Genomic DNA, 164,761 nt, shown 5'->3' with positions numbered 1-164,761 from the left:
AACACGGCGAGATTGGCGATCACCCCGACCACGGCAGCGGTGATGCCGGTGAGGGCGGCGGTCAGTGCCGTGTTGTGGCGGAGCCGTTCCACGTAGGGCGCCCCGAGGAAGATGAACAGGAAGCACGGCACGAAGGTCACCCACGTCACCAGCAAGGAGGCGATGACCCCGGCGAGCCAGGGGTCCAGCCCGCCCGGATGGTGGTAGGCGCCGAGGAACGCGACGAACTGCACCACCATGATCAACGGCCCCGGGGTGGACTCGGCCAGCGCCAGCCCGCGCACCATGTCCCCGGCCGAGAGCCAGCCATAGACCTCGACGGCACGTTGGGCGACGAACCCGAGGACCGCATAGGCGCCGCCGAAGGTGACCAGCGCGGTGCCCGAGAAGAACAGTCCCTGCGTGGTGAACGTGCTGTGCACCCCGGTGAGCACCGCGACCGCCACGACCGGCAGCGCCCAGACGAGCAGCCCCACGACAAGTACACGGACGTTGCGGCCCGCGGAGGGAGCTTCGTGATGCAACGCGTCGTCGGAGATCAGCGGCGCCAGACCGTCCTCATCCGCGACCTCCTTCTGTCTCTGGACCGTGTACGGGGCGAGACGGCTCAGCAGCCAGCCGATGCCGGCGGCAGCGGCGACCACTACCGGGAACGGCACACCGAACAAAGCCAAAGCGACGAACGCGCCGCACGCCAAACCGATCAGCGCCGGATGATGCAGCGCCCGACTGCCGACCCGCACCACAGCCTGCGCAACGATGGCGACCACGGCCGGCGCGAGTCCGGCGAACACCGCCGTGACCGCGGTGGTCTCGCCGAACGCGACATAGATCGCCGACAACGCAAGCAGGGCGACCACGCCCGGCAACACAAACAGGGTCCCCGCGACCAATCCGCCCCGGCGGCCGTTGAGCAGCCAGCCCACATAGACCGCGAGCTGCTGGGCCTCCGGCCCAGGCAGCAGCATGCAGTAACCGAGCGCGTGCAGGAACCGCTGCTGCCCGATCCAGCGCTTCTCATCCACCAGGATGCGCTGCATCACAGCGATCTGCCCGGCTGGACCGCCGAAGGTCTGCAGCGAAATGCCGAACCAGGTGCGGACCGCCTGCCGGAACGGGACGAGATCCCGCGGTGACCCCTCGACGTGCGCTGGTACAGCCTCGGGCTGCGTGCGTGAGGAGTTGTCGGCGGCGGTCACCGGCATGTTCTCCATTCATGAGGGGTGACAGGACGCACCAGCAACGCAATGCACGAACCACCCGGGCCGAAGGACCAACCGGCGTTGCGTCCCTGGAGCACTGATGTAACCATGGTTGCACAGTCGAGCCCAACCAAGGAATGGGGGCACTCACAGTGATAAGCGCGAGGAGGCTGCGGCTGCTGGCCGCGACCGCGGCGGCGGTGCTCGTGACCGGCGCGTGTTCGGCAGGCGAGCCTTCAGACAGGACGGAAGGCAGCATCGACGCCGCGCCCGCCTCCGCTGAGGGCGGGGGCATGCACCCGGTGGAGACCAGTGAGCAGGACTGGCGGGCTGTGGCCGACACATTGGGACGGGAAGGCGAGATGCAGGGCGGGACCGTGTATCGGACCGGTTTCGGCCGCAGTGATCTAACAGTTACCTCCCAGGGGGTCCGGGTCGATGCGGGCCTGTCGTTGGGTTCGTGGGCAGCCTTCGCTAGATACCCGGACGGCACCACGATGGCGATGGGCGACCTGGTGGTCACCGAGGACGAGCTCCCCGCCGTCACCGACGCCCTACAGGAGGCGGGAATAGCGCAGACCGCGCTGCACAAGCACCTGCCCGAACACACTCCGGACGTGTGGTGGACCCACTTCCACGCCACCGGCAAGAATCCGGTGGAGATCGCCCAAGGTGTGCGCGCAGCGCTGGACGCCACCGACACCCCGCCACCGGCACCCCCGTCCGATGAGGAGCCGGATCTGGACACCGAAGCCATCGACGAGGTGATGGGCACCGAAGGCACCAACGCGGGCGGGATCTACAAGTTCTCCTTCACCCGCGCCGAGACGATCACCGACCACCACAAGGTGCTCCCGCCGGCCATGGGCGTCACCACCGCGATCGGGTTCCAACCCACCGGCGACGGCGACGCCGCCATCAACGGCGACTTCGCCATGACCGCCGACGAGGTCCAACCCGTGATCCAGGCGCTGCGCCGGGGCGGCATCGAGGTCGTCGCCCTGCACAACCACGGCCTGGGCGAGCACCCGCGCCTGTTCTATGCCCACTTCTGGGCCGAGGACGACGCGGTGAGACTGGCCCAGGCCCTGAAGCGCGCCATCGATGCCACCGACGTCATCCCGGCCGAATGACCACGTCACCACTAACAGGAGGGGAGAGAGTGCCGTGCGACCACGTAACGCCTTGGACTGGGCGGCCTTCGTGCTGCTGCTGATCGGCGCGTTCGCCTGGGGCGCGTTCGTCACCGACGTCAACGTTCTCGACCGTGCACTGGAACCGATCGCCGACCCGCTCGACGACGCGGTCTTCGTGCTCATTGCCCTGGCCGGGCTGTACTGGATCGCCCGCGTGGCCGGCCTCCGCCCCCGCGACACCTGCCCGTGACCACACCCGAAGAGGGTGGGAAGTGGGTGCTGCTGTCCTACCGGATGCCACGCGAGCCCTCCACGCCGCGGATCGCCATCTGGCGCAAGTTCAAACGTCTCGGCGTCGCCCAACTGGGCGACGGACTGGTCGCACTCCCGGCCGACGCCCGAACCCGCGAGCACCTGGAATGGGTCGCAGACGAGGTCATCGAGGCAGGCGGAGCCGCGACCATCTGGCTCGCCCAGCCTGGCAGCGCCGCCCAGGAACGTGCCCTAGCCCAGAGCATGGCCGACGCCCGAACCGCCGAATACACGGCCGTACTCGCCCAGGCCGAACAGGCCCGCACCGCCGACGAAGCAACACGACGGCGGGTCCTGCGCAAGCTCCGCGCCGAGCTACGCCGCATCCACCGACGCGACTACTTCCCCCCACCCGCGCGGCGCGCCGCCGAAACCGCCGTCAACTCCCTCAACCCCGACCGCCCCGACAGCGAGGAGAACCAACCCGCATGAAATGGGCCACCCGCGCCAACATCCACATCGACCGCGCCGCCTGCGCCTGGCTGATCCGCCGCTTCATCGACCCCGACGCCCACTTCGTCTTCGTCACCGACCCCGACCAGGTCCCCGACGACGCCACCGGCTTCGACATGCGCGGGGTCGGCCTGGGCCACCACGGCGACCACTGCAGCTTCGAAACCATCCTCCACCGCTATGACCTGACCGACCCCGCGCTGCAGCGCATCGCCGAAATCGTCCACGAAGCCGACCTCGACGACGAACGCTTCGACGCCCCCGAGGCCCCCGGCCTCGATACCATCCTGCGCGGCCTGTCCATGATCGGCGACGACGAGCACACCCTGGCCATCACCAAACCCATCTTCGACGGCCTCTACGAGTACTACCGGCGCGCCACCATCCTCGGCGGCCGCGAACCAGCCTGAACCGACAGTCGGTCGCGAACCGAGATGCGGCCCGCGCGGCAGGCCACGCGAGTGGCCCAGCGACATGGCACCGCGCAGAACCACACAACCCGGGCTACACCCGCGGCTTCGGAGCCGCAGATGCGTCACGATCACTGCGGCACACCACAACGAGCGCAGCGAGCCTGAGCGACAACCAGCCCCGGGGTCCGCGAACGTCGAGAAACGGAGGACTGTCGACACCGGGCCCGCGCTGGCCGGCGGCGCCGGATCGCGAGACGCTGTGCCACAGCCCAGCCGTGTCGCCCACCATTGCGGCCCCATGAATCCGCCGGACGCGAACTCGACGGAATCGGCGGCCGGTACTCCCAACGCCCGGCAGCAGAGCCAGCTGAGATTCCGCGGCGACCGATCATCCGGAGCGAGAGGCGAACCACTGCCGGCTGGCGTCATGCAGGCGCTCTAAGTCGGGCAAAGTTCAAGATCATCCCATGGAATTCCCATGGACCAAGATCTAATCGCGCCACCAGAAGATCAATATGTCCTCTGACCTTGGTCGGGGTGACAGGATTTGAACCTGCGACCTCTTCGTCCCGAACAAAGATCCCGTGTCTTACGATGCATTGCTGGTCGAGGATGTGCCAGGTCAGGGGCCTAGACTCGCATAGTCTTGCTCGATCTCGCACACTCTGACAATCAAGATCGTCTCCCAGAATTCTCCCACCATCGATCCCCACGCATTCACTCATGTCTGGCCTCCATGCGAGCACCAAGACGTGCTCGTCCCCGCTCCAGCGCTTCAAGGTTCAGCGCGAGCGTCGCCGACTTCGCTGGGGCCGGGCGCGAAGCCGCTCGGTGCTGCCCGAGTCTGAGTCTGCTGGCCGCCGACGTCGTCGTCTCGCAGGAGTGGCTGCTACGGGCTGATGTTCGTTCGCAGCGATGATCCAGGCAAGATGCGCGTCACTGAACCGGTAGCTTCCTCCGATAATGACGAACGGAACGCGGCGTTTGCGAGCCTGCTCCTTGAGCCAGGATGGCCGGCATCGAAGGACGACGGCGGCATCATCAGCCGTATAGAGGTGCCCGTTCACTACCCGATCAAGCGGTTGCTCGCCGTTCACGCGCCGCCCCTCACATCATCGAGTCCGTGAAGCCCACCTTCACTAGGTGGGCGCGAGCCGCGCACCTTGGCACCTTCCGCAGGCTCTACACCGCTACCGTCGGCTCACGTCCTACTGGTCTCTACGATCTTCGGCCGGATGCCAGGCTCCGCCTGTCGGCGAGACTCGGTCAGTGCACCGGAATAGTCTGTGCTCATGACGGCACTCGATCAGGCCGCCGCGCTCGTGGCCCTCCTCAGAGAACAGCCTCGTGGCATGAGCTGGCACGAGATCGCCGCGCGGGTCGCCTTTAGTGGGGACGCGCAGTCTGTCTGGGAGGAGAAGACCCACACAGACACGCTCGTGCCCGACCCGCGTCTCGAACAGCTTCTCGGCGCTGCGAGGTCGGACGTCGTGGCGTGGCACAAGGCCGGCCTTCGTTTCGTAACCGTTCTTGACCCCGACTACCCGGCGCGGCTTCGCGATGTGCGTGAGACACCGCCGTTCCTCTTCGCGCGAGGCGATCTTCGGCATGATGACGCAGGCATGTCCGTCGTCGGATCCCGGCGGGCATCAGACAAAGGTCGGCGGCTTGCGGCCGAGGCAGCGAAGATACTGGTGAAGAAGGGGCTAACAGTCATCGCAGGCCTCGCTGCTGGCATCGACACGGCAGCACATCGTGCGGCACTCGACGCGGACGGCCGGACGGTCGCGTTCATCGGCACAGGGATCACGAGGTACTACCCGCCCGAGAACAAGACATTGCAGGACGAGATCGCCCACCGTGGGTTAGTCCTGTCCCAGTTCTGGCCGGACGCTGCGCCCTCGAAGCTCTCCTTCCCGATCCGGAACGCTTCCATGTCCGGATACGGGTTGGCCACAATCGTCATCGAAGCTGGTGAGACGAGTGGCACCAGGATCCAGGCGCGCCTTGCGGTTGAGCACGGCCGCCCGGTCATCCTTATGGCCGATGTCGCAAAGCACACGGAGTGGGGCGCGGCACTCATGAACCGTCCTGGCGTTCATGTCGCGTCGACAACAGCCGAGCTCGAACTCAAGATCGACCGTGTGCTCAAGAAACAGGACTCCCTTCGCCGTGCACTTAGCGAACTGGCCGGCTAGGCCGCGATGGCGAGGACGCTGCCGGCGGCAGTGCAAACGGTCGCCAATCATCTGCTCGCCAACGAGGGCTACCTGTGGAGCACCTTCCGGCGCGAGGGTGTTACATGCTTGGTCTGCACCACGCAGGTAGACGCAGGCGAGACTCTGTGCAAACAGTGCACGGGCCATCGCGAGTCAGGAATCGCGATCGCAGACCAGGTCGGGAGCCTGATCTACGCCCCTTACCGCGAACAGTCCTACCACCTGGTGAAGAACTACAAGGCAGATGCACCTGGACCGAACCTTTCAGCGACGATGACGTCCCTCCTGGCCGTCGGGCTCAAGGGGCACCAGGAGTGCGCGTTCAAGCTCGGCCAGGCTCGGGCAGAAGACGCATCCTGGGCCGTAGTCCCATCGCTCAGCCGCCCACATCGACCGCAGCCGCTGCTCGGCTTAGTGGCCGGCATGGCAAAGCGGCCAGGCATCCGCATGCGCGCGGCGGACGAGGTCGTCAATCCTCGCAGCCTGAGGCCTGCAAACTTCGTGGTAGAGCCGGATCAGGATCCGCCGGACTTCTCAATCTTGATCGATGACTCGTGGGTCGGAGGAGGGCACGCTCAGTCTGCTGCGGCCGCACTGAAGTTGTGGGGCGTCCGACATGTCGCGATTTTCAACGTTGCACGGGTGCTTGATCCGACCTGGCCGGCGACGGCCGAGTTCATGAGCAAGTACAAAGCGGAGAGGACCTTCGCTCCGCTCCGATGCCCGTGGACCGAAGGCAATTGCCCCCTGTAGCACTGCCCGGCGACATCACACGCCACAGGCTGGCTCGCCTCGCCTTGACGCCTACGAGACTGCCCTATTGGTGGTCTCCTTGTTACCCAGGGTCTACTACGCGGCTGGCGGAGGGAGGCGGGTTCAGCGGAGGGTCAGGCAACGCAGGCAATGATGCGCGAGTTGGCAAGGGCTCCGTCCGGCGGTGGGCGGCGAGGTTTGCGCTGAACCACGCGTAGCGCTGCTCGAGGATGCGCTTGTACTCCTTGAGTCGCACTACCCGGCCATCGGCGGGTATCCATGAGCCGTTCGCATGCGACCGGACGTACCAGTCGTTGCCCCAAGCTTGCCGCTCGAGGTACGCCGCGAAGCGGGTCCAATCGCCGGTGATCTCGTGTATTCGGGTAGCGAGTTCCTTGTCGAGGATCACCGGCACCTGCGTGTTGACCTCTTGCACCCACCTTTGCACTGGAACCCTGGTGCCCGGCTCGGCTTGGTCGATAGCGTCGAAGACCTCTGCTGCCCGTCGGGTCAGCGCCTCCGCCGCATGGTGTGACTCAAGCCGTCGAGCGGTTGTCCTGTCGCCACGCTGGGTCCAGAACACGGTGAGCCGTGCCACCACCGCGGATACGATTCCTGCGACCAGGGCAGCTCCCAGGCCAGTCAACCAGACGTCCCGCCAACCAGTGATCTCTGACCTCGATTCATCGGTGCCGACGTCGGCGTTGATCCAGGAGCCCGACGGCAGCGCGCGAGACATCGACTGCCGCCCACAGCGCCCATAGAAGCCGGTCCTTGGAGCCGGTCACCTGCAGGTTGTAGACGCCGGGCTCAGTGCCCTCCATCATCTCGCGATCGAGCACCGAAAGAGTGGCCCAAGGCCTAGCGTGGGCGAAACCGGAGCCCACCCGCCAAGCCGTGAGCACCGATGCCTTGGACTGCGTCACCCGTTGGGCTTCCGCGACGATCCGCGTCGTCGTTGGCGCCCGCAGGTGGTACTCCTCGTCGCCGACAGCTCGGCGGGCCATGCCTTCCAGCTGTTCCTTCCGTTCTGCAAGTGATCGCACCTCCGCGGCTGCGAAGTCCCTTAGGGCGGCGTCGTGGTCCATCTCGTTGCGAAGCTGGAGCGCGAGCCTGCGAACTGCTCGCTCGGGTCGAGCTGGTGGCGCCAGCAGCCAGACCGCCGTCGAGCTCGCTTCGATTGCCCCACGAGCGAGCGTGTACGGCGATGTCGGGTGCAGCACCCCGGCGTCCGGGATCAGGGCCCTGATCGTGTCGATGTGCTCAAGCCCGATTCCGAGGGCGGTCAGGACGCCGTGGGGTCATGTTGTAGGGATGGGTCACCCTGTCGTCCCCTGCGAGGGAGCTGCCCGATTCGGCCTGGAACCGGGCCGGCGCGCGGACGAGGTCCCAGAGCTGCTGCGCTTCTGTAAAGACCTTGACGAGCCCCCGATCACACTCTGCCTCCGTCAGCTGCATGGTCCGGCTCATCACCGCTTGTCGCCCGCCTTCTCCGGACGCTCGTCCGGTGCCGTCCTAGAGCGTACGGCGATGCCGTGACAGTCGCCGCCTGCTATCGCGCCGAGATCATCACCTCTGCCACTGTGCTCTGGCTGCCCACGGGCTCACAGGGGCTCCCCCAGATTGAGCAGTGCCCGCGTGGCGGGGGCGGCCAGGCCTGTGCCGAGGCCAGCAGCTAGCGGCGCTTGGGCGCTGGATCAGAGTAGGCCGAGCGCTTCCCAAACCGGCTGCGAGCTTGCGGTGAAGTTCTTGTTGTAGTTGTTTCGAAACCATGCCTTGAGATCTGGACTCCAGTGAACCTCGAAAACTTCACTGAGCGCACCAAGGGCTGCCTCAATGGTCGGGTCACCGTCATTCGGGAAGTAGCCTGATTCTTCATTAAATGTAAGCAGATCCTGCCTAAGCGCACGTTCGGCATCCGCCGCCTCACTCGAGGGTCGGGCAGGCCTATACGGTTGATCGTTCGCATGGTCCTCGTAAATCGCCGTTCGAACAGCCCTCGACAGTCCGTCCATTAACTCCTTGGCGTCCCGTACAGCGGACTGAAATCTAGCAATCTCGTCCGGAGGCGCAAGGGCCCGGACCGCTTGGTCGGCCGTCTTTGCGGCGAGCAGCCTGCGGTTTTGTTCGCGCAGCTCGTCAAGCTGACCAGTTAACACTTCGACGCGTTGCTGTAGGGCGACTCCCCTTTCAACAGCCTCCTCGAAGTCGGCCGCGCTGCGACGTCTGGCTGGGGCAAGGCCCTTCAGGAGCGATGGCAGTTTACGCTCAAACTGAACCTTCTTCCCTTCCCACATCGCAGTGTCCGGCCTCAGGCCGAAGGCTCGAACGATAATGTCGTGCAGACGCGAGAGGTCTCCGGGCGTATCAATCTTCGCCGCCTGGACCTTACCAAGCAGTCCCTCCATCCGCGGGAAGTCGATCGGTGGCACGAGCAGCGGAAACGTCTCTTGCCGCATTCCCCACATCGCACCGATCTCGATAAGACAGACCTCACTATCGAAGAACGCGGGTGTGATCAGCGGTAATACTAGGCGCGCACTCGTGAGGCTCTTTCGAAGATGCTCTAGATAATCCATTGTTCCGACAGGAATGCTCATGCCATCAAGTGACGTACAGACGATCCGTTCGCGCGTAAGATCCGTCCCAAGACGAAGGAGATCAGTCAAGGAGTCCGCCAGCTCCTCATCCGCCGATGCGTGCGATATAAACAGTTGACCATTCATATTGGTAGCCGAGTCTCCTATACGCGATGCCGTCCGGTCATCCTCAGCGACACTGTCACCCAGGTCGTAAAAGCCAAGACCGGCCTGCAAGACGGTGTCCAATCGTTCCTGCGCCTCGGCTGAATTTAGGGCGGCGTTGACACGCGCCCGGATGCTGTAACCCCTGCCTAAGGAGTAGTACGCCGGGCCTAGCCCGTGCGAGAGGAAGAACGATCCCGCTCTGGCGTCGCCGCCATCGACCATGGCGGTAATGAGACGCATGATTTGGTCGCTCTCTGCCACATGGACACTCTAGTAAAAACTGCCCGGGATGTGCTGAAGCCCGCCCTACGGCTGCCTCGCCTCGACGACCCGGACTCCGACGGCGAAGGGACCTAGTCCTTACGACAGGACCAAGTGCTGTACCCGCGCGACGCCAAGCATCTACCGTCTGGCGCTTGGCGTGCACACGGCTCGTCTTTGACCGCGAGTTGGCTACCTGAAGTCGCGACTGCGGACGCCTCGCGGCGGCGCGCAGTGGGGACAGGCGGCCGGCGATGAGGTTGGTCGCGCCGTCGGAGTGTTCGAGGATGCCGTCTATCAGCAGCGCGTTGGGGCGCGTTCGCGGAGGTTGAATGCGCCCGTTGCGAAGAGCGGATGAGATCGGCAAGCGATGCTCCGCCTTGACAGGGGCGATCCAGCTACCCCGGCGACCAGCGACATCATCGGCGATTGCGGCTCTGACCAGCGCAATCGCCGATGGTCGTTGTTGGTAGATGTTGATACTTTGTGGACCTCTTGCGGACTCTCTGCGGACCGTTACGCGCGACAGCTACCTGATGAGGTGACCGGCCCGACCAACTGGGCTAAGAAGGTCTGCCGACCACCGGGTGTAACCGCTGGAGCCTGCACGGGCCCGACACAGGGCCTTCCCTACGAGCCGGTCGTGGGCGAATGTTGGGGCCATGACCGCAACGAGGGCACTGAGTGAGTTGCAGCGTGAGGTGTTGATCTGGGTGGCCGAGGGGTGCGCTGCGGGTGTGTATGAGGGGTTTGGTCATCGGGTCGCGGCGCGTGCGCTGGCCGGTAGGGGTTTGATCACGATCAAGGGTCGAGGTGATGCGTGGCGGGCGGTGGTGACGGCGGCCGGGCATGAGTATCTGGAGGATGCTCCCGCCGACACCGTCAGGTCCCCGACGGCTCCGACGAGGCGGCCCCGATCCGAACGGGCGGTCCACCCCACCGACCCAGCGGATGGTCCTCGTGAGGGCGCGGAGACTGTCGCCGAATCCTCGTCATTGCCGCTGTCGCGGAAGGTCCCGGCGCGTGTAGGCCCGGTCGACCAGATGATGGCGGCGCTGCGTGAATGCGGGGCGCAGGGCTTGAGGGTGACCTACGACGAGGAGGCGCGGTATCGGCAGCTGGCGGCGTCGGCCAAGCGGCACGGACGGATCCCGGAGGACATGCACATTGTGCTGACGAACGTGCGCGGTGAGCGGGCGACTCGTGTGGCGCTGGTGCCGTTGCCGGAGTGGCGGATGGCGATCTTGGCTCCGTTGAAGGTGCCGGCGCGGCTTCGTGATCCAAGCGATGTGGTCCAAGCTCTTCAGGACAGCGACACGTTCGCGGTGGACGGCAAGGCGCGTGCTCGAGCACTGCGGCTGGTCGAGGCTCTCGTGACGGCCGGTCGTGACCGGGGCATGCGGGTCAAGGCGGCCACCGGGGCGCAGCCGGTTGATCGCCGCGGCTACACCGGTAGCGGGCCGCGGCGCGACGAGGTGAGGTTCACGATCGGCAAGGACACGTTCAGTCTCTGGTTCACCCAGGGCACGCTGGATGTGCCGCACACGCCGACTCCCCGCGAGCTCAAGCGTGCCGCCCGAGGACACGCGTTTGCCGATCAAGACACGGTCCCCGACGAGCACCTTGGTATCCACCTTGATGGTGAGGGCGGGAGATTCTGGGCCAGCTCGTGGACGGACTCCGATGATCACCGCCTGGAAGAGGACCTGGCGCAGATGCTGGAGGAAATGACGTTGCGCTACGGCCGGCTGGTCGAGCAGCGGGCCGCTGAGGCCCGCCAACAGGAGCAGCGGAAGGCTGAGTGGGAGAAGGCGCGGGAGCGTGCCGTGGTGGCCCACGCCCGGGCCTTTCAGATGTCGGCGATGAAGGAACAAGCCCAGCAGTGGCGCGAAGCCGAGCTTCTGCGCGGGTATGCGGCCGCGATCAGGGATCGAAGCCAGAGCCTGGACGTCGACGCTCGAGAGCAGGCAGCGGGTTGGGCGGAGCAGATCCTGGACCATGCCGACAGCATCGACCCGTCGACCAAGGCGATCGGTGCACCTCCGGTGCCGGCACCTTCGGCCAGCGACCTCGGCCCGTTCATGGGCCGCCTCAATCCTTACGGCCCTTAGCCCCAGCACACCAGCCGCGGCCCCGGCACGCTCAGCCAGCAGCTAGTGGCCCCAGCGTCGTGGCGCCCGTTCGTATCTCACCGGGATCTCCGAGGGCTTCAATGGTCGGTCCACGACCGGGCGCACGTTGTCCGGGATGATCCGTTCCTCCTCGTACCTCCGCTCGAACATGTCCGCGAACGCCGACGCGTTGTGGTTACGCAGGGAGTCGATCAGGTTCGTCACCAACACGTCGAGTCGATGTGCCTCGGCTTCTGCGGCAGCGAGACGTTCGTGCATGGTGATGGCACGGTGTCCACACCACTGACGGAGCAGCTCATGGACCGGGCGATCGTGCTTGCGATACCAGTCGTACTCCCACTCCGGTGACGAGGTGTGCTCCTGCTTGTCGAGGTGGCCGGTGTAGATCCGGCCCTGTTTGCAGCGCTGTCGGCACTTGGCCTCATCCTCAGCCACCCAGTCGAGCACGGGCATCGGCGTGACCCGGCAGGCGTACTCCGCGACCAGCAGCGTGCCCTCGGGGGAGAGCATCAACGTGCCATGGTGGTTGAACGACGCGACGCTCTCCGCAATGGCCGTCACGGGCACGCCGATGAGCGGTTCCAGCGCGGCGGATTGGTACACCTCGGTTGCCCACCGCACCTGGTTCCAGGACGATTCGGCCACTTCGTCGGAGATCAGCAGGGAGAACACGCGCATGACCGCAGTCTCCTCCGTATCGGTGAGTGCCGATTCGGCGAGGCAGGCCCAGTTGGCCATCAACGCGTCGTACTGCTCCACCGTCGACCACGGCCCGCGCAGCCGATTCGCAGACACGCTCTCCCGCTGGCCCGCCTTCGGCTCGTTGAGGAACTCGACCTCGTATCGTGCGCTCTTCTTCGTCGGCACCACCGCGATGATCCGCACCTGCTCCGATGGAGCGTCGTCCCGAAGCCGATAGATCCACTCCTCGCCCGGTTTCACGGATTCATCCTCTCCGATCGGCCTGCGGCAGGCCCATGATCCGAGTGCAACCGCTCCAATGAGGCGGCCACCCGTCGACGGCCGACGGCCCTCAACCAACCCAAATCCTCGCGACCCCGGCCGCGCTCGCTTTGACCCGGTCGCAAGCGCCAAGCGGAGCTGGGTTGCGGTGCGCCGCGCCATACGTCCGCCGAAGTCGTCCCCGGGCGACCGGCGGGCCGGTTCTCGTGGCACGGAGCGTTGCTTCGCCATACGGCGCGCGGCCAGCCTCCGCCGCCAACACTCGGCGGCGCGAGGCGATGCTCTCTTCAATCGGTGATGACGCCCTCGCGGGTCAGCACGTCGTGGGCTTTGCGCGCCTCGCTAGCTGGGATCGGCCCGTTCTCGGCCTCAAACTCCTCGACTGCCAAGAGCCCATCGAGAACGGCATCACGCTCAGTCAGCATGATCGCAGTCAGGCGCTCGCCGTGGTCATTCAGTTGGATGACCTCCTCGGTCGCCGCGGCGGCGCTACGGATCACCGCGCTGAGGTGACTACTTCGCGTCGTGCGCCAGCATCTCGGTGTCCTCAGCGTACGGCAGGAGCGTGAACGCCCGAGCGGTCCGTACATTCCTTGTGACGGCCCAAGAGCTAGAAGCCCGTATGAGTCGGGTGGCCGGGACGGCCGATCCGAACGCCCGGATCTGGCGGGCCAACGGCCTACGCTGTCGGCGTGCAGCAGATCCAGCTCGTCGAGCGGCGCGACGGCTTTGACTACGACTACCGAATGAGGTGCGACTGCGGTCGGTCCTCGCCGCTCAGAGCCCGGGCTTATGCCGACGAGATCAACCATGCGCACATGGACTGTCAGCACTGCGGCGCCGACATCCACTTCGGGAGGGCCGTCATCGCGATCCGCGATGAGAAGGACCCGGCGCTCGGCGACGAGATGGTGCCGCAACTGGCGTGGTACCACACCAGCACCTGGCCGGACTGGCCGTCACGGGGCTTCGCCGAGCACGCCATCGCCCAGTCGGGAGACGCTGCGAAGAGGCTCCGTCTCGGCAGAGAACATGCACTGGAACAAGCGACGATCAGCGCCCTCCATCTCGGCACCTACGAGGCTGCCATCGAGAACATGCTTCGGCGGATGCATGACCAAGCCGATCACGCTGCGCAGTTCTACCTCTATCGAATAAGACTCCGGCCCGATCTCCGCATCGAAGCCGGGTACCGCGACGAGAACCTGGCCGAGGCCTCACGCCTAACAGCCCCTCAACTAGAAGCGGCCGGATTAGATGTAGTCCGCTACCTCAACGCGTACGAGGCGGAGGGAACACTCTCGCTCGCCGTACGGCCAGCGGCAGTGGCGGCAGTCCAGGAGATCGCCATCCCTGTCATCGATCTCGTCGAGGTCGCCCGCATGGATGACCGACTCGACCTGGCCATTGAACTGGCTGAAATGCAATGCGCAGCCAACAGTGCGTCAGTGAGGCCCGAGGAATTGACCGTCCACGAACGGAAGCTCATCACGCTCGGGCTCCGCCCCGGTCCCGACGACGTAGCCCGGCTCGCCGAAGAGTCGCATCTGGCGCTCTACGCAAAGTGGCACGACTTCGAGGACGAACTCGCCCGGCTCTACCTGCGTGGGGTGTCTCCTACGGTGACCCGGGACATCAATGACGCCCTCGGAACTTGGCGAAGGACGGCGAACGACCACGACCCAGCACAGTTCACGACCCGCTACCGACAGATGGCCGCCCTGCTCACTGAGTCCGAGCAGGTGATCCGACTACTCGCGGCGCAGCCGTGGCGCGACCTGCCGGCCACAGCCTGAACGGCCACAGGTGTCGGACCCGCGGACTAGCGTGCCCGACGCGAGCCGCTCCGTGACAAGCCAGCGCATCGCTGTATTCGGGGTCATGGCCATCGACCCCGTCATGTGCGCTGGCGACAGACTTCGCTACGACAAGGTCTGCACCCATCTCGCCTTCACCGGCGTCTCTGTCCGACCTGGCACGGGTCCCCGGCCCCGGACGCCTGGGACGCTAGCCTGCGGCTGTCCCGTGTGGACCCCGCCAACTCCTCGCCCACGGAATCGCGACTACGTCGCCAAGCAACTCGCCGTTGGCGCGCAGGGCCGACGTTGTCGTGCCGGGCCGGACAACGAGACCTACTCCTCCTTCGGCAGCACTACACTTCGGACGCTGCTTGGCCTGGTGGTGCTGCCGCCACAACGTCGCGGCCGCCGTATGCGTTGACGAAGGAGCGGTAGTCGTTGGTGTCGAGTCGTGCGAAGTCGGTGTGGTCGACGGTGATCTGGATGAGGTCCCAGTCGCGGTGGCCGATGCTGATGGTCTCGAGGTCCAGGAGGATTGGTTAGCCGTCGGCTGGGACGGCGACGTTGCCTTGCCAGGCGTCTCCGTGGATGACCTGCTGAAGGACAACGCACTACCTGACCGAGCCACCGACCACCGCGAATCCTGTCGCCACCTGAACAAGTCAGATGGGACGCCCCGTTCCAGAACCTCAGGCACTCCAACCGCTGGTCGCAGCTGTGGGCGTCGTCGTCGACAGCATCGGCCCTTCCGGCGGCCTCCACGCTGGCTGACGGAGAGCACGTCCGTTCAGGTCGACGTTGCCCTACGGGCGGGATGCCAGGCGGGCAGGTGGTCCTCGTCGCGGGGATACAGTTCGTGGTCTTCGAGCAGGAGTCCGGGGTCGGCTTCGCCGTCGGAGGCTGGGTCGTCGGTGGCGATGCCGCCGTAGGGCGGGTTGTCATAGTCGAACTCGGCGGTGAGTTCGCCGCCCGTGGGCAGGCGGAATGTTGCGTTGTACCAGGTGCCGATCCCGTCGGCATACATGCTCTCGCGCAGCTCCGATAGCGCGATGACGCCGTCGGGGTCGATGCGGATCCTCGTGCGCGGGCCGCCGTCGTTCAGGACGGCGAACAGCTCTCCGCGGGTCATGTCGCCGGCGCCGGTGGCCTCCAGGACGAGCAGGTGCCACCCGTCCGGCGCGGAGGCTGTCATTGCCTCGCCGATCTCGTCGAGCTTGGTCTTGTCCGGGAGGCTCACTGCGATCTCCTCTTTGTCGGGCGGTTCCGGATGACGTCGGTGACCGGTTCCTCGCCGGGTGGGCCGTGCGTGACGATGAAGTAGGTCGGGCGGCGGCCGGCGCCGTAGCGGACGACGATCTCCACCTCGACCGTCCCGCCTGCCTTGACCACCTTGCGCCACCGCTTTTCCAGGGTGGCGTATTGGCTGCGGTTCACCTGCCGCCCCATGGGCACGAGGTTGACCTCGTCACCAGTGCCGCCGAGAACGCTCGCGACCAGGTGACCGCCGTCGTCCATCTCGATCTTTCCTGCCAGCTTCCGCTGAGCGTATGGCTTCCGAGGAGCCGGTGGCCGTTTCACCAGCGTCGCGCGCACCAGGATCACCCGGCCCAGATGGTCGGTCGTATAGACGACGGCCTCGTCAACGACGATCACCGTGCTCGGCGGTGGACTCTTCCGGATGTCTTCGTGCTCCGGCCCTTCCCCGGAGATCTTGATGACGGGCAGCTCGGGCACCTCGTCCAGGGCTACGGCCCCGGGCGCGCCCGGTGAAGTCTCGGCCACTGGCGCGCCGGCCATCGTCGCGGCGGCTGGCGGCTTGGCCTCACTGTCAGGCGCGCGGACCACGTAATCCAGGTCGTCAGCGGCACCCGCCAGTATCGAGCCGACGTCGTCGCCGAGCCGCCGGACGTCGGCGAGCAGCCCGCGCACCACCGGGTCCAGCTCGGCCGCCGTACCTGCAGCCGACGTCCCACGGGTCGCCTGCTCGACCAACCTGCGCACGTTCTCGGCGTCCCCCCGCACGACCTCGAACACGCCGTCGATCTCGCCCAGCGCGTCGCCTTGCGCTCCCCGCAACCCGTCGGCGCCATCCCGGATGGGTCGATCACTCACACGACCACCGCCCCTGCTCGTGGTCGTATAAGGGTCTCATGTAGCGCGGACGACGCACGGTGTGCCCACTCCGCCGCGGAGGGGTCGGTCGGCGCTTGGGCACGGATCGGCCCAGGTGGATCTGGACTCGATCTCCGTCGTGTCCGGGGCTTCGCTGGGCGGCTGAGGACGCCCATCGGCTCCAGGTGCTCCCTCGGGGTCCGTTGCGCACCGGAACTGGTGCCACGACGACCCATCGGACCACTGGTCACGCCGCTGTCACACGCGCGGGCACCGTCTGCCGTGATTGCGCGTGGACGTCCTGGCGCCTACGTGGAATCCACATTCATGCCGCGACGGTGTTGATTCCTTGCTCCTTCGAGCTTATATTGATCTGTTCTGCTCCGCCGGGCTGCCGAAGAAATGGCGGCCATCGGATGCGGGTGGGATGGCGCAGGTGCAGGGCCTGGGTCGGCACCGATGGAAGGACTGGGTGACCGTGCCCGAAACGATGACCTACGAGCGGCGACGGCGAGCAAGGACGGAAAGAGGGCGACACGATCGCTCATCCCCGGTTGACGGGCCCACGCTGTCGCCAGGACGGCCACCCACCTGATCCGTTCTGCCTGAGCTGCAATGAAGCGCATGCCCGCGGCTTGAACGCCGTACGAGCAGGTGTAGTCACGGCCTGAACAGCGGGGGGCCCGCCCCCGGCTGGGCCGCTTTAGGCCTGCCGCCCGGGCGCCGGTTCCCTACGCGGTGAGTGGTTTCAGAGCGCCACCCGTCGCAGCTCAAGGAGCGCACTTCTCGGCGACGGAGGCCGCCTTCGCGTTCCTATGGACGGCGTGCGTGTCGCGTGCATCGCCGAATTACCACATTCACTGAACGCTCTGATGCCACACAATGCCCACATTCACCGACTTTGCAGGCCAACGCCATTTATGTATTGCCACCCGGTCGAGGCTGGCCACACGATGTTGGTGAATGGTCGACGAAGGAAAGGTCACGTGAACGAGCAACCAGACACCGAATCAGAGGCTGCCGATGACCAATCGCCGAAGCTGCTCAAGGTGCGTGAAGTCGCTGTGGCGCTCAATGTCAGCGCCATGACGGTGTATCGCGACATCGAAGACGGCAAGGTTCCAGCGACCCGGATCCGCGGGTCCTGGCGCGTGCCGGCGAGCTACGTCGACGACGTGCTCGGCGATGCCCTCCGCCGCCAGGCCGAAGCGAAGGCCCGCCGTCCCCACGTGGCCTGACCTAGCGGCCCGCCCATAGGCGGGCGCGGAGCGAACAACCGGCTACCAACCATGCCGCTCCGCGCCCGAACAAACCCATCGACGTGAAGGGTTCGCATGAACGACTCTACGCATCACCCTGCCCTGACGAAGATCGACGCAAGCAGCGACGACGGGCTCAAACGCGCGCTCCGTCAACTTCGCACTGCCGAGGACTGGAACGGCCCAGTCGGGCGCGCCGTCATTGACCAGCTTCGCCTGCGTGCGCTCGCGGTCGTTCGAGCATCCCGAGCGAGCGCCGATCTCGCTGTCACATACCTGGTGGACGGCCTGATCAGCGTCGGCTGGGAGATCGCGACCGCCCAGCGGACGGACATCCTCGCCGCCGACCGACCCTGGGGCTTGATCGTGCGTGCACTGGCGCGAGCAGCGGTGCAGGAGGTGCGCTCCGCTGAGCTGGTCACCTCCGGGGACGGCACGCGCTGGGCGATGGCCGGCGGTTGGCACACAGCGCGGCGCCTGGGGATGGACGGGGCCCAGGTGACCGATCGGCTGGTCTCGGCCGGGCACGACCCGACCGCCGAGACGGTCACCGAGGCGCGCTCGGATGACCCGATGGCCCGGTGGGACCCCGGCCTGATCGGGCTGCGCAGTGAACTTGTCGCAGCTGGTGCACCCCACAACATGGCGACGGAATTGATCAGCGCCGCCCTGGACGTCTTGCAGCTCACCCGCCGGCGTAGCCACGTCCACTACACCGCCTATCGCGATCCGCGCCTCGCCCGGCTGCTGACGACGCACCAGATCCGTGCGCTAGTCGATCTGCTGATCGGGGCGCGCCGCGAAGGCCCTGCAGGTTCTGCTTGGCTGGCTCTGCGCGACGCCGCCCGGGCTGGTCGTCAGGTTTCGCTGGCAGCGGCGCACCCGCAGTCGTTGCCCAGGCTTGTCGTGCTGGCCGAGGCATGGATGGGCCCGGCGCCTCACGCCGTGTCCGGGCACCAGCTCGGCAAGACCCCATCACACCCGGCCCGGCCTGGGCATCGCCCTTCCGCCGACGTCGGCGGGCGTGTCCACATGCGCGCGACGTCCGGTGCGCGGCGCCAGCCACCTCTGGGGTGCCGCTCGCGACGAGCGGCGCACGGCTCGTCGGCACGCCGGCGCACAGCTTGAGGGGACTTGACATGATCACCGGACGCAACCGAACGGTTCTTCGGCCCTGGCAGCTGGTGGCCGGGCTCGCCGTACTCGTGGTCGTGGTGGTCGCTGTGCTGGCACTCGTCAGCGGTGACCGCGGCACGACGCCGACCAACGGCGGAGCGCCGGCTACGAGTACGGGTACGCCGTCTGCATCGCCTGGAGACGGCCCGAGCGACACCGAGCCGACGATGCCCGGTGCCCGCGCAGTGACCCTTCCCGACACGAAGGACCCGGACACCTACGCGGAGGCGATCGCCGGGCTGGTACTCGGTCTCCGGCCGGCGGACTCCTACGTCCGCGGCTACCGCGACGTCCTTCTGGGAGCGATCGACCGCGACGTCGCCGGGGACGACTACGACCGCCTGCGCACGGTCACGGGCCGGTGGTTCCCGGACGAGGCGACCTGGGATCGGCAGGCGGCGCAGCGCATGCGGGCAGACTTCGAGGTCGAGAGCGTCGTCGAGCCCGAGCAGGACGTCTTCGCCCGCGACGCTCCACCAGGGCATGAGGTGCGGACCGTGTCGGGCGTGCAGACCCTCCGGTACGAGGGCGAGAACGGCGAGGAGGTTCGGGACGCCCGGGCACGTTCGGTGACCGTGTGGGTCTACTGCCCGTCGGATCGGAACTGCTCGCTTGTCTCGGTGCCGGACGAGGTGCTGCGGTGACCGAGCGCGGCGCCTGCGACCTGCTGATCATCAGCTGGGGCTGCGACCTGGTCGGCGACGCGACCTCTGGGATGGCCGAGGACCTGATCACCGCGGTGGCCGCCGCGGTGTTCGGGTTCGCCGTCACCATCCTCGGCTGGGTGTGGTCGGCGATCGATCAGACCACCACCCCGGCCACCGAAGCGGACTGGCTCTACGAGTGGGCGGGCAGGATCTTCGGGATCACGCTCCCGCTCACCGTCGGCCTGCTCATCTTGCAAGTCATCACCGTCGTGCTGCGCGACGGCGGTCACCGTGACGGTGTCGGCCGGGCCGTGGCCCGGTCCGGTGCCGCGGTCTTCGGCACCGCCGTGTCGCTGCCCGTGATCCACCTGCTGACCTCCGCCGTCGATGCGCTCGGTCACGACCTCACGGCGGCGACCTTCGGCGACATGGGTCAGGTCGGGGACCGTCTGCAGCAGGTGTTTGCCACCGTGGCCGTCATCGACCAGGCCACCGGCGGACTCAACTACGGGCTCCTCGGCGGCGGCAGCGTGATCGCCGGCGCGGTGGCCTTCGTCATCTTCGGGATCCTGCTCGTCCTCGGCGCGCTCGCCGTGTGGGGCGCGCTGCTGGTCCGGTCGATGCTGCTCTACGTCGTCATCGTGATGGGCCCGATCGCGATCATGGGTCTGGCCTGGCAGTACACCAGCGGCTGGTTCCGCTCCTGGATCGCCGTGGTCAACGCACTCGTGTGGACGAAGCTGGCGGTGATGGTGGTTTTCGGGCTGGGCGTGTCGGCCATCGCTGGCGCGGACTTCGGCAGCGACGGCCCCGGCGCGGTCGGCGTCCTGCTGTCCGGGGCGCTCATGATGCTCATGGCCGCGCTCGTTCCGATTGCCTGCTACTCGTTCATGTCGTTCGTCGGTGACGAGGTCCACGCCAGCGTCCTGCATCGCGGCGGTGTCACCGCGGCCGCAGCCGGCCGGGCCGCCATCGCACGGGCGGACCCCGCCCAGATCCTGCGCTGGACGAGCCAGCACGAACCGACTGACACGTCCGCCACCTCGGAGCAGCGCACACCGCGCCGCCTGGGCGCCGATTCGCGGCCAGCACCCACAGCCGACCAACACCCGTCGGCGCCAGCGCCAGCCGCCGCCAGCGGTCACGCGGAAGCCGGTGACATCGATGGCAGCCAGAACCGCGGGGAACAGAGACCACGGCAGACCGGCTGGTGGCCGTCCTCACAAAGCGCAGACGACACCGAGCACCGTGGTCGTGGATCTGCGCACCCACACTCCGGGCCGGACGCCGTTGACGCGCGCGGCGAGCGTGCTGGCAGCACCCCACGACCCGCCTCCGGGCAGCCGGCGCTGTCACCACCGGCTACTGCTGTGGAGGGGACGCCCGAGCCGCCGGCCCCGCAGCCCACGCACGCGGCGGACCGCCTCCGCGCCGCCAGTACCGACGACGCGGCGGGCCACCTCACCGAGACGGAACCAGGATGAGACGACTCGTCGCCTCGATCCTCGCCACAGCAACGGCCGCCGTGGCGTCCCCGTCCCTGCTCCTCTTCGCGCCGGCATCTCCCACCGATGGCGACTGGAACTGCGCCGATCAACTCGGCGCGGGAGAACTGGCCGGGCTCGACGCCGACCAATCCGACCATGCGCGCATCATCATGGCCGAAGGCGCAGCCCGCGACCTTGAACCGTTCGGCATCGCCGTCGCTCTTGCCACCGCCGCTCAGGAGTCCACCCTTCGCAACCTCCCGTACGGCGACCGCGACTCACTCGGACTGTTCCAGCAACGCGACCCATGGGGGAGCGCCGCACAACGACTCGACCCGCGAACCGCGACCGGGTTCTTCTACGACGGCGGCGTAGGCGGCCAGCCAGGACTGCTCGACATCGACGGCTGGGAAGCTATGTCGCTGGCCGAGGCCGCCCAAGCAGTCCAGCGCTCAGCCCACCCGGACGCCTACGCGAACTGGGAGAACGATGCCTGGGGCTGGCTCGCCGAGGCCACCGGCGACGCCAACTCTTCCGCATGCGGGCCGCCACCGGACCTGGGGGAGAACGATCCGCCGCCGATCGTGGCCGATCTGGAGGTTCTGCGTCAGCGCGCCGATGAGTTCGCCGAGGCCTCGGCCGATGGTCGACCTGACCCCTACTACGGCGAGAGCAGCTATTACCGATGGTGCGCGCGGCTGGCCGCGCGGATACACGGCCATCCGAACTCCGGCTACCCCACTGCCGCAGCCCAGTGGGACGCCTACCAGCGTGCCGGTACCGCGGTCGTCGACGGGAGCGCACCGCCGCCGGGCGCGCTGCTGTTCTACGAGACCGATCCCTCCGGCCACGTCGCCGTCTACCTCGGCGACGGACTCGTCGTCAGCAACGACGTCCTCGATGAACCCACCGGTCGGCTCGGCGGCGTCTACATCGTCCACGCCGCTGAGCTCACCGACGGCGCCTGGCGACTTCCCTACCTCGGCTGGGCCGCACCCCACTACGCCTAAACCGGCGCGTCGAGCTACCGCGTGCTGCGGAGCCGTGTGCGCGCCACGCCGCTACCACCCAGTGACCGGTAGCAGGGGCAGAAGGGGACACGGCGATCGATGGCTGGGCGCAGGACGAGGACGCAGATCGACGGGCAGCTCAGTCTGGAATCGTTGTGGGCAGAGACGGAAGGTGAGCGCGATGAACAGGTACGGCCGACTGGCGATGGAGCACTGGCAGCAGGCCGATCCGGGGCGCCTGGCGGCTCTAGAGGATCCGACGACCTTCTTCTCGACCCTGGGGGCTCAGGTGGAGGAGCGAGTGCTGGAGCTGCAGGAGCACCTGGCCGGGCCGGGCTCCCCGGACGAGACCTACCTGGAGAAGGTCGGCCGCTTGAACGCGGCGCGGCTGCAGGCCGAGGAGATGGCGCTGGCCGAGATGGTCTGGTTGCAGCCCCCGACATCGCCGGACCCGCCGAGCGCGACCGACGAGTACCTCTGGGTGATCCACCGGGCGTTGAACGAGGACCAGGACGAGCAGGGCCAGTAGTCCGGTTCCGGCCGACCCGGCAGGACGACCTCACCCCCTCGGGCGCCCGTTCGCGAGTGCGGGCGAACCTCGACGCGATCGCCCGGCTGCACCGACTCCGGGAGGAGGGCCGGGCGGCGAGCGACGACGACCGGCGGGTGCTTGCCAGGTGGTCGAGTTGGGGTGCGGTGGCGGAGCTGTTCGACGAACAGGCCGACCAATGGGAGACCGAGCGCCGGCATCTCCAGGCGGTGCTGGACGAGTCGGCGTATGCGGCGGCGCGACGTACGACGATCAACGCCCACTACACCGACCCCGCCTACGTCCAGCCGATGTGGGACCTGCTGATCAGGCTCGGCTTCACCGAGGGCGAGGTGCTGGAGCCCGGCTGCGGCGCAGGCACCTTCCTCGGCCTGGCGCCGCACGGCGCACGGATGACCGGGATCGAACTGGACCCCACCAGCGCCGCCGTCGCGGCCGCCCTCTACCCGGACGCGACCGTGACGACCGAGTCGTTCGCCGACACCCGGTTCCCGGCCGGTCACTTCGACGCCGCCATCGGCAACGTCCCATTCGGTGACATCCGGCTGCACGACCCCCGCCACAACCACGGCAAGCACACCCTGCACAACCACTTCATCATCAAATCGCTCGGCCTGACCCGCCCTGGCGGGCTGGTCGCGGTGCTGACCAGCCACTTCACCCTGGATGCGCAGAACCCTGCCGCGCGGCGTGAGATGAACGCGCTGGCGGACCTGGTCGCTGCGGTCCGGTTGCCGACCGGCGCGCATCGACGCGCTGCCGGCAGCGACGTGGTCACGGACCTGCTGGTGCTGCAGCGCCGCGACCCGCAGTCGCCGCCGCGGTCGATCGAGTGGGAGACCGTCACCGAGCGTGTCGTCGACGGCGAGCGCATCCGCCTCAACACGTACTTCGACCGTCACCCGGAGCACGTCCTGGGCGAGCTGGCCGTCGGGCCCGGCATGTACAGCGCAACCACGCTGCATGTACGGGCCGACCCGGCCCAGGCGCCGACCAGGTTCGCGACCGTGCTCGACGACGTCGTCGAGACAGCGCGCCTCGACGGCATGACCATGACCCCGCGGCAGGCATCCCCGGCCCAAGTGCAACCGGTAGCTCGCGCTCCTGAAGGGCTGTGGGACGGCCACCTGATCGCGGGCGATGACGACACGTTCCAGGTGGCGACCGGCGGCCTGCTCGAGGAATGCCCGGTCCCGGCGACCCAGCGGCGCGAGCTGCGGTCCCTGCTGGGGCTGCGCGACGCCGCGCGGGCGCTGCTGAGCGCCGAGGCGGCCGACCTTGAGGACACCCCGCAGATCCAGCAGCTACGCACCGGACTGGCCGACCGGTATCGCGACCACGTGGGCAGGTTCGGGCCGATCAACCGCTTCACGACCCGCCCCACCGGCCGTGTAGATCCCGAGACGGGCCAGGCGCGGATGTCGCGGGTCGCGCCGCCGGTGATGCGGATCTTCCGCAGCGACCCGTTCGCCGCCCTGGTGCGGGGCCTGGAGGTCTTCGACGAGACCACCCAGACCGCCACTCCGGCCATGATCATGACGCGCCGGGTCGTCGTCCCGCGGGCGCTCGCGTTGGGCGCGGACACGCCGGAAGAAGCGCTCGCGATAGTGCTGGACCGCCACGGGCGGGTGGACCTGGCGCAGGTCGCGCGGCTGCTGGGAGTCGGCGAGGACGACGCTCGTGCCCGGCTGAGTGAGCTGGTCTACGACGACCCGCCCTCCGGTCAGCTGGTCACGGCCGCGGAGTACCTGTCCGGCAACGTCCGCCAGAAGCATGCGGCAGCCGCCGCAGCTGCGGCGGTCGACCCTGACCGCTACACGGTGAACGTCGCGGCGCTGCGTTCGGTCCAGCCGCCCGATCTCGGGCCGGTCGACATCGAGGCCCGCCTGGGCGCGGCGTGGATCGACGCGGCGACCCACGCCCAGTTCCTGAGCGAGCTGCTGCGCGACGACACCGTCCAGGTCGAGCACCCAGGCGGGGCGATCTGGGAGGTGCGCGGCGTCAGGTCGTCGGTCGCCGCTGGTGAGGAGTGGGGCACGGCGCGGATGCCGGCACCGGTGATCGTGAAGGCGGTGCTGGAGCAGCGCCCGGTCCAGGTCACCGACGAACTCGACGACGGTCGACGGGTCATGAACCCGACCGAGACGGCGGCCGCGCAGGAGAAGGCGAATCTGATCCAGGAGCGGTTCGCCGAGTGGGTGTGGGAGGACCCCGACCGCGCCGAGCGGCTGCTGCGGGAGTACAACGACCGGTTCAACGCGATCGTGCTGCGCGACTACAGCGCCGAGGGCCGGCACCTCACCCTGCCCGGCCTGGCACGCACGTTCACCCCACGCAATCACCAGCGCGCCGCCGTGGCCCGGATGATCAACGAACCAGCCGTCGGGCTGTTCCACGAGGTCGGCGCCGGTAAGACGGCCGAGATGGTCATCGGCGCGATGGAGCTGCAGCGCCTGGGAATGGTGACCAAACCCTGCATCGTCGTGCCGAACCACATGCTCGAACAGTTCACCCGCGAATGGCTCCAGCTCTACCCGACCGCCCGCATCCTGGCCGCATCCAGCGACGACCTGCGCGGCGAACAACGGCGCCAGTTCGTCGCCCGCTGCGCCACGAACAACTGGGACGCCGTCGTGATGACGCGCGGCGCGTTCGAGCGGATCCCGGTCTCACCCGCCATCGAGACGGCCTACCAGGACCGCGAGCTGGGCAGGCTGCGCGCGATGCTGGCGAACTCGCGCTCCGGCCAGCGACTGAGCGTCAAACGCCTCGAACGTGCCGTCCTCGCCGCCGAGGAACAGCTCAAGAAGCGCATGGACGCGCCTCGAGATCCAGGCATTACCTTCGAGCAGACCGGCATCGACTACCTCGTCATCGACGAACTTCACGACTACAAGAACCTGCGCACCGTCTCCAACATCCGCGACGCCGCGATCGTGGGCAGCCGCCGCGCCAGCGACCTGCACATGAAGATCGAGTACCTGCGCGGCCGGCACGGCGACCGCGTCTTCACCGGCGCCACCGCCACCCCGATCGCCAACTCGGTGACCGAGGCCCACGTCATGCAGCGCTACCTGCGTCCAGACCTGCTCGAGGCCTCCGGCGTGGAGGACTTCGACGCATGGGCGGCCACCTTCGGACAGACCGTCACGGAGATCGAGATGGCCCCGGCCGGCGGCTACCGCCTGACGAGCAGGTTCGCGCGGTTCCAGAACGTCCCGGAGATGCTGCGCATGTGGCACGTCTTCGCCGACGTCAAGACTGGCGACGACCTCAACCTCCCCACCCCCGACCTCGCGCTCCGCGACGACGGCCAACGCGCCCCGGTCACGGTCGTCGTGCCGGCTCCGGCCGACCTCACCGCGTACGTCGCCCACCTCGGCGAGCGCGCCGAACGGGTCAGGAGCGGCCAGGTCGATCCCAGCGAAGACAACATGCTGAAGATCAGCACCGACGGGCGCAAGGCAGCGCTGGACATGCGCCTGGTCGGTGCCGACCGACCGCTCGACGAGCCGACGAAGTTGGACATCGTCGCCGACAACATCACGCGCATCTCTGCCGAGCATCGGCAGACCCGCTATCTGATCCCCGGGACAGGCGAGTACTCCCCGACGGCCGGAGCCGTGCAGATCGTGTTCTGCGACCTCGGCACCCCGCGCGAGACCTGGAACGCCTACGACGAGCTACGCGGCCTCCTGACCGTTCGTGGCATCCCGCACGAGCAGGTCCGTTTCATCCATGAGGCTCCCGGCGACGCCGAGAAGGCCCGGCTGTTCGCAGCCGCCCGCGCCGGCCAGGTCACCGCTCTGCTGGGGTCGACTTCGAAGATGGGCGTGGGAACCAACGTCCAGAACCGCGCCGTCGCGCTCCACCACGTCGACTGTCCGTGGCGACCCGCCGACCTCGCCCAGCGCGACGGGCGGATCATGAGGCAGGGCAACCAGAACGCCGAGATCCAGATCTACCGCTACGTGGTCGAAGGCTCCTTCGACGGCTACCTCTGGCAGACCGTCGAGCGCAAGGCCAAGTTCATCGCCCAGATCATGCGCAGCCGCCTCGACGTCCGATCCATCGACGACGTCGGCGACACCGCCCTGTCCTTCGCCGAAGTCAAGGCCCTCGCTGCCGGCGACCCGCTCATCCTGGAACGCGCCAACGCCCAAGCCGACCTCACCCGGCTGGAACGGCTGCGCCGAGCACATCTGCGCCAGGCCGACAATCTGCGACAACGCCGCGCCTTCCACGCCGCCCAGATCGACGACCTTGACCAAGAACGCCACCATCTGTCGGCGGCACTCGCTCGCACCATCCCCATCGGCGAGAACTTCACCATGATCGTCGAAGGCGTCCGCGTCACCAAGCGCACCGACGCCGCAGACGCCATTGCCACCTGGGCCACCCAACACCTACCCGGCAACACTTATCGCAGCAGCGACATGGGAACGCTCGGAGAGATCGCCGGCCATACCATCGACGCCGTCTACCAGCCAGCAGGGACGTATCTCGGCCAGCGTGCTCAGATCCGGCTCACCCTGCGCGACGTGCCCCGCAGCGAGACGCGCGTGTCCGTCGACAGCATCACCGACCCCCAAGGCATCGGCGTCGTCCGCATGTTGGAGAACCGAGTCGCCGCGATACGGGCCGACATCGCCGAAACCGAACGACGACAGGAAGAGGCAGCCAGTGAGCTACACGCCGCGGAAGCTGCGCTCGGGGCGCCCTTCAAGCACGAGCAGTCCCTCATCGAGGCGCGAGCGGCACTCGAGCGCATCGATTCGGCAATGTCGGCTCAAGCCGCCAACCGTCGACCAGAACCCGAGCTGCCACCGGAGACTGCGCTGATGTCTCGGTCGGCATCGACGGTGCCGCGCCGCCAGCCTCCCGGGCATCAACCTGGCGGCGAAGTGCGGCTTTGAGGTGACGACCGCGTCCGGTCGGGTCGAGCAACGACCCAGTGGCCCCGCGAGCTGCGCTTCCGTACCTGCGCCGCGACCTGCGCGCTGCCAGCGGATCCGCGACCAGCCGTGGAAAGAGCAACGAACCAAGCGCCTTCAGCCAGACCCTGCACGGCGCGGTGCGCGGCGTTTCCCGACCCGTCGGCTGGCTGACCTGCAGACGCAGGTCCGTGATGGCGACGAAGGAGCTGAGGTGCGGGGAATTCTGAGCATGGCGGTGCGGGCGGGGACCAACCCCGGGATCACGCCGAACACGGACGGGCTTCCGGGCCTGGAGCAGGTCCGGCGCGTGGTCGGAGCCTTGTCGACCTGGGGCCTGGTGGCGTGCGTGGCCGCGGTCCTCATCGGCGGGGCGTTGATGGCGTTCGGACGGATGGGCAGCCGGACCGGGATGAGCGACGGCGGCAAGTCGACGCTGCTGATGGCGGTGGCGGGTGCGGCGATCATCGGCGCCGCGAACGCGTTGGTGGCGTTCTTCGCCGCCATCGGCGCCGAGGTCTGAGCGTCGTGGTCGTCGAGGAAACGCCGGGCCGGTCTGTGCTGTTCGCGCCGCGGCCACGGCGCGGGATCATCGTCGGCCTGCAGGCGGGTCAGCTGGTGGTGCTGGCTGTGGGCCTGCTGGTCGCCATCCCAGCGGTCTACACCGGGGGAGTCGCGAGGCTGGCGGCGACGGCGCCGCTCTGGGGCGCGATGGTGGCGGCCGCGTTCGTGACTGTCGCAGGCCGCACGCTGGTGTCGTGGGCGCCCATCGCCGTCCACCACGCATGGCGGGCCGTCGCTCGCCAGCTCACCTACAGGATCCGGGTGCCGCGGCCGCCCGAGGCGGGACGACTAGCGCTGCCGGGCGAGGCCGCGGGGCTACGTCTGCATGTGCATCCCGGCATGGCCGCGGCGATGGTCCACGATCCACGCGCCCGTACGCTCACGGCGGCGCTTCGGGTGCGCTCGGCCGGAACGTTCGTCCTGGCCGACACGCGCGAGCAGGAACGTCGCTCCGACGCCTGGGGCGGCCTGCTCGCCGGCTACTGCACCGGCGGCCGGCTGATCAGCCGCATACAGGTGCTGGAACGCACCATGCCCGAATCCGGGATCTCCGCCGACGCCTTCTGGCAGGCCCACGGCGTGGACGACGACGGCTGGGCCTCGCAGTCCTACCGCGAGGTCCTGGCGACGGCGGCACCGACGTCGGAACGTCACGAGACGCTGATCGCGCTCACCCTCGACCTGCGGGTCGCTGCCCGTCAGGTCCGCGCGGCCGGCGGCGGTGTCGCCGGCGCCGCCGACGTCCTCGCCCAACAACTCACCCTTCTCGCGCGCAGGCTGCCCAGCCTGGACCTGGCCCATGACGGCTGGGTGACGGCGCCGGACCTGGCGCTGCTGCTGCGTGGCGCCTTCGACCCGACCGGACTCGCGCAGCTCGCCCGCTCGAACGTCGGCCGCACTCCTGGGTCGGCGGGGCCGGTGGCCATCAACGAGGGCTGGGCCGGGTTCCAGGCCGACAGCAGTTGGCACTGCGTGTTGTGGGTGGCCGAATGGCCACGGGTCGCCGTGCCCGTCGACGTGCTCTGGCCACTGCTGCTGACCTCGGGTGTGCACCGCACGGTGTCGGTCACATTCGAACCGATTCCACACGACCGGGCTCTGCGGGCGGTCCGGCAGGAGCGAGTGGAGCACGAGTCCGACGCCAGGCAGCGGGCCCGCTCGGACGTGCTGACCACCGAGACACAACGACGAGAGGCCGGCGACGCCGTGCGCCGGGAAAGAGAACTCGTCGCCGGTGCCGGGGACATGCGCTACGTCGGCCTGGTCACCGTGTCCGCGCCGGACCAACAGGCGCTCGACGTCGCAGTCGAGCAGGTCAAGACCGCCGCCGCCGAGGCGCACTGCGAGCTGCGGATCCTGTACGGGCAGCAGACCCAGGCGTTCACCGCTGCCGCAATCCCGCTGGCCCGAGGCATGCAGTGACCAGGCCGAGCCCGCTGCTGATTCCCGCGGGCGAGACCCGAGCCCAGCGGCGCGCCAGGATCCGCGCCCAACGCGGCATCCGTCGCGACGCCGCCCAGGCGCGCCGCGAGCAGACCCGCCGCGTCGCCGCCGCTGACCGCGCCGCCGCACCCGGCCGCGACGTCCCGCACGGGGGCGAGCACCGGCCGGGGTCCTTGCGCACCTGGCGCCGGCTGCGGCTGCCGGCCCACCGCGCGACCACCGCCACGCTGGCCGCGGCGTACCTGTTCCAGGCCGAGGGCGGCCTGGCTCTGCCGGGCATGGTGATCGGGCACGACGCCTACACCCGTGCCGCGTTCTGCTTCGACCCGTGGGTCCTGTATGCCGCGGGCGTGCTGACCAACCCGAACGTCCTGATCGCCGGTGAGATCGGATCGGGGAAGTCGGCGCTGGCGAAGACCCTCATCGGCCGAGGACGAGCCTTCGGTCACCGCGCCTACGTGCCCGGTGACGTCAAGGGCGAGTGGACACAGCTCGCCGCCGTACTCGGCGGCGCCACGATCAGCCTCGGCGCCGGCAGGCCGACCCGCCTCAACCCACTCGACGCCGGCCGTCGGCCCCACGGCATCGGCGACCCGGAATGGAATGTCGAGGTGCGCTCGCGGCGACTCGAGCTGCTGCGCAGCCTGATCGAACAACTCGGCGGCCAGCCGATCAGCCCGACCGAGCGCACAGCGCTCGCGGCCGCCGTCGACGCCGCCGTCGACGCCCACACGACACCAGTCCTGCCACACGTCGTTGACCATCTGTTCGCCCCGGACCAGGCGCGACCGGTCCCGGCCGGATTCAAGAGCCGCACCGAATTGCGTGAGGCCGGGCGGCAGCCCGGCCACCTGCTGGCCACCCTCGTGTTCGGCGAACTCGCCGGCCTGGTCGACGCACCGTCCACGGTGCGGTTCGACCCGTCACTGTCGATCCTCACGATCGACATCTCCGCGCTCGGCGAGACCAACCCGGCCCTTCCGCTGGTGATGGCCTGCACGTCCGCGTGGACCGAGGCAGCGCTGCGCGACCCGTCGGACGGCCAGCGGTTCATCGTCTACGACGAGGCCTGGCGGATCCTGCGCGAACTCGCCCTGGCCCGGCGCATGCAGACCCAGTGGAAGCTCTCCCGCGCGTGGGGGCTCTCCAACGTCGCCGTCGTCCACCGCCTGTCCGACTTCGCCGCTGTCGGCGACGCCGGATCTGAGCTGCGGGCCCTGTCCGAGGGCCTGGTCGCTGACACCGCCACCCGGATCGTGTACCGGCAGCGCGCCGACCAGGTCGCCGCGACCGCCACCGCGCTCGGCCTCACCGGCCCCGAACGGGCCCTGCTCACCGGCCTGGCCAAGGGCACCGGACTGTGGCGGATCGGCGAGCGCAGCGGACAGATCACGGTCCACACCCTCGCCCCGTCCGAACGAGCAATCGTCGACACAGACCACCGCATGATCCACGGCGCCGCCCGTGGCTAGGCCGCCCGAACCGCGGAGCACGGACCTGCTCACCGATCTCGCGCTCGCCGTGCTGCTGACGATCCTCACCGGGGCGGCGGCCGTGAGCGGCATCGCGTGGGCCGGCGCGGTCGCGGCGGCCTGGATCACCGGGCACCCGGCACCGGACTACTCCGTCGACGCCGCGGTCGCCGCCATTCGGGCGCCAGGACAGCCGGAGCAGGCGTGGACCACGCCACTGCCGGCCGCCGGCGTCGTCTGGTCGGCCACCGGCGTCGTCGCGGCCATCGTGATCGCCGCGACCGTGGCCGGTGCCTGGTTGTGGCGCAGGGCCTTCGGCACCTCCCAGAACCGGTCGCGGGCTCTGGAGGCGATGCCGGGCGTCGCGACCGCCCGCCAGGTCCGCGCCGTCGCCGGCGCCCGCATGATCCGTGCGCACGGTCCACGACTGCGGCCCTCGCTGCGGGCGCCGGAACCGCCCGACATCGGGTTCTGCCTGGGCCGCTCCCACCGCATCCCGGTCTGGATCACCGTCGAGGACTCCGTACTCGTCATCGGCCCGTCGCGGTCGGGCAAGGGTCTGCACCTGGTCATCCCCAGCGTGCTCGACGCACCCGGCGCCGTCGTATCGACCTCCACCCGCACCGACGTGCTGGCCGCGACCCTGACCGCGCGGAGCCGCATCGGCCCGGTCGCCGTGTTCGATCCACAACACCTCGCCCGCGGCATCGACGCGGGCATGCGGTGGAACCCGGTCCGCGGCTGCGAAGACCCACAGACCGCGATGATCCGCGCCCGCGGTCTCGCCGCAGGCTCCAACATCGGCAAGGGCGTGGAGAACGCGGACTTCTGGGCCGGCCAGACCGAGGCCGTCATCCGCACCCTCCTCCACGCCGCCGCCCTCGACGACCTCGGCGCTCGTGACCTCTACCGCTGGTCACTCGACCCCGTCGCGGCCATGCAAGCGCATCGCATCCTCACCACCCACAACGACGCGGCAAGCGGGTGGGCGGAGACGCTGGAGGCCGCCGCCACCGCAGACGCCCGCACCCGCGACTCCATCTGGCTCGGCGTCCGGCAAGCCTTCGCCGGCCTGGCCGATCCCCGCGTCCTCGATGCCCTCACCCCGCGCCCTGGCGAACGCGAGTTCGACCCGATCGCGTTCGTCCGCGACGGCGGCGCGCTGTTCCTGCTCGGCACCGCCGCCGGTGCCGGCGGGGTCGGAACGCTCGTCGCCGCGCTGATCGAAGACCTCCTCGAGACCGCACGACAACTGGCTGCCGCCTCCCCTGGCGCGCGCCTAGACCCGCCGCTGGCGCTCGTCCTCGACGAGATCGCCAACCTCGCCCCGCTGCCGTCGCTGCCGACGCTGGTCTCCGAGGGCGGTGGTAGCGGCATCGCCACCACGGTCGTGCTGCAGACCATGGCCCAAGCCCGTCACGCCTTCGGTGAGCACACCGCCAGCACGATCTGGGACGCCTCCGTCGTCAAGATCCTCCCCGGCGGTGCGGCCAGCGCCGCGGACCTGCGCGACATCTCCGCCCTCATCGGTGACCGTGACGACGAGACCGTCGCCGTCACCCGGGGCCGCGACGGCGACACCACCCGGCAGGTCTCCTACCGGCGCATCCCGATCCTCGACCCCGGCCAGCTCCGGACACTCCGGTTCGGCCAGGCCGTCGTCCTCCTGCGCTCAGCACCACCCATCGCCTTGAGCATGCAGCCCTGGACCCGGCGCCCCGACGCGCACCGGCTGCAGGCCGACAAGAGCGCGGTCGAAACGAGTATCAGCGCCCGCGCCGAGCAGAGCGCCACCAGCGCTCCGGACCGAACACCGGAAGCCGACCAGCGACCGACGCCGAACCCTGCACGAGAGGAAACCAGGCATGACCGACGCCACTGCCGGTGAAGCGACCATGCGAAGGATCCGAGCGCTGCTCAACCAAGCCGAGAATGCCGCTGCCACCGAGCACGAGGCACAGACATTCAGGGAGAAGGCCTTCGAGCTGATGGCCACCTACGGCGTCGAGCAGGCCATGCTCGGCGCAGACAAACCTGACCGCGCGACACCCGAAGGTCGCAACACCTATGTCTACCTCCCATGGGCGGCCGAAGGCGTGGCGCTCCTCGGCGGTATCGCGCATGCGCTTGGCTGCCGTCCGGTCCTTCTCCGCACCCAACCCGGCGAACCGAAGTTCGTGCGAGTGCTTGGATTCGCCAGCGACCTCGACCGGGTAGAAGTGCTGTACAACTCGCTCCTGGTACAGATGCACGCCGGACTACTGAGCGCGACCGTGCCGGACGGCGCGAACGGCCGCGCATGGCGACGATCCTGGTTGATCGGCTTCGTCGCTGAGGTCTCCGATCGCCTCACAGATGCCGAAGACCGAGCCCGTCAAGCAGCCACCGACAACGGCGGCCGACGCGCCGAAATCATTCTCGCCGATCGCGGCACCCGGGTCCTCGAGCTGCAGTCTCAGGAGTTCCCCAACCTGGGCAAGCCGCGACCGAGAACCTTCATCGGCACCGGGCTCGCCGACGGTCGCGCGGCGGGCGCGCGCGCCGACATCGGAAACCCACGCATCAACGACCAGAAACGCGACGCCATCGACCGTTGAGCCATCCCCGGCGCCGGCACACTACCTGGCTACGTCACGGCAGGAATTCGCTCGGCCGCACGCCCAGGCACACCGCCAGATTCCAGACGATGTCCAACCCGACGTTGACCCGGCCGGACTCGATCCGGCCCAGGTAGCTCACGTGCATCCTCGCCAGCCGGGCCAACTCGTCCTGGCTCAGACCGTGCTCCACCCGTAGCTCACGCAAGCGGGCTGCGAACACGGTGGCCGGGGTGCGGGCGTCGCGGGATGCGTCGCGCCCGAGCGCGCGCTGATGGGCGCGCAGCACATCGTCGCGGACTCGGAGGTTGGTGAAGATGCCCGGACGAACCGGCTGCCGAAGATGGACATAGCGGACCTGTGCGACGTAGAAGCGGTGGATCGTCCATGGCGCGGCAGAGTGACGCAGGGAGACTTCCTGGCCGATACGCCAGATTGAATGATCGCGGCTGGTCACGGCTTTGCCGCTGCTTCCGCATCGCCAGGCCGCCGGATCGACCCCACGATGCGGATGCCGTACTGGTCGATCACGTGGGTGACGTGGCCGTACTTGTCCGCGTGACCTTGGGCGGCCTGCTCGGCGTTGCCGTACGAGGAGAACGTGCGACCGGACGTCTTGCACCGCGGGCAGTGCGCCTTGTATGCCGGCGCCCAACGTCGCTCGGCGATCTCCTGCTCCTGAATGGTCACCGGCTCCGGCTCCAACGTCTCGTGTGGTGCCGCGTGAGCATCAGGCAGCCGATCCGCAGCGTGCGCAGGCCCGCGACCACCACCCCGTCGGCGGTGCTCACGACCGGCCGCCGCGTCGTGCTCGCGCCCTGGCGAGGCCGCGTCCCCACTGCTCGGCCCAGGTCGCCCATACGCACGGCCATTCCCGACCACAGTTCCGACAGGAGGTCCGCCGGCGTGGTATCCAGCCGCCAGCCGGCTGATGGGTCGACAGCAGATCGGCGGCGTAGGTATCGACGCGCTCGGGCGACCAGCCGACGAGTCCGAGTCCGCGCACGCGAGCCGTGAACATCGCGTCCCCTCCGGTCGTCTGCGCCCGCCCGAAACCCGCATCTGCTTCGCTCGGCGGCTGGGTCATGGGCAGCCAAGGTAGGCCGGCGGCAGCAGGACTGCGAAGGGTCGTTGCATGACATTGCGCGAAGCCATCGCTCGCCTTGACCCAGCTCATCGACGGCGGCCAGGCTTGCTGCAACCTGGTGCAACGAACGACGTTAGGGGCGACTCATGGCACTACGGTTCATCGCGATCGATCCGACCACCTCCGACGACGGCTCGCCGACGATCTGGCTTGACGAGGACACCGGCGACCTCATCATCCAGTCCTGGACCGCCGACCAGGCGACCGTGAGGGACGTCCAGGAGGTCGGCTCGATCCCCGGCCACTCGACCGACATCCCGGCGCACGAGTCGGTGATCCGACTCCCCGCGCGCATGCTGCCGTTCATCCCCCGATCGAGTGAGGACACCAATTCGTGACCGCCGTTCGCGAGGCCCTGGCCCGCACCCAGCGCGCAGCGATGCACCTGGAGATGCGAGACGCCTACATGCTCGACGACCCCGAGTTCATCGCCTGGCAGCAGGGCAAGCGGTACGACCCTGCCGACCGAAAGTCGTGGTGGCGCCCGTGGCTCGACGTCGTCAAGGCGACCGTGGACCGTGGCGTCACCATGCGCCGCGCCCGCATCGTGTCCGAACCGATCACCGACTACATCCGGCACGAGTACGACGTCACGTTCACCAACATCGCGGCCGGGGAGCAGGTGCGGTGGCTCCCGCGCCGGCAGGCGAAGGACCTGCTCGTGCCGGGCGCGGACCTGTGGGTATTCGACGACGAGTTGGTGATCTTCAACCACTTCACCGGCGACGGCCAATGGGCCGACCCCGGCATGGAGCCGGTCCACGACCCGAGTCTCGCCAAGCAGTGCGCAGGCGCGTTCGAGGCGGTATGGGAGAGGGCGATCCCACACAGCGACTACCACCCTGGGTGATCAGCCGACCCCATGGCCGTCTCTCCGTCCTCCAGCGTCCAGCAAGCCCGTCAGCTCATCGCCGATCGGCTCCGCGAACTCCGGGAGCAGGCCGGGCTGACGGGCCGAGCGCACGCCCAGGCCTGCGGCTGGCACCCAGCCAAGACATCGCGGATCGAGAACAACCGCACCGCTCCATCGGCCGACGACATCCGCATCTGGTGTCGCGCCTGCGGCGCGCAGGACCGGGCCGGCGACCTGGTGGAGTCGCTGCGCGCCGCCGAGGGCATGTTCGTCGAGTGGCGCCGGATCACCCGCAGCGGCCTCTACCAGGCCCAGCAGGTCCGCGCGTCGGTATACGAGCGCACCCGCCGCTTCCGCTCCTACTCATCCTGGCTGGTACCGGGCATGATCCAGACACCGACCTACGTCGAGAGCGTGCTCCGCGCCGTCCGCCACCGCGAAGGCCTCATCGATGACGTCGACAAGGCCGTCGCAGCACGACTGGAGCGTCAACGCCTGCTCACCGACGGCCGGCGCGTCTTCGCGTTCATCATCGAGGAGTCCGTGCTGCGAGCTGGCGTCGGCGGACCCGACGTCATGCGCGACCAGCTCCACTACCTCGGCGAGGTCGGCTCACTGCCCAACGTCAGCCTCGGCATCATTCCCGCCCTGGACGATCGCGAGCGATGGCCGGTCGAGGGCTTCTGGCTCTACGACAACGCCCAGGTGAACGTCGAACTGGTCTCCAGCTACCTCACCATCACCCAGCCGAGCGAGGTCTCCCTCTATGCTGACACCTTCGCCCAACTAGCAGAACTCGCCGTCTACGGCGGCGACGCGCGCACCCTGATCCGAGCCGCCGCCGACAGCCTGAGCGCCCCGGCGGGGTAGGGGCCAAGACTGGCGATCAATCGAACATGAGTTCTATTCTGTTCAACGTGGTCACTATACGCTGCCCCATGGAGCGGTGCCCCGGCCTCAGACTCGCAGAGGATCTCCCGCCGGGGGAGATTGCCGGCCAGGTGGTCGATCACCTTGAGCGCCATCACGTCCACGGAGACACCTTGATCAAGCAGCTCACGAGCCTCCGGGTCGACGGCCGCAGCGGCCTTGAGCTGGTGCGCACCCTCGACCGGCCGCTGATCGCCGAGACCAGCACCGGCAGGCGTCACGCGATCCGACCCGGCGCCATCTCGCTCGACGGGCGGGGGCCAGCTCTGTGCAGCGACTCGAACACGGTGCGCATCGTCGAGTTGCCGGTGTTCGGCGGACCGGCTCGAGCGACAGCGCAGCGAGAGCCTGGCGGCGTCCAGCCCGAGTGCCGGGCGTGTCAGCGGCGGCTGCGCATGGCAGCAGCGGCACGCCGATCCGGCTAGCCGCGCCGGACCTGAACCCGCGCCTGCTCCAGCACGCGGAACGTCTCGTCGCAGTACAACCGCTCCTCCGGCGTGTCCCTCAACGGCTCCAGAACAAGCACCTTGCCCTGGTCCAGCGGACCGACCCCCACAACGAATTCACCCGGTCCACCCGGATCGCGGCGACCCAGCGCCGTCAGCTGCGTCAGCGGGCACGTCGTGGCGCCGGACTGGTAGCCGCCCGACTCGTCGAACCAGCGGAACATGATCCGCCAGTCTGTGACGAACAGCCGCCCGGCGGTCTTGCCGGTCTGGCTCAGCGCCCAGAAGTCGCTGTAGATCAGCGGGCTCTCTGCCCGCTGCAGGTCCGGTATGGCGTCACGCCAGAAAGCCCGCACCTCGGCACGCTGCCGCCTCAGCTCGGCGCGACGTCGCAGGTTTCCGATCATTGCACCCCCCCAATACGCCGGGCAGCGTACCGACGACCCCGGACACATCGGTCCAATCAGGCGGTGCCTTCCTGAGCTCCCGTGCCGCACGTCATGTGCGCGCCGTGTGCCTACCCCGTGTTTAGCGGCGTAGAGGACACGAACGGAGGGGCCTCGTGGGTAACAGTTTTCCGATGTCGGCGACGGGTCGCGTGGTGCGCATCCCTGAGCAGGTCACGACGCGCTCTGGCGCGCCGATGGCGAAGTTCACGATCGCTGTTCACGACTTCGCACGTCAGCCGGATGGCAGCTGGCTGCCGCGGCAGGTCGTGAACCACGATGTGGTCGCGTTCGGGGCCACGGCCCAGGCGGTCGCCGGCCTCGGGCTCGAGGCGGGCGACCCGGTCATCGTGGTCGGTGACCTGGTTTTCAACGCGTATCAGGCCCGTGATGGTGTGCGGGTGTCGTGTGAGATCCGGGCGCGGGCGGTCGCGCTCGATGGCAGCGCCGACGGGGTCACAATCTCCCGGAGCGCGTCGAGGCCCGTCGAGCACGCCGGTGGGACCACCGGTGTGGTGCCGTCGGCTCCTGCTAGCAGCGCATCTTCGGCGGCGACGTCTGGTGAGGGATTCAGTCCCGCGCCGGTGCCGCCCCCGCCGCCGTCCATCCCGGAAACACCGGCGGCTCACCAGCCGGTACCGCAGTGGCCGGATCCGGCGGCCGAGGCGTCCGGTGTTGGGCGGTAGTGGTGGTGTTCTTCACCGGTGACTGGGAGCTGGAGCCCGGTGGCCGCGGGTTCCTGACGGCGTTCGAAGCCGTCGGGCAGGATAGCGGGTGGAACGGCTGGATGACGCCGGTCGTCACGGGCTCAGTTCTCACCAGGCTGGCGTGGCGGCAGGCGCAGCTCTACCAGGACGCCGTCGCGAGCGATGAGCCGGTAGACATGGAGCGCCTGGTGTTCCACGGCCAGGACCTCATGGTCTCCAGTACTGAACCCGTGCGTACCCCGATCTGGGTCCGCCCGGACCGGGACGGGCTGTATCACCTGTCCGCGCTGGCGTGGACGTTTGTGGAGGTGCATCCGAGCCGCGCCCTGCATCTGGTCCGAGCCGAGCTGGAACCGTGGAACGACCACGTCGGGGAACGACTCGTGCGGCACGTCGAGCGCGGCGAGCTGCCCTACTACTGGGCGACCCGGTTGCGCGACCGGTTCGTGCGGACGGCGACCAGGCCGGTCCGGCAGGCGGACGCTGCACGACGGCGGCCACCCCCGGATCGCGGGCCGGTCGGCCCGGGCACATGACTCGCCAAGCGACGCGCAGGGCGCCGGCCCTCTATGCCGTCGGCGCGCAGCGTACGCCGCGCCGACCCAGCGCCGTCGACGTCGCCGACATCGCCGCGGAGATGGCGGCGCAGGCGGGCGTGGTGGAGCTGTTCGCCGGGCCGGGAGGATGGAGTGAAGGTCTGCGCTCGCAGGATGTGACCGATGTCGTCGGCATCGACAACGACCCGTACGCGTGCGCCACGGCCAGAGCTGCCGGGCATCGACGCGTGTGCGCGGACGTGAGCCTGCTCGACCCGTTCGGGTTCGGGACAGTTCGCGGGGTGGTGGCGTCCCCGCCGTGCACCACGTTCTCGTCGGCTGGGTCCGGTCTCGGCCGCCAGCTGGTGGGCATGCTGGCGGCCGCGACGGCGCCGGTGATGCACGGGACGACGTCGATAGCTGAGGTAGCACAGACATGCCGCCAGGTACTGGAGGGCGTCGTGTCGAGTGGCGATGACGAAGCCGTCGCTCTCGCGGCTGCGACGTCGGTGCTGGTGCTGGAGCCGGCGCGGTGGGTCGCGGCGCTGCGCCCGGAGTGGCTGGTGATGGAGCAGGTCCGAGCCGTCGGGCCGATCTGGACCGCATACGTCGCTGCCCTTCGTGACTTCGGCTACGGCGCATGGAGCGGCGTGCTCAACGCGGCTGACTACGGCGTCCCGCAGGACCGGCGCCGGGAGGTCCTCATCGCCGTCAAGGGCCGGATACCACACCCGCCACCGCCAACGCACGCCCACGACCCGGAGCCACACAGCCTCATCGGGCCGGGCCGGCGCCGGTGGGTCAGCATGGCAGAAGCCCTTGGCGGCGTGGACCGGCACCGCGCGGCCTACCACCGAACTCGCGGTACGGGCTGGACGGCCCGCCACGGTGCTCGCCCAGACCGGCCGGTCGATCAGCCGGCGCCATCGATCACCAGCAAGGCGCGTTCGGATACCTGGCGCTGCGGGCAGGTGAGCCTGCGCACTGACACCCGCCCGGGCCGTGGCGGTCGGCCACGGCCTGCTCGCGGGCTCGACCAGCCTGCGCCCACGCTCGTGTTCGGGAAGCGGTTGAACGCCGTCAGCTGGGTGCTGGACCGGCGCAGCGTGACCACGGACCGCTGCGGCGCCCGGTATCCGACACCGCCGGTGCAGGCCGGACGTCCGGCCCCGACGCTGACCGGTAAGTCCGGCGGTCAATGGCTGCGTCGCTGCACCGCCTGCCCGGGCACTCGCCGCATCACGATGGCGGAGGCGTCGGTTCTGCAGGGCTTCGCGCCGGACTATCCGTGGCAGGGCTCGACCACGCGTGCGTTCGCTCAGATCGGCAACGCTGTTCCGCCCGGGTTGGCGGCAGCCGTTCTCCGCCAGGTGCTGCCGCCAGGGGCGCCGCGATGAGCGGCACGGGTCCGGGCGCCGGACACCCGGCCGAACCCGGCGAGGGCCGCGACGGCGTCGAGGGTGTCGACCCGTTCGCCGAGTTCCTCGGCGCGCCGCAACAGCTTCCCCGGCCGATCCGTTGGGACGACCTGGAGCCGCACGCTCACGCCGCGGCGCTGCACGATCTGGCCGACTGGGTGCGCTGGCTCGTCGTCCGCTACGCCCTGGACCAGCGCGACGTACCGACGTGCTGGTATCGCCACGCCGCGCTGGTCGAGGAACTCTCCGCGCTGCGGGGTGCCTGGCAGATCGCCTACGACCCCGCCCAGCCGGCCACCGCCGCCGTCGACTGGCACGCCACGCTCGCCTACGGCCGCCAACGCCTGCGGGAATGGGCGATTCGCACCGGATGTCGGCAGCGCGAGCACCGCCCGGACAGCATCGAACCCTGGGCCGCCGACCCCGAAGGATCGGGCTGGACCACCGGCTTCTACATCCACCTTGACAGCATCGTCGGCCCGCCAACCAGCCCACCGCCGTGACCGAGCGCGACACCATGGGTGCGGCTGCGCTGAGCTACGCCGCAGCTGGCATCGCCGTCTTCCCTTGCTGGCCACTGCGCAAGCGCCCGCTGGTCAAGGCCGGCTTCTACGCCGCGACCACGGACCCCGACCGCATCCAGGCCTGGTGGGCCAGATGGCCGGCGGCGAACATCGCCATGCCCACCGGGCAACCGCACTGGGACGTCGTCGACGTCGACGTCAAGAACGGCGCCCCCGGCTACGCCACACTCCGCCGACTCCGAGCAGCCGGACTCGTCGACGGCTGGTCACACGCCGTCGCCACCCCGTCCAGGGGCCTACACCTCTACTTCGGCGGCACCGAACAACCCAGCAGCAGCATCCCCGCCAACGGCATCGACTTCCGCGGCCTCGGTGGATACGTCCTCGTGCCCCCATCACGTGTCCACCTCGCTGGCACCCGCGGCTCGTACCAGACCATCGACATCCGCGACGCCCACCGAGCCGGCGCGGTCGGCTGGGAAGCGATCCGTACACACCTCACCCCGCCACGGCACCAGCCGCCGACCCGGCTCGCCGCCGCCGTTGGAACCGGTGATGCCGGGCGTCGTCTCACCTACCTGGTCCGGCACGTGGAAACCCGACCCGATGGGCAGCGGCACCCGGGTCTGCTTTGGGCCGCCCATCGGGCCATCGACAACGGCTCCGCCGATCTCACCCCACTGATCGCGGCCGCGCTGCGTGCGGGCCTGCCAGCGGACGAGGCGCGGGCCGTGGTCAGCCACGTCGCCGCCAGTCGAGGCGTGAGTGGGAGATAGTGGCCCGTCAATCCGGGCCAGGCATGAGTCCGGCTGGACGCTGCCGTTCCACGATCGGCGGCGCCCAGCCGGACGGTGTCAGCGAGTGGCGCGGGCAGCGGCCTCGATGAGGGCCTGCCCGACCGCCTCGGCCTCGTCGGGCTGCAGCGTCACCGCCACCGGCGCGGCCCACCGGGATGCGGCGGTGAACTCGACGCGCCGCGGCTCGCCCTCGGGCTGGGCGACGTTGACCCCAACCAGCCAGGTGCGGTGCCAGCAGACCGAGGACATGACGTACTGCCGGTGCGTGCGGTGCTCACCGGCCTCGTTGCACCACTTGAGGACGCATTCGTCGTTCGTGGTGGCAGTCATGTGCCCCGCTCGCTCTCCTGTTCGAAGAACCGGCGGACGTCATCGAGCCTGGCCTTCACGGTCCCGAGCTGTTCGACGGCCTGCCGGTAGTCGGACAGGTGGTGTTCGGCCGTGTCGACCGCAGCGGCAGCGCGGTCGAGCAGCTCGTTGCCGGTCTCGGCGATGAGCATGCGCCCGGCCCGCCAGTCGATCCGTCCCCGGTGACCCAGCACGAGCCCACCGAGACGAGCGGTGAGAGCGTCCAGGCGTTCGATGATCTGCTCGTCGGACAGACCGGGCAGATAGCGCTCGCGTGCCTCGGCCAGCACGGCCGGAGTCCAACCGGCCCGCTGGGCTGTGTCGGCGATCTCGCTCAACTGCCGTGCCAGGGCGCGGGCCTCGGAGGGGGCGAGGCAGATGTCGGCCCGCTGCCCGGAGTCGAGGGGCTCGATACGGATGTCGATCGACGGTCCCTCGATGTCGTGCCAGGCGATCATCTCGCCGACCTGGTCACTCACGAACGGTCTACGGGTAATGACGTTCTTGCGCTCGTTGGTAGATACGGTTGCCACGGGTCTCCTCCTGCTCAGTTCAGGTTGGGGATCAAGTTCCTGTCCGGTGTTGACGCACCGGGCAGGAACGCCTAGCTCTCGCGGTTCGGTCGAGAATCCTCCATTGGTACGACGAGCGAACGCAGTGTGTTGATCAGCAGCGTGTCGTCCAGGTGCGTGGTCGGCAGCGGCTTGTTCGGCCCGAACGTCACCGCAAGCTGGACCTGTCCGGGGCTGAGCCCGATCACGCACTCGTGCTCCTGCTGCGGGTCGTAACGCAGGATCAACGTCCGCTCCGTCGGCCAGTCGTCAGGGGTCGTGCTCATCGCGTCCTCCAATGCTCGCTCAACCAGCGCCAGTATACGTCCCACCTACGACACACATCAAGCACACACTCAGCACACAAAGTTCCACTGGCCGCACACACTGGCATCATCTGTATGTGCCCAGCGATCGAAAGCACATCTACATTCGCGAGCAGGACGTCGAGCTCTGGGAGCGAGCCGCCCGGTATGCGGAAGCGCACCGACTCTCCATGGGCGGGCTGATCATGTTCGCGCTGGAGGCATACCTGGCTGAGCACGACCCGACGCATGAAGCGGAATGATCATCGCTGCATGCCGGGACGATATCCCCGATCCGTCGGCACGTGCTCGTGGTGGGACTTGAGCAGACCGCTCAACTGCTGAGCCCGGCGCAGGGCCTCGAACGCGAGACGGACGTCGCGATGCCCGTCCTTCTGCGGGCTGTCGCCGAGCGGGTAGCCGCTGGTGACCTCGTGCCGTTCACGGTAGGCGGCGATCGTCGCCACGTACCGGACCCACTGGCTCTGGTCATCGGGAGCTGACGGTGATGGACCGAGTTCCTGGAGCCATAGCGGACGTTCGGCGATCGCCAGCCGAGCCAGGGCATCGGCGCGGTGTTCGAGTAGGTGTTCCCGCTCCTGGAGGGCACGTCGGAGTTCGGGGTCGCGTGTGCCGATGGCGGCCGGGATGAGGCCGGCGACGAGACGGCGGGGCACTAGTCGGTGGGTGGGCCGTGTCGCGTCGACGAGGACTGCAAAGTGTTGGCTCAGGACCACGATGGGGTCGCCGTCGTGCTGGTCTTGGACGCCGATCAGGGGAACCAGGTCCAGGACGTCGATGCCGAGGTCGTGGGCGTGGAGAATCGTCGCGGCAAGTGCTGGGTAGGCCGGTGAGGTCGTCGGGTCGACGGTGTGGGTGAGCGGGCTGGCGTCGATGATTAGTGCGACGTGGTCGGCGAGTGCTTGGGCTGCGAGGGTGGTGTACTCGTCGGCGAGCTGTCCGAACGACTCCGCCCTGTCCTGGAGGTCGCCGACGGTCTCGTGTGCGGAAAGTGGGGAAGCGGTGCGCCGCAGGACGGCCGTGAGTGCGGTGATCGCGGTCGGTTCGGTGCCGTCGCCCAGGTGTCGGTCATCGGGGTCGAGGTCGGTGGCGACGTAGGCGTGGTTGGCGAGGCGTCCTCGGGTCATGGCGACGTAGAAGACCTCGCGAGTGGTGCTGGTTCCGCTGACGAGCACGTGGGCGGTGTCGACGCTGGCGCCTTGTGCGCGGTGTGCGGTGGTCGAGTAGGCGAGTTCGACGTGTTGACGCACGTAGTCCGCCGGGAGGGTGATGGTGCCGACACTGCGGTGTCGGCGGAGGGTGAGGGAGCCGTCGCGGTGACGGCGCTGCACGATCCAGGTGTCGCCGTTCTTGACCCAATTGCGGCGACCGGTGGACAGGCGCCGGTCGTTGTTGCGGGTGACGACCCGGTCCCCGCGCCCGGCCAGGCTGCCATCGTGCAGGACGACACCGCCGGGTTCGACGTGCCCGGCCGCGACCCGGTCGGCGCGGGCGCGCATGGCCAGCTCGCGGACGGCGTCAGTGGACGCCGCGATCAGCAGCGACGTCCGGCCGGCGGTCTCGTCGGCGAGCCAGGACCTGTACGCGTGGTCGGTGACGTCGTCGGTCTCGCCCGCGTGGAGCCGGCCGTGCTCCTGGTAGGTGGTCAGGATCTCGGCGTCGCCGCGCCGGAGACTCCGCGTCGCAGCGGCCTCCCAGGCTACCTGGAATCGGTGCAGCGCGGTGAGCTCAGGCACCAGGTCGTCGCCGTAGTCGCGGACGAGCAGCCCGAAGGCGCCGCCAGCGTCGACGGCGCCGAGCTGAGCGTGGTCGCCAACCAGCAGCAGCTTCGCGCCAGCCTCGTACGCGGCGCCGGCGAGGGCATCCAGCGCGAGCGTCCCCACCATCGATGCTTCATCGACGATGACCAGCTGGCCGTCGGTGAAGCGCCAGCGCCGGATCTCGGTGGTGAGTTCGGCGATGCGCTCTCGCACCGCTGCGGCGAGCTTGGCCCTCCCGGCAGCCGAGATGCTCCCTGATCCGCGCAGCCGCCATGGTCGTGCTTCCGACCAGGAGCACTCGGCGCGGCTCAAGTGGTCGCGCCATCCCTGGTCGTCTAGACCGATCCCTGGCAACGCGAGCAGCAGGTGGTCTAGTTCGCGTTGGCGATGCGTGTTGCGGTGGGCCTCGTGGAGCCATTTCGCGGTGTTGTCAGTCGGGATCCCCAACGATTCGGCCACCACGCCGGCGGCCGCCGCCGATGGTGCAAGCCCAACCACCGACCCGGCGCCGTGCTCGTGCTCCCAGGCGTGCCGGAGGACGTCGAGAGTGGTGGTCTTGCCGGAGCCGGCCGGGCCGAGCAGGACATCGACCCGGCGGCCGCTGACCGCGATACGGGTGAGCGCGTCGGCCTGGTCGGCTGTGAGCAGGTGCCCGTTCCTGGTGGGGTTACGGGTCGCTGTGTCGATCGCGGCGAGACTGAGCGCGGGCGCATCGATGGCGCGCAGTCCTGCGCGCAGCCGCTGCTCGGCGGCGAGCATTGCGGCAGATGTGAACACCCGCCCGGGCGCGAAGACCGAGCGGCCATCACGTCGGCGGAACCTGGCAGGTGTGAAGGCGCGCTCGCGCGGGGTGAGGTCGACCGACAGCGCGAGCAACCGATCGGTGGCGTCGCCGATGAGCCGGTCCCGCTCGTCGGCGTCGACCATGCGATAGGCCATCGCGGCCCGCGCGACCGCGGCTCGGACGTTCCACACCGTCCAGGTCGAGCGCTCGGTGCTTAACTCGTCGAAGGCGTCGCGCACCAGCTGATCGAGCGCACCACCCGCCGCGAGATCGTCCACCCGCCACAGCAACGGGCGATCTCGTCGGGCGGGCGCGAACCGGGTACGACTGCTCACCCACTCCGCCGGGTCGTCACGGAGTACGACGCGAGCGCGCTCGGCCCAGTCGGTCGTCAGCTCAGCGAGTGAGCGGACCTCCTTCGCCGGGCGGGTGGCCAGCGTGGCGATCTGGCGCAATCGGATGACGGTCCGATCGCTCGGGCTGCGGCCGTGCTGGCGCCGGTAGGCGTCGACCAACCGGTCCTTCTCCGCCTCGATGTCCGCGCCACGGCTGGAGAACGCCGCGATCAGCTCGCCCGGCATGGTCTCGATCTCCCACACCGTGTTCTTCGCCTTGTGCCGAGTGCCGCGGTTCTCCCACCCGACGCCGAGCCGGGCGGTGATGTGGTCGGCCAGGACGTTGTCGTACAGCTCCGACAGCGCCACCACGGCCGGATACAGGGCACCGCGCGAGTCCAGGGTGCGCCACCGGGCGTCACCGGTGGCCTGGACCCGGTTGAGCAGCAGCACGTGCGTATGCAGCTGCGGGTCACCGGAACGGCTGTCCCAATGGTCGAACGCTGCCCCGATCACGCCCCTGGTCTCGACTTGGGCGACCCCGTTGGCGCCGATCCGGGTGCGCACGACATCCCGCTCGAGCACGCTGAGGACGTCCCGGATCGCCGCCTGATGCGCCTCGTAGACCTGCTCGCGCACCCCCTGATCGCCCAATCCCCAGAGCACGCTCACGCTCTTGGGCGGGGAGAACGTGACGTCGAACCCCGCGACCGGCCTGACCGTCGGGCGAGCCTTCTCCTCGGCCTCGATCCGTTCGACCGCGGCCGCGCGCTCATCAGCGCTCAGCTGAGCGCTCAATGCGGCAATGCGCGCATCCGCGCGCTCACGCCACCCGATCACCTGGCGGAACCGGCGCCCGAGCGGCTGCCCGGTGAGCGGATCCACCCCCTCGCGGAACATCCGCTCCAGCTGCTGCTCGCTCACCCTCGAACCGGCCGAAAGGCCCGCGCCCTCGCCCAGACCAGCCAGACCGGCGCCCACCCACCGGCCATGCGGGTTACCCGGCTGCGTGTAATAGCTGGTCACCGCCGACGCGCCGGGCACATCCTCCTGATCTGCGATCCCACGCAGCAGGTACCGGTACCCGTCGCCGGCATAGACCCGCTTGACCGAGATCACTCAGCCGAACGACGCATCTCCGCACGTCGAGCACGCTGAGCGCAACGGCGCGAGCATGAGCGCGCATCGCCACGACGTGGCACGAACGTGCGCCCGCACCAACCACACGCTCGCCGCCGCGACTCGGTGCGCTCACGCTGACGGCGGGCCCGCGCACGACACGACTGCGAGCAGAAGCTCGCGTCACGGCGGACCGGAACCCATGAGCGGCCACACTGAGCGCAGACCCGCGACCGCTCACCCGCGACCGCGCGGACGTGGTCACGCTGACGCCGACGACGCGCTCGCTGGGCGCACCGACGCGAACACCACCGCTGCGTCACAGTCGCGGCCGCGAACCCCCAGCCACACTCCCAGCACGCCTTCGAACCCGTAGAGAACTGCTCGTCCATGACACCTCGGTGACGAGCCGCCGCGCACCGCGAAGCCGATCCGCGACCGGATACGCCGCCCAATGCCAGACGTGTAAGGCAGTGAGGCTTCCTCCAGGCCATGAGGCTTCGATCCGGCTCCCGTGCGTCCGTGCAACTGCTTGGGTTCGGGGAGGAGGGTCAGGATCCGGACGCGGACCGGGCGGGGTCGGTGACGGTGAAGATCGCGGCGACGACGACGCACGCGACGACTCGCTTGATGGCCTCGGTCCGCGGCGGGCAGCAGCTCGACGCTGTGGCCGCGGCCGCCGCCCAGGTCGACTGCAGAGCGGCAGCCGTGGGAGCTGGTCTATGGCGGCGAGCAGGAAATCGCGAGCCTGGACTGGTGCGGTGCGGGCTGCGGGGCGTTCTGGTTCGTCGTGCTGGCGACGTCTGCGCCTTGGGCTGATCGTCTGCTCGCTGCCTGCGTCGCTCTTACGACGGCGAACTCGTCGTAGACGGTGTGCAAGCCTGGCGGACGTGGCAAAGTTCAGCCAACCTGGATGCGGGACCCCCGGGCATTAGCTAGCGAGCGGCCATAGCGGAAAAGTGGCTGTCGAGAGGTAGGGGAAATCGTGACCAACACCCACTCGGCAGCCGGATCCGCTGCTGGCTACCAGTACCAAGCCGACTATTGCCTATACGCGCTCCTCCTCGATGGAGGCCCCGGGCGCGCCATCACCCTCGAGTTGCACGATGACGTCGCCTGGGAAGATGACGGAACGCCGCTGGAGAAGCTCCAGATAAAGCACAGCGTCAACGCAACTGGAGGCCTAGGCGACAAGTCGCCGGCCATGTGGCGAACCATCAAGGCCTGGCTCGACGACGGCCAGGCGGCCAACATCGATGGACCTGCACTCGTCCTGGTCTCCACCGGCACGGCAAGCCAGGGTTCTGCCGCCTACACCCTGAGGGCCACCAATGACCGAAACCCGGTCGATGTGGCGAACAAGCTCCGCAAGGCTGCCGAGGGCAGCGAGACCCAAGACCCTGCGATGCAGGCCGCGTTCGCTGCCTTCAAGAAGCTCGCAGTTCCCGCGCAGAACGCGTTTGTCTCCCGGATCACCGTCGTCGACGGCGCCCCGACGATCGTGAACATCGCAGACGCGGTGAAGGACCGCGTCTGGACGCACCTGCCTTCCGACACGAACAAGCATGCCGACTTTCTCGACAACCTCTGGGGTTGGTGGCGCGGTCGCGTGGTCGAGATGCTCAGCCAACGCTACTTCCCGGACGACGACAACCTTCGCGAGGCCGTGACAGCCGCTGACCTGAACGCGAAGCTCATCCAACTCACGATCGCGTATAGCGACCAGGGTCTTCCAGAGTTTGCTGAGTTCGACCTCGACTACACCGACAAGGCACTCGCCGGCCTCGACGAAGAGATGTTCGTGCACCAGCTCGGGTTTGTGAAGGTTCATGACCGGGTCGTGCGCCGGGCGATCGTCGACTACTTCCGTGCGACCCACAGCGAGGTGAAGTGGCTCGAACGCGACTTCCTCCGCGGCGACGAGGTCCAGGGTTACGAACGGCGACTACGGGACGCTTGGGACGTCTTGTTCGGGTTGATGCTCACTGGGCTGCCGGCGGGCGGATCCGAGGACGACGCGATCGCTGCCGGGCGGAAGCTGCTCCAGGACGTGCTGACTGCTCCGGCGATCCGCATCCGTGACCGCGTCGACCAAGACTTCTACTACCGGGGCAAGCACCACATGATGGCCCAGGGCTCAGACCTCGGCTGGCACCCGAACTTCAAGAAGAAGGTAGAAGATCTGTTGCTGGGGGCGGTGACAGTGCAATGACAGCAGACGCCAGCCCCGTCACGATCCATTCCCAGCTCCCCGGGTGGGACCAGCGGTCGCCCGTTCCTGCTGCGATGTTCAACCCGGCCCTCGTTGCGGTCACGATCGCAACGGCAGCGAACCAATACGAGGAGACTGCGGGCTTCCCGATGCCTTGGCCGCTCGCCCATCTCGTGACTCCACTCGTTCTCCACCGCCCGACTCGCGAAGCTCTCCCGAGGACCAAGGCGACCAGCCTGACGAAGTGGGCCGGCGACAACGCGGTGCTGATTGCCGGCTTCCCGGCACGAGCGAATCAGATGGCGCCGTACGTGCGGGAAGGGCTCAGGTTCGGGCTCCGGGAAGGAACCGTCGAACTCGTCGACGGCGATGGGTTGCGCAGTCTCGCCGAGCCGCAGATCCAGCCCCGCAAGGCCGCCGGTGACCTTCCGGTCGTCTACAGGGCGTCCGGGATGATCGGCCGCGTTTTCGGCCGCGCAGGAAACGCGGCGTCGATCTACAGCGCCCTCGGAGTGCAACCGTGAACTGACCGTCTCCAGCAGCGGCGATGAGTCCATCTCCGCATTCATCGCACCGCAACCGAAAAGATGGCAATCTAGCGGCGTGCAACTCGTGTCCGTGTGCCTGTACTCCACCCTGGGTGAACTCGAAACGATCGAATTCAACCCGGGGCGCCTCAACATCGTCACCGGCGTCTCCAGGACCGGCAAGTCCGTCCTGGTGAAGATAATCGACTACTGCCTTGGCCGTTCAGACATCCCGACCTCGGCAGGCAACGTTGAGAAGGCACTGAGCTGGGTTGGCGCACTCTGGCAACTCAACGACGGCGGCCGGGCGTACGTCGGCCGGCCGCTACCGCAGGGCCAGAAGAAGAACGAACAAGCCCTGCTCATTATTGGTGACGCGGCCCTCCAGCCGCCGACGCCGCCGCTAGAGCCGAACATGAACACCAAGACGATGCGCCTCGTTCTGGGCCAACGCATCGGCATCGACGAGAGCCAGATCGACCCGCCACCCGGCTCCTTGCGAGACCCGCTCCGGACCCACCTCGGGCACGCCGCGTTTCTCTGTATCCAGAACCAGGATGAGATCTCCTCATCCACCCGCATCTTCCACCGCTCCGGCGAACGCGGAGTAGACGACGCACTGCGCGACACCATCCCGTACTTCCTCGGTGCAGTCCCGCCTGACCAGGCTCTACAGAAGGCGCTGCTCCGACACGAACAGCGGCGCCTCCAGAAGCTCGAACGAGACCTGAGAGACGCGATCGACGCCGTGGCGACCATCGACTCGGAACTGCTCGCCCTCCACACCGAAGCAATCGAAGCGGGCCTCGCAGAACCTCTCGACCCCGAAACCCCGGGCCGGTCTCGCGCTGAGCTCGTCACGCTCCTCCACCGCGCCAGCCGCGACGCTTCACTCGTCCCCCCGGACACCGCACCTGCGCAGAGCCAGGACGCAGAACGACGCGCACGGAACGAGCTTGAGCTCGCTGAAGACGACCTCTACCAGCTGCTCCAGCAACGCCTGCTACTCCTCGACGAAGCCGAAGGAAGCTCGGACTACGAAGACGCACTCAACATCCAGGTTGGCCGGTTGACGAGCCTCGACCTGCTTCCGCTCGCTTCCGAAGGGCCGTCCCCAGGCCCCGAACACAACGAAGGCGCTGAGGACACCGAAGAGCCCGCCAAGCCAGTCGTGGCCGGCCGCTGTCCCGTCTGCGGCCAAGAGTCCGAGGATCCGACCAGTGGGCAGATGCGGACAACTCTCGAGAAGCTCAAGTCCCAACTGGCGAACATCCGCGGAGCATCACCCGCGAAGAGCGAGGCTCTCGACGACATCAACCGCCGCATCGCAGAAGTGCAGGGACGAGTGCGACGGGGGCGCTTAGCAGTGGACTCCACCTTCGCAGCCACATCAGCCGTCGGCCGCGACGCCAATCGCCGCCAGGACTTCACCCGAGGACGCATAGACGCCATCATCGCCCGAGCACCGGAAGCCGACGAAGGCCACGCAGCCCTCATCCGTGAACGCATCACGGTGGCCGAGGGCACCATCGAGGAACTGCAGCGGCAGCTCTCCGATGACTCCGCGCGTGAACGCCTCACCACCAGGCTCAACGGCGTCGGGCGCGACCTGACCAAGTACGCCCAAGAGCTCGGGCTCGAGCACAGCGATAAGAACGTCCGCATCGACCTCGCAGAGCTGACCGTCGTGGCAGAGGTCGACGATGATCCCGTGCCGCTCCATCGGATCGGCAGTGCCGAGAACTGGATCGGCTACCACGTCACCAGCCACCTCGCGCTGCATCAGTCGTTCATCCGGCACGACCGCCCGGTGCCCCGGTTCCTTGTCCTCGATCAGCCATCGCAGGGTCACTACCCCTCAGAAATGGACCGTCAGGCAGAAACGGCCACGGACGCGGACGACCTCGCGGTCCGGAAGCTGTTCAGGAAGATGTACGACTTCGTCGCCGAAAACGACGGCAATTTCCAGGTCATCACGGTCGACCACGCAGACTTCGAGGAGACGTGGTTCCAATCGTCGATCGTAAAGAACTGGCGAGACCAGAGTGACGGCCCAGTGGGTCTCATCCCGGCGAAGTGGATCGCGCGCCTCGACGGTTCAACCGGCCAAGGTGCCCAGGACGAGGCCTAGCCGGACACCTGGTCGGGGGCCCGTGGACGGCGGCGGCCCGGCCAGTCAATCCGCCTCAGCCGAAGCTCTCGACAGCCTGTTCAAAGGGCCGGTGGGTCTTGGCTCCTCCCGCCGCCGACGCTGAGTCGCGACTCTAGCTCCCCCGGAACCAGTCGAGTGCGGCGACGGCGTCGAGCAGTGCGGGGCAAGTCACCGCTTCATCGTTGGCACCGGACGCTGTTGGCTCGTGCCCTCTGGGCACAGAACTCAGGCGTTGACCACGGCGCCCCGGCCGGAACGCAATTGTCAGCGGCCCCGGAGATCGGACTCATGTACGTCCTGAGCGGCCCATAGGAAGTCGGCATCGCTGTCGATGTCAGCGTAGTCGCTCTCGGCAGCGCGGGGTTCCGCGCCCTGTTGGTCCTCGACCTCACGAGAGCGGGTCGCGTAACCACTGGTGGGGCCTACCGCGACGGGCAGCGCAGCAGCCGGCGCGCCGCGCCGACGTCCTTCCTTAAGCATCGCCCTCTACATCATGGAACAACGCCGTGTCTTGCTCTTGATCAGACAAGTTCGTCGCTGCGCGATAGTTGGCATCCAGTTCAGGACCCAGCAAGACGAGCTCCGTCAGCCGACCGCAAATCTCTGCGAACTCCCTCGCCTCAGCCACTGTCAGGTCACGACCTAGTACGCCCTTGTCACGGTAAGACAGCCACTTTCGCAGCACTTGGTAGCCGCCAATCTTGAAGTCCCAGGCCGCCTCGGGAACGCCGCGCCAGCACACCGCATCGTTGAGGTAAACGTCAACCACCTCGGCTCCCAGAAGTCCCAACTCCTCGTCGCGCAACGCAGCTGCTTCGACCTCCGTTCGGCCGCGAATCTCAACCCTTCCACTGCCCGGCATGACGATCCGTGACACTGCGCCACTCTGCTGTTCGCGCTTCTGCGTGACGGCCCAACCAGCGGTGACGGCAAGGTCACCATCGTCTGTGGCCAAGGGTCGGTCGTCCCTGCGGCCGATCCGAGCCAAGCTGCGTCGGCGAGCTATACCTTCCCTATCCCAGACCCGTCCGTCGGCATCCATGCTCAGCAGATCAGCGATCCGTTGGCCAAGGCGTGCGGACGCCAGGAGATCGGCCAGCTTGGCGGGGAGGGGAAGCCGGGGCCAGTCGTCCCGGATCGCATCGCCATTCTCCTCGAGATAGAGAGGCGAGTACCCGACGGCGAGAGCATGCAGCCAAATCAAACTCGCAGTTTCCTGTGACGTCTCCATGTCGCTGAGACCGATATCGGTGAGGTATGCCCGCGCAGTTGCAGACAAGTTTGGGCGCCACGCGAGACCACTTTCATTCTCGGTCTCCAACTCAAACAGCATCCCACTACCAGCGGCCGAATCCGAACCAGTTGGAAGCCAAAAGGGGATGACATACGCGTCCTTATGCATCGCATGCTGATCGATGAGCGCATTTGAGTGCAAGAAGGCGGCTCCGTCGAGTGATCGAGGTGCGCGACGGCGCACGACGAGGGAATTGCTTCCTAGCTCAGCTGACCTAATGTATTGTGGTCGCGGCTCATTCCACAGTTTCCTAGTCGGATCAATGTATGCCCACCTAAGATCAAAAGGCTTGACTTGAAATCGGACGATCTTCCTTTCATTGAAGGGGCTGTCCCTGAGGAGCCGCTTACGCGTCGCTTCCGGGCCGAAACGGGCCCAACTGTAGGTCAGTCGGTCGCCCTCGTCCCTAAGAACATTGAACTCGACGCCTTCGTCCAAGTAATGTCTCATCCTTGCCGCAAGCGTGACTCGGTCATGCGATATTAGCGCTTCCCCGCGGTTCTCATTCAGCCCGAGCGAAGGATCATCTGACGTGAGATCAACGACGCGCGGCCAACGATCGTACCCCCTCCTGGGTGACCAGGGCCGCAAGCGATACCAGTTCTCGGGCGTGGGATTCAGATCCTGAAATTCAGGTGCATCAGCGCCTACATTACATGAATCAAGTTCAGCGCGTTTCCCCGCGCCCCAGAAATCTCTGTAACGCACTTTGAAACCGGGAGCGTTAGCCGCTTTGGATCGAACAAGCAAACTGATCGCAGTGCCGACCTGGATGCCAGCCGGATTGAGCCTGGTCGAGAAGATGCTTGGGTCCGGCAATCCATCCGGCGTCTTCTTGCCGGTCTCGCGACTGTCGCCATTGAGGTTCTCAATATAGACCCGGTCGAATTCACTGACTAGTTGGCGCCGCATGACAACAGCCGATGGGTCAGCGAGCCATGAGAAATTGGTGATATAGCAAACTATGCCTCGCCCGGTCTCTTCAGTAATACGCCGCTCAGCTACCCGAAAGAACCGCACGTATAGGTCGTCGAGTTTGTTCTTTGTGATATCCCATCTATCCGCGAGACCCTGCTTGTATGGCGCTACTAGACCCCCTTCCTCGCGGCCACTCACGCCTGCGAATCCGTTGTAGGGTGGGTTGCCTAGGACGACGAGGATGGGATTTTCGCGCTTAACTGCTTCTGCGGCGTCGCGCTCGTCTTCGAACTCAGGGTAAGGCAGTCGTGGGTGCTCATCGCTTTCTACCCAACCTGTGAGCGCATTTGTCAAGTAGACGCTTGCGCGCTCCCCTGCAGCCTCTACGAGAGGAGCCCCCAGGCGATCTAGCGCCAAGCCCACGTTAAGGTGAGCTATTACGAACGGCGCAGGAAGCAATTCGAACCCGTGTATCCGGGTCAAGGCGGCCGCCTTCGTATCCTGCGCTACTAACGCGTCGCCATGCCGTTCCTCCAATACGCGAGCAATGGTCCCGATGGTTTCGACCAAGAATGAACCGGTTCCAGTGCAGGGATCGAGTACGTGGACGTTCTCATCCGCTAGCCCCAACTCGAGCCCTAGATCATCTTTAAGCGCACGGTGAACGCTCGCCACCATGTGGCGAACGACTTCAGGAGGCGTGTACCAAACTCCCAATTGACGCCGCATCTCTGGGTCGTACGCTTGGAGGAACGGCTCGTAGAAATACTGAACCGCATTCGCCGACTCGAAGCGGTCGAAGAAGAGCCGGCGATCTACACGAAGCAGGGCGTCTTCGGTCCAGTCGAGCACCTCATTGAGACCGACCGGCAATGTCGCCTTTGTCGTCAATTGTTGAAACAGCACTCTTACCATTGGGACATTGAGGGTCCATTGTGCGGCGCGCCAACTGAAGCGCTGTTTGCTACCCACGGGCTGCGACTCGCTCCAGACGACCCAGGCTGCGAATACGCCATAGAACAACGTCTGTACGAGGGCTGAGCGGAAGAACTTCTCACCCTCGCTTCCTTCGAACTTTAAGCCAAGTCCATCCTCTAGTGCAGAACGCAACGTTCCCAGTGCCTCAAGGTGTTGCTCGTCCGCCAGGTCTAGACGCCGCCGGCCTTCACGCGCGTAAGCTGCAAGGAACCACGCTAGGTCGGCGGGCTGCCACAAGGGTGCATCACCGAGCAAGGCACGTGCTAGGAATTCGAAAAACTGGGTTTCAAGGTTTCCATCGACATTCTCAGTATCATTGGTCAGTTCCCAGAAGCTCTGCTCATTCTTTGCGATCGAGAACAGTTCTCCTTCGATGGGCTCTCCGTCCTTACCGAGGCTCACGAGAAGGAACTCACGGTAGGTCGACACCAGCACCTTGCCGTAGCGGCCGAGATACTTGCGGACCTGCTGTGAGCGGGCGATGCGCCGAACGTCTCGGCCAGGACCCTTGACCTCCAAGACTCCGCGTTCGGGCACTCGGGTAGCCATCGCTCGCTCGCCCGCGGACGCAACGGCGTGACTGCGAAGGAAGAAGCCACCGTCAGGCACCCCTGCGCCACGATTCCGCGTCGTCAGTACGCACAGGACCTTCGGAGACAGATGGCCACCAACTTCGTTGAGCAGCCTCTCCAACTGGCCGTAGTAGGAGGTCTCCTCAACGGCCTCGCCAGTCTCGCGGATTCTTGCCATGGCGCTTAGATAATCCTGAAGTACACCCATGTCCCCAACCCTGACGCGTGGAGATGAGTCTCTCATGATGACGCAAGCTGGGTCCGGAGGAGGCGGGCACGCGTGTCGGTCGGGACGGTCTCGGCCTCTGATCAGGCTGTTCACATCGTGCCGCTGGTATCCGGCGTACGGACCGCCTACAGCTGGCCGGCGGGACCAATTTGTGCGCAACCGTGGACATCAGCTACTGCAGGTAGGGGGCGCCCGATCCAGATCCGGCTAACGGCCATGCTCGTAATCAGCTCGACCGCTGCACAGGGGCCGCCGGTGAACGATACGGCCGACTTCCCTGACCTGCTGATCCGACCGTCTGAACCAGACGGCGTACGCCGACACAGCCGGATGTGAGGGGGCAGCTGGACCCCGACCAAGAGGACGAGTGGCGGTCACTTCGGCGAGGGACCGTCGATGGGATTGGACCAAATGGTCAAGCCTTAGGCGCCCGAAGCCGGCGCCAGGCGAGGGCTCGCATTTCTCAACTCCTGGATCCCTCATCGGCGCCGCCAAGGAAGTGTCGATGCAAGCGATGCGCCGATAGAGGAACGACCTACGACTTGCAAGCGACGCGTCCAGCACCAGCTTGCCGCCGTAGCTGACTCGACCGCCCCCTCTAGGACGAGGCTACCCGCGATCGAGCTGCATTTGAAACGGCATTCAGAAGCAGAAGCGGGTCTTGATTCGTTATGTAGCGGAGGCTCTGCGGGGGGTTGAATCTATCTGTTGCGGCGCGCAAGCGACTTAGCGGAATGGGCGCCGCAAAAGTCCTCGGCTCCCGGATGTGAATCAGACAGGCGATGCCCGATCCCTCAAGGTACTGATCGAATTCATCGCGAGAAAGCCCAAGGCTCGATTCGTGTTCCTTCCAGGCCACATCAGGATCATGCACCTCGACAGCCTCGAGCTCTGCCGTACCGACGATGGCCATGGTGGGCGAGCTGGCGTAGAGGAGGAGGAGCGTGCCGGCCGGCGCCCTTGTTGGTCGTCGGCGTACCTCAACGGTCTTGGAACCGTCGAGGATGGCAGTGGCGAAGCGCGGCCGAAGCGAGAGTAGGACCGCTGTTGGCTGGCTCATACGCTGCGGCCCTCGTTGTAGAGAGCCTCGAATAGGGCTGTCGGGATCTGTCGCGGACCTCGTGGTGGCTGGCCGAGCGATCCGTGGGCGATGCTCAGCTCCAGGAATCGTTGACGGCTGATCGGTCGAGCGAAGATCTCCGTATGTGTGAATCGGAGGGCCTGAACCCTGCCGTCCTTGGAGGCGGCTTCGACGGTCTCCTTCCGCCACACGCCCAGGTGCTGGAAGCGGCTATGTAGCTCCACTGGGCCGCCGATCGCGACGGTTTCCAACTGCGAGCAGGCGATAACGCTGGCACGATGAACCACGCCTCGGCCTCCTTCGCTCATGTACCACAGCAGCCGCGCTGGGGGCGTCATTCGAAGTCCGCTCGAACTATTATAGTACACGTGTTCGATCGCCAGTCCCAGTGCATCGTTGCGGGGCACCAGCGTGTCCGGCGTGCCGAGTAGGTCCGCGGAGAATCTCTGTTGAATCGGGATCAGGTAGTTGGCGAGATCACTGTCAAGGATCTTGGCGGGCCACCACGCACGCTCAAGTGCTGCGGCAACCAAGGTGGGCATGCTTGATCGTAAGGAAGCTGGCTCGGCCAGATCGGCTTGACGCGCCGCGACGACGGCGTCATGTTCGACGATGGCGGCAAGGCCGGCCCGTGCGAGAACGAACGTGTACAGGTCGCCGTTGTCCGCGGCGCGGAAGCCATCGCCGATTGCCGCCAGCCTGGCGTGCTGCGAGACGTGCGGATCGGTGATCCGAAGGATCGGCAATCCTGCGCTTTGGGCGCGCACGCGCAGACGGAAGACAAGTTGGCGGGCCAGGGTGTCGCTCACTGTGTTGTTGAGTACGCGGAGGAGCGGGGCCTCGAGCGTGTGCTTTCCGGCGACCAGTCCGTAGATGGCGACCATCCGACCGTCGCCATCGTGGAGGCCCACTCGCTCGTGACGTGCCGCTCCTAGCCCTCGTAGCCTTCTGAGGAACTGCTGGGGCCGCTCGCCGTTCGCCACGTCGGCCAGGGGTTCCGCCTGGGTCTCTTGCCCGCTACCCAGGAGGCGCTCCGAATACGAGGTGTTCAGAACCATGGCCGGCCGGTATGCCTCGGCTCGGACCAGTTCGTCGAGGTGGATGATGACATCCACTGGACGCAGGATTCGGAGCCCGAATCGCTGTGCAGATGCGCTATGAAGCCTCGCAAGCTGCTGATCACGTGTGATGAGCACGTTGAGGCCGGCCGCTGCGGCTTGGGCTACATGCTGTAGGTCGCGAGAGTCCTGCGAGCTGCGAGGGTAGCCCGCGTCGGCGCGTTGAGCGTCCTGCCTTAGCTGGTGCTCGATCTCTGCTGCGCGGCGGCCATGGCTGGGGTCGTGGACCCTGCGGAGTTGGTGAGCTTGGCTCGTGCAGGCGCCGCGCAGCGAGCTTTGCATTTCGTTGATCTCGGCATCGAGCGCCGCCGTGCGTACGAGCTCGAGCTGGTCGGAGAGATGATCAGCGCGCAGTGCAGCTGCCTCATCTGCCCCGGCCCGTGTGGAGTCGGCGAAGTCTCTGAGGATGTTCAGATCGATCGCGGCGCTTACGAGCGTGGTGGTCGGTTCACTGGTGAAAAGGTTGGGATGCTCATGATCGAGCCACCAGTTGACGACAGGGAGACCCTTTTTGCTTCGTCCCGGACCCTCGCTGACCTGCGTGAAGCCAAGCTTGATCCACATATCGCCGAGGTCGTAATCGTGCCTGCACCGAGCCTGTATGCCGAGCCGGTCCGCGTGATCTGTCCTGATGTGCTCGATAAGCAGTCGTGCGATACCGCGTCCCCGGAAGGCCTTGTCGACACAGAGATGGCTCAGTCGTACGCGGCTCCGAGCGAGGCCGAATAGCGCGTATCCAACGACTCGAGCGCCCGACCAAGCCAGGAGCAGGCATCCCTCAGCGGCGGCCGCGTAGTAGGCAGCGAAGGGCATGTGCCCGAGCGTCGATCGCGAGCCATTCCCGAGCAAGATGGCCGCCTTGATTGCGTCCTGATCGCCAGGGTCAGCGACCAGAGCCTGGACGTCTCCGTCCATCGCATCGCGATCTTGCTCCATGGTCGAATTCTCACCGATTCCGCACCAAACTGAAAGATCACCGTCGCCTCGAGACTGATCCATTGAGTTGCCTCACTTCACCAGTGCCCCGGGGGCATGCTGGCTTGCTGGCGGTGATGGCGTCGGGAGGCCGGCAGCCGGACGGTGCGCGGCGAGGCCCTACCTGAGCGCGAGCGCCGAGCGCGCTCGGTAGCCTCAGGAGGAACGCATGGAGCATGCTCAGGACCCTCACGGGACAGTCGAGCGCACATCAATCGGTGAGCGGCTGCGTGTCTGGGTCAGCGACCCGGACGTCGCACTCATCGTCACGGTCTTCGCCGATGCCCTACTGGCGCTCGGCGCGTTCGCGTTGTCGTTCGATGCGCTCAGGGAGCTTGCACTTGCGGCAGGATTGCGCACGGAACTTGTATGGATCTGGCCACTCGTAGTGGACGGGTTCATGGTCGTGTCCACCATCAACGCCGTCGTTCTCAGCGAACGCATTCCCAGAGCCGCCTGGTATCCGGGCATCGCCTTAGTCGTCTTCGCGGTAGTGAGCATCGCTGGGAACGGCTTGCACGCTGCCCGGCATGCCGACATGGACGTGATCAGTGTTCCGGTGGCAGCCGTGGTGAGCGCAATTCCGGCGGTTGCGCTCCTGATCATCAGCCATCTGATCGTTGTCCTGCTCATTGCCCGCCGGCGGAATCCACCTCGCGCCGAGCGTGGCGGATGGTCGGCTCATCGTGTGAGCGATCAAGGGATCGAGCAGTCGATCAGGAGATCCGCAATGTCGAACCGAGGCGCTGGCGAACGGTCAAGCCCGGGGCGTGCGTCCGGCTCTCCTGCAGGCATCGGCGGTCCTGCGCGAAATCGGGCCGACGACGACCTACTCGCAGCCTGGGTGGTGGCGGAGCTGCAGGCGGGGCGGACGGTCACCGGCGACGATGTCGCAGCCCGGATCGGGATGTCCCCAGCGACCGGCCGGCGTCGGTTGCGGGCGCTACGCACGACTCGACCCGACGCCATGGTTGAAGTCGCTCAGCGCGGCAACGGAAGGCGGCCGGTCGATGGAACTCCTTGAGGTCACCGCGATCACGGCAGTCGTCGTGTTGACCATCGGCTGTGCAGGCATCGTCGCCGTGTTCGCCGTGGCCGCCACGGTTAACCGATCCAGAGGTCGAGGATGGGGTCACCTTCTCGTCAGGGTCCTGCGCCTCACCCTCACTGTCTCCGCAGTCGCGTTGGCCGTCGAGGTCGTGGTGATCATCGTCGCTGCTGTAATCGCATAACAGGCTGACGCCTGGCATCCGCGGCGCCGCGGCAACGCCCGGCATCTGGTGAGCCGTGCTGCGCATGACGATGAAGGAAATTGTCCAGGGCCTGCTGGCTCCCGCGCCTCCTCATCGCCCGAGACATGGCGACCGTTTGCCAGGAGCCCCGGGGACGGGCCGCGCAGTGTGCGCGGCGCACTTTCACCCCATCTACCGGTCAGTCCAGCTACAAGGCGCCGGGAGTCGCATCGCGGGGGTGCTGATCGCCTCGCAGTAGTCCCCGACGGCGAAGAAACCCAAACGTGGTGCAGGAGGGGCGAATGGGCTATCCGGAGAAACGTGGCGACTACTACCGGGCGCGGTTCAAGCGACCGGACGGCGGATACGGCACGCTGACCGAGAAGTTCGCCACCAAGGCCGCTGCACGCCAGGCTGCGAACGACGAGGAAGCACGGATCCGTTCCGGCCGCTGGACCGACCCGAACGCGGGCCAGATCACCTTCGGCGACTGGGCCAACCGCTGGTACGCCGGTCTGGACTTGGCCCTGTCAACGATGCAGAACTACAAACATCACCTCGAGGAACACCTGCTCGTCGAGTTCGAGGATCGCCCGCTTGCCGACATCAGCGCTCGGGACATCGATGCATGGCAGAGCAAGGAACGCCGATCCGGGTATAGGCCGTCATCGATCAAGACCTGGCGCAGCACGCTAAGCACCATCCTGGCCGACGCGGTCGCCGAGGATCTGATCGACGCGAACCCGGCAGCCGTACGCCGAGGGCGCGGAAAACGTGCGGGCCGATCCAGCCGCCGCGGCCCCGAGAAGGTCACCACGGATGCGCTCGGAGCCCTTCTCATCGCCGAACGCGCCGCCCTGCTCGCGGGCCGCGACGATGAGTTCATCATCGTTCTCACGATGTTCTACACCGGCATGCGATGGGCCGAGACCGTCGGACTGCGTCCGGAGTACGTCCGCTCTAGGTCCATCCGAATCGAGCAGCAGCTCTGGGAGGCCGACGACGGCGTCTTCCACGAACTGCCACCGAAAGACGACAGTTACCGCGACATCGACACGCCAGCTTTCCTCTGCACCCTGCTCGCGGCACAGCTCCGAAGCACCACGCAACAACCTTGCCCGTGCCATCAACACACCTACGTCTTCACCGGCCGCAGCCAGAGCGCCCACCCGCGCCGGAGCCCTTTCGGCGACTGGATCTTCGAACCCGCCGTCTCGGGCTGGTTTCCCAAGAAACGAGCCAGCGAACAACGTCGACCTGTCCCGCTGGCTGCCGAACCCTGGCCGGGCCGGCCGCTGCGCGGACGCAACAATCAGGGGCGCGCTGAAGCCAACTGGCTCCCTGTCGCCACCGGGCTGACACCCCACGGCCTACGGCACTCCCACAAGACCACGATGGTCGAGCTGCGCACCCCGGAAGTGCTCTCACACGAACGGCTCGGGCACGAGCTCGAAGGCATCGGCGGGCGCTACAGCCACGTCACACCCGTCATGCGACGGGAACTCCTGGACGGCCTCACCGAACGATGGAACGACGCACTCGACACCAGGGCAGCCGACAGGCCATCCTCACCAGTCACGATCCTCGACCGGCTCATCGCCGCACGCCGACACGCGCGCGAGCGGGAAGCCGCTCTCAAGATCATCTCCCGAAGTTCTCCCAACCGGGAGCCCGGCAATCAACTAGGAAGATCGAAAGAGCCTCTGACCTGGTCGGGGTGACAGGATTTGAACCTGCGACCTCTTCGTCCCGAACGAAGCGCGCTACCAAGCTGCGCCACACCCCGAAGTGCTGAGTCAGCATATCCGAGCCGGGCGCAGGATCGAAATCCGGTTCACCCCTCGGTCGGTCAGCGCTCGCCGGTCAGCGTGAGCAGCGTCGCCTCGGGCGGGCAGGCGAATCGGACCCGCGCGTACGGCGACGTGCCGAGGCCGGCCGAGACGTGCATCCAGGCGGCGCCGGGACCGCCGACGCGGGGGTGCCGGGAGACGCCCTTGACGCGGGCGGTGTCGAGGTCGCAGTTGGTGACCAGCGCGCCGTAGCCGGGGATGCACAGCTGGCCGCCGTGGGTGTGACCGGCGAGCAGCAGCTCGTACCCGTCACGGTGGAAGGCGTCCAGGACCCGTTGGTACGGCGCGTGCGCCACCCCGATCGCGAGGTCCGCGTCGGCCGCGGGCCCGGCCACGTCGCCGAGGCGGTCGCGGTTCAGGTGCGGGTCGTCCACGCCGGCGAAGGCGAGCCGGCGGCCGTCGACGGTGAGGGAGCCGAACGTGTTGGTGAGGTCGAGCCAGCCGGCCGAGCTGAGCTCGTCGCGCAGCTCCTTCCACGGCAGGTCGACGGCTTCGGAATGGTCGCGGGCGTTCTGGTGGCGGATGCGCTCGAGCGGCAGCAGGTACCGCGCCGGGTTCTTCGGGCGCGGCGCGAAGTAGTCGTTGGAGCCGAAGACGAACACGCCGGGCAGGTCGAGCAGCGGCCCGAGCGCTTCGAGCACCGTCGGGATCGCCTCCCGGTGGGCGAGGTTGTCGCCGGTGTTGACGACGAGGTCCGGCTCGAGCGCCGCGAGCCTGCGCACCCAGGCCGCCCGGCCGCGGTGACCTGGGGTGAGGTGCAGGTCGGACAGGTGCAGCACCCGCAGCGGCCGGCTGCCCGGCGCCAGGACCGGGACGTCGAAACGGCGCAGCCGGTAGGACCGCACCTCGTAGCCGGCCGAGTAGACGAGCCCGGCGGCGGCCGTCGCCGCCAGCCCGAGCGCCACCCGCTTCACGACCATGCGTCCAGAATCCCACAGTCGGACGCCCCGGGTACTCTCCTTCACCATGAGCGACGGTGTACGCCTCGCCACTCCGCGCGGCCGCGCGCTGCTCGCCGCGACGGCGCTCGGGTCCGGCATGGCGTTCCTCGACAGCACCGTGGTCAACGTCGCGCTGCCGACCATCGGCCGCGAGCTGGACGCGACCCTCGCGGCCCTGCAATGGACGGTGAACGCGTACACGCTGACGCTGGCCGCGCTCATCCTGCTCGGCGGCTCCCTGGGCGACCGTCTCGGCCGGCGGCGCGTCTACCTCGTCGGCGTCGTGTGGTTCACGGCGGCGTCGGTGCTGTGCGCGCTGGCGCCGACGGTCGAGGTGCTGATCGCGGCGCGGGCGCTGCAGGGCATCGGCGGCGCGCTGCTGACGCCGGGCGCGCTGGCCATCCTGCAGACCACCATGCACCCCGACGACCGGCCACGGGCCATCGGGGCGTGGGCCGGCCTCACGGGCGTCTCCGGCGTGCTCGGCCCGCTGCTCGGCGGCTGGTTGCTGGAGTACGACTGGCGCTGGGTGTTCGCCATCAACGTCCCCCTGGCCGCCATCACGGTGTGGCTGATCGCCGTCAGCGCCCCCGAGAGCCGCGACGAGGAGGCCGGCGGCCGGTTCGACGTCGCGGGGGCGGCGCTCGGGGCCGTCGCGCTCGGAGCCAGCACGTACGCGCTGATCAGCTGGCCAGAGAACGGTGCGTCCACACTGAACGTCGGCATGGTCGTGCTGTCCCTCGCGGCGGCGGCCGGGTTCCTCTACCGCGAGCGGACGGCCGCGCACCCGATGGTCCCGCTGTCGCTGTTCTCCGATCGCACGTTCAGCGGCATCAACCTCATGACGTTCGCGGTCTACGCCGGGCTGTCCGGCGTCATGTTCTTCATCGTGATCCAACTGCAGGTGACGCTGGGCTGGTCGCCGCTCGAGGCCGGTATCGCGACGGTGCCGACGACCATCCTCATGCTGCTGTTCTCCGGCAGGTCCGCCGACCTCGCGAAGCGCTTCGGCATCCGGCCGCCGCTGGTCATCGGCTCGCTGTGCGGCGCGGTCGGAGTGGCGCTCCTGGTGACGGTCGGCGACGGCGACAGCTATCTGGCCGACGTCCTGCTGGGCGTGACGCTGCTCGGCGTCGGCCTCACGACGCTGGTCCCGACGCTGACGGCGACGGTCATGGCGTCGGCGCCGCAGCACCTGGCCGGCGTCGCCAGCGGCGTCAACAACGGCGTCGCCCGCGCGGCCGGACTGCTCGCCGTCGCCGCGCTGCCCGCCATCGCCGGGCTGTCCGGCGCCGCGTACGAGGACCCGCAGCTGCTCACCGACGCCTACCGCATCGCGATGGGCGTCTGCGCCGGCCTCCTTGCCGTCGGCGCCGTCGCGGCCATGACGCTGCGGCCGCGGGCGCTCACCGAGCCGCCGACCACCGCGCTGCCCGAACCGGAGCCGACGCCCGCGCCGTGCTCGGCGCCGGGCCTGCCGCCGTCGCACGGCGGCTGAGGCAGACTAGGCGCATGGCAGCCCTCAAGGACCGACTCCGTACCGACCTCACCGCGGCGATGCGCGCCAAGGACAACGTGCGCAAGGCCACGCTCCGCATGGTGCTCGCCGCCATCGGCACCGAGGAAGTGGCTGGCTCGGCCGCCCGTGAGCTCACCGACGACGAGGTCACGGCGCTGCTGACCCGTGAGGTCAAGCGGCGGCGCGAGGCGGCCGACGCGTTCCGCACCGGCGGCCGCGCCGACAGCGCCGAGAACGAGGATGCCGAGGCCGCCGTCATCGCCGAGTACCTGCCGCAGCCGCTCACCGACACGGAGCTCGACGCCATCGTCACGGCCGCCATCGCCGAGACCGGCGCCGAGACGCCGCGCGACATGGGCAAGGTGATGAAGCTGGTGCAGCCGCAGGTCCTCGGCCGGGTCGAGGGCAGCAAGGTCGCCGCCGCCGTCAAGGCGAAGCTGGCCTGACGATGGCGCTGATCCACCGCGCGACGCTGCGGCCGGGCAAGCTGGAACTGCTGGCGACGTGGCTGCCGGACCGGCCGTGGGCCAACGGCGCCACGGGATTCGAGGCGGCCGGCGCCTACCGGTACGACGACCCCGCCGGCGAGGTCGGCCTCGAGGCGCACCTGCTGCGCACTGACGGCGGAGCGGTGCTGCACGTGCCGCTCAGCTACCGCGGCGCCCCGCTGGCCGGCGCCGAGCACGCGCTCGTCGGCACCATGGAGCACTCCGTCCTCGGCACCCGCTGGGTCTACGACGGGTGCGCCGATCCGGTCTGGGTCGCGGCGCTCGCCAGCGCCGCCCTGACCGGCGCGCCGCAGGCCGAGGAACTGGTCGACGTCGACGGCGACCTGGTCCCGCGCGAGCCGTCCGCCCGCGTCACCGGCAGCGGCAGTGCGGACGGCGCAAACCCCGTACTGCCCGCCGACGCGCCGCTGACCCCGTACGACGACGGCCCGACCACCGTCGTGCGAACCGGTGGCCTCGACCTCATCGTCGTCCGCGTCGTCGGCGCCGAGCCGGACGCCGATCACGTCCTGACCGGCACATGGACGAACGGCGGGCCGGCCACGCTCGCGGCGGTGCGGCCGGCGCCCTGACGGGCCCGCCGTCAGGCGGTGGTGAGTTCGGCCGCCAGCAGCTCGGCGATCTGCGCGGTGTTCAGCGCCGCGCCCTTGCGCAGGTTGTCGCCGCAGACGAAGAGGTCGAGCGAGTTCGGGTCGTCGAGCGAACGGCGGATGCGGCCGACCCAGGTGGGGTCGGTGCCGACGACGTCGGCCGGGGTCGGGAACTCGCCGCGGGCGGGATCGTCGTACAGCACGACGCCGGGGGCGTCGCGCAGGATCTCCCAGGCCCGCTCGGTGGTGACCTCGTTCTCGAACGTGGCATGCATGGCCACTGAGTGGGTGGTGACGACCGGCACCCGGACGCACGTCGCCGAGACCTTGAGGTCGGGCAGGTCGAGGATCTTCCGCGACTCGTTGCGGATCTTCAGCTCCTCGGAACTCCAGCCGTCGTTCTTCAACGACCCGGCCCACGGGACGACGTTCAGCGCGAGCGGCGCCGGGAACGGCCCGAGGTCGGAGCCGACGACGCGGCGGACGTCACCCGGGTGGGTGCCCAGCTCCCGGTTGCCGGCGACCTTGTTGAGCTGGTCGTGCAGGGTGTCGATGCCGGCCTGACCGGCACCGGACGCGGCCTGGTACGACGACGCGTTCAGCGCCGTCAGCCCCAGCTCGGCATGCAGCGCGCCGAGCACCACGATCATCGACAGCGTCGTGCAGTTGGGGTTCGCGATGATGCCGCGCGGGCGGTTGCGGGCCATGCGCGCGTTGACCTCGGGCACCACCAGCGGGACGTCGGGGTCCATGCGGAACGCGCCGGAGTTGTCGACCACGACGACGCCGCGGTCGACGGCGACCTGCGCCCACTCGGCGGACACCTCGTCGGGGACGTCGAACATGGCGACGTCGACGCCGTCGAAGACGTCGGCGGTCAGCTCCTGGACCTCGACCTCCTCACCGCGGACGGTGAGCCGGCGGCCGGCCGACCGGGCCGACGCGATGAGCCGGATCTCGCCCCAGACGTTCTGGCGGGTCGAGAGGATGTCGCGCATGACGGTGCCGACGGCGCCGGTGGCCCCGACGACGGCGAGGGTGGGACGGTTGTCGCTCATCGCCCGGTCCCCCCGTACACGACCGCCTCGACTTGGGTGGCATCGAGGTCGAAAGCCCGGTGAAGGGAAGTGACCGCGGCATCGACGTCGTCGGCGCGGACCACCACCGAGATGCGGATCTCGGAGGTCGAGATCATCTCGATGTTCACGCCGGCGTCGGCCAGCGAGCTGAAGAACTTCGCGCTGACGCCCGGGTGGCTGCGCATGCCGGCGCCGATCAGCGACACCTTGCCGATGCCGTCGTCGTAGCGCAGCGACTCGAAGCCGACCGTGTCCTGGATGGCCGTCAGCGCCTCGACGCCCTTGCGCCCGTCGCTGGCCGGCAGCGTGAACGAGATGTCCGTGCGGTTCGTGTCGATGGCCGAGACGTTCTGCACGATCATGTCGATGTTGACGTCGGCGGCGGCGACCGAGCTGAAGATCGTGGCCGCCTCGCCGACCTTGTCGGGGACGCCCACGACCGTGATCTTCGCCTCGCTGCGGTCGTGCGCGACGCCGGAGATGATCGGCTGCTCCATGTCGGCCTGCTCGCTTCCCTGGGAATCGGACACCCACGTGCCGGTGAGCGTCGAGAAACTGGATCGCACGTGAATCGGGATGCCGTAACGGCGCGCGTACTCGACGCAGCGCAGGTGCAGGATCTTCGCCCCGCAGGCGGCCATCTCGAGCATCTCTTCGTACGTGATGTTCGGGAGACGGCGCGCGGTCGGCACGATGCGAGGGTCGGCGCTGAAGACGCCGTCGACGTCGGTGTAGATCTCGCACACGTCGGCGTCGAGCGCCGCCGCCAGCGCGACGGCCGTGGTGTCGGAGCCGCCGCGGCCCAGCGTCGTGATGTCCTTGCTGTCCTGGCTGACGCCCTGGAAGCCGGCCACGATGGCGATGGCGCCGCCGTCGAGCGCCTGGCGGATGCGGCCGGGCGTGACGTCGATGATGCGGGCCCGCCCGTGCGCGGAGTCGGTGATGACGCCGGCCTGGCTGCCGGTGAACGACCGGGCCTCGTGGCCGAGGTCGCCGATGGCCATGGCCAGCAGCGCCATCGACATGCGCTCACCGGACGTGAGCAGCATGTCCAGCTCGCGGACCGGCGGCAGCGGCGAGACCTGCTGTGCGAGATCGAGCAGCTCATCGGTCGTGTCGCCCATGGCGGAGACGACCACGACGACCTCGTGGCCTTCCTTCTTGGTGGCGACGATGCGCTGCGCCACCCGCTTGATGGCCGCGGCGTCAGCGACGGAAGAACCTCCGTACTTCTGCACAACCAGCCCCACGGCACACTCCTCCCACAGCCTTCAGTGCCCCTGGCAGTCTAGGCGACCTGCTGGCTGTGCCCCGAGACGTCCGGATCGCGGGACAAGATGTTCAGAGTTCGGCCTCGACGGGGAGCAGCGCCTCGTGCGCGACCTCGATCTGCTCGTCGTGGTGATCGAGGCGGGTGTGGGCGATCAGCGAGTGCAGCGCCCGCAGCGCCGAGCCTGCCGTCGCGCCCCACGAGGACAGGTAGGAGAACTGCCACCACCACAGCGCCTCGATGACCCGGCCGTCCTTGTAGTGCGTCAGGCCGTGCAGGAGGTCCTGGGCGATGCTGGCGAGGTCGTCGGAGAGCCGGAACCCGGTGGCGCCGCGCTCGGGGTCGACGGGGTCGACCACCTCGACGTAGCCGTCGACCGGCTCGAGCAGGGCGGCGATGCGCAACCGCAGCTCGTCGACGTCGGCGTCGGGACCCGCGTCAGGCTCGAACCGCTCATCCGGCACGACATCGCTGATGGCGCCGAGGCGGCCGCCGGCAAGGCACAGCTGGCTGACCTCGAGGAGCAGCAGCGACAGCGTGCTGCCGGGGTCGGCGCCACGGGCGATCTCGCGGATGGCCAGCAGGAAGCTCTCGATCTGGTCGGCGATCTCCGCGGCGAAATCACCGTACTCGGCGGCAGGGTCGTCGGCAGGTCGTGCAACAGCGCTAGACATCCAGCAGTCTCCGTCCCTCGAATGCGCGGCCCAGAGTGACCTCGTCGGCGTACTCGAGATCACCGCCCACAGGCAGTCCACTGGCCAGCCGCGTGACGCGCAACCCCATTGGCTTGATCATCCGGGCCAGATACGTCGCCGTAGCCTCGCCTTCGAGGTTCGGGTCGGTGGCCAGGATGATCTCTTGCACGGTGTCGTCGGCCAGTCTCGTCATCAGCTCTCGCACCCGCAGATCGTCGGGCCCCACGCCCTCGATGGGGCTGATCGCGCCGCCCAGCACGTGGTAGCGGCCGCGGAACTCGCGCGTGCGCTCGATGGCGACGACGTCCTTCGGCTCCTCGACGACGCAGAGCACGGACAGGTCGCGGCGCGGGTCGAGGCAGATGCGGCACTGCTCCTGCTGCGCGACGTTGCCGCACACCGTGCAGAACCGGACCTTCTCCTTGACCTCGGTGAGCGCGGAAACCAGCCGCCGGACGTCGTCGGCGTCGGCGGCGAGCAGGTGAAACGCGATGCGCTGGGCGCTCTTCGGCCCGACGCCGGGTAACCGCCCCAGCTCGTCGATGAGGTCCTGGACGACGCCCTCGTACACGACGGCCTCGGCTAGCCCTGGCCGGACGGGCGGTCGTCGCCCTCGATCTCGCCCCGGATGGTGCCGGGGGCGGTCGGGGTGTCCGGCGCGCCGGGGGCGCCGGGCGCGCCGCCGCCGAAGAGGCCGGCCAGCGGGTTGGCCGCGCCGCCGGCACCGCCGAGCAGGCCGGCGACATCGTCGTTGATCGAGCCCAGCTGCTCGTTGGCGCGACGCTGGATCTCGGCGTGCGCGTCGCGGACCGCGGCGATGATGAGGTCGGCCAGAGTCTCGACATCGTCGGGATCGACGACGGACGGGTCCAGCTGCAGGTCGGTGAGCTCGCCGGCACCGGTGACGGTGGCCCGGACCAGCCCGCCGCCGGCGCTGCCGGTGGCCTCGGCCTCGGAGAGGTCCTGCTGGGCGGAGAGGAGCTGCTCCTGCATGCGCTGGGCCTGCTGCAGCAGCTGGCTCATGTCGAAGCCTTCGGAACCAGGCGGAAACACGGCTGCCTCCTCACCCACGTGGGGTCTTGTCATGGCACATGGTCACAGCGAGCCTACGTCACCGACCCGGCCCGATCTGACCAGGTGCGTTGACGACCTGATCACTCGTGCTCGATCTCCGCGATGACGGTGGCGCCGAGGGTCCGTTCGAGCAGTTCGCGCTCGGACACGCCGTCGTCGGCCAGGTCTTCGTCGTCGGGGTCGGCGTCGTCGTCGGTCGCCGTCCGGTGCGACGGTGCGGCGGCCCCGGCTGCGGCCGGAGCACCGGCCTGCCCCTGGACCCGGCGAGCTGCTGCCTTGGCCGCGGCGGCCCGCCCAGGACCGGGGTCGCCGGGGCCGGGGTCGCCGGGGCCGGGGTCGCTGGGGCCGGGGTCGTCGGTCGCCGGCGGGGGCGCCTGCGGTTCAGCGGCGGCCGGCGGGCCCGGCTGCGTGGGCCGAGGCGCGGGTGCGGACCGGGCGGACGGCGCTGCGGGTGCGGCGCGGTTCTGCGCCGACGGGTCCGCGGACGGGTCGACGATGGCCTCGACGCGCAGGTCGAGCAGCAGGACGTCCTTGATGGCCTGCTGCAGGCTCTCCTGGAAGTCCGCGCGGCGGGCGAACGTGTCGCGCAGGGTCGGCTGGCGGAAAGCCAGCGTCAGCACGCCGTCGGACACGTCGGAGACGACCGACTCCTGGGAGATCAGGCTCCACGGGGTGCGCTTGATCTCCTTGAGCCGGACCAGCACCTCCGGCCACATGCGGCGCAGGTCGGCGACGCCGCCGGTGGCACCGGACGCGCCTGCCGACGGGATGGGCTGCGCACCGGTCGCCGGCTCGGCCGGTGCGGTCTGCGCTGGTGGCGCCGCCTGTGCGGATGGTGCGGCCGGCGTAGCTGGTGTGGACGGGGCGGGCGGCGCCGCCGGCGGTGCTTGGGCAGGCGGCGACTGGCCGGCCGGGGGCGCCGTCGGCTGTTCTGGCACGGCCGCCTGTTCGACCGCGGCCGGCTCGGGGTCGGGCGCCGGCCGTGCAAGGTCGGCGGGCGGTTCCGCTGGCGGCGTGCTCGGTGTCGGCTCGACCGGCGGCGCGACGGGCGCTGACGATTCCGGCCCGGCCGGCGCCGGCGGAGCGGCGGAGGACTCGGTCGCCGCCGGCGGAGTGGTGCGGGGTTCGGCCGCCGCGGGCGGAGCGACCGCTGGCGTCGTCGAAGCCTCGGCAGGCGGGCCGACCCGGGCGAACGCGGCCGCCCGCTGGGAAGCGCCCGGCGCCGCCTCGGCGACCGGCGCCGGAGCTGGAGCCGGAGCAGCCTCCGCCGGTGGCAGCGGCTCGGCACCGGTCAGTCGTCGCTCGACGCGGTCGAGGCGGGCCTGGATGCCGGACACGGTGTCGTCGGCGCCGGGCAGCAGCAGCCGCGCGCACACCAGCTCCAGCTGCAGCCGAGTCGGCGTGGCGCCCTTCATGGCGGTGATGCCCTCGTCGACCACGGCGGCGAGCCGGACGAGGTCGGACGGACCGAACTGCGACGCCTGGATGGCCATGCGCTCGGCCTGCTCGGGTGGCAGGTCGAGCAGGCCCTCGGCGACGGCGTCGGGGGCGGCGCGCAGGACGATGAGGTCGCGGAACCGCTCAAGCAGGTCGGTGAGGAATCGGCGCGGGTCGTGCCCGGCGTCCATGACCTGGTCGACCGCGGCGTAGACGGAGCGCCCGTCGCCTGCCGACACGGCCTCGACGACCTGGTCGAGCATGGCGGCGTCGGTGAACCCCAGCAGCGCCACCGCGAGGTCGTACGTCACGCCGTCGTCGCCCGCACCGGCGATGAGCTGGCCGAGGATCGACTGGGCGTCGCGCGCGGACCCGGCGCCGGCCCGGGCGACCAGCGCCAGCGCGGCGGGCTCGATGGGCACACCCTCCTGCTCGCAGATCCAGCCGAGGTTCTGCTGCAGCGTCTTCGTCGGGATGAGCCGGAACGGGTAGTGGTGCGTGCGCGACCGGATGGTGCCGATGATCTTGTCGGGCGCCGTGGTGGCGAAGATGAACTTCAGGTGCGCCGGCGGCTCCTCGATCAGCTTGAGCAGCGCGTTCGCCGCGCCCGGCCCGAGCTGATGAGCCTCGTCGATGATGTAGATCTTGAACTGCGACGACACCGGCGCGAAATGTGCCTTCTCACGCAGGTCGCGCGCGTCGTCGACCAACCCGTGCGTGGCGGCGTCGAGCTCGACGACGTCGATGTTGCCGGAACCGTTCGGCGCGAGGTCGAGGCACGACTGGCACTGCCCGCACGGCTCGTCGGTGGGGCCCTTCTCGCAGTTCAGCGACCGCGCCAGAATTCTCGCCGACGACGTCTTGCCGCAGCCGCGCGGGCCGGAGAACAGGTAGGCGTGGTGGACGCGGTCGTTGGCCAGCGCTCGCATCAGCGGGACGGTGACATGCTCCTGCCCGACCACGTCAGCGAACCGGCCTGGCCGATAGGTGCGATACAGAGCGAGCGACGACACCTTGCGAACCCTAGTCGTCCGCACCGACAGATTCCCATCGCGGACGTGAAAGGACCCCTCGCGCACCCGGTAGAGCCCACTTACCCTTGCTGCCTTCCGGCCCTGGGGGAGTTAGGCGGGGTGCCGCCACGCGAGGGGTCGGCTGCCAGTGTACGTGGTCCGCGGCGACGCTTCACATCCGCTCCGATTTCAGCCGGAGCGCCCTCGTCCGATAACCTCTCCGGCGGAGGATTCGCCTAGTGGCCTAGGGCGCACGCTTGGAAAGCGTGTTGGGAGCAATCCCTCAGGGGTTCGAATCCCCTATCCTCCGCCAAGCAGGAAATCCCGCACGACAGCGGCGGTGTCGGGCGGGGAGATGCTGTGGTCGGCGCCACCGGGAACGGTGAGGTAGCGGGCGTCGGGCAGGAGGGACGGCAGGGCTTCGGCCGTCCGCCGCAGGACCGGCCAGGTTTCCGCGCCGGTCAGGACCAGCACCGGCACCTGTACCGCGCGCATCTCCGGGTTCGGCTGGTCGTACGGGGGCGCGGTGAGGGTGGCGTCGTAGACGACGGTCGGGGCGATCGCCTCCAGTTGCGGGAAGAACGGCGACTGCCTGATCCCGGCGACCATCTCCGGCGGCAGCCCGATCCCCTCCAGCTGGAACGTCGTGACGGCGTCGGCGCGACGCCCGGCCGCGATCAGCGCCGCCAGCCGCGCGGGCAGGTCGGCAGGCCGCCGATCCTCCGCCGTCAGCGCGAACGGCACCTCGTACAGGACCAGCGCGGACGCGGCGACGCCGCGAGAGGCGGCGAGCAGGGCGAGGTTCGCACCGGACGAGAAGCCGAACACAGCCGCCGATCCGCCGACCGAGGCCAGAACGGCGGCGAGGTCGTCGATCTCACGGTCGACGGAGTAGGGGGCGGTGTCGCCGCTGTCGCCGCGGCCGCGCCGGTCGTAGCAGACGACGGTGTGGGACGAGGCCAGCTCGGCGGCGACGGGCGCCAGCGTGTGCCGGTCGTTGAACGCGCCGGAGACGAAGACGATCGGGGCGCCGGAGCCGGAGCGGTCGTAGGCGATCGTGGTGCCGTCGGCGGACGTGGTGGTGAACATCGGTTGCTCCTCGAAGTAGCGACGGGTCGACCCCACGACGAACGGTATGGCGCACGATGGACACCATGAGCCCGCCGATTCGGTACCTGCTGCTGATCAGCGCCGACGAGGAGCGCGAGCCCGACATCGCCGACGGCGACGGGCGGCGCCGGTTCGACGCCTGGATGGCCGACCTGGAGCGACGCGGCGTGCTGCGGGCGCACGAGGGCCTGCACCCGAGCCGGACGGCGACGACGGTGCGGGTGCGCGATGGCGATGTGCTGCGCACGGACGGGCCGTTCATGGAGACGAAGGACCAGATCGGCGGCTTCGCGGTGATCGAGTGCGCCGACCTGGACGAGGCGGTCGAGATCGCCGCCGGCCATCCCGCCGCCCGGTTCGGGCAGGTCGAGATCCGTCCGCTTCGATGAACGACGCAAGGGTGTCAGTGCCCGCCCGTAGGGTGGGATCCCTCCCGATCCGGGCGGGTCATGCCAACGTCGACGCGAGCGATGCGAGGCGAACGTGGAGGACGTGACTCAGGCGAACGGCGCCGGAGACCACGCCGGCCCCGCGGACCACGTCGGCCAGGCGAACGGCGCCGGGGCGCACGCCGGCCACGCGAACAGCGCCGAGACCAACGCCGCACCGGCGGAAGGCGCCGGGGCGGACGTCGGCGCCGCCGTCGCCGCAGCGTTCCGGGACGAGTGGGGCCGCGTCGTCGCGACGCTGATCGCGTGGGCCGGCGACTGGGACCTCGCCGAAGAGTCCGCCGCCGACGCGTTCGCGGCGGCGCTGGAGACCTGGCCGCGCGACGGCGTCCCGGACCGGCCCGGCGCCTGGTTGACGACGACGGCGCGGCGCCGGGCGCTGGACCGGCTGCGCCGCGCGAAGACCGGCGATGCGAAGTTGCGGCTGCTGGCGGCGACGGCGGGCGAGGGATCAGGCGGGTCCCCGGTGGGGCGGCCGGACGAGCCGCCGGGCGGGCCGCGAGAACGCCTCGACGACGACCGGCTGCGGCTCCTCTACACGTGCTGCCATCCGGCGCTGGCGTTCGAGGCGCAGGTCGCGCTGGCGCTGCGCACGCTGACCGGCCTGACGACGGCGGAGATCGCGCGGGCGTTCCTGGTGCCCGAGGCGACGATGGCGAAGCGGCTGGTCCGGGCGAAGGGCAAGATCCGGGCCGCCGCGATCCCGTACCGCGTGCCGCCGCCGGCGGAACTGCCGGAGCGCACGAACGCGGTCCTCGGCGTCGTCTACCTGCTCTTCAACGAGGGCTACGGCGCCACGAGCGGCGACGGCCTGACGCGGCCGGAGCTCACCCGCGAAGGGCTCCGGCTGGCCGCCCTGGTGACCGAGCTGCTGCCCGGCGAGCCCGAGCCGCTCGGCCTGCTCGCGCTGCTCCGCCTGCACGACGCCCGCGCCGCGACGCGCACCAGCATGGACGGTGAGCTGGTCCCGCTGGAGGAGCAGGACCGCGGCCGCTGGGACCGCCCGGCCATCGCCGGCGCCGTCGCACTGCTCCAGCGGGCGCTGACGCGGGAACGTCCCGGCCCGTACCAGCTACAGGCGATGATCGCCGCTTGTCACGCCGTCGCTACGCGCCCCGAGGACACCGACTGGCCGCGCATCGTCCGGCTCTACGACCAGCTGCTGGAGCACCAGCCGACGCCGGTGGTCCGGCTGAACCGGGCGGTCGCGGTCGCGATGGCGGACGGCCCGGCTGCCGGGCTCGCGCAGGTCGACGCCGTCGCGGCCGAGCTGGTCGGCTACCCGTTGCTGCCCGCGACCCGCGCGGACCTGCTCCGCCGGGCCGGTGACCATGCGGCCGCCGCGACGCAGTACCGCGCGGCGCTGGCGGCGGCCGGCAACGACGGCGAGCGCCGCTACCTCGCGCGGCGGCTGGCCGAGCTGACGTCAGGCTGACGTAGCCCTGAACGCCGGCACACTCCGAGCAGCTGTCCGACCGAGCTTGGAGTACACGAACGCGCGTCTGGCGCGAGTCGCCATCGACCTCCAGCGGCTGGCAGCACCGCGACAGCGGTCCCGACCAGGGCGCGATCGACAAGAAGACGTACACCTACGACTTCGCGGAGGACCGCCGGGATGACCACCGGCCAGTTGCGCAACTGCTCGAATACCAGGCTGGCGTACTGCTGACCCTGGACCCGTGTAACGCGGCCGGCGAGCTCTCGTCGGCCGCGTTCGCACGTCGTGCGGCATATGCCAGGCAAAACGACGCCCGCAGTTTAGACTGCGCTAGGTGATTTTCAAGCGCGTCGGAGACGGCAAGCCCTACCCCGAGCACGACACGGGTCTGCGGGCGTGGTCCGAGCTTCCCCCGCGCCAGATCCGCTTGGACGAACTGGTCACCACCAAACGCACGCTGAACCTCGAGACCCTGCTGGCCGACGACTCCACGTTCTACGGCGACCTCTTCGCCCACGTGGTCGAGTGGCGCGGCGAGCTGTACCTCGAGGACGGGCTGCACCGTGCGCTCCGCGCGGCGCTGCAACAGCGGCCGGTCATCCACGCCCGCGTGCTCCTGGTACCCGACGCCGAGGCATGACCTGCGGAAACGGCACCTGCACATTAGGCTGACCAGATCACCCCACACCCCTGTCCCGCGGCACCGCCGCCGACCCCGGAGCACCCATGGCGTTCGAGGATGAGCAGCTCACCGAGGAGGAGAGCGCACGCCGGCATCACTGGCGGCGCATCCGCACCTCCGTGACGCTGCTGGTCCTGATCGGTGTGGTCATCGGGGCCGCCTGGTACAGCTGGGCCAACGTCGTCGACGACGAGGAGCCGGGCGCCGCGGGCGCCACCGGCCAGCCGTGCGCACCGGGCGTGCCGACGTCCGCGCCGGCACCGGCGGACGTGCAGGTGAACGTCTACAACGCCACCGACCGCAGCGGGCTCGCGTCGGCGGTCGCCCGGCAGGTCCGCGACCGCGGCTTCACCGTTGTCGACGTCGACAACGACCCGCTGAGCCGGTCCATCGCCGGGACGGCGGAGGTGCGGTCCCGGCCGGACGACCAGGCCGCCGCCGAACTCGTCGCGACCCTGGTGCCCGGCGCCGTGTACGTGCCCGACGAGCGCACCGAGGCGACCATCGACCTCGTGCTCGGCGACACGTTCGAGGCGCTGGCCGATCCCGCGGCGCCGCCGCCGACGCCGTCGGCCGAGCTGCCGCCCTGCCAGGCCGCGCCCTGACGCGGGCGCGTCAGTCGTCCTCGTCCGGGTCGGCCCCGCCGCGCTCGCCGAACCAGCCGGCCAGCCGGCCGCGCCGTCCGACGGCGCGCAGCCGGGCCTCGGTGGCGCGGCGCAGTGCCCGCGGCGCGACGATGAGGATCTCGTCGCCTTGCTGCAGCTTGGTCCGTGGGCCGGGCACCATCGACGTGTCGCCGCGGACGATCAGCGCGACGCCGACGCCAGGCGGCACCCGCAGCTCGCCGATCTCGACGCCGTGCAGCTTCGAGCCGGGCGGCACGCGGACGTGGATGAGGTCGGCGTCCAGGCGTTCCAGCGGCGCGGATTCGACCTCGACGTCGCGGGTCGGGAAGGTCGGCACCATGCCGAGCCGCGTCGCCAGCCACGGCAGCGTCGGCGCCTGGATCAGTGTGTAGAGGACGCTGACGATGAAGACGACGGCGAACAGCCACTCGGCCCGTTCGACGCCCTCGGCCAGCGGGATGGTCGCGAACACGACCGGCACCGCACCGCGCAGCCCGGCCCACGACACGAACACCTTCTCGCGGATGGACATCATGAACGGCGCCGTCGCGGCCCACACCGAGATCGGCCGCGCGATGAACGTCAGCGCCGCCCCCGCGACGACGGCCGTGACGAACGCGCCCGGCATGTCCGACGGCGACGACAGCAGGCCGAGCATGACGAACAGCCCGATCTGCGCCAGCCACGCCAGCCCTTCGACGAACGACCGCGTGGCCGCGCGGTGCGGCAGCTGCGAGTTGCCCAGCACGAGCGCCGCGATGTACACCGCCGCGAACCCGCTCATGTGCGCGAACGCGCCGAGGGCGTACGCCAGCACCGTCAGCGTCAGCACGACCAGCGGGTACAGCCCGGACGCCGGCAGCGCGGTCCGGCGCAGGATGGCCGCACCCACCCGCCCCACCACGTAGCCCAGCGCGGCGCCGCCGATCAGCTCGTACACGACCGTCAGCCCGATCAGCAGGAACCCCTCGCCGGAGCCGTATCCGGTGCTGAGGATCGTCACCAGCACGATGGCCGGCGCGTCGTTGAGACCGGACTCGGCCTCCAGCGCGCCGGACACCCGCCGTCTCAACGGCAGCCGCCGCAGCGTCGAGAACACCGCGGCGGCGTCGGTGGGGGCGAAGATCGCGCCGAGCAGGATCGCCGGCAGCCAGTCGAGCCCGAGCAGGAAGTGCCCGATGACCGCGACCACCGCCGTGCTCACCACCACGCCGACGGTCGCGAGCGACAGCCCGATGCCGAACACCGGCCGCGCCTCGTCCCAGTGCGTCGTCAGGCCGCCCTCGGCCAGGATGACGACGAGTGCGGCGTAGGCGAACGACTGCGCGAGGTCGGGGTCGGAGAACTGGACGCCCAGACCGGATTCGCCGATGAGGACACCGATCAGCAGGTACAGCACGAGGCTGGGCAGTCCCAGCTTCACGCTGGCCCGGACGGCGACGACGGCGGCGATGAGCACGAGGGCGCCGGCGAGCAGGAAGACGTTGAGCGAGTCGACGGTCACGCCGCACCCCCCGTCCCTCGTCCCCGGCGACCCACGTCGCGGCAGGCATTGAGCCTAAAGTGCGACGGGCCTGGTGGCGTAACGAACAGGTGAGCGCGACGTGGCGGCGACGGCGGGTGCGGGGCGTGACAGGGCGGAGCTACCCGCACACTACGCCGACGGCATCCAGGTGCGGGCCGCGGTGACGAGTGCGGTGACGCCGTTCGTGAGCGTCGGCTGGACGACGGGGGCGTAGTGGGGCGAGTGGTTGGACGGCACGGTGAGGAGGGCGGGATCGGTCATGTCGCCGGTCGTGAACAGCGCCGGGTCGGTGCCACCGAGCAACCAGTAGGACAAGGGTGCGGCGGCGCTCGTCGCCAGGATGCCGACGTCCTCGCTGCCCGCACCGGCGCCGGGGTCGAGGATGTTGTCCGGTCCGAGCCATGCGGCGAACGCGTCCAGGGTCCGGCCGAGGGCCGCGGGGTCGTTGACGACGACGGGGAACCGTTCGATCTCGGTGATGGTGGGCTCCTCGGCCGCGCCGGCGATCGCGGCCTCTCCGCGGACGATGCGGTCGACGCTGTCGAGGATGCGCTGGCGCACCCCTGTGTCGTAGCTGCGGATGTTCAGCTGCAGCTCGGCCGCTCCGGGGATCACGTTGGCGGCGTCGCCGGCATGGATCGAGCCGACGGTGAGAACGGCCGTCGCGGTGCTCGGTATCTCGCGGGAGATCACGGTCTGCAGCCGCAGGACCGTCTCGGCCGCCATCACGATCGGATCGATCGAGGCCTCGGGCATCGACCCGTGTGCACCGCGGCCGACGAGTCGCGCGCGCAAGGAGTCCGAGCCCGCGTAGGACGCGCCGGGATGCCCCGCGATCTTGCCAGCCGGCAACGGTGCCACGTGCTGGCCGAGGACGACATCGGGTTTCGGGAAGCGGTCGTACAGGCCGTCGTCCACCATCGCCTGCGCCCCCGCGCCGAGCTCCTCGGCCGGCTGGAACACCACCAGCAGCGTGCCCGACCAGCTCGTCCGGTCGGCGGCGAGCGCGTCGGCGGCGCCCAGGAGGCAGGTCGTGTGCAGATCGTGGCCGCACGCGTGATCGACCGGAACGGTCGCGCCGCTCGCGTCAGTCATGGTCTCCGTGCTGGCGTAGTCCAGCCCGGTGTCCTCCTTGACCGGAAGCGCGTCCATGTCGGCGCGGAGCAGAGCAGTCGGGCCTGATCCGTTCCTCAGCATGCCGACGGCCCCGGTGGTGGCGATGCCGGTCGTCACGTCGAACCCGGATGCCCGTAGCCGATCCGCGACGATTCCAGCAGTGCGATGCTCCTGGAAGCCGAGTTCCGGATGCCGGTGCAGGTCCTTGTAGAGGTCCTCGAGCCTCGGATCGATGGCGATGTTCTCGTGCCCAGCCATGGCCGTCCCCCTCGTCATGGAGCTCCCACCAGGCTAGAAGGGCGACCAGGTGGGGGCGACTGAGCTGGTCTGACGTGGTCCGGAGCGCCGGCACGACGAAGGGCCCCACCGGTGACGCGAGTGGGGCCCTTCGGCTGGCGGTAGCGGTGGGATTTGAACCCACGGTGGAGTTGCCCCCACACACGCTTTCGAGGCGTGCTCCTTAGGCCGCTCGGACACGCTACCGCCGTCGAGGGTACCGGAGCCTCGGGGGCTGTAGGAAATCGAGCGGGCCGTCGAGATCATGAGGTGCGGACGGCCCAGGCGGCGAGGAGGTCGTCGGCGCGGAGGACGAGATCGACGTCGGCGTCGCCGGCCGCGCCGGCCGGGCACACGGCGACGAGGGCGGCGGCGTCGGCGCCCGGGAGGACGTGGCGGGCACTGCGCAGGGCGGCGGCGTCGGCGGCGGTCAGCGGCGTGGTCGTCCGCCACTTGACCGACCCGACCGCCCGGACCAGCGGGCCATGCGCCGCGACGAGGTCGACCTCCGTCGAGTTGTCGCGGTTCCACCAGCCCCCGACGGCGTCGGCGTCGTTCAGCGGCCCGAGGTCGGGCGCCAGCCGCAGCACGGCGGCACGGACGACCGGCTCGATCGCCTTGCCCCGCCACGACGGCCAGCCGCGGCCGAACGCGTCGATCGCGAGGTCTCCGCGTCCACGGGCGATGTTGGCCAGCTGGGGTCCGACGAACCGGAACCAGAACCGCAGGTACGGGTCGGCGACGCGGTACCGCCGCAGCCGGCTGTTCGGCGCCGCGCCGGCGGGCAGGTCGACCGCGACCACCCCGCCGATGCCCGCGAGGACCTTCAGGCCCCGGGTGACCGCGGTCTGCACGGTCGCGGTGTCGCCGTCGATGGTCTGGGTGACCCGCGAGAACGTGACCGGGCCGGCCTCGGCGCTGCCGATGGCGGTGAGGATCCGGCGGGCCTGGGAGTCGGGTGGGAACTCGGCGTCGAGGGCGAGCTGCGCCAGCACGGCGAGGTCGGAGGTCTCGTCCGCCAGCTGCTCGCGGACGAAATCCTCCGCCGTGCCGGAGGCGGCCAGCCGTCCGAGCAGCCGTGGGTAACCGCCGGTGACGAGGTGCGCGTCGAACGCGGCGACCGCGGTGCGGTCCGGGCCGAGCAGCTCCGCGCACTCGTACGGGTCGAACGGCTGGACGACGACGATGCCGGCGCGGCCGAACAGCGGGCGGTCGTGCTCGGTCAGCCGTTCCATCATGGCGACGTCGGACCCCACGACCACGAGCAGGACCGGCAGGTTCTCGAGCGTGCGGTCCCAGGCGTTCTGCAGCGTCCCTTCCAGCGTCGGGTCGGCCTGCACGGCCCAGGGGAACTCGTCGACGACCACGACCGCCGGCGACCGCTGCAGCGTGAGCCGGAGGAGGCCGAAGAACTCGTCCCACGACGCCGGCGGCGAGGCGAACACCGCGGACGCCTCCGGGAGCGGCGTCGTCGACGCGAGGGCGTCGCGGGTGAGGCCGGCGAGCTGCACGCTCGGCGAGGCGTTCTTGACGGCGGTCGTGTAGAGGTACGGCCGCCCGCACGTCTCGACGAAGTGCGTCAGCAGGCGCGACTTGCCGACCTGCCGCCGGCCGCGCACGGCGAGCATGCGGCCGCGGCCCGTGGCGGCGACCTGCGCGAGCTCGCGGCCCAGCCGGGTGAGCAGCGCCCGCCGCCCGTAGAACCGGCCGGGGTCAACATTCATCTATGTATCATACATAAATGAATGTTAAGTCACCGCTGGGCGGCGAAGAACTCGCGGACGAGCGCGCCGCACTCGTCGGCGAGGACGCCGGACACCACCTCCGGGCGGTGGTTGAGCCGGCGATCACGGACGAGGTCCCAGAGCGAGCCGACGGCGCCCGCCTTGGGGTCGGGCGCGCCGTAGACCAACCGGTCGACGCGGGCCAGGACGAGCGCGCCGGCGCACATCGAGCACGGCTCCATCGTGACGACCAGCGTGCACCCCTCCAGCCGCCACGCGCCGGCCACGGCCGCCGCGGCGCGTAGCGCCAGCACCTCCGCGTGCGCCGTCGGGTCGGCGTCGGCCTCGCGCCGGTTGTGGCCGCGGCCGAGCACGGCGCCGCCCGCATCGACCACGACGGCCCCGATCGGGACGTCGCCGGTCGACGGCGCCAGTTCGGCCTCGGCCAGCGCGAGGCGCATGAGCGGCTCGTGGCGGCGGCCGGCCGGTCCCGCGAACATGCCCCAGACCCTACGCGGCCGGCCTTCTCAGCGTGGCCACAGGAACGACACAGGATGCTTTGACGACACACGTCTCACCGATGCACACTTAGAAGAACGAGCGTTCGCTTTACGGGAGATTCCATGACCCTCACCTCCCTCTCGATGATCGACCGCGGCCTCACCCCCGACATCGCCGTGGCCGGTTCGGTGGACCGCGCGGCCGAGCAGCTCGAACTCCGTCCCGGCGTGAACGAGCTGCTCAAGCTGCACGACCGCGAGCTCGGCGTGCAGCTGCCACTGCGCCGCGACGACGGCAGCATCGCCGTCGTGCAGGGGTACCGCGTCCAGCACAACGCCGCCCGCGGGCCGTACTTCGGCGGGTTGCGCTTCCACCCGCGCGCCGACCTCCAGCAGACCCGCGCACTGGCGTCGCTGACGACGTGGCGTTCGGCGCTGCACGGCCTGCCATTCGGCGGCGCCCAGGGCAGCCTGCTGATCGACCTGTCCGACTACTCGACGACGGAGCTGGAGGCGCTCACGCGGCGCTACGCGCTGGCCGTCAGCCACGTCATGGGGCCGCGGCTCGACATCGCCGCGCCCGACCTCAACACCGACGCGCGCGTCATGGCCTGGTTCCTCGACGCGTACGGAAGCCGGCACGGGCACGCGCCCGGCGTGGTCACGGGCAAGCCGCTCGGCCTCGGCGGCGTGCCAGGCGGCGACGCCGCGGCCGGGCGAGGGCTGGTGTACGTGCTCGAGGCGGCGGCCCGGCGCTGGGGCATCGACCTCGGGGCGCAGCGCGTGGCGATCCAGGGCTTCGGCCACGTCGGCTCGTGGGTGGCGCGCGAGCTGTTCGTGCGCGGCGTGCGGGTGGTCGCGGTCGGCGACGCCGGTGGCACGGTGCTGAACGAGCGCGGGCTGGACGTCCCCGAGCTGCTGCGCGCCACCGCCGCCGGGTACTCCGTCGCCGACTCCCGGGCGCCGCTGCAGCGCATCGCGCCGGACGAGCTGCTGACGCTCGACTGCGACGTGCTGATCCCGGCGGCCACCGGCGAGGTGCTGACGGCGTTCAACGTCGACGGCGTGCGCGCGGGCATCGTGGTCGAGGGCGCCGCGCACCCCGTCACGCCGGAGGCCGACGCCGTCCTCGACGCGCGCGGGGTGCGGGTCGTGCCCGACCTCCTGGCCGGCGGCGGCGCGGCCATCGCCGCGTACGCCGAGTGGGCACAGGGCGTCGCTGGCGTGCCGTGGGACGAGCTGCGGCTGGCGACGGAGCTGCGCGGACGCATCGAGCGGACGTTCACCGAGGTCGCGGAGTTCAGCGAGGAGCACCACTGCAGCTACCGGCAGGCCGGCTACGCGCTCGCCGTCGACCGCGTCGCGGCGGCCATGCGGTTGCGCGGCGGCATTTAGGGGAGCACGTCGTCGAGCTGTGGGCCGAAGCCGGCCCGGGCGGCGATGCGTAGCAGCAGCTCGTCGGGGTAGGTGTCGATGTCGTCGCAGATCGCGGCCAGCGACATCGGGTCGAGGCCGAGGTCGGCGAAGATCGTCAGATCGCCGGCCGGCTGCACCGGGTCGTCATCGTCCGGGTACGGCAGCCCGAGCCGCTCGACGACGTCGCGGGCCATCGGCCAGTCGGTCGCGGCGGTGACGTCGGACAGCAGCATCCGCAGGTCGCCGCCGATCAGCCGGACGGCGTAGAAGAAGTCCTCGTCGACGGAGACGAAGGCCAGCGACCCGTCGTCGCCCGGCCGCTCGCGCAGCAGGTCGACCAGCTTGCCGAGGTCGTTCCCGAGCTGTCGCGGCGCGGTCTCGACCAGCCAGCGTCCGGCCTCGCGGTACACCACGACCACGAAGTCGACGACACCCTCATCGTCGGACACCACGGCGCCTGTCCGGAGACCGAAGCGTTCCTAGGGCGTGCTCTGCCGTAGCCGGTTGCGCAGTCCCGCGGTCCGGCCGTGCCAGGGGGTCGAACGAGCGAGCAGCGCGCGGGCCTCCGCCAGTTCGCGGAGGAAGACCGCCCGCTGACGCAGACGTGCGGCATCGGCGACGAGTTCGCCGCCGGCGGATGGGGGATCGTCTGTACCCGAGCCGACGGGCTCGGCTATGGCGCCCTCGGGCATCTTGCCTCCGTTCTTCAGACGCAACCCCTGCACACTCTCGGGGACGCTAGCACCAGCGCACCCAACTGGTCGAGAGCGTGCCCGTATTCCTATAAGTTCCTCGCATGCGTTTGCTGGCCGTCGACCACCCTCTCGTCGCGCACAAGCTCACCGTGCTGCGCAACGTCCGCACCGACTCGCCCACGTTCCGGCGACTGGCCGATGAGCTGGTCACGCTGCTGGCCTACGAGGCCACCCGCGAGGCGCGCGTCGACACCGTCGAGATCCAGACGCCGGTCTCGTTGACCACGGGCGTGAAGCTCAGCTCGCCGAAGCCGCTGATCGTGCCGATCCTGCGTGCGGGCCTCGGCATGCTCGACGGCATGGCCCGGCTGGTGCCGACGGCCGAGGTCGGCTTCCTCGGCATGATCCGCGACGAGGACACCCTGCAGGCCACCACGTACGCCACCCGGCTGCCCGACGACCTCACCGGGCGGCAGTGCTACGTGCTCGACCCGATGCTGGCCACCGGCGGCACCCTGGCGGCGGCAGTCCACTTCCTCGTCGACCGGGGCGCCGACGACATCACGGCGGTCTGCCTGCTGGCCGCGCCCGAGGGCGTGCAGCACCTGGACGAGGAGACGCGCGAGCTGGGCGTGCCGGTCACGGTGGTGACGGCGGCGGTCGACGAGCGGCTGAACGAGAAGGGCTACATCGTGCCCGGCCTCGGCGACGCCGGCGACCGCCTCTACGGCGTCGTCGACTGACGCCCGCTCAGAGCGACTTCAGCGCCGTCACGAGCGCCGTCAGCGACGCCTTCGCGTCACCGAACAGCAGCGTCGTCTTGGCGTCGAAGAGCAGCTCGTTCTCGATTCCGGCGAACCCGGGCCGCATCGAGCGCTTGAGGAACACGATCGCGCCGGCGTGGTCGGCGTCGAGGATCGGCATGCCGTAGATCGGCGACCCCGGCGACGTCCGCGCCGCCGGATTGACCACGTCGTTCGCCCCGACCACCAGCGCGACGTCGGCCGTGCGCAGCTGGCCGTTGGCGGTGTCCATCTCCAGCAGCTGCTCGTACGGCACGTTCGCCTCGGCGAGCAGCACGTTCATGTGTCCCGGCATGCGCCCGGCCACCGGGTGGATGGCGTAGCCGACCTCGACGCCGCGCTTCTCCAGCAGGTCGACCAGCTCGCGGATGGTGTGCTGAGCCTGCGCGACCGCGAGCCCGTACCCCGGCACGACGATGACCCTGCGCGCGTACGCGAGCATGATCGCGACGTCGTCCGGGCCGGCCGAGCGGACCGGACGGTCCGACACCTCGCCGCCGCCCGCGGACGAGCCGCCCTTGAACGCGCCGAACAGGATCGACGACACCGAGCGGCCCATCGCGCGCGCCATGGCCCGGGTGAGGATCGTGCCGCTCGCCCCGACCAGCGTGCCGGCCACCAGCAGCAGCGCGTTCTCCAGCACGTACCCGCCGGCGGCCACCGCGAGCCCGGTGAACGCGTTGAGCAGCGAGATGACGATCGGCACGTCCGCGCCGCCGACGGGCAGCACCAGCAGCACACCGGCCAGCAGCCCGACGAGCGCCAGGATGATCGCCAGCGTCATGCTGCCGGTCGCGACCGTCCACACGCCGAGGCCCACCGACGCCACCAGCACGCCGCCGAACACGAACGGTCCGCCGGGGAAGGTGATGGGGCGGCCGGTCATCAGTTCCTGCAGCTTGAGGAAGGTGATGACGGATCCGGAGAACGACACCGCGCCGATCAGGATCGTGAACGCGGACGCGAGCAGCGCGCCGTCGCTCAGGAGCTCGGAATGCCGCACCTCCAGCAGTGCGACGAGGGCAGCGGCGCCGCCGCCGACGCCGTTGAAGAGGGCGACCAGCTGCGGCATCGCCGTCATCGCGACCCGCCGGGCACCCAAGGCGCCGGGCACGGCACCGACGGCGACCGCGAGCAGGATCCAGCCGAGGTTGTCGATGTCGTAGGCGATGAACGTGACGACGACGGCGAGCAGCGCGCCGACCGCGCCGATCAGGTTGCCGCGCCGGGCGGACTTCGGCGACGAGAGGCCCTTGAGGGCGAGGATGAAACAGACGGCGGCGACGACGTAGCAGACCTGCGCCCAGACGGGGATCACTCGCCGCCCTCCTTCGCCGCGGACGGAGCATCCGCGCGCTTCCCGCCGAACATCTCCAGCATCCGGTCGGTGACGACGAACCCGCCGACCAGGTTCAGGGTCGCCAGCACGACCGCGATCAGCGCGACCACCAGCACGCCGGCCTCGTCCGCCGTCCCGGCCACGATGACCGCGCCGACGAGGATGACGCCGTGGATCGCGTTGGCGCCGGACATCAGCGGGGTGTGCAGCGTGGACGAGACCTTCGACACGACCTCGAACCCCACGAACACCGCCAGCACGAACACCGTCAGTAGCGCGACGCCCTCGGTCACTCGGCCTCCAGCAGCTCGCGGGTCGGTGCATGCCGGACGGCGCCGTCGTGGGTGACGGCGGCGCCGTCGACGATCTCGTCGGCGAAGTCGGGCGTGACCTTGCCGTCGGCCGTCATCAGCAGCACGAGGTTGACGACGTTCGCGGCGAACAGCCGGCTCGCGTGCACCGGCAGCTGGCTGGGCACGTTCCGCGCACCCCACACCAGCGCGCCGCCGACGACGACCTCCTCGCCCGCGACGCTGCCCTCGACGTTGCCGCCGGACTCCGCAGCGAGGTCGACGACGACGCTGCCGGGCTTCATCGCCTCGACGGCGGGCCGCTGCACCAGGAGCGGCGCGGTGCGGCCCGGCACTGCCGCCGTCGTGATCAGCACGTCGGACGCGGACACGTGCGGCGCCAGCAGGTCGCGCTGCAGCTGGGCGCGGTCCTCGGTCATCTCGCGGGCGTAGCCGCCGGACCCCTCGAGGCTGGGCAGGTCGAGCTCGACGAACTTCGCGCCGAGGCTGCGTACTTCGTCGGCGGACGCGGCGCGCACGTCGTAGGCCTGGACGCGGGCGCCGAGCCGGCGCGCCGTCGCGATGGCCTGCAGCCCGGCCACGCCGGCGCCGAGCACGAGCACCTCGGCCGGCGGGATCGTCCCTGCGGCGGTCATCGAGAGCGGGAAGAACCGGGGCAGCTTCTCGGCCGCCACGAGCACCGCGCGGTACCCGCCGACCAATGCCTGCGACGTGAGCGCGTCCATCGACTGCGCCCGCGAGATGCGCGGCACCAGCTCCAGCGAGAACGCCGTCACCCCGGCGTCGCGGGCGGCGCGGACGACGTCCAGCTCCTGCGTCGCGGGCAGGAACGAGACGGTGATGGCGCCGGACCGCAGGCCCGCGAGGCGCGAGGGCGGCAACGGCTGCACCGACACGACGACGTCAGCGCTCGCCAGCGCGTCCGGTCCGGCCACGGCGGCGCCCGCCGCCTCGTACACCTCATTGGTGTGCAGGGCGCCCAGCCCGGCCCCGGATTCGACGACGACCTCCAGGCCGGCGCTGGTCAGCCGCCCGACGAGGTCAGGAACAAGCGCAACCCGGCGTTCATGGTCACGGGTCTCGGCAGCGACGACGACCTTCATCGGTCGCAGACGTTACCCGTCAACCGTGGCGATCGACAGAGGCTCGCCACGGGTTGGTCGGTCCCGTAGGGGACGCGCCCTCCCGTGGATGGAGACGAAACGCCCTCCACCGGGGACAATGGGAGGAGCAACCCTTGAGAAAGGACCCGCCATGGGCAAGAACACCCGTTGGATCCTCGGAGGTGCAGCCGCGGTGATCCTCGCGCTCTGGCTGCTGCCCTTCTGGCTCTTCGTCGTGCTGCTGATCGGTGTCCCGGTCGCCGGCTACCTCATGCTCGACCCGTCCCAGCGGCGCAAGCTGCGCAACCGCCGCAACGGTCAGATCGGACAGTAGCCCGCGGCGTAGATGCCGTATTCACATTATAGACAACGAACCCGCATGGCCGTAGTCTCCTCGGCAACGAGGAGGTCGCCATGCGGGTTCGTGCGCTCATCACCTTGGTCGTGGCGGGAACGCTGCCGTTGGTCCCCACGGGCCGGGCCCCGGCGGCGGACGAGGCGGCGGTCCTCGCCGCACCACCCGGTTACACGCTGAGCTGGGCGGACGAGTTCGACGGCACGACGGTCGACACGGGCCGCTGGGACTTCCGCACCGGCACCCCTTGGAACGGCTGGAGCACGCAGCTGCCCGAGAACGTCCGCGTCGGCGGCGGGGTCATGACCATCCAGCTGTGCCCCGCGGCCACGTCCGGACCGACGTGTGAGCCGACCAGCGCGGCCACGCTGTACACCGGCGGCGGCCTGATCAGCAAGGCCAAGCCGCGCTACGGCTACTACGAGACGCGGATGCGGACCAACGTCGGCGCCGGCTGGCACTCGGCGTTCTGGTCGGCAGAGGTCGGCGCCACCGGCGCGTTCACCGAGATCGACGGGTTCGAGATCGACTCGCACGTCCCCGGCATGGTCCGGCACAACGTCATCGCCTGGAACCACGGCGGTCACCTGACCAGCAAGATCCGCGAACTGGGCTTCGACAGCTCGGCCGGCTGGCACGTCTACGGCTACGAGTGGCTCGAGGGCGAGCTGCGGTTCTACGTCGACGGCCAGCTCACCTGGAGCACGCCGTACTCGCCGAGCACGTACGTCCACAACTTCCTCAACGTCTGGCTGAGCACCATCGCCATCGACCTCAACAACAGCCCCGGGGTCGACGACAGCGCGCTGCCGGGCCAGGTGCAGTGGGACTACTTCCGCTTCTACCAGCGCGACGTCTACGGCGACAACGACGACCCGGCCGGCGGCTACGCGGAGTCCGGCACCGGCTGGGCCACCTCCGGCCTGCCCGCGTTCGGCCGCCTGAGCAGCCGGTACAGCTGTACCGCGGGCGCCGCGGCGCACTGGACGCTGCGACCGCCGTCGACCGGTTCCTACCGCGCGTACCTGTACCGCGTCGGCGGCGACGGCGGACAGCCCGACGCCCCGGCGACGGTGGCCGACGGCGCCACGACCCTGGCCACCGCGGCCGTCGACTTCGGCGCGGCAGGGAGTGCGTGGGTGCCGGTCGGCGGCGCCCTGTCGCTGACCGCCGGCCGGCCCTACACCGTCCGCGTCGAACGGACCGGCGCGGGCTGCGTCCGCGCCGACGCCGTCAAGTTCGTCCGTCAGTGAGCATCCAGGAGGTCGTCACGTGATCGTCACCGCACGAGTCTGGTCCGCGCTGGCCGTCGGCACGGTCGCCGTCGTGAGCGCGGCGTCGCTGTCCGCCGCGCCCGAACCGGCGGCCGCGACCGAGCCCGCCGCCGACACCGCGCCCCTTCCCGGGTACGAGCTGGCCTGGGCCGACGAGTTCGACGGGGTCGACGCCGACGGGACCGGGCTGGACACCGGCGACTGGTACTACCGCGAGGGCGAGAAGGTCATCTGCTCCAACTCGCCGGACAACGTGACGGTCTCGGACGGCCTGCTGCACATCGCGTTGAAGCGCGAGGACCGCAACGGCATGCCGTACACCTGCGGCGGCGTGATCAGCCGGCAGTGGTTCGGCTACGGCTACTACGAGACCCGCGCGCAACTCTGGGGTGACCAGGGTTTCCACTCGGCGATGTGGACGACGGGGCTCGGCGACAGCATGCCGGACGCGCCGCTCTACAAGGGCCCGAACAACCGGGTGAACGAGATCGACGGGTTCGAGATCGACTCGCACGCGCCGGAGCGCATCCAGCACCACTCGCACTGGTTCGTGCCCGAGCACATCGGCAACCAGGGCGGCGTCTACGTCGGCCCGGACAGCTCCGACGGCTACCACACGTACGGCTTCGAGTGGCTGCCGAACGAGATCCGCTACTACGTCGACGGCGTCCTGGCCCGGGTGCAGCCGTACGCGGGTCCGCACGGGCTGCAGAGCATCTGGCTCACCACGCTCGGCTACACGGCGCCGGTCGACGAGACCAACCTGCCCGGCGTCACCACCTGGGACTACTTCCGCTACTACGCGCCGACGGACGACGGCGAGCGCGCGACGCCCGGCAGCGTCGTCGTCGACAACGGTGACCAGGGCTATGCCGAGACCGGCGTCTGGTCGGACACCGGACAGGCGTTCGGCTACCAGGACCGTGAGACCCGTGGCTCGACGGAGCCCGGCGCGACGGCGGCATGGACGCCGAAGCTGGCCGCCGCCGGCGAGTACGAGGTCTACGTCTGGAACCCGAGCTTCCTCGCCACCGGGCACACGGCCGCCCGCTACACGGTCACGCACGCCGGCGGCACCAGCGAGGTCGTGGTCGACCAGCGCACGGCCGGACAGCGCTGGGTCAGTCTCGGCTCGTTCGACCTGACGCCCGGGGCGGGGCACGGCGTCCGGGTCGCAGGCGACGCGGCGGGCTCCGGCACGCTGCGCGCCGACGCCGCTCGCTTCACCCCCGCGGTGGTCGTCGACGACACCGACCCCGGGTACACCGAGGCCGGGAGCTGGGCCGGGTCGTCGACGATCACCGGCTGGCTCGGCGCCGGCACCCGCTACGCCAGCGGCTCCAGCTCGACCGCGCGCTGGACGCCCGACCTGCCGGACGGCGGCGCGTACGACGTCTACGCATGGACGCCCGGTAACGAGCTGAACACCGGCGCCGCACGGTTCACCGTCGCCCACGCCGACGGCAGCACGGTGGTCCCGGCCGACGGCGTCGTGGACCGGTGGACCCACCTCGGCCGGTACGACTTCGCCGCGGGCAGCGACGGCTACGTCGAGCTGGGCAAGGACTACGGCGTCACCGGGTTCCTCCGCGCGGACACGGTGAAGTTCGTCCCCGTGCCCCCGGCTCGCGACACGGCGGCGCCGGCGCCGGCGGGGGTGCGCGGGACCGTCAGCGCGACCCCGACGACCGGCGACGCCGTCCTGACCTGGCACTGGCGGAAGGTCAACGACCCGGATGTCGTCGGCTACCACGTCTACCTCGACGGGCAGCGGGTGAGCTGGCAGCCGGTGGCGCGTCCGTGGTTCCGGATGCGGGAGATGCTCGCGGGCCAGCGCTACGAGATCACGGTGACCGCCGTCGACAGCGCCGGGCGCGAGTCGGCGCCGTCCAGCCCGGCGCCGGTGCGCATCCCGGTCGACACGCGTGCGCCCGCCACGCCCACCGGCCTGACGGGTGAGGCGGCGAACGGGCGGGCCATCCTCTACTGGTCGCAGAACGCCGAGGTCGACCTGCTCGGCTACAACGTCTACGCCGACGGCGAGCTGGTGAACACCAAGGGTCCGGTCGGGCACATCGCCGACCCGGGCTTCACCCGGCTGGGCTTCCCGGTCGAGGGCCTGGCCAACGGCACGGCGCACCAGCTGGAGATCCGCGCCGTCGACCTGTCCGGCAACGAGTCGGGGCCGGCCGCCGTCTCCGTCACGCCGCTCCCGATGAGCATCATCGGCGTCACCGACGCCGCGTACACGGAGCAGGGGACGTGGACCGGGTCGAGCGTGCCGGGCTGGCTCCGCTCCGCCACGCGGACCAGCAACGCCACGACGGCGACGGCCACCTGGCGGCCCGACCTGCCCACGGCCGGGGGCTACGACGTGTACGCCTGGGTCCCGAACCACGCCAACAGCTCCACGGCGGCCCGCTACACCGTCACGCACCTGGCCGGCGCCGACAGCGTCGACGTCAACCAGACCACCGGCGGCAACCAGTGGATCCTCCTCGGCCGGTACGACTTCGCCGCGGGGACGGGCGGCGACGTCACCGTCGCCAACGCCGCCGGCGGCGGGACGTACCTGCGCACCAGCGCGGTGAAGTTCGTCCCGGCGCCCTGACGGTCAGGCCCGGCGCAGCCGCAGCGTCACGATCTGGAACGGCCGCAGTCGAAGCGTCACCTCGTCACCGCCGGTGACCAGCGCTGACGCTTCGACCGGCCGTTCCAGCAGGTCGGTCTCCTCCACGCCCGCGAGCGGGAACGACGGCGTCAGCGTCGCCGTCGCGCGGCCGCCGCCGGACTCGTAGAGCCGCACGACGACGTCGCCGGAGCGGTCGTCGGCCAGCTTGACCGCCGACACGACCACGGACCCGCCGCTCACCCGGACCAGCGGCTCGACCTCGTGACCGGCGCCCTCGACCACCCGCGCCGGCAGGTTGAGCGCGTACCCCTCGCGCACCGCATCGTCGATGGACGCGCCCGGCACCAGCGAGTACCGCAGCGTGTGCACGCCCTGGTCGGTCTCGGGGTCGGGGTAGCGCGGCGCCCGCAGCAGCGACAGCCGCACGGTCGTCGTGGTGCCGCCGGACGGCGACGCGCCGCGGCGGACGTCGTGGCCGTAGGTCGAGTCGTTGACCAACGCGACGCCGTAGCCGGGCTCCTCGACGTGCACGAACCGGTGCGCGCACACCTCGAACCGGGCCGCGTCCCACGACGTGTTCTCGTGCGTGGGCCGGTAGTGGTGCCCGAACTGCGTCTCGTACGCCGCCCGCTGCGTCTGCACGTCCAGCGGGAACGCCGCCTTGAGGAACTTCTCCCGCTCGTGCCAGTCGACCTCGGTGCTGACGTCGACGCGGCGGGCGCCGGGCGCGAGCGCGATCTCCTGGACGACGTGCGAGTCACCGAAGGTGCGTGCGACCCGGACGGCGGACGGGCCGGTGGCGCTCAGCTCGTCGAGGCCGACGAGGTCGGTGACGGTGTTGCGGTAGAACTCGTCGACGTCCCAGGCGTCCCACTGGTTGGGGAGGTCCTGGTGCAGCTGCAACAGGTTGCCGGGACCGGCCAGCACCTCGCGGCCGGCCTCGAGGTCCAGCACGGACGTGAGCAGCCCGCGGCCGTCGACGGTGACCCGGAGCAGGCCGTTGTCGAGGACGTAGCCGCCGTCGGCAGCGACGACCTCGGTCGACGGCGACGACGGCGGCACCGGGGCGGCCGCGAACGCGCGCACGTCCCCGCGTCCGTGCGGCGCCGCGTTGAACGCGACGGTGGTGTCGCCGTCGCCCGCGAGCGCGCGCTGGGCCCGTCCGATGAGCTCGGTCAGCTCGGCGGCGATGCCGTCGTACTGGTCGCGGGCCTCGCGGTGCACCCACGCGATGGACGAGCCGGGCAGGATGTCGTGGAACTGGTTGAGCAGCACCAGTTTCCAGCTGCGGTCCAGGTCGTCGTACGGGTACTCGGCCGCGCCCGCCACGGCCGCCGTCGCCGACCACAGCTCGGCCTCGTGCAGCAGGTGCTCGCTGCGCCGGTTGCCCTGCTTGGTCTTGGCCTGGGACGTGTACGTGGCGCGGTGGATCTCCAGGTACAGCTCGCCGGACCACACCGGCGCGTTCGGGTACTCGGCTTCGGCGGCGGCGAAGAACTCGGCCGGCTTCTCGATCGCGACCCGCGGCGAGCCCTCCAGGTCGGCCGTCCGGCGGGCCTGCGCGATCATCTCGCGGGTGGGGCCGCCACCGCCGTCGCCCCAGCCGAACGGGACCAGCGAGCGGTTCGCGTCGCCCTTGTCGCGGAAGTTGCGCACGGCGTGCGCCAGCTCACCGCCGGACAGGTCGGAGTTGTAGGTGTCGACCGGCGGGAAGTGGGTGAAGACGCGGGTGCCGTCCAGCCCCTCCCACCAGAACGTGTGGTGCGGGAAGACGTTCTGCTTGTTCCAGGAGATCTTCTGGGTGAGGAACCAGCGCGACCCCGACAGCGTCACCAGCTGCGGCAACGCCGGCGAGTAGCCGAACGAGTCGGGCAGCCAGACCTCCTGGGTGTCGACGCCGAACCGGTCCAGGAAGTACCGCTTGCCGTGCACCAGCTGCCGGGCCATCGCCTCGGACCCGGGCAGGTTGGTGTCGGACTCGACCCACATGCCGCCGACCGGCACGAACCGGCCGCCCTCGACCTGCGCCGCGACGCGTTCGAAGACCCCGGGACGGTGCTCCTCGATCCAGGCGTACTGCTGCGCCGACGACATCGCGTAGACGAGGTCCGGGTACTCGTCCAGCAGGCTGACCACGTTCGACGTCGTGCGCGCGACCTTCCGGACGGTCTCGCGGACCGGCCACAGCCACGCACTGTCGATGTGCGCGTGCCCGACGGCGGACAGCCGGTGCGCGCTGGCGTTGGCCGGCCTGGTGAGGACGTCGGTCAGCTCGGCCCGGGCGGCGGCCGCGGTGGCGGCGACGTCCTGCAGGTCCAGCGCGTCCAGGGCCCGCTCGGCGGCGCGCAGCAGCTGCCACCGTCGCGGCTCGCCCTCGGGCAGCTGCGGCATCAGGCCGCCGATCGCCTCGAGGTCCTGCCACAGCTCCCACACGTCCTGCTCGAACACGGCGACGTCGGCGCGGTTGATGCGGTACAGCGGCTCGCTGCCCGCGGTCGACTTCTCGCCGAGCGGCGTCACGGCGAACGGCGAGTCGCCCTCCAGCCGCGGGTTGGCGGCGGCCTCGACGTAGAGGTCGATCCGCTCGCCGCCGGACACCGCATCGCCGACCGGCAGCCACACGTTGCGCGGGTGCAGGCCCTTCACGACCGTGCCGTCCGGCCGGTACGCCAGGCCCTCGGCCTGGAAGCCGGCGAACCGGTTCTCCCAGCCGAGGTCGAGCACCAGCTCGACGCGCCGGCCGGCCGCCTCGGCCGGCACCTCGCCGGTCACGTGGAACCAGGACGTGCCCCACGGCGGCCCCCAGCGCTCACCCACCTCGACCGGGACGTAGCGGCCGTCGGCGATCGCCTCGCCGCCGGGCAGCGCGACCCGCGGCGGGACCGGCTCGCCCTGGCCGCCGTCGACGTGCCAGACCGTCAGGGACAAGGGTGCGACCGTGCGATGGACGGCCGGCCTGAGCCGCTGGCCCAGGATTCGCTTCAGGCGCTTCTCGACCAGGGCGCGGTTGTCATGCATAGGGTTCCAAACTCCGTCGGGTGGACGACACGTTACGGCCCGGTCAGTCCGTGCAGCCGACCGCGTCGACCGACCCCGTCAGCTCGGACGTCGTCAGGTAGCCGCAGCCGCCGACGACATACGCGACGGTCTCGGCCTGCAGCACGTTCCCGGGCGGGACCCGCCGCGACGGCCAGTCCGGGAAGGTCCCGACGTCGGCGCCCTGGCCGGGCGCCCGGTACTCCAACACCTCGTCGTACGTGCGCAGCAGCACCCGGCCGGCGGCGAGGTCGGCCGACGCGTCCGTGACGACGTTGCCGACCAGCCCCGCGAGGAACCCGTCCTCCGGCTCCGGCAGCTCGATCTCGCCCAGCAGCGCCAGCTCACCGCCGTCGGCCGGGCCACGGTAGAGCCGGGTGCTGCCGGTCTCGCCGGTGTCCTCGTCGAACGGCGCCTTGCTGACGATCAGCGGCCGGCCGTCCGGGTCCACGAGCAGCGCCTCGGCGTCGGTCGGGCCGTCCTCGTAGCGGTACTCCAGCGCGTCGGCGTCGACGGTGCCCGGCGGGTCGTCGAGGTCCGGTTCCGGCGCGCGGTAGACGACGACGTGGTCGCGGCCGACGTGGTCGCCGATGTCGCCGACGTACAGGCAGGACGTGCCCGGATCGTCGCCGCACGGGCCGACGGCGAGCGCCTCGGCGTTCTCGGTGTCCATCCCGGCCAGCTCGATCGACGCGACGAGCGTGCCGTCGTCGCGGACCACCGCCACCTCCGACGTGCCGGGCTCGTCGCTGACGACGTAGTAGAGGCCCGGCGTGCGGACGCTGCCCGCCATCCCGCTGACCTCGACGACGGTGTCCTCGCCGAGCGTGCCGACATTCTCGGCGGCGCCGTAGCAGGGGCTGTCGCAGCCGGGCTCCTGCGGCTCCGCCGGCGCCTGCGACGACGGCTGCGCCGAGGTCGCGGCGGGCGTACCCCAGCCGGAGGGTGAGCCGGTCCCCGTCGAATCCGAGCAGGCCGCGAGCGGCAGGACCACCGCAAGCGTCACGACAAGCACACAACTCCCCGTTGCCCCACGTGTCACGGCGACGCGCAAGATTTTTCCCCGTTCTCTTCGCGTTCGACCACGGCCGGACTAGCCTCGAGTTCGAGAGCGGCACCATTCTCGCCCCCCGGGGTGGTGCCGCTCGGGCGTGTCCGGCCCGGGTCGCCCCGCGTCAGGCCGACGCCGCGTCGCGCGCGTGCTCCGCCAGCCCCAGCACGTCGCGCACCACCCTCAACAACTGCGGCCGCAGTTCCTCGTTCGAGACGTCCGGCAGCGCCAGGATCGCGACGATCACGCCCAGCGCCGCCGACGTCCGCACCCGCTGCTCGACCGACAGATCGCCGTTGGCCAGCAGCGCCGCCAGCCGCACGTCGTTGGCGCGCATGCGGCCGAGCAGCGTCGAGTTCGACACGCCGGCGAGATCGTTCATCGCGTACGTGGCGACCCGCCGGTGCGCCAGCAACAGGTCGATGTAGCGCTCGACCAGCGTCAGCCGCCAGCCCTCGGTGCCGATGGCCGCGGTGTCGGATTCCGCGTCGGCGATGATCCAGTCCTCGCCGTCGACCATCGGCCGCAACAGGTCGTCGAGAATCTCGACCTTCGTCCGGTAGTGGTAATAGACCGCCGCCTTGGTGATGCCCAGGGCGTCGGCGATCTCACGCAGCGTCGAACGCTCGTAGCCCTCTCGGGAGAACAGGCCGAGCGCGACCTCGCGGATGTTTCCGGCCGTATCCGCGCTGGGCCGCCCCTCGTCGGTCATCTCCGTCGCCGCCTCGCTGATCGGGAAGTGAGGGCGGCCACACAATACGTTAACTACTTGCCGGCCGACAAGTGCGGTCGTAGCGTGAGACCCACACCACTTGTCGGCCGACAAGTAGAGGCAAACGCCAAGGGGGTGCTGGCGCTCCGCACGCCGCCAGCTTGGAGGACCGATGGCCTCGGACACCATGTCGCGGCGCCCGCCCACGCTGCGCCGCGTCCGCTCCGACTCACGACTCGCCACGGCGGCCAAAGAGATCGCGTTCCTGCTCTCGGCCGCCTTGCTCTACACACTGGTCCGCGGCCTCACCAGCGACCGCGTCGACGCCGCGTTCCGGCACGCCGAGGACGTCATCTCGTTCGAGAAGACGCTCGGCATCAACGTCGAGACCGACCTGCAGGGCCTGATCTTCGACCACGAATGGGCGATCGACGCCGCCAACGGGTTCTACATCTACGGCTACTGGCCGGTGTTCGTGCTCACGCTGGTCTGGCTGATCGTCCGCCGCCCGGCGGCGTATCCGTTCTACCGCAACGCGCTGCTCGCGTCGGGTGCGTTCAGCCTGGTCATCTTCGCGTTCTACCCGCTCGCGCCGCCGCGGTTCCTGCCCTGGCACGGCTTCGTCGACACCATCTCGCTCGAGGCGCCGACGTACCGCGAGATGAACTCGCCCACGTTCGTCAACGAGTACGCGGCGATGCCGAGCCTGCACTTCGGCTGGATCCTGCTGCTGGGCATCGCGTGGGTGGCGCTGTCGCGGGTGCTCGTCGTCCGCATCATCGGCGCGACGATGCCGCTGCTGATGTTCGCCACCATCGTCCTCACCGGCAACCACTACGTCGTCGACGCCATCGTCGGCGGCGGCGTGGTCGTCGCGGGCATCGGGGTGGCCGTGCTGATCGAGCGGGCCAAGCGCAAGCGGGCGGTCCAGGCCGCCATCGACGACGCGCACGAGTCCTCGTCAGACGACGGCGGAGCGCCGGGCGGGGCGATCCCGTCGCAACGCACCCCGAACCTCTCGCGGGTGCGCTGAAGCCCCCGGCTGGTCCGTGGGGCCGGGGTGACCCCGGCTCCACGGACCGTCTGCCGGTCAGGGCACGGCCGGCTCCAGCAGCTCGTCCTCCTCGACGGGGTCGGGCTCGACGTCGTCGTGACGGCGCCGCCTGAGCACCATCACCGCCAGGCCGGCCAACGCGACCCCCGTCACCAGCACCAGGCCGGGCCGGAACTGGTCGAACGTTGCCGCGTCCATGCCCTCGGCCGAGTGCGACCCGGCCGTCACGAGCGCCGTCGTCGCCGCGAGCACCACGGCGCCGCCGATCTGCCCGGACGTCTGGACCAGCCCGGCCGCGAGCCCCTGCTCGGAGTCGTCGACGCCGGCGGTGGCCTGCGACATGAGCGCGGAGAACGCGAGCATGAAGCCGAGCCCGATCAGCACCACGCTGGGCAGGATGTCCGTCGCGTAGGCCGGGGTCGGGTCGCCGCCGAACACCAGGAACCACAGGTACGCCCCGCTCAGCGACACCAGCGCCGCGATGATCGGCTGCTGTGTCCCGTACCGGTCGATGACCCGGCTCATGTACGGCGAGCCGAACGCGACGATCAGGCCGGCCGGCAGCAGCGCGAGCGCCATCCGCAGCGGCGTCCAGCCGAGCGCCGCCTGGAAGTAGATCGTCAACATGAACTGGAAGCTCAGGTACGACCCGAACAGCGCGATCATCCCGAGATTGGCCCGGACGATCGTGGCGATGCGCAGGATGCCGAGCCGGACCAGCGGGTGCGCGACTCGCTGCTCGATCAGGACGAACGCCGCCAGCAGCGCGACGGCCAGCACGAACAGCACGAGGGTGATGGGGTCGACCCAGCCGCGTTCCGGCGCGGACACGACGGAGTAGACGGCGAGCAGCATGCCGGCGGTGAGCGTGGCCGCGCCGGCGAGGTCGTGGCCCCCGGCGTCGGCGGGACGGTCGCGCGGGATCAGCGCGATGCCGGCGACCAGCGCCAGGATCGCGAGCGGCACCGGCATGAGGAAGTTCCAGCGCCAGCCGGCGCTGGTCAGCAGGCCGCCGAGGATGAGCCCGGACGAGTACCCGCTCGCGCCGAAGACGGCGAAGATCGACAGCGCCTTGTTGCGCTCCGGACCTTCGCGGAAGGTGGTGGTCAGGATGGACAGCGCCGTGGGCGCGGTGAACGCGGCGGCGACACCCTTGACGAACCGCGTGACGATCAGCAGCGTGCCGTCGTCGACGAGCCCGCCGATCAGCGAGGCGACGGCGAAGACGGCGAGGGCGATCAGGAACACCCGGCGGCGGCCGAGCAGGTCGGCCGTGCGGCCGCCGAGGAGCAGCAGCGCTCCGTAGCCGAGCACGTAGCCGTTGACGATCCACTGCAGCGAGGTGGTCGACAGACCCAGCTCGGTGCCGATGGACGGGAGCGCGATGCCCACCATCGACACATCGAGCCCGTCGAGGAACATCACCAGGCACAGCACGCCGAGGACGCCCCACAGGCGCGGGCTCCAGCGCTGGTCGTCGTGTGCAGAAGAGGTGGAACGCGGTGCGGCGGTTGCAGTCACGGAGCGAGACGTTACATGCACATGCATGAGATGCACAAGCATTAAATGTCGTTGCATAGATGCAGTCCCGGTGTTAAAGTGCGCTGCATGGGCAGCACCGGGGAGCGTGAGCTGGTCGACCAGTGGCGCGACCTCATGACCTGCTACAACAAGGTCGCGTGCGACCTCGATCGCGAGCTACAGGACCAGCACGGGCTCGGCCTCAGCGAGTTCGAGGCGCTCGACCGGCTGATCGAGTCGGGGCAAGAAAAGCTCCGCATGCACGAGCTCGCCGAAGGCATGTACCTCAGCCAGAGCGCCTTCTCCCGCACCGTCGCCCGGCTCGAACGAGCCGGCCTGGTCGGGCGCTCCATGTGCATGGACGACCGCCGCGCCATGTTCGTCAGGGCCACCGACGACGGCCGCGCCCGGCACGCCGCAGCCCGCGACACCCACCGGAAGGTCCTCGGCGACCACCTCGGCTGAGCCGTCTCACCCGGTCACCAGGCAGAGCGTCGCCTCCGCCACCCCGATCAGCAGCTGCTGACCCCAGCTCAGCACGAGCCGGTCCGGCTCCAGACCATCGCCGAACACCACCAGGCCGTCGGTCTCGGCGGCCAGCGCCAGCCGGTCGCCGGCCGCCAGCAGGCCGTCGACGCAGTTCGTCCCGGTCGACGGCGATGGCCAGGCCTCGCGGACGAACCACGCGAGCGTGCGGTCGGCCGGACCGGGCAGCCGTGGCGGCGCGGTCCGGCCTCGCACGAGCGACGCGCACCACCCCGTCGCCCCGGTGCCGGTCCCGACGATGATCCCCGATGACGACTGCCGCTCCGGCTCGCGGCCCGGCGCCGTCAGTAGGTACCGCGCCGACTGGTGGCTGGCGTGACCGGCGAAGACCTCGTTCACCGCGAGCAGCCGCTGACCGTCGTCCAGCTCAGCCGCGACCATGGTCCGCCGCTCGATGCCGGCCCGGTCCGCGACGACGTCCGCCAGCAGCCGCGCCACCCGGTCCGGCGGGTGCCGGACGAGGACGCCCGGGTTGCGGTCCGGGTCCGGGTTCACGCCGACGACCGGCTGGCCGTCCAGGTACTTCGCGACGTTCGCGACCAGCCCGTCCGGCCCGACGACGAGCACGACGTCGCCGTCCTCGAAGCGGAACCGGTCGAGGTCGGCCCGCTCGACCGTGCCGCGTCGCCAGTCACTGGGCACCGCGACCGCGACCTGCTGCCGTGCCGCCTCGTCGGCGTCGTGCCGGTGCTGGACGGCGGCGAGGTCGCGGCCGCGTCCCCGCAGGAAGAACTCGGCCTGGCCTCGGGTGCCGTGGCAGTCGACCAGTTCCTCCAACTCGGTGCGACGGTGCACGACCACCACCCGCGGCGCGAGCATCAGCGTGCCGCGCCGTCGGTCAGCTTGGCCAGCACGGACGTGACCAGGTCCGGTGTCACGTTGACCATGCCAATCTCGGGCAGCCCGCCGGCCAGGTCCCGCAGCGCCTGCACCAGCTGCGTGCTGTGGTCCAGCTCAGACAGGACGGCCATCCGCGCAGCCTCCGCCTCCGCCGCGGCGGCCCCCGTCTGCCGGACGCGGTCGGCCTCCGCCGTGGCGGAGAGGCCGACCCGCTCCGCCGCGGACGCGGCGGCGATCCGCGCGGCCGCAGCCTCCTCCGTCACCCGTCGCCGCTCGTTGGCACCGTGCTGCGCGACCAGGCGTTCCTCGCGTGTGGCCAGCTCGATCTTCAACTGCAGCTCGTTCTCGCTGATCGCCCGTTCCCGTTCGACGGCGTGCGCGCGGCGCTCGTAGGTGGCGCGGTCCGCCTCCTCCTGGATCAGCTCGCGGGCCGGCGTCTGCAGCGCGCGCTCCATGTCCGGATCGGGCCGGACCGCGACGACGCGCACATCCAGCACGACGATGCCGGTGTCGCCCAGCCTGGCGTCGCCGACCAGGCCGGTGCGCAGCCGCTCGCGGATCGCCGTGGCGCCCGCGCCGAGCGCGTCGGCCATCGGGATCGTCACGAGCAGGTCGGCGGCGTGCTGCTGCGCCGTCTCCGTCAGCAGGTGGGCGACCTGGTCGAGTGGTGCCGAGCGCCAGCGGCCGGTCACGGTGTCGATGGCGAAGTCGATGCGCCCGGCGACCTGCTCGGGGTCGGCGAATCGATACGTCACCGTCGACTGAACCGCCACCTTCTGGAAGTCGCCGGTGCGGGCGTGGAACAGCAACGGCAACTCTCGGTCGTCGACGGGGACCTCGCTGAGGGCGGCCGTCAGGGGCCGGAACCAGAACGAGCAGCTGGTGCCGCTGCGCACGACACGGTCGCCGCGCTGGTGGACGACGTGTTCGGTCGGGGTCGACCGGACGTGCCGGACGAGGCCGAACCTGCGGATCTCTGCCATCTCTGGTGTCCTCTCGTCGTTTATCGTCGTTTGGACGATAAGCCGTTTGCCAGTAATCGTCAAGGTGACGAGATAGGGTGATGGCATGGCCGGTTCCGATCACCCGCCGTTCGCGGTCACCGTCGACCTCGTGCTCCTCACGGTGCGATCCGGACGCTTCGCCGCCCTCGTCGTCGAGCGTGGGGAGCAGCCGTTCCGCGGCCGGCTCGCCCTGCCCGGCGGCTTCGTCCACCCCGACGAGGACCTCCCCGACGCGGCATTGCGCGAGCTGCGTGAAGAGACTGGGCTGGCGCCGTCGTTGGGCCATCTCGAGCAGCTGGCCAGCTACGGAGCCCCCGGCCGCGACCCCCGCCAACGCGTCGTCTCCGTCGCCTACCTCGGGCTGGTGCCGGACCTCCCCGAACCCGTCGCCGGCACCGATGCCGCGGCCAGCCAGTTCATGCCGGTCGACTCGCTGCTGCGGACAGCCGGGTCGCTCGCCTTCGACCACGACGCGATCCTCGCCGACGGCGTCGAACGGGCCCGGGCGAAGCTCGAGTACACGTCGCTGGCCACGGCGTTCTGCCCCGCCGAGTTCACGGTGGGTGAGCTGCGCGCCGTCTACGAGGCCGTCTGGGGGGTCGAGCTGGATCCGCGCAACTTCCACCGCAAGGTCACCGGCACACCCGGCTTCCTCGCATCCACCGGCGCCTCCACCACCCGCGGCGGCGGACGGCCGGCCCAGCTCTACCGCCGTGGTCCCACCCGCACGCTGATGCCGCCCCTTCTCCGCACCTGACCCATCGCCGCCCGCTCCCCACGCCACGTGCCCGCGCGTCGGGCCGCACCCGACCCGGGTGTTCTCGCCGCCGTCGCCGACATAGGCTCAAAGCGTGCTCGACCGCATCGACCCCGGCCACTCGGCCTGGCCGGCCGTCGGCGAGGCGACCGCGGTGCTGTCGGGCCGTCCGTTCGCCGTGCTGACCGGGGCCGGCATCTCGACCGACTCCGGCATCCCCGACTACCGCGGCCCCTACTCCCCGCCGCGCACCCCCATGACGTACCAGCAGTTCGTCGGCGATCCTGACCGCCGCCGCCACTACTGGGCGCGCAACCACGTCGGCTGGCGACACGTCCACCGCACCCGGCCGAACCCCGGCCACGTCGCCGTCAGCCGCCTGGAGGCCGGCGCGGCCGCGGTCGGCGTCATCACCCAGAACGTCGACACCCTGCACGACGCCGCCGGCAGCCGCAACGTCATCGACCTGCACGGACGCTACGACCGCGTCGTCTGCCTCAGCTGCCGGCGCGTCGTGCCACGCGAGCACGTCGCCACCCGGCTGACGGCGCTGAACCCCGACTTCGCCGACGAGGTCGCCGACGCCGAGATCGCGCCCGACGCCGACGCCGTCATCGAGGCGACCGCCCACTTCCGGGTGGCCGACTGCGAGGTGTGCGGCGGCATCCTCAAACCGGACATCGTCTACTTCGGCGAGAACGTCCCGAAGCCGCGGGTCGAGGCGGCGTACGCGCTGGTCGACTCCGCGGCGGCACTGCTGGTCGCCGGGTCGTCGCTCACCGTCATGTCCGGGCTGCGGTTCGTGCGGCACGCGCACCGGACCGGCCGGCCGGTGGTCATCGTCAACCGCGGCGCCACCCGCGGCGACGACCTCGCCACCGTCAAGGTCGACGCCGGCTGCTCGCCCGTGCTGACGGTGTTCGCCTCGGTCCTGACCGGTTCCGCCGTCAGCCGCTGACGACGCGCCCGGCCGCACCGCTCAGTCGGTGACGTCCGCGACGCTCGCGTCCAGCGTCTTCACCAGCTCGTCGCCGTCGACGGTGGCGGACACCCCGAACGCGCCGGCGCCGATCGACACCGTCCGCCCGAGCAACCGCTCGTCCGCGACGACCGGCCACGCCCGCGTCGCCCCGAACGGCGTGATCGTGCCGCGCTCGTACCCCGTGACGTCACGCGCCGTCTCGGCGTCGGGCATCGACAGCCGCTTCACGCCGAACAACGTGCGCAGCTTCGGCCACGCGATGGTGCGGTCGCCGGGGACCAGCACGAACACGTAGTCGTCGTCGGCGCGCCGCACCACGATCGTCTTGATGACGGCCGCCGGCTCGACCCCGCGCGCGGCGGCGGCCTCCTCGAGGCTGTTCACCGGTGGATGACGGACGATCTCATGGGCCAGCCCCGACTCGCGCAGGGCCTCGACGCCGCGTTCTTCGGTCATGTCCAGAAGCGTATGCGGCCGCTCACCTCCCCGCCGTCGACCGGGGCCGGCCGGGCCCGTGCGATCCCGCTGACCCGTCCGCCGGCCTGCGGCTCGGCCCGCCGGGCGCATCCGGCCCGCCGGACGCATCCGGCCCGCCGGGCGCTTCCGGCTCGCCGGACCCGCCCTGATCACCTCCTCGGCCACGGCCGCTGCCGCCGCCCGTACGAAGCCGCTCGATCAACTCCTCCGTCTCGGCCTCGAGATCGCCGCCGAGATCCGCGGCCGTGGCCCGGAGCTTCTCGATCGTCCCCAGCAGCCGGTCGCGATCGCCGAGCGCGGCTTCGGCCTTGAGCCGATCCCGCCACAACAACTCGACCCCCGGCTCGACGGACAACCCGAGCAGCGCAGCACGCAGCGCCTCCCACGCGTCCCCGTCGACGAGCGACCGCAGCGCCACCTCATGACACGCGTCGACGATGCTCGCGATCATCTCCTGCGCGAGGTGATCGGCCCACGCGTACCGGCGCCGCCCGCGTCCGGAGAACGGCCGCCCGCTGACGAGGTCGAGCGCGGTCCGCAACTCGGCGTTGCCGGCCCGCGCCGGCCCGTCCGGGACCAGGTCACACCACTCGTCCCAGTCGCTGCGGATGCCCGGACGCAGCGTGTAGCCGCTCTCGGTGCGCGGCAGTAGCGACGCCCCGGCCGCGTCGGTGCCGAGCCAGCGTCTGAGCTTCGAGATCGCCGTCCCGCGCGTCGTCTTCGTCACCGCCGAGCCCGGCCAGATCGCCTCGTCGATACTCGTCGAGTCGCAGCCCGGGTTCAACGCGATGTACATCGCCAACTCGGTCAGCTGGCCAAGTTTCGTCTGTTCACCCAGCTCAGCGGCGTTCTCTACTTCTACCGGACCCAGCATCAGCAGTCGTGGCAGCTCCCGTCCCGGTGCCGCGGTAGCCAGCGGCACGACCGAGCCGGCCGCCGCGACGGACCCGCCGGCCGCGCGGCCGCGATCCGGCCGCACCGAGGCGGCACCCGTCGCCCGGTCCGCCGCACCCCGTGCTCCCGCCACACCCCGCACACCTGTTACGTCCCGCGCGCCCGCCACGTCCCGCGCGCCCGCTACGTCCCGCACGCCCGCTACGTCTCGCGCGCCCGCCACGCCCCGCGCTCCCGCCGCGCCTTCACGGCCGCCGTCCCCGCCATCACCGTGGTCCCCGCCACGGCTGCTGTCCCCGCCGTCCTCGCCGCGAACGCCCTTCCCGCCACGGCCCACGTTCTCGCCGCGAACGCCCTTCCCGCCCCGGCGCACGTTCTCGCTGCCGTCGCCCGCCGACGCACGGCCGGCCGGCGCACGGGTCGAACCATCGCCGCCGGCCGCCGGTGCACCGTCCCGGGCCGGGCCACCCCTCGCCCACCCGTCACCAGCCGCGACCTCGGCCAACGGCACGCCGTCATCCCCCGGGTCAGGCCGTTCCGCGTCGGCGGCGGTTCAGCAACCGGACGAATCGGCCGCGGGTCTCCTCGTCCAGGAGCTGCGGCCGGATCGGCACCCCGAGCGGATCGAGAATCGCCGTCGGCCGCTCCGGCGGCCCGTCCAGCCGCAACACCCACGTCGCGCCGCCGGAGTGCGGGACGTAGCCGCGCAGGCGATGACCACGCGACGGCGGACCGGCGGGCTCGCCGCTGCCGACCACCGCCGCGACCGCCACGCGTGGCGCCGTGACGATCAGCGCCTCGAGCCGATCCCACTGGTCGGCCGGCAGCGGCTCCGCGATCACCACGATCTCCGGCGTCCACGTGGCGTCGGCGACCTGCGTGACGCGGGCCGCACCGAGGCCGCTGACACCGGCCGTGGCCAGCAGCAACCGGTCGTCGGCGATCCGCACCGTGAGCTCGTCCAGCAGCCGCCCCACGTCAGTCACGTGCCGGACCCGGCCGGTGTCGAGGAGGTCGAGGTCGGCCAACGCCGGCGCCCCGACGACGGTGACCCGCAGGTCGTCGGCCCACGCGCTGGTGGCCAGCTCCGCGGCGACCGCCGTCAGCGCCGACCGCACCAGCTCCGCCCGGCCATCGACCACGAGCGCGCCGACCTGCTCGAGGTCGAGCAGCACCAGCGCGTCGTCGTGGTCGTGCCCGAGCGTGACGAGGCTCGGGTACGGCGCCGGCACGTCCGCGTCCTCACCGGCCGCCTCGTCGAGCGGCACCGTCCACACACCACCGTGCGCGGTGCCGGCGAACGGTGGCGGCAACTCGGCCGGTGCGGCGAGGTAAAGCTCGAGAGTGCGCCTGGTCAGCCGGACAGCGCGCAACGGCGGCAACCCACGCCCGATCCGTGCAAGCCGGGCGGACAGCCCACGCAGCACCCGGTCGACCACCTCGACGGCGACGGGATCGGCGGCCTGCCGCAGCTCGGTCTCGGCCCGCTGGTCGGCTTCGCTGCCCCCGCCGAGTCGCCTACCCGGACGTCGATGCCGCTGCTCACGGACCCTTCGGGTTGCCAGCACCCCGACGAGCGCCGCCGCCAGCACCGCGCCGACCCCGCCCGCCGTCCGCACGAACTCGCCGTCGTCCTCGGCCGCAACCCCCGACGCCCAACCGCCCGCCGTCCGCAGCCCGCCGCCGTCATCAGCCTCAACCCCCGACGATGGACCGGTCCCGACCTCCGCGCCGACCGGGTCAGCTCCAGTGGCCGCCGGCCGGCCCGGACCCACACCACCGCCGCTCGTCCGTTCCGGCGCCATCGCCGCGTCAGCGCCGTCGGCCGGCGGGCCGCCGGTATCGGGCAGCTCGCCGCGCGTGGCCGGCAGCGTGAGCCTCCACCCCGGCACGATGAGATCGGCATCGACGAGCCGCCGCCCGTCGGGCTGCACCGTCGCCGACGACGCCGCCACGATCTCCGGATACCGCTCCGGATCACCGAGCCGAGCGCCCGCGATGTCCCACAACGTGTCGCCGTCGACGACGACGTGCGTGCCGGCGGGTAGCGCTCCGAGCAGGTCGGTGGTGACCGGCGGCGCCGGATCCCAGGGCACCGGCACACCCGACTCGGCGGACGCGACCTGACCACCCGCGCCGACCGTTGCCACCGCCGCGACCAAGCCGGCGACGAGTCGCTGCTGCGCACGGAGCCCGGGCACTCGCGGCGCCGGCCGGCCACGGATCGCCGCGGGGACCTCCACGACGAGGCTGAGCACGAACGTGCCCCAGCCCAGCCAGCCGGCGGCAACCAGCAGCGCCAGGAACAGCGCGCCGTCGTCCGGGCGGACGGCAGCGGCACGGACGTCCGCCGGCGAGGGCCACTCGCCGGGCAGCGGTGAGCCGCCGGCGGCCCACAGGACCGCCGGCACACCCAGGGTCAGGGCCGCAAGACCGAGCAGTGCCGCCAGGCCACGCGGCACGGCACGCGGTGTCGACGAAGCGATCACGTGCAACTCCCCTCCAGCTCACCCGTCTGCTGTCTATGGGTGCGCTCGGGCCGGCAAATGTGACAGCCGGGGACGGACAAAGCCTTCCAGGATGCACCAGATGTCGCGGTCGTGCACGCGGAATCCAGCAGTCGACGAAAAACGGGCAACCGCTCGACCCGGCTCAACGAGCGTTAGGGCTAACTTCCGGGCTAACCGCCCGGGCTGAACTTCTGCGTGTCATCACCCCTCCGATCCGCGTTGGGAGCCCGCTGGTGAACACGCTCGCCATCCCTGACCGCCCGTCCGTTCTCGTCACCGACCAACTCAATGCCGAATGGCGCCGGCTCGGCGCTCGCCCCATCCCGAAGCGCTGGCCGCTGCCCGCCCTCGCCGACTGCACGGTGCTGGCCGACGCCGCCGACGTCATCGGGCGCACACGCCGAGATCAACCGGCCGTCGCCGACGATCTGCTGATCGGCTTGCTCGACCAACGCACCGAGCGCGACGACCACCTCGCCGGCCGCCTCGTCCTCCAAGTCATGCTCGGACGCGCCATCCGGCTCGCCCGCCGGGCCCACCGGTTCGGCGCGGGCGGGGTCCGCGGCGACCTCCCGCAGCTCACCGGCGCCGCCGTGGCAGCGCTGTGGCACGCCATCGCGACCTACCCGGTCGACAGACGGCGGCACAAGGTGTCGGTGAACCTCTGCATGGACGCCCTGCGGTACTTCAAGGTGTCGCTGGCCGACGACGCGCCCGACCTCGTCGACGCCACCGTCCTCGACACCGCCGAGCCGCTGTTCCACCCGGCCCCCGCGCCGGTCGTCGAGGTGTTCGCCACGCTGACCTGGGGCATCAGTAAGGAGATCATCACCGCCGACGACGCCGAACTGCTGGTACGCGTCTACTGCCCGCTGCCCGGTCAGCACGGCGGCGCACATCTCGTCGCCAGCGAACTCGGGCTGTCCCCCGGCGCCGTCCGGCAGCGCTGCAGCCGGGCGATCCAGCGGCTCTCCACCGCCGTCCAGGACCGCGGGCCGGCGCTGACCACGGGGGCCTGACCAGCCGGGACCCACCGCGACGAGAGGAGACACCATGGCGAAGTCCATCCGGCCCGACGCCACCGACGACCCGTTCGGCCAGCCGCTCGACGCTGGGTTCGACCCTCCAGGCCCGCCAGTGCGCCGATATCGGCGGCGGCCCGCGCTCATCGGGATGGGTGTCGGTCTGCTGGCCACGTGCGGCGCGGGCGCGGCGTACCTGGCGCAGTCGTCAGGCGACACCGTTCCGGTGCTGGCGGTCACCGACACCGTGTACCGGGGCGAGGTGCTCGACGCCGCCCGGCTCACCACGGCGCGAGCGGCGCCCGATCCTGCGGTGCGGCCGGTCGCGGCGAGCCGGCTCCCTGACGTCGTCGGGCAGCGGGCCAGCACCGACCTGCCGGCCGGCACGCTGCTGACCGACGCCGCACTCACCGCGGCCGAGGTGCCGGCGACCGGTCAGAGCGTGGTGGGCGTCGCGGTCACCGAGGCGCAGTTGCCGCAGTCCGATCTCGTCCCCGGCGACCACGTGCGCGTCTTCGGCACCCCGAGCCTCGGCGACGCGCCACCGTCCGAGCCACCCCGGTCGGTTGCCGCCACGGTGGTCAGCGTCTCCGCCGTGCTCGACTCCGGCCACGTGGTGGTCGACGTCGTGGTCGCCGACGAGATCGCCGGCACGCTGGTCGCGAAGGCCGCCACCGGGCGGGTCGCCATCGTGCTCGACGCCGCCGACGCGCAGGGTGGTGACGACCGATGACGGTGCTCGCGTTCACCTCGGTTCGCGGCGCACCCGGCGTCACCACCACCACGCTGGTCGCCGCGTTGACCTGGCCCCGTCCGGTCCTGCTGGTCGAGGCCGACGTCGCCGGGAGCAGCAGCATCAAGGCGGGTCACCTGCGCGGCGAGGCCGACCACGAGCGCGGCCTCATCAACCTCGCGCTCGCCCATCGCAACGGCGCGCTGAGCCTCAGCACGTTGGGCGGGCAGACCATCGCCCTCACCGACGACGGCACACGCCTCGCCCTCCCCGGGCTGGCCACGAAGGCGCAGGCCGCGAGCCTCACCGACGACTTCTGGGCCACGCTCGCCTCCCTGCTGCGCGGCGTCACGCAGCACGGCATCGACGTCCTCGTCGACGGCGGACGGTTCGGCATGCGACACGGCCCCGACCCGCTGCTACGCACGGCCGACCTCCTCGCTGTGGTGTGCCGCACCAGCCTCGACGACCTCGTCGCCGTGCGCGCGAACGCCGACCAGCTTCCCGACGGCGGCGGCGACGCCGCGCTCGATCGGCGCGGACTCCTGCTCGTCGGCGCGGGCCGGCCGCACCGAGCCGGCGAGGCGGCCGAGGCCACGACGCTGCCGGTCTGGGGCGGCGTCGACTGGGATCCCACCGCGGCTGAGCGCATCAACGGCCGCGAGCGCCTGCGCACCAGTCTGTCGAGGCTGATGTCGTCGCGCCTGATCCGTTCCGGGCGGGGCGCGGTCGCGGAGTTGCTCGCCGCCCACGACCGACGCCGCCGCATCCTCGACGTCGCCCTCGAGACGACCGTGCTCAGCGGGAAGGGGGTCCGATGAGCGACCCGCAGATCACCGCGTTGCCGATCTTCGCGCCACCGCCCGATGCCACGGCCGCCGGCACCGGCCCGCCGCGGCGCGGCGTCCGTGCGGCGCTCGCCGCGCTGCCGCTGGCCACCCCGCGCGGCGAGCCCGACCTCGACTGGGCGCTGGTCCGCGCGTTCCGTCAGCAGGCAGCCGCGCGGCTGTCCGATCAGGTCGACGAGACCACGACGGAAGCCGGGCGCCGTGCCACCGGCCGCGAGATCATCGCCCAGCTCCTCGACGAGCATGTCCGGCAGACGGTCACCACCGGCGGCGCCACCGTCGGCGTCGACCACCAGACCGTCCTCGCCCAGGCGATCTTCGACGCCCTCTTCGGCCTGGGCCGGCTGCAACCGCTCGTCGACGATCCCGCCGTCGAGAACATCGAGGTCTACGGGGCAGAGCCGGTGGTCGTCATCGACGGCGACGGCCGCATCAGCCGGCGGCCACCGGTCGTCGAATCCGAGGACGAGCTGATCGACCTCCTCACGTTCCTCGCCTCGCGCGGCGGGAGCAGCGAGCGGACGTTCTCGACGGCCAGCCCGAGCCTCCATCTGCACCTGCACGGCGGGCACCGGCTGGCGGCGTCGGGGTGGACGACGCACCAGCCGGTCGTGGTGATCCGTCGCCACCGGCTGGTCGACATCGACCTCGACGACCTCGCCCAGCGCGGCACGCTGACGGCCCAGGCGGCGGCGTTCCTACGGGCGGCCGTCCGGTCACGTCGCAGCATCGTCGTGTCCGGCTCGATGGGCGCCGGCAAGACCACGCTGACCAGAGCTTTGGCCAACGAGATCGACCCCGAGGAGAAGCTCGGCACCATCGAGACCGAGTACGAGCTCGGCCTGCACCACCTGCGCGAGCGGCATCGGCGCATCATCGCCTGGGAGGCCCGCCCCGGCAGCGGCGAACGCGGGCCCGACGGACGCGCCGTCGGCGAGATCACCCTCGACGACCTCGTCTACGACGCGCTCCGCATGAACCTCGACCGCCTCATCGTCGGCGAGGTACGCGGCCGCGAGGTGCTGCCGATGTTCAAGGCCATGCAGGCCGGCGCCGGATCCCTCTCGACCATCCACGCCCACTCCGCCCGCGCGTCGATAGAACGCCTGGTCACCTGCGCCATGGAGGCTGGTCACCGCGTCTCCGCCGAGTTCGCCTACCGCCAGATCGCCCAGCATGTCGACCTCGTCGTCCACGTCGAGACCCGCACCAGCCCCGCCGACGGGCGACGCCGGAGGCTGGTCACCGAGATCATCGCGCTCGAGCCGGGCGAGCACGGACTGCCGGCCATCACCGACGTGTTCCGCATCGGCCCCGGCGGCGGGTTGCGGCCCGACTCCACTCCGTCCTGGCTGACCGGCCTGCCGCCGGCCGAGTCCGAGTGGGGTGCCGGCCCGCCGGCCGAAACGGCCGCCCGCCCACCGGCCGGAATGGGGACCAGCCCTCCGACGGCCGCCGCACCGCGCGACCGCCCACCACCCGACGGTGAAAGCCGCGGCGGAGAGGCTCCGCGTCCACAGCCACGCATGGCGCTGCCCACCAGGCGAACTGGAGGCCGGTCATGAGGCCGGCCGTCGCCGCCATCACAGCGGTCGCCGGGCTAGGTGGGCTGGCCGCCGCCGGGTTCGGTTTGGTCAGAGCGCCGTACGATCCCGCGGCGCCGCGCCGCGCCGTCCTCGCCCGCTGCACCACCACGCTCCGCGGCGCCACCCCGGCCGCCCGCCGCGCCCGTCGCCGCCTCGCCGCGGCCGGCGTCGTCGGGCTCCTGGTCTGGCTGGTCACGGGCTGGTTGCTGGCCGTCGCGCTCATCCCGGCAGCCGTGTGGGGGCTACCGGTGTTACTGCAGACCTCATCGGTGAAGGCCGACATCGCTCGGCTGGAGGCCATGAGCGACTGGGCGCAGAACCTCGCGACCGTGCTCGGGGTCGGCGTCGGCATCGAGCAGGCCGTCGCCGGCAGCCTGGTCACCGCACCCGAGCCCATCCGGCCGCAGGTCGCCCGCCTCGTGGCGCGGCTGCGGGCCCGCTGGGACACCGAGACGGCCCTGCGCACCTTCGCCGACGACCTCGACGACGCCACCGGCGATCTCCTCTCCGCGGCGCTGATCCTCGGCGCCCGTCGTCGCGGCAACCAGCTCAGCAGCGTCCTCGACGGCCTGGCCGCCGCGGTGCGAGACGACGTCCGCGCCCGGCGGAGCATCGACGCCGAGCAGGCGCGCGGCCGCACGACGGCCCGGCTCGTCACGGCGATCAGCGCAGGTGGGCTCGGCCTCATGCTGGTCACGCCGTACGCCGATCCGTATCGCGCCGGCTCCGGCCAGCTGCTGCTCATCGGCCTGCTGACCGGCTACATCGGCTGCCTGGTGTGGATGCGCCGCATCACTGCCACGCCGCGGCAGCCACGGATTCTCGTCGCCGACGGTGTGCCATGACGACGACTCAGCTGGCGGTCCTGCTCGGGCTGGGAGCGGGGGCCGGGCTCCTGGTGATCCTCCACGAACTGGTCGGGCGAGTGGGACGGCTGCCGCATCCGGTGTTCACGGCGCGGCGGCTCACCGACACAGCCGGTCCCGGCGCTGTGCTCGCCAGCGTCGCCGGGTCGACCGCAGGCGCAGGGACGGCCGGCCTCCGCCATCCAGCCGGCGTCACCGACATGACCAGCGTCACCGGAACGACCGGCCTCGCCCATGCGGCCGGCGTCGATGGTCGCGGGCTGGCGGGCCGGGTGGGCCGCGTGGTCCTGCGGCGTGCCGCCGGGTCGTCGCTGCTGCAGGTGCCGTACCGCGACCTCGCCCTGCTCCGGCGCAGCGTGGCGCACTTCCTCGGCGAGCGCGCCATCTGCGCGGCCGTCGGACTCGTGCTGCCGACGGCGGCCTCCGCGGCGTTGACGATCAGCGGCGCCCGGCTCCCGTTCGTCGTACCGGCGATGACCGGCCTGGTCGCGGCCGCTCTGCTGTCGTACCTGCCGCTCTACACGGTCGCCGACCTCGCCCGCGCCAAACGTGCGGAGTTCCGGCGGGCCATGTCCACCTACGTCGACCTCGTCGCCCTCGAACGCGCGGCCGGGTCCGGTGCCACGCAGTCGCTGGAGTCGGCGGCCCGCATCGGCGAGTCGTGGGCATTCCAGCGTGTGCGCGACGAACTGGCGCACGCCCGCTGGGCCGGTGTCCCGGCCTGGGAGGCGCTGCGGACGGTGGGCCGCGAGCTCCGGCTGCCCGAACTGACCGATACCGGCGACGTCATGCGCATGTCCGCCCGCGACGGCGCCACCGTCTACGACGTGCTCCGCACCCGGGCGTCGGCCATGCGCAGCGAGTTGCTCACCAGCGATCAAGCGCGCGCCGGTTCTCGCACGGAGCGGGCGACGGCGCCGCTGGCCGCCACGGCGGTCGTGTTCATGCTGCTCCTTGCCGCCCCTGTCGCCATGCGGATCGGGTGATCACCGTGACCCGAACCTCCGAACGCGGCTCGACCACCCTCGAGACAGTCGTCCTCTGGCCGGCGGTGTTCCTGCTGATCTTCGGCATCGTGCACGCCGGCCTCTGGTTCCACGCCCGCAACGTCGCGCTGTCGGCGGCGCGCGAGGGCGCCCGGGCGGCCAGTCTGGACGACGGCAGCGGCGGCGCGGCGCGGGCGGCAGCCTTCCTCGCCTCGACCACCGACGGTTCCGTCATGCGGGTCGGCGACATCAGCGAGGCCGCCAACGCCGACACCGTCACGGTCACCGTCACCGGCTCGTCGACCACCCTCATCCCCGGCTGGCGCGTCGACGTCAGCCAGTCGGCCACCGCCCCCATCCGGCGATGGAGCGCCCCATGACCCCGCCCACGACTCCGCCCGACCACGACGCGCCGCGCCGGTCCGGATGCCGCCCGGCAGATCGGCCCGGCCACCGCACGCCCCGCCGGTCGAAGCGCCGCCCAGCAGACCGACACGACCACGGCACACTCAGCCAGTCCCGACACAACCCGGCAGACCGGCCCGGCCACCGCGCCCCCCGCCGGTCGAAGCGCCGCTTGGCAGGCCGGCCCGACCGCGGTTCGGCCACACTCGAACTCGCCGTCCTCGCTCCCGGCCTGCTGCTCCTCATCGCACTGATCGCGTTGGCCGGCCGGTACGCGGTCGCCGACGGCGCGGTCGACCAGGCCGCCGCCGAGGCCGCGCGGGCCGCCTCGCTGCAGCGCACCCCGTCAGCCGGGCTCGACGCCGCAACCGAGGTCGCCCGCGCGGCGCTGGCCGATCAAGGGCTCGCGTGCCTGCGCACCGAGATCGACGTCGACGTGGCCGGATTGCGCGCGCCACCCGGCCAGCGCGGCAGCGTCACCGTCACCGTCCATTGCCCGCTGCGGGTCGCGGATCTGCCGCTGCACGTCCCCACCATCACCCTCACGGCGACCGCCGTCAGCCCCGTCGACACCTATCGAGAGAGGTGAGCGCATGCGCCGCCCGCATGACCAGACCGGCAGCTTCACCCTGATCTTCGCCGTCGTGACCATCGCGCTGCTGGCGATGGCCGGACTCGTCCACGACGGCCGACGTCAGCTGACCGCGCAGCAGCGGGCCGATGCCGTCGCCGCCGAGGCGGCCAGGGCGGCAGGCCAGGAGATCGACGGGTCGACGCTGATCGGTTCGCCCGGTCTCGACCGTGCCCGGGCGGTCGCCGCGGCCCGAGATCACCTCGCGGCCGCCGGCATCAGCGGCACCGTCACGCTCGACGGCAGCACCATCGTGGTGCGCACCGACGCGACCGAACCGGCTGCCATCCTGCCGCTGGTCGGCATCACGACGCTGGAAGCGACCGGCGAGGCCAGCATCGAGATCGTCACCGGGCTGAGTCACACCGGTGGGGTCTCCGTGCCGAACTCGTCGTAAGCGGCAGCGACCTTCTTCGGCACGCACATGCGCCAGGCGTCGGTCACCAACTCGCGCATCTCGTCCTCGTCGATGGCCGCCAGCCGCACGCGTACCCACTGAAACCGCTCGTCCGACTTCAACGGAGGGAGGAACTTCGACGGATCCGACGCGACGAGGTCGTCCCGCTCGTCCCTGGGATAGCCGAAGCCCATGATCGTCTCGTCAGGCGAGATCGCCGCATACACGATGCTCCGGATGCGGAACTTGACGCTGTCGCGGACCAGGCCTTCGGTGGTCCGGGGCAGCGAGAGCGCGTGCCGCCGCACGTCGTCGATCGTCACCATGCGTCCGATTGTGCCGCGCGGGTCCGACAGCATCGAGATGTCAGCCGGGCGGCCGGGCGCAGGGCCGCCGCGTACCAGGCGACGGTCTCGGCCAGGGCGCCGGCAAGCAGCGTCGGCCGCACCCGGAACGTCCGCTCGAACACGCCGGACGCTTCGGCCGCGGCGAGAACCGGCCCCTGGATGCGTGGCAGCACCTCGATCTGCTGCTCGTACGGCGAGTTCACGCGGTGGTAGACGACGGCGGCTCCAGCGACGGCGTCCGCATCAGCCTGGGGATCGCGGACGTCAGCGGCGTGCGGCTGAACCGCGTCCAGCTGGATGGTGCCACGGCGATCGACGGTCCGGGACGGTGTGGCCGCGGCACAACAGCTCCTCGGCGTGCGTCGTCCCGGCCGAGCCGGTGCCCAGCACGACGTGCGGTTCCGCTGTCATGGCTCCCCGGTTATGCTATGTAACCTCTAGTTAGAGGCTGTAACCCAGGTCAGGGTGTCTATCGGCAACAGGAGGGCACGTGGGCGAGGTCGTCGAGCGCCGCAAGCGCTACCGCGAGCAGGTCCGCGACGAGATCAAGCAGGTCGCGCTCGCCCAGATCGCCCGCGATGGCGCCGCCGCGCTGACGCTGACCGGCGTGGCCAAGGAGATCGGCGTCTCCGGACCGGCGCTCTACAAGTACTTCGCCGGGCGCGACGACCTGCTTGCCGAGCTGATCATCGACAGCTACGCCTCGCTCGCCGACGCTCTCAGCGCCGCCGCGTCGATGTCTGCCGAGTCGCCCGCCCGGGCTCGGCTGCACGCCGTCGCGCATGCCTACCGCGACTGGGCGGTCGCGCAGCCGCACCGATTTCTGCTGCTGGCAGGCACGCCCGTGCCGCGATACGAGGCGCCGGCCGACACCGTCGACAAGGCCCGGGCGGTGCTCGCTCCGCTGCTGGAAATCCTGGCCACCGGCGACTCCTGGCCGCGAGCCGACGTGTTGCGCTCCGAACTCGCGGCGTGGATCGCCGACGTGCCCGCCGTCGCCGACTGGGTCCGCGACGGCCTCGGCCCGGCCGCGACGGCGGCGCCGGACGTCGCGCTCGCGGGCGTGGTGACGGCGTGGGTGCGGCTGCACGGCGTCGTCGGCATCGAGGCCGTCGGCCTGTTCAACGGCATGGGCCTGCAGCCGTCCACCGTCCTCGCTCAGGAGATGGACGCCCTCGCCGACGCTGTTGGCCTGGGCTAACGCCGCGCCCATCAAAATCGATCACAGAAATTTCACCGCCGCTGTCACATTCGGCCTCACGAAAGCACCCATAGAAGGTGAGGCGCGTCGACAGATTGGGGTGAACGGACATGGCCGGAACCGACACTCCTGACATCGGCGCGCCTCACCCCAGTGCGCCGGTGCGGCCGCCGCGGAGGGTCTTGCCGCCCGGCCCGGCGACCGCACCGGACGACGGCGGCTGGACCAGGCTGGCAGCGTTCCGCGATCCGGCGGAGCGACATCGACGGCTCGAGCGCTCGCTCTGGCTGCTGGTGGTGGCGGCCGCGTTGGCCGGGGTGGTAGTCATCGGCGCGATCCTCACCTCCGGCCCGTCCTCCGAGGCCATCCTGCCGCCCGGCACCGGCGGCACAATCGGCGGTTCGCTCAGCGACGGCGATACCTCCAGCCTGGTCGCCACACCGGGCGGCACCGACGACCATGTACCGCCGTTGCAGGCGGACGACGACGCGCCGCCGAAGACCGACGCCGCCCCGTCGAGTGACGGCGACGTATCAGCGGACCACAGTGACGCGCCACCGAACGAGGACGACGCGCCGGCCGGCAACGGCGACGCGCACACAAGCGACGATCTGGCGGAGACCGACGGTGGGCCGCCGCCAGGCTGGTCCGAGGCGGCGCGCGGCTTCGGACTCGCGTTCACCCGCACCGGAGTCGGCCACGACGCATGGTTCACGACGATGTCGTCGTGGCTCACGCCCGAGCAGGCCGCCGCGTATCGCGACGTGCCGATCGAGGCGATCCCCATCGGCAACCTCGTCCGCGTCGACGTGGCTGACCCCGCCCCAGCGGTGCATGCCCTGGGCACTCTGACCTACGACACCGGCATGGTCCTGGCGGTCGGCCTCAGCTACCGCGCCGACGCCGGCAGTTGGCTCGTCGCCCGCGTCGAACTCGCCGACGCGGGAGCGGGGTGATGCCCATGATGGAAGAGCGGCGCACCAGGACCTAGGAACAGGCGACTGGCGACGGGCGAGGAGTCCGCCAACGGCCAGGCCCGCGCCATACCGGACGAGAAGTCCACCAACGGCCTGCCCGCGCCCATGCCGGGCCAGGGCCAACCGACCCGTGCTAGCGCCGACGCTGTACGGCAATTGATCGATCGTCGGTGCTCCATCGATCGCCGCTGCTCCCAACGCCGGACCGGTGACGGAGGTGCGCGACGACGCAGTGGGCGGGGCGTTCGGTGGCTCAGGTCGGCCGGTGATGACGAACCGCACGCCGCTCGGTGGTGAGCACGGCGCGGTCGGCAGCGCTGCGCCCGGCGCCCCAGCCGGCCGCGTTGCCGGCCGAGAACGAGCGACGGGCGGTAGCGGCGCTGAACAGCGACTCGAAGAGTGTGTCCACGGCGCGGGCCCGATCAGCGAAGACGGGGACGAGGTCGGTGCCGGCGGCCGCGGCGGTCTGGGCGGCGGTGTCGCGGAGTCGCTCGCCGATGCGGGTCGCGTACGACAGCAGGAACGAGTGCCGGAACGATCGGGTGCGCGACGTGCCGAGGTGGGTGTACTGGGGCCCGGTCGCCAACATGGCGCGGGCGGCCTGCACCAGCAGCGACGTCGACAGCACCTCCACCACATCGAGGTCGAGACCGGTCCCGAGGACCGTGACGAAGCCGAGCTTCTCGCTGGAGACCGTCCGGCAGTGGTTCGCCGAACCGACCTCCGCCACGAGCAACGTCTTCGGCCCGAGATACGGCGCATCCAGCCAGATCCGACGCGCCGACGCGACCGCCGTGCGGCGCTCCGGCGTGACGGCATCGGCGAGTGCCTCCTCGATGGCGTATCGGCTCATCAGCTCCTGCGCCTTCGCCGACAACGCCTCTGCCTCCTCCGGATACGGCGTCGACTCGGCCTTGGCCAGCAGCGCCCGCACCCGGCCCAGCACCTTCTCCGGCGACGGACGCCGACGACCGGCCGTACTGTTGCCAGCGCCAACGCCGCCGAGACCGGTCGACTCACTGGTGCTGCCGGAAGATGACCCGCCACCCGCGTCACCGCCAACGCGAGCGCCAGTGCCGCCAGCGCCGCTGCCGGAAGCACCGCCGGCTTCGCCAGTCGACCTGCCAGCGCTGCCGGAAGCCGACCCGCCAACGCCGCCGAACGCGCCGCCAACGCCAGCGCCTGTGCCGGACGCACCGCCGGTGCCGGACGCACCGCGGGCGCCGCCGGTCGACCCGCCAGCGCTGCCGGAAGTCGACCCGCGCGCGCCGCCGTCCGTGCGAGCCGAACCGGGTGCGTGACTGCCGCCGCGCGGCCGCCCACCCGGCCCGTTGGGTGCGGCGCCACCGCGGGCCGAGCCGTCGGCGGCAGGAGGGGTAACGGTCGCCTGGCCGGGCGGCGGGAGAATGACCTGCAATGCCGGCAACCGGAGTGCCAGCCCGACCCACTCCAGCGCCGCACCGATGAGCGCCAGTCGCGAGCTGCCGTGACGGTCGGGCCAGTTGGCCGGATACGGCTCCGCCGGGTCCCACCACGACTCCGCGCCGACCGAAGCCAACTGGGTCAGCCACAGCTGATGCGTCGTCGCAAGGGGATATTGGGCGGCGGCGTCGGCCATGGCGTCGACGACCACGGGCAGGGCGAGCGTCGTGGCCTGCCGCCGGGTGGCTTCGTAGAGGTCGACGGGGAGCCAGCCGGAGGCCCAGAGGCGTTCGACCTGGGCACGGAGGACCTGGACGAGTGCGGTGTCGACGAGCCGGGCGGGCGCGGCCGCCGAAATCGCCTCGACACCGGCCGCCACAGCGCCAGGCCCGCGACGCAGACCGTCGGCGGCGACGGAGAGCAGCCGATCGGCCACGGCGTCGGCGGTCACCGGGTGCCGCCGGTCGCCATCGTGCGGGAACACTGACCACCTCTCGTCAATCCGAAAAAGATCACCCGAACCGAGCATTCCGGCCCATCATCGCCCCTCGGTCCGACACAGTTGTCGTGCAAGCCCGGCCGCAGCCGAGGGGTGCCCACGAGATGGACGACGCTACCGAGGTCGTCGCGTGGTGTCATACCTTGCGTCAGGCCGTCTCGTCACCGACGACCGAACGGGAGATGCGTGCAATGACCAGTGGCCGAGTCCCGGTCCGCGACGGCGAACTGTTCTTCGACGAGCGGGGCGCCGGACATCCGCTGGTCCTGCTGCACAGCGGATCCCTCGACCACCGTATGTGGGACGGCCAGGTCGGGCCGTTCGTCCGCGCCGGCTACCGGGTCATCCGCTACGACGCCCGCGGGCACGGCCAGTCATCCACGCCGAAGTCCGACTTCGCGGCGTACGAGGACCTCCGCGAACTGCTCGCCCGGCTGGACGTGAACCGGGCGTCGCTGGTCGGGCTGTCGTATGGCGCGCGGACGGCGATCGACTTCGCGCTGGCGTACCCGAGCACCGTCGAGATGATGGTGCTGGCCAGCCCCGGCGTGAGCGGCATGCAGTTCACCGACCCGGCCATCCTCGCGCTCATGCAGCAGCAGGCCGAGGCGGCACAGGTCCGCGACGTCGACGGGTACGTGGAGTACTTCCTCCGCGCCTGGGTCGACGGCCCGCAGCGAACGCCCGACGCGGTCGACGCGGAACTGCGGGAGCGGTGCCGGAGGATGGCCCGCGACGTCATCGACGCGCACGCGGCGGGGACGGGGGCGCTGCGGGAACTGGGCGCGCTCGAACGACTCAGCGAACTGACGACGCCGCTGCTGGTGCTGGTCGGCGACCTCGACTCGTCCGACATCCACACGGTCGCCGGGCGCATCGAGGCCGAGGCGCAGTTCGCCGCCAGCGCCGTCGTCCCGGGGACCGGGCACACGCTGGCGATGGAGCAGCCGGCCGCGTTCAACGCCGCCGTGCTGACGTTCCTCGAACGGGCCCGGCTGGCCCGCTGACGAGGAACGGCCCGGCGAGAACGAGGGCCCGGGGACGCCGCACGCCGCGGTCGCGGGAGCGGGCGAGACGCGGCGGCAACACGGGCAGCCAGGCGAGCGCGAGCGTCCGCACCGCAGCGGGCCCGAGCCGAGCCGCGGCGACGGCAGGGCAGCGGGTCCAGGCCACCGCAACGCCACGGCAGGGTAGCGGGCGCACCGAGCCCCGCAGGTTACGGCGTCGACGAGGGCGACGAGCGGGTCATTCGACCAGGAGGCCGCGCGAGATGACGTCGAGGGCGCCGTTGACGATGGTGTGCAGCGAGTCGCGGTAGTCGGTGGCGTGCCAGTAGGCGATCGCCTCGAGGAAGGCAGAGATCAGGGCGGCGGTGACGACGCGCAGTTCGAGGCCCTCGGGGTCGCGGCCGGTGTGCCTGGCCATGGTGAGCCGCAGTTCGAGGGCCAGATCGTCGGCTTGGCGGTTCATGCCGGCGCGGACCGCGGGCTCTTCCATGATGTACGACATGCGGCGCCGGATGGTGCGCTCGTCCTGATCGAACATCGCGGCCGTGACGACGTTGGTGAGCACCTCGCGCAGCGCCGCGATCGGGTTCATGGCGGCCAGTTTGTCGTCGAAGGCGCGGAGCATGATCGGGTCGTACTCGTCCCAGAGGATGATCATCTCTTTGGTGCCGAAGTACCGGTAGATCGAGCTCGGCGACACCTCGGCCTCGGCGGCGATGCGCTCGATGGTGACGTGCGCGTAGCCGTCGCGGTCGAACAGGTCCAGCGCGACATTCTGGATGTGGCGCATCGCCTTGAGCTTCTTGCGCTCGCGCAGGCCCGGCGGGCGCGTCGTCGTTTCGGTCATCAGCGCCGATGGTAGCGCCGAAAACAGTCAACTGACAGTGGCTTGCAGTTCCGGCGACCGGAAGCGGCGGCTCAGATCTCCTTCGTCAGCAGGAGGCTGCCCTGCCGGCGCTCGTAGCCGAGGCGGGTGTAGACGCCGAGGGCGCCGCTCGGGTTGTCGGTGTCGACGTCGAGGCCGGCGTACTGCATGCCCCCGGCGGCGTAGGCCCGCATGGCGGCCGTGAGCAGCGCGCCGGCCAACCCACGGCCACGCCATTCGCGCCGGACGGAGACGAGGTCGGTCCAGCCCTCGGTGAACCCCTGCGGCTCCCAGTCCTGGTCGTACGCCCCGGACATGAGGTAGCCGGCGACCCGCCCGGTGCCCTCCTCGACGGCGACGAAGCTCCAGTCGGGCCGGAACTTCTCACCGCCGACGACGTCGAGAGCCCAGGCCTCGGCGTCGATGGGACTGGAGCCCCAGTGGTCGCGGGCGAACGACTCGTTGTGGGCGACCCGGATGTCGTCGTCGCGCTCCTTGGAGTACGGCTCGATGCGCAGGCCGCCGGGCACGTCGCCGGCCGGTAGGTCGACGCCGAGGTCGCGGCGCATGTCGACGTACCAGCGGATGGGCGTGAAGCCGGCCGCCTCGGCAAGCCGTCGCGCCTCGGTGTGCGGCTCGTCGAGGTAGACCCGGATGCGGGCCGGCAGGTTCACCGTCGCGGCGGCCAGCTGCTGCCGGGCGCGCGCCTCGGACCACGCGAGCAACGCCCGCCCGATGCCGCGTTGCCGGTAGTCGGGGTGCACCGCTCCGAACAGCACGGGTGCCTGGGTGCCCTCGGTGACCGGGCGGAACTCCACCCAGGTGTACGCGCGCACGTGACCGTTGGCGTCGAAGCCGGCGACGTTGTCGCGGGCGGGGTCGCGCCACGCGCCCTTGAACCTGTCGGTCAGTTCGGACTCCGCCGACCGCTCGTTCGCGTGGTCGTGGTCCTCGACCACCTCACACAGCGCGAGCCAGGCCGGGACGTCGCCGGGCGTCAGCGGCCGCCACGTCAGGCCGACGTCGGCGGGCAGCGGCGGCAGCTCGGCCGGCGCCGCAGCCCGGACGGCGAGCGGCTCGAGGTCGACGGTGTCCACGCTGCACACCGTAGGCGCCGGCCCGGCGCGGAGCGAACGAATTTCCGCGCCGGCGAAGCGACGAACGGTCAGTCGGTGCCGAGCATCAGCGTCCACCACGAGTTGAGCAGCCCGCGCTCCACGCCGAGGCCGACCGACGTGTACGAGCAGTCGAGCAGCCGGTCCAGCTCCTCGCCGTCCCAGTCGCGCACCACCTGCTGGGCGTTGCGCAGCCCGCGCGACAGGTTCTCGCCCACTGGCGCGGTGTAGCCCTCGGCGGCGGCGCGGTCCTCCGGCGTCTGACCGTCCGGGTTGACGTGCGAGTAGTAGATCCGGGCGCGCATGTCGGCGCTGTGCTCGCGGGCGGCGGTGGTGAGCCGCGGGTCGATCCGCAGGTCCGGGCAGCCGGCGTCGGCGCGCGCCTGCTCGGCGGACTCCAGCAGCTGCGCCTCGGACTTGGACAGGTCCAGCAGCGGCAGCTCGGGGTGGTGCGGCGTCGGCTCCTCGGTCGGCTGGTCCGGCGGCTGGATCGTCGGGTCGTTGCTGGGCGGCTCCTCGGACGGCTCGTCCGACGGCTCGGTCGAGGGCTCCTCGGACGGCTCGCCCGACGGCTCGTCGGTCGGCTCCGACGGGCGCGGCGTGTCGGGCTCGCGCGGCGGCGTCGTCGCGACGAGGTGGTCCTCGGAGTTCTCGGCGTCCTCGGCGTCCTGGCCGCTCGAATCGTCGCCCGAGCCACCCGACCCGTCGTCGGACTCGTCCGGGGACGGCGTCTCGGATCCGGACGGCGACGGCGTCTCGCCGGGCTCGGTGGGGCTGTCGGACGGCGTGGTGCCGGTGTCGGGATCGGGGGTCTCGCCGGTCGTGAAGTCGTCGACCGGTGCCCCGCCGTCAGCGCGCGCGTGCAGCACCGGCGGGCCGTCCGTGATCGCCAGGATCAGCCCGGCGATCGCCAGGGAGCCGACCAGCAGCACCACGCCGACCCGGGCCAGCAGAGGCACGTCACGGACGCGCCGTTGCCTGTATCGCGGCAGGTTCGAGCTCACGGGGGCAGATCCTTTCCACCCGGGGCCGGCCGCACGCACCAGATCCCGGTCATTTCGCTGAGAACCGACATTCCGTAGCCATCGGCCAGTTTTGTCCAGGAACCACCCGTCTCAAACATCGATCAAGGAAGCCGTCGTGAACAAGGACGGTCATGGAACGAGAGCGTCGAGGTCATACCGGTGAACACGCCATCCGAAGAAATTTGGAGCCGGACCGTCGGCGAAGATGTCTCGCATGAGCGAACAGCAGGGGCGGCTCGTCGTCGCGGCGGCGATCGTCGACGACCTCACGCGGCCGACGCGGCTGCTGGCGGCGCGGCGCAGCGATCCGCCGGAGCTGGCCGGCGGCTGGGAGTTCCCGGGCGGCAAGGTCGAGGCGGGCGAGCGGCCGCTGGACGCACTGCACCGCGAACTGCGCGAGGAACTCGGCATCGCCGTCGAGCTCGGCGTCGAGATCGCCGGGCCGCTGGACGGACGGTGGGCGCTGGGGCCGGGCCTGTCGATGCGGCTGTGGCTCGCGGTCGTCGCCGACGGCGTGCCGGCGCCGCTGGAGGACCACGACGCGCTGCGCTGGCTCGGTCCCGGCGAGTGGGCCGCAGTGCCGTGGCTGCCGGCCGACGTCGCCGTGGTGGAGGCGCTGATCGCGCGCTGCCCGTCGGCACGGGTCAACTGAGCGGTGGACGACGGCGCTGGCTCGCGGCATTAGCCTGGCCGGTATGACGACCCCGCCCGAACCGACCGACCAGCCGCCGGAGCCGCACGTCCTGCCCGGCGTCCGCGCCTCCGACGACGAGCGCGAGCAGGTCGTTCAGGCGTTGTCGGAGCACGCCACGACCGGCCGGCTCACGCTGGCCGAGCTCGAGGAGCGCATCGGGCTGGCCTACCGATCCGTCACCAGGGACGACCTCGCCCGGCTGACGGCGGACCTGCCGGGGTCGGGCGGGCTGCTGCCGGCGGCCAGCGCGAGTCCGGTCGTGCGCCGCGACTCCGGCCAGCGCCCCTCCACGACCAAGTGGATCGTCGCGTTCATGGGCGGGACGGAGAAGCGCGGCCGGTGGCGGGCGGCCGAGCGCATCAACGCGGTCGCCGTCATGGGCGGCCACGACATCGACCTGCGCCACGCCGAGCTCGACTCCGACGACACGACGATCGTCGCGATCACGGTCATGGGCGGCATCGATGTCTACGTGCCCGACACCATCGACGTCGAGGTCGGCGGTTTCTCGCTGATGGGCGGGACGGGCGAGCGCGGCAGCCGGCGGCCGGCTCGAGCGGGGGCGCCGCGGATCAAGATCCTCGCGTACAACCTCATGGGCGGCATCGACGTGTGGCGACTGCCGGAGGAGACCAAGGACCTGCCGCTGAAGCAGGCGAAGAAGGTGGCCAAGCGCGCGGAGTGACGGCGCGCGGCGCCAAGCCCCAGTGGGCACGGTGCCCGGACGGCGGCGGACCGCCCGTCGGTGGACATAAGGCGGCCCCGCAGGCCGGGCACGGACCTGCGGGGCCGGTCTATATCCGGGACAGCTCCCCCGTGGAAGCGCCCGTGGGCGAGCGCGGGAACCGAGGCGGTGGAGGACTACCTCGTGTCCTGCGCTGGCTCAAACACTAGGGAGCCCCGCTTTCAGATCGCTTTCATCACGCATTCACTGCTGGTCAGCACGGAAACGGCCCCGGTCCCCGCGGGTTGCGGGGGCCGGGGCCGCGGTCTGACTGACGTCAGGCGGTGGTGCCGTTGCGCCGGGCGCGGATCGCGATCGCGGCGCCGCCCAGGGCGAGCAGCGCGACGCCGACCACGATCATCCAGACGTTGGACGAACCGGTGTCGGGCAGCGCGTCGCCGTCCTCGTCGCCCTCGTCGTCGCCGGCTGCGACGGTGAAGGAGACCGAGGTCTCGGACGCGGTCAGCTCCGGGTCGCCGCCCTCGACGGCCGCGGAGGCGGTGAGCGTGTACTCGCCGTTCTCCAGGGCCTCGGCCGGGGTGAACGTCCAGGCGCCGTCCTCGCCGATCTCCAGCTCGCCGGCCCACTCGTCGGCGGCGGTCTGAGCCCGCTCCGACGACTCGGTGACGGTGCCTTCGATCGCCAGCGTCAGCTCGGCACCCGGGTACACGGTGCCGTTGAACGCGACGTCGCCGGTGACGGTGGCGCCGTCCTCCGGCTCGGCGATGGTGACCGCCGGCACGGTGATGCCGAGTCCGGCCACCGTGACGGTCTGGCTGTCGCCCTCGAAGGACTGCGTGACGGTGGCGTCGAACCGCTCGCCGACCGGCAGGTCCGCCGACGGGTCGATGGTCCAGCTGCCGTCGTCGCCGACGGTGGCCTCGCCGAACGTCTCGTCGCCGACGGTCAGGGTGACCGTGGCGCCGGGCTGGCCGGTGCCGGTGAAGCTCGGCCGGGCGTTGCCGGTGGTCTGGCCGTCGGTGGGCGACGCGACCGTGAGGGCCTCGGCCTGCACCTCGGTCGAGGTGAAGCTGCCCTCGGCGGTCTCAGACCGGGAGAAGTTGCCGTACGAGGCGGTGACCTCGTAGGTGTGCTCACCCGGGGCGAGGTCGTCGGTGACGGCGACGGAGAACGTGCCGTCGTCGTTGATGCGCCCCTCGTAGGTGTTCTCGCCGTCGACGACCACGCTGACCTTGTGGGTCGAGCGGGCGCCCTCGACGGTGCCGGTGAACGACGGCCGCGGGCCGGTCTCACCGCCGTCCTCGGGCGAGGTGACGACCGGGGTCGCGACGGCGACCGCCAGCTCCCACTCGGCGCCCAGCAGCGACAGCGCGTTGTACTGGCCGGTGGCCAGCGAGTAGCCGATGCTGAAGTCGCCGTCGCTGTTGGGCTCCTGCGCCGGGTTCCAGCTGTCGCAGTCGGTCCGGCCGTCGTGCGTCGAGCCGGAGTTCACGCCCAGGGCGTAGTTGCCGACGACGATCGAGCCGCCGCTGTCACCGCCCAGCATGCAGGCGTTGAAGATGAAGCCGGTGACGTCCTGCTCACCGACCGGCGTGCTCTGCACCGGGACCAGCACCTCGCCGCAGGTCCAGCCCGAGGTGGCGCCGGACTTGCAGGCCTGGGCGCCGGCGACGGCCTCGATCGGGCCGCGGATCGTGACCGAGGCGTCGTCGGGCGCGCCCGAGCCGCCACCCCAGCCGGCGACCTGCGGAACCCCGGTCCACTCGGAGTTGGTGATGTCGACCAGACCACCGTCGTGCTCGTTGCCGTAGTGGAACGCACCCGGCACGAACTCGCCGAGGTCGGGGCCGGGGAACTCCGCCGCCCAGTCCTCGGTGGCCCAGATCGGGGCGTCGAGCTCGATGTGGTGCACCGGGTAGGTGAACTGCTCGCCGGTGGCTTCGTCGACGCCGCAGTGGCCCGCGGTGAGGTACCGCGAGTTGCCGTCGGGGTCGTAGCCGCTGAACCCGACCGAGCAGCGGCTGAGGTCGTACGAGCCGGTCTCGTCGGGCTCGCTGATCTGGTAGGCGTAGCCGTAGCCGCCCTTGTGGTCGCGGGCCGGCTGGACCTCACGCTCGGTGTTCAGAGCGTCCAGCGGACCGACGACGACCTGGGCGCCGGTGGCTTCGACGGCAGCGGCGTCTGAGTCGCTGCCGACATTGATAGTGACGGTCTGGCCGTCGATCGAGGCGCCGAGAACGTCGACGCCCTGGTCGCGCAGCACGGTGGCAGCGTCGGAGGCGGCACGAGCCCGCTCGGCGTTGGCCAGGTACTGCTCGGGAGCGACGCCGAGATCGCGCTCGATCGCCTCTCGCAGAGTGGCCGGCAGCTGCGCTGCCAGCTCGATGAAGTCGTCGGCGGCGAAGGTCGGGACGGTCACCGGGATCTGGTCGTCGGCCTGGGCCACGGCGCTGGAGGCGAAGACGCCACCACTCACCACGGCCGAGGCGACGAGAACCCCGGCGAACCGTGCCGCGCCTCGCCGACGCGGCAGCATTGCGCTCACAAATTCTCCAAATACTCCACTTGACATGGCGTTGCCCAGAATCGCCCATTCAGTCGCAATCTGGCGCCTGACGTGCGGAAACCCGGGCGAGATCACGTTACACAAGACAGCCGCGACGTGACAGCGTCATCGCCAAGTGGTCACAATGAATTCGCGGAATAATTCTCCCGAATAACAAGGAGCCGTCCTTTGTCGGAGCAAATCCGGACAAGGCCGGGTCAGCGTCCGGCGCCGGCCAGCGTCAGCTCCGCCCGGGCCTCCGCGGCCAGCCGCACGTGCCGGTTCTCGACGGCGACGACGACGGCGTCGGCGGCGGCCTGGCGCCCATCGGCGCCGAAGTGGCGCAGCGTCCGCGCGGTGTCCAGGAGCGACAGCGCCCGCATCCACGTCGAGCCGAGGGCGACGGCGATCTCGACGGCGCGCCGGCTGGATCGCAGCGCCTCGGCACGGTCGCCGGCGGCCCGGTGCATGGCCGTCGTCACCGCCGCGGCGTAGTGCGCGTCGTAGGACACCGGAGCGGGGGTCTCGACAGCGTCCGCGGCGGCGAGGTCGGCGCGGGCGTCGGCACAGCGGCCGAGGCCGGCGTGCGCCCGGGCACGGGTGCGCAGGCAGCGAGCGCGGACCTGGGCCGACAGGAACTCGCGGTCGGCCACGCAGGCGGCGATGACGTCGACGGCGTCCTGGTGGCGGCCCGCCTCGACGTGGATGCAGGCCTGGTTCTCGAACATGATCAGCTCGCCGTACCGGTCGCCCAGCTCGCGGCGGAGCCGGATGGCGTGGTCGGCGGCCGCGACCGCCTCGTCCAGCCGGTGCTGGGCGGCGAGGGTCAGTGTCAGGTTCGTCCACGCGGCCGCGATGATGCCGGGCTGCACCCCGGCCGACCGCGAGGTCCCCGGCTGGGACGAGCCCCACGAGGGAGAGGCAGAATCGGACGGCGGCGTGGCCGCGGCGAGCACCGTCCGCGCCGCCTCCTCGTCGTCGCCGCTGTCGCAGCACTCGCGCGCGACCGCGTCGAGCAGGACCAGCAGCCCGGCCGCGTGGTCGACGGCCGGGTACTCGCCGCCGGCCAGCTCGGCCCGGGCCAGCGCGATCAGCTGGGTGCGGCGCGGGTGCAGCCAGGCGTGGATCTCGCACCGGTCGGCGAACGGGCGTCCGGGCGGGCAGTCCTCCGGCGGTTCCGGCACGCCGGGCACGCTGTCGGCGGGACGCAGCCGCAGCCGGGCGTTGCGCAGCGTCAACAGCAGGTGCCCGAGCAGTCGATGCCGCGCCGCCTCGGCCGCGACGGGGTCGGACACCGCGCGGATGTGGTCGTCGACGAGGTCGTGCCAGCCGTAGCCGCCGCCGGGGGCGGGTTCGAGCAGCCGGATGTCGGCCAGCCGGTCCAGCAGCCGCCGTGCCTCGACGACGTCGACCTCCCAGACGATGGCGGCGGTCTCGGCCTCGACCGTGGCGCCGGTCAGCGCCGCGAGCAGCCGGTACCGCTGCGCCTGCACGGGTTGCAGGCTGACGTAGGTGGCGTCGAGCATCGCGCGGACGGCCAGCCCGCCGGCCCGCAGCTCGCCGAGGCGGTCGCCGTCGCTCAGCCGCCCGGCGAAGTGCTCGATCGGCCACGCCGGGCGGGTGGCCAGCCGCCCGGCCGCGATCCGCACCGCCAGCGGCGACCCCGCGCACCGGTCCAGGACGGCGGTCGTGGCGCCGGGCTCGGCGGCCAGCCGGTCCGCGCCGACGACGGACGACAGCAGCTCGTGCGCCTCCGGCCCGGAGAACATGCCGAGGTCGGCCCGCGCGTCGGCGGGCAGCCGCGGGATCCGGCGCCGGCTCGTGACGATGACGGCGCACCCGGACTCCGCCGGCAGCAGCGAGCCGACGGTGTCGGGGTCGGCGTCGTCCATGAGCACCAGCAGCCGGCGGCCGGTGCACAGGCGGCGGAACAGCTCCGCGCGCTCCTGTGGGCAGGCCGGGAGGTCCGGGCCGCCGACGCCGAGCGCGCGCAGCAGCCCGGCCAGCGCGTCGGTGCCGAACCCGGGGGTGTCGCTGCTGGTGCGGAGGTCGGCGAAGAGCTGGCCGTCGGGGTAGCGGTCGAGGACCTCGTGCGCCACGCGCAGCGCCAGCGTCGTCTTGCCGGTGCCGCCGGGGCCGGACACGACCACCGTCCGGCAGCGGCCCGCGGGCGCGGCGTCGTCGCGCAGGGCGGCGGTGAGCCTGGCGACCTCCGCGGCGCGGCCCACGAAGGACGACGGCCGGGACGGCAGCTGGGCCGGACGGGTGCCCGGGCCGGCGGCCACGGCGACGGGTGCGGCCGGCCTCGGCGGGACGGCCGGCGCGGACGGCGCCGCCGAAGGGCCGCGGGCGTGGTCGGGTGCGGTGAGGTCGTCGCCGGTCAGCAGCCGGGCGTGCAGCGCGGCCAGCTCCGGGCCGGGACGGCGTCCGGCGGCACGCAGCGCCTGGACGGTGCCGTGGAAGACGCCGAGCGCGTCGCCCTGGCGGCCCTCGCGGTACAGCGCGATCATCAGCTGGCCGGCGGCGCGCTCGCGCTCCGGGTACGCCGTCACCAGCGCGCGCAGCTCCCGGATCACGCCGTCGTCGGGACCATGCAGCGCCAGCCGCAGCTCGTGCGCCCGCTCGGCCACCGACAGCACCTCGTCCAGCAGCGACGGCGCCGTCTGGCGGGTCAGGACGTCGGGCCAGAGGCCGGCCAGCGGGTTGCCCCGCCACAGCAGCAGCGCCTGGTCCAGCAGCGCCAGCCGCCCGGGGAGGTCGTCGAGGGCGCGGGCCGCCGCGGACAGGCCGCGCAGCCGTGTCACGTCGACGATGTCGGGCGGCAGGTCGAGGCGGTAGCCGTCGCCGGTCGACTCGACCGCGGTGCGACCGAGCACCGCCCGTACCCGGGTGACGTGCGTCTGCAGCGCGGCCCGCGGGTGCTCGGGCTGGGCGTCGGGCCAGAGCAGCCGGGCCAGCGTGCCGTGCGAGACGACCCCGCCGGGACGCAGCGCCAGCGCGGCGAGCACCACCGCGGGCCGACCGGACGGCACCGGCACCGGCTGGCCGTCGCGGCGCACCTCGACCGCGCCGAGCAGCCGGATGTCCAGCTGAGCGCCGGGTACCGCGACCTCGCCCGGACCGCCCTGCGGCCCGGCCTCGAGGTCCCGGGTGTGGGTCACGGACGCTCCGCCACCAGGTCGCGCAGCTCCGTGGCGCGCGGCGAGCCGAGCGCCTCGAAGATCCGCAGCGCCGCGGTCCAGTGGGTCCGGGCGGTCTCGGTGTCGCCGGCGTCGGCCCGGCTGTGGCCCAGCTCGGCCAGCGCCTCGGCCTCGACGTCGGTGAGGTGGCCCTCGCGGGCCAGCGCCGCCGCCCGGGCGGCCGGTCCGCCGCCGTCGCGGCCGGCCCGGCGCAGCGCGTTGGCCTCCTTGACCAGTCCGGTGGCCTGCAGCGGCACCGAGCCCAGCTCGACGGCGACCGTGACGGCGCGCTGGAACCCGGCCACGGCGTCGTCGTCAGCCCCGGTCTCGAGCGCGAGGTGCGCCAGCGCCACCAGCTGGTCGAACAGCTCGACGCCGGGCTCGTCGCCGAGGTCGGCGCCGGTCAGCTCGAGGTGGCGCCGCGCGTCGTCGAAGCGGCCCCGGCTGATCTGCACGTGGGCGAGGTTACGCCGGCAGCGCCGGCGGACCTCCGGAGACAGGACGTCGTCGGCCTCGGCGCACCGCTCGAACAGCTCGGCCGCCTCGTCGTACCGGCCGTCCAGCTCGTGCCAGACGGCCATGTTGTGCAGCATGATCACTTCGCCGTACCGGTCGCCCAGCTCGCGGCGGACGGCCAGGCCGCGGGCGCCGGCCTCCAGCGCCTCCTGCCGGCGGCTCTGCGCACCCAGCGACAGCGCCAGCGCGTGCCAGGCGCGCGCCGTCAGCACCGGGTCGCCGAGCTTGGCCGGGACGTCCAGCACGGCCCGCGAGAGGTCCTCGGTGTGCGCCTCGCGGCAGCACTCGTACCGCGCCCGGGCCAGCGCCAGCAGCAGCGCGGCCGACTCGTCGACGACGTCCTGCTGGTCGGCGTGCAGGCCGGCCAGGCCCAGCGACGTCATCAGCGCGGTGTGCGGGTGTAGCCAGGAGTGGATCTCGGCGCGGTCGGCGAACGAGCGCCCGGCCACCTCGTGCGGGAACCACGACCCGGGTTCGACGCCGTCGCTGCCAGGCCGCAACACCGGCCACAGGTTGTGCAGGCAGCGCAGGTAGAAGCGGACGAGGCGGCGGCGGGCGGCGATGACGCGGTGGGTGTCGGCGACGGCGCGCAGATGGTCGTCGACGAGGTCGTGCCAGCGGTACTCGTCGGGCGCGGAGGAGTCGATCAGCCGGACGTCGACCAGATGCTCGAGCACGCCACGGGCGTCGTCGGCGCCGACGTCCCAGGTGGCGGCCGCGGTCTCGACGTCGACGGCAGGACCGGGGACGGCCGCGAGCAGCCGGAACCGGAACGCGATGGCGGGGTCCAGGCCCTGTACCGATGCCGTCAGCATGGACCGCACGCTGAGGTCGCCCATCTCCAGCTCGTCCAGCCGGCTGGTCAGCAGCCGCTCGGCGAAGTGGTCGATCGGCCAGGCCGGACGGGTGACCAGCCGCCCGCCGGCGATCCGCAGCGCCAGCGGCGACCCCTTGCACGCGCTGACGACCAGCGCCGTCGCGTCGGGCTCGGCGGCCAGCCGGGCCGGGCCGACCATCGATTCCAGCAGCGCGTAGGCGTCCTCGTCGGAGAACAGCGCGAGGTCGATCTGCACGTCGGCCGGGATCATGCTCAGCTGCGGCCGGCTGGTCACCAGCACGCTGCAGCCACCGGCGCCGGGCAGCAGCGGCGTCAGTTGAGCGGCGTCGCTGGCGTCGTCGAGCACCACCAGCAGCCGGCGGTGCGCGCAGGCGGAGCGGAACAGCGCGGCCCGCTCGTCCAGCGTCGCCGGGATCTCCTCCTCGGGCGTGGCCAGCGCGCGCAGGAACTCGGCCAGCACCTCGGCGGGGTCGGCGGGGACGGTGGACCCGCGCAGCTCCGCGAACAGCTGGCCGTCGGGGTGCGCCTCGCGCAGCGCGTGCCCGACGTGCAGGGCCAGCGTGGTCTTCCCCGACCCGCCCGGCCCCGAGATCAGTCCCAGCCGAGCCCACGACCGGTTCTCCGACAGCACGGCCGCGAGCAGGTCGATCTCGTGCTCGCGGCCGACGAACTGCGCCGTCGACCGGGGCAGCTGCACCGGCGGGCGCTGCACGGGCGCCGCCGCACCGGCCGCCGCGGCGGCACCGGAGCCCGCGTCCGCGCCGGCCGCCGCCGCCAGCAGCGTCGGGTCGGTGTCGAGGATGCGCCGGTGCAGGTCGGTCAGCTCGGGACCGGGATCGATGCCCAGTTCGTCCCGCAGCACCGTGACGACCTCCTGGTACGCCGCGAGCGCGTCGCCCTGCCGGCCCTGGCGGTAGAGCGCGAGCATGAGCTGCGCCCAGAGCCGTTCCCGCCACGGGTGCGCCGCGACCAGGCGGCGCAGCGACGGCACGAACTCCTCGTCGGTGCGGTCGAGCCGCAGCCGCAGCTCGTTCATCCGCTCCGTCGCCGACAGCAGCTCCTCGACCAGCAGCGGCGCGGTCGCCTTCTCGAGGTCGTCGGGGCTGAGCCCGGCCAGCGGTTCACCACGCCAGAGCGCCAGGCCCTCGCGCAGCAGCGTCAGCTCGGTGGCAGCCTCGGCGTCGCGACCGGCCGCGACCAGCTCGCGGAACCGGCTGACGTCGACGGCCTCGGGCGGGAGGTCGAGGCGGTAGCCGTCGCCGGCGGCCTGGACGAAGCCGTCGCCGAGGGCCGCGCGCAGCCGCGCGACGTGGGTCTGGATGGCCGCCCGCGGGTGCACCGGCTCGTCGTCGGGCCAGAGCCAGCCGGCGAGGGCGTCGACGGGGACGACGGAGCCGGGACGGGTGGCGAGAGCTGCGAGGATGACAGTAGGCCGGCCGGGTGGCACCGGGATCGTGACCCCGTTGCGGTGCACCTCGACCGGACCCAGCAGTGCGACCTCAAGCCGCGCCCGGCCCACCAGCTCCTCACCCCTCCGATCCCCCATGCGCCACGGCAACCGTACCGGTGACTGACAGGTGATCGCACTGTCATCCAGCTGCCGGACCAGCTGCACCGACGCTCATCTGGAGCGATCGACCTCCGACAAGGTTCGCAACCCACTCAGAAGGTGCACCTCTTGCACCATCAGACACATCGGATCACGAGGTCAGCACGAGATTCAACGTGCGGGTGACGTGCGCGGCGGCGGCCGCCGCGGACGGCGCCGGGTCCATCCCGAACATCCGCCGGCGGTGCGGTTCGCCCATGAGCAGCGTGAACAACTGCTCGGCCAGCGCCTCGTAGTCGTCGGCGCGGACGGCGATACGCTCCGGCGGCAGCGCGGCCAGCAGGCCGGACAGCACCCCGATGTAGCGCCGCGGCCCGTTCGCGTAGTGCCGCGCGGCCAGCTCGGGGAACTTCGCCGCCTCGCCGGTGACCAGCCGGTGCAGCCCGATCGCCTCGTCGGAGAGCATCAGCCGGACGAGCCGCACGCCGAACGCGTGCAGGCCGCCCACCTGGTCGCCGGCGTCGGGCGCGACGGTGTTGACGACGCGGTCGCCGAGACGGCGCACGACGGCGACGAACAGGTCGGCCTTGTCGCCGACGGTGGTGTAGACGGTGCGCTTGGCCACCCGGGCCTCGGCGGCGATCATCTCGATGGTCGTGCCGCCGTAGCCGTGTGCGAGGAAGATCCGCATCGCGGTCTCGAGCAGCGCGTCGCGCCGGGCCGCGCGATCGACGTCGCGTGGCCGGCCTCGCGGCGCCGTGGTCGCCCCCCGTCCAGTCACGTACACATCCTGCTCGGAGGTAGGCTTGGATGCAATGAAACGCTAACGTTTCATTGTTTGCCCGGCCACAGCCGGGGCACCGCTGCGCGTCCAGGGACGCGCCCCGTGACAACGAAGGGCGGGTAAGAGTGGCGACCACCAGTCGCAAGCGTCCGGCGCGCTCGGCGAAGAACGCCGAGGAGCTGCTCGGTTACTACCGGCAGATGCTCCTGGTGCGCCGGTTCGAGGAGCGCACCGCGCAGGCGTACACCGAGGCGAAGATCGGCGGCTACTGCCACCTCAACCTCGGTGAAGAGGCCACCGTCGTCGGCCTGATGGCGGCGATCGAAGAGCGCGACTACCTCTTCACGAACTACCGCGACCACGGCTACGCGCTGATCCGCGGCATGGACCCGGGCCGCGTCATGGCCGAGCTGTACGGCCGGCAGGACGGCGTCAGCAAGGGCTGGGGCGGCTCGATGCACCTGTTCGACACCGACGTGCGCCAGCTCGGCGGCTACGGCATCGTCGGCGGGCAGCTGCCGCTGGCGGCCGGCGCCGCGCTCGCGGTCTCGTACCGCGACGGCGACGAGGTCGTCATGTGCCAGATGGGCGACGGCACCACGAACATCGGCGCGTTCCACGAGACGCTGAACATCGCGACGCTCTGGGACCTCCCGATCGTGTTCGTCGTCGTCAACAACCACCTCGGCATGGGCACGACGGTCGAGATGGCCTCGGCCGAGCCCGAGCTGTACAAGCGCGCGTCGTCGTATCGCATGGAGTCCGCGCGGGTCGACGGCAACGACGTCATCGCCGTCCGCGACGCCGCGAAGGTCGCCGTCGAGCGGGCCCGCAAGGAGCAGAAGCCGTACCTGCTCGAGACCGTGAGCGGACGGCTGCGCGGGCACTCCGTCGTCGACCCCGCCGCGTACCGCAGCAAGGACGAGATCGCGGCGGTCCGCGCCCAGGACCCGGTCGCCGGCCTGCACGACCGGCTCGTCGCCGATGGCGTCGCCAAGGCCGAGGACCTCGCCGGGGTCGACGCCGACGTCCACCGCATCGTCAAGGCCGCCGTCGAGTTCGCCGACAAGAGCCCGGCCCCCGAGGTGTCGTCGCTGTTCGACCACACCTACGCCAGCCCGGTGCCGAACGACTCGCGCCGCCTCCCCGCCGACCCGCTGTTCCCGGTAGGAGCCTGACATGGCCGTCATGAGTTACCGCCAGGCGCTGCACGACACCCTGCGCGCCGAGATGCTCCGCGACCCGGACGTCTTCCTGATGGGTGAGGAGATCGGCCGGTTCGAGGGGTCGTACAAGATCACCGCCGGCCTGCTCGACGAGTTCGGGCCGAAGCGCGTGCGCGACACCCCCATCGCCGAAGAGGGCTTCACCGGCGCCGCCGTGGGCGCGGCAATGCTCGGCCTGCGCCCGGTCGTCGAGATCATGACGATCAACTTCTCGCTGCTCGCACTGGACCAGATCGTCAACCACGCCGCGAAGATCTACGGCATGTTCGGCGGCCAGCGGTCGGTGCCGATGGTCATCCGCACGCCCGGTGGCGGCGGCCAGCAGCTCGCGGCCACGCACTCGCAGAACGTCGAGCTGTTCTACGCGTTCACGCCCGGCCTCAAGGTCGTGGCGCCGTCGTCGCCGGCCGACGCGAAGGCGCTGCTGCTCGCGTCCATCCGCGACAACGACCCCGTGCTGTTCCTCGAGAACCTCGCGCTCTACAACACCAAGGGCGAGGTCCCCGACGGCGACGAGCCGGCCGAGATCGGCCGCGCGGCGGTGACCCGCGAGGGCACCGACATCACGCTGGTCGCGTACTCCCGTATGGCGCACGTCGCGCTGCAGGTCGCGGAGAAGCTGGCGTCGGAGGAGGGCATCTCCGCCGAGGTCGTCGACCTGCGCAGCCTGCGCCCGCTGGACCGGCCGACGATCATCGAGTCGGTGAAGAAGACGTCCTGCGCCGTAGTGCTGGAGGACGACTGGCTGACGTATGGCATCGGCGCCGAGGTGGCGGCGTCGATCTCCGACGGCGCGTTCGACTACCTCGACGCCCCGGTGCGACGGGTGGCGATGGCCGAGGTGCCGCTGCCCTACGCGAAGTCGTTGGAGCTGGCGGCGCTGCCGTCGGCGAACGACGTCGTCACCGTCGTCCACCAGACCCTCGACGCCGTCGGCCGCCGGTCCGTCGGCGCGCACTGAGGAGACTCTGATGACTGACATCCTGATGCCCCGCCTCTCCGACACCATGGAGGAGGGGGTCGTCAGCGCCTGGCGCAAGCAGGTCGGCGACGAGGTCCACTCCGGCGACGTCCTGGTCGAGATCGAGACCGACAAGGCCGTCATGGAGCACGAGGCGTACGAGGACGGCGTGCTCGGCGAGATCCTGGTCAAGGAGGGCGACACCGCCCCGATCGGCGCGCCGATCGCGCGGCTCGTCGGTGCCGGTGAGCCGGTGGGCGGGTCCGCTCCGGCGCCGGCCGAGCCCACGCCCGCCGCCGCGCCCGCGCCGGCACCGTCACCCGAGCCCGAGCCCGAGTTGATCTTGGAGCAACCGCAGGATCAATCGGACGAATCGGGCGGCGACGCCGCGGTTACTCCAAGATCAACGGGGGCGGGGCGCATCCTGTCGTCGCCGCTGGCCCGGCGCGACGCCCGCGACCTGGGCGTCGACCTCGCGACGGTCGCGGGCTCCGGCCCCGGCGGGCGGATCATCCGGGCCGACGTCGCCAAGGCGGCGGCCAACGGGACGGCGACGGTGGCAGCCGCGGCCCCGTCCGCCCCGGCTGCGTCGACTCCCGCCCCGGCCGTCGAGGAGACCGACGAGCTGATCCCGCTGACGTCGATCCGCAAGACCATCGCGCGCCGGCTCACCGAGAGCATGCAGTCGTCGCCGCACTTCTACGTCACCAAGACGGTCGACGCCGGGCCGCTGTCGGACCTGCGGGCGCAGCTGAACGAGCGGCTGGTCGCGGCGGACAAGAAGAAGGTCAGCGTCAACGACATCATCGTGCGGGCCGTCGCGGTCGTGCTGCGCGATCACCCGGTGGTGAACTCGTCGTTCACGCCCGAGGCGATCGTCCAGCACGGGCGCATCCACGTGGGCATCGCGGTGGCGACGGAGACCGGGCTGGTCGTGCCGGTCATTCGCGACGCCGACACGAAGAGCCTCACCAGCATCTCCGCCGAGACCCGCGCGCTGGCCGGCAAGGCCCGCGACCGCAAGCTCGGCCTCGACGAGATGACCGGCGGCACGTTCACCGTCAGCAACCTCGGCATGTACGGCATCGACCACTTCACCGCCGTGATCAACCCGCCGGAGGCGGCGATCCTGGCGGTCGGCGCGGTGCGGCCCGAGCCGGGCGTGAAGGACGGCGAGCTGGCGGTCGTCCAGAAGATGACGATGACGCTGTCGTCGGACCACCGGGTCATCGACGGCGCGCAGGCCGCGGAGTTCGTCCGCGACCTCGCCGCCGTGCTCGAAGACCCCTGGCTGGCGATCGCCTAGCGGCGCAGGAGGCGGGCGCTCTCCGCGTCCGCCGGGTAGTACGCCTCGACGGCCAGCTCCTGCAGGGTGATGTCCTGCGGCGTGCCGAACGTCGTCACCGTCGAGAACAGCCGGACGTCGTGGCCCCGGTACCGGACCGTCATCGAGATCGTGACGTCCGACCCGGCCGGCTCGTCGACGGCTTCGGCGAGGTAGGTGTCGTAGAGGGCGGCGATCTCGGGGTCGCCGTCCTCGGCCAGCTGCCGCGCCAGACGGGCGCGGAACACGGCGCGGACGTCGGCCGGGTTGGCGATCCGCGCCGCGAACCCACGTGCGTCGAGCGCCAGCCGGACCAGGTTGGGCGGTCGTAGCAGCTCTGGGTCGACATCCTCGAGGAACGGCGCGACCGCGGCGTTGGTCATGACGATGTTCCAGCGGCGGTCGACCACCAGCGCCGGGTACGGCTCGTGCGCCCGCAGCACGGTGACCAGGGCCTCCCGTGCGGCGTCCATGTCCTGGGCGTCGAGCGGGCGCTCGCGGTACCGGGGCGCGAAGCCCGCGGCGAGGAGCAGGCGGTTGCGGTGCCGCAACGGCACGTCCAGCGCCGACGCGAGCCGGAGCACCATGTCGGCCGACGGGTTGGACCTGCCGGTCTCGACCAGGCTCACGTACCGCGCCGAGACGTCCGCCTGGATGGCGAGATCGAGCTGACTCGTCCGCCGCCGCTGCCTCCACTCGCGCAGCAGCTCGCCGACGCGGCGATCGTCACCGTCCATGTGCCGGAGGCTAGCGCCCGCCGTTCGGCACCGCCATGAACTGCGAGTTCATCGACAAGCCGCACCGCCGCCGCCGATCCTGGCCGCATGAGCAACGAACGGATGAAGGCCATGGTGTGGCAGGAGGACGGCCGCCGGGCGATCGTGACGGTCGCCCGCGGGCCCCGCGGCGTGGAGGTCACCGAGGAACCGGTCCCGGGCTCGGACTCGCGTGCGCCCGGGACGGCCGGGCTCGCGGTGCTCGACGACGCGGACGGCTGGCTGGGCTCCGTGACGGCACCGCTGGGGGCGCTGTTCTACGCCGGGCCGAGCACGGACGACCTGTTCACCGAGCACGTCTGCCGGGGCCGGGTCGACGACCGCGCGCCTACGCAGGCCGGTGGCCGGATCGTCGTCGACGCGGAGCCGCCGCGGGTCTGGCGCCTCCTCGCCGACGTGCGGCAGTGGCCGCGGATTCGCGCCGACGTCGAGGACGTCGACGGGGACGGTCCCGCCACGCCGCGGGGCCGGTTCAGCTGGAGCAGCGGAGCGCACCGGTTCCACTCCCGGTTCGGGGCCGTCGAGCCCGGCCGGCTGCTGACGTGGGTGACCAGCGCGCCCGGCACCCGCATCGCGCACGTCTACCGCCTGGCACCCGAGCCGGGCGGGCGGACGCAGGTGAGCTGCCAGGAGTCGTTGGCCGGCCCGCTCGTCGCGGCCGTGATCACCAGTGCGGTGCTGCAGGCGGGGGTCGACAGCTGGCTCGCCGGGCTCAAGGCGCTCGCCGAGGAGACGGCGGCGGCCTGACCGTCAGAGCTCGCGCCGCCAGATCTGGCCGACCAGATCGTGGCCGAAGCTGTGGTGCCGGTTCTCCTCGACCAGCTCGAAACCGGCCTTCTGATAGATGCGCCGGGCGGCCACCAGCACGTCGTTGGTCCACAGCATCATCGACGTGTAGCCGGCCGCCCGGGCGAACTCGAGGCACTCGGCGACCAGCCGGGTGCCGATGCCGGTGCCGCGGGCCTCCGGCTCGACCAGCAGCAGCCGCAGCTGAGCCGTGGTGTCGTCCTTGCGCACGCAGAACACGGCGCCGACCGGACGGCCGTCCAGCTCGGCCACCCAGGCGCTCTCGCGGGCCGGGTCGTGGTGCTCGCCGAAGTCGGCGACGATGCGCGCCACGAGCGCCTCGTAGCTGCGGTCCCAGCCGTACTCCCGCGCGTAGGCGACGGCGTTGCGCTGCACGACCCAGCCGAGGTCGCCCGGACGCAGGCCGCGGACGACGACGGTGTGCGGCCGCTCGGACTCGCCCAGGAGACGGCGGACGGAGTCGAGGTCGGCGACCAGCCGGCGGCGCTCGGGGTCCGGCAGCGCGCCGAGCAGCTCCTCGGCCTGCCGGTCGGACCGGCTCTGGAGGTCGTCGCGCGCCGCGCGACCGGCGTCGGTCAGCGCGGCCAGCAGCTTGCGGCCGTCGGCGGCCGAGCGCGTGCGCTCGATCAGCCCGGCCGACTCGAACCGGGCCAGCGTGCGGCTGAGCTGGGCGGCGTCGATGTCGAGCGTCTCGCGCAGCGCGCCGACCTCGGTGACGTCGCGGCGGCCGAGTTCGAAGACGATGCGCGCCTCGGTGAGCGAGTACCCCGACCGCAGCAACTCCTGGTCGAGGAAGCCCATGACGCGCGTGTAGAAGCGGTTGAACTGACGGACCGCAGCCACCTGGTCGCGTTGTACTTCGGTCATGCCGTTGACTGTATCAAGGAAATCCTTGACTCAGTCAACAACATTCTTCAGCAGCAGCGCGGTCGTCACCGGGCCGACGCCGCCGGGGACCGGGGTGAGGGCGGCCGCCACTTCGGCGACCGCGGGGTCGACGTCGCCGGCGAGGCCGCCGTCCGCCGTCGGGTTCGTGCCGACGTCGACGACGACGGCGCCGTCGCGGACGTGCTCGGGGGTGACGAGGTGCGTCCGCCCGACCGCCGCGACCAGCACGTCCGCCGTCGACGTCACCTCCGCGAGGTCGCGAGTGCGAGAGTGGCACACCGTCACCGTCGCGTCGCGGTCCAGCAGCAGGTGCGCCAGTGGTTTCCCGACCACCGCGGACCGGCCGACGACGACCGCCCGGGCGCCGGCGAGGCCGACGGCGTACTCGTCCAGCAGCGCGACGACGGCGGCAGCGGTGGCCGGCGCGTAGGCGGGCAGCCCTACGGCCAGCCGGCCGAGCGACACCGGGTTGGCGCCGTCGACGTCCTTGGCCGGTTCGATGGCGCCGGACACGTCCGCGAGCACGACGCCGGGCGGCAGCGGCGTCTGCAGCATGACGCCGTCGACGGCCGGGTCCGCGCTGAGGCCGGCGAGCCGGGCCGAGATGTCGTCCGCGGTCGCCGCCGTGCCGAGGTCGGCGACGTCGCAGTCGAGGCCCGCCTTGCCGGCGGCCGACGCGATGGAGCGGACGTACCAGGCGCTGGCCTCGTCGTCCGTCGCCGTGACGATGACCAGCCGGGCCGGGCGGCCCGCGTCGCGCCGGGCGGCGGCCCGCTCGGCGACCTCCGCACGGATGCGGGCGGCGAGGTCCGTCCCGGCCAGGCGCCGCGCCGTCACGCTCCGACCTGCCGGCGCACGTCGGCGGTGAGCTGGTCGGCCCGGGCCGCGAGGTCGTCGACCTCGCCCGCGGTGGCCGTCAGACGGTCGCGGACCGCCTGGTCCGTGACGCCGGCGAGGTTGATCTCGACGTTCAGCCGGGCCGTCGTGGCGGCGGCGCGGGCGGCCTCGGCGGCGGCCGCGACGTCCGTGACGACGTTCGGGTTGCCGACCGGCAGCAGTTCCTCGGCCATCGAGACCAGATGCGTCGCCGCGATGATGACGGCGGCCGGTGGCTCCGCGGCCGCCGCGAGCGCCGTCGCGATGGCCTCGGAGCGGGCCGCCTTCTGCTCGTCGGTCTCCTGCGGCAGCTGGTACGTCTCGGTGACCGCGAAGAACGCCTCGGCGTCGTCCTCGGCCAGCTCCAGCGCGTCGGTGCGCAGCGCGTCGGCCTTCACCAGCACCCGCTCGACGACGGCGGCGTGCTGCTCGTACTTCGGGCCGGTGCTGTAGCGGGCCACCATGGCGAGCAGCGCCGCCGACTGGGCCGCGTGCAGAGCCGCGACGGCGCCGCCGCCGGGGGCCGGCACCCGGGCGGCCAGGCTGTCCAGGAAGGCGCCGATGGTCTCGTCGCGCACAGGATCTCCTCGGGTCGGCTGGCTGGTCGCCGCACCCAGTCTCCCGCGTCACGACCGGGCGCCGCACGACGGGGCCGTCTCACCGTGTTCAGCAGATGAGACGAGTATCCCGGATCGGACCGGTTCGGGCCGATCATGAAGGAGTGGCGCGACCCCGGGCGCCACGACAACCGAACAAGGCGGCACCGATGACGAGAGCCATCGACCAGTTGCTGACTCACGCCGTGAACACCACCGTCCTGCCCGGAGCGGTCTGGGCCGTCGGCGACGCCGACGGCATCCGCGCCGAGGGCGCCCACGGGCTGCTCGACCCGGCGGCGCCGGACCGTCCGATGCGGCTGGACACCCTGTTCGACCTCGCCAGCCTCACCAAGATCGTCGCCGTGTGGTCGTGCGTCGGCACGCTCTGGGAGGACGGCACCCTCAACCTCGACCGCCCCCTCGTCGACTACCTGCCCGGCCTCGGCGGGTACGACCTCGCCGCCGTCACCGCCCAGCACCTGCTCACCCACACCGCGGGCGTCCCGTCGCGGGCCAACCTCGAGGCGCTCTACGGCACCGACCGCGCCGCCGTCGAACGCGGCATCCTGCGCGAACCGCTGGTCCACCGCCCCGGCGAGGTCGTCGAGTACACCGACCGCGCCGCCCTGATTCTCGGGATCCTCACCGAGCGGCTCACCGGGCTGCGGCTGGACGAGCTGAGCCGGGCCTGCGCGTGGGACGCGTTGCACATGGACGCCACCCGGTTCGGGCCCGTCCCCGCCGCCGAGGTCCCGAGGTGCGCTCCGACCGAGTTCGACGCCGCCGCCGGGCGGCACCTGCAGGGCACGCCGCACGACTTCTCCGCCCGGCTGCTCGGCGTCTGCGGCAGCGCCGGCGTCTTCTCCGTCGTCGCCGACCTCGGGGCGTTCCTGCGCTACCTGCTGGCACCCGACCAGGCGCCGCGGCGGCCGGGATTCGGGCCGGCGTGGATCAAGGAGTCGCTGAAGGTGCAGACCGGTGAACTGGCGCCGGCCCGCGGGCTGTTCTGGCACCCCGCGCCGACGCCGCCCGGCGTGGGCGGGCGGGACGTGTGGGCGCACTTCGGCTTCACCGGCACCGCCATGTGGGTGTCCGTCCGCCGCCGTCGCTGGGCGGTGCTGCTGACGAACAAGCTCTACTACACGCGCGACAGCCGGCCGATCCTCGACCTGCGCAAGGCGTTCTGCCGGTACGCGTTCGACCTCTGACCCCGGCGGCCCGTTCCATGATCATCAACCTTCCGTGTCGTGATAGCAGCCACAAAGGTTGATGATCATGGGAGCCGGCCGGAACCGGGTAGACGCGCGCGCCGTCTCAGAGCCGGGCCCATTCACGAGGCTCGGCCGTACGGATGGGCGGGTCGCGCCGGACGTGCGGTTCGCCCGGGTTCGAGGCGACAGCCGCCGCGCCGTCGGTTACGCTGCCGGCGGCTGCCGACAGTGTGGCGCAGACCTCACGACATGGATGAGAGCTCGCTCACGTCGCAACTTCTGGATACCAATGTGACGAATGTGGCAGCCGTTAACTCATACCTGAGATATCGTTCGGCTCGTGGCAGACGACTACCGCGGCCAGATCGGTCGCTTGATCCGTGACTCGCGGCAACACCGCGGTTGGACCCAGAGCCAGCTCGCCGACGCGCTCGGCACGAGCCAGAGCGCGATCCACCGCATCGAGCACGGGCAGCAGAACCTGAGCCTGGAGATGATCGCCCGCATCGGCGAGTCGCTGGACAAGCAGATCGTGTCGCTGGCGCCGCAGAGCCCGGTGCACCTGCGGGTCAGCGGCGGCCAGCAGCTGAGCGGCAGCATCGAGGTGCGGTCCAGCAAGAACGCGAGCGTCGCGCTGCTGTGCGCCAGCCTGCTGAACAAGGGGAAGACCACCCTGCGCGGCATCGCGCGCATCGAGGAGGTCAACCGCATCATCGAGGTGCTCGAGAGCATCGGCATCGGCACCCGCTGGCTGGGCGGGGGCCGCGACCTCGAGATCACGCCGCCGGAGCGGCTGGACCTCGACAGCATGGACGTCGAGTCGGCCCGGCGCACCCGCAGCGTCATCATGTTCCTCGGCCCGCTGCTGCATCGCGAGGTCCGCTTCAAGTTGCCCTACGCCGGCGGCTGCAACCTCGGCACCCGCACCGTCGACCCGCACATGTCGGCGCTGCGCCCGTTCGGCCTCGAACTGAAGGCGACCGGCGGCTACTACCACGCCGAGGTGGACCGGACGGTGTCACCCGGCCGGCCGATCGTGCTGATCGAGCGCGGCGACACCGTCACCGAGAACGCCCTGATGGCGGCCGCCCGCAACGACGGCGTCACCGTCATCCGCAACGCCAGCTCGAACTACATGGTCCAGGACCTGTGCTTCTTCCTGACGCGGCTGGGCGTGCGCATCGAGGGCATCGGCACGACGACGCTGACGGTGCACGGCATCCCGGACATCGACGTCGACGTCGACTACGCGCCGTCCGAGGACCCGATCGAGGCGATGAGCCTGCTGGCGGCCGCGATCGTGACGGGGTCGGAGATCACCGTCCGCAGGGCGCCGATCGAGTTCCTCGAGATCGAGCTGGCGCTGCTGGAGGAGATGGGCCTCGACTACGACCGCAGCGGCGAGTACGTCGCGGCGAACGGCGAGACCCGGCTGGTCGACCTGACGGTGCGCCCGTCGCAGCTGCGCGCGCCGCACGACAAGATCCACCCGATGCCGTTCCCCGGCCTCAACATCGACAACCTGCCGTTCTTCGCGCTGATCGCGGCCACGGCGAACGGCCAGACGATGATCCACGACTGGGTCTACGAGAACCGCGCGATCTACCTGACCGAGCTGACGAAACTCGGCGGCAACGTCACGCTGCTCGACCCGCACCGCGTGCTGGTGGAGGGCCCGACCCGGTGGTCCGGGACGGAGATCATCTGCCCGCCGGCGCTGCGCCCGGCCGTCGTCGTGCTGCTGGCGATGATGGCCGCGAAGGGCACGTCGGTGCTGCGCAACGTGTACGTGATCAACCGCGGCTACGAGGACCTGGCCGCCCGGCTGTCCGTCCTCGGCGCCCGCATCGAGGCGTTCCGCGACATCTGACCCAGGCCGGAACGGTCGTGTCCGATTCCCGCTAGTCACCGGCCCGCCGGCGGGCGAGACTAGAAGCATGTTGGACGAAGAGGCGTGCTACCGCGCAGTTCAGGGCCGTGATGCCCGGTTCGACGGCGTCTTCTACATCGGCGTCACGTCCACCGGCATCTACTGCCGTCCCAGCTGCCCGGCCATGACGCCGAAGCGCCAGAACGTGCGCTTCTACCGCACCGCCGCCGAAGCGCAGACGGCCGGCTTCCGGGCCTGCCGCCGCTGCCGTCCGGACGCGACGCCGGGCTCGGCGGAGTGGAACGTCCGCGCCGACGTCGTCGGCCGGGCGATGCGGCTGATCGCGGACGGCTTGGTCGACCGCGACGGCGTCGCCGGGCTGGCCGGGCGGCTCGGGTACAGCGAGCGCCAGGTGCACCGGACGCTGGTCGAGGAGGTCGGCGCCGGCCCGCTGCGGCTGGCCCGGTCGCAGCGCGCGCACACGGCGCGGACGCTGCTGGAGACGACGGAGCTGCCGGTCACCGAGATCGGGTTCGCGGCCGGGTTCGCCAGCATCCGCCAGTTCAACGACACGATCCGCGAGGTCTACGCGCTGACGCCGAGCGAGTTGCGCGGCAAGGCCCGGCGACGAGGGCCGACGGCGACGGCGGGCACGGTCGAGCTGCGGCTGGCGTACCGGCGGCCCGCGGACTTCCGCGGCGTGCTGGACTTCCTGGCGCTACGTGCGGTGCCGGGCATCGAGGAGGTCGACGGCGACACGTACCGGCGCAGCCTCACGCTGCCGCACGGCACCGGCGTCGCGGAGCTGACCCCGCGCGACGGCTGGGTGCAGGCGACGCTGCGGCTGGCCGACCCGCGCGACCTGACGGCGGCGGTGGCCCGCTGCCGCCGGGTGTTCGACCTCGACGCCGACCCGCAGGCGGTCGACGACCTGCTCGGCGCCGATCCCGCGCTCGGCCCGCTGGTGGCCGCGCGGCCGGGGACCCGGGTCCCGGGCACGGTCGACGGCGACGAGCTGGCGGTCCGCGGTGTGCTCGGCCAGCAGGTGTCCGTGGCCGCCGCGCGCACCGTCGCCGGCCGGCTGGTCGCCGAGCACGGCAAGCCACTCGACGCGCCGGTCGGCACCGTCACCCACGCGTTCCCGGCGGCGGCCGTGCTGGCCTCCGCCGACCCCGCGACGTTCCCGATGCCGGGCAGCCGCCAGCGCACGCTGCACGAGCTGACCAGCCGGCTGGCCGACGGCACGCTCTGCCTCGACCCCGGCGTCGACCGCGACGAGACCGAGCGGCTGCTGCTCGACGTGCCGGGCATCGGGCCCTGGACCGCTCGCTACGTGCGCATGCGGGCGCTGGCCGACCCCGACGTGTTCCTCCCGACCGACCTCGGCGTCAAGCACGCCATGGCCGGGCTCGGGCTGCCGTCCGACCCAAGGGCGGTGGCCGAACTGGCCGAGAACTGGCGGCCGTGGCGCTCGTACGCGCTGCTGCACGCCTGGTCGACACTCTGAAAGGCAGATCATGTACTGGACCACCATCGACAGTCCCCTCGGCACGCTCTGGATCACCGGCGACGGCGCCGCGCTGACCGGCCTCTACATGGAGCGCCCGGCCATGCTCGACCAGCCCGGCTGGATCGAGGACGACGCACCGTTCACCCCGGTGCGCGAGCAGCTGGACGCGTACTTCGCCGGCCGGCGGGAGGAGTTCGACCTCCCGCTGAGTCCCGTCGGCACGCCGTTCCAGCAGCAGGTGTGGGCGGCGCTGCGGGCGATCCCGTACGGCGAGACGCGCAGCTACCGCGAGATCGCCGAGCAACTGGGCCGCCCGACGGCGTCGCGGGCGGTGGGCGCCGCGAACGGCCGCAACCCGATCTCCGTCATCGTCCCGTGCCACCGCGTGGTCGGCTCGTCCGGCGTGCTGACCGGATACGCGTGGGGCCTGGAGCGCAAGCAGGCGCTGCTCGACCTGGAGACGCGGTAGGTCACCAGCTCCAGCCGTCGTGCCGGAGCGCGCTCTCGATCATCACCCGCCGGATGGCCGGGGGCGCGTCCGGCACCGGCAGCCCGGCCAGCCGCGCGGCGTCGAGCAACAGGTCGTCGTACGCGCGGGTGGCCGCGGTCAGGTGATGCGCACGGGCCCAGCGGCCCTGGTCGCGTTCGAGCCGGCGGATCTCGCCGCTGACGCGGGTGAGCCGCAGCTGCACCGTGAGCGTCTCGAACGGATCGGCGGCGACGGCGGGCGCGGCCCTGCCGCCGGGCCAGCGCCGGCGCAGTGCCCGGGTGACGTCGTGGAAAGGCGATTCCATCGTGGGCTCCTCACCAGCATCGTAGCCACCTGGCAGAGTGGTGACGAGGCATTTTCGGCGCCGTGTGCGAGGGTGGGGCATGCCCGAAGGCGACACCGTGTGGCTGGCCTCCCGGCGCCTGCACGACGCGCTGGCCGGCGACGTGTTGCTGCGCACCGATTTCCGCGTCCCGCGCCTGGCGACGACCGACCTGTCCGGACGTCCCGTCGTGGAGTCGGTGTCGCGCGGCAAGCACCTGCTGACCCGCATCGACGGCGGGCTGACGCTGCACACGCACCTGCGCATGGACGGCGCGTGGCGGGTGTTCGCGGCCGGGCAGCCGTGGCGGGGCGGGCCGGTGTTCCAGATCCGGGTGGTGCTGGCGACGGCGCGCTCCGAGGCCGTCGGGTACCGCCTGCCGGTGGTCGAGCTGGTCCGGACGAGCGCCGAGGCGGACGTCGTCGGCCACCTCGGTCCCGACCTGCTGGGCGCGGACTGGTCGGCGGCCGACGCGGTCTCGCGGCTGTCGCGCGACCCGTCGCGACCTCTGGGGGACGCGCTGCTGGATCAGCGGCTGCTGGCCGGCATCGGCAACGTCTACATGGCCGAACTGTGCTTCCTCGGCGGGGCGTCGCCGTACGCGCCGGTGTCCGCCGTCCCCGACCTCCCGTTCATCGTCGACGAGGCGCACCGGCTGCTGCACCTCGGCGTCCGGACCGGCCGCCAGGTGACGACCGGCGATCCGCGGCCGGGGCGCCAGCACTGGGTCTACCGCCGCGCCCGGCGTCCGTGCTGGAAGTGCGGCACCCTGATCCGCACCGGCTCGATCGGCACCGCACCGCGTGACCGGGTCGCGTTCTGGTGCCCGCGCTGCCAGCCGTGACCATGACGGCAGAGATGCGCCTGCGGCCCGCCACGCCGTAACCTTCATGCGTCGGCGGGGCGCCCATCACGTGTCGGAGAGTGCTGCGCATGCCCGTTCTCGCCCGCGCCGCTGATCGGACCTGCGCGGAGGGTCGCCCGTGACCGTGACGGCCTACGTCGACGAGTGCGAGGCCGTCCATCCTGGCCACACCTACAGCGTGGCGGCATCGCTGATCGGGGCCGACTCAGCCGACGAGGTTACCGACGCGATCAAGGCACTCGTGCTTCCCCGTTCCAGGAAGCTCCACTGGTATGACGAGCACAAGGTCGCACGCCGCACACTGCTGGCGACGACCGTCGCCGAACTGACCGGCGTGGAGCACATCGTCGTCGTTCTGGCCACGGCACCGGACGGGACTCGCCCGGAGCGGCGTCGGCGACATTGTCTGACCCGTCTGCTCCCTGAGTTGCGCGATCGCGGCGTCACGCAGGTGGTGGCCGAGGCCCGCGAATCCAAGCAGAACGCGCGCGACGTGGAACTGCTGCTGGCGTTGCGCAATCAGAAGTTGATCCAGGGCCCGTTCCGGCTGGACCACGTTCCGGGACCGTCGACTCCACTCCTGGCGGTCGCAGACATCGCAGTCGGTGCGGTCATGGCGGCCTACGCGGGCGATGCCACCTACCGGAAGATCCTCGACGACAAGATCGTCGAACTGGTGATCTGACCCTGGAACGCGAGAACCCGGGACCCCACTCCGAGCGGGACCTTCCCGGGTTCACTTCCGAGTCCACCGCAATGGACCGGCGACTTCACTATACCGTCGCGAGGCCGGTCCGTCAGCTCGTGAACCGGCCGGGGTCGTAGGCCTGCGTCCCACCGTCGACGGTCCACACCGCGGCCAGCGGCAGCAGTTCCTCGATCGGGACCGCACGCACCCCGTCCGCAGCCGGCAGCAGCACCCGGATCCCCGGGTGGTAGTCGAACAGGATCTGCCGGTCGCGGCCGCAGGGACCGACGACCCCGCGGCCGTGGTTGCCGACGGCGACGATCGACTCGATCCGGCGCGCGCCGTTCGCCCGGGCCGTACCGAGCGCGACCAGTTCGGCACATGGGCCACCGGTGAAGTGCCAGAGGTTGACGCCGACGTGGATGCGACCGCTCCCGTCGCGGACGGCCGCGCCCATCGTGTGGACGCCCGGCGCCTCGGCGGTGGCCGCGTCGGTGCTGGCGTCGATGGTCGCGGCGGCGGCGTCGATCAGCTCGCGATCGGCGTCGGTGAGGACGTGCGACATGGGTCGACTCTAGGCCGATTGACGTTCGAAGCTAAAGCGATTAGCTTTTTGGCTATGGAGATTCTCCACCGTGCCTAGGGCCGGGCTGTCGACCACGGCCGTCGTCGACGCGGCGCTGGCCGTCGTCGACGAGCAGGGGCTGGAGGCGTTGACGCTGACGGCGGTCGCGGCGCGCACCGGGGTGGCCGTGCCGTCGCTGTACAAGCACGTCGGCGGCCTTGGCGAACTGCGTGTCCGCGTCGGCGTGCGCGTGTTCGAGGAGACCGCCGAGCGGATGGCCGCCGTCGCGATCGGGCGCAGCCGCGACGACGCCGTCGCCGCGCTCATGCACGCCTACCGCGGCTACGTCCTCGACCACCCCGCCCGGTACGCCGCCATGGTGGCCGACCCGCTGCACGACCCCGCCTACGCCGCCGCCGGGACGAAGCTGCTGGAGGTGTTCTTCGCGGTGCTCGGCCACTACGGCTTGGACGGCGCCGACGCCGTGCACGCGGTGCGCCGGCTGCGCGCCGTCGTGCACGGGTTCGCCTCGATCGAGGCGGCCGGCGGGTTCGGGCTGGCCGAGGACACCGACGTCACGTACGGGCAGCTCATCGACATGTACCTCGCCAGCCTCCCCCGCTCCTGAAGGAGACCTCATGACCCCGTTCCGCAACCGGCTGGGCGCCGTCGCGCTCGCCGTCGCCGGCATCCTGTTCCTGCTCTACCCCGCGCTGCGCCCCTGGCACGACGAGGAGACGGCGGCCGGCGCGCTGGCGTCGATGGGCTCGAACGCCTGGGTCGCGTCGCACCTGTTCGCGATGATCGGCTTCGTCCTGGTGCCGTTCGGCCTGCTCGCGCTGCGCGACGTCGTGCGTGAGACCCGGGCGGAGCGGACGGCCGCCGCGGCGGTCGTCGTGTTCTGGATCGGCGCCGGGCTGACGCTGCCGTACTACGGCGCCGAGGACTTCGCGCTGCACGCCATCGCCCGCGAGGCGGCGGACGGGGCGGCGTTCGACCTGATCGAGCTGACCGACGCGGTGCGGAACGGGTCGGTGGCGATCACGACGTTCGGGGCCGGGCTGATCCTGCTGGGCGTCGGCGGTGTGCTGGCGGCGGTCGCCGTGTGGCGGTCGGGCGTGCTGGCCCGGTGGAGCGGCGTGCCGTTCGGCGCCTGCTTCGCGCTGTTCCTGCCGCAGTTCTTCACGCCGGCGGCCGGCCGCGTCGCCCACGGCGTCGTGCTGATGGCCGGGTGCGTGCTGATGGCGGCCGTGCTGTGGCGCGCCGCCGGGGGTCAGACCCGTTCGACGGTGACGTTGGCGGGGAACTCGCGGTCGGCGAACTTGCCGATGGCGTAGGTCGAGAACGCGTCGATGCCGGCGGCCACGGCGCCGCCGACCAGCGGCACCCGGCGCACCAGGGCCAGCGTGGCGTGCTTGCCGCCGATGCGGGCCACCAGCTGCGACGTGACGGCGGCGACGGCGCGCTCGACGACCGCGGGGTCGGGCTCGTTGATGCCGGTGGCGATGTCGAACGGCCGGCCCGGGAGGTCGCGACCGCGCAGGGCGTCTTCGACGCCGTCGCGGCCGAGCAGCGTGACCAGCGCCGCCGTGCGGACCCTCGGGTCGGCGACGTCGTAGCCGCGCAGGTGCGCGATGGTGGCGGCCATCCGCAAGTGCAGGACGGCGATGCCGGCGATGTTGGCCGGGATGGTCACCGGCATGGTGACGACGCCGCCGATGTTCGTGACGAAGCCCTGTACGCCGGCCAGCCGGACGTGCTGCTCGATGACGTCGCGGATGGCCCGCTCGACGTCGCCGCGCTTGTCGAGATGACGGCGGGCCGTTTCGCGGGCGCCCGGGAAACCGGGGAACCCCTCGATGGCCTTGGTCATGAACTGGTTCGCGCCCCGAGCGGCGACGAGGGGCGCGGCCCGGCGCGCCGCGGTCGTGCCCGCCCAGGTCCCGATGGTCCGTCGCACACCCATGTCACCACTGTACGTGCGGAGGACGCCGAGCGGATTACGCTGACGAAGGACCCCAACACCTAGGGAGGCCAGGTGCCCGTCGAGCCACCACCGACCCGATGGGAGCTGCCGAGCACGTCCGGCGACGACGACCTCGTCGCGTTCGGCGCCGACCTCGAGCCCGGGACGCTGCTCGCTGCGTACCGCAACGGCCTGTTCCCGATGCCGGTCGACCAGTTGCTCGGCCGGGCCACCGACCTCGCCTGGTGGTCGCCGAACCCGCGCGGTGTGCTGCCGGTCGGCGGGCTGAAGGTGTCGCGGTCGTTGCGGCAGTCGACGCACAAGTTCGAGGTCCGGGTCGACTCCGCGTTCGCCGAGGTCATCGAGGCGTGCGCCGATCCGTCCCGGCCCGGCGCGTGGATCAGCGACGACATCCGCCGCGCCTACGAGCGGCTGCACCGGCTCGGCTGGGCGCACTCGATCGAGGCGTGGACGCCGGACGGACGGCTGGCCGGCGGGCTGTACGGCGTCGCCATCGGCGGGCTGTTCGCCGGCGAGTCGATGTTCCACGCCCGCCAGCGGTGGGGACGCGACGCGTCGAAGGTCGCGCTCGTCGCGCTGGTCGAGATGATGCGCGCCGAGCACCCGGTCGGGCGGCTGCTCGACGTGCAGTGGGGCACCCGGCACCTCGCCAGCCTGGGGGTCGTCGAGATCGCGCGGCCCGAGTACCTCAGCCGGTTGCGCCGCGCGTTGGAACTGCCGCTGCCACCGGTGTTCGCCGAACGCTCCGCGCACAGGGCAAAATGAACGCATGCCCGAGCTGCCCGAGGTCGAAGCGCTCGCGGCCTTCCTTCGTGAGAAGGCCGTGGGCAAGGTGGTCACGCGTGTCGACGTCGCCGCCATCAGCGTGCTCAAGACGTTCGACCCGCCGGTCACGGCGCTGGGCGGGCTCACCGTCACCGGCATCGCCCGGCACGGCAAGTTCGTCGACCTCGACTGCGACGGCGTCCACCTCGTCATCCACCTGGCCCGGGCCGGCTGGCTGCGCTGGAGCGACGCGCTGTCGCCGAAGCCGCCGAAGCCGGGTGGCCCGCTCGCGCTGCGGGTCCACCTGAACGACGAGTCCGGGTTCGACCTCACCGAGGCCGGCACCCGCAAGCGGCTGGCCGTCTACGTCGTCCGCGACCCCGCCGACGTGCCCGGCGTCTCCCGTCTCGGCGTCGACCCGCTCTCCGGCGAGTTCACCGTCGACCGGCTGCAGCAGATCCTCACCAAGGCCGGTCGGGCCCAGATCAAGGGCGTGCTGCGCGACCAGGCGGTCATCGCCGGCATCGGCAACGCCTACTCCGACGAGGTGCTGCACGCCGCGAAGCTGTCGCCGTTCCAGCCCGCGTCGGCGCTCGACGCCGACGGCGTCGCCAACCTGCACGCCGTCATCGTCGACGAGCTGGCGACGGCGCTGAAGCGGGCCGAAGGGCTGGCCGCGAAGGACCTCAAGGACAGCAAGCGCACCAACCTGCGGGTGCACGGCCGGGCCGGCGAGACCTGCCCGGTCTGCGGCGACGTCGTCCGCGAGGTGTCGTTCGCCGACTCCTCGCTGCAGTACTGCGCCACCTGCCAGACCGGCGGCAAGATCCTCGCCGACCGGCGCATGTCCAAGCTGCTCAAGTAGGTCGTCAGAACCCGGCGGCCACGGCGCGGGCCGCCTCTCGCGCGGCCGTCCGGCCGGCTGCGACGTCGCCCGTCGCAGCGTCCGGGCGTAGCGCGATCGTCTCAACGTCGGCCACCCCGGCCCAGCGCAGCCAGCCCTCCAGGTACGACGTCTGGAAGTCCGACCCGAACGCCGGGCCGCGGCCGGGCGCGTAGACGGCGCTGGAGTAGACGACCGCCGCCTTCTTGCCCCGCAGCAGCCCGCGGTAGCCGCTGGCCGGGTCGAACGCGAACACCAGGCCCGGCTGGCTGACGACGTCGATGAACTGCTTCAGCACGTACGGCACGCCGTGGTTCCACATCGGGACGCTGAACAGGTAGTGGTCGGCGGCGTCGAAGCGGGCGAACGCCGCGGTGACGTCGCGCCACACGTCGCGCTGCGTGGCGTCGAGGTCCTGGCCGGCGAAGACCGCCATCTTCGCGTGCGCGGCCGTCGGCCCGAACTCCGGCAGCGTGCCGTCCCAGAGGTCCCAGTGGGCGATCCGGTGCTCCGGGTGGGCCTCGCGATAGGCCGCGAGGAAGTCGTCGGCCAGCAGCAGCGACTCGGAGACGGCGCCGCGCGGCGAGGCGGAGAGGTGCAGCAGGGTGGGCATGGCGAGTCCTTTCTGGACTACAGTCCGGTTGTGTCCAGTGACAAGAGCGGACCACAGTCCGTTTATTCCGGGCTGGTCGAGCTGCAGTCGGCGCCGCCACCGAGGGAGCGTGCCGACGCCGCCCGCAACCGGGCCGCCGTCCTCGACGCGGCCGCCCGCCTGTTCGCCGACCGCGGCGTCGACGGCGTGACGATGGACGCGGTCGCGGCGGCGGCCGGGGTCGGCAAGGGCACCGTGTTCCGGCGGTTCGGCGACAAGTCCGGGCTGGCGGTCGCGCTGCTGGACGAGCGGGAGCGCGAGCTGCAGGAGGCGATCCTGTTCGGCCCGGCGCCGCTGGGTCCCGGAGACGGCGCCGGCGCCGCGCCGGGCGAGCGGTTGGCTGCGTTCGTCGAGGCGTACCTGGACTACGCGCTGGGCCACCTCGACCTGCTGCGGATGTCCGAGACGGCGTCGCCGGGGGCGCGGTACCGGATCGGGGCCTACCGGTTCTGGCACCGGCACGTGACACTGCTCCTGGCCGCGGCCCGGCCGGACGCCGACGCGGAGGCGCTGGCGCACGTCACGCTGGCGCCGCTGGCCGCCGAGCACCTGCGCGCGATGGTCGCCGAGGTCGGCGTCGAGCGCACGCGAGCCGCCGTCCACGCCGCCCCCGCCCCATGATCATCAACCTTTTGTGTCGCCTGGACAGGACGGAAGGTTGATGATCATGGGCGAGGCGGGTTGTTAGCGCTCACACCGGGCGGGTACGGTGTCCCGATGGAGCGGAGCCCGGTGATGGCCGACGTCGCGCGCATCGCGGGCGTCTCGCACCAGACGGTGTCCCGCGTCCTGAACCACCACCCCAACGTCCGCCCGGGCACCCGCGACCGCGTCCTCGCGGCCATCGAGGAGCTCGGCTACCGCCGCAACCTGTCCGCCCGAGCGCTGGTCACCCGGCGCACCAACACGCTCGGCGTGGTCGCGTTCGACACCACGCTGTACGGGCCGGCCAGCACGCTGTTCGGCCTCGAGCAGGCGGCCCGCGACGCCGGGTACTTCATCAGCATCGTCAGCCTGAAGACCATCAACCGGAAGACCGTCGGCGAGGCGCTGGACTACCTCGCCGCGCAGGCGGTCGACGGGCTGATCGCCATCGCACCGCAGGTCGAGGCCGCGGCCGCCGTGTCCGCGCTGCAGGGCCACGTGCCGGTGGTGGCGGTCGAGGGCGGCGAGGCCGACGGCATGCCGGTGGTCGCCGTCGACCAGACGCGCGGGGCCGAGCTGGCCACCCGGCACCTGCTCGGCCTCGGTCATCGCACCGTCTGGCACGTCGCCGGTCCGGCCGACTGGCTGGAGGCCGAGGGCCGGCGACGCGGCTGGCAGCGCACCCTCGAGGCCGCCGGCATCGCGCTCCCGCCGGTCGTCGAGGGCGACTGGAGCCCTCGCGCCGGCTACACGGCCGGCCGGCGCATCGCCAATGCCGCCCGCACGGGCCGGGCCACAGCGGTGTTCGTCTCCAACGACCAGATGGCGCTCGGCCTGCTGCGCGCGCTGCACGAGGCCGGCGTCCGGGTTCCGCAAGACGTCAGCATCGTCGGCTTCGACGACATCCCGGAGGCGGAGTTCTTCACGCCGCCGCTGACCACCATCCGGCAGGACTTCGCCGAGGTCGGCCGCAAGAGCATCGCGCTGCTGCTTGACCTCATCGAGACCGGGCCGCGGCCCGAGACCGAGCGCATCGTCGTCGCGCCGGCCCTCGTCGTCCGCGCCAGCACCGCCCCACCGGCCACCACCTGACCACCCGAACCGCCGCCCCACACCGCACCAGGGAGTCACTTGTGAGCGATAACATCGACGGCGCGGTCGTCGTCGGCGTCGATTACGGCACGCTGTCCGGCCGGGCCGTCGTGGTCCGCGTCTCCGACGGCGCGGAGCTCGGCAGCGCCGTGCACGCGTACCCGCACGGCGTCGTCGACCGCGTGCTGCCCGGCACCGGCGAGCAGCTGCCGCCGGACTGGGCGCTGCAGGTCCCGTCCGACTACATCGACGTGCTGAAGACCACCGTTCCCCAGGCGGTGGCCGAGGCCGGCGTCGACCCGGCGAACGTCATCGGCATCGCCACCGACTTCACCGCCTGCACGATGGTCCCGACGCTGGCCGACGGCACGCCGCTGAACGAGCTGCCGCAGTACGCCGGGCGCAAGCACGCCTACGTGAAGCTGTGGAAGCACCACGCCGCCCAGCCGCACGCCGACCGCATCAACGCGCTGGCCGCCGCGCGCGGCGAGGCGTGGCTGCCGCGCTACGGCGGGCTGATCTCGTCGGAGTGGGAGTTCGCCAAGGGCCTGCAGCTGCTGGAGGAGGACCCCGAGGTCTACGCGGCTACCGAGCGCTGGGTCGAGGCCGCCGACTGGATCGTCTGGCAGCTCTGCGGCAGTTACGTCCGCAACGCCTGCACCGCGGGCTACAAGGGCATCCGGCAGGATGGCGGCTACCCGTCGCGCGAGTTCCTGGCCGCGCTGAACCCGGCGTTCGCCGGGTTCGTCGACGACAAGCTGGACCAGCCGATCGGCCAGCTCGGCGACCGCGCCGGCGGGCTGACGGCGCAGGCGGCGGCCTGGACGGGGCTGCCCGAGGGCATCGCGGTCGCCGTCGGCAACGTCGACGCGCACGTGACGGCGCCGGCCGCGCAGGCGGTCGAGCCGGGCCAGATGGTCGCGATCATGGGCACGTCCACCTGCCACGTCATGAACGGCGACGTGCTGCGCGAGGTGCCGGGCATGTGCGGCGTCGTCGACGGCGGCATCATCGCCGGGCTGCAGGGCTACGAGGCCGGGCAGAGCGGCGTCGGCGACATCTTCGGCTGGTTCGTGGACAGCTCGGTCCCGGCGAGCTACGTCGCCGCGGCGGCCCAGCGCGGCGTGGGCGTCCACGAGTACCTGACCGAGCTGGCCGCCGTGCAGCGGGTCGGCGAGCACGGGCTGGTCGCGCTGGACTGGCACAGCGGCAACCGCTCGGTGTTGGTCGACCACGAGCTGTCCGGCGTCGTCGTCGGCCAGACGCTGGCCACGAAGCCCGAGGACGTCTACCGCGCGCTGATCGAGGCGACGGCGTTCGGCACCCGCACCATCATCGAGACGTTCACCGCCTCCGGCGTCCCGGTGACCGAGCTGATCATCGCCGGCGGCCTGCTGAAGAACCGGCTGCTCATGCAGATCTATGCCGACGTCACCGGGCTGGAGCTGAGCGTCATCGGGTCCGAACAGGGCCCGGCGCTGGGCTCGGCCATCCACGCCGCGGTCGCCGCCGGCGCCTACCCCGACGTGCGGGCCGGCGCGGCCGCGATGGGCAACGTCGAACGCGGCGTCCACCGGCCCGATCCGGACAACCAGAAGACCTACGACGCGCTGTACGCCGAGTACGTCACGCTGCACGACCACTTCGGCCGCGGCGGCAACGACGTCATGCACCGGCTGCGGGCGCTCAAACGCGCGGCGGTGGCCCGATGACCACCATCGACGAGCTGCGCCGCACGGTCTGCGACCTGCACGCCGAGCTGACCCGCAACGGCCTGGTCAGCTGGACGGCGGGCAACGTGTCCGCCCGGGTGCCGGGCGCGGACCTGTTCGTCATCAAGCCGTCCGGGGTGTCCTACGACGACCTCACGCCCGAGTCGATGGTCGTCTGCGACCTCGACGGCACGCCGGTCGACGGCGACTTGTCGCCATCCAGCGACACCGACGCGCACGCCTACGTCTACCGGAACCTGCCGGAAGTCGGCGGCCAGGTGCACACGCACTCGACGTACGCGACGGCATGGGCCGCGCGGGCCGAGCCGATCCCGTGCGTCCTGACCGCGATGGCCGACGAGTTCGGCGGCGAGATCCCGGTCGGCCCGTTCGCCCTGATCGGCGACGACTCGATCGGCCGCGGCATCGTCGAGACGCTGAAGGGGCACCGCTCGCCGGCCGTGCTGATGCGGAACCACGGCGTGTTCACCATCGGCAAGGACGCCCGGGCTGCCGTCAAGGCCGCGGTGATGTGCGAGGACGTCGCCCGGACGGTGCACGTCACGCGGCAGCTGGGCGAGCCGGTGCCGATCCCGGCGGAGGACATCGACCGGCTCTACGACCGATACCAGAACGTCTACGGGCAGTGACGAGGAGATGACGATGGACGACGTGTTCGGTCAGCGCGAGATCTGGTTCCTCACCGGGAGCCAGGGGCTGTACGGCGAGGACACGCTGCGGCAGGTGGCCGAGCAGTCGCAGGAGGTCGCCCGCGCGCTCGACGAGGCGGACGACATCCCAGTGCGCGTGGTGTGGAAGCCGGTGCTCACCTCGGCCGACGCGATCCGCCGGGTCGCGCTCGAGGCGAACGCCGACGACGCCTGCGTGGGCCTGATCGCGTGGATGCACACGTTCTCGCCGGCGAAGATGTGGATTGCCGGACTGGACGCGCTGCGCACGCCGCTGCTGCACCTGCACACGCAGTCGAACCGGTCGTTGCCGTGGGCCGAGCTGGACATGGACTTCATGAACCTCAACCAGGCCGCGCACGGCGACCGCGAGTTCGGCTACATCCAGTCCCGCCTCGGCGTCGCCCGTTCGAGCGTCGCCGGGCACGTCAGCGACCCCACGGTCGCGCGCCGGGTGGCCGACTGGGTGCGCGCCGCCGTCGGCTACGCCGAGGTGCATTCGCTGCGGCTGGCCCGGTTCGGCGACAACATGCGCGACGTCGCGGTCACCGAGGGCGACAAGGTCGAGGCGCAGCTGCGGCTGGGCGTCTCGGTCAACACGTACGGCGTCAACGACCTCGTCGCGGTGGTCGACGCCGCCACCGACGCCGACGTCGACGCGCTGGTGGCGGAGTACGACGACGCCTACGACCTGGTGCCGGACCTGCGCAAGGACGGCGACCGGCGCGAGTCGCTGCGCTACGCCGCCCGCATCGAGGCCGGGCTGCGCACGTTCCTCACCGACGGCGGCTTCCGCGCGTTCACGACGAACTTCGAGGACCTCGGCGGGCTGCGCCAGTTGCCGGGCCTGGCGGTGCAGCGGCTGATGGCCGACGGCTACGGCTTCGGCGGCGAGGGCGACTGGAAGACGTCGGTACTGCTGCGGACGGTGAAGTCGATGGCCGCCGGGCTGCCGGGCGGCACGTCGTTCATGGAGGACTACACGTACCACTTCGGGCCGGGCGAGCCGAAGATCCTCGGCGCGCACATGCTGGAGGTCTGCCCGTCCCTCGCGGCGGCGACGCCGTCGTGCGAGATCCACCCGCTGGGCATCGGCGGCCGCGAGGACCCGGTCCGTCTGGTGTTCGACGCCGCCCCCGGCCCGGCCGTCGTGGTCGGCATGGCCGACGTCGGCGAGCGGCTGCGGCTGGTGGCCAACGAGATCGACGTCGTGCCGCCGGACGAGCCGCTGCCGAACCTGCCGGTGGCGCGGGCCGTGTGGAAGCCGCGGCCGGACCTGTCCACGTCCGCCGAGGCGTGGCTGACCGCCGGCGGACCGCACCACACCGTGCTGTCGCAGGCCGTGGGGTCGGAGGTGCTCCACCTGTTCGCCGACATGGTCCGTACCGAGCTGCTGGTCATCGACGCCGGCACCACGAGCCGTCAGTTCGCCAAGGAGCTGCGCTGGAACCAGGCCTACCACCGCCTGGCCCAGGGATTCTGACGCTCGCCCGAGGCCGCTGGTCGTCGCGCTGACCAGCGGCCTCGGCAATGAGACGCCCACCACATTTCATGTCAAATGTGGCATAGTACCCACACACACTGCCGCCGCCGCACCCGGTCACGCGGTGCGAGACGAGGAGGACCACCAGCTCATATTGTTACCGGGAACACCCATTGACTGGGGGTTCTCGGTCCCCGTCCAGTGCCGATCTCGCAATGAAGGGAAGACGGAGCATGACAATCGAGAAGCCAGGCCTGAGCCGCCGCACGTTCGTGCGCGCCTCCGCCATCGGCGCGGCCATGGTCGCCGCGCCGACGGCCCTCCCCGCTGCCGCCGCCGCGGCGCAGTCCAACGGCGCGGCCGCCGCCGCGACCGGCGGAGCCCCGTACGTCGGCGCCGGCAGCAACGCCCCGGTGCGGCCGTTCTGGCCGAACGACGTCGACCTGGGGCCGGGTCTGCTGCAGGAGAAGCGCGACCGGATGAAGGCGTTCCTGCAGACGTTCGACGAGCGGCGCTTCCTCGTGCTCTTCAACAACCAGGCCGGCCGGCCGAACCCGTCCGGTGTGTCGACGCCCGGCGGCTGGGAGGACGGCGGCCTGCTCAGCGGGCACTGGGCCGGCCACTACCTGAGCGCGCTCGCGCAGGCCTACGCCGACCAGGGCGAGCAGGTCTTCAAGACCAAGCTGGACTGGATGGTCACCGAGCTCGCCGCCTGCCAGGCCGCCATCACCGCGCGGATCGACGACCCGGACGAGCCGGAGGAGCCCGAGGAGCCGGTCATCGGCCGCGTCCCGGGCCGCTTCGGCAACGGCCTGCGGCTGGGCGGCGACAGCTCCGCCCAGCACGTGCGGCTGCCCCAGGAGGCGGTGTCGCAGCTCACCAACTTCACGGTCGCGACCTGGGTCAACCTCGCCGCGGCGCAGAGTTGGAGCCGGGTCTTCGACTTCGGCACCGGCACGTCGGTGAACATGTTCCTGACCGCCCGTGCCAGCGGCAACCTGCCCCGGTTCGCCATCACCACCAGCGGCAGCGGCGGTGAGCAGCAGATCAACGGCACCGCGCAGATACCGACCGGCCAGTGGGTACACCTGGCCGTCACGCTCGCCGGGACCGTCGGCACGCTCTACGTCAACGGCGCGGTCGCCGGCACCAACACGAACATGACGCTGAACCCGACCAACCTCGGCGTCCCGGGCAACGTCTGGATCGGGCGGTCCCAGTACGGCGACCCGATGCTCAACGCGACGATCGACGAGTTCCACATCTTCGACCGCGCGCTGACCGCCGCCGAGGTCCAGTCGCTGCAGACCTCGGCCGCCGGCAGCACGGGCGGCGGCAACATCGCCTGGTACCGCTGCGACGAGACCGAGGGCGCGACGCTGCAGGACGCCTCGCCGAACGGGCGCGCCGCCGGCATCGTCCCAGTGCCCAGCGGGAACGAGCCGCTGTGGACGCCGGTCTACCCCGGCTACCTGGGCGCGATCCCCGAGGACGCGGTCATCCGGCTGGCGCCGCCGCGGTTCGCCGTCTACGGCGGCAACCTCGCCACCAACGTGTGGGCGCCGTGGTACACGCAGCACAAGATCATGCGCGGCCTGCTGGACGCGTACTACCTGGCCGGCAACCAGACCGCCCTCGACGTCGTCACGAAGATGGCGAACTGGGCGCACCTCGCGCTGACCGTCGGCGACAAGAACCACCCGCAGTACACCGGTCCGATCACCCGCAGCGACCTCAACTACATGTGGGACACCTACATCGCCGGCGAGCTCGGCGGCGCCAACGAGATCTTCCCGGAGATCTACGCGCTGACGAATGACGAGCGGCACCTCGAGACCGCCAAGCTGTTCGACAACCGCGAGTCGCTGTTCGACGCGGCCGTCGAGGACCGCGACATCCTGGTGGTGACGAACCCGAGCCAGATCGGCCGCCGCCGGCCGGCCCGGCTGCACGTCAACATGCACGTGCCGAACTTCACCGGGTATCTGCGGATCTTCGAGCAGACCGGCGACCAGGACTACTTCGACGCGGCGAAGCACTTCTTCACCTGGATCGTCCCGCACCGCATGTTCAGCCACGGCGGCACCGGCGGCAACTACCCGGGCTCCAACAACAACATCGAGATGTTCCAGAACCGGGACAACATCGCCAACGCGATCGCCCAGGGCGGCGCGGAGACGTGCTCGATCTACAACGTGTCCAAGCTGGCCCGGAACCTGTTCTTCCACACCCAGGACCCGGCCTACATGGACTACTACGAGCGGGCCGTCTTCAACCAGATCGCCGGCTCGCGGGCCGACACCACCAGCACCAGCAACCCGCAGGTGACCTACTTCCAGCCGCTGACGCCGGGCGCGAACCGGTCGTACGGCAACTCCGGCACCTGCTGCGGCGGCACCGGCGTCGAGAACCACACGAAGTACCAGGACACCGTGTACTTCAAGTCCGCCGACGGCTCCGCCCTCTGGGTCAACCTGTTCGTGCCGTCGACCGTGACCTGGGCCGAGAAGAACCTCGTCGTATCGCAGGAGACGGCCTTCCCGCGCCAGGACAGCACCCGGATCACCGTCCGGAGCGGCGGCGGCCTGTTCGACCTCAAGCTGCGCATCCCAGCCTGGGCGACGACGGGCTACACGATCCGCGTCAACGGCCGTCCGGCGCCGATGCAGCCGGCCGACCCGGGCAGCTACGCGACGATCCGCCGCACCTGGCGGCCCGGTGACGTCGTCGACGTGACGCTGCCGTTCAGCATCCGGATCGAGCGGGCCATCGACCGGCCGGACACCCAGTCGATCATGTGGGGCCCGCTGCTCATGCCGATCCTCGGCAACCCCGGCGGCGGCACGTACCGCGAGCTGACGCTGTACTCGCAGCTCAAGCTGGACGGCGACTACTCGCGCACGGCCATCACCTCGGCCGGCCGGAGCGCCGCGGGCGACCAGCTGTTCACGACGCACGGGTTCGACCTGCGCCCGTGGTACGTCGGCGACACCCAGGCGCACTCGGCATACTTCCGCCGGGTGGAGCCGTCGATCGTGTTCGGCAGCGCCGACACCGGCGTCCCGAACGTGAAGCGCGACGACGGCCTGCCGCACTACGACGTCCCCGTCACCGGCATCCCGCAGCCGGGCACCGACGGCCTGACCTTCCTGGACGTCGTGTGGGACCACGCGCCGTTCGCGAACCACGGCGCGTTCGTCTCGACGGTCGCCCGGACCGCCGCGGAGTTCGTCGCGAACGGGCTGCTGACCGACGAGCAGAAGGACACCGTGGTCTCGGCCGCCGCGAACGCCCGGACCGAACTGGCAGTCTGACGCTCACCCCGGCCCGCCGGCCGGTCGACGTGACCGGCCGGCGGGTCACCACCGCACCGGAGGACGGCGCCCGTGATCGACGACTTCAGGCCGATGGAGCTGTGGGAGCCCGAGACCCGACGCGACCCGCACGCCTTCTACGCCCGCGTACGCGCCGCCGGCACGCCCGTCCCGCAGTACGACCCGGCCGGCAACCGGTTCTGGATCGTCGCGCGGCACGCCGACGTGCTGGCCGGCCTGCAGCACCCGGACATCGGCCACGAGGTGCACCGGCACCAGGAGCCGGACCTGTCGCCGTCGCCGTACCCGCCCAGCGAGACCGAGCGGATCTCGTCCCGGCAGCTCATCGCGCTGGACCCGCCCGACCACACCCGGCTGCGACGGCTGGTCAGCACCGCGTTCACCGCCCGCACGGTGGCCCGCCTGGAGGACTGGATCGCCGGCGTCGCGGCCGAGCTCGTCGCGCACGTGCGCCGGCTGGGCCGGTTCGACGCCGTCACCGACCTCGCCGACCCGCTGCCCGTCAACGTCATCGCCCAGCTGGTCGGCGTGCCGGACGAGGACCGGGCCCGGTTCCGGGACTGGTCGGCGACGATCGTCTCCGCGTCCGACTACGACGGCTCCGCCACGCTGGCGTTCGCCGCGTACGTCGACGAGCTGGCTGCACGGCGCCGGGCCGAACCGCGCGACGACCTGATCTCCGGGCTGGTCGCGCTGGAGGACGGCGGCGACGCGCTGGACCGCGACGAGCTGGTCGCGATGGTGCAGCTGCTGCTGATCGCCGGCCAGGAGACGACGGTCGACGTCATCGCCAACGCGCTGCGGCTGCTGCTCACGCATCCCGAGCAGTGGGACGACCTGCGCGCCGACCCGTCGCTGGCGGGCGCCGTCGTGGAGGAGACGCTGCGCTTCCGCGGGCCGGTCGAGATCGTGCCGCCGCGGTTCACGTTCCGCGAGCTGGACCTCGCCGGCGGCACGCTCCCGGCGTTCGAGCGGGTCGGCCTGTCGCTGTGGGGCGCCAACCGCGACCCCGAGGTCTTCTCCCACCCCGACGTGTTCGACGTGCACCGCGCCGACGTCGCCGGTCACATCGCGTTCGGGTACGGGAGCCACTTCTGCCTGGGCGCCTCGCTGGGCCGGCTGGAGGCCCGGCTCATGCTCGAGGCGGTCGCCCGCGAGCTGCCGGACCTGCGGCTGGCCGACGGCGCCCCGGACGACGTCCGCCTGCACCACGGCGGGGTGCTGCCCCTCCAAGTCGGCTCGCCGGCCGGCTGATCCGTTCTGACGTGTTGACACCAGCGCCAACCATTGGCGCCGGTGTCAACACGCGCGAACACGTCAGCCGCAGGTCGTGCCCTGGTACGCGGCGACGACCTCCGAGGTCACCTGCTCACCCTCGACGGTGCCGGTGGCTTCGACCGTCACCTCGCCCGCGGGGATCTGCGCCGTCCGCGCCGCGAGGGACTGAGAGACGACCCGCCCGGGCTCGACGTCGCGGAACGAGCGGATGCCGTAGGGCGTCTCGATCCGGACGTCGATGGGCGCGTCGTGGTCGTTGGTGACCCGCACCGCGATGAAGCCCGTGCGACCCAGGCAGCGGGTCTCGGCCTGGACGGTGACCGGCACCACCGGGCCGACGCCCGGGTCGTCCGCGAACACCCGCCACTCCGTCGCCGCGACCGCGGAGAACGTCGTGCCGTTGCCGTTCGCGGCCAGCGTCGCGCGCAGCCGGTCGGTGGTGACCGGCGCGAAGGTGACGGTGTTGAACGCCGTCGTGCTGGTGCCGTAGCCGGACGGCTCCGCGACGTCGACCCAGGCGGCGCCGTCCCAGTACTGCAGGACCCAGGCGTCCGGCTCGGCCACGCCGTCGCCCGTCCCCTTGGGCTGGTCGCGCCAGAACTTGATCTCGGCACTCGTCAGCCGGATCGGCCGCGCCCACGTGTACTGGGCCCACTGGGACGCGGGCCGGGTGCCCGACCACGTGCCCCAGAGCTGAGCCTGGCTCGGGTTCGCCGGGTCGAGGCCGTCGTTGAGCGCCCCGACGGCGTTCCAGCCGGCCGTGTACGACGCCGCCGCGGTGCCCAGCGGCGCGACGTTGCCGGTCAGCGGCCCGGAGATGTCGGCCGGGAGCACCGCCGACCGGGTCGTCTCCACGTTGCCCGCGACGTCGGTCGCGCGGAAGAACACCTGGTGCCGCTGGGTGTCCGGCGCCTTGACCGGACGGCCCTCGTACGGTGTCCAGACCCCGCCGGTGTCGATGGCGTACTCGATGCGGGCCAGGCCGGACGTGGCGTCGGTCGCCGAGATCGTCACGGAGCGGCGGGCTCCGTCGACGGTCCCGGTGCTGGCCGGCGCGACCCGGTCGATCCGGACGGCGAGGCTCGCGTCGTCCGACTCGTTGCCCGCCCGGTCGGTGGCCGTCGCGACGACGGTGTGCTGTCCGTCGCCGGTGACCGTGACGTCGGTGTATCGCACCGGGCCCGCGGTCACGGGCGTGCCGCCGTCCACCGCCGCCTCGATGGTGACCCGGCCGCCGCGGTCGTCGGCGCCGGCGACGCGTACCCGCACGTCGGACCGGAACCACCCGGCGCTGCCCGCGCTGCCGCTCGGCGTCAGCGTGACCACCGGCGGCGTTTCGTCGCCCGCGGTGTCGCCCGGGTCGATGACGGTGACCTGCGCCGTCACCCGCCCGCCGGCGTAGCCGAGCACCGAGCCCGCGACGGTGAGCGTTCCCGGCGCGGCGACGTCGGCCGGCTCCAGCGGGTCCCAGAACGCCGGGATCTGCAGCGTCTCACCGGACGACGGGAAGGTCACCGGCACCGTGCCGGGCAGCTCGGTCTCGTCCACCTCGACGACGAGCGACGGCGGCGGCACCGACGCGGGCTGCTCGGCCAGCACGTTCCACTCCTCGACCGCGACGGCCGAGTACGTGCTGCCGTTGGTGGAGGCGTCGAACACCGCCCGCACCTGCGTCGTCGTGACCGGGTCGAACGTGGTGTCCTGGAACCCGTTCGTCGCGGTGCCGTAGCCGCTGGGGTTCGGCACGTCGCGCCAGGCGTCGCCGTCCCAGTACTGGATGCGCCACGACGCGGGCGCCGCGACGCCGACGCCGCTGCCCTGCGGCTGGTCGTTCCAGAACTCGATCCGC

150 protein-coding genes, 3 tRNA genes and 1 other RNA gene are annotated in these 164,761 nt (G+C 70.9%); 88 read left to right on the top strand and 66 right to left on the bottom strand.

Annotated features, from left to right (window positions below; all coding sequences use genetic code 11):
• On the bottom strand, positions 1–1,214 hold a 1,214-nt coding region (chrA, locus tag ACW62_RS10425), incomplete at its 3' end, for a chromate efflux transporter (protein WP_205629262.1).
• A 125-nt stretch (positions 1,215–1,339) separates the two neighbouring features.
• Here chrA and ACW62_RS10420 point away from each other — a divergent pair.
• The 7 genes from ACW62_RS10420 to ACW62_RS10395 all read left to right on the top strand — a co-directional run bounded on the left by ACW62_RS10420 (position 1,340) and on the right by ACW62_RS10395 (position 6,488).
• Entirely contained in the window at positions 1,340–2,335 is a 996-nt protein-coding gene (locus ACW62_RS10420; protein WP_083459575.1) for a DUF1259 domain-containing protein, read from the top strand.
• Positions 2,336–2,369: 34 nt separating this feature from the next.
• Positions 2,370–2,588, top strand: a complete 219-nt coding sequence (locus ACW62_RS10415) for a DUF378 domain-containing protein (RefSeq protein ID WP_169792030.1) — start codon at positions 2,370–2,372, stop codon at positions 2,586–2,588.
• 26 nt (positions 2,589–2,614) lie between these two features.
• Positions 2,615–3,082 carry a Chromate resistance protein ChrB gene (locus ACW62_RS10410; RefSeq protein WP_083459574.1) on the top strand — a complete coding sequence of 156 codons (468 nt, stop codon included), beginning with the start codon at positions 2,615–2,617 and terminating at the stop codon, positions 3,080–3,082.
• Positions 3,079–3,513, top strand: coding sequence for a chromate resistance protein ChrB domain-containing protein (locus ACW62_RS10405; protein ID WP_053204006.1), 435 nt, complete (start codon positions 3,079–3,081; stop codon positions 3,511–3,513). Before ACW62_RS10410 ends, ACW62_RS10405 begins: the two co-directional genes overlap by 4 nt.
• A 902-nt stretch (positions 3,514–4,415) precedes the next feature.
• Positions 4,416–4,643: a hypothetical protein gene (locus ACW62_RS33955; RefSeq protein WP_157574637.1), complete on the top strand. Its 228-nt coding sequence runs from the start codon at positions 4,416–4,418 to the stop codon at positions 4,641–4,643.
• 165 nt (positions 4,644–4,808) lie between these two features.
• Complete coding sequence (locus ACW62_RS10400; protein ID WP_053204050.1) at positions 4,809–5,714, top strand: DNA-processing protein DprA; 906 nt, start codon at positions 4,809–4,811, stop codon at positions 5,712–5,714.
• 6 nt (positions 5,715–5,720) lie between these two features.
• Positions 5,721–6,488, top strand: coding sequence for a hypothetical protein (locus ACW62_RS10395; protein ID WP_157574635.1), 768 nt, complete (start codon positions 5,721–5,723; stop codon positions 6,486–6,488).
• 82 nt (positions 6,489–6,570) lie between these two features.
• On the opposite strand, the gene ACW62_RS33950 is transcribed toward ACW62_RS10395, so the two are convergent.
• The 3 genes from ACW62_RS33950 to ACW62_RS33120 all read right to left on the bottom strand — a co-directional run bounded on the left by ACW62_RS33950 (position 6,571) and on the right by ACW62_RS33120 (position 9,496).
• Complete coding sequence (locus ACW62_RS33950) at positions 6,571–7,227, bottom strand: hypothetical protein (protein WP_157574633.1); 657 nt, start codon at positions 7,225–7,227, stop codon at positions 6,571–6,573.
• Entirely contained in the window at positions 7,172–7,711 is a 540-nt protein-coding gene (locus tag ACW62_RS10390; protein WP_157574631.1) for a hypothetical protein, read from the bottom strand. The genes ACW62_RS33950 and ACW62_RS10390 overlap by 56 nt, the downstream gene beginning before the upstream one ends.
• 474 nt (positions 7,712–8,185) lie before the next feature.
• Entirely contained in the window at positions 8,186–9,496 is a 1,311-nt protein-coding gene (locus ACW62_RS33120; protein ID WP_083459573.1) for a toll/interleukin-1 receptor domain-containing protein, read from the bottom strand.
• A 1,085-nt stretch (positions 9,497–10,581) separates the two neighbouring features.
• Here ACW62_RS33120 and ACW62_RS10380 point away from each other — a divergent pair.
• Positions 10,582–11,607, top strand: a complete 1,026-nt coding sequence (locus tag ACW62_RS10380; RefSeq protein WP_157574629.1) for a hypothetical protein — start codon at positions 10,582–10,584, stop codon at positions 11,605–11,607.
• Positions 11,608–11,649: 42 nt separating this feature from the next.
• On the opposite strand, the gene ACW62_RS33945 is transcribed toward ACW62_RS10380, so the two are convergent.
• Positions 11,650–12,570 (bottom strand): hypothetical protein, encoded by a 921-nt coding sequence (locus ACW62_RS33945; protein WP_205629260.1) that lies wholly within the window; start codon positions 12,568–12,570, stop codon positions 11,650–11,652.
• A 308-nt stretch (positions 12,571–12,878) separates the two neighbouring features.
• Complete coding sequence (locus ACW62_RS10370) at positions 12,879–13,091, bottom strand: hypothetical protein (protein ID WP_053204001.1); 213 nt, start codon at positions 13,089–13,091, stop codon at positions 12,879–12,881.
• 192 nt (positions 13,092–13,283) lie between these two features.
• Here ACW62_RS10370 and ACW62_RS10365 point away from each other — a divergent pair, with 192 nt between their 5' ends.
• On the top strand, positions 13,284–14,387 hold the full coding sequence (locus tag ACW62_RS10365) for a hypothetical protein (protein ID WP_053204000.1): 1,104 nt from the start codon (positions 13,284–13,286) through the stop codon (positions 14,385–14,387).
• Positions 14,388–15,177: 790 nt separating this feature from the next.
• Here the strand turns inward: ACW62_RS10365 and ACW62_RS10360 are convergent.
• Both ACW62_RS10360 and ACW62_RS10355 read right to left on the bottom strand, forming a co-directional pair.
• The gene (locus ACW62_RS10360) at positions 15,178–15,627 is read right to left on the bottom strand and encodes a hypothetical protein (protein WP_053203999.1); all 450 of its coding nucleotides are present in this window, start codon (positions 15,625–15,627) and stop codon (positions 15,178–15,180) included.
• Positions 15,624–16,502: a DNA/RNA non-specific endonuclease gene (locus ACW62_RS10355; protein WP_157574627.1), complete on the bottom strand. Its 879-nt coding sequence runs from the start codon at positions 16,500–16,502 to the stop codon at positions 15,624–15,626. The genes ACW62_RS10360 and ACW62_RS10355 overlap by 4 nt, the downstream gene beginning before the upstream one ends.
• 986 nt (positions 16,503–17,488) lie before the next feature.
• On the opposite strand from ACW62_RS10355, the gene ACW62_RS33105 reads away from it, so the two are divergent.
• From ACW62_RS33105 to ACW62_RS10300, 11 genes are all read left to right on the top strand, one after another.
• Positions 17,489–17,740, top strand: a complete 252-nt coding sequence (locus tag ACW62_RS33105) for a helix-turn-helix domain-containing protein (RefSeq protein ID WP_205629259.1) — start codon at positions 17,489–17,491, stop codon at positions 17,738–17,740.
• Positions 17,741–17,836: 96 nt separating this feature from the next.
• Complete coding sequence (locus tag ACW62_RS10350; RefSeq protein WP_053203997.1) at positions 17,837–18,889, top strand: hypothetical protein; 1,053 nt, start codon at positions 17,837–17,839, stop codon at positions 18,887–18,889.
• Between the two features lie 233 nt (positions 18,890–19,122).
• Positions 19,123–19,581 carry a hypothetical protein gene (locus ACW62_RS10345; RefSeq protein ID WP_053203996.1) on the top strand — a complete coding sequence of 153 codons (459 nt, stop codon included), beginning with the start codon at positions 19,123–19,125 and terminating at the stop codon, positions 19,579–19,581.
• Between the two features lie 140 nt (positions 19,582–19,721).
• Positions 19,722–21,068 carry a type IV secretion system protein gene (locus ACW62_RS10340; RefSeq protein WP_169792029.1) on the top strand — a complete coding sequence of 449 codons (1,347 nt, stop codon included), beginning with the start codon at positions 19,722–19,724 and terminating at the stop codon, positions 21,066–21,068.
• Positions 21,065–22,081: a hypothetical protein gene (locus ACW62_RS10335; RefSeq protein WP_157574625.1), complete on the top strand. Its 1,017-nt coding sequence runs from the start codon at positions 21,065–21,067 to the stop codon at positions 22,079–22,081. Before ACW62_RS10340 ends, ACW62_RS10335 begins: the two co-directional genes overlap by 4 nt.
• A 99-nt stretch (positions 22,082–22,180) precedes the next feature.
• Positions 22,181–27,547 (top strand): helicase, encoded by a 5,367-nt coding sequence (locus tag ACW62_RS10325; RefSeq protein WP_157574623.1) that lies wholly within the window; start codon positions 22,181–22,183, stop codon positions 27,545–27,547.
• A 232-nt stretch (positions 27,548–27,779) separates the two neighbouring features.
• Positions 27,780–28,088: a DUF6112 family protein gene (locus ACW62_RS10320; RefSeq protein WP_157574621.1), complete on the top strand. Its 309-nt coding sequence runs from the start codon at positions 27,780–27,782 to the stop codon at positions 28,086–28,088.
• Positions 28,089–28,093: 5 nt separating this feature from the next.
• Entirely contained in the window at positions 28,094–29,551 is a 1,458-nt protein-coding gene (locus ACW62_RS10315; protein WP_157574619.1) for an SCO6880 family protein, read from the top strand.
• A complete protein-coding gene (locus ACW62_RS10310) occupies positions 29,548–31,044 on the top strand; it encodes a hypothetical protein (RefSeq protein WP_053203989.1) in 1,497 nt (498 codons plus the stop codon). The genes ACW62_RS10315 and ACW62_RS10310 overlap by 4 nt, the downstream gene beginning before the upstream one ends.
• Positions 31,037–32,932 (top strand): type IV secretory system conjugative DNA transfer family protein, encoded by a 1,896-nt coding sequence (locus ACW62_RS10305; RefSeq protein WP_083459571.1) that lies wholly within the window; start codon positions 31,037–31,039, stop codon positions 32,930–32,932. Before ACW62_RS10310 ends, ACW62_RS10305 begins: the two co-directional genes overlap by 8 nt.
• Positions 32,910–33,641: a DUF2786 domain-containing protein gene (locus tag ACW62_RS10300; RefSeq protein WP_053203988.1), complete on the top strand. Its 732-nt coding sequence runs from the start codon at positions 32,910–32,912 to the stop codon at positions 33,639–33,641. Before ACW62_RS10305 ends, ACW62_RS10300 begins: the two co-directional genes overlap by 23 nt.
• A gap of 34 nt (positions 33,642–33,675) precedes the next feature.
• On the opposite strand, the gene ACW62_RS35175 is transcribed toward ACW62_RS10300, so the two are convergent.
• Both ACW62_RS35175 and ACW62_RS10290 read right to left on the bottom strand, forming a co-directional pair.
• Positions 33,676–34,098 (bottom strand): helix-turn-helix domain-containing protein, encoded by a 423-nt coding sequence (locus ACW62_RS35175; RefSeq protein ID WP_205629258.1) that lies wholly within the window; start codon positions 34,096–34,098, stop codon positions 33,676–33,678.
• Entirely contained in the window at positions 34,095–34,331 is a 237-nt protein-coding gene (locus ACW62_RS10290) for a hypothetical protein (RefSeq protein ID WP_053203987.1), read from the bottom strand. The genes ACW62_RS35175 and ACW62_RS10290 overlap by 4 nt, the downstream gene beginning before the upstream one ends.
• Before the next feature lie 543 nt (positions 34,332–34,874).
• Here ACW62_RS10290 and ACW62_RS10280 point away from each other — a divergent pair.
• The 4 genes from ACW62_RS10280 to ACW62_RS10265 are packed head-to-tail and all read left to right on the top strand — an operon-like array spanning position 34,875 to position 36,996.
• Positions 34,875–35,126 (top strand): hypothetical protein, encoded by a 252-nt coding sequence (locus tag ACW62_RS10280; protein ID WP_053203985.1) that lies wholly within the window; start codon positions 34,875–34,877, stop codon positions 35,124–35,126.
• Entirely contained in the window at positions 35,123–35,638 is a 516-nt protein-coding gene (locus tag ACW62_RS10275) for a DUF6879 family protein (RefSeq protein ID WP_205629257.1), read from the top strand. Before ACW62_RS10280 ends, ACW62_RS10275 begins: the two co-directional genes overlap by 4 nt.
• A gap of 12 nt (positions 35,639–35,650) precedes the next feature.
• Positions 35,651–36,511 (top strand): helix-turn-helix domain-containing protein, encoded by an 861-nt coding sequence (locus tag ACW62_RS10270; RefSeq protein ID WP_053203984.1) that lies wholly within the window; start codon positions 35,651–35,653, stop codon positions 36,509–36,511.
• A 26-nt stretch (positions 36,512–36,537) separates the two neighbouring features.
• The gene (locus ACW62_RS10265; protein WP_157574617.1) at positions 36,538–36,996 is read left to right on the top strand and encodes a hypothetical protein; all 459 of its coding nucleotides are present in this window, start codon (positions 36,538–36,540) and stop codon (positions 36,994–36,996) included.
• Here the strand turns inward: ACW62_RS10265 and ACW62_RS10260 are convergent.
• Positions 36,993–37,373, bottom strand: coding sequence for a hypothetical protein (locus tag ACW62_RS10260; protein WP_157574615.1), 381 nt, complete (start codon positions 37,371–37,373; stop codon positions 36,993–36,995). The two genes, ACW62_RS10265 and ACW62_RS10260, sit on opposite strands and share 4 nt — an antisense overlap.
• 206 nt (positions 37,374–37,579) lie before the next feature.
• Here ACW62_RS10260 and ACW62_RS10255 point away from each other — a divergent pair, with 206 nt between their 5' ends.
• The 5 genes from ACW62_RS10255 (at position 37,580) to ACW62_RS10235 (ending at position 41,424) form a co-directional block, all read left to right on the top strand.
• A complete protein-coding gene (locus ACW62_RS10255) occupies positions 37,580–38,149 on the top strand; it encodes a single-stranded DNA-binding protein (RefSeq protein ID WP_205629256.1) in 570 nt (189 codons plus the stop codon).
• Positions 38,150–38,154: 5 nt separating this feature from the next.
• Positions 38,155–38,706 carry a hypothetical protein gene (locus ACW62_RS10250; protein ID WP_157574613.1) on the top strand — a complete coding sequence of 184 codons (552 nt, stop codon included), beginning with the start codon at positions 38,155–38,157 and terminating at the stop codon, positions 38,704–38,706.
• A 101-nt stretch (positions 38,707–38,807) separates the two neighbouring features.
• Positions 38,808–40,103, top strand: coding sequence for a DNA cytosine methyltransferase (locus ACW62_RS10245; protein ID WP_083459594.1), 1,296 nt, complete (start codon positions 38,808–38,810; stop codon positions 40,101–40,103).
• Positions 40,100–40,627: a hypothetical protein gene (locus ACW62_RS10240; protein ID WP_053203978.1), complete on the top strand. Its 528-nt coding sequence runs from the start codon at positions 40,100–40,102 to the stop codon at positions 40,625–40,627. Before ACW62_RS10245 ends, ACW62_RS10240 begins: the two co-directional genes overlap by 4 nt.
• Positions 40,624–41,424, top strand: a complete 801-nt coding sequence (locus ACW62_RS10235; protein ID WP_053203977.1) for a bifunctional DNA primase/polymerase — start codon at positions 40,624–40,626, stop codon at positions 41,422–41,424. Before ACW62_RS10240 ends, ACW62_RS10235 begins: the two co-directional genes overlap by 4 nt.
• Before the next feature lie 78 nt (positions 41,425–41,502).
• Here the strand turns inward: ACW62_RS10235 and ACW62_RS10230 are convergent, their stop codons facing one another.
• From ACW62_RS10230 to ACW62_RS10220, 3 genes are all read right to left on the bottom strand, one after another.
• Entirely contained in the window at positions 41,503–41,775 is a 273-nt protein-coding gene (locus ACW62_RS10230; RefSeq protein ID WP_053203976.1) for a hypothetical protein, read from the bottom strand.
• Positions 41,772–42,251, bottom strand: a complete 480-nt coding sequence (locus tag ACW62_RS10225; RefSeq protein ID WP_169792028.1) for a hypothetical protein — start codon at positions 42,249–42,251, stop codon at positions 41,772–41,774. Before ACW62_RS10225 ends, ACW62_RS10230 begins: the two co-directional genes overlap by 4 nt.
• Before the next feature lie 146 nt (positions 42,252–42,397).
• Entirely contained in the window at positions 42,398–42,631 is a 234-nt protein-coding gene (locus ACW62_RS10220) for a type III secretion system chaperone family protein (protein ID WP_157574609.1), read from the bottom strand.
• A 116-nt stretch (positions 42,632–42,747) separates the two neighbouring features.
• On the opposite strand from ACW62_RS10220, the gene ACW62_RS33940 reads away from it, so the two are divergent.
• Positions 42,748–42,912 carry a hypothetical protein gene (locus tag ACW62_RS33940; protein ID WP_157574607.1) on the top strand — a complete coding sequence of 55 codons (165 nt, stop codon included), beginning with the start codon at positions 42,748–42,750 and terminating at the stop codon, positions 42,910–42,912.
• Here ACW62_RS33940 and mobF read toward each other — a convergent pair whose 3' ends face one another.
• A complete protein-coding gene (mobF, locus tag ACW62_RS10215) occupies positions 42,913–46,668 on the bottom strand; it encodes a MobF family relaxase (RefSeq protein ID WP_053203973.1) in 3,756 nt (1,251 codons plus the stop codon). It abuts the gene before it with no gap.
• A gap of 985 nt (positions 46,669–47,653) precedes the next feature.
• Here mobF and ACW62_RS10210 point away from each other — a divergent pair.
• The 3 genes from ACW62_RS10210 to ACW62_RS10200 all read left to right on the top strand — a co-directional run bounded on the left by ACW62_RS10210 (position 47,654) and on the right by ACW62_RS10200 (position 51,538).
• Positions 47,654–48,880: an ABC-three component system protein gene (locus tag ACW62_RS10210; protein WP_053203972.1), complete on the top strand. Its 1,227-nt coding sequence runs from the start codon at positions 47,654–47,656 to the stop codon at positions 48,878–48,880.
• Positions 48,877–49,404 carry a three component ABC system middle component gene (locus ACW62_RS10205; protein WP_053203971.1) on the top strand — a complete coding sequence of 176 codons (528 nt, stop codon included), beginning with the start codon at positions 48,877–48,879 and terminating at the stop codon, positions 49,402–49,404. The genes ACW62_RS10210 and ACW62_RS10205 overlap by 4 nt, the downstream gene beginning before the upstream one ends.
• 79 nt (positions 49,405–49,483) lie before the next feature.
• A complete protein-coding gene (locus ACW62_RS10200) occupies positions 49,484–51,538 on the top strand; it encodes a DUF3732 domain-containing protein (RefSeq protein WP_053203970.1) in 2,055 nt (684 codons plus the stop codon).
• Between the two features lie 493 nt (positions 51,539–52,031).
• Here the strand turns inward: ACW62_RS10200 and ACW62_RS33100 are convergent, their stop codons facing one another.
• From ACW62_RS33100 to ACW62_RS10190, 3 genes are all read right to left on the bottom strand, one after another.
• Complete coding sequence (locus ACW62_RS33100; protein WP_169792027.1) at positions 52,032–55,529, bottom strand: type ISP restriction/modification enzyme; 3,498 nt, start codon at positions 55,527–55,529, stop codon at positions 52,032–52,034.
• A gap of 619 nt (positions 55,530–56,148) precedes the next feature.
• Positions 56,149–56,610: an ASCH domain-containing protein gene (locus tag ACW62_RS36490; RefSeq protein WP_083459569.1), complete on the bottom strand. Its 462-nt coding sequence runs from the start codon at positions 56,608–56,610 to the stop codon at positions 56,149–56,151.
• Positions 56,607–58,685, bottom strand: coding sequence for a GNAT family N-acetyltransferase (locus ACW62_RS10190; protein ID WP_053203968.1), 2,079 nt, complete (start codon positions 58,683–58,685; stop codon positions 56,607–56,609). The genes ACW62_RS36490 and ACW62_RS10190 overlap by 4 nt, the downstream gene beginning before the upstream one ends.
• Positions 58,686–58,893: 208 nt before the next feature.
• Here ACW62_RS10190 and ACW62_RS33090 point away from each other — a divergent pair, with 208 nt between their 5' ends.
• From ACW62_RS33090 to ACW62_RS10180, 3 genes are all read left to right on the top strand, one after another.
• Positions 58,894–59,748, top strand: a complete 855-nt coding sequence (locus tag ACW62_RS33090) for a DUF2637 domain-containing protein (RefSeq protein ID WP_083459568.1) — start codon at positions 58,894–58,896, stop codon at positions 59,746–59,748.
• On the top strand, positions 59,735–59,956 hold the full coding sequence (locus tag ACW62_RS10185) for a hypothetical protein (RefSeq protein WP_053203967.1): 222 nt from the start codon (positions 59,735–59,737) through the stop codon (positions 59,954–59,956). Before ACW62_RS33090 ends, ACW62_RS10185 begins: the two co-directional genes overlap by 14 nt.
• A 302-nt stretch (positions 59,957–60,258) precedes the next feature.
• Positions 60,259–61,677 carry a site-specific integrase gene (locus ACW62_RS10180; RefSeq protein WP_083459567.1) on the top strand — a complete coding sequence of 473 codons (1,419 nt, stop codon included), beginning with the start codon at positions 60,259–60,261 and terminating at the stop codon, positions 61,675–61,677.
• Here ACW62_RS10180 and ACW62_RS10175 read toward each other — a convergent pair.
• Positions 61,666–61,742 (bottom strand) — tRNA-Pro (locus ACW62_RS10175). The two genes, ACW62_RS10180 and ACW62_RS10175, sit on opposite strands and share 12 nt — an antisense overlap.
• Before the next feature lie 63 nt (positions 61,743–61,805).
• On the bottom strand, positions 61,806–62,726 hold the full coding sequence (locus tag ACW62_RS10170; RefSeq protein ID WP_053203966.1) for a metallophosphoesterase: 921 nt from the start codon (positions 62,724–62,726) through the stop codon (positions 61,806–61,808).
• A gap of 46 nt (positions 62,727–62,772) precedes the next feature.
• Here ACW62_RS10170 and ACW62_RS10165 point away from each other — a divergent pair, with 46 nt between their 5' ends.
• From ACW62_RS10165 to ACW62_RS10155, 3 genes are read left to right on the top strand one after another with little or no spacing between them, the layout of a single operon-like run.
• Positions 62,773–64,245 carry an MFS transporter gene (locus ACW62_RS10165; RefSeq protein WP_053203965.1) on the top strand — a complete coding sequence of 491 codons (1,473 nt, stop codon included), beginning with the start codon at positions 62,773–62,775 and terminating at the stop codon, positions 64,243–64,245.
• A 14-nt stretch (positions 64,246–64,259) separates the two neighbouring features.
• Positions 64,260–64,712, top strand: coding sequence for a GatB/YqeY domain-containing protein (locus ACW62_RS10160; RefSeq protein WP_053203964.1), 453 nt, complete (start codon positions 64,260–64,262; stop codon positions 64,710–64,712).
• A gap of 2 nt (positions 64,713–64,714) precedes the next feature.
• The gene (locus ACW62_RS10155; protein WP_053203963.1) at positions 64,715–65,347 is read left to right on the top strand and encodes a CG0192-related protein; all 633 of its coding nucleotides are present in this window, start codon (positions 64,715–64,717) and stop codon (positions 65,345–65,347) included.
• A gap of 11 nt (positions 65,348–65,358) precedes the next feature.
• On the opposite strand, the gene ACW62_RS10150 is transcribed toward ACW62_RS10155, so the two are convergent.
• The 7 genes from ACW62_RS10150 to ffs form a co-directional block, all read right to left on the bottom strand.
• Complete coding sequence (locus ACW62_RS10150; protein WP_053203962.1) at positions 65,359–66,423, bottom strand: aspartate-semialdehyde dehydrogenase; 1,065 nt, start codon at positions 66,421–66,423, stop codon at positions 65,359–65,361.
• Positions 66,420–67,694 (bottom strand): aspartate kinase, encoded by a 1,275-nt coding sequence (locus tag ACW62_RS10145; protein ID WP_053203961.1) that lies wholly within the window; start codon positions 67,692–67,694, stop codon positions 66,420–66,422. Before ACW62_RS10145 ends, ACW62_RS10150 begins: the two co-directional genes overlap by 4 nt.
• A 91-nt stretch (positions 67,695–67,785) precedes the next feature.
• Positions 67,786–68,388, bottom strand: coding sequence for a DUF5063 domain-containing protein (locus ACW62_RS10140; protein ID WP_083459566.1), 603 nt, complete (start codon positions 68,386–68,388; stop codon positions 67,786–67,788).
• Entirely contained in the window at positions 68,381–68,980 is a 600-nt protein-coding gene (recR, locus tag ACW62_RS10135) for a recombination mediator RecR (protein WP_053203960.1), read from the bottom strand. Before recR ends, ACW62_RS10140 begins: the two co-directional genes overlap by 8 nt.
• Positions 68,981–68,991: 11 nt before the next feature.
• Entirely contained in the window at positions 68,992–69,432 is a 441-nt protein-coding gene (locus ACW62_RS10130; protein ID WP_205629255.1) for a YbaB/EbfC family nucleoid-associated protein, read from the bottom strand.
• Between the two features lie 131 nt (positions 69,433–69,563).
• A complete protein-coding gene (locus tag ACW62_RS10125; protein ID WP_053203959.1) occupies positions 69,564–71,933 on the bottom strand; it encodes a DNA polymerase III subunit gamma and tau in 2,370 nt (789 codons plus the stop codon).
• Between the two features lie 46 nt (positions 71,934–71,979).
• An RNA gene (ffs, locus tag ACW62_RS33085) (signal recognition particle sRNA small type) lies at positions 71,980–72,076 on the bottom strand.
• Positions 72,077–72,158: 82 nt separating this feature from the next.
• Between ffs and ACW62_RS10120 the strand changes: the two genes are divergently transcribed.
• Positions 72,159–72,246 (top strand) — tRNA-Ser (locus ACW62_RS10120).
• On the opposite strand, the gene ACW62_RS10115 is transcribed toward ACW62_RS10120, so the two are convergent.
• Positions 72,234–73,022: an alpha/beta fold hydrolase gene (locus tag ACW62_RS10115; protein ID WP_053204046.1), complete on the bottom strand. Its 789-nt coding sequence runs from the start codon at positions 73,020–73,022 to the stop codon at positions 72,234–72,236. The genes ACW62_RS10120 and ACW62_RS10115 overlap by 13 nt on opposite strands.
• A 77-nt stretch (positions 73,023–73,099) precedes the next feature.
• Between ACW62_RS10115 and ACW62_RS10110 the strand changes: the two genes are divergently transcribed.
• The 4 genes from ACW62_RS10110 to ACW62_RS10095 all read left to right on the top strand — a co-directional run bounded on the left by ACW62_RS10110 (position 73,100) and on the right by ACW62_RS10095 (position 76,217).
• Entirely contained in the window at positions 73,100–73,432 is a 333-nt protein-coding gene (locus tag ACW62_RS10110) for a YciI family protein (RefSeq protein ID WP_053204045.1), read from the top strand.
• A gap of 103 nt (positions 73,433–73,535) precedes the next feature.
• Positions 73,536–74,927 carry an RNA polymerase sigma factor gene (locus ACW62_RS10105; RefSeq protein WP_083459592.1) on the top strand — a complete coding sequence of 464 codons (1,392 nt, stop codon included), beginning with the start codon at positions 73,536–73,538 and terminating at the stop codon, positions 74,925–74,927.
• 337 nt (positions 74,928–75,264) lie between these two features.
• Positions 75,265–75,570 (top strand): type II toxin-antitoxin system VapB family antitoxin, encoded by a 306-nt coding sequence (locus tag ACW62_RS10100; protein WP_053203958.1) that lies wholly within the window; start codon positions 75,265–75,267, stop codon positions 75,568–75,570.
• 86 nt (positions 75,571–75,656) lie between these two features.
• Positions 75,657–76,217: a LytR C-terminal domain-containing protein gene (locus ACW62_RS10095; RefSeq protein WP_053203957.1), complete on the top strand. Its 561-nt coding sequence runs from the start codon at positions 75,657–75,659 to the stop codon at positions 76,215–76,217.
• Between the two features lie 10 nt (positions 76,218–76,227).
• Here ACW62_RS10095 and ACW62_RS10090 read toward each other — a convergent pair whose 3' ends face one another.
• The 5 genes from ACW62_RS10090 to tadA form a co-directional block, all read right to left on the bottom strand.
• Positions 76,228–77,742, bottom strand: coding sequence for a potassium/proton antiporter (locus tag ACW62_RS10090; RefSeq protein ID WP_053203956.1), 1,515 nt, complete (start codon positions 77,740–77,742; stop codon positions 76,228–76,230).
• 150 nt (positions 77,743–77,892) lie between these two features.
• Positions 77,893–79,137, bottom strand: a complete 1,245-nt coding sequence (locus tag ACW62_RS10085) for an amidohydrolase (RefSeq protein WP_053203955.1) — start codon at positions 79,135–79,137, stop codon at positions 77,893–77,895.
• A 135-nt stretch (positions 79,138–79,272) separates the two neighbouring features.
• Positions 79,273–79,362, bottom strand: a tRNA-Ser gene (locus ACW62_RS10080).
• Positions 79,363–79,418: 56 nt separating this feature from the next.
• On the bottom strand, positions 79,419–80,879 hold the full coding sequence (locus ACW62_RS10075) for an ATP-binding protein (protein ID WP_053203954.1): 1,461 nt from the start codon (positions 80,877–80,879) through the stop codon (positions 79,419–79,421).
• A gap of 29 nt (positions 80,880–80,908) precedes the next feature.
• Complete coding sequence (gene tadA / locus ACW62_RS10070) at positions 80,909–81,379, bottom strand: tRNA adenosine(34) deaminase TadA (protein WP_240477283.1); 471 nt, start codon at positions 81,377–81,379, stop codon at positions 80,909–80,911.
• A gap of 123 nt (positions 81,380–81,502) precedes the next feature.
• Between tadA and ACW62_RS10065 the strand changes: the two genes are divergently transcribed.
• Entirely contained in the window at positions 81,503–82,774 is a 1,272-nt protein-coding gene (locus tag ACW62_RS10065; protein ID WP_053203953.1) for a Glu/Leu/Phe/Val family dehydrogenase, read from the top strand.
• Here the strand turns inward: ACW62_RS10065 and ACW62_RS10060 are convergent.
• Positions 82,771–83,244 (bottom strand): tRNA adenosine deaminase-associated protein, encoded by a 474-nt coding sequence (locus tag ACW62_RS10060; protein ID WP_083459591.1) that lies wholly within the window; start codon positions 83,242–83,244, stop codon positions 82,771–82,773. The two genes, ACW62_RS10065 and ACW62_RS10060, sit on opposite strands and share 4 nt — an antisense overlap.
• A gap of 30 nt (positions 83,245–83,274) precedes the next feature.
• Positions 83,275–83,487 (bottom strand): hypothetical protein, encoded by a 213-nt coding sequence (locus ACW62_RS33935; RefSeq protein WP_157574601.1) that lies wholly within the window; start codon positions 83,485–83,487, stop codon positions 83,275–83,277.
• 104 nt (positions 83,488–83,591) lie between these two features.
• Between ACW62_RS33935 and upp the strand changes: the two genes are divergently transcribed.
• Positions 83,592–84,233 (top strand): uracil phosphoribosyltransferase, encoded by a 642-nt coding sequence (gene upp / locus ACW62_RS10055; protein ID WP_053203951.1) that lies wholly within the window; start codon positions 83,592–83,594, stop codon positions 84,231–84,233.
• Between the two features lie 7 nt (positions 84,234–84,240).
• Here upp and ACW62_RS10050 read toward each other — a convergent pair whose 3' ends face one another.
• From ACW62_RS10050 to ACW62_RS10040, 3 genes are read right to left on the bottom strand one after another with little or no spacing between them, the layout of a single operon-like run.
• Positions 84,241–85,611, bottom strand: a complete 1,371-nt coding sequence (locus ACW62_RS10050) for an NAD(P)(+) transhydrogenase (Re/Si-specific) subunit beta (RefSeq protein WP_053203950.1) — start codon at positions 85,609–85,611, stop codon at positions 84,241–84,243.
• A complete protein-coding gene (locus tag ACW62_RS33930; RefSeq protein WP_053203949.1) occupies positions 85,608–85,925 on the bottom strand; it encodes an NAD(P) transhydrogenase subunit alpha part 2 in 318 nt (105 codons plus the stop codon). The genes ACW62_RS10050 and ACW62_RS33930 overlap by 4 nt, the downstream gene beginning before the upstream one ends.
• Positions 85,922–87,046: an NAD(P) transhydrogenase subunit alpha gene (locus tag ACW62_RS10040; protein ID WP_053203948.1), complete on the bottom strand. Its 1,125-nt coding sequence runs from the start codon at positions 87,044–87,046 to the stop codon at positions 85,922–85,924. Before ACW62_RS10040 ends, ACW62_RS33930 begins: the two co-directional genes overlap by 4 nt.
• A 151-nt stretch (positions 87,047–87,197) precedes the next feature.
• Between ACW62_RS10040 and ACW62_RS10035 the strand changes: the two genes are divergently transcribed.
• The 3 genes from ACW62_RS10035 to ACW62_RS10025 all read left to right on the top strand — a co-directional run bounded on the left by ACW62_RS10035 (position 87,198) and on the right by ACW62_RS10025 (position 91,286).
• Entirely contained in the window at positions 87,198–87,380 is a 183-nt protein-coding gene (locus tag ACW62_RS10035; RefSeq protein ID WP_053203947.1) for a hypothetical protein, read from the top strand.
• Positions 87,381–87,460: 80 nt separating this feature from the next.
• Complete coding sequence (locus ACW62_RS10030) at positions 87,461–88,654, top strand: family 16 glycosylhydrolase (protein ID WP_053203946.1); 1,194 nt, start codon at positions 87,461–87,463, stop codon at positions 88,652–88,654.
• A 19-nt stretch (positions 88,655–88,673) separates the two neighbouring features.
• A complete protein-coding gene (locus ACW62_RS10025) occupies positions 88,674–91,286 on the top strand; it encodes a golvesin C-terminal-like domain-containing protein (RefSeq protein WP_053203945.1) in 2,613 nt (870 codons plus the stop codon).
• Between the two features lie 3 nt (positions 91,287–91,289).
• Here the strand turns inward: ACW62_RS10025 and ACW62_RS10020 are convergent, their stop codons facing one another.
• The 3 genes from ACW62_RS10020 to ACW62_RS10010 form a co-directional block, all read right to left on the bottom strand.
• Positions 91,290–94,325 carry an alpha-mannosidase gene (locus ACW62_RS10020; RefSeq protein ID WP_053203944.1) on the bottom strand — a complete coding sequence of 1,012 codons (3,036 nt, stop codon included), beginning with the start codon at positions 94,323–94,325 and terminating at the stop codon, positions 91,290–91,292.
• A gap of 43 nt (positions 94,326–94,368) precedes the next feature.
• Positions 94,369–95,349 carry a hypothetical protein gene (locus ACW62_RS10015; protein ID WP_157574599.1) on the bottom strand — a complete coding sequence of 327 codons (981 nt, stop codon included), beginning with the start codon at positions 95,347–95,349 and terminating at the stop codon, positions 94,369–94,371.
• Positions 95,350–95,518: 169 nt separating this feature from the next.
• Positions 95,519–96,106 carry a TetR/AcrR family transcriptional regulator gene (locus ACW62_RS10010; protein ID WP_053203942.1) on the bottom strand — a complete coding sequence of 196 codons (588 nt, stop codon included), beginning with the start codon at positions 96,104–96,106 and terminating at the stop codon, positions 95,519–95,521.
• A gap of 172 nt (positions 96,107–96,278) precedes the next feature.
• Between ACW62_RS10010 and ACW62_RS10005 the strand changes: the two genes are divergently transcribed.
• The gene (locus ACW62_RS10005) at positions 96,279–97,139 is read left to right on the top strand and encodes a phosphatase PAP2 family protein (RefSeq protein ID WP_053203941.1); all 861 of its coding nucleotides are present in this window, start codon (positions 96,279–96,281) and stop codon (positions 97,137–97,139) included.
• A gap of 57 nt (positions 97,140–97,196) precedes the next feature.
• Here ACW62_RS10005 and ACW62_RS10000 read toward each other — a convergent pair whose 3' ends face one another.
• On the bottom strand, positions 97,197–98,708 hold the full coding sequence (locus tag ACW62_RS10000) for an MFS transporter (RefSeq protein ID WP_157574595.1): 1,512 nt from the start codon (positions 98,706–98,708) through the stop codon (positions 97,197–97,199).
• A gap of 60 nt (positions 98,709–98,768) precedes the next feature.
• On the opposite strand from ACW62_RS10000, the gene ACW62_RS09995 reads away from it, so the two are divergent.
• Positions 98,769–99,146, top strand: coding sequence for a MarR family winged helix-turn-helix transcriptional regulator (locus ACW62_RS09995; RefSeq protein WP_053203940.1), 378 nt, complete (start codon positions 98,769–98,771; stop codon positions 99,144–99,146).
• Positions 99,147–99,152: 6 nt separating this feature from the next.
• On the opposite strand, the gene ACW62_RS09990 is transcribed toward ACW62_RS09995, so the two are convergent.
• A complete protein-coding gene (locus tag ACW62_RS09990; RefSeq protein ID WP_420843563.1) occupies positions 99,153–100,046 on the bottom strand; it encodes an NAD(+)/NADH kinase in 894 nt (297 codons plus the stop codon).
• Positions 100,046–101,050 carry an SPFH domain-containing protein gene (locus tag ACW62_RS09985; RefSeq protein ID WP_053203938.1) on the bottom strand — a complete coding sequence of 335 codons (1,005 nt, stop codon included), beginning with the start codon at positions 101,048–101,050 and terminating at the stop codon, positions 100,046–100,048. The genes ACW62_RS09990 and ACW62_RS09985 overlap by 1 nt, the downstream gene beginning before the upstream one ends.
• 85 nt (positions 101,051–101,135) lie before the next feature.
• Between ACW62_RS09985 and ACW62_RS09980 the strand changes: the two genes are divergently transcribed.
• Positions 101,136–101,828: an NUDIX hydrolase gene (locus tag ACW62_RS09980; protein WP_053203937.1), complete on the top strand. Its 693-nt coding sequence runs from the start codon at positions 101,136–101,138 to the stop codon at positions 101,826–101,828.
• Between the two features lie 94 nt (positions 101,829–101,922).
• Complete coding sequence (locus ACW62_RS09975) at positions 101,923–102,786, top strand: NAD-dependent protein deacetylase (RefSeq protein WP_240477281.1); 864 nt, start codon at positions 101,923–101,925, stop codon at positions 102,784–102,786.
• Between the two features lie 21 nt (positions 102,787–102,807).
• On the opposite strand, the gene ACW62_RS09970 is transcribed toward ACW62_RS09975, so the two are convergent.
• The 3 genes from ACW62_RS09970 to ACW62_RS09960 all read right to left on the bottom strand — a co-directional run bounded on the left by ACW62_RS09970 (position 102,808) and on the right by ACW62_RS09960 (position 106,670).
• The gene (locus ACW62_RS09970) at positions 102,808–103,266 is read right to left on the bottom strand and encodes an aminoacyl-tRNA deacylase (protein WP_053203936.1); all 459 of its coding nucleotides are present in this window, start codon (positions 103,264–103,266) and stop codon (positions 102,808–102,810) included.
• Positions 103,267–103,288: 22 nt separating this feature from the next.
• On the bottom strand, positions 103,289–104,314 hold the full coding sequence (locus ACW62_RS09965; protein WP_157574593.1) for an AfsR/SARP family transcriptional regulator: 1,026 nt from the start codon (positions 104,312–104,314) through the stop codon (positions 103,289–103,291).
• A gap of 394 nt (positions 104,315–104,708) precedes the next feature.
• Complete coding sequence (locus ACW62_RS09960; protein WP_157574591.1) at positions 104,709–106,670, bottom strand: LysM peptidoglycan-binding domain-containing protein; 1,962 nt, start codon at positions 106,668–106,670, stop codon at positions 104,709–104,711.
• 254 nt (positions 106,671–106,924) lie between these two features.
• Between ACW62_RS09960 and ACW62_RS09955 the strand changes: the two genes are divergently transcribed.
• The 9 genes from ACW62_RS09955 to ACW62_RS09915 all read left to right on the top strand — a co-directional run bounded on the left by ACW62_RS09955 (position 106,925) and on the right by ACW62_RS09915 (position 114,165).
• Positions 106,925–107,710: a hypothetical protein gene (locus ACW62_RS09955; RefSeq protein WP_053203933.1), complete on the top strand. Its 786-nt coding sequence runs from the start codon at positions 106,925–106,927 to the stop codon at positions 107,708–107,710.
• A 34-nt stretch (positions 107,711–107,744) separates the two neighbouring features.
• Positions 107,745–108,446, top strand: coding sequence for an SAF domain-containing protein (locus ACW62_RS09950; protein WP_053203932.1), 702 nt, complete (start codon positions 107,745–107,747; stop codon positions 108,444–108,446).
• Positions 108,443–109,267: a hypothetical protein gene (locus tag ACW62_RS09945; protein WP_053203931.1), complete on the top strand. Its 825-nt coding sequence runs from the start codon at positions 108,443–108,445 to the stop codon at positions 109,265–109,267. Before ACW62_RS09950 ends, ACW62_RS09945 begins: the two co-directional genes overlap by 4 nt.
• On the top strand, positions 109,264–110,859 hold the full coding sequence (locus ACW62_RS09940; RefSeq protein WP_053203930.1) for a TadA family conjugal transfer-associated ATPase: 1,596 nt from the start codon (positions 109,264–109,266) through the stop codon (positions 110,857–110,859). The genes ACW62_RS09945 and ACW62_RS09940 overlap by 4 nt, the downstream gene beginning before the upstream one ends.
• Positions 110,856–111,725, top strand: coding sequence for a type II secretion system F family protein (locus ACW62_RS09935; protein ID WP_053203929.1), 870 nt, complete (start codon positions 110,856–110,858; stop codon positions 111,723–111,725). Before ACW62_RS09940 ends, ACW62_RS09935 begins: the two co-directional genes overlap by 4 nt.
• Positions 111,722–112,732, top strand: a complete 1,011-nt coding sequence (locus ACW62_RS09930; RefSeq protein ID WP_053203928.1) for a type II secretion system F family protein — start codon at positions 111,722–111,724, stop codon at positions 112,730–112,732. Before ACW62_RS09935 ends, ACW62_RS09930 begins: the two co-directional genes overlap by 4 nt.
• Positions 112,733–112,737: 5 nt before the next feature.
• Positions 112,738–113,112, top strand: a complete 375-nt coding sequence (locus ACW62_RS09925; protein ID WP_169792025.1) for a TadE/TadG family type IV pilus assembly protein — start codon at positions 112,738–112,740, stop codon at positions 113,110–113,112.
• A gap of 197 nt (positions 113,113–113,309) precedes the next feature.
• The gene (locus ACW62_RS09920; protein ID WP_053203926.1) at positions 113,310–113,726 is read left to right on the top strand and encodes a TadE/TadG family type IV pilus assembly protein; all 417 of its coding nucleotides are present in this window, start codon (positions 113,310–113,312) and stop codon (positions 113,724–113,726) included.
• Between the two features lie 4 nt (positions 113,727–113,730).
• Positions 113,731–114,165 (top strand): pilus assembly protein TadG-related protein, encoded by a 435-nt coding sequence (locus ACW62_RS09915; protein WP_053203925.1) that lies wholly within the window; start codon positions 113,731–113,733, stop codon positions 114,163–114,165.
• On the opposite strand, the gene ACW62_RS09910 is transcribed toward ACW62_RS09915, so the two are convergent.
• Complete coding sequence (locus ACW62_RS09910) at positions 114,129–114,491, bottom strand: MmcQ/YjbR family DNA-binding protein (RefSeq protein WP_053203924.1); 363 nt, start codon at positions 114,489–114,491, stop codon at positions 114,129–114,131. The genes ACW62_RS09915 and ACW62_RS09910 overlap by 37 nt on opposite strands.
• Positions 114,485–114,715 (bottom strand): hypothetical protein, encoded by a 231-nt coding sequence (locus tag ACW62_RS09905; protein WP_053203923.1) that lies wholly within the window; start codon positions 114,713–114,715, stop codon positions 114,485–114,487. Before ACW62_RS09905 ends, ACW62_RS09910 begins: the two co-directional genes overlap by 7 nt.
• Before the next feature lie 287 nt (positions 114,716–115,002).
• On the opposite strand from ACW62_RS09905, the gene ACW62_RS09900 reads away from it, so the two are divergent.
• Positions 115,003–115,713, top strand: a complete 711-nt coding sequence (locus ACW62_RS09900; protein ID WP_053203922.1) for a TetR/AcrR family transcriptional regulator — start codon at positions 115,003–115,005, stop codon at positions 115,711–115,713.
• Positions 115,714–116,006: 293 nt separating this feature from the next.
• Positions 116,007–116,669, top strand: coding sequence for a hypothetical protein (locus tag ACW62_RS09895; RefSeq protein WP_157574587.1), 663 nt, complete (start codon positions 116,007–116,009; stop codon positions 116,667–116,669).
• Positions 116,670–116,943: 274 nt separating this feature from the next.
• Here ACW62_RS09895 and ACW62_RS35170 read toward each other — a convergent pair whose 3' ends face one another.
• On the bottom strand, positions 116,944–118,641 hold the full coding sequence (locus ACW62_RS35170) for a DUF2786 domain-containing protein (protein ID WP_205629252.1): 1,698 nt from the start codon (positions 118,639–118,641) through the stop codon (positions 116,944–116,946).
• Between the two features lie 161 nt (positions 118,642–118,802).
• Between ACW62_RS35170 and ACW62_RS09880 the strand changes: the two genes are divergently transcribed.
• Entirely contained in the window at positions 118,803–119,618 is an 816-nt protein-coding gene (locus ACW62_RS09880; protein ID WP_169792024.1) for an alpha/beta fold hydrolase, read from the top strand.
• A 238-nt stretch (positions 119,619–119,856) separates the two neighbouring features.
• Here ACW62_RS09880 and ACW62_RS09875 read toward each other — a convergent pair whose 3' ends face one another.
• The 3 genes from ACW62_RS09875 to ACW62_RS09865 all read right to left on the bottom strand — a co-directional run bounded on the left by ACW62_RS09875 (position 119,857) and on the right by ACW62_RS09865 (position 122,557).
• Positions 119,857–120,465 (bottom strand): TetR/AcrR family transcriptional regulator, encoded by a 609-nt coding sequence (locus tag ACW62_RS09875; protein ID WP_053203917.1) that lies wholly within the window; start codon positions 120,463–120,465, stop codon positions 119,857–119,859.
• A 71-nt stretch (positions 120,466–120,536) separates the two neighbouring features.
• Positions 120,537–121,580 (bottom strand): GNAT family N-acetyltransferase, encoded by a 1,044-nt coding sequence (locus tag ACW62_RS09870; RefSeq protein WP_053203916.1) that lies wholly within the window; start codon positions 121,578–121,580, stop codon positions 120,537–120,539.
• A gap of 68 nt (positions 121,581–121,648) precedes the next feature.
• Positions 121,649–122,557: a CAP domain-containing protein gene (locus tag ACW62_RS09865; RefSeq protein ID WP_157574583.1), complete on the bottom strand. Its 909-nt coding sequence runs from the start codon at positions 122,555–122,557 to the stop codon at positions 121,649–121,651.
• Positions 122,558–122,837: 280 nt separating this feature from the next.
• Here ACW62_RS09865 and ACW62_RS09860 point away from each other — a divergent pair, with 280 nt between their 5' ends.
• Both ACW62_RS09860 and ACW62_RS09855 read left to right on the top strand, forming a co-directional pair.
• A complete protein-coding gene (locus tag ACW62_RS09860; protein WP_157574581.1) occupies positions 122,838–123,275 on the top strand; it encodes a (deoxy)nucleoside triphosphate pyrophosphohydrolase in 438 nt (145 codons plus the stop codon).
• 43 nt (positions 123,276–123,318) lie between these two features.
• On the top strand, positions 123,319–124,002 hold the full coding sequence (locus ACW62_RS09855; protein ID WP_053203913.1) for a DUF1707 SHOCT-like domain-containing protein: 684 nt from the start codon (positions 123,319–123,321) through the stop codon (positions 124,000–124,002).
• A gap of 316 nt (positions 124,003–124,318) precedes the next feature.
• Here the strand turns inward: ACW62_RS09855 and ACW62_RS09850 are convergent, their stop codons facing one another.
• From ACW62_RS09850 to ACW62_RS09835, 4 genes are all read right to left on the bottom strand, one after another.
• A complete protein-coding gene (locus ACW62_RS09850; protein WP_053203912.1) occupies positions 124,319–126,538 on the bottom strand; it encodes an Ig-like domain-containing protein in 2,220 nt (739 codons plus the stop codon).
• A gap of 227 nt (positions 126,539–126,765) precedes the next feature.
• Positions 126,766–129,708 (bottom strand): AfsR/SARP family transcriptional regulator, encoded by a 2,943-nt coding sequence (locus ACW62_RS09845; RefSeq protein WP_053203911.1) that lies wholly within the window; start codon positions 129,706–129,708, stop codon positions 126,766–126,768.
• Positions 129,705–132,626, bottom strand: a complete 2,922-nt coding sequence (locus ACW62_RS09840; protein ID WP_157574577.1) for an AfsR/SARP family transcriptional regulator — start codon at positions 132,624–132,626, stop codon at positions 129,705–129,707. The genes ACW62_RS09845 and ACW62_RS09840 overlap by 4 nt, the downstream gene beginning before the upstream one ends.
• A gap of 154 nt (positions 132,627–132,780) precedes the next feature.
• The gene (locus tag ACW62_RS09835; protein WP_205629251.1) at positions 132,781–133,410 is read right to left on the bottom strand and encodes a TetR/AcrR family transcriptional regulator; all 630 of its coding nucleotides are present in this window, start codon (positions 133,408–133,410) and stop codon (positions 132,781–132,783) included.
• 128 nt (positions 133,411–133,538) lie between these two features.
• On the opposite strand from ACW62_RS09835, the gene pdhA reads away from it, so the two are divergent.
• Genes pdhA through ACW62_RS09820 form a run of 3 tightly spaced genes read left to right on the top strand, consistent with a single transcriptional unit; the run spans position 133,539 to position 136,906 of the window.
• Positions 133,539–134,591, top strand: coding sequence for a pyruvate dehydrogenase (acetyl-transferring) E1 component subunit alpha (pdhA, locus tag ACW62_RS09830; protein WP_053203908.1), 1,053 nt, complete (start codon positions 133,539–133,541; stop codon positions 134,589–134,591).
• A 1-nt stretch (position 134,592) separates the two neighbouring features.
• On the top strand, positions 134,593–135,600 hold the full coding sequence (locus ACW62_RS09825; RefSeq protein ID WP_053203907.1) for an alpha-ketoacid dehydrogenase subunit beta: 1,008 nt from the start codon (positions 134,593–134,595) through the stop codon (positions 135,598–135,600).
• Positions 135,601–135,610: 10 nt separating this feature from the next.
• Complete coding sequence (locus ACW62_RS09820) at positions 135,611–136,906, top strand: dihydrolipoamide acetyltransferase family protein (protein ID WP_053203906.1); 1,296 nt, start codon at positions 135,611–135,613, stop codon at positions 136,904–136,906.
• Here ACW62_RS09820 and ACW62_RS09815 read toward each other — a convergent pair.
• Positions 136,903–137,661: a helix-turn-helix domain-containing protein gene (locus tag ACW62_RS09815; RefSeq protein WP_053203905.1), complete on the bottom strand. Its 759-nt coding sequence runs from the start codon at positions 137,659–137,661 to the stop codon at positions 136,903–136,905. The genes ACW62_RS09820 and ACW62_RS09815 overlap by 4 nt on opposite strands.
• An 87-nt stretch (positions 137,662–137,748) precedes the next feature.
• On the opposite strand from ACW62_RS09815, the gene ACW62_RS09810 reads away from it, so the two are divergent.
• Positions 137,749–138,447 (top strand): SRPBCC family protein, encoded by a 699-nt coding sequence (locus ACW62_RS09810; RefSeq protein WP_053203904.1) that lies wholly within the window; start codon positions 137,749–137,751, stop codon positions 138,445–138,447.
• A gap of 3 nt (positions 138,448–138,450) precedes the next feature.
• Here ACW62_RS09810 and ACW62_RS09805 read toward each other — a convergent pair whose 3' ends face one another.
• Genes ACW62_RS09805 through ACW62_RS09795 form a run of 3 tightly spaced genes read right to left on the bottom strand, consistent with a single transcriptional unit; the run spans position 138,451 to position 140,849 of the window.
• A complete protein-coding gene (locus ACW62_RS09805) occupies positions 138,451–139,374 on the bottom strand; it encodes a bifunctional helix-turn-helix transcriptional regulator/GNAT family N-acetyltransferase (RefSeq protein ID WP_053203903.1) in 924 nt (307 codons plus the stop codon).
• Between the two features lie 30 nt (positions 139,375–139,404).
• Positions 139,405–140,232 (bottom strand): bifunctional 5,10-methylenetetrahydrofolate dehydrogenase/5,10-methenyltetrahydrofolate cyclohydrolase, encoded by an 828-nt coding sequence (locus ACW62_RS09800; protein ID WP_053203902.1) that lies wholly within the window; start codon positions 140,230–140,232, stop codon positions 139,405–139,407.
• On the bottom strand, positions 140,229–140,849 hold the full coding sequence (locus ACW62_RS09795) for a cyclodeaminase/cyclohydrolase family protein (protein ID WP_053203901.1): 621 nt from the start codon (positions 140,847–140,849) through the stop codon (positions 140,229–140,231). Before ACW62_RS09795 ends, ACW62_RS09800 begins: the two co-directional genes overlap by 4 nt.
• A gap of 188 nt (positions 140,850–141,037) precedes the next feature.
• Between ACW62_RS09795 and ACW62_RS09790 the strand changes: the two genes are divergently transcribed.
• The 4 genes from ACW62_RS09790 (at position 141,038) to ACW62_RS09775 (ending at position 145,930) form a co-directional block, all read left to right on the top strand.
• The gene (locus ACW62_RS09790; RefSeq protein WP_053203900.1) at positions 141,038–142,078 is read left to right on the top strand and encodes a serine hydrolase domain-containing protein; all 1,041 of its coding nucleotides are present in this window, start codon (positions 141,038–141,040) and stop codon (positions 142,076–142,078) included.
• A 343-nt stretch (positions 142,079–142,421) separates the two neighbouring features.
• Positions 142,422–143,951, top strand: a complete 1,530-nt coding sequence (locus tag ACW62_RS09785) for a helix-turn-helix domain-containing protein (RefSeq protein ID WP_053203899.1) — start codon at positions 142,422–142,424, stop codon at positions 143,949–143,951.
• A 67-nt stretch (positions 143,952–144,018) separates the two neighbouring features.
• Positions 144,019–145,458 (top strand): DNA-3-methyladenine glycosylase 2 family protein, encoded by a 1,440-nt coding sequence (locus ACW62_RS09780; RefSeq protein ID WP_053203898.1) that lies wholly within the window; start codon positions 144,019–144,021, stop codon positions 145,456–145,458.
• Between the two features lie 10 nt (positions 145,459–145,468).
• Positions 145,469–145,930, top strand: coding sequence for a methylated-DNA--[protein]-cysteine S-methyltransferase (locus tag ACW62_RS09775; RefSeq protein ID WP_053203897.1), 462 nt, complete (start codon positions 145,469–145,471; stop codon positions 145,928–145,930).
• 1 nt (position 145,931) lies between these two features.
• Here ACW62_RS09775 and ACW62_RS09770 read toward each other — a convergent pair whose 3' ends face one another.
• Positions 145,932–146,255 (bottom strand): hypothetical protein, encoded by a 324-nt coding sequence (locus ACW62_RS09770; protein ID WP_053203896.1) that lies wholly within the window; start codon positions 146,253–146,255, stop codon positions 145,932–145,934.
• Between the two features lie 79 nt (positions 146,256–146,334).
• Here ACW62_RS09770 and ACW62_RS09765 point away from each other — a divergent pair, with 79 nt between their 5' ends.
• Positions 146,335–147,117: a DNA-formamidopyrimidine glycosylase family protein gene (locus ACW62_RS09765; protein ID WP_053203895.1), complete on the top strand. Its 783-nt coding sequence runs from the start codon at positions 146,335–146,337 to the stop codon at positions 147,115–147,117.
• Between the two features lie 139 nt (positions 147,118–147,256).
• Complete coding sequence (locus tag ACW62_RS09760; RefSeq protein ID WP_053203894.1) at positions 147,257–147,823, top strand: hypothetical protein; 567 nt, start codon at positions 147,257–147,259, stop codon at positions 147,821–147,823.
• Between the two features lie 112 nt (positions 147,824–147,935).
• Here the strand turns inward: ACW62_RS09760 and ACW62_RS09755 are convergent, their stop codons facing one another.
• The gene (locus ACW62_RS09755; RefSeq protein ID WP_053203893.1) at positions 147,936–148,391 is read right to left on the bottom strand and encodes a cytidine deaminase family protein; all 456 of its coding nucleotides are present in this window, start codon (positions 148,389–148,391) and stop codon (positions 147,936–147,938) included.
• A gap of 70 nt (positions 148,392–148,461) precedes the next feature.
• Between ACW62_RS09755 and ACW62_RS09750 the strand changes: the two genes are divergently transcribed.
• Both ACW62_RS09750 and ACW62_RS09745 read left to right on the top strand, forming a co-directional pair.
• Positions 148,462–149,019, top strand: a complete 558-nt coding sequence (locus tag ACW62_RS09750) for a TetR-like C-terminal domain-containing protein (protein ID WP_053203892.1) — start codon at positions 148,462–148,464, stop codon at positions 149,017–149,019.
• Positions 149,020–149,029: 10 nt separating this feature from the next.
• Positions 149,030–149,728: a hypothetical protein gene (locus ACW62_RS09745; RefSeq protein ID WP_053203891.1), complete on the top strand. Its 699-nt coding sequence runs from the start codon at positions 149,030–149,032 to the stop codon at positions 149,726–149,728.
• On the opposite strand, the gene ACW62_RS09740 is transcribed toward ACW62_RS09745, so the two are convergent.
• Positions 149,665–150,357: an EcsC family protein gene (locus tag ACW62_RS09740; protein ID WP_053203890.1), complete on the bottom strand. Its 693-nt coding sequence runs from the start codon at positions 150,355–150,357 to the stop codon at positions 149,665–149,667. The genes ACW62_RS09745 and ACW62_RS09740 overlap by 64 nt on opposite strands.
• Positions 150,358–150,429: 72 nt before the next feature.
• On the opposite strand from ACW62_RS09740, the gene aat reads away from it, so the two are divergent.
• Positions 150,430–151,143: a leucyl/phenylalanyl-tRNA--protein transferase gene (aat, locus tag ACW62_RS09735; protein WP_053203889.1), complete on the top strand. Its 714-nt coding sequence runs from the start codon at positions 150,430–150,432 to the stop codon at positions 151,141–151,143.
• A 4-nt stretch (positions 151,144–151,147) separates the two neighbouring features.
• The gene (locus ACW62_RS09730) at positions 151,148–152,008 is read left to right on the top strand and encodes an Fpg/Nei family DNA glycosylase (protein ID WP_053203888.1); all 861 of its coding nucleotides are present in this window, start codon (positions 151,148–151,150) and stop codon (positions 152,006–152,008) included.
• A gap of 4 nt (positions 152,009–152,012) precedes the next feature.
• Here ACW62_RS09730 and ACW62_RS09725 read toward each other — a convergent pair whose 3' ends face one another.
• A complete protein-coding gene (locus ACW62_RS09725) occupies positions 152,013–152,639 on the bottom strand; it encodes an FMN-dependent NADH-azoreductase (RefSeq protein ID WP_053203887.1) in 627 nt (208 codons plus the stop codon).
• 30 nt (positions 152,640–152,669) lie between these two features.
• Between ACW62_RS09725 and ACW62_RS09720 the strand changes: the two genes are divergently transcribed.
• The 7 genes from ACW62_RS09720 to ACW62_RS09690 all read left to right on the top strand — a co-directional run bounded on the left by ACW62_RS09720 (position 152,670) and on the right by ACW62_RS09690 (position 162,888).
• Positions 152,670–153,299 carry a TetR/AcrR family transcriptional regulator gene (locus ACW62_RS09720; RefSeq protein ID WP_157574575.1) on the top strand — a complete coding sequence of 210 codons (630 nt, stop codon included), beginning with the start codon at positions 152,670–152,672 and terminating at the stop codon, positions 153,297–153,299.
• Positions 153,300–153,395: 96 nt separating this feature from the next.
• The gene (locus tag ACW62_RS09715) at positions 153,396–154,415 is read left to right on the top strand and encodes a LacI family DNA-binding transcriptional regulator (protein ID WP_053203886.1); all 1,020 of its coding nucleotides are present in this window, start codon (positions 153,396–153,398) and stop codon (positions 154,413–154,415) included.
• A gap of 41 nt (positions 154,416–154,456) precedes the next feature.
• On the top strand, positions 154,457–156,127 hold the full coding sequence (gene araB / locus ACW62_RS09710) for a ribulokinase (RefSeq protein WP_053203885.1): 1,671 nt from the start codon (positions 154,457–154,459) through the stop codon (positions 156,125–156,127).
• Entirely contained in the window at positions 156,124–156,777 is a 654-nt protein-coding gene (locus ACW62_RS09705) for an L-ribulose-5-phosphate 4-epimerase (protein WP_053203884.1), read from the top strand. The genes araB and ACW62_RS09705 overlap by 4 nt, the downstream gene beginning before the upstream one ends.
• Positions 156,778–156,790: 13 nt before the next feature.
• A complete protein-coding gene (gene araA / locus ACW62_RS09700) occupies positions 156,791–158,299 on the top strand; it encodes an L-arabinose isomerase (RefSeq protein ID WP_157574573.1) in 1,509 nt (502 codons plus the stop codon).
• Between the two features lie 233 nt (positions 158,300–158,532).
• Positions 158,533–161,613, top strand: coding sequence for a beta-L-arabinofuranosidase domain-containing protein (locus ACW62_RS09695; RefSeq protein WP_053203882.1), 3,081 nt, complete (start codon positions 158,533–158,535; stop codon positions 161,611–161,613).
• A 72-nt stretch (positions 161,614–161,685) separates the two neighbouring features.
• Positions 161,686–162,888 (top strand): cytochrome P450, encoded by a 1,203-nt coding sequence (locus tag ACW62_RS09690; protein WP_053203881.1) that lies wholly within the window; start codon positions 161,686–161,688, stop codon positions 162,886–162,888.
• Positions 162,889–162,951: 63 nt separating this feature from the next.
• On the opposite strand, the gene ACW62_RS35165 is transcribed toward ACW62_RS09690, so the two are convergent.
• Positions 162,952–164,761: OmpL47-type beta-barrel domain-containing protein (locus ACW62_RS35165; RefSeq protein WP_205629250.1), on the bottom strand; the 1,810-nt coding region annotated here is incomplete at its 5' end.

The sequence above is a fragment of the Jiangella muralis genome (genome assembly GCF_001270745.1).
In the GTDB taxonomy this organism is placed as follows: domain Bacteria; phylum Actinomycetota; class Actinomycetes; order Jiangellales; family Jiangellaceae; genus Jiangella; species Jiangella muralis.
Note: the sequence above shows the minus strand (reverse complement) of the source record. Positions and strands in the feature narration are given on the sequence as shown.

What these genes read in the sequence shown, in the direction of transcription:
- ACW62_RS10420 (WP_083459575.1), top strand. Translation starts at nt 1,340, where the DNA reads ATGGGGGCACTCACAGTGATAAGCGCGAGGAGGCTGCGGCTGCTGGCC.
- ACW62_RS10405 (WP_053204006.1), top strand. Translation starts at nt 3,079, where the DNA reads ATGAAATGGGCCACCCGCGCCAACATCCACATCGACCGCGCCGCCTGC.
- ACW62_RS33955 (WP_157574637.1), top strand. Translation starts at nt 4,416, where the DNA reads ATGTTCGTTCGCAGCGATGATCCAGGCAAGATGCGCGTCACTGAACCG.
- ACW62_RS10400 (WP_053204050.1), top strand. Translation starts at nt 4,809, where the DNA reads ATGACGGCACTCGATCAGGCCGCCGCGCTCGTGGCCCTCCTCAGAGAA.
- ACW62_RS10395 (WP_157574635.1), top strand. Translation starts at nt 5,721, where the DNA reads ATGGCGAGGACGCTGCCGGCGGCAGTGCAAACGGTCGCCAATCATCTG.
- ACW62_RS33950 (WP_157574633.1), bottom strand. Translation starts at nt 7,227, where the DNA reads ATGTCTCGCGCGCTGCCGTCGGGCTCCTGGATCAACGCCGACGTCGGC.
- ACW62_RS10350 (WP_053203997.1), top strand. Translation starts at nt 17,837, where the DNA reads ATGAACGACTCTACGCATCACCCTGCCCTGACGAAGATCGACGCAAGC.
- ACW62_RS10335 (WP_157574625.1), top strand. Translation starts at nt 21,065, where the DNA reads ATGAGACGACTCGTCGCCTCGATCCTCGCCACAGCAACGGCCGCCGTG.
- ACW62_RS10325 (WP_157574623.1), top strand. Translation starts at nt 22,181, where the DNA reads ATGGCTGGGCGCAGGACGAGGACGCAGATCGACGGGCAGCTCAGTCTG.
- ACW62_RS10300 (WP_053203988.1), top strand. Translation starts at nt 32,910, where the DNA reads ATGACCGACGCCACTGCCGGTGAAGCGACCATGCGAAGGATCCGAGCG.
- ACW62_RS10280 (WP_053203985.1), top strand. Translation starts at nt 34,875, where the DNA reads ATGGCACTACGGTTCATCGCGATCGATCCGACCACCTCCGACGACGGC.
- ACW62_RS10270 (WP_053203984.1), top strand. Translation starts at nt 35,651, where the DNA reads ATGGCCGTCTCTCCGTCCTCCAGCGTCCAGCAAGCCCGTCAGCTCATC.
- ACW62_RS10265 (WP_157574617.1), top strand. Translation starts at nt 36,538, where the DNA reads ATGAGTTCTATTCTGTTCAACGTGGTCACTATACGCTGCCCCATGGAG.
- ACW62_RS10245 (WP_083459594.1), top strand. Translation starts at nt 38,808, where the DNA reads ATGGCGGCGCAGGCGGGCGTGGTGGAGCTGTTCGCCGGGCCGGGAGGA.
- ACW62_RS10240 (WP_053203978.1), top strand. Translation starts at nt 40,100, where the DNA reads ATGAGCGGCACGGGTCCGGGCGCCGGACACCCGGCCGAACCCGGCGAG.
- ACW62_RS10230 (WP_053203976.1), bottom strand. Translation starts at nt 41,775, where the DNA reads ATGACTGCCACCACGAACGACGAATGCGTCCTCAAGTGGTGCAACGAG.
- ACW62_RS10225 (WP_169792028.1), bottom strand. Translation starts at nt 42,251, where the DNA reads ATGATCGCCTGGCACGACATCGAGGGACCGTCGATCGACATCCGTATC.
- ACW62_RS10220 (WP_157574609.1), bottom strand. Translation starts at nt 42,631, where the DNA reads ATGAGCACGACCCCTGACGACTGGCCGACGGAGCGGACGTTGATCCTG.
- ACW62_RS10205 (WP_053203971.1), top strand. Translation starts at nt 48,877, where the DNA reads ATGACAGCAGACGCCAGCCCCGTCACGATCCATTCCCAGCTCCCCGGG.
- ACW62_RS33100 (WP_169792027.1), bottom strand. Translation starts at nt 55,529, where the DNA reads ATGGGTGTACTTCAGGATTATCTAAGCGCCATGGCAAGAATCCGCGAG.
- ACW62_RS36490 (WP_083459569.1), bottom strand. Translation starts at nt 56,610, where the DNA reads ATGAGCCAGCCAACAGCGGTCCTACTCTCGCTTCGGCCGCGCTTCGCC.
- ACW62_RS10190 (WP_053203968.1), bottom strand. Translation starts at nt 58,685, where the DNA reads ATGGAGCAAGATCGCGATGCGATGGACGGAGACGTCCAGGCTCTGGTC.
- ACW62_RS33090 (WP_083459568.1), top strand. Translation starts at nt 58,894, where the DNA reads ATGGAGCATGCTCAGGACCCTCACGGGACAGTCGAGCGCACATCAATC.
- ACW62_RS10185 (WP_053203967.1), top strand. Translation starts at nt 59,735, where the DNA reads ATGGAACTCCTTGAGGTCACCGCGATCACGGCAGTCGTCGTGTTGACC.
- ACW62_RS10180 (WP_083459567.1), top strand. Translation starts at nt 60,259, where the DNA reads ATGGGCTATCCGGAGAAACGTGGCGACTACTACCGGGCGCGGTTCAAG.
- ACW62_RS10170 (WP_053203966.1), bottom strand. Translation starts at nt 62,726, where the DNA reads ATGGTCGTGAAGCGGGTGGCGCTCGGGCTGGCGGCGACGGCCGCCGCC.
- ACW62_RS10165 (WP_053203965.1), top strand. Translation starts at nt 62,773, where the DNA reads ATGAGCGACGGTGTACGCCTCGCCACTCCGCGCGGCCGCGCGCTGCTC.
- ACW62_RS10160 (WP_053203964.1), top strand. Translation starts at nt 64,260, where the DNA reads ATGGCAGCCCTCAAGGACCGACTCCGTACCGACCTCACCGCGGCGATG.
- ACW62_RS10155 (WP_053203963.1), top strand. Translation starts at nt 64,715, where the DNA reads ATGGCGCTGATCCACCGCGCGACGCTGCGGCCGGGCAAGCTGGAACTG.
- ACW62_RS10150 (WP_053203962.1), bottom strand. Translation starts at nt 66,423, where the DNA reads ATGAGCGACAACCGTCCCACCCTCGCCGTCGTCGGGGCCACCGGCGCC.
- ACW62_RS10140 (WP_083459566.1), bottom strand. Translation starts at nt 68,388, where the DNA reads ATGTCTAGCGCTGTTGCACGACCTGCCGACGACCCTGCCGCCGAGTAC.
- ACW62_RS10130 (WP_205629255.1), bottom strand. Translation starts at nt 69,432, where the DNA reads ATGAGCCAGCTGCTGCAGCAGGCCCAGCGCATGCAGGAGCAGCTCCTC.
- ACW62_RS10115 (WP_053204046.1), bottom strand. Translation starts at nt 73,022, where the DNA reads ATGTTCACCACCACGTCCGCCGACGGCACCACGATCGCCTACGACCGC.
- ACW62_RS10095 (WP_053203957.1), top strand. Translation starts at nt 75,657, where the DNA reads ATGGCGTTCGAGGATGAGCAGCTCACCGAGGAGGAGAGCGCACGCCGG.
- ACW62_RS10085 (WP_053203955.1), bottom strand. Translation starts at nt 79,137, where the DNA reads ATGGCTGGGCACGAGAACATCGCCATCGATCCGAGGCTCGAGGACCTC.
- ACW62_RS10075 (WP_053203954.1), bottom strand. Translation starts at nt 80,879, where the DNA reads ATGAATGTTGACCCCGGCCGGTTCTACGGGCGGCGGGCGCTGCTCACC.
- tadA (WP_240477283.1), bottom strand. Translation starts at nt 81,379, where the DNA reads ATGTTCGCGGGACCGGCCGGCCGCCGCCACGAGCCGCTCATGCGCCTC.
- ACW62_RS10065 (WP_053203953.1), top strand. Translation starts at nt 81,503, where the DNA reads ATGACCCTCACCTCCCTCTCGATGATCGACCGCGGCCTCACCCCCGAC.
- ACW62_RS33935 (WP_157574601.1), bottom strand. Translation starts at nt 83,487, where the DNA reads ATGCCCGAGGGCGCCATAGCCGAGCCCGTCGGCTCGGGTACAGACGAT.
- upp (WP_053203951.1), top strand. Translation starts at nt 83,592, where the DNA reads ATGCGTTTGCTGGCCGTCGACCACCCTCTCGTCGCGCACAAGCTCACC.
- ACW62_RS10040 (WP_053203948.1), bottom strand. Translation starts at nt 87,046, where the DNA reads ATGAAGGTCGTCGTCGCTGCCGAGACCCGTGACCATGAACGCCGGGTT.
- ACW62_RS10035 (WP_053203947.1), top strand. Translation starts at nt 87,198, where the DNA reads ATGGGCAAGAACACCCGTTGGATCCTCGGAGGTGCAGCCGCGGTGATC.
- ACW62_RS10030 (WP_053203946.1), top strand. Translation starts at nt 87,461, where the DNA reads ATGCGGGTTCGTGCGCTCATCACCTTGGTCGTGGCGGGAACGCTGCCG.
- ACW62_RS10020 (WP_053203944.1), bottom strand. Translation starts at nt 94,325, where the DNA reads ATGCATGACAACCGCGCCCTGGTCGAGAAGCGCCTGAAGCGAATCCTG.
- ACW62_RS10010 (WP_053203942.1), bottom strand. Translation starts at nt 96,106, where the DNA reads ATGACCGACGAGGGGCGGCCCAGCGCGGATACGGCCGGAAACATCCGC.
- ACW62_RS10005 (WP_053203941.1), top strand. Translation starts at nt 96,279, where the DNA reads ATGGCCTCGGACACCATGTCGCGGCGCCCGCCCACGCTGCGCCGCGTC.
- ACW62_RS10000 (WP_157574595.1), bottom strand. Translation starts at nt 98,708, where the DNA reads ATGCATGTGCATGTAACGTCTCGCTCCGTGACTGCAACCGCCGCACCG.
- ACW62_RS09995 (WP_053203940.1), top strand. Translation starts at nt 98,769, where the DNA reads ATGGGCAGCACCGGGGAGCGTGAGCTGGTCGACCAGTGGCGCGACCTC.
- ACW62_RS09990 (WP_420843563.1), bottom strand. Translation starts at nt 100,046, where the DNA reads ATGCTCGCGCCGCGGGTGGTGGTCGTGCACCGTCGCACCGAGTTGGAG.
- ACW62_RS09985 (WP_053203938.1), bottom strand. Translation starts at nt 101,050, where the DNA reads ATGGCAGAGATCCGCAGGTTCGGCCTCGTCCGGCACGTCCGGTCGACC.
- ACW62_RS09980 (WP_053203937.1), top strand. Translation starts at nt 101,136, where the DNA reads ATGGCCGGTTCCGATCACCCGCCGTTCGCGGTCACCGTCGACCTCGTG.
- ACW62_RS09970 (WP_053203936.1), bottom strand. Translation starts at nt 103,266, where the DNA reads ATGACCGAAGAACGCGGCGTCGAGGCCCTGCGCGAGTCGGGGCTGGCC.
- ACW62_RS09950 (WP_053203932.1), top strand. Translation starts at nt 107,745, where the DNA reads ATGGCGAAGTCCATCCGGCCCGACGCCACCGACGACCCGTTCGGCCAG.
- ACW62_RS09945 (WP_053203931.1), top strand. Translation starts at nt 108,443, where the DNA reads ATGACGGTGCTCGCGTTCACCTCGGTTCGCGGCGCACCCGGCGTCACC.
- ACW62_RS09940 (WP_053203930.1), top strand. Translation starts at nt 109,264, where the DNA reads ATGAGCGACCCGCAGATCACCGCGTTGCCGATCTTCGCGCCACCGCCC.
- ACW62_RS09935 (WP_053203929.1), top strand. Translation starts at nt 110,856, where the DNA reads ATGAGGCCGGCCGTCGCCGCCATCACAGCGGTCGCCGGGCTAGGTGGG.
- ACW62_RS09930 (WP_053203928.1), top strand. Translation starts at nt 111,722, where the DNA reads ATGACGACGACTCAGCTGGCGGTCCTGCTCGGGCTGGGAGCGGGGGCC.
- ACW62_RS09915 (WP_053203925.1), top strand. Translation starts at nt 113,731, where the DNA reads ATGCGCCGCCCGCATGACCAGACCGGCAGCTTCACCCTGATCTTCGCC.
- ACW62_RS09910 (WP_053203924.1), bottom strand. Translation starts at nt 114,491, where the DNA reads ATGGTGACGATCGACGACGTGCGGCGGCACGCGCTCTCGCTGCCCCGG.
- ACW62_RS35170 (WP_205629252.1), bottom strand. Translation starts at nt 118,641, where the DNA reads ATGCTCGGTTCGGGTGATCTTTTTCGGATTGACGAGAGGTGGTCAGTG.
- ACW62_RS09880 (WP_169792024.1), top strand. Translation starts at nt 118,803, where the DNA reads ATGACCAGTGGCCGAGTCCCGGTCCGCGACGGCGAACTGTTCTTCGAC.
- ACW62_RS09875 (WP_053203917.1), bottom strand. Translation starts at nt 120,465, where the DNA reads ATGACCGAAACGACGACGCGCCCGCCGGGCCTGCGCGAGCGCAAGAAG.
- ACW62_RS09860 (WP_157574581.1), top strand. Translation starts at nt 122,838, where the DNA reads ATGAGCGAACAGCAGGGGCGGCTCGTCGTCGCGGCGGCGATCGTCGAC.
- ACW62_RS09855 (WP_053203913.1), top strand. Translation starts at nt 123,319, where the DNA reads ATGACGACCCCGCCCGAACCGACCGACCAGCCGCCGGAGCCGCACGTC.
- ACW62_RS09850 (WP_053203912.1), bottom strand. Translation starts at nt 126,538, where the DNA reads ATGCTGCCGCGTCGGCGAGGCGCGGCACGGTTCGCCGGGGTTCTCGTC.
- ACW62_RS09840 (WP_157574577.1), bottom strand. Translation starts at nt 132,626, where the DNA reads ATGGGGGATCGGAGGGGTGAGGAGCTGGTGGGCCGGGCGCGGCTTGAG.
- ACW62_RS09825 (WP_053203907.1), top strand. Translation starts at nt 134,593, where the DNA reads ATGGCCGTCATGAGTTACCGCCAGGCGCTGCACGACACCCTGCGCGCC.
- ACW62_RS09820 (WP_053203906.1), top strand. Translation starts at nt 135,611, where the DNA reads ATGACTGACATCCTGATGCCCCGCCTCTCCGACACCATGGAGGAGGGG.
- ACW62_RS09815 (WP_053203905.1), bottom strand. Translation starts at nt 137,661, where the DNA reads ATGGACGGTGACGATCGCCGCGTCGGCGAGCTGCTGCGCGAGTGGAGG.
- ACW62_RS09810 (WP_053203904.1), top strand. Translation starts at nt 137,749, where the DNA reads ATGAGCAACGAACGGATGAAGGCCATGGTGTGGCAGGAGGACGGCCGC.
- ACW62_RS09805 (WP_053203903.1), bottom strand. Translation starts at nt 139,374, where the DNA reads ATGACCGAAGTACAACGCGACCAGGTGGCTGCGGTCCGTCAGTTCAAC.
- ACW62_RS09790 (WP_053203900.1), top strand. Translation starts at nt 141,038, where the DNA reads ATGACGAGAGCCATCGACCAGTTGCTGACTCACGCCGTGAACACCACC.
- ACW62_RS09780 (WP_053203898.1), top strand. Translation starts at nt 144,019, where the DNA reads ATGTTGGACGAAGAGGCGTGCTACCGCGCAGTTCAGGGCCGTGATGCC.
- ACW62_RS09775 (WP_053203897.1), top strand. Translation starts at nt 145,469, where the DNA reads ATGTACTGGACCACCATCGACAGTCCCCTCGGCACGCTCTGGATCACC.
- ACW62_RS09770 (WP_053203896.1), bottom strand. Translation starts at nt 146,255, where the DNA reads ATGGAATCGCCTTTCCACGACGTCACCCGGGCACTGCGCCGGCGCTGG.
- ACW62_RS09765 (WP_053203895.1), top strand. Translation starts at nt 146,335, where the DNA reads ATGCCCGAAGGCGACACCGTGTGGCTGGCCTCCCGGCGCCTGCACGAC.
- ACW62_RS09755 (WP_053203893.1), bottom strand. Translation starts at nt 148,391, where the DNA reads ATGTCGCACGTCCTCACCGACGCCGATCGCGAGCTGATCGACGCCGCC.
- ACW62_RS09745 (WP_053203891.1), top strand. Translation starts at nt 149,030, where the DNA reads ATGACCCCGTTCCGCAACCGGCTGGGCGCCGTCGCGCTCGCCGTCGCC.
- ACW62_RS09740 (WP_053203890.1), bottom strand. Translation starts at nt 150,357, where the DNA reads ATGGGTGTGCGACGGACCATCGGGACCTGGGCGGGCACGACCGCGGCG.
- ACW62_RS09730 (WP_053203888.1), top strand. Translation starts at nt 151,148, where the DNA reads ATGCCCGAGCTGCCCGAGGTCGAAGCGCTCGCGGCCTTCCTTCGTGAG.
- ACW62_RS09725 (WP_053203887.1), bottom strand. Translation starts at nt 152,639, where the DNA reads ATGCCCACCCTGCTGCACCTCTCCGCCTCGCCGCGCGGCGCCGTCTCC.
- ACW62_RS09715 (WP_053203886.1), top strand. Translation starts at nt 153,396, where the DNA reads ATGGAGCGGAGCCCGGTGATGGCCGACGTCGCGCGCATCGCGGGCGTC.
- ACW62_RS09705 (WP_053203884.1), top strand. Translation starts at nt 156,124, where the DNA reads ATGACCACCATCGACGAGCTGCGCCGCACGGTCTGCGACCTGCACGCC.
- araA (WP_157574573.1), top strand. Translation starts at nt 156,791, where the DNA reads ATGGACGACGTGTTCGGTCAGCGCGAGATCTGGTTCCTCACCGGGAGC.
- ACW62_RS09695 (WP_053203882.1), top strand. Translation starts at nt 158,533, where the DNA reads ATGACAATCGAGAAGCCAGGCCTGAGCCGCCGCACGTTCGTGCGCGCC.